Annotated in this window: 215 protein-coding genes, 33 tRNA genes, 1 rRNA gene, 3 pseudogenes, 3 riboswitches and 4 other annotated features (1 of these 259 cut by a window edge); of the genes and pseudogenes, 50 read left to right on the top strand and 202 right to left on the bottom strand. The window is 31.7% G+C overall.

Features of this window, described 5'->3' with window-relative positions; translation table 11 throughout:
• The 10 genes and pseudogenes from obgE to LQ688_RS01205 all read right to left on the bottom strand — a co-directional run.
• Window positions 1-248 carry the start of a GTPase ObgE gene (gene obgE / locus LQ688_RS01250; protein WP_239752544.1) on the bottom strand. The gene continues 1042 nt to the left of window position 1, outside the view, so the window shows 248 of its 1290 coding nt (coding positions 1-248); the start codon lies at window positions 246-248; its stop codon lies beyond the left edge, outside the window.
• 2 nt (window positions 249-250) lie between these two features.
• Window positions 251-808 carry a Spo0B domain-containing protein gene (locus tag LQ688_RS01245; protein WP_228086203.1) on the bottom strand — a complete coding sequence of 186 codons (558 nt, stop codon included), beginning with the start codon at window positions 806-808 and terminating at the stop codon, window positions 251-253.
• 77 nt (window positions 809-885) lie between these two features.
• A complete protein-coding gene (gene rpmA / locus LQ688_RS01240) occupies window positions 886-1170 on the bottom strand; it encodes a 50S ribosomal protein L27 (RefSeq protein ID WP_016999275.1) in 285 nt (94 codons plus the stop codon).
• A 10-nt stretch (window positions 1171-1180) separates the two neighbouring features.
• Window positions 1181-1501, bottom strand: a complete 321-nt coding sequence (locus LQ688_RS01235; RefSeq protein WP_016999276.1) for a ribosomal-processing cysteine protease Prp — start codon at window positions 1499-1501, stop codon at window positions 1181-1183.
• Between the two features lie 3 nt (window positions 1502-1504).
• Window positions 1505-1813: a 50S ribosomal protein L21 gene (gene rplU / locus LQ688_RS01230; protein ID WP_016911517.1), complete on the bottom strand. Its 309-nt coding sequence runs from the start codon at window positions 1811-1813 to the stop codon at window positions 1505-1507.
• 12 nt (window positions 1814-1825) lie between these two features.
• Window positions 1826-1898 (bottom strand) — a sequence feature (ribosomal protein L21 leader region).
• Between the two features lie 59 nt (window positions 1899-1957).
• Window positions 1958-2461, bottom strand: a complete 504-nt coding sequence (gene mreD, locus LQ688_RS01225; protein WP_016999277.1) for a rod shape-determining protein MreD — start codon at window positions 2459-2461, stop codon at window positions 1958-1960.
• Window positions 2461-3318, bottom strand: a complete 858-nt coding sequence (gene mreC, locus LQ688_RS01220; RefSeq protein ID WP_026023631.1) for a rod shape-determining protein MreC — start codon at window positions 3316-3318, stop codon at window positions 2461-2463. The genes mreD and mreC overlap by 1 nt, the downstream gene beginning before the upstream one ends.
• A gap of 105 nt (window positions 3319-3423) precedes the next feature.
• Complete coding sequence (locus LQ688_RS01215) at window positions 3424-3870, bottom strand: DUF4930 family protein (RefSeq protein WP_016999279.1); 447 nt, start codon at window positions 3868-3870, stop codon at window positions 3424-3426.
• A 367-nt stretch (window positions 3871-4237) separates the two neighbouring features.
• Window positions 4238-4516 (bottom strand): hypothetical protein, encoded by a 279-nt coding sequence (locus tag LQ688_RS01210; RefSeq protein WP_016999281.1) that lies wholly within the window; start codon window positions 4514-4516, stop codon window positions 4238-4240.
• 47 nt (window positions 4517-4563) lie between these two features.
• Window positions 4564-4737: pseudogene (locus LQ688_RS01205) on the bottom strand (JAB domain-containing protein); the annotation flags it as partial.
• Between the two features lie 438 nt (window positions 4738-5175).
• Between LQ688_RS01205 and LQ688_RS01200 the strand changes: the two are divergent.
• The 3 genes from LQ688_RS01200 (at window position 5176) to LQ688_RS01190 (ending at window position 7594) form a co-directional block, all read left to right on the top strand.
• Window positions 5176-5319: a hypothetical protein gene (locus LQ688_RS01200; protein ID WP_002360221.1), complete on the top strand. Its 144-nt coding sequence runs from the start codon at window positions 5176-5178 to the stop codon at window positions 5317-5319.
• Window positions 5320-5572: 253 nt separating this feature from the next.
• Window positions 5573-7000 carry a chloramphenicol/florfenicol efflux MFS transporter FexA gene (gene fexA / locus LQ688_RS01195; protein WP_015585966.1) on the top strand — a complete coding sequence of 476 codons (1428 nt, stop codon included), beginning with the start codon at window positions 5573-5575 and terminating at the stop codon, window positions 6998-7000.
• A 177-nt stretch (window positions 7001-7177) separates the two neighbouring features.
• Window positions 7178-7594, top strand: coding sequence for an NAD(P)H-dependent oxidoreductase (locus LQ688_RS01190; protein WP_000855243.1), 417 nt, complete (start codon window positions 7178-7180; stop codon window positions 7592-7594).
• Window positions 7595-7876: 282 nt separating this feature from the next.
• Here the strand turns inward: LQ688_RS01190 and LQ688_RS01185 are convergent, their stop codons facing one another.
• The 37 genes from LQ688_RS01185 to LQ688_RS01005 form a co-directional block, all read right to left on the bottom strand.
• Window positions 7877-8242 carry a DUF6262 family protein gene (locus tag LQ688_RS01185; protein ID WP_000619629.1) on the bottom strand — a complete coding sequence of 122 codons (366 nt, stop codon included), beginning with the start codon at window positions 8240-8242 and terminating at the stop codon, window positions 7877-7879.
• A gap of 1 nt (window position 8243) precedes the next feature.
• Window positions 8244-10157 (bottom strand): tyrosine-type recombinase/integrase, encoded by a 1914-nt coding sequence (locus LQ688_RS01180; protein WP_029658482.1) that lies wholly within the window; start codon window positions 10155-10157, stop codon window positions 8244-8246.
• Between the two features lie 2 nt (window positions 10158-10159).
• On the bottom strand, window positions 10160-11245 hold the full coding sequence (locus tag LQ688_RS01175) for a tyrosine-type recombinase/integrase (RefSeq protein WP_000867971.1): 1086 nt from the start codon (window positions 11243-11245) through the stop codon (window positions 10160-10162).
• A 113-nt stretch (window positions 11246-11358) separates the two neighbouring features.
• Entirely contained in the window at window positions 11359-11922 is a 564-nt protein-coding gene (radC, locus tag LQ688_RS01170) for a RadC family protein (protein WP_239703691.1), read from the bottom strand.
• 1 nt (window position 11923) lies between these two features.
• Window positions 11924-12637: a prepilin peptidase gene (locus LQ688_RS01165; protein WP_239752543.1), complete on the bottom strand. Its 714-nt coding sequence runs from the start codon at window positions 12635-12637 to the stop codon at window positions 11924-11926.
• A gap of 170 nt (window positions 12638-12807) precedes the next feature.
• Window positions 12808-14205 (bottom strand): YfcC family protein, encoded by a 1398-nt coding sequence (locus tag LQ688_RS01160; RefSeq protein ID WP_064211073.1) that lies wholly within the window; start codon window positions 14203-14205, stop codon window positions 12808-12810.
• A 103-nt stretch (window positions 14206-14308) separates the two neighbouring features.
• Entirely contained in the window at window positions 14309-15568 is a 1260-nt protein-coding gene (locus LQ688_RS01155; RefSeq protein ID WP_239752542.1) for a bifunctional folylpolyglutamate synthase/dihydrofolate synthase, read from the bottom strand.
• Between the two features lie 8 nt (window positions 15569-15576).
• Window positions 15577-18207, bottom strand: a complete 2631-nt coding sequence (locus LQ688_RS01150) for a valine--tRNA ligase (RefSeq protein WP_064211074.1) — start codon at window positions 18205-18207, stop codon at window positions 15577-15579.
• A 39-nt stretch (window positions 18208-18246) separates the two neighbouring features.
• Window positions 18247-18461, bottom strand: a binding site (T-box leader).
• 48 nt (window positions 18462-18509) lie between these two features.
• Window positions 18510-19580 (bottom strand): AbrB family transcriptional regulator, encoded by a 1071-nt coding sequence (locus LQ688_RS01145; protein WP_016999287.1) that lies wholly within the window; start codon window positions 19578-19580, stop codon window positions 18510-18512.
• Window positions 19581-19670: 90 nt separating this feature from the next.
• The gene (gene hemL, locus LQ688_RS01140) at window positions 19671-20957 is read right to left on the bottom strand and encodes a glutamate-1-semialdehyde 2,1-aminomutase (RefSeq protein WP_135031083.1); all 1287 of its coding nucleotides are present in this window, start codon (window positions 20955-20957) and stop codon (window positions 19671-19673) included.
• A gap of 1 nt (window position 20958) precedes the next feature.
• A complete protein-coding gene (hemB, locus tag LQ688_RS01135) occupies window positions 20959-21942 on the bottom strand; it encodes a porphobilinogen synthase (RefSeq protein ID WP_064211076.1) in 984 nt (327 codons plus the stop codon).
• On the bottom strand, window positions 21942-22619 hold the full coding sequence (locus LQ688_RS01130; protein ID WP_064204338.1) for a uroporphyrinogen-III synthase: 678 nt from the start codon (window positions 22617-22619) through the stop codon (window positions 21942-21944). The genes hemB and LQ688_RS01130 overlap by 1 nt, the downstream gene beginning before the upstream one ends.
• A 15-nt stretch (window positions 22620-22634) precedes the next feature.
• Window positions 22635-23561, bottom strand: a complete 927-nt coding sequence (gene hemC / locus LQ688_RS01125) for a hydroxymethylbilane synthase (RefSeq protein ID WP_016999291.1) — start codon at window positions 23559-23561, stop codon at window positions 22635-22637.
• A gap of 18 nt (window positions 23562-23579) precedes the next feature.
• Window positions 23580-24413 carry a cytochrome C assembly family protein gene (locus LQ688_RS01120; protein WP_016999292.1) on the bottom strand — a complete coding sequence of 278 codons (834 nt, stop codon included), beginning with the start codon at window positions 24411-24413 and terminating at the stop codon, window positions 23580-23582.
• A gap of 20 nt (window positions 24414-24433) precedes the next feature.
• Window positions 24434-25783: a glutamyl-tRNA reductase gene (gene hemA, locus LQ688_RS01115; RefSeq protein ID WP_239752541.1), complete on the bottom strand. Its 1350-nt coding sequence runs from the start codon at window positions 25781-25783 to the stop codon at window positions 24434-24436.
• 74 nt (window positions 25784-25857) lie between these two features.
• Window positions 25858-26445 carry a ribosome biogenesis GTP-binding protein YihA/YsxC gene (yihA, locus tag LQ688_RS01110; protein ID WP_016999294.1) on the bottom strand — a complete coding sequence of 196 codons (588 nt, stop codon included), beginning with the start codon at window positions 26443-26445 and terminating at the stop codon, window positions 25858-25860.
• Window positions 26446-26618: 173 nt separating this feature from the next.
• The gene (gene clpX, locus LQ688_RS01105) at window positions 26619-27881 is read right to left on the bottom strand and encodes an ATP-dependent Clp protease ATP-binding subunit ClpX (RefSeq protein WP_016999295.1); all 1263 of its coding nucleotides are present in this window, start codon (window positions 27879-27881) and stop codon (window positions 26619-26621) included.
• A 126-nt stretch (window positions 27882-28007) separates the two neighbouring features.
• Window positions 28008-29288, bottom strand: coding sequence for a trigger factor (tig, locus tag LQ688_RS01100; RefSeq protein WP_016999296.1), 1281 nt, complete (start codon window positions 29286-29288; stop codon window positions 28008-28010).
• 92 nt (window positions 29289-29380) lie between these two features.
• The gene (locus LQ688_RS01095) at window positions 29381-30316 is read right to left on the bottom strand and encodes a hypothetical protein (RefSeq protein WP_239705955.1); all 936 of its coding nucleotides are present in this window, start codon (window positions 30314-30316) and stop codon (window positions 29381-29383) included.
• Window positions 30313-30936 (bottom strand): NUDIX domain-containing protein, encoded by a 624-nt coding sequence (locus LQ688_RS01090; RefSeq protein ID WP_016999298.1) that lies wholly within the window; start codon window positions 30934-30936, stop codon window positions 30313-30315. Before LQ688_RS01090 ends, LQ688_RS01095 begins: the two co-directional genes overlap by 4 nt.
• Before the next feature lie 144 nt (window positions 30937-31080).
• A complete protein-coding gene (rplT, locus tag LQ688_RS01085; protein WP_016999299.1) occupies window positions 31081-31440 on the bottom strand; it encodes a 50S ribosomal protein L20 in 360 nt (119 codons plus the stop codon).
• 42 nt (window positions 31441-31482) lie between these two features.
• Entirely contained in the window at window positions 31483-31683 is a 201-nt protein-coding gene (gene rpmI, locus LQ688_RS01080) for a 50S ribosomal protein L35 (RefSeq protein ID WP_016999300.1), read from the bottom strand.
• A 25-nt stretch (window positions 31684-31708) separates the two neighbouring features.
• Window positions 31709-32239, bottom strand: a complete 531-nt coding sequence (infC, locus tag LQ688_RS01075; RefSeq protein WP_064204340.1) for a translation initiation factor IF-3 — start codon at window positions 32237-32239, stop codon at window positions 31709-31711.
• 23 nt (window positions 32240-32262) lie between these two features.
• Window positions 32263-32390: a sequence feature (ribosomal protein L20 leader region), on the bottom strand.
• A 52-nt stretch (window positions 32391-32442) separates the two neighbouring features.
• Complete coding sequence (locus tag LQ688_RS01070) at window positions 32443-33936, bottom strand: amino acid permease (protein WP_064204341.1); 1494 nt, start codon at window positions 33934-33936, stop codon at window positions 32443-32445.
• An 89-nt stretch (window positions 33937-34025) separates the two neighbouring features.
• Window positions 34026-34198: riboswitch (Lysine riboswitch) on the bottom strand.
• A gap of 68 nt (window positions 34199-34266) precedes the next feature.
• Window positions 34267-36195 carry a threonine--tRNA ligase gene (gene thrS, locus LQ688_RS01065; protein ID WP_016999302.1) on the bottom strand — a complete coding sequence of 643 codons (1929 nt, stop codon included), beginning with the start codon at window positions 36193-36195 and terminating at the stop codon, window positions 34267-34269.
• A 316-nt stretch (window positions 36196-36511) separates the two neighbouring features.
• Window positions 36512-37432: a primosomal protein DnaI gene (gene dnaI / locus LQ688_RS01060; protein WP_016999303.1), complete on the bottom strand. Its 921-nt coding sequence runs from the start codon at window positions 37430-37432 to the stop codon at window positions 36512-36514.
• Window positions 37432-38829, bottom strand: coding sequence for a replicative helicase loading/DNA remodeling protein DnaB (locus LQ688_RS01055; RefSeq protein WP_239752540.1), 1398 nt, complete (start codon window positions 38827-38829; stop codon window positions 37432-37434). The genes dnaI and LQ688_RS01055 overlap by 1 nt, the downstream gene beginning before the upstream one ends.
• A gap of 11 nt (window positions 38830-38840) precedes the next feature.
• Complete coding sequence (nrdR, locus tag LQ688_RS01050; protein ID WP_016999305.1) at window positions 38841-39299, bottom strand: transcriptional regulator NrdR; 459 nt, start codon at window positions 39297-39299, stop codon at window positions 38841-38843.
• Window positions 39300-39450: 151 nt separating this feature from the next.
• A complete protein-coding gene (locus LQ688_RS01045) occupies window positions 39451-40485 on the bottom strand; it encodes a glyceraldehyde-3-phosphate dehydrogenase (protein WP_064204343.1) in 1035 nt (344 codons plus the stop codon).
• Between the two features lie 274 nt (window positions 40486-40759).
• On the bottom strand, window positions 40760-41359 hold the full coding sequence (gene coaE / locus LQ688_RS01040) for a dephospho-CoA kinase (RefSeq protein WP_239705951.1): 600 nt from the start codon (window positions 41357-41359) through the stop codon (window positions 40760-40762).
• 10 nt (window positions 41360-41369) lie between these two features.
• A complete protein-coding gene (mutM, locus tag LQ688_RS01035) occupies window positions 41370-42242 on the bottom strand; it encodes a DNA-formamidopyrimidine glycosylase (protein ID WP_239752538.1) in 873 nt (290 codons plus the stop codon).
• A gap of 21 nt (window positions 42243-42263) precedes the next feature.
• The gene (polA, locus tag LQ688_RS01030) at window positions 42264-44888 is read right to left on the bottom strand and encodes a DNA polymerase I (protein ID WP_239752537.1); all 2625 of its coding nucleotides are present in this window, start codon (window positions 44886-44888) and stop codon (window positions 42264-42266) included.
• 190 nt (window positions 44889-45078) lie between these two features.
• On the bottom strand, window positions 45079-46785 hold the full coding sequence (gene pnpS / locus LQ688_RS01025) for a two-component system histidine kinase PnpS (RefSeq protein ID WP_481817145.1): 1707 nt from the start codon (window positions 46783-46785) through the stop codon (window positions 45079-45081).
• The gene (locus tag LQ688_RS01020) at window positions 46778-47488 is read right to left on the bottom strand and encodes a response regulator transcription factor (protein WP_016999311.1); all 711 of its coding nucleotides are present in this window, start codon (window positions 47486-47488) and stop codon (window positions 46778-46780) included. The genes pnpS and LQ688_RS01020 overlap by 8 nt, the downstream gene beginning before the upstream one ends.
• A 295-nt stretch (window positions 47489-47783) precedes the next feature.
• A complete protein-coding gene (mdh, locus tag LQ688_RS01015; RefSeq protein WP_016999312.1) occupies window positions 47784-48716 on the bottom strand; it encodes a malate dehydrogenase in 933 nt (310 codons plus the stop codon).
• A 59-nt stretch (window positions 48717-48775) separates the two neighbouring features.
• On the bottom strand, window positions 48776-50044 hold the full coding sequence (icd, locus tag LQ688_RS01010; protein WP_016999313.1) for an NADP-dependent isocitrate dehydrogenase: 1269 nt from the start codon (window positions 50042-50044) through the stop codon (window positions 48776-48778).
• A gap of 49 nt (window positions 50045-50093) precedes the next feature.
• Window positions 50094-51212: a citrate synthase gene (locus LQ688_RS01005; protein WP_016999314.1), complete on the bottom strand. Its 1119-nt coding sequence runs from the start codon at window positions 51210-51212 to the stop codon at window positions 50094-50096.
• 431 nt (window positions 51213-51643) lie between these two features.
• On the opposite strand from LQ688_RS01005, the gene LQ688_RS01000 reads away from it, so the two are divergent.
• Window positions 51644-52996 carry an amino acid permease gene (locus LQ688_RS01000; protein WP_064204347.1) on the top strand — a complete coding sequence of 451 codons (1353 nt, stop codon included), beginning with the start codon at window positions 51644-51646 and terminating at the stop codon, window positions 52994-52996.
• Between the two features lie 118 nt (window positions 52997-53114).
• On the opposite strand, the gene pyk is transcribed toward LQ688_RS01000, so the two are convergent.
• The 8 genes from pyk to LQ688_RS00960 form a co-directional block, all read right to left on the bottom strand.
• Window positions 53115-54875, bottom strand: a complete 1761-nt coding sequence (gene pyk, locus LQ688_RS00995) for a pyruvate kinase (protein ID WP_239752535.1) — start codon at window positions 54873-54875, stop codon at window positions 53115-53117.
• A 25-nt stretch (window positions 54876-54900) separates the two neighbouring features.
• Window positions 54901-55866 (bottom strand): 6-phosphofructokinase, encoded by a 966-nt coding sequence (pfkA, locus tag LQ688_RS00990; protein ID WP_017000651.1) that lies wholly within the window; start codon window positions 55864-55866, stop codon window positions 54901-54903.
• A 244-nt stretch (window positions 55867-56110) separates the two neighbouring features.
• Entirely contained in the window at window positions 56111-57055 is a 945-nt protein-coding gene (gene accA / locus LQ688_RS00985; protein ID WP_017000650.1) for an acetyl-CoA carboxylase carboxyl transferase subunit alpha, read from the bottom strand.
• A complete protein-coding gene (gene accD / locus LQ688_RS00980; protein ID WP_017000649.1) occupies window positions 57048-57917 on the bottom strand; it encodes an acetyl-CoA carboxylase, carboxyltransferase subunit beta in 870 nt (289 codons plus the stop codon). Before accD ends, accA begins: the two co-directional genes overlap by 8 nt.
• 16 nt (window positions 57918-57933) lie before the next feature.
• Window positions 57934-58389: a FadR/GntR family transcriptional regulator gene (locus LQ688_RS00975; protein WP_017000648.1), complete on the bottom strand. Its 456-nt coding sequence runs from the start codon at window positions 58387-58389 to the stop codon at window positions 57934-57936.
• Between the two features lie 20 nt (window positions 58390-58409).
• Window positions 58410-59639 carry an NADP-dependent malic enzyme gene (ystJ, locus tag LQ688_RS00970; RefSeq protein ID WP_070044736.1) on the bottom strand — a complete coding sequence of 410 codons (1230 nt, stop codon included), beginning with the start codon at window positions 59637-59639 and terminating at the stop codon, window positions 58410-58412.
• Window positions 59640-59776: 137 nt separating this feature from the next.
• The gene (locus LQ688_RS00965; protein WP_239752534.1) at window positions 59777-62968 is read right to left on the bottom strand and encodes a DNA polymerase III subunit alpha; all 3192 of its coding nucleotides are present in this window, start codon (window positions 62966-62968) and stop codon (window positions 59777-59779) included.
• Window positions 62969-62980: 12 nt separating this feature from the next.
• Window positions 62981-63907 (bottom strand): DHH family phosphoesterase, encoded by a 927-nt coding sequence (locus LQ688_RS00960; RefSeq protein ID WP_103269189.1) that lies wholly within the window; start codon window positions 63905-63907, stop codon window positions 62981-62983.
• 74 nt (window positions 63908-63981) lie between these two features.
• Here LQ688_RS00960 and LQ688_RS00955 point away from each other — a divergent pair, with 74 nt between their 5' ends.
• Entirely contained in the window at window positions 63982-64341 is a 360-nt protein-coding gene (locus LQ688_RS00955; protein WP_064204351.1) for a YtpI family protein, read from the top strand.
• 164 nt (window positions 64342-64505) lie between these two features.
• On the opposite strand, the gene LQ688_RS00950 is transcribed toward LQ688_RS00955, so the two are convergent.
• A complete protein-coding gene (locus tag LQ688_RS00950) occupies window positions 64506-65801 on the bottom strand; it encodes a DRTGG domain-containing protein (RefSeq protein WP_017000643.1) in 1296 nt (431 codons plus the stop codon).
• Window positions 65802-65943: 142 nt separating this feature from the next.
• Entirely contained in the window at window positions 65944-66633 is a 690-nt protein-coding gene (locus tag LQ688_RS00945; RefSeq protein ID WP_017000642.1) for a metal-dependent hydrolase, read from the bottom strand.
• A gap of 108 nt (window positions 66634-66741) precedes the next feature.
• Between LQ688_RS00945 and LQ688_RS00940 the strand changes: the two genes are divergently transcribed.
• Complete coding sequence (locus tag LQ688_RS00940) at window positions 66742-67800, top strand: M24 family metallopeptidase (RefSeq protein WP_481817146.1); 1059 nt, start codon at window positions 66742-66744, stop codon at window positions 67798-67800.
• Entirely contained in the window at window positions 67797-68426 is a 630-nt protein-coding gene (locus tag LQ688_RS00935) for a copper homeostasis protein CutC (RefSeq protein ID WP_017000640.1), read from the top strand. Before LQ688_RS00940 ends, LQ688_RS00935 begins: the two co-directional genes overlap by 4 nt.
• Before the next feature lie 67 nt (window positions 68427-68493).
• Here the strand turns inward: LQ688_RS00935 and LQ688_RS00930 are convergent, their stop codons facing one another.
• From LQ688_RS00930 to LQ688_RS00920, 3 genes are all read right to left on the bottom strand, one after another.
• Entirely contained in the window at window positions 68494-69264 is a 771-nt protein-coding gene (locus LQ688_RS00930) for a DeoR/GlpR family DNA-binding transcription regulator (RefSeq protein ID WP_239752532.1), read from the bottom strand.
• Window positions 69265-69345: 81 nt separating this feature from the next.
• Window positions 69346-70533 carry an MFS transporter gene (locus LQ688_RS00925; protein ID WP_275589329.1) on the bottom strand — a complete coding sequence of 396 codons (1188 nt, stop codon included), beginning with the start codon at window positions 70531-70533 and terminating at the stop codon, window positions 69346-69348.
• Between the two features lie 49 nt (window positions 70534-70582).
• Window positions 70583-71653, bottom strand: a complete 1071-nt coding sequence (locus tag LQ688_RS00920; RefSeq protein WP_239752531.1) for an alcohol dehydrogenase catalytic domain-containing protein — start codon at window positions 71651-71653, stop codon at window positions 70583-70585.
• Between the two features lie 159 nt (window positions 71654-71812).
• Between LQ688_RS00920 and LQ688_RS00915 the strand changes: the two genes are divergently transcribed.
• Window positions 71813-73435: a ribulokinase gene (locus tag LQ688_RS00915; RefSeq protein ID WP_239752530.1), complete on the top strand. Its 1623-nt coding sequence runs from the start codon at window positions 71813-71815 to the stop codon at window positions 73433-73435.
• A 59-nt stretch (window positions 73436-73494) separates the two neighbouring features.
• On the opposite strand, the gene ald is transcribed toward LQ688_RS00915, so the two are convergent.
• The gene (gene ald, locus LQ688_RS00910; RefSeq protein WP_239752529.1) at window positions 73495-74607 is read right to left on the bottom strand and encodes an alanine dehydrogenase; all 1113 of its coding nucleotides are present in this window, start codon (window positions 74605-74607) and stop codon (window positions 73495-73497) included.
• Between the two features lie 233 nt (window positions 74608-74840).
• On the opposite strand from ald, the gene LQ688_RS00905 reads away from it, so the two are divergent.
• Window positions 74841-75347, top strand: coding sequence for a universal stress protein (locus LQ688_RS00905; RefSeq protein WP_017000638.1), 507 nt, complete (start codon window positions 74841-74843; stop codon window positions 75345-75347).
• A 159-nt stretch (window positions 75348-75506) separates the two neighbouring features.
• Here LQ688_RS00905 and LQ688_RS13985 read toward each other — a convergent pair whose 3' ends face one another.
• The 6 genes from LQ688_RS13985 to sppA form a co-directional block, all read right to left on the bottom strand.
• The gene (locus LQ688_RS13985) at window positions 75507-75635 is read right to left on the bottom strand and encodes a hypothetical protein (protein WP_017000637.1); all 129 of its coding nucleotides are present in this window, start codon (window positions 75633-75635) and stop codon (window positions 75507-75509) included.
• Window positions 75636-75784: 149 nt separating this feature from the next.
• Window positions 75785-76984, bottom strand: coding sequence for an acetate kinase (locus tag LQ688_RS00900; RefSeq protein ID WP_017000636.1), 1200 nt, complete (start codon window positions 76982-76984; stop codon window positions 75785-75787).
• Window positions 76985-77059: 75 nt separating this feature from the next.
• Window positions 77060-78004 (bottom strand): class I SAM-dependent methyltransferase, encoded by a 945-nt coding sequence (locus tag LQ688_RS00895; protein ID WP_017000635.1) that lies wholly within the window; start codon window positions 78002-78004, stop codon window positions 77060-77062.
• Window positions 78005-78065: 61 nt separating this feature from the next.
• A complete protein-coding gene (gene tpx / locus LQ688_RS00890) occupies window positions 78066-78566 on the bottom strand; it encodes a thiol peroxidase (protein WP_017000634.1) in 501 nt (166 codons plus the stop codon).
• 68 nt (window positions 78567-78634) lie between these two features.
• A complete protein-coding gene (locus LQ688_RS00885) occupies window positions 78635-79195 on the bottom strand; it encodes an RDD family protein (protein WP_017000633.1) in 561 nt (186 codons plus the stop codon).
• Window positions 79196-79207: 12 nt separating this feature from the next.
• Window positions 79208-80203 carry a signal peptide peptidase SppA gene (gene sppA / locus LQ688_RS00880; protein ID WP_064204352.1) on the bottom strand — a complete coding sequence of 332 codons (996 nt, stop codon included), beginning with the start codon at window positions 80201-80203 and terminating at the stop codon, window positions 79208-79210.
• Between the two features lie 86 nt (window positions 80204-80289).
• On the opposite strand from sppA, the gene LQ688_RS00875 reads away from it, so the two are divergent.
• Window positions 80290-81093 carry an NAD kinase gene (locus tag LQ688_RS00875; RefSeq protein ID WP_017000632.1) on the top strand — a complete coding sequence of 268 codons (804 nt, stop codon included), beginning with the start codon at window positions 80290-80292 and terminating at the stop codon, window positions 81091-81093.
• A 222-nt stretch (window positions 81094-81315) separates the two neighbouring features.
• On the opposite strand, the gene LQ688_RS00870 is transcribed toward LQ688_RS00875, so the two are convergent.
• From LQ688_RS00870 to ezrA, 4 genes are all read right to left on the bottom strand, one after another.
• Window positions 81316-82089, bottom strand: a complete 774-nt coding sequence (locus LQ688_RS00870; RefSeq protein ID WP_017000631.1) for a sulfite exporter TauE/SafE family protein — start codon at window positions 82087-82089, stop codon at window positions 81316-81318.
• Window positions 82090-82135: 46 nt separating this feature from the next.
• On the bottom strand, window positions 82136-83353 hold the full coding sequence (thiI, locus tag LQ688_RS00865) for a tRNA uracil 4-sulfurtransferase ThiI (RefSeq protein WP_239752528.1): 1218 nt from the start codon (window positions 83351-83353) through the stop codon (window positions 82136-82138).
• Entirely contained in the window at window positions 83343-84488 is a 1146-nt protein-coding gene (locus LQ688_RS00860) for a cysteine desulfurase family protein (protein WP_239752527.1), read from the bottom strand. The genes thiI and LQ688_RS00860 overlap by 11 nt, the downstream gene beginning before the upstream one ends.
• A 168-nt stretch (window positions 84489-84656) precedes the next feature.
• Window positions 84657-86354: a septation ring formation regulator EzrA gene (gene ezrA, locus LQ688_RS00855; protein ID WP_064211086.1), complete on the bottom strand. Its 1698-nt coding sequence runs from the start codon at window positions 86352-86354 to the stop codon at window positions 84657-84659.
• Window positions 86355-86490: 136 nt separating this feature from the next.
• Between ezrA and LQ688_RS00850 the strand changes: the two genes are divergently transcribed.
• A complete protein-coding gene (locus LQ688_RS00850) occupies window positions 86491-86955 on the top strand; it encodes a GAF domain-containing protein (RefSeq protein WP_017000628.1) in 465 nt (154 codons plus the stop codon).
• A 224-nt stretch (window positions 86956-87179) separates the two neighbouring features.
• On the top strand, window positions 87180-87782 hold the full coding sequence (gene rpsD, locus LQ688_RS00845) for a 30S ribosomal protein S4 (protein ID WP_017000627.1): 603 nt from the start codon (window positions 87180-87182) through the stop codon (window positions 87780-87782).
• A gap of 54 nt (window positions 87783-87836) precedes the next feature.
• Here rpsD and LQ688_RS00840 read toward each other — a convergent pair whose 3' ends face one another.
• Window positions 87837-88589, bottom strand: coding sequence for a glycerophosphodiester phosphodiesterase (locus tag LQ688_RS00840; protein WP_017000626.1), 753 nt, complete (start codon window positions 88587-88589; stop codon window positions 87837-87839).
• A gap of 74 nt (window positions 88590-88663) precedes the next feature.
• Between LQ688_RS00840 and LQ688_RS00835 the strand changes: the two genes are divergently transcribed.
• The 3 genes from LQ688_RS00835 to serA all read left to right on the top strand — a co-directional run bounded on the left by LQ688_RS00835 (window position 88664) and on the right by serA (window position 91958).
• Entirely contained in the window at window positions 88664-89107 is a 444-nt protein-coding gene (locus LQ688_RS00835; RefSeq protein WP_017000625.1) for an SACOL1771 family peroxiredoxin, read from the top strand.
• Window positions 89108-89209: 102 nt separating this feature from the next.
• Window positions 89210-90367: a pyridoxal-phosphate-dependent aminotransferase family protein gene (locus LQ688_RS00830; protein ID WP_064204357.1), complete on the top strand. Its 1158-nt coding sequence runs from the start codon at window positions 89210-89212 to the stop codon at window positions 90365-90367.
• Window positions 90360-91958, top strand: a complete 1599-nt coding sequence (gene serA, locus LQ688_RS00825; protein WP_135032517.1) for a phosphoglycerate dehydrogenase — start codon at window positions 90360-90362, stop codon at window positions 91956-91958. Before LQ688_RS00830 ends, serA begins: the two co-directional genes overlap by 8 nt.
• Window positions 91959-92027: 69 nt before the next feature.
• Here serA and LQ688_RS00820 read toward each other — a convergent pair whose 3' ends face one another.
• Both LQ688_RS00820 and LQ688_RS00815 read right to left on the bottom strand, forming a co-directional pair.
• Window positions 92028-93146, bottom strand: coding sequence for an HAD family hydrolase (locus LQ688_RS00820; RefSeq protein ID WP_194201359.1), 1119 nt, complete (start codon window positions 93144-93146; stop codon window positions 92028-92030).
• Between the two features lie 185 nt (window positions 93147-93331).
• On the bottom strand, window positions 93332-93961 hold the full coding sequence (locus LQ688_RS00815) for a lysophospholipid acyltransferase family protein (RefSeq protein WP_064204360.1): 630 nt from the start codon (window positions 93959-93961) through the stop codon (window positions 93332-93334).
• Window positions 93962-94132: 171 nt separating this feature from the next.
• On the opposite strand from LQ688_RS00815, the gene LQ688_RS00810 reads away from it, so the two are divergent.
• Window positions 94133-95380 (top strand): S1C family serine protease, encoded by a 1248-nt coding sequence (locus tag LQ688_RS00810; RefSeq protein ID WP_064204361.1) that lies wholly within the window; start codon window positions 94133-94135, stop codon window positions 95378-95380.
• Window positions 95381-95537: 157 nt separating this feature from the next.
• On the opposite strand, the gene LQ688_RS00805 is transcribed toward LQ688_RS00810, so the two are convergent.
• From LQ688_RS00805 to tyrS, 3 genes are all read right to left on the bottom strand, one after another.
• The gene (locus LQ688_RS00805) at window positions 95538-96374 is read right to left on the bottom strand and encodes a TPM domain-containing protein (protein WP_070044694.1); all 837 of its coding nucleotides are present in this window, start codon (window positions 96372-96374) and stop codon (window positions 95538-95540) included.
• Window positions 96374-96952, bottom strand: a complete 579-nt coding sequence (locus LQ688_RS00800) for a LemA family protein (protein ID WP_017000619.1) — start codon at window positions 96950-96952, stop codon at window positions 96374-96376. Before LQ688_RS00800 ends, LQ688_RS00805 begins: the two co-directional genes overlap by 1 nt.
• A 144-nt stretch (window positions 96953-97096) precedes the next feature.
• Window positions 97097-98359, bottom strand: coding sequence for a tyrosine--tRNA ligase (tyrS, locus tag LQ688_RS00795; RefSeq protein WP_239752526.1), 1263 nt, complete (start codon window positions 98357-98359; stop codon window positions 97097-97099).
• Window positions 98360-98418: 59 nt separating this feature from the next.
• Window positions 98419-98607: a binding site (T-box leader), on the bottom strand.
• Between the two features lie 100 nt (window positions 98608-98707).
• Here tyrS and LQ688_RS00790 point away from each other — a divergent pair.
• Window positions 98708-101161, top strand: coding sequence for a transglycosylase domain-containing protein (locus LQ688_RS00790; protein WP_017000617.1), 2454 nt, complete (start codon window positions 98708-98710; stop codon window positions 101159-101161).
• Window positions 101162-101296: 135 nt separating this feature from the next.
• Here LQ688_RS00790 and LQ688_RS00785 read toward each other — a convergent pair whose 3' ends face one another.
• Both LQ688_RS00785 and acsA read right to left on the bottom strand, forming a co-directional pair.
• Window positions 101297-102964 (bottom strand): formate--tetrahydrofolate ligase, encoded by a 1668-nt coding sequence (locus LQ688_RS00785; protein ID WP_218688414.1) that lies wholly within the window; start codon window positions 102962-102964, stop codon window positions 101297-101299.
• 219 nt (window positions 102965-103183) lie between these two features.
• On the bottom strand, window positions 103184-104896 hold the full coding sequence (gene acsA / locus LQ688_RS00780; protein WP_064211703.1) for an acetate--CoA ligase: 1713 nt from the start codon (window positions 104894-104896) through the stop codon (window positions 103184-103186).
• A gap of 148 nt (window positions 104897-105044) precedes the next feature.
• On the opposite strand from acsA, the gene LQ688_RS00775 reads away from it, so the two are divergent.
• The 3 genes from LQ688_RS00775 to LQ688_RS00765 are packed head-to-tail and all read left to right on the top strand — an operon-like array spanning window position 105045 to window position 107474.
• The gene (locus LQ688_RS00775) at window positions 105045-105680 is read left to right on the top strand and encodes a GNAT family N-acetyltransferase (protein ID WP_070044693.1); all 636 of its coding nucleotides are present in this window, start codon (window positions 105045-105047) and stop codon (window positions 105678-105680) included.
• A gap of 11 nt (window positions 105681-105691) precedes the next feature.
• Complete coding sequence (locus LQ688_RS00770; RefSeq protein ID WP_017000613.1) at window positions 105692-106336, top strand: CBS and ACT domain-containing protein; 645 nt, start codon at window positions 105692-105694, stop codon at window positions 106334-106336.
• Window positions 106329-107474: an acetoin utilization protein AcuC gene (locus LQ688_RS00765; RefSeq protein WP_017000612.1), complete on the top strand. Its 1146-nt coding sequence runs from the start codon at window positions 106329-106331 to the stop codon at window positions 107472-107474. Before LQ688_RS00770 ends, LQ688_RS00765 begins: the two co-directional genes overlap by 8 nt.
• A gap of 37 nt (window positions 107475-107511) precedes the next feature.
• Here the strand turns inward: LQ688_RS00765 and ccpA are convergent, their stop codons facing one another.
• From ccpA to LQ688_RS00710, 11 genes are all read right to left on the bottom strand, one after another.
• Complete coding sequence (gene ccpA / locus LQ688_RS00760; RefSeq protein WP_017000611.1) at window positions 107512-108501, bottom strand: catabolite control protein A; 990 nt, start codon at window positions 108499-108501, stop codon at window positions 107512-107514.
• A 300-nt stretch (window positions 108502-108801) separates the two neighbouring features.
• Window positions 108802-109881, bottom strand: coding sequence for a bifunctional 3-deoxy-7-phosphoheptulonate synthase/chorismate mutase (locus tag LQ688_RS00755; RefSeq protein ID WP_064204367.1), 1080 nt, complete (start codon window positions 109879-109881; stop codon window positions 108802-108804).
• A 305-nt stretch (window positions 109882-110186) separates the two neighbouring features.
• Window positions 110187-110816, bottom strand: a complete 630-nt coding sequence (locus tag LQ688_RS00750) for a YtxH domain-containing protein (RefSeq protein ID WP_017000609.1) — start codon at window positions 110814-110816, stop codon at window positions 110187-110189.
• A gap of 91 nt (window positions 110817-110907) precedes the next feature.
• Window positions 110908-111459 (bottom strand): DUF948 domain-containing protein, encoded by a 552-nt coding sequence (locus tag LQ688_RS00745; protein ID WP_017000608.1) that lies wholly within the window; start codon window positions 111457-111459, stop codon window positions 110908-110910.
• A gap of 82 nt (window positions 111460-111541) precedes the next feature.
• Window positions 111542-112852: a UDP-N-acetylmuramate--L-alanine ligase gene (murC, locus tag LQ688_RS00740; protein ID WP_064205241.1), complete on the bottom strand. Its 1311-nt coding sequence runs from the start codon at window positions 112850-112852 to the stop codon at window positions 111542-111544.
• 22 nt (window positions 112853-112874) lie between these two features.
• Window positions 112875-116261 carry a DNA translocase FtsK gene (locus LQ688_RS00735; protein WP_239752525.1) on the bottom strand — a complete coding sequence of 1129 codons (3387 nt, stop codon included), beginning with the start codon at window positions 116259-116261 and terminating at the stop codon, window positions 112875-112877.
• 7 nt (window positions 116262-116268) lie between these two features.
• Complete coding sequence (gene ytpR, locus LQ688_RS00730; protein ID WP_017000605.1) at window positions 116269-116874, bottom strand: YtpR family tRNA-binding protein; 606 nt, start codon at window positions 116872-116874, stop codon at window positions 116269-116271.
• Between the two features lie 15 nt (window positions 116875-116889).
• Window positions 116890-117765 (bottom strand): DUF1444 domain-containing protein, encoded by an 876-nt coding sequence (locus LQ688_RS00725; protein WP_017000604.1) that lies wholly within the window; start codon window positions 117763-117765, stop codon window positions 116890-116892.
• 142 nt (window positions 117766-117907) lie between these two features.
• The gene (locus LQ688_RS00720; protein ID WP_017000603.1) at window positions 117908-118222 is read right to left on the bottom strand and encodes a thioredoxin family protein; all 315 of its coding nucleotides are present in this window, start codon (window positions 118220-118222) and stop codon (window positions 117908-117910) included.
• Complete coding sequence (locus tag LQ688_RS00715; protein ID WP_017000602.1) at window positions 118219-119235, bottom strand: PTS sugar transporter subunit IIC; 1017 nt, start codon at window positions 119233-119235, stop codon at window positions 118219-118221. The genes LQ688_RS00720 and LQ688_RS00715 overlap by 4 nt, the downstream gene beginning before the upstream one ends.
• Before the next feature lie 143 nt (window positions 119236-119378).
• A complete protein-coding gene (locus LQ688_RS00710) occupies window positions 119379-120455 on the bottom strand; it encodes a M42 family metallopeptidase (protein ID WP_064205240.1) in 1077 nt (358 codons plus the stop codon).
• 78 nt (window positions 120456-120533) lie between these two features.
• On the opposite strand from LQ688_RS00710, the gene LQ688_RS00705 reads away from it, so the two are divergent.
• Entirely contained in the window at window positions 120534-120848 is a 315-nt protein-coding gene (locus LQ688_RS00705; RefSeq protein WP_017000601.1) for a hypothetical protein, read from the top strand.
• A gap of 46 nt (window positions 120849-120894) precedes the next feature.
• Here LQ688_RS00705 and LQ688_RS00700 read toward each other — a convergent pair whose 3' ends face one another.
• From LQ688_RS00700 to LQ688_RS00655, 10 genes are all read right to left on the bottom strand, one after another.
• The gene (locus tag LQ688_RS00700) at window positions 120895-122094 is read right to left on the bottom strand and encodes a MalY/PatB family protein (protein WP_239752524.1); all 1200 of its coding nucleotides are present in this window, start codon (window positions 122092-122094) and stop codon (window positions 120895-120897) included.
• A complete protein-coding gene (locus tag LQ688_RS00695) occupies window positions 122084-122926 on the bottom strand; it encodes a YtnP family quorum-quenching lactonase (RefSeq protein ID WP_017000599.1) in 843 nt (280 codons plus the stop codon). Before LQ688_RS00695 ends, LQ688_RS00700 begins: the two co-directional genes overlap by 11 nt.
• 542 nt (window positions 122927-123468) lie before the next feature.
• Window positions 123469-124347 (bottom strand): nuclease-related domain-containing protein, encoded by an 879-nt coding sequence (locus tag LQ688_RS00690; RefSeq protein ID WP_239752523.1) that lies wholly within the window; start codon window positions 124345-124347, stop codon window positions 123469-123471.
• 321 nt (window positions 124348-124668) lie between these two features.
• On the bottom strand, window positions 124669-125304 hold the full coding sequence (gene trmB, locus LQ688_RS00685) for a tRNA (guanosine(46)-N7)-methyltransferase TrmB (protein WP_017000074.1): 636 nt from the start codon (window positions 125302-125304) through the stop codon (window positions 124669-124671).
• A 13-nt stretch (window positions 125305-125317) separates the two neighbouring features.
• Window positions 125318-126109: a phosphotransferase family protein gene (locus tag LQ688_RS00680; protein ID WP_017000073.1), complete on the bottom strand. Its 792-nt coding sequence runs from the start codon at window positions 126107-126109 to the stop codon at window positions 125318-125320.
• A 245-nt stretch (window positions 126110-126354) separates the two neighbouring features.
• Window positions 126355-127215: a D-amino-acid transaminase gene (gene dat / locus LQ688_RS00675; RefSeq protein WP_147641027.1), complete on the bottom strand. Its 861-nt coding sequence runs from the start codon at window positions 127213-127215 to the stop codon at window positions 126355-126357.
• Entirely contained in the window at window positions 127212-128630 is a 1419-nt protein-coding gene (gene pepV / locus LQ688_RS00670) for a dipeptidase PepV (RefSeq protein WP_135032506.1), read from the bottom strand. Before pepV ends, dat begins: the two co-directional genes overlap by 4 nt.
• Before the next feature lie 222 nt (window positions 128631-128852).
• A complete protein-coding gene (locus LQ688_RS00665) occupies window positions 128853-129266 on the bottom strand; it encodes a YtxH domain-containing protein (RefSeq protein WP_239752522.1) in 414 nt (137 codons plus the stop codon).
• 72 nt (window positions 129267-129338) lie between these two features.
• A complete protein-coding gene (locus tag LQ688_RS00660; protein ID WP_064211693.1) occupies window positions 129339-130040 on the bottom strand; it encodes a pseudouridine synthase in 702 nt (233 codons plus the stop codon).
• A gap of 2 nt (window positions 130041-130042) precedes the next feature.
• Window positions 130043-131677, bottom strand: coding sequence for a putative polysaccharide biosynthesis protein (locus LQ688_RS00655; protein ID WP_064205233.1), 1635 nt, complete (start codon window positions 131675-131677; stop codon window positions 130043-130045).
• Between the two features lie 123 nt (window positions 131678-131800).
• On the opposite strand from LQ688_RS00655, the gene LQ688_RS00650 reads away from it, so the two are divergent.
• Window positions 131801-133060: a BaiN/RdsA family NAD(P)/FAD-dependent oxidoreductase gene (locus LQ688_RS00650; RefSeq protein ID WP_147641029.1), complete on the top strand. Its 1260-nt coding sequence runs from the start codon at window positions 131801-131803 to the stop codon at window positions 133058-133060.
• 207 nt (window positions 133061-133267) lie between these two features.
• On the opposite strand, the pseudogene LQ688_RS00645 reads toward LQ688_RS00650, so the two are convergent.
• Together LQ688_RS00645 and LQ688_RS00640 are read right to left on the bottom strand one after the other, a co-directional pair.
• Window positions 133268-133459, bottom strand: a pseudogene (locus LQ688_RS00645) (transposase); the annotation flags it as partial.
• A complete protein-coding gene (locus LQ688_RS00640; RefSeq protein WP_404932050.1) occupies window positions 133455-134198 on the bottom strand; it encodes a class I SAM-dependent methyltransferase in 744 nt (247 codons plus the stop codon). The pseudogene LQ688_RS00645 and the gene LQ688_RS00640, both read right to left, overlap by 5 nt.
• A 170-nt stretch (window positions 134199-134368) precedes the next feature.
• Here LQ688_RS00640 and LQ688_RS00635 point away from each other — a divergent pair, with 170 nt between their 5' ends.
• Window positions 134369-134944, top strand: a complete 576-nt coding sequence (locus tag LQ688_RS00635) for an NUDIX hydrolase (protein WP_239752521.1) — start codon at window positions 134369-134371, stop codon at window positions 134942-134944.
• A 65-nt stretch (window positions 134945-135009) separates the two neighbouring features.
• Here LQ688_RS00635 and LQ688_RS00630 read toward each other — a convergent pair whose 3' ends face one another.
• The 4 genes from LQ688_RS00630 to LQ688_RS00615 form a co-directional block, all read right to left on the bottom strand.
• Entirely contained in the window at window positions 135010-136347 is a 1338-nt protein-coding gene (locus LQ688_RS00630; protein WP_218688420.1) for an IS1182 family transposase, read from the bottom strand.
• Window positions 136348-136591: 244 nt separating this feature from the next.
• Window positions 136592-136903, bottom strand: coding sequence for a rhodanese-like domain-containing protein (locus tag LQ688_RS00625; RefSeq protein WP_017000068.1), 312 nt, complete (start codon window positions 136901-136903; stop codon window positions 136592-136594).
• A gap of 19 nt (window positions 136904-136922) precedes the next feature.
• On the bottom strand, window positions 136923-139307 hold the full coding sequence (gene leuS, locus LQ688_RS00620) for a leucine--tRNA ligase (protein ID WP_064205232.1): 2385 nt from the start codon (window positions 139305-139307) through the stop codon (window positions 136923-136925).
• Window positions 139308-139592: 285 nt separating this feature from the next.
• The gene (locus LQ688_RS00615; protein WP_017000067.1) at window positions 139593-140771 is read right to left on the bottom strand and encodes an MDR family MFS transporter; all 1179 of its coding nucleotides are present in this window, start codon (window positions 140769-140771) and stop codon (window positions 139593-139595) included.
• Window positions 140772-140891: 120 nt separating this feature from the next.
• Here LQ688_RS00615 and mnmL point away from each other — a divergent pair, with 120 nt between their 5' ends.
• Both mnmL and mnmM read left to right on the top strand, forming a co-directional pair.
• A complete protein-coding gene (mnmL, locus tag LQ688_RS00610) occupies window positions 140892-141851 on the top strand; it encodes a tRNA modification radical SAM protein MnmL/YtqA (RefSeq protein WP_017000066.1) in 960 nt (319 codons plus the stop codon).
• Window positions 141848-142408 (top strand): tRNA 5-(aminomethyl)-2-thiouridylate-methyltransferase MnmM, encoded by a 561-nt coding sequence (mnmM, locus tag LQ688_RS00605; protein ID WP_239752520.1) that lies wholly within the window; start codon window positions 141848-141850, stop codon window positions 142406-142408. The genes mnmL and mnmM overlap by 4 nt, the downstream gene beginning before the upstream one ends.
• Window positions 142409-142620: 212 nt before the next feature.
• On the opposite strand, the gene LQ688_RS00600 is transcribed toward mnmM, so the two are convergent.
• The gene (locus LQ688_RS00600; protein ID WP_147641035.1) at window positions 142621-143028 is read right to left on the bottom strand and encodes a transcriptional regulator, SarA/Rot family; all 408 of its coding nucleotides are present in this window, start codon (window positions 143026-143028) and stop codon (window positions 142621-142623) included.
• Between the two features lie 81 nt (window positions 143029-143109).
• Window positions 143110-143925, bottom strand: a complete 816-nt coding sequence (locus tag LQ688_RS00595) for an alpha/beta fold hydrolase (protein WP_239752519.1) — start codon at window positions 143923-143925, stop codon at window positions 143110-143112.
• 84 nt (window positions 143926-144009) lie between these two features.
• On the opposite strand from LQ688_RS00595, the gene LQ688_RS00590 reads away from it, so the two are divergent.
• Complete coding sequence (locus tag LQ688_RS00590) at window positions 144010-144519, top strand: gamma carbonic anhydrase (RefSeq protein ID WP_135032674.1); 510 nt, start codon at window positions 144010-144012, stop codon at window positions 144517-144519.
• Window positions 144520-144909: 390 nt separating this feature from the next.
• Here the strand turns inward: LQ688_RS00590 and LQ688_RS00585 are convergent, their stop codons facing one another.
• The gene (locus tag LQ688_RS00585; protein ID WP_017000832.1) at window positions 144910-145245 is read right to left on the bottom strand and encodes a hypothetical protein; all 336 of its coding nucleotides are present in this window, start codon (window positions 145243-145245) and stop codon (window positions 144910-144912) included.
• A gap of 480 nt (window positions 145246-145725) precedes the next feature.
• Here LQ688_RS00585 and LQ688_RS00580 point away from each other — a divergent pair, with 480 nt between their 5' ends.
• Window positions 145726-146733: a proline dehydrogenase family protein gene (locus LQ688_RS00580; protein WP_064205369.1), complete on the top strand. Its 1008-nt coding sequence runs from the start codon at window positions 145726-145728 to the stop codon at window positions 146731-146733.
• A 97-nt stretch (window positions 146734-146830) separates the two neighbouring features.
• On the opposite strand, the gene ribH is transcribed toward LQ688_RS00580, so the two are convergent.
• From ribH to LQ688_RS00555, 5 genes are all read right to left on the bottom strand, one after another.
• Complete coding sequence (ribH, locus tag LQ688_RS00575) at window positions 146831-147301, bottom strand: 6,7-dimethyl-8-ribityllumazine synthase (RefSeq protein WP_017000835.1); 471 nt, start codon at window positions 147299-147301, stop codon at window positions 146831-146833.
• Between the two features lie 20 nt (window positions 147302-147321).
• Window positions 147322-148494 carry a 3,4-dihydroxy-2-butanone-4-phosphate synthase gene (ribB, locus tag LQ688_RS00570; protein ID WP_239703710.1) on the bottom strand — a complete coding sequence of 391 codons (1173 nt, stop codon included), beginning with the start codon at window positions 148492-148494 and terminating at the stop codon, window positions 147322-147324.
• A 10-nt stretch (window positions 148495-148504) separates the two neighbouring features.
• Window positions 148505-149137, bottom strand: a complete 633-nt coding sequence (locus LQ688_RS00565) for a riboflavin synthase (RefSeq protein WP_017000837.1) — start codon at window positions 149135-149137, stop codon at window positions 148505-148507.
• A gap of 7 nt (window positions 149138-149144) precedes the next feature.
• Window positions 149145-150188, bottom strand: coding sequence for a bifunctional diaminohydroxyphosphoribosylaminopyrimidine deaminase/5-amino-6-(5-phosphoribosylamino)uracil reductase RibD (gene ribD / locus LQ688_RS00560; RefSeq protein ID WP_239752518.1), 1044 nt, complete (start codon window positions 150186-150188; stop codon window positions 149145-149147).
• Window positions 150189-150337: 149 nt separating this feature from the next.
• A riboswitch (FMN riboswitch) is annotated at window positions 150338-150470 on the bottom strand.
• A gap of 89 nt (window positions 150471-150559) precedes the next feature.
• Window positions 150560-152092 (bottom strand): FAD/NAD(P)-binding protein, encoded by a 1533-nt coding sequence (locus tag LQ688_RS00555; RefSeq protein ID WP_239752517.1) that lies wholly within the window; start codon window positions 152090-152092, stop codon window positions 150560-150562.
• A 384-nt stretch (window positions 152093-152476) separates the two neighbouring features.
• Between LQ688_RS00555 and LQ688_RS00550 the strand changes: the two genes are divergently transcribed.
• From LQ688_RS00550 to LQ688_RS00530, 5 genes are all read left to right on the top strand, one after another.
• A complete protein-coding gene (locus tag LQ688_RS00550) occupies window positions 152477-153625 on the top strand; it encodes a betaine/proline/choline family ABC transporter ATP-binding protein (RefSeq protein ID WP_017000840.1) in 1149 nt (382 codons plus the stop codon).
• A gap of 13 nt (window positions 153626-153638) precedes the next feature.
• On the top strand, window positions 153639-154274 hold the full coding sequence (locus LQ688_RS00545) for an ABC transporter permease (protein ID WP_070044677.1): 636 nt from the start codon (window positions 153639-153641) through the stop codon (window positions 154272-154274).
• A 15-nt stretch (window positions 154275-154289) separates the two neighbouring features.
• A complete protein-coding gene (locus tag LQ688_RS00540) occupies window positions 154290-155240 on the top strand; it encodes an osmoprotectant ABC transporter substrate-binding protein (RefSeq protein WP_017000842.1) in 951 nt (316 codons plus the stop codon).
• Between the two features lies 1 nt (window position 155241).
• Window positions 155242-155931, top strand: coding sequence for an ABC transporter permease (locus LQ688_RS00535; protein WP_135032669.1), 690 nt, complete (start codon window positions 155242-155244; stop codon window positions 155929-155931).
• Between the two features lie 165 nt (window positions 155932-156096).
• Complete coding sequence (locus LQ688_RS00530; RefSeq protein ID WP_070044676.1) at window positions 156097-156927, top strand: DUF6612 family protein; 831 nt, start codon at window positions 156097-156099, stop codon at window positions 156925-156927.
• Between the two features lie 254 nt (window positions 156928-157181).
• Here the strand turns inward: LQ688_RS00530 and sagB are convergent, their stop codons facing one another.
• Complete coding sequence (gene sagB, locus LQ688_RS00525; protein ID WP_064211334.1) at window positions 157182-158114, bottom strand: peptidoglycan release complex glucosaminidase SagB; 933 nt, start codon at window positions 158112-158114, stop codon at window positions 157182-157184.
• Between the two features lie 184 nt (window positions 158115-158298).
• The gene (locus LQ688_RS00520) at window positions 158299-158520 is read right to left on the bottom strand and encodes a hypothetical protein (protein WP_017000846.1); all 222 of its coding nucleotides are present in this window, start codon (window positions 158518-158520) and stop codon (window positions 158299-158301) included.
• Between the two features lie 289 nt (window positions 158521-158809).
• Between LQ688_RS00520 and LQ688_RS00515 the strand changes: the two genes are divergently transcribed.
• Complete coding sequence (locus LQ688_RS00515; protein ID WP_239703712.1) at window positions 158810-159286, top strand: sigma-70 RNA polymerase sigma factor region 4 domain-containing protein; 477 nt, start codon at window positions 158810-158812, stop codon at window positions 159284-159286.
• A gap of 92 nt (window positions 159287-159378) precedes the next feature.
• Window positions 159379-159807, top strand: a complete 429-nt coding sequence (locus LQ688_RS00510; protein ID WP_239752516.1) for a competence protein ComK — start codon at window positions 159379-159381, stop codon at window positions 159805-159807.
• Window positions 159808-159877: 70 nt separating this feature from the next.
• Here LQ688_RS00510 and LQ688_RS00505 read toward each other — a convergent pair whose 3' ends face one another.
• The 4 genes from LQ688_RS00505 to LQ688_RS00490 form a co-directional block, all read right to left on the bottom strand.
• Window positions 159878-160702: a DUF5996 family protein gene (locus tag LQ688_RS00505; RefSeq protein WP_017000849.1), complete on the bottom strand. Its 825-nt coding sequence runs from the start codon at window positions 160700-160702 to the stop codon at window positions 159878-159880.
• A gap of 21 nt (window positions 160703-160723) precedes the next feature.
• Window positions 160724-161173 carry a hypothetical protein gene (locus LQ688_RS00500; protein ID WP_017000850.1) on the bottom strand — a complete coding sequence of 150 codons (450 nt, stop codon included), beginning with the start codon at window positions 161171-161173 and terminating at the stop codon, window positions 160724-160726.
• Window positions 161174-161273: 100 nt separating this feature from the next.
• Complete coding sequence (locus tag LQ688_RS00495) at window positions 161274-161915, bottom strand: HAD family hydrolase (RefSeq protein ID WP_239752515.1); 642 nt, start codon at window positions 161913-161915, stop codon at window positions 161274-161276.
• Between the two features lie 56 nt (window positions 161916-161971).
• Window positions 161972-162361, bottom strand: a complete 390-nt coding sequence (locus LQ688_RS00490) for a hypothetical protein (protein ID WP_064211336.1) — start codon at window positions 162359-162361, stop codon at window positions 161972-161974.
• Window positions 162362-162571: 210 nt separating this feature from the next.
• Between LQ688_RS00490 and LQ688_RS00485 the strand changes: the two genes are divergently transcribed.
• A complete protein-coding gene (locus tag LQ688_RS00485) occupies window positions 162572-163918 on the top strand; it encodes a PepSY-associated TM helix domain-containing protein (RefSeq protein WP_239752514.1) in 1347 nt (448 codons plus the stop codon).
• A gap of 117 nt (window positions 163919-164035) precedes the next feature.
• On the opposite strand, the gene LQ688_RS00480 is transcribed toward LQ688_RS00485, so the two are convergent.
• The 4 genes from LQ688_RS00480 to LQ688_RS00465 all read right to left on the bottom strand — a co-directional run bounded on the left by LQ688_RS00480 (window position 164036) and on the right by LQ688_RS00465 (window position 167086).
• On the bottom strand, window positions 164036-164197 hold the full coding sequence (locus LQ688_RS00480) for a hypothetical protein (protein ID WP_239705923.1): 162 nt from the start codon (window positions 164195-164197) through the stop codon (window positions 164036-164038).
• A 106-nt stretch (window positions 164198-164303) separates the two neighbouring features.
• On the bottom strand, window positions 164304-164858 hold the full coding sequence (locus LQ688_RS00475; protein ID WP_070045734.1) for a sugar O-acetyltransferase: 555 nt from the start codon (window positions 164856-164858) through the stop codon (window positions 164304-164306).
• Window positions 164859-165316: 458 nt separating this feature from the next.
• The gene (locus tag LQ688_RS00470; RefSeq protein ID WP_017001143.1) at window positions 165317-166174 is read right to left on the bottom strand and encodes a cation diffusion facilitator family transporter; all 858 of its coding nucleotides are present in this window, start codon (window positions 166172-166174) and stop codon (window positions 165317-165319) included.
• A 201-nt stretch (window positions 166175-166375) separates the two neighbouring features.
• The gene (locus LQ688_RS00465) at window positions 166376-167086 is read right to left on the bottom strand and encodes a transaldolase (RefSeq protein WP_017001142.1); all 711 of its coding nucleotides are present in this window, start codon (window positions 167084-167086) and stop codon (window positions 166376-166378) included.
• Between the two features lie 202 nt (window positions 167087-167288).
• Between LQ688_RS00465 and LQ688_RS00460 the strand changes: the two genes are divergently transcribed.
• The 4 genes from LQ688_RS00460 (at window position 167289) to crcB (LQ688_RS00445) (ending at window position 169377) form a co-directional block, all read left to right on the top strand.
• Window positions 167289-168137 (top strand): MBL fold metallo-hydrolase, encoded by an 849-nt coding sequence (locus LQ688_RS00460; protein WP_017001141.1) that lies wholly within the window; start codon window positions 167289-167291, stop codon window positions 168135-168137.
• A gap of 46 nt (window positions 168138-168183) precedes the next feature.
• Window positions 168184-168486 (top strand): hypothetical protein, encoded by a 303-nt coding sequence (locus LQ688_RS00455; RefSeq protein ID WP_017001140.1) that lies wholly within the window; start codon window positions 168184-168186, stop codon window positions 168484-168486.
• A gap of 181 nt (window positions 168487-168667) precedes the next feature.
• A complete protein-coding gene (gene crcB, locus LQ688_RS00450) occupies window positions 168668-169033 on the top strand; it encodes a fluoride efflux transporter CrcB (protein WP_064211340.1) in 366 nt (121 codons plus the stop codon).
• Window positions 169030-169377 carry a fluoride efflux transporter CrcB gene (gene crcB, locus LQ688_RS00445; protein ID WP_017001138.1) on the top strand — a complete coding sequence of 116 codons (348 nt, stop codon included), beginning with the start codon at window positions 169030-169032 and terminating at the stop codon, window positions 169375-169377. Before crcB (LQ688_RS00450) ends, crcB (LQ688_RS00445) begins: the two co-directional genes overlap by 4 nt.
• A gap of 137 nt (window positions 169378-169514) precedes the next feature.
• On the opposite strand, the gene LQ688_RS00440 is transcribed toward crcB (LQ688_RS00445), so the two are convergent.
• The 4 genes from LQ688_RS00440 to metK form a co-directional block, all read right to left on the bottom strand.
• Window positions 169515-170357, bottom strand: coding sequence for an aldo/keto reductase (locus tag LQ688_RS00440; RefSeq protein WP_218688430.1), 843 nt, complete (start codon window positions 170355-170357; stop codon window positions 169515-169517).
• Window positions 170358-170380: 23 nt separating this feature from the next.
• Window positions 170381-171763 (bottom strand): NAD-dependent succinate-semialdehyde dehydrogenase, encoded by a 1383-nt coding sequence (locus LQ688_RS00435; RefSeq protein ID WP_239724654.1) that lies wholly within the window; start codon window positions 171761-171763, stop codon window positions 170381-170383.
• Window positions 171764-171831: 68 nt separating this feature from the next.
• Complete coding sequence (locus LQ688_RS00430) at window positions 171832-172743, bottom strand: nuclease-related domain-containing protein (protein ID WP_064211344.1); 912 nt, start codon at window positions 172741-172743, stop codon at window positions 171832-171834.
• A gap of 265 nt (window positions 172744-173008) precedes the next feature.
• On the bottom strand, window positions 173009-174205 hold the full coding sequence (gene metK / locus LQ688_RS00425) for a methionine adenosyltransferase (RefSeq protein WP_064205308.1): 1197 nt from the start codon (window positions 174203-174205) through the stop codon (window positions 173009-173011).
• A 105-nt stretch (window positions 174206-174310) separates the two neighbouring features.
• Window positions 174311-174423: riboswitch (SAM riboswitch) on the bottom strand.
• 182 nt (window positions 174424-174605) lie between these two features.
• Here metK and pckA point away from each other — a divergent pair.
• Complete coding sequence (pckA, locus tag LQ688_RS00420; protein WP_147641042.1) at window positions 174606-176207, top strand: phosphoenolpyruvate carboxykinase (ATP); 1602 nt, start codon at window positions 174606-174608, stop codon at window positions 176205-176207.
• A 34-nt stretch (window positions 176208-176241) separates the two neighbouring features.
• Here the strand turns inward: pckA and LQ688_RS00415 are convergent, their stop codons facing one another.
• Together LQ688_RS00415 and ytkD are read right to left on the bottom strand one after the other, a co-directional pair.
• The gene (locus LQ688_RS00415; protein WP_103269545.1) at window positions 176242-177018 is read right to left on the bottom strand and encodes an alpha/beta hydrolase family protein; all 777 of its coding nucleotides are present in this window, start codon (window positions 177016-177018) and stop codon (window positions 176242-176244) included.
• Window positions 177002-177466, bottom strand: coding sequence for an RNA deprotection pyrophosphohydrolase (ytkD, locus tag LQ688_RS00410; RefSeq protein WP_103269544.1), 465 nt, complete (start codon window positions 177464-177466; stop codon window positions 177002-177004). The genes LQ688_RS00415 and ytkD overlap by 17 nt, the downstream gene beginning before the upstream one ends.
• A 66-nt stretch (window positions 177467-177532) precedes the next feature.
• Here ytkD and LQ688_RS00405 point away from each other — a divergent pair, with 66 nt between their 5' ends.
• Window positions 177533-178318: a hypothetical protein gene (locus LQ688_RS00405; RefSeq protein WP_103269543.1), complete on the top strand. Its 786-nt coding sequence runs from the start codon at window positions 177533-177535 to the stop codon at window positions 178316-178318.
• A gap of 10 nt (window positions 178319-178328) precedes the next feature.
• The gene (gene yidD / locus LQ688_RS00400) at window positions 178329-178559 is read left to right on the top strand and encodes a membrane protein insertion efficiency factor YidD (protein ID WP_064205391.1); all 231 of its coding nucleotides are present in this window, start codon (window positions 178329-178331) and stop codon (window positions 178557-178559) included.
• Window positions 178560-178620: 61 nt separating this feature from the next.
• Here yidD and menC read toward each other — a convergent pair whose 3' ends face one another.
• From menC to hemE, 21 genes and pseudogenes are all read right to left on the bottom strand, one after another.
• Window positions 178621-179634, bottom strand: coding sequence for an o-succinylbenzoate synthase (gene menC, locus LQ688_RS00395; RefSeq protein ID WP_103269542.1), 1014 nt, complete (start codon window positions 179632-179634; stop codon window positions 178621-178623).
• Window positions 179621-181024 carry an o-succinylbenzoate--CoA ligase gene (gene menE / locus LQ688_RS00390; protein WP_103269541.1) on the bottom strand — a complete coding sequence of 468 codons (1404 nt, stop codon included), beginning with the start codon at window positions 181022-181024 and terminating at the stop codon, window positions 179621-179623. Before menE ends, menC begins: the two co-directional genes overlap by 14 nt.
• Window positions 181025-181225: 201 nt before the next feature.
• Window positions 181226-182392, bottom strand: a complete 1167-nt coding sequence (locus LQ688_RS00385; protein WP_064205394.1) for an MFS transporter — start codon at window positions 182390-182392, stop codon at window positions 181226-181228.
• Window positions 182393-182530: 138 nt separating this feature from the next.
• Window positions 182531-183373: a DegV family protein gene (locus LQ688_RS00380; protein ID WP_017001057.1), complete on the bottom strand. Its 843-nt coding sequence runs from the start codon at window positions 183371-183373 to the stop codon at window positions 182531-182533.
• A 1061-nt stretch (window positions 183374-184434) separates the two neighbouring features.
• Window positions 184435-185349 carry an ABC transporter substrate-binding protein gene (locus LQ688_RS00375; protein ID WP_082892529.1) on the bottom strand — a complete coding sequence of 305 codons (915 nt, stop codon included), beginning with the start codon at window positions 185347-185349 and terminating at the stop codon, window positions 184435-184437.
• A 171-nt stretch (window positions 185350-185520) separates the two neighbouring features.
• Window positions 185521-185928, bottom strand: a complete 408-nt coding sequence (locus LQ688_RS00370; protein ID WP_103269540.1) for a VOC family protein — start codon at window positions 185926-185928, stop codon at window positions 185521-185523.
• Window positions 185925-186413 carry a MarR family winged helix-turn-helix transcriptional regulator gene (locus LQ688_RS00365; RefSeq protein ID WP_064211352.1) on the bottom strand — a complete coding sequence of 163 codons (489 nt, stop codon included), beginning with the start codon at window positions 186411-186413 and terminating at the stop codon, window positions 185925-185927. Before LQ688_RS00365 ends, LQ688_RS00370 begins: the two co-directional genes overlap by 4 nt.
• Window positions 186414-186675: 262 nt before the next feature.
• Window positions 186676-186885 (bottom strand): annotated as a pseudogene (locus tag LQ688_RS14110) (hypothetical protein); the annotation flags it as partial.
• Between the two features lie 56 nt (window positions 186886-186941).
• On the bottom strand, window positions 186942-187418 hold the full coding sequence (locus LQ688_RS00360) for a trypsin-like serine peptidase (RefSeq protein WP_103269539.1): 477 nt from the start codon (window positions 187416-187418) through the stop codon (window positions 186942-186944).
• 503 nt (window positions 187419-187921) lie between these two features.
• A tRNA-Ser gene (locus LQ688_RS00355) sits at window positions 187922-188010 on the bottom strand.
• Between the two features lie 40 nt (window positions 188011-188050).
• Window positions 188051-188122 (bottom strand) — tRNA-Glu (locus LQ688_RS00350).
• 3 nt (window positions 188123-188125) lie between these two features.
• Window positions 188126-188200: transfer RNA gene (locus LQ688_RS00345), tRNA-Asn, on the bottom strand.
• Window positions 188201-188207: 7 nt separating this feature from the next.
• A tRNA-Gly gene (locus LQ688_RS00340) sits at window positions 188208-188281 on the bottom strand.
• Between the two features lie 16 nt (window positions 188282-188297).
• Window positions 188298-188373: transfer RNA gene (locus LQ688_RS00335), tRNA-His, on the bottom strand.
• Window positions 188374-188391: 18 nt separating this feature from the next.
• Window positions 188392-188464 (bottom strand) — tRNA-Phe (locus LQ688_RS00330).
• Window positions 188465-188475: 11 nt separating this feature from the next.
• Window positions 188476-188551 (bottom strand) — tRNA-Asp (locus LQ688_RS00325).
• A gap of 18 nt (window positions 188552-188569) precedes the next feature.
• Window positions 188570-188643: transfer RNA gene (locus LQ688_RS00320), tRNA-Met, on the bottom strand.
• Window positions 188644-188730: 87 nt separating this feature from the next.
• Window positions 188731-188805 (bottom strand) — tRNA-Glu (locus LQ688_RS00315).
• Between the two features lie 220 nt (window positions 188806-189025).
• Window positions 189026-190420: a protoporphyrinogen oxidase gene (gene hemY, locus LQ688_RS00310; RefSeq protein ID WP_103269538.1), complete on the bottom strand. Its 1395-nt coding sequence runs from the start codon at window positions 190418-190420 to the stop codon at window positions 189026-189028.
• Window positions 190421-190452: 32 nt separating this feature from the next.
• On the bottom strand, window positions 190453-191373 hold the full coding sequence (gene hemH, locus LQ688_RS00305) for a ferrochelatase (protein ID WP_017001051.1): 921 nt from the start codon (window positions 191371-191373) through the stop codon (window positions 190453-190455).
• A gap of 42 nt (window positions 191374-191415) precedes the next feature.
• Window positions 191416-192465: a uroporphyrinogen decarboxylase gene (gene hemE, locus LQ688_RS00300; RefSeq protein ID WP_103269537.1), complete on the bottom strand. Its 1050-nt coding sequence runs from the start codon at window positions 192463-192465 to the stop codon at window positions 191416-191418.
• Between the two features lie 164 nt (window positions 192466-192629).
• On the opposite strand from hemE, the gene LQ688_RS00295 reads away from it, so the two are divergent.
• The gene (locus tag LQ688_RS00295) at window positions 192630-193136 is read left to right on the top strand and encodes an antibiotic biosynthesis monooxygenase family protein (RefSeq protein ID WP_103269536.1); all 507 of its coding nucleotides are present in this window, start codon (window positions 192630-192632) and stop codon (window positions 193134-193136) included.
• 128 nt (window positions 193137-193264) lie between these two features.
• On the opposite strand, the gene ecsB is transcribed toward LQ688_RS00295, so the two are convergent.
• Window positions 193265-194485, bottom strand: a complete 1221-nt coding sequence (gene ecsB / locus LQ688_RS00290; RefSeq protein ID WP_239723978.1) for an ABC transporter permease EcsB — start codon at window positions 194483-194485, stop codon at window positions 193265-193267.
• On the bottom strand, window positions 194478-195215 hold the full coding sequence (locus LQ688_RS00285; RefSeq protein ID WP_103269535.1) for an ABC transporter ATP-binding protein: 738 nt from the start codon (window positions 195213-195215) through the stop codon (window positions 194478-194480). Before LQ688_RS00285 ends, ecsB begins: the two co-directional genes overlap by 8 nt.
• Before the next feature lie 129 nt (window positions 195216-195344).
• Between LQ688_RS00285 and LQ688_RS00280 the strand changes: the two genes are divergently transcribed.
• The 5 genes from LQ688_RS00280 (at window position 195345) to LQ688_RS00260 (ending at window position 198492) form a co-directional block, all read left to right on the top strand.
• Window positions 195345-195767, top strand: a complete 423-nt coding sequence (locus LQ688_RS00280; RefSeq protein ID WP_017001046.1) for an HIT family protein — start codon at window positions 195345-195347, stop codon at window positions 195765-195767.
• A gap of 65 nt (window positions 195768-195832) precedes the next feature.
• Entirely contained in the window at window positions 195833-196210 is a 378-nt protein-coding gene (locus tag LQ688_RS00275; protein WP_017001045.1) for a YtxH domain-containing protein, read from the top strand.
• 95 nt (window positions 196211-196305) lie between these two features.
• Window positions 196306-196851, top strand: coding sequence for an HTH-type transcriptional regulator Hpr (locus LQ688_RS00270; protein ID WP_017001044.1), 546 nt, complete (start codon window positions 196306-196308; stop codon window positions 196849-196851).
• Window positions 196852-196887: 36 nt separating this feature from the next.
• Window positions 196888-197451, top strand: a complete 564-nt coding sequence (locus tag LQ688_RS00265; RefSeq protein WP_017001043.1) for a DUF3267 domain-containing protein — start codon at window positions 196888-196890, stop codon at window positions 197449-197451.
• Window positions 197452-197523: 72 nt separating this feature from the next.
• Entirely contained in the window at window positions 197524-198492 is a 969-nt protein-coding gene (locus tag LQ688_RS00260; RefSeq protein ID WP_017001042.1) for a peptidylprolyl isomerase, read from the top strand.
• 336 nt (window positions 198493-198828) lie between these two features.
• Here the strand turns inward: LQ688_RS00260 and yhaM are convergent, their stop codons facing one another.
• From yhaM to LQ688_RS00215, 9 genes are all read right to left on the bottom strand, one after another.
• Entirely contained in the window at window positions 198829-199770 is a 942-nt protein-coding gene (yhaM, locus tag LQ688_RS00255) for a 3'-5' exoribonuclease YhaM (RefSeq protein WP_103269534.1), read from the bottom strand.
• Window positions 199770-202700 carry an ATP-binding protein gene (locus LQ688_RS00250; RefSeq protein ID WP_239723976.1) on the bottom strand — a complete coding sequence of 977 codons (2931 nt, stop codon included), beginning with the start codon at window positions 202698-202700 and terminating at the stop codon, window positions 199770-199772. Before LQ688_RS00250 ends, yhaM begins: the two co-directional genes overlap by 1 nt.
• 4 nt (window positions 202701-202704) lie before the next feature.
• Window positions 202705-203889, bottom strand: coding sequence for a metallophosphoesterase family protein (locus tag LQ688_RS00245; RefSeq protein WP_016999943.1), 1185 nt, complete (start codon window positions 203887-203889; stop codon window positions 202705-202707).
• 218 nt (window positions 203890-204107) lie between these two features.
• A complete protein-coding gene (locus tag LQ688_RS00240) occupies window positions 204108-204482 on the bottom strand; it encodes a YlbF/YmcA family competence regulator (protein ID WP_016999944.1) in 375 nt (124 codons plus the stop codon).
• A 74-nt stretch (window positions 204483-204556) separates the two neighbouring features.
• Complete coding sequence (locus tag LQ688_RS00235; RefSeq protein ID WP_147641106.1) at window positions 204557-205687, bottom strand: DUF445 domain-containing protein; 1131 nt, start codon at window positions 205685-205687, stop codon at window positions 204557-204559.
• Between the two features lie 64 nt (window positions 205688-205751).
• Window positions 205752-206210, bottom strand: coding sequence for an XRE family transcriptional regulator XdrA (gene xdrA / locus LQ688_RS00230; protein WP_016999946.1), 459 nt, complete (start codon window positions 206208-206210; stop codon window positions 205752-205754).
• Between the two features lie 162 nt (window positions 206211-206372).
• The gene (locus LQ688_RS00225) at window positions 206373-207650 is read right to left on the bottom strand and encodes a dicarboxylate/amino acid:cation symporter (RefSeq protein WP_064211358.1); all 1278 of its coding nucleotides are present in this window, start codon (window positions 207648-207650) and stop codon (window positions 206373-206375) included.
• Between the two features lie 155 nt (window positions 207651-207805).
• The gene (locus tag LQ688_RS00220; protein ID WP_016999947.1) at window positions 207806-208435 is read right to left on the bottom strand and encodes a response regulator; all 630 of its coding nucleotides are present in this window, start codon (window positions 208433-208435) and stop codon (window positions 207806-207808) included.
• 21 nt (window positions 208436-208456) lie between these two features.
• Entirely contained in the window at window positions 208457-209566 is a 1110-nt protein-coding gene (locus LQ688_RS00215; protein ID WP_016999948.1) for a GAF domain-containing sensor histidine kinase, read from the bottom strand.
• A 183-nt stretch (window positions 209567-209749) separates the two neighbouring features.
• On the opposite strand from LQ688_RS00215, the gene LQ688_RS00210 reads away from it, so the two are divergent.
• A complete protein-coding gene (locus LQ688_RS00210) occupies window positions 209750-210571 on the top strand; it encodes an RluA family pseudouridine synthase (RefSeq protein WP_016999949.1) in 822 nt (273 codons plus the stop codon).
• Between the two features lie 217 nt (window positions 210572-210788).
• On the opposite strand, the gene LQ688_RS00205 is transcribed toward LQ688_RS00210, so the two are convergent.
• The 6 genes from LQ688_RS00205 to nagA all read right to left on the bottom strand — a co-directional run bounded on the left by LQ688_RS00205 (window position 210789) and on the right by nagA (window position 218231).
• Window positions 210789-212954 carry an RNA degradosome polyphosphate kinase gene (locus tag LQ688_RS00205; protein WP_103269530.1) on the bottom strand — a complete coding sequence of 722 codons (2166 nt, stop codon included), beginning with the start codon at window positions 212952-212954 and terminating at the stop codon, window positions 210789-210791.
• A 69-nt stretch (window positions 212955-213023) separates the two neighbouring features.
• The gene (locus LQ688_RS00200) at window positions 213024-214550 is read right to left on the bottom strand and encodes a Ppx/GppA family phosphatase (protein WP_103269529.1); all 1527 of its coding nucleotides are present in this window, start codon (window positions 214548-214550) and stop codon (window positions 213024-213026) included.
• An 83-nt stretch (window positions 214551-214633) separates the two neighbouring features.
• Window positions 214634-216022, bottom strand: a complete 1389-nt coding sequence (gene fumC, locus LQ688_RS00195; protein WP_103269528.1) for a class II fumarate hydratase — start codon at window positions 216020-216022, stop codon at window positions 214634-214636.
• A 259-nt stretch (window positions 216023-216281) separates the two neighbouring features.
• A complete protein-coding gene (locus tag LQ688_RS00190) occupies window positions 216282-216419 on the bottom strand; it encodes an SAS053 family DNA gyrase inhibitor (protein ID WP_016999961.1) in 138 nt (45 codons plus the stop codon).
• 13 nt (window positions 216420-216432) lie between these two features.
• Complete coding sequence (locus tag LQ688_RS00185) at window positions 216433-217032, bottom strand: 6-phosphogluconolactonase (RefSeq protein ID WP_103269527.1); 600 nt, start codon at window positions 217030-217032, stop codon at window positions 216433-216435.
• Between the two features lie 44 nt (window positions 217033-217076).
• Window positions 217077-218231 carry an N-acetylglucosamine-6-phosphate deacetylase gene (gene nagA / locus LQ688_RS00180; protein ID WP_103269526.1) on the bottom strand — a complete coding sequence of 385 codons (1155 nt, stop codon included), beginning with the start codon at window positions 218229-218231 and terminating at the stop codon, window positions 217077-217079.
• An 87-nt stretch (window positions 218232-218318) separates the two neighbouring features.
• Here nagA and LQ688_RS00175 point away from each other — a divergent pair, with 87 nt between their 5' ends.
• Window positions 218319-218459, top strand: a complete 141-nt coding sequence (locus LQ688_RS00175) for a hypothetical protein (protein WP_016999958.1) — start codon at window positions 218319-218321, stop codon at window positions 218457-218459.
• A 27-nt stretch (window positions 218460-218486) separates the two neighbouring features.
• On the opposite strand, the gene trmL is transcribed toward LQ688_RS00175, so the two are convergent.
• The 34 genes from trmL to rrf all read right to left on the bottom strand — a co-directional run bounded on the left by trmL (window position 218487) and on the right by rrf (window position 230410).
• A complete protein-coding gene (gene trmL, locus LQ688_RS00170) occupies window positions 218487-218960 on the bottom strand; it encodes a tRNA (uridine(34)/cytosine(34)/5-carboxymethylaminomethyluridine(34)-2'-O)-methyltransferase TrmL (protein ID WP_016999957.1) in 474 nt (157 codons plus the stop codon).
• A 3-nt stretch (window positions 218961-218963) separates the two neighbouring features.
• Window positions 218964-220091, bottom strand: a complete 1128-nt coding sequence (gene queG, locus LQ688_RS00165; protein WP_147641105.1) for a tRNA epoxyqueuosine(34) reductase QueG — start codon at window positions 220089-220091, stop codon at window positions 218964-218966.
• Between the two features lie 162 nt (window positions 220092-220253).
• Window positions 220254-221015, bottom strand: a complete 762-nt coding sequence (argB, locus tag LQ688_RS00160; protein ID WP_016999955.1) for an acetylglutamate kinase — start codon at window positions 221013-221015, stop codon at window positions 220254-220256.
• A 15-nt stretch (window positions 221016-221030) separates the two neighbouring features.
• Window positions 221031-222269, bottom strand: coding sequence for a bifunctional glutamate N-acetyltransferase/amino-acid acetyltransferase ArgJ (gene argJ / locus LQ688_RS00155; RefSeq protein WP_103269524.1), 1239 nt, complete (start codon window positions 222267-222269; stop codon window positions 221031-221033).
• Between the two features lie 14 nt (window positions 222270-222283).
• Window positions 222284-223315, bottom strand: coding sequence for an N-acetyl-gamma-glutamyl-phosphate reductase (gene argC, locus LQ688_RS00150; RefSeq protein ID WP_103269523.1), 1032 nt, complete (start codon window positions 223313-223315; stop codon window positions 222284-222286).
• Window positions 223316-223341: 26 nt separating this feature from the next.
• A complete protein-coding gene (locus LQ688_RS00145) occupies window positions 223342-224067 on the bottom strand; it encodes an amino acid ABC transporter ATP-binding protein (protein WP_016999953.1) in 726 nt (241 codons plus the stop codon).
• Entirely contained in the window at window positions 224060-225523 is a 1464-nt protein-coding gene (locus tag LQ688_RS00140) for an ABC transporter substrate-binding protein/permease (protein WP_016999952.1), read from the bottom strand. The genes LQ688_RS00145 and LQ688_RS00140 overlap by 8 nt, the downstream gene beginning before the upstream one ends.
• Window positions 225524-225637: 114 nt before the next feature.
• Entirely contained in the window at window positions 225638-226621 is a 984-nt protein-coding gene (locus LQ688_RS00135) for a D-2-hydroxyacid dehydrogenase (RefSeq protein ID WP_103269522.1), read from the bottom strand.
• Window positions 226622-226845: 224 nt separating this feature from the next.
• Window positions 226846-227898 carry a PTS sugar transporter subunit IIC gene (locus LQ688_RS00130; RefSeq protein ID WP_103269521.1) on the bottom strand — a complete coding sequence of 351 codons (1053 nt, stop codon included), beginning with the start codon at window positions 227896-227898 and terminating at the stop codon, window positions 226846-226848.
• Window positions 227899-228040: 142 nt separating this feature from the next.
• A tRNA-Leu gene (locus LQ688_RS00125) sits at window positions 228041-228125 on the bottom strand.
• A 43-nt stretch (window positions 228126-228168) separates the two neighbouring features.
• A tRNA-Gly gene (locus LQ688_RS00120) sits at window positions 228169-228243 on the bottom strand.
• Window positions 228244-228277: 34 nt separating this feature from the next.
• Window positions 228278-228352: transfer RNA gene (locus LQ688_RS00115), tRNA-Gly, on the bottom strand.
• A 12-nt stretch (window positions 228353-228364) separates the two neighbouring features.
• A tRNA-Cys gene (locus LQ688_RS00110) sits at window positions 228365-228439 on the bottom strand.
• A gap of 6 nt (window positions 228440-228445) precedes the next feature.
• Window positions 228446-228517, bottom strand: a tRNA-Gln gene (locus tag LQ688_RS00105).
• A 14-nt stretch (window positions 228518-228531) separates the two neighbouring features.
• A tRNA-His gene (locus tag LQ688_RS00100) sits at window positions 228532-228604 on the bottom strand.
• A gap of 2 nt (window positions 228605-228606) precedes the next feature.
• Window positions 228607-228680 (bottom strand) — tRNA-Trp (locus LQ688_RS00095).
• Window positions 228681-228691: 11 nt separating this feature from the next.
• Window positions 228692-228775: transfer RNA gene (locus LQ688_RS00090), tRNA-Tyr, on the bottom strand.
• Window positions 228776-228781: 6 nt separating this feature from the next.
• Window positions 228782-228857, bottom strand: a tRNA-Thr gene (locus tag LQ688_RS00085).
• A gap of 15 nt (window positions 228858-228872) precedes the next feature.
• Window positions 228873-228945, bottom strand: a tRNA-Phe gene (locus LQ688_RS00080).
• A 20-nt stretch (window positions 228946-228965) separates the two neighbouring features.
• Window positions 228966-229041 (bottom strand) — tRNA-Asp (locus LQ688_RS00075).
• 12 nt (window positions 229042-229053) lie between these two features.
• A tRNA-Met gene (locus LQ688_RS00070) sits at window positions 229054-229127 on the bottom strand.
• Window positions 229128-229158: 31 nt separating this feature from the next.
• Window positions 229159-229251, bottom strand: a tRNA-Ser gene (locus tag LQ688_RS00065).
• Window positions 229252-229263: 12 nt separating this feature from the next.
• Window positions 229264-229337: transfer RNA gene (locus LQ688_RS00060), tRNA-Ile, on the bottom strand.
• A gap of 34 nt (window positions 229338-229371) precedes the next feature.
• Window positions 229372-229445: transfer RNA gene (locus tag LQ688_RS00055), tRNA-Met, on the bottom strand.
• Between the two features lie 25 nt (window positions 229446-229470).
• Window positions 229471-229546, bottom strand: a tRNA-Ala gene (locus LQ688_RS00050).
• A gap of 24 nt (window positions 229547-229570) precedes the next feature.
• A tRNA-Pro gene (locus tag LQ688_RS00045) sits at window positions 229571-229644 on the bottom strand.
• A 19-nt stretch (window positions 229645-229663) separates the two neighbouring features.
• Window positions 229664-229737: transfer RNA gene (locus LQ688_RS00040), tRNA-Arg, on the bottom strand.
• A 9-nt stretch (window positions 229738-229746) separates the two neighbouring features.
• Window positions 229747-229835: transfer RNA gene (locus LQ688_RS00035), tRNA-Leu, on the bottom strand.
• A gap of 6 nt (window positions 229836-229841) precedes the next feature.
• Window positions 229842-229916 (bottom strand) — tRNA-Gly (locus LQ688_RS00030).
• Between the two features lie 29 nt (window positions 229917-229945).
• Window positions 229946-230027, bottom strand: a tRNA-Leu gene (locus tag LQ688_RS00025).
• Between the two features lie 3 nt (window positions 230028-230030).
• Window positions 230031-230106 (bottom strand) — tRNA-Lys (locus tag LQ688_RS00020).
• A 7-nt stretch (window positions 230107-230113) separates the two neighbouring features.
• A tRNA-Thr gene (locus tag LQ688_RS00015) sits at window positions 230114-230189 on the bottom strand.
• A gap of 4 nt (window positions 230190-230193) precedes the next feature.
• Window positions 230194-230269, bottom strand: a tRNA-Val gene (locus tag LQ688_RS00010).
• Between the two features lie 26 nt (window positions 230270-230295).
• Window positions 230296-230410, bottom strand: a 5S ribosomal RNA gene (rrf, locus tag LQ688_RS00005).
• Between the last annotated feature and the right edge of the window lie 276 nt (window positions 230411-230686).

Raw genomic sequence — 230686 nt, 5'->3', positions numbered from 1 at the left:
CCTGATCCTCTACCATGCATGTTACTGCTTTGTCCATTTTCACCTTTATCAGCTTTAAATTTTCTTTGGAATTTAAAATCTAATAAAGTACGTAATCCTTCATCTACTTCAAATACTACTGAGGCACCTTTGCCTCCATCTCCTCCGGCCGGACCACCAAACGGAACATACTTTTCACGACGAAAAGCAACTAAACCGTTACCGCCATCACCAGCTTTCAAAGATATCTTGACCTGATCTATAAACATGTTTACACCTCTAGTTCATTAATATTAATAAAAAATTCTAATTCACATATTTCTTGATTATACGAAATAATTTCTATATTATAGTTTGAAAAAATTTGTTTAATTTCATTTTCGTTTATCGTAATACCTTTAGCTGACATTATTAATGTAACAAATTCCTGTTCAATAATTAATCCGATATGTGTATCTAATTCGTCAATTTCATTGACGATATGATTCATCCATTTGTGATAAATATTTAACAAAATGTTATCTGATAGGAATAAATTCCTTTGATAATCTTCATCGCTATTACATTCAATTTCAAATGTCCATTTAGAGCCTGACAATGAGATTTTGTGTGAAAATACTTCTTGAACAAACTTTCTGCATGGTGCATTTAAAAATAATTGTTCTTGTTTAAGTTCTTGATACAATTCATCTATTAATGAATTAACTTTACTTTCTTTACCCAACTGTTTATAAGTGTATAACAGTTGAAATTGATTGACAAAATCGTGTCTCGACTTTAAATACACATCTAAATCATCCATTTTATCACCTATATTGTAAGTATTCATAAATACTATTATACCATTTTAATCATTTGATTAAAAAAAGAAACACCAGAAAAAATTCTGGTGTCTCAATTTAGTGATTATTCAGCAGCTGTATATACAGATACTCTCTTTTTGTCACGACCAAAACGTTCGAATTTAACAACGCCGTCGATTTTAGCGAATAATGTATCGTCTCCACCGCGACCTACGTTTTCACCAGCGAAAACTTTAGTTCCACGTTGACGATAAAGGATAGAACCACCTGTAACGAATTGACCGTCAGCACGTTTAGCTCCTAAACGTTTTGATTCAGAGTCACGACCGTTCTTTGTAGAACCAACCCCTTTTTTCGATGCGAAAAATTGTAAGTTTAATTTTAACATGAGTTACACCTCACTTGTAATTTAGTTTAATATATTGCCCGTATTCTTCTTCAATAGTCTTTAAAGAAATGATTAGGCCTTGTAATAAAGTTTGCGCTTGTTCATTTTCTAAGTTTACACTACGTATATGAAAATATCCACCATCGTCACTGTAATCTATATCAGGTGTTTCATCAGTTAAACCGATGATTGCATTAGTCGTACCAAACACGACTGCAGATGCGCCAGCGCAGACTATATCTTTGCCGTATTCACCTGAATCAGCATGTCCAGACATAATAATATCTGTAACTTGCCCTTCATCGTTTAAACTAATATCTACTTTAATCATTGCTTACGCGTTAATTTTTTCGATAGTTAATTTAGTGTAAGGTTGACGATGACCTTGTTTACGCTTGTAGTTTTTCTTAGCTTTGTATTTGAAGACAGTGATTTTTTTACCGCGTCCTTGTTTTTCAACTTTAGCAGTAACTGAAGCACCTTCAACAACTGGTGATCCAACTTTAACTGAATCTCCACCTACAAATAATACTTGGTCAAAAGTGAATGAATCACCTTCATTTACGTCTAATTTCTCAACCCAAATTGTTTGACCTTCTTCTACTTTAACTTGCTTTCCGCCAGTTTCAATTATAGCAAACATACTTGCACCTCCTAATTTTTTAAGTCACGCCATTCATAGGTGACGTTCGTACTTAATACCTATGATTGAGCGGTTGTATGTAGCTTGAAACTACTCAACTTCAATAGATTACCATCTACAGTTACTATTGTCAATATTCTTTAATTAATTTGTATTTCTTTCTAATAATTTCAAAACGAAAGGAAAAATAATAACTAAACAAATTAAATTAAATATTATTGTTGGAATTAATCGGAATAATATAAGATTACCAAAATCTATTGAAATAAATCCTAATATGCCATAAAAAGCCATAACCCATATTTCTAATAATACCACCGAAATAATGAGTAAAATAACCATCATTAAAATATCTCTATAAAATACTTTAAATAATTTATCCATCATTACTACAAATAATGCATAACCAAATGTGTAAACACCATATACGCCGCCATAATAAATGTCAGTAAATATTCCAGTAACGATTGCTAGGATAATCGCTACTTTAGGGTTTTTATAAACTGCAATTATTAGTAAGTATAAGAATGTAAGGCGTGGAACGATAACGAATGTTTCATTAAATAGATGAATAGGTGATATTCTAGTTAATAAAGAATCTAGATAAAATAGTAAGACGCCAATCAGAGGAATAACATATAATCTCATTATTCCTCACCACTTTCGTCTGCTGAAGGGATAGTCTCAGGATCTCTATTAGCCACATAGACATGATTAAGGTCTTTAATATTTGTTGAAGTTTTTATGTATGCTACTTTAGACAATCCGTATTCGTCATTTTCGACTTTCTCAACTTCTCCTACCAATAAACCTTTAGGAAGTTGATCGCCTAAACCATTTGTTACTACTTTAGATCCTTTTTTAATTTTGTATTTATTATCGATATCACTAATAACGAGAAGCCCTTTTTCTTCGTCATATCGATTAATCATACCAAAGACATTTTCGCCTTCTTGTTGAATATCCACAGAAAGCTTACTCGTTTTTACACTTGTAGAAATCAGTTCAACTTGAGATGAAAATTGGTTAGCTTTTTTGATTCTTCCTACTAACCCTTCACTAGTGATTACAGCCATATTTTCTTTCATTCCACTTTTTTTACCTTTATCAATAATAATCGTGTTCATCCATTGATCTGGACTTCTTGCAATTACAGTAGCAGATATTGGATTAAATTGTGAAATGTCTTTCATATCAAGTTCTTTTTTTAATTCTTTGTTTTCTTTTTCCAAACGAGCTTTATCAGCTTTAATCTGTTCAGTGCGCTTTGCTTCTTCTTTTAATTTTTTAACATCATCTTCCGAAGTTGTTAAATTAGTGAAAAAGTTCGATACCATCGTCACAGGATAAGAAACAATTCTACCTCCAAATGATGATGTATCACTAGCATATTGTTCACTAAGCGATGCAGATTGTGCCCTCATTGAATACCCTACTATTACTATTAACAAAACCATGGAAATTAGAAAAAATACTAATTTATTATTTTTAAAAAAATTCGACAATCTAAACACCTCTTAATTTTCAAATGTCTAAATAACAATGATATTACTATTTTATCTTACAGTTCCATTTAAATAAAGTACGAGACTGTCGATATAGTAAAAAAGTTAATATGCTTCTTCAGGTAAGAGTTCAATATTTTGATTCATTTCATTTAAATCATCTTTCAAATCTTGCTCTGTGTGATAAACGTACATTTGTGGTTCACCAAATTTATATAGTATATATTCAGTGCCTCTTTGACCAGCTACGTAATTTTCATTATAGCCCATTCTTTCTAAATCAGACACAGCCATAAACTCTCTCTTATTAATCCAGCTAAAAGCTTGTTTCGTTTGTCCTAAAGGTACATTTCTTAACAAAGGTGTATCTTCTATTGTATAAGTAGAATTAGCTCTCCCAGGAACAACTTGTTCACTTTGTGGTGTTTCATCACTATGATCGAAAGGATTTAATTCACTTAAAGCAGGTACATTTCTATATACAATGATAATAATAACAATAATTGCTATTAATGCTAATAAATTTCTAATTAACCTAAATAACCATCTCAATTTTATGGCACCTCTCATTCAAATTTATTATACATAATTGTTTTAAAACTATCATCAGACTTGGGACCTAACTCTTTAATCATGCTGTAGTCTGATGTAAGATATGTTTGAAGCCTTTATAATGATATTAAGAGGTGAGAATTATGGAGTTAATTTATATTTTCATAGCAATATTATTGTTAATTATATTTTTTAGATTTTTCGTTGGAATATTAAGATTCGCTATAAAATTAGCTATTATCGCTTTAGTAATATATTTTGTATATCAAGGCGTTATGTATTTCATGTGAAATTTATATAATTTTTAAAGCCAACTATACGATTAAGGCCGTATAATTGGCTTTTAATTCTGTGAGAATATTCTTTATCACTTATTTAATAATTTACTTAAAATAAACAATGTAATAGAAACTAATAATCCCCACACAATCCCAGCACCAATACCACCTATAAATAAACCGAAATTGATATTAGTACTACTATCATTTATAGCAATTAAAATAGAACCTAGAAAGACACCAACTATACTCAATCCCATTACAACGCCATAATCCTTTTTAACGATAGCTCGTCTATTTTTATTTTGAAAAACAGTAATTATAAATAATACAGGTAAAATAACTAATATAAACGTAATAATTTGCAAAACTAAAACTCCTGACTTCATTTTACATATATTATAACATTGTATGATTATGAACGTTCAATAATTTCTAAATCTTCTTTTGTAATATAGTCATCTTCAAATAAACTTATAAATTCTCCATCTCCTATAATGATATGATCTAGTAAATCAATTCCCATTAAATCACAACAGTATAACAGTCTTTTCGTAGTTTTGATATCTTCTAAAGATGGAGTTACATCTTATCAAGAGTAAATTACTAAAAATCCATTAACATCAATGTTTTTACTTTAAGAACATATATTTAACGTGTTAAATCAAATGAAAAAATACAATGTAATTATTAGATGACAATTGATTACGGTCAGAAGAATGTACCACAAATAAAAAAACTAATTCCTTTTTATTTTATCGAGGAATTAAGCTTTTGACCTGCAACAATCACGCCCAATTTCGGAATATCTATAATATGATTTCGATCTTAAATTATCTACTTTAACTGACGCTACCTGCTCGTTAAAGAAGACCTATTTAAAAAAGTTTATACTGCACCTGCCTTTATTATGTAAGTAAAAGTAGTAAAGCTTTAAATTGGTTTTCAAAAAAGTAGGGTTGATTATTTCTTTTTCATCAATTATTATTGTGTTATTATCACAATATGAGAAAGGAGGCAAAAAGTAATGGGAATTGATTTCATTAATGTCGAGTTTAGAAAGCATGTAAAAGTTTCAGGGGATTTAGGTACAACGGGATCAGTATGTCCTTTTTCACAAAAACAAAAAATGGAAACACTACCGGAAAACTTTTTGCCTCCTTTTATATAATGGGCAAAAATTTATGAATCTATTGCATTTGTAAAAATGCATACGAATGATTAGGCACCGGTTGTTAAACTGGTGCCTTTTTTTTGTTTGATCAGTTCAGTTAGTTTGGAGAACCGAATCTTTAATCATGCTGTAGAAATATGGTGAGTTCGTTGATTTGGTTTTACAATATAAATAGATATGAGGTGAGGTTTATGGTGAAAGCAGTGGATTTAGCCTCCTAAAATCACAATATATTTTAGGAGGAAATAAAATGAAAAAGGATAGTAAATCTAAAGAAATGATTCAATCTGAAAAAAGGGGTTCTACTAGGCTTTTAATGATGGTACTCTCCCTATCTGTACTTGTAGGTGCAATTACGGCTGATTTAGTCAATCCCGTACTTCCACTAATAAGCAAAGATTTAGAAGCTTCGAAATCTCAAGTGAGTTGGATAGTTAGTGGTATTGCACTTGTTCTTGCGATTGGAGTTCCGATTTATGGTCGAATCTCAGACTTTTTTGAGTTACGAAAGCTATATATCTTTGCCATTATGATTCTGGCAAGTGGTAGTCTTTTATGTGCAATTGCCCCGAACCTCCCATTGTTGGTTTTGGGAAGAATGGTTCAGGGTGCTGGGATGTCCGCAATTCCAGTTCTATCAATCATTGCAATTTCGAAGGTTTTCCCACAAGGAAAACGTGGGGGAGCTTTGGGAATTATCGCAGGAAGTATTGGTGTTGGAACTGCTGCTGGTCCAATATTTGGTGGAGTAGTTGGTCAATATTTAGGGTGGAATGCCTTGTTTTGGTTCACATTTTTGTTAGCCATTATGATTGTTATTGGTGCCTACTACGCGTTACCGACAATTAAACCGGCAGAATCCGTAGGAAGCAATAAGAACTTTGATTTCATTGGTGGTTTATTCCTCGGCCTCACAGTAGGATTACTCCTTTTTGGCATCACTCAAGGAGAAACTTCTGGTTTTTCTTCGTTCTCATCGTTAACTAGCCTAATTGGTTCTGTTGTAGCTTTGGTGGGATTTATTTGGAGAATTGTTACCGCAGAAAATCCATTTGTACCACCTGTCCTGTTCAATAACAAGGATTATGTCAATACGGTCATAATTGCATTTTTTTCGATGTTTGCTTATTTCGCTGTTCTTGTGTTCGTCCCATTACTAGTCGTTGAGGTGAATGGACTCTCTTCTGGACAGGCTGGAATGATATTGTTGCCAGGTGGTGTGGCTGTTGCAATCTTATCTCCCTTCGTTGGCCGTCTTTCTGATCGATTTGGGGATAAACGTCTGATAATTACTGGGATGACTCTGATGGGGCTGTCTACCTTATTCTTGTCCACCTATGCATCTGGTGCTTCACCTCTGTTAGTTTCCGTGGGGGTCCTCGGAGTAGGGATTGCTTTTGCATTCACGAATTCTCCCGCAAATAACGCCGCAGTAAGTGCACTCGATGCAGACAAGGTTGGTGTCGGAATGGGGATTTTCCAAGGTGCTTTGTACCTTGGAGCAGGAACTGGAGCAGGTATGATTGGAGCATTATTATCCGCTCGACGTGATGCTACTGAGCCGATAAATCCATTATATATATTGGACGCTATGTCCTACTCAGATGCGTTCCTTGCAGCTACAGGGGCAATACTCATTGCCTTAATAGCTGGATTAGGTTTAAAAAAGCGTGGGTAATAACTTAGTTATGTAAAGATTAGTTATTGTTTAGTTCATCTTCTATAGTTTAAGCTGTAAATAAATAGCTTAGGAATCACGCAAATTTGAATTTCTTAGAATAGAATACTTTTAAGTAACTCAACTTTCGTACACTGTTTTATTGGTGCGAAAGTTGAGTATGTTAAGGATGAAACAATGAAAACATTGGTGATCGTTTCTCACCCAGATATGCCAAATTCTCGAATCAATAAAGTTTGGGTAGAAAAAGCAGCGTCTTATTCAAACGAAATTACCATTCATGATCTTTATAGAGAGTATCCTGATTTTATTATAAATGTAAAAAGAGAGCAGGAATTAGTTGAAAATCATGATAATATTATTTTTCAATTTCCATTATATTGGTATAGTTCTCCTTCATTATTAAAAAAATGGATCGATGAAGTGATTATATATGGATGGGCTTACGGATCAAAGGGTAAAAGAATATTTTATAATCGAAAATTAGGATTAGCTATATCAGCTGGCGTAAAAAAAGGTGAATTTACAAGTATGGGTAAAAACAAGCATACATTAACCCAGATGTTAACACCATTCAAATCTTTATGTGCATAGATTCATGCTGAATATGTACCAGAGTTTGTACTTTACGGTGCTAATTCGGATATGAAGGGCGAAGAGATACAGAAAAGTGCTAATGAGTATTTGCAATATATTAAAAAGTATTATTTAAGAGCATAAAACACTTCTGCGATCATGCCAACAATACTAGAAGAAAGCCCATTTCCCCTTAACACATTTAGGGAAATGGGCTATTGAAGTTATTGAAGGTTTTAGCGATTTCATTTTAGGTAGCCAATTCAAAGTGCCCAATAAATTCCAAGAAACACAAATCTGCTAAAACAGCTTGCCATGTAATTTTTGAACTTGATCCTTTAACCGTTCATTCTCTTCTTCTAACGCCTTTATACGGCTTTTTAAGGTTTTTATTAATACGTCCTCTGAACGAGGGCTTTTACTAGGTTTACGGGGGGTTAACTCACTTATCTGCATCCCTCTTAATGTCTCCACTCTAGTTCTAATATCTTTTTGTTTGTAAAGCCATGACTTTGAAACATTTGCTTTTTGTGCAACGGAATTAAAATTAATCTTCTCTTCTTTCAATGCCATCTCTGAAATTGTCTTTTCAACCCTAATTCTTGTTTTCTCCGACTTGTCTTTAGCTAGCTGAACTATGGCAGTTGTGTTACCTTTTCTAATCATTTTAATTCGTCTCCTTTAACGAATGAATAATCTGTTCTAATCTATTTTTAACACGTTCATTGGTTTCAACCTGACGCTGCCATTGGTTTTGTTTAGCCCTATTTAGTATTTCTTTAGTTCGCTCTAAGTGCTCTTCATGTTCAGTAAGAAATTGTTTACTTGTACAGAAATTCGTACAATCTAAACATGCATTTGCGTGAGGACATGGTCCTGCAATTACTGGTAACCGACAATAGCCATTAGGAAGTGCCTGTGCATTGATATTCTTTTTAAACCATTGAAGATCTGTATTGTCAGCTTCAGTATTTTCCTCACTTAAATCCAGAATGCTACCGTTATTCGTTACTAAGGTTTCCTTAAATTTCGTAAATTCCTTCTTTAGGGTTTCATCAAAAATATGTGCATATCTTGCCGTCATTTCCGGTGATTCGTGACCCAAGAACTTCTGGACAATATGTTGTGGCACTCCGTTATTTATCATTCTAGTGCCAACTGTATGCCGAAAGGCATGAGCATGAAAACGAAAAATTTCTCCGTTGCTGTCCGTTATCTTTTCTTCATAAGCTAGTTCATTTAATTTAACCCTAAAGGTATCTTGTTTCAATGGTGAGCAATCTTTTCGGGGAAACACATATACACATCCATCATCGAGTTCATCAGCCACCCTTTGCTCTTGAACTAATATCAATGCAGCAATTTCTTTAGAAATAGGAATGATATGCTCTTTCTTCATTTTCCACTGATAATACTTTAAAAAGCAATCCCCTTCTTTATCGGTTATGACGCTCCCTTTTTTCAATGTACAAAGTTCACTGATACGCATCCCGCATTCTTGAAGTACCATAACCATTGTAGCAATATAAGGTTCCAATTTATCTAATTTCCCATTTAATTGTTCAAGTATATGTTCATCAATATAACGTGGTAGTGCCTTCGGCACTTTAGGGTAATCTTCTTGAAAGATAAGGATCTTAGAAGGTGTATCCTTCCAGTCATATCTTTGAATTGTAGTAAAAAAAACGTCTAAAGTAGATATTCGTCCAGTTACAGTACTGGGTTTTAAACCTTTTAAATTAATATAATTAAAATATTGCTCAATTTCATTTCTAGTTAATTGATGAATCCTTTGTATACCTTCACAATTTTTGTTCATGAAATTAAAAAATTCTTTTAATTTTGAAGCTATATCTACTACGTGAGAAAAGCTAGCTGTGTTTAACATTAGTTTACAATATCGCTTAACTATTTCTTTAAAATAATTATTCTTAAAACCCTTAAAGTTGATCGTATATTCGTAGGATGTTGGGTTTACCTTATCTTCCGGTAATGATAATTTTCTTCGATTCCAAACATCTTTTTCCCATTCTTCCCCATCAAAATAGAAGTCCTCATAGAATTCCATAAACTGCTTAAGATGAGTAACGTAATAGGAATTCGCATGTACAGTAACTTTCTGCTGATTTACATCAAGTTTGTAATTAGTAGTCGTAGTTTTTACTTTTTGTTCTGTTAAGTAGGTCCGGTATTCTGTCAAAGCTTTTTTTATAGGCACTTCGGTTATCGATGTAATATTAGGATATTTTAAATTTAAAAATCCCATCATCCGGCTTATCACTGTTCCCTTTCTAATCCAAACGGATTTTGCATTCCAAGCTCCATTATTCAAGTGAAGGTAATAAAAATATTTTAATTCTGTTTTCAACCAGACATTTTCCACCTTATCGAAATTTACCCAACGATTTCTTAGTGACGGATTCTTACTTAACTCAATTGCACTAGGATGCGGACAAATTCTTATATCCCATCTATCTGCTGCCCAATAACCTTTTAAAACACTTGTCATATTAGCTATTTTTTTATTAATCTCTGTACTAGCGATAAGCTTTCGATTAGTTGCTACACTTGGAAATTTCATTGTCATGTTTCTCTCCCTTGAAGATACTTTTTATATTCATTCTTCATATCTTGATCAGAAAGATGAACATACGTATCAAGTGTTGTTTGTACATGGGCATGCCCTAATCTTTTTTGTACATATGCAGCATCCCATCCACTTCTAATAAGCTCTGTGGCATGCGTATGACGTAATATATGGGCAGTGAAAGTAATCCCTGTCCGTTTTCCTAGTCTTCTTATTAAGTCTAATACACTTTGATATTTTAGAGGGTGGCCAAAATAAGAATCTTTAAGATTAATAAATATATAATCATGATCTAAATCTTCCCCATATTCATGTACTAAGTAATCGGTATATAATGCCATTAATTCCTTACTTACATCAATAGTTCTTTCTTTTTTAAGTTTAATATAAGCTCCATTTTCATTATGATCTCTTGGCCTGATGTTAATCTGGTTATCCCATGTTGAAATATCTTCAATACGAAGGGATAATGCTTCTCCTATCCGAAGTCCCCCTTCATACATAAGCATAATAAGTAACTTATCTCTTTTGGTATGACATGCCTCAATTATTGCTTTGACTTGTCCATGTTCTAATACTTGTACAAGTTTCTTTTTGACCCTAAGCTTTAAAATATTTTTTTTATAGGATCTACCTTTAGAAATATGGTGAAGAAACCCCTTAAAGTTTCTTCCTCTTGCTTCTTTAGACATATCTATAGCTTTAAAATTTTCTGTGCGATTTAAATACTCTAAGAAACTAGTTACAGCGTTAAGTATGGAATTAACTGATGTTTCCTCTCTTTTAGCCTTCTTTGGTTGTATATCTATTACCTTTAAATGCCCTGCTGGATTTCTTAACCATCCTACAAAGTTTGCTAAATCCTCAAATTGTAAATCTCCTAATTCGATTCTACTTTGGCTCATAAATTCATAAAACAGCTTGAGATGATAACAATATGTTTTAATGGTATTTGGAGCTTTGCCCGTATTATCCAAGTACTTTATAAATCGCTTAACCGGTTCTATCACTTCAAATTCTTTATCTAGCAGTATGTATAACGGATATGATTTTTCCTCCACAATTACTTTCTGAACCTTCATCTTTCCACCACCTTTAAATACTTTAACTACTATTAATAATACCCTTATATATTTAATAGTTAAAGCACTGTAATTAAAAAATCCTAAACTTCGAGTACTTAGAGTACTCTAGTTTAGGATACTATGTTTAAAGGATCCCCACTAGGATGATTATGTGCTATTACAATAGACGCAGCTGAATGTTTAACCGCTTCTCTTAATAAATCACGTGGATGTACAATCGACATATTTAAAGAACCTATGAATATAGATTGCTCATGAATAATTTGATTTTTTGTATTTAATAAAAGTGCAACAAAATGCTCTTGCTTTAAATATCTTAATTTTTCCATAAGATAATCTGCAACATCTTGAGGTTCATTTATTTCTATTTTGTCCAATACAGTATTGCTATGCATTCTCTTTGCTAATTCTATCACTGCCAATATTGTCAAAGCTTTCTTCTCACCAATTCCATTTACACTTAATAACTCTGGTAATGTTAGGTGCCTTAAATCACGTAATTGATTTACAAGTTTTAGCACTTGATTTGCACAATCTATACTAGAAAATTGTTTACTACCTGAATTGATTATAATTGCTAATAATTCTCTATTTGTTAATCTATCAGCACCATATGATTTTAATCTCTCTCTTGGCTTGTCTTCTTGTTGTAAGTCTTTGATTTTCAATGACATATTAACCTCCTAAAAAATAAAATAGTAATTGATTATTAAATATACATACACTTATTGATGAAATTGCTATATAAGGTACTAATGGAACTTTTGTTATAATAGATTTTTTAAATAAAATATAACTGATAGCAGAAATACCTGAAATGATAAAAGTAAACATAAATATAAGTAAAAATTGCTTCCAAGTTAAAATGAGACTTAATATACAAAACAATTTCACATCCCCATAACCTATTCCACCTTTAGATAAAAAGTATAAAGTATGGATGATAAAAACGATTTCTAATGAAATTAATATATTTTCTAAATCGGGTTTGAATATCAAAATACCAGTTATAAACATGAGAATTAAAATATGATTAGGAACAATGTAGTATTTCATATCATATATAGCTAAAGGAATTAAAAATATAATTAAAAAATAATACAAATGAGGATTATGTATTTGAGGTGAAATTAGTGGCATAATAAATAAAATACTTAATGATATTTCAACAGTGATTAAATCTTTAGGTATGGACGTATTACAATATCTACATTTACCTTTGAGATAAATATAACTAAAAATTGGAATTAAATCTTTATATTCTAGTTTATGATTGCAATATGTACACTTTGAACGACATGTTAATGTTTTAAAATTGATGATTGTTGTACTTGTTAATTGATACATATAACTTGCTAAAATAGATCCTAAAATAAAGTATAAAAGCATTATTTATATCTCCTTAGTTGATATAAAATAATATATCAATTAAGGCCATAATATTCCTAATTTCATAAATTCAAAATTTTTAACTAACAAAATGAATAAGTTTTAAAACAGACAAAAAAACTTGAAAAAACCGCTATTATTAAGCAATTTCTTTCAAGTTTTTCATATTATTAATTAACTAGTATTAAAGCGACAAATATTCCGACCATACAAACGATTACCCATAGTAATAATAACTTCCATATAAATTTAACCCACTGTGTATACGGGATACCTGCTACAGCTAGTCCACCCATAAGTGAAGCAGAAGTAGGAAAAATACTATTACTAATTGCATCACCATATTGGAAAGCTAGTACAGCCATTTGTCTATTAATATTTAGGATATCAGAAATTGGTACCATTAATGGCATCGTTGTCATGGCTTGTCCTGAACCTGATGGTATAAAGAAATTAAGAAATAATTGAATAATAAACATCGTTCCAACAGTTATACTAGCAGGTAAATCTTGAATTGAATTTGTTAAATAGAAGACTATAGTATCAATTATTTTACCATCTTCCAATACAACTACAATTGCTTTAGCAAATCCTACTATTAACGCTCCAAACAAAATGGATTTCATACCATCGATTAGTGCATCAAATGTTCCATTGAAACCTAAACCACCAATAAATCCTGCCAGCAAACCTGCTACTAAGAAGTTTGCACTCATTTCATTGAATGACCAACCGAACTTGAATATCCCAAAGACATTAAAACAAATTGTACTTACAAGCAAAATTAAACATATAATTTGTCTTTTTGTAAATCGTTCGACTTTTTGGTTATCTTCACTTTCCTCAACTTCCTTTACTTCTATATCATATACTAAACTTTTAGAAGGGTCTTTTTTCACTTTTCTAGCATAGAACATTACGTAAAGTATGCCTACAATCAGAATAGCAATATAAATCGGTGTTCTTATTTCCCATCCTGAAAATAATGGCAATTCTGCGATCTTCTGTGCAACACCGACTGTAAAAGGATTGAGCATACCTCCTAGAAATCCAGCAGCTGCTCCCATTATAATCATAGCGGCTCCAGTCATTGCATCATAACCTGCTGCTCTTGCTATAGCTATTCCAATTGGTACAAATATAATCGTTTCTTCTGCTAAACCTATTGAAAATCCTAATAACGAGAAGATAAGCATCGTTAAAGGTATCATAAACTTACTATTTTTACCTAGCTTATTCATCGCTGCGTTTACACCGTTTGTGATAGTGCCAGTCTTATGTATTACGCCAAACGCGCCACCAACTAAAAAGATATAAAATATAATATCAGCACCACTTATTAAACCTTCAGGAATAGATCTAAAAATATCTAAAAAGCCAGAAGGTTCACTTTTTACAAAATGGAACGTCCCAGAAATTACTTCTTCTCTATCATTAACAGTTTTTCTATCAAACTTTCCAGCCGGTATAATATAAGTCAAAATAACACTTATCACGATAATGAATAACAAAATAGCATAAGTATGTGGATTTTTAAATGTGATATTTCTTTTCTTTTTTAACCCCATTAAATTCTCTCCTTCTTCGTTTGATTTTCTTTTACCCTATTATTCAGAAAATAATGAAAATATAAAAAAAGTATTGGATTAAAAACCCAATACTTTTTATCCATTATACAAGTAATTTACGAACTTCACTGATGAAATATAAACTACCAGTTATTATAAGCAAATCACCTTGATATGATTCAATGAACTCTCGATAATTTTTAACTTTCTCTATATGCGAATGCTCAACACTTTCATAAATTGTATCAATTGGTAATGCTTTTGGAAAATCAAAAGTTGTAACGAAAAATCGATTCGCTATGTCTTCAAGACTATTTAACATTTTCCCAATAGGCTTTCCATCAATAGCAGCAAATAACACGTCAATCTTCTTATCTGAGTAATAATGCTGTAATGTTTTTACTAAAGCATCAATACTTTCTTTATTATGAGCACCGTCTAAAAAGATTAAAGGATTATCATTTACCTTTTCAATTCTTCCATACCACGTTACATTTTCAATTGCGTCAATCATCTTATTGAAATCTAACTGGATTAATCCTCTTTGATACATTTCAATCAACGTTGTAATTGCTAGCGCAGCGTTTTCATGTTGATGATTACCTATCATTTTTAGTTTGATATTTTCTAATTCATAGCTGTCATAACGATACGTGAATTCTTCGCCTTCTGACACAACATATATATCCCTATCTAATTCCAAACCTTTATTATGATGATGTTCTACAACTTCTCTAATAAAATTCAAAGCATCTTTAGGTTTGATTGAATATACAAGAGGCACACTAGGCTTGATTACACCTGCTTTTTCACGAGCAATATCCATGTAAGTCTCGCCTAATATATTAGTATGGTCTAATCCGATGCTTGTTAATACAGTCATAATAGGTTGGAATACATTTGTTGAGTCGTTTAAAGCACCTAATCCCGCTTCTACTACAACAAAGTTAACTGGTCGAATTGTACCAAAATAAACAAACATAATTAATGTAATAACCTCAAATTCAGTTGCAGGACCTAGGTCTGTTTCTGCTTCAAGTCTTTCAGTTATAGGTTTGACTATTTGAACTAATTCAACTAGTTCCTCATTTGTAATTGGTTTACCATTTAAACTTATTCTTTCATTAAAAGTAATGATATAAGGTGAAGTAAAAGTACCGACTTCATATCCATTTGCTATTAGTGCATCACGAATATAACTAACTGTCGATCCTTTACCATTTGTACCAACTACGTGAATACCTTGTATTTTATCTTCTGGATGATCAAGCTTACTTAACATCCATTTCATTCGTTTTACACCTGGTTTTATCCCGAATTTAGTGCGTTCATGTATCCAATGTAAACTATCTAAATAATTCATAAGCCTTCCTAGCCTCTCAATTGTTCAATTCTTGCTAAAACACCGTCATATTTTTCTTGATAAGTTAATTTCTTTTCTTTTTCTTCGTTGATGATTTTTTCAGGTGCTTTTGCAACGAATTTCTCATTGCTTAATTTTTTGTTCACACGATCAAGTTCTTTTTGCCATTTGTCTAATTCTTGTTGCAATCTTTCAATTTCTTTATCCATATCAATTAAACCTTCAAGCGGTAATATTACTGTAGCACCATACACTACTTCAGTCATCGCTTTTTCAGGAACTTCAATTTTAGTATCAATTATTAACTCACTAGGATTACAGAAACGTTCTAAATAATCCTTATTGTTTATTAATTGTTCTTGTACTTTTTCATCTTTAGCTTCAATATGAATTGGCACTTCTTTAGACATAGGCGTATTAACTTCTCTACGTGCTTGACGAACTGATTTTATAATTTCAACTAATAATTGCATTGAAATTTTACTATTTTCATTAGACAATTCTGGTCTTACTTCTGGCCATGAAGCTTGGATAATCGTTTCGCCCTCATGTGGTAGAGCTTGCCAAATATGTTCAGTAACGAAAGGCATAAATGGATGTAACATACGCATAGTTTGATCAAGTGTATATGATAAAACAGAACGCGTCATTTGTTTTTTAGACTCGTCGTCACTATTCATAGGAATTTTACTCATTTCAATATACCAATCACAGAATTCATCCCAAATAAAGTTATATAATACGCGTCCAACTTCGCCAAACTCATACTTATCACTTAACTCTGTAACATGAGCGATTGTTTCATTTAAACGTGTTAATATCCATTCATCAGCAACTGATTTTTCTCCTGATAAATCAATATCCTCAACTTTAAATGATTCACCTATGTTCATTAAGCTAAAGCGAGAAGCGTTCCAAATTTTATTAATAAAGTTCCATACTGATTCAACTTTTTCAGTTGAATAACGTAAATCATGTCCTGGTGAAGAACCTGTAGCTAAGAAGTATCTCAAACTATCTGCACCGTACTCATCAATCACATCCATTGGGTCTACACCATTTCCTAGTGATTTACTCATCTTACGTCCATCTTCAGCTCTAACTAATCCGTGTAGTAAAACATCATTAAATGGTCTTTGATCAGTAAATTCTAAACCTTGGAAAATCATACGACTAACCCAGAAGAAAATAATATCATAACCAGTAACTAATGTATTAGTTGGGTAGTAACGTTTGAAGTCTTCATCTTCTACATTTGGCCAACCTAAAGTTGAGAATGGCCATAATGCAGAACTAAACCAAGTATCTAATACATCTTCGTCTTGAGTCCAATTTTCGATATCTGAAGGCGCTTCTTCGCCTACATATATTTCACCTGTTTCATTATGATACCACGCAGGAATTTGATGGCCCCACCATAATTGACGTGAAATAGTCCAATCGCGAATATTTTCCATCCATCTGTTAAATGTGCCTTCAAAACGGTCTGGTACAAAATTAATTCGTCCATCAGTCTCTTGATTATCTAAAGCTTGTTTAGCTAATGGTTCCATTTTTACAAACCATTGAGTTGATAAATATGGTTCTACAACTGCACCACTTCGCTCTGAATGACCAACAGAATGCTCATGCTCTTCAACTTTAATCAATTCACCAGAAGCTTTTAAATCTTCTACTAATTGCTTACGACATTCAAAACGATCTAAACCATTATATTTACCTGCTAATTCATTCATCGTGCCATCTTCGTTCATTACATTGATTTTTTCTAATTGATGACGTTCACCAATTTCAAAGTCATTTGGATCATGAGCAGGTGTAACTTTCATTGCACCACTACCAAATTCCATATCAACATAGTCATCAGCTATAATTGGTAGTTCTCTACCAATTATCGGTAAAATAACAGATTTCCCTATAGAATCTTTGTATCTATCGTCATTTGGGTTAACAACGATTGCAGTGTCACCAAGCATCGTTTCGGGACGTGTAGTTGCAATTTCAATAGAACCTTCTCCATCTTTAAATGGATAATTTATATGATAAAAATGACCAGTGATATCTTCGTGAATTACTTCGATATCTGAGATAGCTGTTTTTGTTTGTGGATCCCAGTTAATGATTCTTTCACCACGATATATAAGATCTTTTTTATACATCTCAACAAATACTTTCTTTACAGCTTGAGATAAACCTTCATCTAAAGTAAATCTTTCGCGACTATAGTCTAATCCAAGACCTAACTTTGCCCATTGAGCACGAATAAAATCTGCATACTCTTCTTTCCAAGACCAAGAATGCTCTAAAAATTTCTCTCTGCCTAAATCATGTCTCGTTAAACCTTGCTCATTTAATTTAGCTTCAACTTTAGCTTGAGTAGCAATACCAGCGTGATCCATACCAGGAAGATAAAGTGTATCGTAGCCTTGCATTCTTTTCATTCTTGTTAAAATATCTTGTAATGTTGTATCCCATGCATGGCCTAAATGTAGTTTCCCAGTAACATTTGGCGGCGGAATTACAATTGTATAAGTTTCTCTATCTTTATTCTCACTTGGTTTAAAATAATCATTTTCTAACCATTGTTCATAACGACCTTCTTCAACCTTTTTAGGGTTGTACTTAGGTTCCATTTCCATATAAATCACTCCTCATTAAAATAAAAAACCCGTCCTATAAACTAGGACGGGCTCAACCGTGGTACCACCTAAATTCAATATAAAATAAATTATATTGCACTCTTACGATTATCGCTCGCTCACGCGTTAACCTACTTAGTTTCAGATAACGTTCCAAACAAGGCTACCTTCAATCACCATTAATATGCATTTTCACCAACCATGCACTCTCTATCATTAATCAATGATTTACTCTTCCTCTTTAAATATTCGATTACTTTAATAATATAAGTACCGACTATATAAGTCAATATTGATTTATATTAATTCTTATAATTTTTAGATTGTTTTGTTAAAAATACTTTTATTAATGGCGCAACGATTAGCAAAATGAAAAATATTCTAAATATATGGTAACTGGATATCATTGCAACATCACCACCTGTTTCTAAAGCTACAACAATTATTTGTGCCATACCTCCAGGTGCAGCGCTTAAGAATAAATCATTTATATTTTCATTAATAAATAGTTGGAATAAAAAGACGAGTAAAAAAGCACCAATAATAAGCATAATATTTTGAAATGCAATCGCAAAAATTGTTTTTTTCGTAATATTATCTATTAAATCAGCGATTTGAACCCCTATTCTAATACCAAATAGTATTTGAGCTATGATAATAAATTGATAATCTAAAGTGAAAACTTGGCCAGTTAATAAGTTCCAAGTTAACATGACTAAAATAGGAGATAATAAATAAGGAACTGGAAATCGGAATTTATAAAAAATGAGAAATGTTACCGCGATGCCAATTAAAATAATAAATAACTCTGGTATACTCAATACGTTAAATATAGAAGGTTCTTGTGCTACGTGACCACTTTGTTCACCATTACTACCATATATAGATGAAATAATAGGTACTAAAATAACTACGAACATAATTCTTGATGTTTGAGTTAAAGTAACTACTAATAAGTCGGCTTTTTTATTTTCTTCTGCCATAACAACCATTTGACTTAGCGCCCCAGGAATTGCACTTAACAAAGCAGTTTCAAATGTGACATTAGCAATTTTCTTAAAAACAATAGAAATTAATAATGCAATTAACAAAATGAATACTGACATTAGTACAATTTGTAACCATTCACCTTTAATATCATTTAATACAACAGGCGTAAAGGTTGATCCCATTTGTACACCTAATATTAAAAGACCTAAATTACCTAACCATGTTGGCCAAATAATTTTTCTTTTCATGAATTTGATTACAATTAAACTCGCAAATATTGGGCCAAACATCCATGGTAAAATCATATGGATTTTATCAAGGAAAAACCCTAGTACGATAGCAAGTACACTTACTAATAAAATATTCCATTTATTACTATTCATGAAATAACACCTCGAATAGATTATATCATTTTTACAATTAAAGACCCCGAAAAACGGATTATAATCCAATTTTCCGGGGATATATTAAACTTATTTTACAATTCTTGATAGAGCATTATCAAAGGCTTCGATTGTTTTTTCAATATCTTCTTTCGTATGTGAAGTAGATAAGAATGTACCTTCAAATTGTGAAGGCGGTAAAAATACACCTTCTTTAGCCATTTCTCTATACATATTACTAAATAATTCTAGATCAGATTTATTAGCTTCGTCAAAATTCGTAACTGGGCCTTCGTTTAAGAAGTAACCAATCATTGATCCAGCACGATTAACAGTTATTGGTACATTGTATTTACTGAATACATTTTTCAAACCTTCTTCTAATAAATCTCCCAATTCATTAAAGTATTCATAACTTTCTTCAGTCAATTGAGTTAATGTAGCATAACCACTCGTCATAGCAAGTGGATTACCAGATAATGTGCCCGCTTGATATACTGTACCTACTGGTGCTATTTGTTCCATAATGTCTCTTCTACCACCAAAGGCGCCAACTGGTAAACCGCCACCAATCACTTTTCCAAGACAAGTTAAATCTGGTGTTACACCGAAATAGCCTTGTGCACAATTATAACCAACTCTAAATCCAGTCATTACTTCATCAAAAATTAATAAAGTATCATTTGATGTAGTTATTTCACGAAGTCCTTCTAAAAATCCGTCAACAGGTGGTACAACACCCATATTACCTGCAACTGGTTCTACTATTACAGCTGCAATATCATCACCATAATGTTCGAAAGCTACCTTAACTGATTCAATATCGTTATAAGGTACTGTAATTGTATTTTTAGCTGTACCTTCTGGAACACCTGGAGAATCTGGTAGACCTAGAGTGGCAACACCAGAACCTGCTTTAATAAGCAATGAATCACTGTGTCCATGGTAACAACCTTCAAATTTCAATATTTTATTTTTTCCTGTAAAACCTCTAGCTAAACGCAATGCTGCTAGCGTAGCTTCAGTACCTGAAGAAACCATTCTCACCATTTCTATAGATGGTACACGATCAATAACTAATTGAGCCATTTTATTTTCAAGAATCGTTGACGCACCGAAAGAAGTCCCTTTGTCCACCGCTTCATGTAATGAATTTCTCACTTTATCATCAGCATGACCAAGGATTAATGGTCCCCAACTTAATACATAATCTATATACTCATTACCATCAATATCATAAATCTTTGAACCTTTACCATATTCCATGAATATTGGATCAGTGTCTACTGATTTAAATGCACGAACTGGACTGTTAACACCACCAGGCATTAAATTTACGGCTTCGTTGTAAGCTTGTATTGATTTTTCATAACTCATATTAGTATTCTCCTTCATCTAGATATTTACAAATGTCTTTTGCAAAGTAAGTAATAATCATATCTGCACCTGCACGTTTCATAGAAATCATTTGTTCCATAACAATTTTTTCTTCATCTATCCAACCATTTAACGCTGCTGCTTTAGTCATGCTATATTCTCCACTTACATTATAAGCAACTACAGGTACATCTGTATTATTACGTACATCACGAATAATATCTAAATAACTTAAAGCCGGTTTAACAATCATCATGTCACAACCTTCTTTTAAGTCACTTTCTAATTCTCTAAAAGCCTCTAATCTATTACTTGGATCCATTTGATAAGTCTTACGATCTCCGAATGAAGGCGCACCATCTGCTGCTTCTCTAAATGGACCATAGAAACTTGATGCATATTTTATACCGTAACTCATAATAGGTATGTTTTTGAATCCTGCTTCATCTAAACCTTGTCTAATCTCCGTTACAAAGCCATCCATCATATTACTTGGTGCAATAATGTCTGCTCCTGCTTTTGCTTGTGATACAGCTGTCTTAACGAGTAATTTTAATGATTCATCGTTATCTACATCATGAGTCGTTTCATCTATAACACCACAGTGACCGTGGTCAGTATATTCACATAAACACGTATCTGCTACAACTAATAAATCAGGGAATTTACTTTTTGCTAAACGAGTGGCTTTCTGTATGATGCCGTCATCTACAAAAGCACCAGTACCACATGCGTCTTTTTCATTTGGAATACCGAAGAACATAACACCTCTTACACCTAGGTCATAAGCTTCTTTAAGTTCTTCTTCTAATAAGTTTAAGCTTAATTGATATATACCTGGCATAGACGTTATTTCATTTTTAATGTTATCTTCTTCTATTACAAAAATAGGATAAATTAAATCTGCTTTATGAACATAAGTTTCTTTTACAAGATTTCTCATTGATTGTGAAGATCTTAATCTTCTATGTCTATCAAATTTCATTACTCTACCTCTTCCAATATTTTATTTAACATATCATTCAGTGTTGCACGTGGAGCAACTTTACATTCTTGATGGTATGTTTTTAATTTTTCTTCTGTTATTTCACCAATCGCATACACTTCAATATTATCAATCTTATTATACTTTTCAAAATAACTCGACACAGCAGATGAACTAGAAAATGTCACATGCGTTACTTCGTTATTTTCAATAAGTTCATGAACTTTATCTACATTCTCATAATTCGTTTTTGGTTCGTAAATATGAAGTCGTTGAACTTCATTGTCCCATTCTCTCAAATGGTCTGTTAATTTATTTCTTGCTAGTCTACTACAAGGGATTAATATTGATTGTTTATGCAATCGATTCTCTAAAGAATCCAATAAACCTTCTTGTGTAAATGTACTTGGCATAACTTCAATCGGTATTGAATAATCTTCAGCAAGTGCTTTAGTTTTTGTACCGATTGCTGCTATATGCTTTACATTTATTAAATTTAAATATGGCTGAAATAATTTAATGGCGTTTACAGACGTAAAAATAAGCCAATCATAGTATGGTTTTATACAAGATTCGTCAACTTCGATTGGAACAATATCTATAAAAGGATAATGTTTCAGTTCTATATCTTCGCGTTGAACAGTTCTTGTACTTGTAACCACTACAATTGGCTTCATTTTAACGACTCCTTATTACGCTTCTTCTTCATTTAGCTTTCTAATAATCTCATAAGCACCTTGGGCTTTTAACTCGTCAGATACTTCTTTACCTATTTCTACTGGATCAGTTCCAACTTTAGTAGATTCATATCTTTCTTTACCATCTGGTGACATTATTAAACCTGTGAATGTAATTTCGTTGCCTTCTTTAGTTGCATAACCAGCAATAGGCACTTTACAACTACCATCCATTTCACTTAAGAAAGTTCTTTCACTTGTAACACATGTTTTAACTTCTTCATCATGAACAGCATTTAATATATCTAGTAATTCTTTATCATCACTTCTACATTCAATGCCGAGCGCGCCTTGACCGATTGCTGGCATCATCGTATCTTCACGTAAGTACTCTGTAACTATATCGTCACCCCAGCCCATACGTTTTAATCCAGCTGCTGCTAATATAATTGCATCAAAATCTTCAGTACGTAACTTTTCTAAACGTGTATCAATATTCCCTCTTATCCATTTAATTTCTAGATGTGGGTATTTCGCTAAAATTTGAGCGCCTCTTCGTAATGAGCTTGTCCCAACAATACTGCCTGGTTTTAAATCAGCTAGTTTGACGTGATTGTTAGCTACATATGCATCAAAAGGTATTTCACGTGGTGGTATGCAACCTAATGTAAGACCATCAGGTAACACACTTGGCACATCTTTCAATGAATGAATAGCAAAATCAATTTCACGGTCGAATAAAGCTTGTTGAATTTCTTTAACGAACAAACCTTTTCCACCTACTTTAGATAATTGAACATCAATTATTTTATCGCCTTTAGTGACAATTTCTTTAATTTCAATATCTAAATCTGGAAATTTTTCTTTCAATTTATCAATAAATTGCTGACTTTGTGTCATCGCTAATTTACTTCTTCTTGAGCCGACAATAATTTTACGCATATTTTCCTCCATGATCATTTAGTTAAACCATTGATGAAATCCTGAAAATTTCGAAACCACCAAATAATTTATCATACAAACTAAGAATATCATAATATTAGCAACTACTAATGTCTTAGTTTTAACAGTTTTTCTTACTCGTAGGAATAAATATATACCATATAGCAATAAGACAATTAATGATCCAATTACTTTTAAGTCCAACCAAATCTCACTACCAATAATGATTAGACCCCATTGTATTCCTAATATTAAACTTATTAACAAGACTAAGAAGCCTACTAAAGAAAATCTAAATACATTTTGCTCTAGCTGTTCAATGCTTCCCATTCTAAAAAACTTTTGGTTAAATGTCTTTTCTTTTAAATTTTTTCTTTGTAATAAGTATAAAATTGCATGTGATGTACTCAATGCAAAGATAACATAACTCAAAATCGCTAATGAAATATGAATGAGTAATAATTCATTCATCATGTTTGCGGCAGTATTTTCGGCATCATATTGTTCAGGTCTGAAAGTATGAATTGTTAAAAATACAAAACCAATTAAATTAATTATAAATACTGTTAAGTCAGTTGATTTAAAATAGTTTAAAACTAACGAAACTGTAATAATCATCCAGGTGTAAAAATAAAAACCTTCAAATAGGGTTAATATCGGAAATTGTTTAGTCGTAATGATATACATGCATAAAAAGATTGTTTGAAATATCCAAACAATCCCTAATGCATAGTAACCAAGTTTTCGTACTTTATTATTCTTTTGAATAAAATCATAAAAGTAACACCCTAAACATATCATATAGATGATTAAAACAACCTCATGCAAACGTACTGCAATTATATCTTGCATAGCATCACCATTTAATTAAATTAAGATTCAACTGTATTAGGCGTCAATTGAACTTGTTTAGATTCTTTCTTTGTTTCTGTTTTATTTTCATTTATTCTCTCAACTTCATTTGTAATGTTGAAGATTTCTTGGAATAATTCTAATTTTTCATCAGATTTTTTATCTGTTGATAATTCTTTAGCTTGTGTAATAGGATCTTTAAGTAACTGATTGACGATGCTCTTCATATGTTTAGAGATTACTTTACGTTCTCTTACAGTCATGTCAGGTAATTTTCTCTCAATACTTGTCATTGTATCTTGTTGTATGTGAGAAGCTTTGTCTCTCAAAGCAGTTATTACTGGTACAACACCTAACATATTAACCCACTCTTCATGCTTATCAATTTCTTTAGCAATTAATAGTTCAATTTCACGCGCAGCTTTCTCACGTTCTGCTAAGTTTGCATCTACTAGACCATTTAAGTCGTCTACATCATAATTAAACATTAATTCTAAATCGTTAACTTCTGGATCAATGTCACGTGGAACAGCAATGTCGATAAGAACTAAAGGTTTATGCCTTCTAAATCTTTCAACATCTCTCATCATATCTTTTGTTAATACATATTGCTCAGCACTTGTTGAACTAATTACAATATCAGCTTCCATTAAAGAACATTGCAATTCGTTTATGCTTTTTGCTACACCTTTATATTGCATAGCTAAAGCCTCAGCTTTTGCAACAGTACGGTTTAAAACAGTTATATCTGTCACGCCACTACCGTTCAAATTCGCAACAGCTAATTCTGCCATCTCACCGGCACCTATGATTAACGCTTTTTTATTATCTAATCTGCCTAATACTTTTTTAGATAGTTCTACTGCAGCATAAGAAACTGAAACAGCATTAGATGCGATATCTGTTTCACTGTGAGCACGTTTAGCTAATGTAACTGCTTGTTTAAATAAACGATTAAACATCGTTCCAGTAGTTACTTCTGTTTGTGCAGTTTGGAAAGCGTCTTTCATTTGTCCTAAAATTTGAGTTTCACCTAATACCATAGAATCTAACCCAGATGTCACTCTGAATAGATGTTCTATTGCATCATTCTCAGTTAGAACATTTGTGTACGTCTTAATTGTATCTAATGATTGATTAAACCAGTCAGCTAAAAATGATTGTATATAGTATCTACCTGTGTGTATTTGATCTACTACGGCATATACTTCTGTTCTATTACATGTTGATAAGATTACACATTCTAATATAGATTTTTTGTTACTAAGAGTTACAAGCGCGTTTTCAATTTCTTGATCATTAAACGCTAATTTCTCGCGCATCGCAACGTCTGCAGTTTTATAGTTTACACTTACTACAACTACATGCACTTCTAACGCCCCCATTAATTTATGTCCAATGTCTTAATTATAACATTTCTAATCTAGGAATGTGAGGAATTTGTTTAAATAAATTGTGACAATAATGCCCAAATATTGTCCGTCTTGTCTTTATTTAATGAAGAATAACTAATTAATACGTCCTCAGATTCTATTTCCAGTGTTTCTCGAATAATTTTGAGATGTTTTTGAACTTTACCTTTTGGTATTTTGTCTTCCTTAGTAGCAACTATAATCGTAGGTATTTCAAAATGCTTTAAGTAATCGTACATCAATATATCATCTTGTGTAGGTTTGTGGCGTATATCTATAAGTTGTATTACACATTTAAGTTCTTTTCTCGTTGTTAAGTACTGTTCAATCATCTTGCCGAATTGTTCTCTTTGTTTTTTACTTACTTTAGCATAACCATATCCAGGCACATCTACAAATATTAATTGTTCATCAATGTTAAAAAAGTTTAAAGTTTGTGTTTTACCTGGTTTAGATGAAGTTCTCGCTACTTTTTTTCTAGAAATAAGTGTGTTAATAAATGTTGATTTACCTACATTTGATCTTCCACTTAATGCTATTTCAGGTAAGCCCGTTTCCGGATATTGCTTAGACTCTACTGCACTAATTATAATGTCTACATTATTTGGATTTATTTTCATTGTAATCTCCTACATCATTCGTTTCTTTTATTATAGCTTAAATCATTAAATAATTAAACATAGCAATGTAGTGAAACAACAAGCTCTTATTTTTAAAAAGTCTTTGTAATGTCAACACTGCTAAAGAAAGAGTCCGAGACAATTATCATGTCCCGGACTCTAGATTTTATAATTTAAGCTGATGTTTTTTCATCGTTTAATAAGTTGCCTTCGCTATCATATAAGCTTGGGTTCTTATGATCTCTAATTGTCTCTTCTGTTATAACGACTTTCGTTACATCATCGCTTGATGGAATATCAAACATGATATCAATTAGAGCTTCTTCAATGATTGAACGAAGACCACGAGCACCAGTCTTACGCTCTATAGCTAATTCACTGATAGCACCTAAAGCCTCATCAGAGAATTCAAGTTCTACATCGTCTAGCTCTAACATTTTAGTATATTGTTTAACTAAAGCATTTTTCGGTTTAGTTAAGATGTTTTTAAGAGCTTCAACATCTAACGTATCTAAGTTAGCTACAATTGGAATACGACCAATAAATTCAGGAATTAAACCATATGACTGTAAGTCTTCAGGTCTAATTTGTGAAAGTAATGATTCTTCATCGCTGATTTCTTCTCCAGCACTACTAAAACCAATTACCTTTTCACCTAAACGACGTTTAATAACTTCATCAATACCATCAAAGGCACCACCAAGAATAAATAAGATATTTGTTGTATCAATTTGGATAAATTCTTGGTTAGGATGTTTTCTTCCTCCTTGAGGTGGTACGCTTGCTGTTGTACCTTCAAGAATTTTAAGAAGTGCTTGTTGAACACCTTCACCTGATACATCACGAGTTATTGAAGTATTTTCAGATTTACGTGCAATTTTGTCAATTTCATCCACATAGATGATTCCTTTTTCAGCACTTTCGACATCAAAGTCTGCAGCTTGAATTAATCTTAATAATATATTTTCAACGTCTTCACCAACGTAACCTGCTTCAGTTAAACTTGTAGCATCTGCAATTGCAAATGGAACATTTAATGATTTAGCTAATGTCTGAGCTAGTAATGTTTTACCACTACCAGTTGGACCTATTAGTGCAATATTACTTTTTTGCAATTCAATACCATCTTCACTTTCTGAAGGTTGTTGAACACGTTTGTAATGGTTATAAACAGCTACTGCTAATGATTTTTTAGCGCTTTCTTGACCAATTACATAGTCATTTAATTGCTCTAATATTTCTTTAGGTGTAGGAACTTCAGTAAATTGTTCTGGTTCTTGTGATTTTAACTCTTCTTCTACTATTTCTGAACAAAGTTCTATACATTCATTACAAATGTAAACACCACTACCAGCTACAAGTTTCTTAACTTGATCTTGTTCTTTACCACAGAAAGAACATTTTAAGTTTTCTTCACCATCGTTAAATTTAAACATTTTTACACCCCTATTCTTCTTCTAGACTATACTAAAAGTACTTTATTATTTCAAATTAAACGGGTTAAAAAAGAATAGTAGCAGAAATATTCTGCTACTATGATCTATTTTAATACCGAATAACGATTATGCTTCTTTAGATTCATTAACTAATAAGTCGATAACTTTTTGGATTTTTAGGTCATTAACTAAGATATCATTATTACCTAAAGTAGATTTAATATCTTCTACAGATAATCCGAATTGTTCACTCATTTTTGTTAACTCAGCTTCAACATCTTCGTCTGAAATTTCAATGTTCTCAGCATCCGCAATAGCTCTTAAAGTTAAATTAGTTTTAACACGTTTTTCAGCGTCTTCTTTCATTTGAGCTTTAAGTTCTTCTTCTGATTGTCCTGAGAATTGATAATATAAATCAAGGTTTAATCCTTGTTGAGAAATACGTTGTTCAAACTCTTGCATCATACGATCTAATTCAGTGTTAATCATAGCTTCTGGAATATCTACAGTAGCATTATCAGAAGCTTTTGTAATTGCTTCTTCTTTTTCAGTAGCGTCAGCTTGGTTAACTTTAGCTTCTTCTAAGTCTTTACGTAATTTTTCTTTATATTCATCAACTGTTTTTACAGATTCATCAAGTTCTTGAGCTAATTCATCATCTAATTCAGGAACTTCTTTACCTTTAACTTCGTTGATTTCTGTTTTGAAAGTAGCTTCTTTACCAGCTAATTCTTCAGCGTGGTATTCTTCAGGGAATGTGACAACAACATCTTTGCTATCATTAGCTTTAAGACCGATAAGTTGTTCTTCAAATCCTGGAATAAATGAACCTGAACCAATTTCAAGATCATAACCTTCAGCTTGTCCACCTTCAAAAGCTTCTCCATCAACATAGCCATCAAAGTTAATGTTAGCTACATCACCTTCAGCAATTTCACCATCTTTAACTGTTAATTCAGCTTGACGACTTACCGCATCATTTAAAGCTTCTTCGAATTCTTCGTCAGTTACTTCACGGTCTTGCTTTTCAATAGCTAAACCTTTGTATTCACCTAATTCTACTTCAGGTTCTACAGTTACAGTTGCTTCAAAGATAAGTTCTTTACCTTTTTCCATTTGTGTAACATCGATTTCTGGACGATCAACAGGGTTGATTTCTGCTTCCTCTACTGCATTACCATATGCTTCAGGTAAAATAAAATCTAAAGCATCTTGGTATAATGATTCAACACCAAATCTTTGTTCAAATAATGGTCTTGGCATTTTACCTTTACGGAAACCAGGCACATTAATTTGTTTAACAACTTTTTTGAATGCTTTGTCTAATCCTTTATCTACTTCTTCTTTTGGAACCGTAACAGTTAATAAACCTTGGTTGCCTTCTTTCTTTTCCCATGTTGCTGTCATGAATAAAAACCTCCGTGATTATCCTAATTTATTAATTTTCAACTCTTTAATTATAACATAGCTTTTCAATGTTTCAACTATAGTGTTTATATTCATTCAAATTTCTGAATAACGCCAATAAATTGTTCCCAATCATCTTGGCTCACACTTTCATAGTTAGCGTCTATATTAAGGCGTTCTGATAAAAGTTTCAAGTAACATGCTATTAAAACTTCATTTTTAATAGATTTAAATTCGATTGGATAAAGTAAAATGGCATGTTGATTTAATATAGAGTTACTTAATTCTATAGACGCTGGGCTATCTATTTCAAGTTGTTCAATAATTTTAGGTATAATATTTATTTTAAAATCTGTTCTTTCAATGCCACTAAGTTCTGTAGGAACAATAGCTATATTTGTATCTATTTTATTAAATTTAACTTCAGCTGACCATTCTCCCAAACGTAAATACTCTAATATTAAGCTTTGAACATTTGGATGTAACGGTTCATTCTCAATAATTTGAGCTAATGTTAAATTGAAAATACCTAGATGGTTATCTATTAAATCTATTAATAATTGCACTTGTTCCTCAAAGTTTGTATCTTTAAAAGTCTTTAAAATTTCTGAAGCTTTAAGTTTCCTTTGTTCTAGCTTATCTTTTGCTAAATCTTGCATTGGTATTAAAGTCATTCTTGTTGCATGGTCAATAGCTTCATCTTTAATTTGATTTATGATTTCCACTACAGTTTGATACTGTTCTAATTGAAATAGGCTTTCTACAAAATATATTACAACTTGATCATATTGTTCGTGACCTTGGTTTAATAATATACTTGCTTCTTCTCTTAATTCTAGATAATGACCGCAAGACTTTAAAACTTCACATTTCATCAACGATAATTGTTCATCCATTTCAAAATGTTGTTCATATGTTTCGAATGATTCATATGCTTTATCATATTCACCATCTTGCATTGAAGTTTTAATATTTGTAATCAATTGATTCTTTAATTTAGGAAATGGAATGATATCAGACAAGGTCACTCACCTCTTCTATATAAGCCGTCTATAATTAAGCTACTCCATGTTTCATAATTTTTATTATTCGCTAAATCTGATTGTTTAACCCAATTAATTTTCAAGGTATCAGTTTCTTTAGCTTCAACACTTGATTCATTTACTTTTAATTTGAAAACTAATCCGATGTGTACTTTACCAACTTCGTTTTGGTCGTCATTAATAAAGCCGATTAGTTCCATATTTTTAACATTTTCTTTATCAAGCCCTACTTCTTCTTCTAATTCTCTTTCTGCATTATCTCGAATCACTTCTTCTACATTTGTAGCATTTGGAACATCATTCATATGACCGCCTACACCAATAGAACTTAAGCCATGAAGTCTACCTTCTCCTCCACCTGTTAGTCGTTCATATACAAGTATTTCATCATTTTCATTTTCTAAAATACAATATGAAATAAGTTGTTTATATGAAGGATCTTCTTCCATGTCCCCACGTCTTTTAACTTCGTACTCATTAATTGTTTCATAAATATATTTCGTTTCTTCATCTTGAATAGATTTAAAACCATCGAATTGATAAGCTTCATCTTTAAAAATTGTCTTTCTAGGGACAACTGTAATCATTTCATCAAATTTAGACATAGTATTCTCCTTATAAGTTGTTCTTCTTTATTTTATCAAAGCGTATATAAGGCGTAAAGAAGATACCTTTATATTAAATTTAATCTTCTTTATAAAAAAAGAGTCCAGGACATGGTAAATGCCCCCGGACTCTATATATATTTATTATTTTGCTAAAGCATCTTTAGCTTTAGTAGCTAATTCAGCAAAAGCTTTTTCGTCTGAAATAGCGATTTCAGATAACATTTTACGGTTAACTTCGATACCAGCTAATTTAAGACCATTCATTAAACGGCTGTAACTGATGTCGTTTTGACGAGCCGCAGCGTTGATACGAGCAATCCATAATTTACGGAATTCACGTTTTTTCTGACGACGGTCACGGTAAGCATAGTTACCTGATTTCATAACTTGTTGCTTAGCAACTTTGTATAATGTATGTTTTGATCCAAAGTAACCTTTAGATAATTTTAAGACTTTTTTACGACGAGCTCTCGTCACTGTTCCACCTTTAACACGTGGCATGATAATTCCTCCTTGAAATGGACCATTAGTCCAATAAATTTATTATTTTACGTACGTTAACATTTGTTTAACTCGTTTTACATCTGATTTAGATACTAAAGTAGATTTACGTAATTGACGTTTAGCTTTAGTTGATTTGTTTGCGAATAAGTGTGAAGTAAACGCTCTAGAACGCTTTAATTGTCCTGAACCAGTTCTTTTAACACGTTTAGCTGCTCCGCGATGAGTTTTCATTTTAGGCATTGAGTTTTCCTCCTAGTATTTCGGTTTATTTTTCGTTTGTGATAGGCGCTAACATTAGGAACATTGAACGCCCTTCCATTTTAGGTCTTTGCTCAACTGTTGCTATATCTTTACAAGATTCTGCAAAGCGTTCAAGCACGCGTTGACCAATTTCTTTATGCGTAATCGCACGACCTCTAAATCTAATAGATACTTTAACTTTATCTTCTTTAGATAAGAATTTTTGAGCATGTTTTAGTTTAGTTTCAAAGTCGTGTTCTTCGATAGTTGGACTCAATCGAATTTCTTTAACATTAACAACTTTTTGCTTTTTACGAATTTCTTTTTCTTTTTTCTGTTGTTCGAATTTATATTTTCCGTAATCCATAATTCTTGCAACAGGTGGTTTAGCACCAGGTGCTACGATAACAACGTCTAAATCTACTCTTTCAGCCATTTCAATAGCTTCTTGTTTAGATTTAACACCTATCTGTTCACCATCTTGGCCAATTAGTCGAAGTTCTTTTGCGCGAATTCTGTCGTTAACTTGAGTCTGATCTTTAGCTATGGTTGACACCTCCTAGATTTTTACGAAGTCGTCCAAGAAAAAAAGAGCGAATGCATAAATGCACCCGCTCTTATCCATAAACATTAAAGGTTTATTTTTACCTGCCAACTGCTTAAAGCGTCACTACAGGTGAGAAGCGGGTATGCTTCTACTTGGTCCGTTTCGTATTCAACATGACCTATCATACCAACTATAAACCTTTATGTCAATATTTATTTAATATTCTTTTCGAATTCTTCCATATCAACATCTTGACTTAAGTCCACTTTTTCTAATGGAATTAATTTCGTTTTATATTTTAACTTATGGAAAATGTAAAATACTAAGAATACAGGAATACCCATATAAGTAATGAAAAATCTTCTAGGATCAAATTCACCCGTTTGTATAAAGTCTACATCTTGGCCTACTATGACAATCGCACATAATATAAATGCAAACAATGGACCAAATGGGAATAATTTAGCTTTATATTTTAGTTTTGTTTTATCATAATCTTGTAAATCAAAAGCTCTTCTAAATCTATAATGACTGATCGCAATACCTAACCAAGCAATGAAGCCTGTCATACCTGAAGCTGCGATAATATATTCATAAGCGCCACCACTTAAATGTTCTATTATAAATATTAATACAACTACAAATGCAGTAGCTATTAACGCTGTATAAGGTACACCAGCTTTATTTGTTTTTGAAAATACTGGTGAAGCCAATTTATCTTTACTCATTGAAAACAGCATTCTTACAGAAGCATACATACCTGAGTTGCCTGCTGATAATACTGAAGTTAAGATTACTGCGTTCATAAATGAAGCTGCAAATGCTAATCCTGCATTTTCAAATACAAGCGTGAATGGCGATTTAGCAATTTCATCCCCACCCATTAGGTTCGGATTTGTGTACGGAATAATCATTCCTATTACAAATATAGCTAAAATGTAAAATAGTAATATTCTCCAAAATACTTGTTTAATTGCTTTCGGCACTGCTCTTTCAGGATTTTCAGATTCTCCTGCCGTAATACCAATAAGTTCTGTACCTTGGAATGAGAACCCTGCAACTAAGAATACTCCTAATGTTAATAAGAATGTATTCACATTTGAATCTCCTAGGAACGGTGCATCTCCTACAACAAAATTATCAAATCCTAAGTATTGACCACCTATAATACCAAATATCGTTAATAAACCGATACCGATAAAGATAATAACTGTTGCAACTTTAATAAATGCAAACCAGTACTCACTTTCACCATAAACTCTAACAGATAGTGCGTTAAGACCAAATATAATCAACATGAATATGATACTCCATAGCCATGAAGGTAATATTTCTAATGGTTCCCAATAGCTAATAACTTGAGAAGCAATTGTAATATCAGCTGCTACTGTAATAACCCAGTTAAACCAATAGTTCCAACCTAAAGCGAAACCTAATGATGGATCAACAAATCTTGTAGCATATGTACTAAATGATCCCGAAACTGGTAAATATGTTGCCATTTCTCCTAACGATGTCATAAGGAAGAAGACCATAATACCAACTACTGCATATGCTAATAATGCACCACCTGGTCCCGCGTCTCTTATAGCACCACCCGAAGTCATAAATAAACCTGTACCGATACAACCACCGATAGCAATCATAGAGATGTGTCTATCTTTTAACTTCCTTTGAATATTATTAGTTGTTTTTTCTTGCGACATTGATCTTTCCCTTTCTACAATTCCACAATAGAGCCACTAAAAAAGTCGCATACCCTATTCGATATGCGACCATATATGAACATTCCATACAAATTGGTAGCACATCACTTAGTGTGACAGTCCAGTATTTATTTAACACTGGCCCAATAAATAGCATTATGGTCACTATTTATTTCGGCAATATCCCCTTTCTACATTTCAACATATGTGCCATAACACTTCTGAATGTATAATCTTGAACATCGCAACCTCTAACTCATTACTGAGGAATATTAAATTAATTTTTACTATTAAACTATAACTGAAGAATCCGAAATTTTCAATAGCCTCTTATTTTTTCAAGCGAATTTCATCAACAAGATTCCAAATAAACTCGTCTTTTTCGACTGTTTTTGAATCTTTTGATCCATACTGTCTAACATTAACTTCTTGATTTTCTACTTCTTTGTCACCTACAACAAGCTGATAAGGTATTTTTTTCATTTGAGCTTCTCTTATTTTGTAGCCCATTTTTTCATTACGATCATCGATATGAACACGAACACCTTGTGATTTCAATTCATCTTGTAATAATCTAGCATAATCATAATGTAAATCTACGTTAACAGGTATAATTTCAACTTGATTTGGTGCTAACCACGTTGGGAATACACCTTTAGTTTCTTCTATTAAGAAAGCAGTGAAACGTTCCATAGTTGAAATAACACCTCTATGGATAACAACTGGACGGTGTTCATCTCCATCTTTACCAATATATGTTAAGTCAAAGCGTTCCGGTAATAGGAAATCAAGTTGCGCAGTTGATAAAGTTTCTTCTTTACCCATTGCAGTTTTCACTTGAACATCTAATTTAGGACCGTAGAATGCCGCTTCACCAATCGCTTCTTCATATGGTAATTCCATTTCATCTATTACTTCTTTCAATACTGCTTGAGCTCTATTCCACATTTCATCATCATCGAAGTATTTCTCTTTATCTTCAGGATCACGATAACTCAATCTAAAAGTATAGTCTTTGAATCCAAAGTCTTCGTAAACATCTAAAATCATGTTTACTACACGCTTAAATTCTTCTTTAATTTGATCTGGTCTAACAAAGATGTGCGCATCGTTTAAAGTCATACCACGAACACGTTGTAAACCTGATACTGCACCACTTGCTTCATATCTATGCATCATGCCTAATTCAGCAATACGTATAGGTAATTCACGATAAGAATGACGACTATTTTTATAAATCATCATGTGGTGTGGACAGTTCATAGGTCGTAAAACTAACGATTCATTACCTACATCCATAGGTGGGAACATGTCTTCTTGATAATGATCCCAGTGACCTGATTTTTTATAGAAATCAACGTTAGCCATGATTGGTGTATAAACATGGTCGTAACCCATACTTACTTCTTTATCTACAATATATCGCTCTAATTCACGTCTAATTACAGCACCATTTGGCAACCATAAAGGTAGTCCAGCGCCAACATCTTGGTTAGTTGTAAATAGTTCTAATTCTTTACCGATCTTCCTATGGTCACGTTCTTTTCTCTCTTCTAAAATTTTCAAGTGAGCTTTCAAATCTTTTTTATCGAAGAATGCAGTACCATATATACGCTGCAACATTTTGTTATTAGAATCGCCTCTCCAATAAGCCCCTGCAGTTGATAAAAGTTTAAATTCTTTAATTTTCGAAGTTGAAGGTACGTGTACACCTCTACATAAATCAGTAAATTCACCTTGTGAATATAGTGTTACATTTTCGTCTTCAGGTATAGCATCAATTAACTCTAATTTATATTCATCGTTTTTGAAAAATTCTTTAGCTTCATCTCTAGATACAACTTTACGTTCAATTTTGAAGTTTTCATTTACGATTTGTTTCATTTCCTTTTCGATCGTTTCGAAGTCGTCACTAGAAATTTTGTGTTCTGTATCTATATCATAGTAGAAGCCACCTTCAATGACTGGACCAACACCAAATTTCACATCTCCATATAATCTTTGCAATGCCTGTGCCATTAAATGTGCAGTTGAGTGTCTTAACACTTCTAAAGCTTCGTCACTACCAGGTGTTACAATTTCAATATCCCCATCTTCCTCTAAAGGTCTAGTTAAATCGACTAGTTGTCCATTGAATTTTCCTGCTACTGCTTTTTTTCTTAACCCAGGGCTAATAGATTGAGCAATATCTTCAGTTGTTGTGCCTTGTTCAAATCCTTTCACATTGCCATCTGGAAATTTGATATTTATTTCGCTCATAACGACTTCCTCCTCATTAAAATTATTAAAGAACATAAAAAAGAGACCTCATCCAAAGGGACGAAATCTCTCGCGGTACCACCCTCATTAACGCAAACTTATTGTGTTTACGATAACTCTACATAAGATAACGGTCTTGAGCCGAATGTGGATTAACACATCATGTATGAGGGAGTAACCGAATATATCGCATTATCTCAATTTCAGCTAGATGAGACTCTCTGTGAATGCTAAATAGACGTCATGTCCTCTAAATTTAAATATTCATTTAAGATAATTCAATTATACAACTCTATTATAAAATATCAAGCTAAAATTACGCTCTATAGTTTTTACCTTCAAGTTCATAGTCTTCAGTAATTGTCTTAATTCGTTCCATAATTCTACTTGCTTTCGTTATTTCAGCACCTTGTCTCGTTTTGCTCAAATGAAATTCTAATTCTTCAAAATTAAAGTTCGAGCTAAAGAAAGTCGGTAGTTTATGGACCATTCTATAATGTAATAACGGACCTAATACTTCATCCCTTACCCAAGGGGTTATTTCTTCCGCACCAATATCATCAAGCATTAATACTTTTGCTTCTCGAGCAGATTCAAATCTTTGGCTAAATGAACCATCATTAAAACCATTTTTTAATACTCTAATAAATTCTGGTAAATATATAATTGTTGAAGCTTGGTTTTTCAATTTCAACTGATTAGATATTGCACCAAGTATATAAGACTTACCTGTTCCAAATGGACCGTGTATATAAAGTCCTTTAGTATCTTCACCATTCACTATTTTATTACAAATTTCCATAGCTTTTTTAATAATAGTCATTCTCGCTTCATTATCTACGTATATATCTTTAATTGTTGCCTGTAATGTTTCTTCAGGCATTTGAAAAGATGTTACTAAGTTAGATTGGAAGCGTTGTTCATCATGTTCTATTTTATTCGGGCACGGTAAATATCTAATTTTAATGTGATCATTTTGAATGTATAATTCTGGAACATGCCCTTTAACAAAGTTAATGCATTTATTGTAACAATCACATTTTTCACAACTTTTCGACTGGTCTTTAAATGCTTGCAGTTGATCTAAATCTCTATCTATCATAGCATTTGTCAATTCAGATTGATGTGCTTCTATAAATGCTTTCACTTCTTTATTGGCAAGTGTATCCCTTTTTATTTTATCTAGTCTTTTTTGAAAATCTTTATTTTGTTGCAAATGCTGCCCTAGCGGTTCCATCAATGATCACCTTCTTTCCAAAATGCTTCCATTTCTCTTTGTAGAGCTTTTTTTCTTTTTTCAAATTCTTCATCAGTTTCATCTTGTTGTTTATCATTATTGGCGCCGTCTTCTTTTTCTTCACTCGATTTTTGTTTTAATAGCCAATCCGGTGTTTTTTCAATCGATTTCAATTTATATGAATTATAATTACCTTTTTCTTGACGTTGCTTTTTCTTTTCTTTAGTTTTCTTTTCAAATTCTTTAATGTAATTATAAGCTTCCTCTGCTGAACTTAGCTTTAACTTCTTCCAGTTAGAAGCGATTTCCTCAATATAAGCTTTCGGTAATTGCATGTTGTTTTTGAACATAACATATTGTAATAATATGTTCATAACCCCGTAAGGTAATTTTTCTCTAGTAATGATTTCTTCTACAAGTCTTTTCTGTGCAACGGTTGGCTCAGATTCTGTAAACGAAGATAACATTTCAATAGGGCTTGTAGTATCTAATAATTCATACCAAGATAATAATGAGTTTACTTCTTCACTTGGTTGTTCATTTTGACTTGATGTTATACTACCTTGCTTTACTTCTAATGCTGGTAAAGCACCTTCATGCTCTATTTGATAAATTGACCGTGCGTGTTTCCTTAAATCCTCTAAAGAGATTGTTTGGTTCTCTGTTATAGATTTTAAAATGATAGATTTCATATCTACAGGTGTTATACCATATAATGTAGCAATTTGTATAATTACTTCTTTTGTCTTTTTATTTAAAATCTCTTTAGAAATTAAATGATTATTCAGTAATAACTCAAGCATTTCAAAATCGAATTTTACATCGGATAAATCCAAACCTTTGTTTTTAGCATCTTGTTGTATTTCTATTGAATCTGTAGGCGCTACTTGTGACATATTAGGCACTTTAAAAACATCTGTGAAAGTTTTGGTAACATCGTTATAATCTGAAGTAGAAACACTTTTATCTTTATATCTATTTTTCAAGGCAACAAATCTTGTCTTACCTATTTGTTGGTATAAAAAAACTGATAATAATGGATCATTAAAGAATTGTTCAGTTGTAGCAGGTTGTTGTAACGAGTATATAAATGTTTGCTCTTGTTGGTTTACTTTCATAAAAGTTTTAATTAATCCAATACCTTCTAATAAATCTAACGAATCTCTAAAATTTGATAAATTAATTTTTAAATCATTCATAATTGTATAATGACTATAAGCGTCATGTTCATTATGAAAATTAAATTGTGATAAATATAAATAAACACCTATTGCATCAGTACCAATTAACGGCGTATATAAGCTAGTTAATATGTCTTGATGGACATGTGTGTAATTATAATTTGATTTCACGTAAAAGCCATCTCCAGGCTTTATACCACTAAAATATTCCGCCATTAATAATCACCTTACTTTCGGTCTTTCAAAATACCTTGCATTGATTGTAGCAATTGATCGACATCTTTGAACTCTCTGTATACAGACGCGAACCTTACATATGATACTTGATCAACATCCATTAAATGTTCCATTACTTTTTCTCCAATATCATTAGAAGATACTTCAGTAACTCCTTCAGCTCTTAAGTCTTTTTCTACTTGGTTTGTAATATCTTCTAGTTTTTGAAAAGCAACTGGTCTTTTTTCACATGAACGAACGAGCCCATTTAATATTTTATCTCTATTAAAAGTTTGTCGAGCCCCATCTTTTTTAACTACTATTAAAGGTGATAGTTCAACTCTTTCGAATGTCGTGAAACGAAATCCACATGATTCACACTCTCTTCTTCTTCTTATAGCAGTCAGATCATCAGCGTGTCTTGAATCCACTACTTTAGAATTATCATATTTACAATTTGGACATCTCATTCGTTTCACCTCTCAGAACTTATATTTTCATACATAGATTATACAGTAGTTTCGGATATTTTTAAACGCTCACTACTTTACATTTGTAAATCATCAAATAAAAACACAATGCAAATTTCAAAATTCGCATTGTGTTTATTAAGTATATCAATTATGAAATTTTTTGTTCTTGTGTTTCAGTTAAAATGTTTGCCACTTGCTCAGCTAATTCAACAACTCTCATTGAATATCCCCATTCATTGTCATACCAAGCCAATACTTTAACTTTATTATCTCCAATGACCATCGTAGATTGTTCATCAACAATAGCTGAATGTGGATCAGTATTGAAATCAATTGAAACTAATGGTTCATCGCTTACAGCCATAATCCCTGCCAATTCTCCATTACTTGCTTCTCTTAATGCATCATTCACTTTTTCTATCGTTACATCAGTTTTCAAATCAACAACTAAATCAACTAAGGAAACGTTTGAAGTTGGTACTCTTAATGCCATACCATGCATTTTACCTTCTAATTCTGGTAATACGAGTGATAAAGCTTTTGCAGCTCCAGTCGAAGTTGGTATTATGCTGTCAGTACAAGAACGTGCTCTTCTTAAATCTTTATGCGGATTATCTAAGTTCTTTTGATCATTTGTAAAAGCATGAACGGTTGTCATTAAGCCATTTTCAATACCAAACTTATCATTTAAGACTTTAGCTACAGGGCTTAAGCAATTTGTTGTACAAGAAGCATTTGAAATAATATCAAATTCTTTTAAATTAAGTTGATTATCATTTACACCTTTAACAATCGTTTGAACTTTTCCACCTTTAGCAGGACCAGTCAATATTACTTTTTTAGCACCTGCATCTATGTGTGAAACTGCTTTATCTCCATGGTTGAATTTGCCTGTTGCTTCAATAACAATATCAATATTTAATGTTCCCCATGGTAATAATTTAGGGTCTCTCTCTGACACTAATAAAATTTTATGATCATTTATTACAATTCCATCTTCAACTGCTTTTATTTCTTCATCTAATTTGCCATGTGTTGAATCATACTTAATTAAATGTGCAATTGTTTCTGGCGGATAAGACGCATTTATCGCAACAATATTTAAATCATCAGATTTAAGTGCACCTCTTAATACCATTCTACCTATTCTTCCTAATCCGTTAATCGCAATATTTTTTTTCATAATCGAGAACCCCTTTTAATGTGATATACTATTTGTTGCAATTAGTATATCACATTAAAATCGTATTGAAAACGTTTACTATTATGTTTTTGAAAATTTTATTTTTATTAATAAAACTACGTTATTAAGTATTTTTACTCATATATTATATTTAGTATGTAACATTGAATTTTCTAGTAAAACAAAAATGCGCTCTTCAATTTAAACACTTAAAGTGTCTATCTTAAAGAACGCATCAAAATATCAGTAATTCAAACTTGAAATTATTATAAAATCATGTGGTTTTATAGTTTTTAGCAGTTAAAAATTGAATAATAGTCGATTCTAAATCTTCTTTTGTGCCATTGTTTTCAATAGTTTCATCTGCTAAATGTCGTTTTTCTTCAATTGGAATTTGTGAACGTATACGTGATAGTGCTTCGTCATCAGTCAATTGATTTCTTTCTTTCAATCTATTAATTTGGTTTGTTTCATTTGTATATACTAACCATGTTTCATCAACTGTATCTTGTAATTGGTTTTCAAATAGTAAAGGGATATCCATTATAACGTTTTTTCCCTCGTTCAATGCTTGTTGTTTCTCATCTTCCATTATTTCACGAACTTTAGGATGTATAATGTTATTTAATTTATTTCTCATATTTACATCATTGAAAACAATCTGGCCAATATACTGACGATTCATTTCACCATCAATTATTGCTTCGTCACCAAATACTTCTCGCACTTCATCTAATCCTTTACTGCCTTTTTCGACAGCTTTACGACTAGCTATATCAGCGTCCACAATATAAAACCCATGTTCTTTTAACAGGTTTGATACTGTTGATTTCCCCGTAGCTATTCCACCGGTTAAACCTATTACACGACTCATCTTTACACACCTACTTTTGACAGTTTGGACAATAATGAGTATTTCTTGTAGCTATGATTTCTTGTTCAATAGTACCACCACATTGTCCGCAAATATTTTTACCATATACAAGATGTCTTTCTTGCATCGTTCCTTTTTCTCCGTCGGCATTGTAATAATCAGAAATACTTGATCCACCATTATCAATACCTTCTTGAAGAACTTCCACTACTTCACGAAATACTTTTTCTTGTTCTTCTTCACTTAATTCTTTAACGCTACGACTAGGCAAAATTCCTGCACGTAATAAAGCTTCGCATGCATATATATTTCCACACCCTGAAATCACTGTATGGTCTAGTATTGCCACTTTTATAGGTTTATTAATAAATCTTTTTGTCTTAATTTGTTCTTTATAATGATGAAAAGCTTCTTCAAAAAATGGCTCTGGCGCTATTTTTAATACTGAAGGATATTCTGTTAAATCTTTCAAAGCTCTTATTTCACCAAATCTTCGAATATCAGTATAAATAAGTTTAATTCCATTATCTAACTCAAAAATAACGTGCCAATGCTTTTTATGATTTGGTATCGTAATATCTTCTAATTGCGGAACTGTAAAGAAAGCACCTGTCATACCAAAATGGCACATCATAATATGATGATTTTGATCTTTTTCTAATTCTATAAATATATATTTACTTCGTCTGTATACGTTCGTAATCGTATAATTTTCAATACGCGCTTTAAATTCTTCTAAAGAGGTACCTTTAACAATCGTTTCTTTACCTGTATCTTTACCTATTTTCACTTTATCTGAAAATTTAATATGTTGAATCGTTCTTCCAATTAATTTAGGTTCGATACCTCTCTTAACATGTTCTACTTCTGGTAATTCTGGCATTTTCAGTCTTCTTTCTCTTCATTATTTTGCATCATACCATGTGTCTCCATAACTTGATTCAACACTTAATGGTACGCTCAGTTCAAGCGCATTATCCATGATTCCCTCTACAAATGGCCTAAATTCATCTATTTCATCATTTGGTACTTCAAATATTAATTCATCGTGAACTTGTAATAATAATTTTGCATTAAAGTTTGTATCTTTAATTTTATGAGCAAACTGAACCATTGCAAGTTTGATGATATCAGCTGCACTACCTTGTATAGGTGTATTCATAGCTGTTCTTTCTGCAAAGCTTCTTAAATTAAAGTTTCTATTTGTAATATCAGGCGTATATCGTCTTCTATGAAGAAGTGTTTCTACGTATCCTTTTTGTTTTGCATCTTGCACTATTGTATCCATATATTCTTTTACTTTAGGGAAACTATCTAAATAGTCATCGATAAATTTCTTAGCTTCTTTTCTCGTAATACCTAAACTTTGACTCAACCCATAATCACTGATTCCATAAACGATACCAAAGTTAACAGCTTTAGCTTGTCTTCTCATATTTCCAGTAATTTCGTCTTTACTATCTATGTTGAAAACACGCATTGCAGTTTTCGTATGAATATCTTCATTAGATGTAAATGCTTCTTTCATATGTTCGTCCCCTGTAATATGTGCCAATACACGTAACTCAATTTGAGAATAGTCAGCTGCAAAAATAACATGGTCTTTCTTACTTGGTCTAAATGCTTTTCTAATTTTACGACCTTCTTCTAATCGAATCGGTATGTTTTGCAAGTTAGGTTCAACAGAACTTAAGCGACCAGTTTGTGCCAATGTTTGGTTAAATCGCGTATGAATCTTACCTTCAGGTGTAATCATTTTTTGTAGGCCTTCAATGTAAGTAGATTGCAATTTAGATAATTGTCTATAAACTAAAATTTCTTCAATTATAGGATGTTCATTTCGTAATTGTTCTAACACATCTACTGCTGTTGAATAGCCAGTCTTAGTCTTTTTAATGATTGGTAATTTTAAATCTTCAAATAATACTACACCAAGTTGCTTAGGTGAATTAATATTGAATTCAGAACCCGCATAATTATGAATTTGTTCAATTAATTTCTCAAGTCTTGAATTTAAATCTTCTTGCATATTTACTAAAGTATCCTTATCAACTGTTATACCTAATCTCTCCATATCAGCTAAAACTGTCGCTAGTGGCAACTCTAAATCATCGTGTAATGAAAGTTGTTCTCTTTCTTTTAATAGGTCAATCATTTTTTCTTTTGATTCTGAAATCGCAGTCACTTTTTTTGCGATACATTCAAATAAAACGTCTCTTTCTGGCACGTGTAACTTTTTGCCTTTTCCATAGATGCTTTCGTCATTAGGCACGTAATAAATTCCAAATTCAGACACGACTGAATATACATCATCTATTGTTCTAGAAGGATCTAATATATAACTCGCTAACATTGTATCAAATGTAACACCTTTAATTTTTACACCTAATCTATGTGATAATACAATAGTCTTTTTAACGTCATAAGCAGACAATGATACCTCTTCTCGTTCTAACCATTCATGCAAATCTTTATTTTGTTTAAATTCTTCTTCTGTTATCACAAATACCTGATTTTCCGTTTGAATAGCGAAACCTAGAACGTCTGCTTTTAGATAATTGTTTTCATTCGTCTCAAAATGTATGGACGCTTCTTTTGTATTTTTAAAATCAAAATCATCCATACTATCTATATATTCAATAACACGATCATCTGAAGCTTCTGTACTTGCATCCATTTGATCTAACAATTGTTTAAATTCTAAAGTTTTGAATAGTTTAATTTTCTCTTCATCGCTATAGTCTGTTAATTTTAAATCATCTATCGTTACTTCTATAGGGCTATCTCTATTAATCGTCGCTAAATCTTTACTTAATTTTGCATTTTCTTCATTTTCAATTAGCTTTTCTTTCATTTTAGATTTTTTTAATTCATCTATATTTTCGTAAACGCCCTCAACTGTTTCAAATTGTTTCAATAACTTGATAGCAGTCTTTTCACCAATACCAGGGACACCTGGTATATTATCTGATTTATCTCCCATAAGGCCTTTCATATCAATAATTTGATTTGGTACTATTCCATCATACTTTTCAGCGATGAATTCAGGTGTATAGTGATCAATATCTGTCACACCTTTTTTAGTGTAATAAATTGTTACGTTTTCGCTAGCTAATTGTGTTAAATCACGATCGCCAGTTATAATTATAGTTTTTAAATTTTGATTATCAGCTTGTTTTGATAGCGTACCGATAATATCGTCCGCTTCATAATTTTCAAGTTCATAGTGTTTAATATTATAACTTTCAACTAATTGACGAATATATGGCAATTGGCTACGTAATTCATCCGGCGTTTTTTCACGTCCACCTTTGTATTCACTATACATGTTATTTCTAAATGTTGTTTTTCCAGCATCAAATGCAACCATAAAATGAGTCGGTTGTTCTTCTTTTATTATTTTATCTAAAATCATTGTGAAACCATAAATTGCATTTGTGTATACGCCCGCTTTATTAGTTAAAAGAGGCAATGCAAAAAAAGCTCTAAATGATAAACTATTTCCGTCTATAAGTACCAATTTTTCCAATGTGAGATACCTCCATCATTATATTGATTTCATTTTATCATATATAAGTCCATATTTAGATTGTTTCGCATAAAATAAAAAAGCAAGATACCGAAGTATCTTGCTCAATCATCAAAATGAAGGGGTCTAGATTCATTCTATCTATAAACCATGAAACTAGTGTGAATTTATTGTAAAGATTATATGAAGATTATTCATTAAATAATTTAACTATAAAATTAGAGCCCTCGCCTACTTTAGATTCTACTTTAATTACACCATTATGTGCTTCTATAATATGTTTTGTAATAGACAGTCCTAAGCCAGTACCTCCAGAATCTCTACTTCTTGCTTTATCAACTCTATAAAAACGTTCAAATATACGAGCATGCTCTTCTTCAGAAATACCTATACCATTGTCTTTAACAGAAATAATTTGTCCGTCTGTTTCATTTTTAATTGTTAAAATAACTTCACTAGATGGCGAAGAGTAACTAATGGCATTCGTTAACAAATTAATAAGAACTTGAGTGATTTTATCTTTATCTCCAAGTGCATATACATCATTATCGATATTACCTATCAATTCAATATCTTTTTTATGTGCTGCATTACTTACAGTTTGTATACAATGCTCTCCTATTTCAGTTAAAGAAATACGTTCTTTTGGAATTTTATTACTTTGTTCAATTTTAGATAAATCTAACAAGTCTTGTACTAATGATTGTATCCTGTTTGATTCTTCAAGAATGATATTTAAAAACATATCTAAAGATTCTGGATCATCTTTAGCACCATCTAATAAAGTTTCAGCAAATCCTTTAATAGAAGTTATAGGTGTCCTCAGTTCGTGAGATACATTTGCAACAAAGTCTTTGCGCATATGTTCTAATTTTTTCAATTTTGTAATATCATGCATTACTACTACGAGACCTAAAAGATTTTTCTTACGTCTTGATAGGACTGGTATAGTAGATACTTCGAAAAATTTATTATGAACATTATTAATATACAATTCAATTTGCTCAAATAAAGGTTGTTCTAACTTCAAAGCTTCGTTCATCATTTGGCTGATTTCTTGATTAGGCATAACATCTTTAAACAATTGCCCTTCTGCATTCCCAACTCTATCAAATAAATCATGATAAGTTTTATTAGCTATAACAATATAACCATCTCTATCGATCATCAACGTTGCACTTGGAATGTTTTCTAATGTCGTTTCTAATCTATTTCTTTGAAGTTTCTGCTCATTATTTAAATCGTCTAGCGTTCTAGCGAGCTCATTAGTGTTAATGAATAAATCTTTCGTTTCTTTAACATTACTTTCTGGAACTCTTACTCTATACTTACCAGAAGCTAATAATTTAGTAGCATATGTTACTTCTTTTATAGGATAGATGTAAGAAGTATTGATGTATCTAACTACGAAATAAATAAGTGGTAAAGTAAATAATAAGACGATTAACAAGTATTGCCAAATATCTTTTTGAATAATTGCTATAGTTTCAGATTCTTTTGCTAAAACAATCGTATATTCACCATATTTTTTAGCAGAAATTAATTCACTTTTTTCTTTATTAAGTTTAAATGATTCATCGAATTTTCTAGCTTCTTTAATGGCATCATCTTTTTCATCATCAAAAATTTTAGTCCCTTGATTTTGAGAACTATATAATTCTTTATTATTCTTCATGACTAAAACATCTTGTACAAATACATTTAATATATTATCCAAATCCTCTGGATGTTGTTTGGCAATATCGTAAATCTTTCTAGAATCGTTTTTCATTTGTTTATCTTCTTGCTTAGATATTAGATCATAACTTGAATTATGTAGGAAAAACCCTAATATAAGAAAACTTACAACGGTAACTGTTGTAAGTATAATTAAAAGCTTATTATAAAACTTAATCATTATTTTTTGGTCTTTCTAACTTATAACCTAAGCCTCTCACCGTTTTTATAAACTGAGGCTGTTTAGGGTTTTCTTCAAGCTTATCTCTTAAATGACTTATATGTACATCTACAATACGTGAATCTCCTGCAAATTCATAATTCCATACTGAATTCAGCATATGTTCTCTAGTAATCACACGGCCTTGTCTTTCGATTAAATATAGTAATAATTCGAATTCTTTCGGTGTTAATTCTAAAAGCTCGTCATTTCGATAAACTTCAAAATAATCTGGACGTATTCGAATTGAACCTAATATAATATCTTCATCTTCATCTAATTGACTAGATTCGATTTGGCTAACTCGTCTTAAAATTGCTTTAACTCTTGCTACCACTTCTCTTGGTGAAAATGGCTTTGTCATGTAATCATCTGCACCTAGTTCTAAACCTAATACTCTATCAAATTCATCATCTTTTGCTGTTAACATTAAAATAGGAACTTGATTTTTATCTGAACGTATTGTTTTACATACTTCAATACCATCCATTTCAGGTAACATGACATCTAAAACCACTAAATCCGGTTTTTCTTCGTTGACTTTCTCTAATGCTTGGACACCATCATAGGCTACAATAACTTGGTAACCCGCTTGTTCTATATTATATTTAAGCAAAGTGACGATTGATTGTTCATCGTCTACTACCAATACTTTTTGTGACATGCAAGAACCTCCTTAAGCGATTTAACATAATTATAACGTAAATTATTAAAAAAATAATACGTATTTAGAGAACTTTACAAAAAGTTAACACTGTATTAACAATTAAGCTAATAAAATAGGGAGTAGGACAAAAATCTCATTTTCAAAAATTTCGTAGTCCCACCCCCATTAAAAATGACTAAGTATGAAAAAGCTTGATTTAAGCACGTTTTAATACCTAATCAGATACTGTCTTGTAATGAATGAAGCTGAGACATTTATTTATGTCCCAGCCAGTACTATAACTATATTATTCCTATTGTAACACTTCTTTAACTGATTTAACTGCTTCTGCAGATTCATCTAATAATTCTTTTTCTTCATTTGTTAAATCTAATTCAATAATTTTTTCTATACCATTACTACCTAGCACAGTTGGTACACCTAAATAGATATCCTCATACCCATATTCCCCTTCTAAATAAGCAATAGAAGGTAATACGCGTTTTTGATCTTTCAAAATAGATTCCGTCATTTCAATTAATGCAGCTCCAGGAGCGTAATAAGCAGATCCATTTCCTAGAAGGTTAACAATTTCTGCCCCACCTTTTCTTGTACGATCTACAATTGCATTAATTTTTTCTTCTGAAAGTAATTTTTCTAATGGAACTCCACCAGCTGCTGAGTATCTAATTAAGGGAACCATAGTATCCCCATGACCACCAAGTACAAAACCTGTTACATCTTTAACAGACAAGTCTAATTCTTCTGCAACGAATGTTCTGAACCTAGCTGTATCTAATACACCCGATTGACCGATAACTCTCTCTTTAGGAAATCCTGATGCTTTATATACAGTGTACGTCATAGCATCAACAGGATTTGTTAAAACTAAAATAATTGCATTAGGTGAATATTTAACTATTTGTTCAGTAACTGATTTCATGACTTTTTGGTTTGTTTGTACTAAATCATCTCTCGACATACCAGGTTTTCTAGCTATACCCGCTGTAATAATTACAACGTCAGAGTCTTTTGTATCTTCATAGTTTGATGTCCCAATAACTTTAGAATCAAACCCAAGTACTGGTGCGCTTTCAGCTATGTCTAATGCTTTACCTTTAGTAGGGTCTTCAGATTGAGGTATATCAACTAATACAATATCCCCTAATTCTTTTTGTGCTGCTACAAAAGCTGCTGTAGCACCTGTAAAGCCGGCGCCAATAATTGATACTTTTTTTCTTGTCATAAATTACATCTCCTTAAAATAAAAGGGAGGTTATATATAACCCCCCTCAATTAATCACATTATGGTAAATTTTTAACTAATTCATCAGCGAATTCTGAAGATTTAACTTCAGTTGCGCCTTCCATTAAACGAGCAAAGTCATATGTTACTACTTTAGATGCAATAGTCGCTTCTACAGATTGTGTAATTTTATCTGCAGCTTCTTGCCAACCAATATGTTCTAATAATAGAACACCACTTAATAATACTGATGAAGGATTCACTTTATCTAAACCAGCATATTTTGGTGCAGTACCATGTGTAGCTTCAAAGATTGCATGACCAGTTTCATAGTTGATGTTAGCTCCTGGTGCAATACCAATTCCGCCAACTTGTGCTGCTAAAGCATCTGAAACATAGTCACCATTTAAGTTCATTGTAGCTACAACATCAAATTCAGCAGGGCGCGTTAAAATTTGTTGTAAGAAAATATCTGCGATTGAATCTTTAATGATTAATTTACCTTCAGCTTCTGCATCAGATTGTGCTTTGTTCGCAGCATCTTTACCTTCTTCTTCAACGATTTTATCGTATTGTTGCCAAGTGAATACACGGTCACCAAATTCACGTTCAGCTAAATCATAACCCCATTGTTTGAACGCACCTTCAGTAAACTTCATAATGTTACCTTTGTGAACTAATGTAACGTTGCGACGATTGTTATCAAACGCGTAGTTAATCGCTGCTCTAACTAATCTTTCAGTACCTTCTTTAGAAACAGGTTTAATACCAATTCCTGAAGTTTCAGGGAATCTAATATTTTTAGCACCCATTTCATTTTGTAAGAAATCAATAACTTTTTTAGCATCATCAGAACCCTCTTGGAATTCGATACCAGCATAAATGTCTTCTGTATTTTCACGGAAAATAACCATATCTGTATCTTCAGGACGTTTTACCGGTGAAGGAACACCTTTAAACCAACGTACAGGTCTTAGGCAAGTAAATAAATCTAATTCTTGACGTAAAGCAACGTTTAATGAGCGAATACCTCCACCAATTGGTGTAGTTAAAGGACCTTTAATGGCGATTAAATATTCTCTAATTGTATCTAAAGTCTCAGCAGGTAACCACTCGCCTGTTTCATCGTAAGCCTTTTGACCAGCTAATACTTCTTTCCATTCAATTTTCTTTTCGCCATTATAAGCTTTTTCTACAGCTGCATCTAATACTTTACTTGCTGCATTCCAGATATCTGGACCAATACCGTCTCCGATAATATACGGAACAATAGGATTATTCGGAACATTTAAAACGCCTTGATTTGTTGTAATTTTTTCTGCTGTCATTATATGATTCCTCCATTTAAATATGTTTATTTATATTATATTTATAAAACTATCTATTTTCAATTGGTTCATACTTACGATTACGTTCACCTGTATATTCAGCTCTTGGTCTCATAATTCTATTTTCTCTATATTGTTCTAGAATATGAGCGGTCCAACCTGCCATACGGCTTACTGCAAATATCGGTGTGAATAAATCATGGTCTATACCCATGCTATGGTAAACAGTTGCACTAAAGAAATCAACATTAGGTAATAAACCTTTTTCTTCTTTCATTATTTCTGCAATACGTAATGAAATTTCGAATAACTCTTTTTGACCAGTTTCATCAGTGATACGACGACTCATTTCTTTTAAGTACTTAGCTCTTGGGTCACCATTTTTATATACTCTGTGACCGAATCCCATAATTTTTTCTTTATTTTCGATTTTTTCTTTAATATAACTATCTGTCTTATCAACAGTTCCAATTTCAGTCAACATTTTCATAACTTGCTCATTAGCGCCACCATGCAATGGACCTTTTAAAGCTCCAGCTGCTGCTGTTACACCTGAATACATATCTGATAATGTTGAAACTGCTACCCTAGCTGTAAATGTTGATGCATTAAATTCATGATCTGCATGTAAAATTAATGCTTTATTAAATCCTTCAATTTCTACGTCGCTAGGAACTTCCCCTCTTAACATGTACAAGAAGTTACCTGCATAGCTTAATTCCTTTTTAGGTTTAACAACTTCTTTACCATTTCTAACTCTTGAGAAAGAAGTTACTAATGAAGCTACTTTTGCTTGAATTCTTATCGCACGTTCATAATTTGTTTCATCATCAAACACTTCAGCTTGTGGATCAAAATGAGCTAAGTATGATAATGACGTACGTAAACCTGTCATCGGATGTACTTTATCCGTTGCATAATCTTCAAAATGTGAGTACATTCTCGGGTTTAAAGTCATATAATGCAATAATTTTTCTTTTAAGTCTTCTAGTTCTTCTTTATTTGGTAATCTTAGATTCCACAGTAAAAACATTACCTCTTCAAATAATGCATTTTCTGTTAAGTCATCTATATCATAACCAGCATAAGTTAGTTGATTATCTATAATAGAACTAATTTTTGTTTCAGAAGCAATAATACCTTCTAGTCCTTTTGCTACTTGTGCCATATTGTTTATCCCCCTTACTAAATAATTGCCCATGTATGTAATGGCTTTCATATACATTATATATAATTTAAGCCATTTTGTGAATGCGAACACCTTTTAAACTTTTAAAAAGTTAATTAATATCGTTAAATAAATTAGGATAAGTGTAAAATTATTGAAAATACAATTTTCATATAACTTTTAGACGATAAGCTTTGAACCAAGTGTTATAAAGGTTTTGAACACTTTTAATTCTTATAAAAGTTATCAGATATATACGTTACTCCTCTTTAATCATTCATTTTATTTATTGTTTATGATAAAAATAATAAATCATTTTTAATAGACTTAACTGCATACAATTTATGTATATTTTAATTGCTATTTTAATAGTGTAAGTGCATAATAAAATATATATTAAGACGTATTAAGGAAAGAAGGAATTAATTTTTATGTCAAATAATTTACAAAGGGAATTAAGTAATAGACACGTTCAACTAATTGCTATAGGTGGAGCAATAGGAACTGGTCTATTTTTGGGTGCAGGTGAAACAATACATTCAGCTGGCCCTTCAATTTTATTAACCTATATCATAATAGGTTTCATACTGTTTATGTTTATGAGAGCTTTAGGGGAAATATTATTATCTAATACAGACTTTCATTCATTTGCAGACGTTACACATACATATATTGGTCCATTTGCTGGATACATTACAGGTTGGACTTATTGGTTCTGTTGGATAGTTACCGGCATGGCAGAAGTAACAGCCGTAGCAAAATACATAAGCTTTTGGTTTCCTGAAATACCAACTTGGATTACAGCACTATTCACAATACTCGTACTAATGACAATGAATTTAATGACCGCAAAATTATTTGGAGAATTAGAATTTTGGTTCTCAATCATTAAAATTACAACAATTATTGCCTTAATTGTTGTAGGAATCATCATGCTAGTCATGGCTTATAAAACGCCATATGGTACAGCTTCACTTACTCATATTTGGAGTCATGGTGGATTGTTCCCTAATGGGATGAATGGATTTTTCTTATCATTCCAAATGGCGGCATTTTCATTCGTAGGTATTGAATTGATAGGTGTAACTGCAGGAGAGACTAAAGATCCACACAAAACTATTCCAAGAGCTATAAACAGCGTACCTATTAGAATTATGTTATTTTACGTAGGGTCACTAATCATTATCATGTCTATAACACCATGGAATCAAATTGATCCTGCTGAAAGCCCATTCGTAAAATTATTTGGTCTAATAGGCATACCTATTGCTGCTAGTATTATTAATTTTGTTGTCTTAACAGCAGCAGCTTCATCTTGTAACAGCGGTATTTTCTCTAATAGTAGAATGCTTTATGGTTTATCCCAAAACAATCAAGCAAATAAAGGTTTCGGTGAAACAAATAGCAGAGGCGTACCATATAAAGCAACTTTATTTAGCTGCTTATTATTAATGATATCTGTACTTTTAAACTATATTATTAAAGACGCAGGCGAAGTTTTTAAATATGTTACATCAGTATCTACTGTACTATTCTTAGTTGTTTGGTCATTGATAACAATAGCATATATTAGATATAGAAAATTGGCACCAGAACTTAACAAAACGTCAAACTTTAAATTACCTGGTGGTGTTCCGATGGCATGGATTACATTAATATTCTTTATTTTTGTATTTATATTGCTTATGACTAACAAAGTAACTTTAATCGCTATTTTAATTACACCAATTTGGTTTGTTATATTGACCATCATGTATTTTATACAAAAAAGAAAATTTAAATAGATTCACTTAAAAACTATCAAAATTCTTATTTATTAAAGAATTTTGATGGTTTTTTATTTATATATAAATAAAAAAAGTCCAAGACAAAAAATTGTCTCAGACTCTTTCATTATATTGATTAAAGTACGTTAGCGTATCCTTCATAAATCTTATGTTGTTTTGGATCTAAAGTGATTAATGTGCCGTCAACAATTTTTTGACGAGCATCTTCTACGCCAACTATAGTCGCAATACCTAAGTTTAATCCAACTACTGCAGCATGTGAAGTTAATCCACCTTCTTCAGTAACTAAACCTTTAGCATTTTCAAGGTAAGGAACCATATCAGCATCACTAGATTGTGTAATAACTATAGCTTCGCTTAAATCTTTATCTTCTAAATCTTCAGCTTTATCAACTACTACAGCTTTACCGACAGCAGATGAATGGCCAATACCTTGTCCTTTAGCTAAATCATCACCTACTAAGTGAATTTTCATTAAGTTAGTTGTACCTGTTTCACCTGTTGGTACACCAGCAGTAATGATGATTAAGTCACCATTATCCACTAAACCAGTATTTACTGCTGTTGAAACAGCATTGTTTAATAATTCGTCTGTAGTTTGTTTACCTTTTCTAACTACTGGTAAAACGCCCCAAACTAATGACATATGACGTGCAGTTGTTTCATTAGGTGTTACTGCAATAATATGAGAATGTGGTCTATATTTAGATATAGTTTGTGCAGTAGCACCACTTTCTGTTGCTGCTACAATTGATTCAACATTTAAGTTTAATGCAGTGTGAGCTACTGATACACCAATTGCATTAACTAAGTTTGTATCAATCATCTTAGAACGATCTGATAATAATTTTTTATAGTCTTGTGCTTTTTCAGCCGCTACTGCAATATTTTGCATTGTGCGAACAGCTTCTTCTGGATATAACCCAGCAGCTGTTTCACCTGATAACATAACAGCGTCTGATCCATCGTAAATAGCGTTAGCTACGTCACTTGCTTCAGCTCTCGTACAACGTGGGTTTCTTTGCATAGAATCCAACATTTGTGTTGCTGTAATAACAGGTTTACCTAGTTTATTACATTTTTGAATTAATTGTTTTTGTACCATTGGAACTTCTTCAGGTAAAATTTCAACACCCATATCTCCACGAGCAACCATTAAACCATCAGAAACTTGAAGGATTTCATCGATGTTTTCAATACCTTCTTCGTTTTCTATTTTTGGAATTATTTTAATGAAATCAGTATTACTTTCTTCTAAAATAGCGCGAATATCTAATACATCCGAAGGTCTTCTTACGAAACTCGCCGCTATGAAATCAATACCTTGTTCAATACCAAAACGAATATCACTAGCATCTTTATCTGTAATACCAGGTAAGCTTACTTTAACGCCTGGTAGGTTTACACCTTTTTTATTTTTAAGTTCTCCAGAGTTATCAACTGAACAATGAACTTCTCCTTTAGATGCATCAATAGATTTAACTGTTAATTCAATTAATCCGTCATCTAAAAGTATTTTAGAACCAACTTCAAGATCTTCAGCTAAATTCTCATAAGTTACTGAGAAAGCTTCTGTTGTCCCTTCTACTTCTGTAGTTTTAACAGTAATATCATCACCTTTAGTCAATTCAATAGAACCATTTTGCATAGTATGCGTTCTAATTTCTGGACCTTTAGTGTCTAATAAAATACCAATGTTTTTGTTTAATTTCTTACTTACTTTACGAATCGTATCGATACGATTTTTATGTTCGTCATGATCACCATGTGAAAAGTTTAATCTTGCAACGTTCATACCTGCAAGCATTAATTTTTCTAACATTTCTTCAGACTCTGAAGCTGGACCTATTGTACATACAATTTTTGTCTTTCTCATTTTAAATGACCTCCGTATTTTTGTTTTATATAGATAGCTGATTTGCTAATTCATACATTTTATTATCAATGCTATGCTCTGATTGGAATATTTCATCAAAGTTTGTACGAGTTAGTATATTTTTTTGGATACCAACTGCTTTTGCACTTTCGCCTTCAATAAGTAATTCTACTGCATATCCGCCCAATCTAGAAGCTAAAACTCTATCCATACCTGTTGGTGTACCACCACGTTGGATGTGTCCTAAACAAGAAACACGTGTATCTATATTTATAAATTTCTTAAGCTCTTCGCCACATTGATTACCTGTCATAACGCCTTCAGCACAAACAATGATTGAATGTTTTTTACCACGTTCCATACCTTGTTGAATCTTTTCAGCAATTTCTTCAATGTCAGATTTAACTTCAGGTATTAATATTGTTTCAGCTCCAGCAGCAAGTCCAGACCATAAAGCTAAGTCTCCTGCATCTCTTCCCATTACTTCTATAATAAAAGTACGTTCATGGCTTGATGCTGTATCACGAATTTTATCGACTGAATCAATAATCGTATTAAGTGCAGTATCAAAACCAATTGTAAAATCTGTACCATTTATGTCATTATCGATTGTTCCTGGTACGCCGATTGTTTTAAGACTTTTAGCTTCTTCACTTAATCTTTGTGCACCTCTGTAGCTACCATCTCCGCCGATAACTACTAACCCTTCAATACCTCTTTTTTCAAGGTTTTCAATTGCTTTAGCGCGGACTTCTTTTTCTTTAAATTCTGGACATCTAGCAGAATATAAGAAAGTTCCACCTCGTTGAATCATATCTCCAACTGATCCTAATTCTAGTTTTTCAATGTTATCATTAATTAAACCTAGATAACCTTGATAGACACCATAAACTTCAATATCATGGTATATTGCTTTACGAACGACAGCACGAATAGCTGCATTCATCCCTGGTGAATCTCCACCACTCGTTAATACTGCAATTTTTTTCATAAATATACAGACCTCTCTTAATATATGATTGTTAATTTAAAAATAACACAAATGTGAACTTGATTCCATTAAAACTAACGTTATTTAGATATGTAAACGTCTTCTTTGATAAAGCTTCACACTTTCACAATAATCAATTTATTGAAAACGTTTTATAATAATGAATATTATGCATATATACTCATTATAAACAAAAAGAAAAGTCTTACATAAGTAAAAGACTTTTCTTTTTGTTTATAAAATATTAATCAATATAACTTCCAATATTTCGGTACTTATTAAATCTATCTTCTACTAAATTATCAGGTGATAATTTTCTCAGCTCTGATAAATGAAGTTCCAAAGAATTTTTAATTAGTTTAGCTTGGTTTTCGACATCTTTATGTGCACCACCAAATGGTTCTTTAATAACTTCATCTACAACATCCAATTCATTTAAATCAGGTGCAGTAATTTTCATTGTCTCAGCAGCCATTTGAGCTAAATTAGAATCTTTCCATAGTAAAGCAGCTGCCCCTTCTGGTGATATAACAGAATATGTACTATTTTCTAACATCAGTAAGCGGTTTGTAACACCTAATCCAAGCGCGCCACCACTGCCTCCTTCACCTATTACAATTGAAATAACAGGCACACTTAAAGAAGCCATTTCTACTAAATTTTTAGCAATAGATTCACTTTGACCTCTTTCTTCGGCAGCTTTTCCTGGATAGGCACCTTTAGTATCGATAAACGTAACAATTGGTCTATTGAATTTCTCCGCTTGTTTCATTAATCTCAATGCTTTCCTATATCCTTCAGGGTGAGCCATACCAAAGTTTCTATATATATTGTCTTTCGTATCTTTACCACGTTGATGACCGATAACAGTTACAGGGACACCGTTAAAATAAGCTAATCCACCAATTAAAGCCGGATCATCTCTGAATGTGCGGTCACCATGTAATTCAATAAATTCATCAAAAATATACGGAATATAATCTAAAGTAGTTGGTCTTTCCTGTAGCCTTGCGAGTTGTACTCTATCCCATGGTTGTAAGTTTTCATATATTTTCTCTGTTTCTTTTATTAATGTTGCTTCTAGCATTTCAATTTCATCTGCTAGATTAACATTATGCTTTTCTTGATAAGCTTTTATTGATTCAATTTTTTCTTTTATTTCCTTTAGTGGCTTTTCAAATTCAAGCATTATCTTTCACCTCATTATAATGCATACTTAGTACTGTACTAAGTGTACGGTACATATCTTTTCTATGCACTACTTTATCTAATTGACCGTGTTCTAACAAGAATTCAGCAGTTTGAAAATCATCCGGTAATTTTTCACTAATTGTTTGTTCTATAATTCTACGACCCGCAAAGCCAATTAAAGCTCTAGGCTCAGCAAAATTCAAATCACCAACTGAAGCAAAACTTGCAGAAACACCACCTGTTGTTGGGTGGGTCATATATGAAATAAATAATAAACCTTTATCACTATGACGCTTAATAGAAACACTAGTCTTGGCCATTTGCATGAGTGAGATAATACCTTCTTGCATTCTTGCTCCACCACTTGCTGTAAATAAAACAAAAGGCAAATTGTTATCAGTGCAGTAATCTACTATTCTACAAATTTTTTCGCCTACAACTGCGCCCATACTACCCATTCTAAATCTAGAATCCATAACACAAACACCATATGGAACGCCATCTATTTTTGAAATACCAGTTACTACTGCATCATTCAAACCTGTTTTCTGTCTGTCTTTTTGTAGTTTTTCTTCATAACCTGGAAATTCTAATGGATTCGCTGCTATCATCCCTGCATCAAATTCCTGGAATGCACCTTCATCGCTTATAGCTTGAATTCTATCATGAGCAGTTAAAGGTATATGATGATCACAATTGAAACAAACATTCAAGTTTTGTACAAGTTCTTTAGTATACATAATTTTTTTACATTTAGGGCATTTCGTCATAATACCTTCAGGAACGTCGTTATCTTTGCTGTTTTGAACTGTCACATATTTTTTCTTTTTCTGGTTACGATTGAACAAGTCTTTAAACATGTCACTACCCCCTGACTTAATTACTATTATCTCTTTCAAATCTATCGCTATATTGAGAGAGTAACTTCCAAATCATATACATAATTTGGTTATTATTTGAAGAAACAAGTTCTTCTTTTGATTGTGCTTCAATGTTAGTATGCTCTTCACAGAAGTTCTCAATCATCCACTTAAGTTCGTTTATTTCATCTAATTGAGAATCATTGTGTATCAAAAATCTACCAATTAAATCAAAAAGTTGGTGTTGGTACATATCACTTAAGAATGTACCTTCACCTCTTCTCGTATGTATCACACCTAGTAACTCTAAAGCTCTAAGTGCTTCTCTTATACTTGAACGTCCAACATTAAGCGTATCGCTGAGAAATCTTTCAGAAGGTAGTTTTTCTCCCACTTGAATATTTTTTTCAACAATAATTGTTTGAATTTGTTCAACAATTTTGATTAAACCTTTTTGTTTATCTTTATCCAATGTGGTGTCTCCTTCCGAAATTATGATAAATCTGCTAGTTCATATGTCTTACGTTCAATTTCATCTATATCTACTTCAATACGTGCAACGCCTGATTCCATTCCTGCTTTAGCTACCGCCTTTGCTACGTAAGGTGCTACTCTAGGATCAAATGGGCCTGGGATGACATAGTCAGCGTTTAATTCTTTATCTGAAACTAAGTTAGCGATTGCTTCAACAGCTGCTTGTTTCATTTCTTCATTAATATGAGTCGCACGAATATCTAATGCACCTCTAAATATACCAGGGAATGCTAGGACATTATTAATTTGGTTTGGAAAGTCAGAACGACCTGTACCGATTACTTTTGCTCCTGCTTCTTTAGCTATATCTGGCATGATTTCTGGAACTGGATTTGCCATTGCGAAGATAATTGAATCTTCAGCCATAGTGTCAACCATATCTTTAGTTAGAGCACCTTCAACAGACACACCAATAAAGACATCAGCATCATTAATGACATCTTCTAATTTACCTTCAATTTTATCTTTGTTAGTCCATTTAGCTACAAATTCTTTAGTAGGGTTCATGCCATATTCACGACCTTCAAAGATTGCACCTCTAGAATCACACATAATCATATTTCTAACACCATAACTGTATAGAAGTTTGATAATTGCGATACCTGCTGCACCTGCTCCGTTTAATACAACTTTGATATCAGCTAAATCTCTATCCGTCAATTTAAGCGCGTTTAATAAGCCTGCAACTGTAACAATTGCAGTTCCGTGTTGATCATCATGAAAAACTGGTATTTTTGTTTCTTTTTTTAGTCTTTCTTCAATTTCAAAACATCTTGGAGCTGAAATATCTTCTAGGTTTACGCCACCATAATTTGGCTCTAGTAACTTCACTGTATTTACGATTTCATCTACATCAACTGTATTTAATGCAATTGGAATACCATCTACTCCAGCAAAACTTTTAAATAATACAGCTTTACCTTCCATTACCGGTATACTTGCTTCTGGACCAATATCCCCTAATCCAAGAACAGCTGTACCATCAGTTATAACAGCTACTGCATTAGATTTCATTGTGTAATCATAAACCTTGCGGACATCTTCATGAATGTCCTTACATGGTTCAGCTACCCCTGGAGAATAAGCTAAACTTAATTCTTCTTTATTTGTGACTTTAACTTTTGCGTAAACTCCTAATTTTCCTTGTTTTTCTTTGTGCATGTATAAAGCATCGTCTCTTAATGACAATATAATCATCCCTTCGTTATTATATGTATCTCCCAATATATTATACATGAAATTTCCTATTTTTAATTAAAAAATTCTCCATAGTGGTCAGACCACCATGGAGAATACTATATCATAATTTAATTGATTAATAAAGCCTATATCAATCGTATATTTTCGTAACCTATCATATCGATAAAATCTTTAATATTTCCTTTATCAGAATTTAAATAACCCATATTATGAGATGTATAATCTTCGTCATTAAAATAAGTTACCTTAATGCCACTTTTATGATTTTGTGTAACCCAATCATTAAGTTCAAATACATTTCGAACAACTAATTCAGAAGTTGTTTTGATTTTGTACTCTTTATAATCTTCTAATAAATCTATTTGGTTGATAATTATTTGCATTTTACCATTTCTGTTTTCGAATTTGCCTTGAATAATTAAAGGTTTATTTTCTATATTCATTGTTTCAATTTTTTTATACGTATCCGGAAAAATAACGCCTTCAACTTCATTAACGCCGTCAATTAAATTAACGAATGCCATGTTTTGTCCTTTTTTAGTTCTTATTTTTCTTAAAGAAGCAATCATAACAAGCATTGGCACTTTATCGTTTTGTACTCTAATTGGATAAATCGTTAAATATTGATGCTGCTTAAATAATGTTAAGATAGGATGTTCTGTAGCATAAAATCCTAAATATTCTTTTTCATATTCACTTTTCATTAAACTAGGCATTTCTTCTACTTCTTTAAATTCTTTTTTAACATTTAAACCCAACTCTGAAAGTAAATTATTCGCATCTCCAACAGATGCGCTACTTTCGAAAACATCATCTAAAGACTGTAGCATTGTTGCTCTAGTTTGCTTAAAATCATCTAACGCCCCAGCATAAATAAGTGCTTGAATTAGTTTTTTATTCTTAACTTTATTTGGTAGCCTATGCACTAAGTCGTACATATCTTTATAAGGTCCTCTATACTTTCTTTCTTCTACTAAACTCTTTACGCTTTGATAACCGACAGTTTTAATTGCACCTAAAGATGTGTATATACCAGTTTTGGTTGCTTTGTAGAACCATTCACTATGATTAATAGATGGCGGATAAATTTTTACACCTATCCTTTTTAATTCTGTAACCATTTGTTCAGTTTTATTTTCATTACCAACTACATTAGATAAAATAGATGCATAAAAGTAAGTAGGATAATGCACTTTTAAATAAGTCATAATGTAAGCTATTTTACTATATGCGACAGCATGAGCTTTAGGGTAACCATAATCAGCGAATTTTAAAATTAAATCAAAAATTTTAATAGCTGTCTGTTCTTCATAACCACGACTTAAACTTCCATTTATAAAATGTTTTCTTTCATTTTCAAGAACAGATCTATTTTTCTTACTCATAGCCCTTCTTAAAATATCAGCTTCACCATAGGAGAAACCAGCAAATTTACTAGCTATTTGCATAATTTGTTCTTGATAAATAATAACACCATATGTAGACTTTAAGATTTCTTCTAAATCAGGATGCAAGTATTCAATTGGTTCAACTTTTCTTCTTCTTTTTATATAAGTAGGTATTTCTTCCATAGGTCCTGGTCTATATAAAGAAGTCACTGCTACTATATCTAAGAAATGGTCAGGTTTTAACCTTTTCAACACACTTCTTACACCTTGAGATTCTAGTTGGAATATTCCAGTAGTTTCTCCACGTGATAATAGTTGAAATACTTTTTGATCATCATAAGGTATATTTTCGATATCAATTTCAGTTTTTTCTTGATACTTAACTTGATTCACAACTTGCTGAATGATTGATAAATTCCTTAATCCTAAAAAGTCGATTTTTAACAGACCTAATTTTTCAGTTTCTGTCATCGTCCATTGTGTTAATACACCTGTATCTCCCATCATTGTCGGTACAAATTCATGTAAAGGTTGATCGTTTATAATGATACCTGCTGCGTGTGTCGAAGTATGTCTTGGTAAACCTTCTAATTGTTTACATAATTGGAACCATTTTTCGTTTAAATGGTTTTTACTGACGAATTGTTTAAATTCATCACTTTCATATGCCTCGTCTAAAGTTATACCTAACTTGTGTGGTATTAACTTAGATATATAATTTAAAGTTGGTTCATCAAATTGTAATATTCTACCTACATCTCTGGCAACTGCTCGTGCTAGCAAATGACCGTAAGTCACTATACCTGCTACTCTATTATCACCGTACTTCTCTTGGACATATTGAATAACTTTATCCCGCTTCGTATCTTGGAAATCAATATCAATATCCGGCATAGTTACACGTTCTGGATTTAGAAAACGCTCAAATAATAGGTCATATTCAATAGGATCCAATGTCGTAATATTTAGTATATAACTTACGAGCGAACCACCTGAAGAGCCACGCCCTGGACCAACTAACACATCATTTGATTTCGCATAATTAATTAAGTCACTCACTATAAGGAAGTAATCTGAATATCCCATGGATACTATAATGTCATACTCATATTTCAACCTTTCAGCATAAGTGTCATTAAATTGTGGAACGTTTGATTTATTGTTCATCAATAATTCCCACAGATAAGTATCACTATCTTTGCCATTTGGGGTAACATACTTCGGCAATAAATCTTGATGGTATTGAATTTGTACATTACATTTTTCAGCTATTTCATCAGTTGTTTTGATAAATTTAGATGAGACGTCAATTTGGCTTAATTCTTCCATAGTTAAAAAATGTTGGTTTAAATGCGTATTAAAATCAGATATTGTTAATTTTTCATTATTTTTAATAGCATTTAATGCAATTAAACTATCGCTATCTTCATCATTTAAATATAAAGCTGATTGCATATACACTTTTTTATAATTTTCTTCAACTGATGAATCATGGGATATGTACTTGTCTTGGTCAGATATTTTTATTGAATGGAATAAATGTTCATTATCAATATTTAAGTTTTTACCTATTATGATTAAACCTTCTGAATAAGTATTTAACCACTCGATTGGCGTTGAATGTCTTTCTTTAAGAGATATCGCTGAAGATAATTTAACTAAATTTTGATAACCAGATTGATTTTTGGCTAACAACACACATTCTAATTCATTTAATTGATCATCTAAATAAATGGTCAAACCAAATATAGGTTTAATACCTTGTTTTAAACATTCATCATAAAATTGCAAAGCTCCATACATGACATTTAAATCTGTTATAGCAAGCGCTTGATAATTTTCATTTTTAGCCTTTTTAATAACATCTGGAATTCTCAAACTAGAATTCAACAAATCAAATGACGAATGAATATTTAAATGACTTACCATGCGCTTTACCTCCTATATTTCAGATTTAATATCTCTAGCTAATTCATCGAACTCTTCCCAACTGTATACAGAAGCACCTGATGCATTAGGGTGTCCTCCACCATTGTATTTTGCCGCAATATGATTTATTTTTATACCTTTAGATCTAATGCGACATCTAATTTCTTTTCCTTCATCGACTGCAAACACCCAAGCTTTCACACCTTTAATATCTGCAACTGCATTGACAAATAATGATGCTTCATTTGGTAAAATATCAAATTTTTCTAATATATCTTTCGTTATTTTTATATAACAAAATCCGTTTCCATCATAGTTGAAGTTTTGAAGGATGTACCCTTGAAAATGTAATAGCTTTGGTTCACGTTCACTAAGTTGATTAAGCATTTCATTGCGGTTAAATTCTTTAGTCATAAGTGAAGCGGCTACTTCCATAGTATGAGGTGTCGTATTATCAAACAAGAAACGACCAGTATCTCCTACTATACCTAAATATAATACACGACTTGCTTTTGTATTAATTTCAGATTGGTTTAAATTCCACTCTTGATTTAAATCATAAATAATTTCACTTGTTGAAGAGGCTTCAGTGTTAACATAATTAATATCGCCATATGAATCAACTGGTGGATGATGATCTATTTTAATGAGCTCTTTACCTATTTTAAATCGATTATCATCGATTCTTGGTTCATTTGCCGTATCACAAATTATTACTAAAGCATTTTGGTATACTTCATCCTCAATATTGTCTAATTCACCAATAAACTCTAATGAAGGTTCTGATTGTCCAACTGCATAAATATTTTTTTCGGGAAAAGCTTCTTCTAAAATATATTTCAGTCCTAGTTGCGAGCCGTAAGCATCAGGGTCTGGTCTTACATGTCTATGTATAATTATTGTTTCGTATTCTTTAATTTTATTTAAAATGTCATTCATATTGGTCCCTCTTTCTATATATTTACTTATATTTTATAAATTGATATAATGCTTCTTGGTAGGAGGATTAAACTATGTCACCTGAAATTATGTCCGTATTGGTTGCGTTATCCGTAACCGTAATGATTCTCGCTTTAATTTTTACTATTTTAAACTTTGCCCGTTCATTCAGAACAAAAAGAGATGTTAGAAAAGCATATCATAAAGAACGTGCGAGATTTTTCTTTGGTATCTTCTTAATAGCATTCTCAGCAGACCAAGTACTTTTGTTTCCAACTTTAGTTACTTACATAATTGTCTTAGTATTGGTGTTCTTTGGTATTGTTAATATTACCTATGGACATAAAGCAAGTAAATACTTTAAAGGTAATTTACCGATTGAGAACAAAGCTTGGGAAGAATTCGAACGAAAAAAACGTAATCAATCATCTTAAAAACGGAGTGGGACAGAAACCTCATTTTACTAAAAAGGTTTCGTTGCCCCACCCCGGCAAGAATAATTAGAATTGAAAAGCTTGATATAAGTGCATTTTCAGTTCAGTCATCTATTGCCAATATTTTTCTTTGGTCTGGAGCATTTATTGTTTTCCAGACTTTTTTATTTATCTAGTAATTGACACATCAACAATGCTTTCGCAACAGTATTATTACCATTCATCATAGATATTTCAAATTTAGCAGACAACCTGCCCATATCTAAAACTGATATATTAACAGTAACTTCTTCATCAATTTGTACCGTTTTAAAATAATAAATGTCTATATGTTCAATCATCAACTCTGATTTCTTCAATTTTCTCACTTCATATCTAAGTGCTTCTTCTATTACTGCTATATAAATTGATTTCGTCATCATACCAAATTGATTTGTAAGTTGTGGAGAAATATTAACTTTTATTTTGCCGTTCTCCATACTAATTTGTTTAGCAATTTGATCATGAATTGTTTCTCCTATCTGAGGCTGTCTACTCATCAGTTGCATTGTCTTTAACACATCTTCTCTTGAGATTATACCAATTAATTCTTTCGTATTTGAGACAACTGGTAACAATTCAATACCTTCCCAAATCATCAAATGAGCACATGTAGCTATCGTTGTATTTAAATGCGCAACGATTGGTGCTTTAGTCATTAAAGCTTTAATCTGTTTATCTGGCTCTTCATTAACAATATCTTTACTCGTTAAAATACCGATGACCTTTAGTTCATTATCGACAACTGGAAATCTAGTATGAGAAGTTTGTTGTGACATTTCGTTCCAATCTCTCACTTTTTGGTTATCAAATAAATAAGAAGTTTCTTCAATTGGTATCATGATATCTTCTACCATAAGAATTTCTTTTTTAATCATTTGGTCATAAATAGCTCGATTGATTGCATTGGCTACTAAAAACGTATCATAATTAGAAGATATTATAGGTAAATCATGCTCATTGGCATATTCGATAATGTCATCATCCGCTTCAAATCCACCCGTTATTAATACGGCTGAACCTCTTTTCAACGCTTCCATTTGAACATCTGCTCTATTACCGACTATAAGCAATGTATTCATCGTTAAGTATTTAACAACATCTTTGATTTCCATAGCACCAATTGCAAATTTAGATAACGTTTTATGCAAGCCTTGTTTACCACCTAAAACTTGTCCATCTACTATTTTCACAATTTCATTAAAAGTTAAGTTTTCAATTTGTTCTCTTGATTTTCTTTCAATTCTAACTGTACCTACTCTATCAATTGATGCTACTAACCCTTTATTATCAGCTTCTTTTATCGCCCTGTATGCAGTACCTTCTGAAACATTTAAATCTTTAGCAATCTGTCTGACAGAGATTTTATGTCCAACAGATAACGATTCAATGTACTTTATTATTTGTTCATGTTTCGTCATGTTTTATACCCTCTATCGATTATAATGAATTAATTATATTATACATTCTTGAGAGATTAAAAGATATGTTTACATAAGAAAGAATCATTAACAAAATATAAGAGACTGGGACATTTATTTCTATCTCAGCCTCTTATATTAATTATAATTCTACATGTTCACCTGGTTTTAAAATATGAACTTCTGCTTTTGTTACAGCTTTTTCAAATTCTTTTGGATCTTGTTTAATTAAATCAAATGTGTCGTAATGGATTGGAACGACTTTTTTAGGTTTGATAAACTCATTGATGGCATAACTTGCATCATCAATGCCCATTGTAAAGTTGTCGCCGATTGGTACAAAACATAAATCAACAGGATGTCTATCAGCTATTAACTTCATATCGCTGAATAAACCTGTATCACCTGTATGATAAATTGTGCCACCTTCAGTTTCTAGAACAATACCTGCAGGCATTCCTAAATAAATTATTTCGCCATTTTCTTCTGTAAAACTATTACTGTGGAATGCTTGAACAAATTTTACTTTACCAAAATTAAATTCAATGTTCCCACCAATATTCATTGGATGTAGGTTTTCAAGTCCATGTTTATTAGATAAATAATCAATTGCTTCAGGTAATGCAATAACTAGTGCACCTGTTCTTTTAGCAATATTTACTGTATCCCCAATATGGTCGCCATGACTGTGTGTCAATATGATATAATCTGCTTCTACTTCATCTACATTTAAGTCACTCATAGGATTGCCAGATATAAATGGGTCTACAATCACTTTATGATTTTTACTTTCGAAATATATAACTGATTGACCATGAAATGATACTTTCATGAATTTCCCTCCTCACAATATCTTTTCTCTATATTATATACCCTAAATTTGAATTTATTAAGCAGGAAGTCTAGAATAATGATGTACGAAAGATAATTGGGAGGCTGAATTATGAAACACAATGAAATTACAACGTTTTTAAATGAGAAAAATGTAGATGCTGCATGGATAACAACACCTTTAAATATTTTTTATTTAACTGGTTATTTATCTGAACCTCATGAACGTTTATTTAGTTTATTAATTACAAAAGACGGAGAAGAAACACTATTTTGTCCAAAAATGGAAGTTGAAGAAGCTAAAAATGCTGGGTTCAAAGGGGATATCGTTGGATATTTAGATACTGAATCAGCTTTTGACTTAATTGAAGAAAGAACTTATAAAACTTTCGCTATTGAATCCGAACATTTATCTGTTAAACGTTTTCGCGAAGTAGAAAAAGCTTTTAATGTTGAAAAATTCGAAGATATTGATCAAGTGTTGAAAGATGTAAGAAACATTAAAACTCAAAATGAAATTGAATTATTGCATGAAGCGGCTAAATACGCAGATTTAGCAATTAAAGCTGGTGCCGAAAAATTGGCTGAAGGTGTAACTGAAATCGAAGTACTTAATCATATTGAAACAACTATGAAGCAACATGGTATTTCAAAAATGAGCTTTGATACGATGGTATTATTCGGAGATCACGCAGCAGCACCACATGGTACCCCGGGAGATAGAAAATTACAAAACAATGAATATGTTTTATTTGATTTAGGTGTTATATACAAAGGTTACTGCTCGGACATTACAAGAACAATAGCATTTGGTACACCTTCTGAAAAAGCTCAAGAAATTTATAACATTGTATTAGAAGCAAATAAAAAAGCAATTGATATTATTAAACCAGGCGTTAAAATCTCTGAATGTGATAAAGTAGCACGAGATATTATAAGTAATGCTGGATATGGTGATTACTTCCCACATAGACTCGGTCACGGTTTAGGATTAAGTGTTCATGAATTCCCTGATATTTCTAGCGTTAACACAGATACATTTAAAGAAGGTATGGTTTTAACTGTTGAACCAGGCATTTATGTTCCTGGAGTAGCTGGTGTTAGAATTGAAGACGATATTGTCGTAACAAAAGACGGCCATGAATTTTTAACAGGTTATGAAAAATGATAAAAGAATCTTGCGTTGAAACAATTGAACAAATTAACCATGCGATTAAAAACGGAGCAAATCGTATAGAATTATGCGATAACTTATCTGTAGGTGGCACTACACCTAGCTATGGTATGGTTAAAATTGCAACTGAGTTATGTCATCAAAATGATGTACAAGTTGCTGTTATGATTAGGCCTAGGGGTGGAGACTTTAATTACGATTATTTTGAATATGAAGTAATGAGACAAGATATTATTCAACTTAAAACTTTAAATGTAGACGCATTTGTTTTTGGTTGTTTAGATGAAAATGAACAGCTCGATGAATGGAAAATGGATGCTTTAAAAGAAACATGCGGAGATACACACGCTGTATGTCACATGGCATTTGATTTAATCAATCCATATATTCAATTAAAGTCTCTTGATTGGCTAATTGACCACGGTTTTGAGCGCTTGTTAACACATGGCGGCCCAAGTGACCAATCAGTCTTTGATAACGTATTCCATCTCGGTAAATTGCTAATGCATTCAAAAGGCAACATCACAATTATGCCAGGTGGCGGACTTAATAAAGATAATTTACAAACATTACTTAACGACATACCGTTTGATGAAGTACATGGAACTAAGATTGTCTAAATTATAAAAGACAAATCTGAATTAATATCAGATTTGTCTTTTTCATTATAGTAACTTAGATTTTTTATTATTGTACATCAACTTTAATAAATTGTTTTATATTTTGTTTGTACTTTTCATAATCATAATTATTATTTGTATTATCAGTAACTAATGTATCTATTTTAGAAAGTGAACAAATATTATGTAATGAAACTTTATCAAACTTAGAACTATCAGTTAGAAGAAAAACTTCCTTAGATTGTTTAACCATTATTTTTTTAGCTGGTGAAAGTTCTTCGCTATAATGTGTAACACCATGATTATAGTGTATAGCAGGGGTTCCTAAAAATAATTTTGTTGGATTCAAACCGCTTAAAACCTCATTAGTTATATATCCATTTAATATATAGTTATCTTTATATAGTATTCCACCCGTGACAATCACTTTATTTTGTGAAGATTTTAATATAGATGCTATATGGATGTCGTTAGTAATTATTGTTAATTCTGACTTGTTGATTAGTTGTTTAGCAAATTGAAAAGTCGTAGATCCGGAATCAATTATAATAGTATCTCCTTCTTCGACAAATTCAGCTGCTTTTTTACCAATACACTCCTTTTCAATTATATAACTAGATTCTCTGTCGTGAAAATCTAACTCATCAACTACTTCGTCACTACGTAAAACTACGCCCCCATGAGTCCTTTTTATCTGATTAAATTGTTCTAAACTTTTTAAATCTCTACGAATAGTAGCTTCATGGACATTAAATGAAATAGATAATTCATGTACCGTTGCCTTTTTATTTTGTTTTAAATAATTAATTATATTTTGTTCACGTTCTGCTGGTAACATAAAAAAACATCTCCATATTTAATCTTTTCCTATATTATAACAAAAGACTATACTTACTGTTCTTTTTTACACTTATTTATATTAATATTTTGGCAATTTTATAAAGTAAGTTAATATTGAACTAAAGAAATAAAGGATAGCCAAAATCCATATAACGCCTCTAGCCTCTACTATATCTATAAATAAATTCACAATCATTGGCCCTATAAATACAGGTAAACCAGCACCCAAATTCAATACCGCCAATGCTGCTCCTTTATCATTTTTAACAAGAGATGGTATTAAAGCAGATAAAGGAACATATGCTGCTAATAGCGCTCCCCAAATTATACCTACTATTGTTAAAATTACTAAATTGCCATTTGTCCATAAAGGTATATATCCTATTAATAATGTTGTAACACCACATCCGACGCCACCAAATAACATAATTGTATTTCGCCAACCGAATTTATCACCAACTATTCCAAAAATGAGATTAAATGCAATATTTGAAATAAATATCACAGACCAAACACCTAACCATTTAGAAGTTGGTATGCCAAAAGTTGCTAGATAAATTGGTAAGAACACTGGAAATGCAAATTGAGCAGTAGTATTAATAATTCGAACAATACCACCTAATAAAACTTTAGGCTCATCCTTCATAATCGTTATGCCTCTAAATATTTCTGCGATTTTTTCTTTTGAATTACCTTTGTTAGTTGGTAAAGTATCTTTATTAATAATTAATGCTAAAAATCCACCGAGAGCTACCCAAAATAAAGAACTCCAAAGCGTATTAACATGTCCTAATACTTCTATAGCAAAAATTGAGTAAACAGCACCTAATACATTTAATCCTCCAGTAAATACAAACCAAAACCAACCTACTGCTGAACCTAATTTATCTTTTTCTGCACGATAAGATATCCAAACTAAGAATGAATATGCAAATAAAGGATAACCAAAGCCTCTTAATGCATAAGCTGGAATCATTACTCCTAAGTTATTGGTTGGTAGTGCTATTCCTACAAAACCAACTGTTCCAATAATATATATAAATAAACCAACAGCCATTGTTTTCTTACCGCCAAGCGACTCAGCTAATACACCACTAAACCAACTTGAAATAGCAATTGTAACACCATAACTAGCAAACAATGCGCTTGTTTCCTTAATTGTAAATCCTTGACCATGTAACCAAGGACTTAACCAACCAATTTCTAAACCATCACCCATCATAAATATTAAAATACCAATATAACCCCATGCTATTTTACGTGGCATTCCTAGTATTGTTTGATTTAAGTTCAATATATTCACCCCTTTTTACAATTTACCAATTATATTTTAAATATATTTTTTTCCAATCTCTGTTATTTGTAGCATCATCCATTGCTTTGTCTAGGTCACTAATTTCATTAATTTCATAATATGATTGAGGAATTAATTTACTTAGTGCTTCTTGATAATCTTGATTATCAAAACTTTGAATCAATTGTTCAAATTCTTTTTTAGTACTTCTTGAACTGCCGGATAAAGTTAATCCTTTCTCTAAAATATCTCGTGTATTTATACCTACTAAATCTTCTGTAACACCCATTAAGATTATTTGCCCTTGTCGATCTATTAAATCAATTGCTTGGTTAATCGCAGATTCAGAAAATTTGCCACCTGCACATTCAAACACTGTATGAATTCCATTCTCTTTTTTAAATGGATAATCATTTACTAAGTGTGTAGTAGCTATATTAGAGAATTCTGCTAATTTTTCTTCAACTGCACCAAATACAATTAGATTCTCTTTTTTAATTCCAAATATATAATATAGGGCTGTTGCTGCAAGATAACCAACGGGACCATCACCAAAAACTGCAATTTTAGGAGATTGCTCAGTTGTTAGTTTTTCCAATTGATTCATTGGGAATAAAGACACTGAACATAATTCAGCTAATAATGCTACATCTTCATTTAACTCTTTCGGTATTTTAACGACGTTATCACCATGAATAACTAACTTACTTTGACAAATTCCATCATAACCACTTCCCATAAAAACTGCATTTTCATCATAATTGTCTAATAAATTAGTATTTTCGACATTTTCTTTTTGTAACCTTGACGGAATGTTAGGTACAATAACCACTTTATCTCCTTCTTTAATTTTGTCATGATTAGATTCTTCAACTACTCCAATACCTTCATGAAATAAAGCCATTGGTAATTTTCTATCTAGTGCTTCTTTTCGACGATTTCCTGTATAATATCTCAAGTCAGCATGACATACACTTGCTTTAGTTGGTCTTATAATTACGTCATTGTTTCCAAATACATGTTGAATAGTTGTTTCTTTAAACTTTCCTGGTTTAATTAATCTATACGCAGTAGAAGTTATATTATTGTTCATTTATGCTCATCCTCCGTTTTCAAAAGTTTATTTGTGTTCATATCGGTATCATAAACTCGTTTATATTACGTTGTCAACATTTTAATGTTCATTTATATTGATTTTATGTTCATTTATGCTTATTATAATGAGTAAGTGCTTTCACAAGGAGGATATATTATGACTTATAGTATTGGTATAGATTACGGCACTAGTTCTGGTAGAGTTTTTCTAGTGCAAACTGAAAACGGAAAGATAATTTCTCAATTCGTAAAAACATATACACATGGGACAATAGATGAATATTTATTTGATCAAAAATTACCACATGGTTTTTCATTACAAAACGGAAATGATTATTTAGAAGTTCTAGAGGAAGGCATACCCTATGTCATCAACCATTCAAATGTAGATCCTAATGAAATTATAGGTTTAGGAATAGATTTCACTTCATCAACAGTAATTTTTGTAGATGATAATATGATGCCTATACATAATAAGCCTAGATTTAAGGAGAACCCTCATGCTTATATAAAACTATGGAAACATCATGGTGCAGAAGCTGAGGCTAATTTATTATATGATACTGCGATAAAAAACAAACAGCGTTGGTTAGGTAACTACGGTTATAACGTGAGTAGTGAATGGATGATTCCAAAAATAATGGAAGTAATGAATAAGGCTCCAGAAATAATCGAACAATCCTACGCTATCATGGACGCTGGAGACTGGATAGTTAATATATTAACTAATAGCAATATACGATCTAATTGTGGTATAGGATATAAATCTTTCTGGGAGGAAGATAAAGGCTTTCACTATGATTTATTTGATGAAATAGATAAAAATATTTCAAAAGTGGTTAAAGATAAATTAGAAGCTCCTATAATAAAGATTGGTGAATCAGCTGGTTCAATATGTAAAAAGATGGCTTCTAAATTAGGGTTATCTGAAAAAACGCAAGTTAGCCCTTTCATCATAGACGCACATTCTAGTCTACTTGGCATTGGATCAGAAAAAGAAAAACAAATGACTATGGTTATGGGGACAAGTACATGTCATATAATGTTGAACAAAAAGCAAAAAAAAGTACCTGGAATTTCAGGTTCAATTAAAGGTGCAATTATACCTGAATTATATGCTTACGAAGCTGGACAATCAGCAGTCGGTGATTTATTTGAATACGCAGTAAAACAAACTCCTAGTTCCTATGTTTCTGAAGCAGATGAAAGAAATATTTCAATACATCAGCTTTTAGAAGAAAAAGCGAATAAATTAACACCTAGAGAAAGTGGACTGATAGTTTTAGACTGGCATAATGGAAACAGAAGTGTATTGAGTGATAGCACTTTAAGAGGAAGTATCTTTGGATTAACATTACAAACTAAGCACGAAGAAATTTATAGAGCATATTTAGAAGCAACAGCTTTTGGAACAAAAATGATAATGCAACAATATGAAGACTGGGGTATGGATGTTGAAGATGTGTTTGCATGTGGTGGCATTCCTCAAAAAAATAAACTATTGATGGAAATTTATGCAAATGTCTTGAATAAAAAAATCACAGTAATAGATAGCGAATATGCTCCAGCAATAGGTGCTGCTATTCTAGGAGCCGTTGCTGGAAAAGTATATTCTAATGTGCAATCTGCTTCAAAAGCTATGAAAGCACCTATTCTGTATGAAATTGAACCAAATAATTTTGATGTCGAAAGTTATAAAATACTTTTTGATGCTTATAAAGAATTACATGATATTCATGGTTATAAAAAAGCAAGAATAATGCAAAGTATAACTAAATAATTTAATCTATCAAAAAAAGCACAAAATGTTTAATATACCAACATTTTGTGCTTTCTCTATTATTTCAAGATGTCTTGATAAGGTGTAAATTCCTTATCAAATGTTTTTGCTACTTCTTCGTAAGTTAATTTACCATGAATTGTGTTTAAACCTTTTGCTAGTGCTTCATTTTCTTGGCATGCTTTTATATAGCCTTTGTTTGCAAGTTGTAATGCGTATGGAGTTGTTGCATTATTTAAAGCTATTGTTGACGTTCTAGGCACTGCGCCAGGCATGTTAGCAACTGAATAATGAACGACACCGTGCTTAACATATGTAGGATCGTCATGCGTTGTAATTCTATCCGATGTTTCGAATGAACCACCTTGATCAATTGCAATATCCACAAGTACTGAACCAGGTCTCATTTTCTTAACCATATCTTCAGTTACAAGCTTTGGTGCCTTTGCACCAGGGATAAGAACAGAACCTATCACTAAATCACTTTCAACTACAGATTCTTCGATGTTTAATGGTGATGACATCATTGTTTGTACACTAGAACCAAATAAATCATCTAATTGTTGTAATCTAGTAGGATTTAAATCAATAATTGTAACATCAGCACCAAGACCGACTGCCATTTTAGCAGCATTTGTTCCTGCTTGTCCGCCGCCAATTATTGTGACTTTTCCACGTTTAACACCGGGTACACCAGATAATAGAATTCCAATTCCACCATTAGTTTTTTGTAAGAATTGAGCACCAATTTGTGTAGACATTCTTCCTGCAACTTCACTCATAGGTGCTAATAATGGTAGAGAGCGATCTTTTAATTGAACAGTCTCATAAGCAATTGCTGTTACTTCATTTTCTAATAATGCATTAGTTAACGATTCTTCTGCTGCTAAATGAAGATATGTAAAAAGTATTAAATCCTTTTTGAAAAATTGAAATTCTTCTTCAAGAGGTTCTTTAACTTTCATAACCATTTCAACATTCCAAGCTTCTTTTTGATCAACAATTTCAGCACCTAAAGCCTTGTAGTCTTCGTCTGTAAATTGTGAACCTAAACCTGCACCAGTTTCTACTTTAACTGAGTGTTTTTGGTCAATTAAAGTTGCTACTCCACTGGGTGTTAACGCCACCCTATTCTCATTATTTTTTATCTCTTTTGGTACTCCAATTATCATAATAAATTCCCTCCTTGACTCAATCATAACGCCATAATTTTGAAAGCGCAATCATTTTTATTCAAAAATTATACTATTGCTAATGTCTTAAATTTCTAAATATTCAAACGATAATTATACTTTATCATATTATGATTAAAAATGTGACATTATCTCTATTATTAAAAAGTTAATTTGTTATTTTTTCAGAAAATTATGATATAATAAGATAAAAGAACTAGGAGGCGGTTCAGATGTTAAATTATAAAAATATTCTTATAGCAGTAGATGGATCAACTGAGGCAGAATGGGCTTATAACAAGGCAGTAGCTGTAGCAAAACGTAACGATGCTAAATTAACAATTGTTAATATTGTTGATTCTCGCTCATACGCTAGTGTTGAGGCTTATGATACTCAAATAGTAAATAAAGCTACAAGCTTCGCTGAAAGTTTATTATCTGGATATAAAGAAAATGCTGAAAAAAATGGTGTAGCAAATGTTGCAACTAAATTGGAATTTGGCTCACCTAAAACGATTATTCCTAAAAAGTTAGCTGATGATTTTGAAGTCGACTTAATCATGTGTGGTACTTCAGGACTAAATGCAGTAGAACGCTTCATTGTAGGTTCAGTTTCAGAAGCAATTGTTCGAAATTCTCCATGTGACGTTTTAGTTGTTAGAACTGAAACAATGCCTGAAGATTTCGAACCAACAGTTGCAACAAAAGAATTATTCGATCAACATCACGATGGAAAATAATTTTTAAGTACTAAATATTAGTCGAGTTTAGGATATAATTCCACACTTCCAAAAAGCTTGGGAGTTGGGCAGAAATCTCATTTTATTAAACAGATTTCGTAGTCCTACCCCGGCAATGAGGCTGAGACATGTATTTATGTCTCAGCCTCAAATTTTTTATTATTTTTGTTCGTTATTTTGGTCTTGTATATCTTCATTACTTTTTTGCTTTTGTTTTTTCGCTTGTTCTCTACCTACTCTTCTCATTACAATTCTAACTAATCGCAACAGTGCTCTCTCTGGTCTCATGATATTCCTCCTCATTGCTTCTTTAATTATGTATAGCCTTAACGATAAATAGATAAACATAAAGGAATTGGATAACTAACATTAAAATTTTCATATAAATAAAAGAGGTTGAAACAATTAATTTGCTTCAACCTCTTGATTATTAATAATTATTTACCTAAGTTACCAAATTTCATAACATCACGAGCGATTACAACTTCTTCGTCAGTTGGAATAACAATTACTTTAACTGGTGAATGTGGGTAGTTGATAAATGCTTCTTCACCATGTAATCCTGTGTTTAAGCGTGGGTCCCAATATACACCCATGAATTCTAAACCTTCTAATACTTTAGCACGTACAGTATCAGAGTTTTCACCAACACCTGCAGTGAATACAATAGCGTCTAAACCATGCATTCTTGTTGCATAAGAACCCATATATTTATGAATTCTAGAAGCGAATACATCTAATGCCAATTTAGCTCTTTCATTACCTTCGTTTGCATCTTGTTGTATATCTCTTAAATCACTTGAAGAACCTGAAATACCAAGTAATCCTGATTCTTTGTTTAAGATATTTAATACTTCTTCTGCATTTTTGCCCGTTTTTTCCATGATAAATGGAATTAAAGCTGGGTCTAAGTTACCTGAACGTGTTCCCATTGTTACACCAGCTAATGGTGTGAAGCCCATAGATGTATCTACAGATTTACCGCCATCAATAGCTGCGATTGACGCGCCATTCCCGATATGGCATGAAATAATTCTTAATTGATCTATAGGACGATCTAATAATTCAGCTGCTCTTTCTGATACATATTTATGACTTGTACCATGGAAACCATATTTACGAATACCGAAATCTTTATAGAAGTTATAAGGTAAACTATATAAATATGATTCTTCTGGCATAGTTTGATGGAATGAAGTATCAAATACTGCAACGTGAGGAATATTTGGTAATAGCTTTCTGAAAGCCTTAATACCCATAATGTTTGCTGGGTTATGCAAAGGCGCAAGTTCTGTTAATGATTCAATTTTTTCTAACACATCATCTGTTACAAGTGCTGATTCAGGGAATAATTCTCCACCATGTACTACACGGTGACCAGTTCCTTGAATATCATTAATATCATTGATAATGTTATGATTTTTCAGTGCATCTAACATAATGTTAACTGCAATATCATGATTTTCAATATCTAATGTTTCAGTAATTTTTTCTCCGTTTACTACAATTGAGAAAACTGAATTTTTTAAACCAATACGTTCTATCAAACCTTTTGTTATTACTTTTTCTTCAGGCATTTCAAATAATTGAAATTTTAATGATGAACTACCGGCATTAATTGCTATTATTTTTGTCATTTAGACTTCCTCCTGATAATACTTTTCTATACTATTTAAACACTAATACAGATACTAATCAAGTATTAATACAGTTTATGAAGGATGATTTTCTTTCATCCATTCATCAACTTCATCTAAAAACGTTTTCAGTTGGGCTTGTGCTTTGAAGTCTGGAATATTCGCTAATAATACCTCAACAGAATGAGTTTTCCCTGAGTCTTTCTTTTGTAAGATTAATAATGATTTTTTAGATTGTTCTGTCTTAAACAATGTTTTAGGGAAGTTTAAAAATGCTTGCATTTCTGTTTCTGTTGCAATAAATTTTTGAAGCTGTTTCACTTCTTCACCTTCGAATAATTGACTTGGAACAATTAAAAATACATAACCACCTGGTCTCACTGCATTGACTGCTTGTTCTAATAATAAATAATGGCTATAACTGTGACCATCTTCGAAACCTAATTTCATTTCTTTACTACGTTCATCAACTGGATAATACCCAACTGGTAAATCCCCTACTACAACGTCCGCTTCTTCTAATGGCAGTGGCATAATTGCATCATGTGGATATACATCGAATGGTATTTCCAAGAAGTTAGCAAGATGAATACTTACACGCTGTAATACTGGGTCTACTTCTATTAAATGATGCATTACAGTTTTTTCTTGGTTCTGTTCATTTATTGTCGCACTTAAATGTCCTGTCCCACTTGCTATATCTACAACATTTAATTCCTCTTTATTCTTATTAAATAAGTTAACAAGGTAGCTTAATATAAAGCCTATTGAGTCCGGTGTCATTTGATGATTAGGTTGAATGATTTCTTCTTTTAGCAAACTTAAATATGCAAATTGAAATGCTTTTCTTCTCTCTTGTATTGTCGATTGTTCTAAGAGGTCTCTTTGGTTGGTATAAATATCTTCCATTGCTAAACCTAAGTTTTCAATGTAACTTTGTCCATTTTCATCATGTAATTTTTTACTATTTTCATCCAGTTTCTCATACAATGTTTCCATAATATTTTTTTCTTCAGTCATAATTGCCCTCTTTCGTATAAAAAGCTGCCCATTCATATGGACAGCACTTTATAGTTGTTTATTAGTTTAAGTTTTTGAAAGCTTCTAAAGCTTTATCATAGTCTGGGTGATTTGTGCCTTCACTCACAATTTCTGAGTAAACAACTTTATTGTCTTTATCTAATACAAAGACAGAACGTGCTAGTAAACGTAATTCTTTCATTACTACACCATAATTTTCACCAAATGATAAGTCACGGTGATCACTTAATGTAATTACGTTTTCTAAACCTTCAGCTGCACACCATTTCTTTTGAGCAAATGGTAAGTCGTTTGAAATTGTTAGAACAACTCCATCTTGTACATCTGCTGCTTCTTCATTAAATTTGCGAGTTTGTTGACTACAAACACCTGTATCTAAAGAAGGTACGGCACTAATGAGTTTCTTTTTACCTTCATAGTCTTTTAAAGTTCTTTCTGATAAATCATTTGCTAATACAGTAAAGTCTGGTGCTGTTGAACCTACTTCTACTTCTTTACCTACTAATGTAATAGGTTCATTCTTGAATGTAACTTGCGCCATTAAAAAAGCCTCCTTAATCTTGATAGGTATATTCTATCATGATTAAAGAGACTTTGAAATTCATTTGTTTATGAGTTTTGACTCGTTACTCTTTGGAAGTCTTTTCTCATTTCAATGTATTTATTTTTCAAAACAACTGTATCACCAAAGTAATCGTGAATACCTTTATGTTTTTTATTAAATGCTACGACTATATAAGGTAAGCCAAGCAATATGCCCGAAATAATTCTACCTATCCATTCTCTAAATAACACATCAGTAAATTTTAACGGCTTTGCATCTTCTCGATAAACACTCAAGCCAAGTATCATTTTTCCTAATGTTGCCTTAAAATAATAAGTCATTAACACAAAATATAAATAAAATATCAACGCGCTAACAATATTTTCAACACTGAAATATGGTACGAATAGGTACTCACTCTTAATACTTGTTGACGCGAATAGCGGTCCTAATACAATACCTTTAAACCCAGCTAAAGCAAGTAAATCAATGATATAAGCTAAAAATCGAACCCAGAATCCAGCAAATACGATAGATTTTATACTAGACATATACTTATTTACAGTGCGTTCTATGTCACTTTGTTCACGAGAAGAAGCGACTTGTTCGTAATGTACTTCAGTCATTTAAAATCCTCCTTACTCACCATATAGATACATAGGTTGTGGTGAATTATTTGCTTTAATAAGTGCTTCATATTTACTTATATCATCAAAACCTAACATAGATGAAATTTTACTTTTAGCTCCCATTGGGAAGTTCATGAATGAACCAGTTGTATCATAAGTAACTACTTGTGCATTTTTAGATTTTACTGCATTTCTTAAATCTTTAATTGCATCATCTTCATAACCAATTTCATCGATTAATCCGTTTGATTTTGCTTGTTGTGAAGAATATATTCTTCCGTCTGCTAATTTCTTAACTTTATCTTCTGGCATATCTCTGCCATCTTTAATAACTTTAACAAATTGTTTATAGCTATCATCTATGATTGATTGCATAATGTCTTTTTCTTCTTTAGACATATCTTTCATAGGGTTTAATATTTGTTTATGTTTACCTGAAACAACTGATTGATCTTTTACGCCTAAGTTATCTGCTAGTTCAGCATAATTAATACTAGAAATAATAACCCCTAATGAACCAGTTAAAGTTTGTGAACCTGCATAAATTTTATCAGCTGGAGTAGAGATGTAGTATCCCCCAGATGCAGCCATATTTTTCATTTGTACATAAACTTTCTTGTTTTTCGCTTTTATTTCTTCAAGTTTTTTATGTATTTCGTCACTTTCGTATGTACCACCACCTGGTGAATTAACTTCTAATAAGACGCCTTTTACGCTATTATCTTTTTTAATTTTATCTAATTTCTTTAAAAATGATTGATGATTATACCCACTGCCACTGAATAATGATTCTTCAGTTCCAGTATCTTGTATAGTTCCATCAACAGATAATTTAACTATTTTACTACTGCTATCACTTCCTGATTGGACTGATTCACTTATGCCGTCAGAACCTGTAACAGTATTTTTCCAAGAATTATCAAGAAATACACCTACTGTACTCATCACAATACCACCAATAACAAGTACTAGTGCAATAATAATTGCAACTAACCTTTTTGACATACTATCTTCCTTTCTATTTTAAGATTTTACATTTATAATGATAACAGACTTTCATATCAACTGTAACAATTTGGGAGGAAGATTTTATGAATTCTAATAAACATATTTATTTTTTCACATCTAAAGATAAAGACATACTTCAAACATGTGACGAAATCAAAGCACAGATGGAACCATATGGCTTTAAATTCGTAAATAATCACGAAGAAGCGGATATTATCGCTTCAATTGGAGGGGATGGTAGCTTTTTACAGGCATGTCGCAAAACTAATTTTAATAAAGACAAAATTTATGTCGGGATTCGTACACGCTTAGATCAAAATTACTTATATGTTGATTTTAGTGTTGATGACATACAAAACTTGATCGATTCTATTAATTCAAATGATGTAATGGTCCGTAAATACCCAGTTTTAGAAGTAAACCTTAACGATCAGATGTCATATATGTGTTTAAATGATTTTTACATTAAATCTAGTGTTATTAAGCCAATGAAGATGGAAATTTATATTGACGATGAATACTTTGAAGCATTTAATGGTGATGGTTTACTAATCTCTACCCCTACAGGTTCAACAGGTTATAATAAATCTTTAGATGGCGCTATAATTGACCCGATGATTCGAAGCATGCAACTAACTGAAATTGCTTCATTAAATAATAATAACTTTAGAACAGTAAGTAGTTCTGTCGTCTTAGGCGAAACGCGTACCCTTAAAATTGTATTAGATAAAGAAGGCAATTATTATCCTATCATGGGATTAGATAATGAAGCATTAAGTATACAAGAAACTGAGTTTGTTAGGCTTCAAATAAAAAATAAATATATACGTACACTCAGACTCCCACACAATTCATTTTGGAGCAAAGTACAAAGGAAATTTTTATAATAGAAAAAAGCCCGAGACACATTTATGTTTCGGGCTTTTATTATATATGTGAGATAATGACCTCTAACGTGCAAGAAATTATTAACAAGCTCGTTAGCGTTATAGGCATATATTTTAAAATCGTATATATTAAAAATCCTCTTAATTTGTTAATTAATATCTCAACGGATTAGGAGGATTTTTTGAGCTAATGAATTATCTCCCTGTCTCATGTTATTTTAATCACATTAACTGTACAGTCACATAATCATAAATATTTTTAATAATCAAAATGATAGTCACAACAATAAATAATACTTTTACATAAGAAACGCCTTTTTTAATAGCAAACGTCACTCCTAAGTATGAACCTGCTACCATTGATGCGGCCATACATAATCCATATACATAATTGACTTGTCCGAGAAACATGAACAATAATAAAGCACCAACGTTTGAAGCAAGGTTTAAAAACTTTGCATTACCTGCTGCATGTAAGTAGTCAAGGCCAATTAATAACAACATGAATAGGAAAAACGAACCTGTTCCACCACCTAAGAAGCCATCATAATAACCAATAACAATTACACCAATAATAAAAAGTATCGCCTTTTTTAATGATAATTTTTTATATTGGTTAATATCTCCCCAATCTTTCTTTACAATGGAATACACTGTAACAAGAGCAAGAATGATAATAGCTAACGGCTTTAAATATTCTGGTGGTAAATAGGTCGCAGTTATTGCTCCGAAGATTGAGCCGATAAAGCTTAAAGGAAATAACTTTCCGACAATATCAAAATCCACTTTCTTTGCTTTAATAAACTTCATTGTACTTGTAAATGTACCAAAAGAACTTGCTAATTTATTTGTACCTAACGCAACTGCTGGATCCATTCCAACTGCTAGTAGTGCCGGTAAAGAAATCAAACCACCGCCACCTACAACAGAATCTATAAATGACGCAATTAAACCAAATACTATAATGATGAGTAGGATATTAATATCAAACTCCATCGTCTCATCTCCTCTACTTTATGAATACGACATCCCAACGTCTATGTTAAAGTAGATCATCCATCCATTCTTCTTTCTCTTTTTGAATATCATCATGTTTAGAAATTGTGATTGTTTCTACATTTTTTACCGCTTCATCAATTAATGGACCAAAATCAAAATTCGATTCAAAATATTCTACTTTTTCTAATTTTGGATTTGTTTTCGGGTTTTTCGGCGTAAAAATTGTACAACAATCTTCAAAAGGTTGAATCGATAAATCGAAAGTGTTAATAGCTTGTGCTTTTTTAACAATTTCATCTTTATCGAATGTTAATAGTGGTCTTAAAATAGGCATAGATGTAACACTATTTATTGCATACATACTGCCAAGAGTTTGACTAGCTACTTGTCCTAAGTTTTCTCCATTAACGATAGCATGTGCTCCAATATTATGAGCAACTTTTTCTGTAACTCGAAGCATCATTCTTCTCGTACTTGTCATTGTATAACTTTCTTCAACAACTTTATGAATTTGTTTTTGTAAATTCGTAAAAGGTACAATATGAAGTTTAATGTCCCCTGTTAAATAAGAAAGCTGTTTCGTTAAGTCGATAACTTTTTGTTTTGCTTGTTCACTAGTATATGGTGGGCTATGAAAATGAATAGCTTCAATTGTTACACCACGTTTCATTACCTCCATGCCAGCTACTGGAGAATCTATTCCACCAGAAAGCATTAATAAAGTTTTACCCCCAGTTCCTACAGGTAAACCTCCTGCACCTTCTAGGACTTTATTATACATATAAATTGCATCTTTTCTTACTTCTACTTTAATTTTATGATCAGGCTGTTTAACATCAACCGTGATGTTGTTAGTGTTTTCGAGTACATGACCACCTAGAGCTTGGTTTAGTTGAAAAGTATCCATTTCAAATGTCTTATCTGCACGTCTAACATCTATTTTAAATGTGTCACCATCATTAAATTCATTCGCGAATTGAAGTGCAATTTCCTTCATAACATCTAACTCTTTTTCAATTCTTACTACTGGGCTAACTGAATGTACACCAAACACCGACGTTATACGTGTCATCATTTCTTCAATATCTGAACCTTCATAGACATCTATATACATTCTATCTCGATTAGCACGTACCTTATATCCTTGTAGTGGCATTAAGCGATCTTTAATGTTTGCTCTTAACTTATTTACAAACATCTTTCTATTGCCTGATTTTAAAGTTAATTCACCGTACCTAACTAATATATGATCATAATTCATTTTTTAATAACTCCTTTACTTCTATATATACTTTATTAAAGGCTTCTTTAAATGTTTCGATTTGTTCTTCTGTTATATCATACGTTATGCTAATTCTTATACTACCTTCTATACGACTATTACTCATACCCATAGCTTTTAGCGTTTCATTATGCGAACTTTTTTTCGAAGAACATGCACTTGTAGTTGAAAGGTAAATATCAAATTTTGAAAAAGCATTAACCAATACTTCACCTTTTACTCCCGGAAATGAAATATTCAAAATATATGGAGCAGCATCAATAGGAGAATTAATGAGTATACCTTCATAACTTTCTATAAACGTTCTAATTTCAGATCCCTTCGCATATAATACTTTACGATGTTGTTCACAATTCTCTTGCATAAATCTCATAGCTTTAGCTAAAGAAACATTAACTGGGGCATTTACTGTACCACTTCTAATACCGTATTCTTGTCCCCCACCAAATATGATTGGTTTAATAGATCTGAGTTGGTTCAACACTAAAATTCCAGAACCTTTTAATCCATGGAATTTATGAGCGCTTAAACTATAACTATCCATTAAATTGATATCTAAAGGGATTTTACCAAATCCTTGAACACCATCTACATGAAAATGAACTTTAGGATAAGCTTCAAGCATTTTGCTAATCTCTTCTATAGGTTGAACTTGGCCCATTATATTATTGACATGCATACAAGTTACAAGGATGACATCATCATTAAGTAGCTTTTCTAAAGAATTTAAATCTAATTTACCATCAGCAGTTGTATTAATATATTTCAGGTTAAATCCTTGTTCTTCTATCGCTCGCATCGTTTCAAGTACAGATGGATGTTCCATTTTAGTTGTTAAAATCGTATTCCCAAATCTTTTCTTCGTTTGAGCCATACCTTGCAAGACTATATTATTTGATTCAGTGGCTCCACTAGTAAATATGACATCAAATTTATCATTTAAATTTAAGTATTGTTTTATATTTTTTCTTGCTTTATCAATCAAATGTGCAATTTTTATTCCTGCACCATGAGGACTATTTGGATTAAAAAAATAATGTTGGTTCATTTGAGTATATGACTTAATAACATCCTCATGAGGCTTCGTAGTTGCAGCATTATCTAGATATATCATACTGTCACCTCTTTTTTTCATTATATAATGATACCACAAGTCAAATGGTATAGATATACTTAAAAATGATAGAGTAGCTAACGTGAAAAAATGAATTTTGACAATTGATTATCCAAAAATAACAAGCTAGAACAATAATTTGTTCTAGCTTGTTATTATAAATATTTATTAATTTTGCTGATAAACTTCTTCTTCGATTTTATCACTGATTCCAGGTTCAACTTTTTCTAAAGCCGCTTCTGAAATTTCTATTGCACGCTTGTATCTATTATTAGCGAAAAGTCTTTCTGCTTCATTAAGACTTTTGTTTAATTCGTTATTTTCTTTTCTATATCTATTACCATATTGAATTAATGTTTCAGCATGAACTGCATTAATTAAAACGTCTGTTGTTTCATCTTCAAACTTATTCATTTGTAAAACGATATTGCTCACTTTATCTTTCACAAACTGAACATTAATCGGTCTTTGGCTAAAGATTTTATTAACTTCGCGTATTTCATGATCGATTTCATTTTTCATAATGATAAATCTTTCAGGTACGCTAGGTAAATTTGAAGCAAGTAGATTTCTGTATATTTCCTCTTTCTTAGATTGAACTCTAAGTGTGTTTTGTTGAGCTGTTGCTTCATCTTCACGTAATGAAACAAGGTGATTTTGAATTTTTTCTTGATTGTCATTAATAACTTTTACGTGTTCTTCAATATATAGTAAATTATCTTCTACTTCACTGTATCTAACACTTGCTTTTGCCATCTCACTCAAAATTTCATCATATACAGTTATTAAATTTTGAATCTCATTTTCATACTGTCTTACTTTATGAACATCTTCTTCAGAAATATAATAGTTTTCTTTTACATATTCAATTTCTGTTTGTAGCGTATAGTTCATATCTTTAGCATGGAATAATTCATCTGTAATAATTTCTTTAGATTGTTCAACTGTATTTTTAGATTTAACTTCATGTTCGATTAAATCGTACATATCATCTAATGAATCGTTAATCTCAGTAATAATGTTTTCAGCTTCACTTAGTTCTAATCTACCTATTAATGGTTCAACTAAATTCAATCTGCCTCTTAAAGTTTGTAAAGTACTTTCTACTTTAACATGTTCTAAATTATAACCTTCTACTTTTAAATCGCGACAACCAAATTTTAAATCTTGGAATTGTCCTGGTAATTCTTTTTGAACGTCTTTGATTAATAGAGGAATTTCATTCATGTCTTCTTGCATGCGTTTCATATCTGTATGTAATTGATCAATATGACCTTTTGCTTTAACATAATGTCCCTCATCAATAAGTTCTTCATACTGCTCAATTCTAGGATAAAATGCTTCGATATTTTTTTCGATTAAATCAGCTGCATCACCAAATTGGTGTCTGTTTGCTAACACTTCTCTTTTGGTTTCTCTGTAGATTTGCTTACATTCTTCATACAATTTATCGCTTGATTCTACTGTTGTAATTAATTCTGTAACACTCTGAGTTAAGCGCGTATATTTCTTTTCGATGCCATCCATAATTTTATCTGCATCAGCTATACTTTCTTCTGATTGCGAAAACTTAAATTTATCTAGCTCTGCATCGGCATCATGTATTTTAGCATCCACTACTTTCAAATCTTCTTGTAGCACTGTTTGCCACTCTCGTTTAAATTGATCATACTTATCTTTAGCTTCGCCGCGCACATTTAATTTTTTAAGTTTAGCTAACTCATCTTGAAACGGTAATTGTTTAATTTTTTGTTTACGCTGTTCAGTCTCAGTAATCAAATTTCGCTTTGATGTACGCAACCATAACATTATACCAATACCAATTAATATAATGATGATAATTGCAAGTGTTATATAAATTGCCATTATGTATTCTCCTCCTAAATCGTTCTCTTTATTATAACGTAAAATATTTATCCAACAAACCTTTTTCTGTGCAATTTGTATCTAAAGTTCTAAAATAGATTTATAATTTAAAAAAATAATGAAAAGAGGAATAAATATGTCTGAACATAATTTGAATTATTCACTATTAAGCAAACAATTAGATGGCCTTTTATCAGGTGAAAAAGACCTAATTGCAAATTTAAGTAATACATCTGCTTTTATTAATCAATTTTTACCCGAAATTAATTGGGTAGGTTTTTATCTTATTAAGAATAATGCATTAAAACTTGGTCCGTTTCAAGGATTACCTGCTTGCGTTGATATAGAAATTGGTAAAGGCGTATGTGGAACAGCTGTAGAAAATAACTCAACTCAGCTTGTAGATGATGTCAATGCCTTCCCTGGGCATATAGCTTGTGATGCAAACAGTAAATCTGAAATAGTTATACCACTATATTATAACAAAGAAGTTATCGGTGTGTTAGATATAGATGCACCAATAAAAGCAAGATTTACAGAAAAAGATAAAGATGGTTTAGAACAACTTGTGCAAGTACTCGAAAAGCATCTCTATATCTAAAAATAGTTTGACATTACCCATCAAGAACAGTATACTATTCTTTGTGTGAATTAACGGAAGTAGCAGTTAAATATTATAGGGCTCTATGTTATTCCCAGAGAAGGCGTGTTGTGTAACCGCGGCTGCAAGGTGAAGGCACACAAATATAACATATCCATATGAGCATTTAACATTCTTTCTTGTTTCTTCATAACAATCAAACAAGAAAAAGGAGGAACTTCAAAATGGCAAGATTTAGAGGTTCAAACTGGAAAAAATCACGTCGTTTAGGTATTTCATTAAGCGGCACAGGTAAAGAATTAGAAAAACGTCCATATGCACCAGGACAACACGGCCCTACTCAACGTAAAAAATTATCTGAGTATGGTATGCAATTACAAGAGAAACAAAAATTACGTTACATGTACGGAATTAACGAACGTCAATTCCGCACTATCTTCGACAAAGCTGGTAACATGCAAGGTGTTCACGGTGACAACTTCATGGCACTATTAGCTTCTCGTTTAGATGCTGTAGTATACCAATTAGGTTTAGCACGTACTCGTCGTCAAGCACGTCAATTAGTTAACCATGGTCACATCACTGTAGATGGTGGTCGCGTAGACATCCCATCTTACACTTTAAAACCAGGTCAAACTATTGGTGTTCGTGAAAAATCACAAAAATTAAACATTGTTGCTGAATCTGTAGAATTAAGTAACCACGTACCTGAGTACTTAACATTTGATGCTGATAAATTAGAAGGATCATTTGTACGCGTTCCAGAACGTAGTGAATTACCTGCTGAAATCAATGAACAATTAATCGTTGAGTACTACTCTCGTTAATAGTTTGAATTTTTATCCCCACTCCATTCGGAGCGGGGATTTTTTTATAAGATTTTATTCATTTAACCATTCACTTAAACTTTGAGGATAATCTGTAATAACGCCATCTACTCCAATTTCTATCATTCTTACAAAATTATGATAATCATTTACAGTGTAAGGTAATATTTTTAAACCATGCGCATGTATACTTTTCACAAACCCTTTCGTAAGCAATTTATAATTAGGATTTAAATACTGAGCATATTCACTTATTTTTTGTATTGTATCATTTCTAATAAGACGATGTCTTTTACTTATCAGCACACCAAGTTTTATATTTTTATTTAATTCTCGAACCTTTTTCACGCTGTTTCTATCAAATGATTGGATAATAATACGATTGATATCAAGCCCTGTCTTAATAATTTCATTTATTAACTCTTCTTCTATGCCTGGATATTTATCTGGATGTTTAACTTCTATTAGTAATTTAATATTGGTAGGCTTGATAAGCTGTAATACTTCTTGTAGCAATGGTATACGTTCTCCTATAAATTTCTCTCCTTTCCATTTACCTATATCATATTTTAATAATTCATCATAAGTTAAATCTTTAATGGTACCTTGTTCTAAAGTTGTTCTTTCAGTCGTAGGATCATGCATAACAACTAATTTTCCATCTTTAGTTCTATGTATATCAATTTCTAACATATCGATGTTTAATGTGAGAGCATATTTATAAGATGCTATCGTATTTTCAGGTATCAATGAAGGAACACCTCTATGTGCTACCTTAATTATTGAATTTATACTGTTCAGATTCATTGTCTACTCCTTAATTATCCGTCATAATGTAAAGTATACCTAAAATTATTTATTTAAAGAAAGGAAAAATAATTATGACTACACATATTTTTGACTTAAAAGGAACATGGACTAAAGGTAGAAATACTTCAGGCCATATTACAACTAATAATTTATCAACGAGAGTTTCGATTCCAGAGGTTATGGACGGGCCTGAAATTGGCACAAATCCTGACGAAATGTTACTAGGCGCAGCTTCAACTTGTTATATGATTACTTTAGCAGCTATGATTGAGCGTTCTGAAATTGAAATCGAAAGAATTGAAGTTGATTCAAAAGGATATGTTGATGTGGAAAATGGTGTCATTACTTATAAAAAAATAGAACACTATCCTGTAATTTATATTGGGGATGAACCTGATGAAGATTTACAAGGAAAACTTAAAAGACTTGTTCAAAAAGCAGAAGAATCTTGTATGGTGACACGTGCCTTAGCTGGAAATGTTCAAGTTATTGCCAGTGGTGAAGTAAGATATTGATATGAAAGCGTTTTAATCTGAATTTTCTATAAATTCACTATATTTTTATTATTTTCTTTGCTACAATATAGAACATAAATTCAATAAGGAGTGTATATAAATATGTATCAACATGATTCTTTATTACTCGCACCAGGTCCTACGACAGTTCCTAGGCAAATTCTAGAAAGTATGAACTTACCTATGACTGGTCATAGAACAAAGGAATTTAGTCAAATTATTCATCAAGCATCAAGAGATCTACAAACAATTTTTGGGGCTAAAAACCCTGTAGCTATCCTTACTTCTTCAGGGACAAGCGCTTTAGAGGCGGCAATGGTCAATATCGTAAACCCAGACGACCATATCGTGATTATAGTATCAGGCGCTTTTGGAGACAGGTTTAAAAAGATAGCTGCTTCCTATCCATTTAACGCTCATATTTTTGAAGTTGAATGGGGAAATGGTGTAGACATAGAAGAATTCGAAGCATATATTAATGCACTCGACGAAAATATAACTGCTGTATTCACTCAATTTTGTGAAACATCGACTTCAGTGAAACATCCTATCCGTGAATTAGGTAAATTAGTACATGATATTGATCCAAATATTTATTTTGTAGTAGATGGTGTAAGCATCATTGGTGCTGTAGACGTAGATATGGAAAGAGACAATATTGATTTATTAGTTGCGGGTAGTCAAAAAGCTATCATGCTACCTCCAGGTGCTGCTTTTGTAGCTTATAATGATCGATCTATAGAAAGATTTAAAGAAGTTACAACATCACGTTTTTATTTAGACTTAAATAAATACATTACTTCATTAAATGATGATTCTACTCCTTTCACACCAGCAGTTTCACTTATAAGAGGTGTTCAAACTTATTGTGATTTAATTAATGAAGAGCAATTCGAAAATACTATTAAGCGTCACGAAGTGTGTAAAGAAGCTGTTAGAGCTGGTATAAAAGCATTAGATATCGATTTATTAGTAGAAGATCAATTTGCATCTCCTACTGTTACAGCATTTGTACCTAATAAAGAAGAAGTAAAACCAATTAAAGATGAATTACTAAATCGTTTTAATATAACAATTGCTGGTGGTCAACAACATCTTAAAGGTTCAATTTTAAGAGTTGGACACATGGGTAAAGTGTCGCCTAATGATATGTTGAAATTCATTAGTGCATTAGAAATTGTATTATCAGAACTGAGAGGTACATCCGTACTCGGAAAAGGTATCACAAAATTCCAGGAGGTAATTAATCAATATGTTTAAAGTTATAGTCGTAGACCCAATTTCAGAAGAAGGTCTAAAAAGTTTATTAGAACATGATAATTTTGAAGTTGATATTAACACAGGTCTATCTGAATCAGAACTTACTGAAATTATAGGCAATTACGATGCATTAATAGTAAGAAGTCAGACTCAGATAACTCCTCCTATATTAAGTGCTGCAAAACAATTACGTGTGATTGCACGCGCAGGTGTTGGCGTTGATAATATTGATGTTGATTATGCAACAAAAGAAGGAATATTAGTAATCAACGCACCAGATGGTAATACAATTTCTGCAACTGAACATTCTATGGCTATGATTTTAGCGATGGCTAGAAATATTCCTGAAGCTCATCGTTCATTGCAAGAAGGAAACTGGGATAGAAAAACATTCCGCGGTACGGAGTTATATCAAAAAACACTAGGTGTTATTGGTGCTGGCCGAATTGGTCTTGGTGTTGCAAAAAGAGCACAAAGCTTTGGTATGAATATACTCGCTTTCGATCCTTATTTATCAAGCGATGAAGCAAAGCGCTTAGAGGTTACACGAGCTACAGTTGAAGAAATTGCAGAACAAGCAGACTTTATAACAGTACATACTCCTCTTACACCTAAAACTAAAGGTATTGTAAATGAGGACTTTTTCAATTTAGCGAAACCCAATTTACAAATCATTAACGTTGCTAGAGGTGGTATTATAGACGAAGACGCCTTAATTAAAGCATTAGATGAAGGTAAAATTGCTAAAGCTGCACTCGATGTATTTACAGAAGAACCAGCAAACAACACACCTTTAACGCAACACAATAAAATCATTGTAACTCCTCACCTAGGTGCATCTACAATTGAAGCACAAGAAAAAGTAGCGGTATCTGTGGCGAATGAAATCATTGATATTTTTGAAAATAATAATGTTTTACATGCTGTGAACGCCCCTCAAATTTCTGGTGATGTCGAAGAAGAATTAAGACCGTTTGTACAGTTAAGTAGAACTACTGGTGAAGTAGGTATACAATTATTTGATAAAGGACCACGTGAACTTAAAATTAAATATCATGGTGAAATAGCTTTAGATGATACAAGTTTAATTACACGCCAATTAGTAATGGGTGTGCTAAAACAAGATTTAGGCGATCACGTTAACCTTATAAATGCATTAGTTTTACTAAATGAACAAGGTGTAACTTATCAAATTGAGAAGAATAGTAAAAAATATGGTTTCAGTAACTATATAGAACTTGAGTTAATCAATAAAGAACATTCAGTTAAAATTGGTTCAACCGTTCTTAATGGATATGGTCCTCGCATCGTAAGAATCAACGACTATCCGGTAGATTTCAAGCCTGAAAAACATATGTTAATTATTAATCATAATGACCGTCCAGGTATTGTTGGTAAAATGGGACAATTACTTGGAGAGCATAAAATAAATATCGCTTCAATGCACTTAGGTAGACATTCTATCGGCGGCGAAGCAATGATGGTACTTTCAATTGACCAAGAAGCAACTGATGAAACTATTTCAGACCTTTATGGCATTGATGGTTTCCAAAGAATTAATAAAGTAGAATTAGATAAACCAATAGATTAATCTATAAATATAAAAGAGAGTCTGGGACAATTATTATGTCCCAGACTCTCTTTTTTATCTTTATCAACTCTATTTAATTAGTATATTTCTAATATCCAATACATTGTCTACTATATAATCTGCGTCATTTTCTTCTAATTCTGCTCTAGCTGCTTGCCCTTTCAGTCCTGTTAAAGTGCCTATGAAAGTTGCACCTGTTTTCTTAGCGCTTAGAAGATCTGCTAACGAATCGCCTACTATATATATTTCTTTATCTTTAAATGCTTCTTCTTGATTATTAATATAAGTTAAATAATTTTCATCACTATTACCACCGTGTGCTATTAAATAGCTAAATGGGTTTGGTTTACCTAAAGGTTTGTGCTCTGGGTATGTAGTTTCAGCATTTAGCACTTCCGAAGCAGTACCAATATGATATTCATCAAATTGTGTTAACCAACCAATCGTTTCAAAAGGCACTAGTGTTTCTGTTCTTGGTCTCCCAGTTGCTATACCAATTTGAAAACCATTATTTTTTAAATCAGTTAATAATTCATTTACTTTAGTAATGTCTGCTAACACAACTTCTTCTTTTATGTAGCCTTTCTTAAAATCAGTTTTAGCTGATTTCTTTTCAACTTCTTCATATAGTTCGAAACCTAAATACCATTCTTGATAAAGTTCTTGCGCGATATCCCAGAAACGGCTTTTCAATTCAAAAATAGAAGCATCTTCAATATTTAATTGGGATTTTGCAAATTCAATTAAGTCAGAGTAAATATTTTCTTTACCAGAAGTTGCTTGAGATAAAAATTCAAGTGGCGTTTCAAGCTCGATATTATAGTTACTTAATTCTTTAGACCACCCTTTTAATGTTTCTATAGAAAAGTTTTGATTACTCAAGTCAAATTTACTTGTATTTGCTTTTTTTAATAAATCAATTAAATGTGTACTAATCACTATAAAAAGCATATCCCAATTGGAATTTAAGCCTAATGATTTAAGTTGATTTAAAATTTTGTCATCTAGAAATACATCTTTTCTAATTTTTCTAATATCATTTTCACTTAAATGAGTTAAATCTATAGTGCTTTGTAAATTTAAAAATTGGTCACTATATAACATTTCATATACAGTTAAAGCCGAAACGTCAAAACACCTTTCTTCACTTAAAAACACACCATCTACATCGAACAATATTTGTTTCATAATATGCCTCCATTTTTAGAACATTCTGATTATAATTTTATCATATCTATATATTTAAAACAGTAGATATTGTGGTCCTTTTATATGAAAACGTTTTATATTAAAATTCTATAAATATTTAAGAAAGCGAGGCAGAAATCTTATTTTTTTATAAGATTTCTGCCTCGCTTTCTTAAGATAAATTGTTATTTTTTATTAGCTTTATTAGCAATATAAGTTACTTCTTTTTGAAGTGTATTTGTTCTTTCTTCTAATAATTCCATTACTTTTGCAATTTTTTCACTTTTTTTCATATCACTAGGAAATTCACTTGGATTTATAGGATCGCCATATTTGATAAAAGATTTATGTCTAAATGTAAAAATAGACTTCACTTTTTTAGGTCCTTCAAACGCTGCAGGTATAATAGGTTTATTACTTAAGACAGCTATTGTTGCAGCGCCTCTTTTTAGTGGCGCTTCGCCCGCTTCTGCTCTATGTCCAGATGGAAATATTCCTACGCTTTTTCCTTGGTTTAATAATTTTACAGGTGTTTTTAAAGTGCTTGGTCCTGGTTTTTCTCTATCTACTGGAAAAGCATTTAACGAATGGAAAAACTTATCTGACCAGTCTTTAGAGAACAATTCTTTTTTAGCCATATAATGAATTTCTGTAGGATATAAACTTAGTGCTAACATAATTACTTCAACATAACCACTGTGTGTACATGTCACAATATATGGTTGTTCTGGTACTTTTTCTTTATTAATAATCACGAGTTGTTTTCCGAATTTTTGAAACACTGAATACAATACACTACTTGCAAATTTATACATATGTTGACCACTCTCTTCTTAATGATATTCATATTTTATCACTCTACAACTTTAGTCTCAAGTTTTCATACAAAATATTGTAACAATTAAAATACATCATATTATTGGCAATTTTTCTTGATTTCTATAATAATTATTTTATGGATAGCATTAAGGAGGCGTTAAGTAAACATGGATCAAAATGATCAAAATCAAAATTCAAATCAACTAAATGGTACTTCAAATGAATATTACTACAAAAAGAAAAATAATATTCCGTGGTACCAAAGTTGTCTTATTCCATTTTTATCAGGTATTCTTGGTGCAGCTTTAATACTTGCACTATTTTTTGGCGGTTCTAAATTATTGGATGTATTTAATTCAACCAATGATGATGCTAATGTTACAAACGCGCCAGCAAGTGAAAAAGGTGGAAACACTAAAGATAAGGAAGCGAAAAACAATTCGGTTTCTAAAATGGTCGAAGATGTCTCCCCTTCTATTGTCGGAGTTATAAACAAACAAAAAGTGAGTGGCTTAGAATCATTTTTTGGAGGTAATAATTCTGAAGGTTCAGATGAATCACAAGAAACTGGTGCCGGAACAGGCGTGATTTATCAAGTCGATAAAAATAGCGCTTATATTGTGACTAATAATCACGTTATTGAAGGTGCTAATGAAATTGAAGTTAGACTTCATAACGATAAAGCTGTAAAAGCTAAATTAGTTGGTAAAGATGTTATGACAGATTTAGCAGTACTTAAAATTGATGGTAAATATGATATTAATCCTGTTAAATTCGCAGATTCTTCAAAAGTTAAAGCTGGTGAAACTGTATTTGCACTTGGTAATCCTCTTGGTGTAGAATTTGCAAATAGTGTTACCCAAGGTATTATATCTTCTGAAGAACGTACTATGAATGTTCAAACATCTGAAGGTGTTACAGAAGCAACTGTTATTCAAACTGATGCTGCAATCAACCCAGGTAATTCTGGTGGTGCTCTTGTCGATTTAAATGGTAATTTAATCGGTATTAACTCTATGAAAATATCACGACAAGATGTTGAAGGTATAGGTTTTGCCATACCAAGTAATGAAGTTAAACATATCATTAAAGATATTATGGACGATGGAAAAGTAACTAGACCATACATTGGTATTAGTATGATTTCAATCGACGATATCCCTGACCAATATAAAAAAGAATTAAAACTTACTGTTGATAGTGGCGTATACATTTCAGAAGTTGACGAGAAAGCAAATAATGGAATTAAAAAGGGCGATGTCATCACTGAAATAGATGGTAAGAAAGTTAAAGATGATTCGGATATTCGAAATTATATTTATAATGATAAAAAACCAGGTGACAAAATCACTCTAAAAGTCGTTAGAGATGGTAAAGAAAAATCAGCAAAAGTCACATTAAAAGAACAGAATTAAAAACTAACTAGGGACATAAATATTAATTCAAAATAAATAAGCATATCACTTAACTAATATTTTAGTTCATAAGTGATATGCTTATTTTTATAAAAACATGACTATTACACATTTTAATGTCTCAGCCTGGTTCTTTATAAAGGCAGTGTATGTGTTATTAGAATCCTCTGCCAGCACCACCGCCGGAGAAGCCGCCGCCTCCGCCGAAACCGCCGCCAGAAAATCCGCCACCGGAACTACCAGGTGGCCCACCAAACATAAACGGTCCAGCTGAACCTCTTCTCGTTCTTCTTCTTGTACCGCCTCGTGGTGGTTTACCTCCACCATTTAAGAAATAAATAATGAAAAATATAATGATAAAAATAATAAATACTATAAAGGGTATTTTACCTAAACCACTACTTTGTGGTTCATCCTCAGTAAATTTTTTCCCGTCATATCCATAGCTTTTAGCAATTTCGTCCCAAACTGCGTCATACAATTTAGTTAAACCTTTACTATAATATGCTTTAGATTTATTTTTATCGGAAGTTTTTGCTGCTTTTTCTTGATAAGGCATAAAATTATCATCTATTAATTGTCCTACTTTTGAATCATTTAATACGCCTTCAAGTCCATCTCCAACGGCTATATCTATACCTCTATTATTATTTTCATTGCCATTATCTAAATTAAGTAGAATAACTATACCACGGTTATGTTTCTGGTCGCCTACTTTATAATGACGTCCTGCCTCGAGCGCATAGTCTTGCCTAGGTGTTTGACCAATTGATTTCATTGTCATTAACATAATATCTGCGTCGGTACCATCTTGTAGTTTTTGACCTTTTTTATTTATGTTGTTCTTATCTTTATCTAATACTAAATTAGCGTGATCTTGAACAAATACTGGCTTTTCAAGTTTAGGAAATTTATCCGCTGCAAAAGCTGTCGAGCTAAACGTGAGTAAAATTGCGATTATTAATAAATTTACGCGTTTTAAAAATTGATTCATTAAGAATCATCTCCACCAAAGTCAACTTTAGGTGCATCTTTTGCTTCACCTTTTGCTTGGAAATATTCTTTCTTATCAAAATTGAATAAACCAGCTATGATACTTGATGGGAATTTACGTGTTGCTTGATTATATTCATTAATAGAATCGTTATAATCTTTTCTTGCAACAGCAATTCTGTTTTCTGTTCCAGCAAGTTCATCTCTTAAACCAGTGAATTGTTTATCTGCTTTTAAGTCTGGATAATTTTCACTTATCGCTATTAATCGGCTTAATGCACTATTTACTTCACCATTTGCTTCTGCTTTTTCTTGTGGCGTATTTGCACCGGCTAATTTACTTCTTGCATCTGAAACATCTTTAAACACTTTCTCTTCATGTTTCGTATAACCTTTTACTGTATCAACTAAGTTAGGTATTAAATCTACACGTCGTTGTAATTGGTTGTCGATATTAGATAGAGATTTGTCCGCTTCTTCTTCTAATCCTACCAACCTGTTATATGGTCCAATCATGATTAAACCAAGAATAACGAATACTGCTACAACAGTAATTATGGGTGCTAAGTATTTTTTCATTATTAAACTTCCTTTCACTGAATTTTACACTATTCATTATACATTATATGGTAGATAAAACTATAATTCTACAATAGAAAAGGAGTGGTAAAGAAATCTAGTAGTTATAACAAGATTTCATTGTCCCTCTCCCTTTCTAAATTTTTATGAATATTTAACCATTGTATATTTCTTCTTACCTCTTCTTACAATTGTAAATTCATCTTCAATTTTGTCTTCAGTAGTTATTTCATGATTAACATCTTGAATTCTTTCACCATTTAAATATATTGCACCATTATTAATGTCTTCTCTTGCCTGTCTCTTAGATGGAGATACACCCGCTTCTATAATAAACTCTACTAATCGAGTTGTTTCTTTACTAACTACAGCTGTTGGCACATCTTTGAAACCTGCTTCGATTTCATCTTTTGTTAAAGATTTAATATCTCCTTTGAATAAAGCATTTGTAATTCTTTTTGCTTCTTCTACAGCATCTGGGCCATGGATAAACCCAACCATTTCTTCAGCAAGCACTTTCTGTGCTTCTCTTAAATGAGGCGCTTCTTCTACCGTTTTTTCTAATCTTTCAATTTCTTCTCTGTCTAGGAAAGTAAAGTATTTCAAGTATTTAACAACATCTGCGTCTTGTGAATTAATCCAGAATTGGTATAACTCGTATGCAGAAGTTTTACTTCTATCTAACCAAACTGTACCTGATTCTGATTTACCGAATTTTTTGCCATCTGCTTTTGTAACTAATGGAATTGTGAATCCAAACGCCTCAGTTTCACCATACATTCTTCTCATTAAGTCAAGACCCGCTGTAATGTTACCCCATTGATCTGAACCACCGATTTGCATTTTACAGTCGTAATTTTTATTTAAATAACCGAAATCAATAGCTTGTAAAATCATATAAGTAAATTCAGTGTATGATATGCCCATTTCCAAACGTGCTTTTACTGAATCTTTACCTAACATATAATTCACACCAACATGTTTCGCATAATCTCTTAAGAAAGAAATTAAATCTATTTCTTTCAACCAATCTTTATTATTTACTAAAATTGCAGCATCTTCGCCTTCAAATTCAAAAATCTTATGCATTTGATTCATAATGCCACGAACGTTTTCTTCGACTTGTTCATCAGTCTGTAATTTTCTTTCCTCAGTTCTTCCAGAAGGATCACCAATCATACCTGTACCTCCACCTACTAAAACAATAGGCGTATGACCATGATTTTGGAATCTTCTTAAAGTTAAATAAGGTAATAAATGCCCTATATGTAAACTATCTGCAGTTGGATCTGCACCACAGTATATTTTTACTGACTCTTTATTTAATAATTCTTCAATTCCCTCTTCATCAGTTTGCTGATAAACAAGGCCTCTCCATTTTAAATCTTCTAATAATGCATTTGCCATAATATTTTCCTCCTCCAAAATAAAATAAAATAAAATAAAAAAGCACCCTTACAATAAAATGTAAGGGTGCTTGAATACACGGTACCACCATACTTATGACATTATTATGTCATCTCTCATTAATGTTACGTACATTAAAAACGTAGAACTATTTTTTACAAGGTGTATTCACAATTACCTCTTTATCAGTTCCCAGCACCACTGACTCTCTTAAAAAGATAATAATCATTACTTCTCCTTTAGTTCATCACAATCTGCAATTAATTACAAAGTATAAAGCTAACAATTTTAAAAGTCAATATTATTTATATATGTTATAATTATGATGATTAGATTGGAGGTTAAAATTTGAGTTCAAATCAGTCTAAAAATAAATTCAAAGATCAATTTAATCGTTCAAGTAAGAAATATAAAAATACTTTTAAAGAAGCAAAATGGACTCCAAAACTAATATTCTTTACAACTTACCAAGTCATAAGCAATTTGTTTTTTATTATTCTTTTTATTAGTTGTTTATTACTAGCATTAGGTTTAGGTATTGGTGGCGGATACTTTGCAGGCCTCGTCAAAGATGAAAAAGTGATGTCTAAGAAAGAAATGAAAGAACAGCTTTATTCTATGACCGAAAGCACGTCTGTATATTTTGGTTCTGGAGAATCTCTTGGCCGATTAAAAAGTGATGTCCAAAGGGATGTTATTAAGGGAAATGAAATAAGTGATAATGTAAAAAATGCACTTATAGCAACAGAAGACGAAGAGTTTTACCAACATAATGGTATTGTACCAAAAGCATTTTTACGTGCCTCAGTACAAGAAGTACTAGGTAGTTCAAATTCTTCTGGTGGTAGTACTTTAACGCAACAATTAGTTAAAAATCAGTTATTAACAAATGAAACATCATTCGAACGTAAAGCAAAAGAAATGCTGCTATCTATGAATGTCGAAAAAAACTTATCAAAAGATGAAATTATAGACAGTTATTTAAATGTAGTATCATTTGGACGTAACTCTAATGGGTCTAATATTGCAGGTATTGAATCAGCTGCACAAGGTGTATTTGGAAAATCTGCTAAAAATTTAAATGTTGCACAATCAGCTTATTTAGCAGGATTACCTCAAAACCCATATACTTACACACCATTTTTACCAAACGGTGATTTAAAAGATGATAAATCATTAGAGTTTGGTATTAATCGTCAGCACTATGTACTTAAAAGAATGTATCAAGAAGAAAAAATCAGTAAAAAAGAATACGATGAAGCTTTAAAATTTGATATTAAAAAATCATTTGTCGATAAAGTTGAAGAACCAAATCAAAAATATCCATTCTTAACTGAAGAAGTGGAAGATCGTACAATCGACATTTTAAAATATCATTTAGCTAAAAAAGATAACATTTCTAAGAAAGAATTAGACCAAACGCCAGTGTTAATGACTAAATATACTGAGAAAGCTAATAAAGCAATGCGTACTGAAGGATACAGAGTCGATACAACAATCGAAAAAGATATGTATGACACTCTTCAAGATGTAAAAAATAATTCAAATAGCTATTCTTGGGATAGAGAAGCAAGCTACACTAATGCGGAAGGTAAAAAAGCAACAAAAGATTTCCAACACGAAGTTGGTGCATTACTAAAAGAAAATGGTAGCGGTAAGATCTTAGCATTTGTAGGTGGTCGTGATTATGAAAAATCACAAATCAATCACGCAACAAAAGCAAAAAGATCACCTGGTTCTACAATGAAACCACTCTTAACATATGCACCAGCATTTGAACATGGTTTAATCACACCAAACACTGCTTTACTAGATAAAAAGTTTGATATCAATGGTTATTCACCTGATAACTATGATAGAAGAGAGTTTGGACCCGTAACTGTAGATTATGCATTAAGAAATTCACTTAACTTAAGTACATTAAGATTATACAGTAACGTACAGGATTATAAACCATGGGAAAACCTTAATAAAATGGGTATGAACGTACCAGAAAACGTACAAGATGGATTAGCTCTAACATTAGGTACAGCTGACTTCACTTTAGGACAAGATGTTGATGGATTTAGTACTTTAGCTAATAAAGGTGAATATAACGATAGTTATATGATTGAATCCATTAAAACACGTGACGGTGAAGTTGTTTACCAACATAAGAAAGACCCTAAACGTATATTCAGTGAATCTACTACTTATTTAACAACTGATATACTAAAAGGTGTACTAGACGATGGGTCAGGTTATCAAATTAAAGATTCTTATGATGGAACATGGGCAGCTAAAACAGGTACATCAGAATCTGGTAAAGACAGCTTATTAGTAGGATATACACCGAAAGTAACATTAGGTATTTGGATGGGCTATGATCAACCAATTACATTTGACGAAGATAGTCATTATCAAATCTTTATGTGGAGAGATATGGTTAACGCCCTATCAAATACAGATAGAGAGAAATTAGGATATGACAGCGATTTCGAAAAACCAAGTACAGTTAGTGAGAAGACAATTTGTCAATACACAAACTCTACTGGTAGTTGTAGTAAAGGCGAATCAAAAGCTTCTACATTAATCTCTGATAAAGTAGATACTTCTGAAAAAGACATTTATTCAGAATCAGTATTGAAACGACTTGGTATTGCTGTAGATGGAAATACATCATCTAAAATCAAACCTAAAGAGAAAGTATCTAAAAACTCTAAAGAAGCTTGGTCATACAACTCAAGCGAAAACAAAAAAGCAGATTCAGATAGCGGTAAACCATCCAGTGGTACAAGTACTAAACCACCAAGTGGTGACTAACCTAATTATCATAAAACGAATATAATAAAAACAGGTTGAGACAATTATTTATATCCCAACCTGAAACTTAAAACATCAATCCTTTAGTTTTATAACTTTCGGATTGATGTTTTTTTATTTGATATATGATATTTTTTAGAATAAACCTTTCGCTGTGCCATCTTCATTAACATCCATATTCAAAGCAGCTGGTTGTTTCGGTAATCCAGGCATCGTCATAATATCTCCTGTCAATGCTACTATAAAACCTGCCCCTGTTTTCGGCAATAATTCTCGTATTGTTATATCAAATTCTGTAGGCGCACCTAATTTTGTAGGATCATCGGTAAATGAATATTGTGTTTTAGCGACGCATACTGGATATTTATCCCAACCATTTTCTTTTATTGTTTTCAATTGTTTATAAGCTTTATCTGTAAATTTGACTGTACGACCACCGTAAACTTTTTGAACGATGGTTTCAAGCTTATCTTCTATAGACATTTCTAAATCATATAGTGGTTTAAATTGTTGAGGTTTTTCTAGTACTTTTAAAACTTCTTTTGCTAAATCTATACCTCCTTTACCACCTTTTTCCCAAACTTCAGTTAAAGCAACTTTCACACCTTGCTCTTTACACCAATCTTCAACAAATTTTACTTCTTCATCCGTATCATGAATAAAAGCATTGATTGCTACAACTGGCTCTACACCAAATTGTTTAATATTTTCAATATGTTTATTTAAGTTTACAATACCTTTTTTGACTGCTTCTACATTCTCAGTTTTTAGTTCATTTTTTGAAACGCCGCCGTGCATTTTTAAAGCTCTAATAGTAGCTACAATTACAATAGCACTTGGATCAAATCCTGCTTTACGCGCTTTTATGTCTAAAAATTTTTCTGCCCCTAAATCGGAACCAAACCCACTCTCTGTTACAACAACATCCGCTAGTTTACGCGCAGTATTTGTTGCAATAATTGAATTACAACCGTGAGCAATATTAGCAAATGGCCCACCATGTACTAGTGCTGGTGTACCTTCAATAGTTTGAACAATATTAGGTTTGATAGCATCTTTTAAAATGAGCGTTAAAGCTCCTTCTACTTTTAAGTCTCTTACTGTTACAGGTTTTTTATCGACTGTATAACCGACAGTTATATTGGCAAGGTTTTCTTTCAAATCTTCTATTCCGTTTGAAAGACAGAATATCGCCATTATTTCAGACGCTACAGTTATATCAAATCCATCTTCTCTTGGAACACCTCTACCTGGTCCACCTAGTCCAACAACTACTTGTCGTAGTTCTCTATCGTTCATATCTAATACACGTTTCCATTCAATTCGTCTTGAATCTATATTGAGTTCATTACCATGATATATATGATTGTCTATAAAAGCAGATAATGCATTATTAGCAGTTGTAATAGCATGTAAGTCACCATTAAAATGCAAATTAATTTCTTCCATTGGGAGTACTTGAGCGTAACCTCCCCCAGTCGCTCCACCTTTCATGCCAAAAACAGGTCCTAGTGATGGTTCACGTAGAGCTACCATAACTTTTTCATTCAATTGATTTAAAGCATCAGCTAGACCTACTGTTACAGTAGATTTCCCTTCTCCTGCTGGTGTGGGACTTAATGCTGTAACTAATACAACTTTCCCTTTTTCTGTTTTATCTTTTAATTTTGTAATATCAACTTTCCCGCGAAAATGTCCATAAGGTTCAAGTGCCTCGTTTGTTATACCTACTTTTTCAGCTATTTCATTAATGCGTTTTAACGTACTTTGATTTGCAATTTCTAAATCTGATAAATGACTCAAGCTCATTCACTCCTTAAATTTAAATAACAAATTCATATGTATACCTTTTCAACTTCTATCTTTAGCATATACAAATATGCATAAAAAGTCGATTAATATTATTGTGAAATTCATATGAAATACTGTTGTTAAAAATCAAATTTTTGACATAAAGAAAGCCAAGAAACTCCTTTATATTTAAAGGATTATTCTTGGCTTTTTAACATGATTAATATTAACTTATTCTTCTAAAGTAGATAAATCTCCTGCTGGTAAGTCTAGTTCCCAAGCTTTTAATACACGTCTCATAATTTTACCTGAACGTGTCTTAGGTAATTTATCCTTAAATTCTATCTCACGAGGTGCTGCATGCCCAGCTAAACCTTCTTTAACAAACTTTCTTATTTCTTCTTTTAGTTCATCAGATTCTTCATATCCATCTCTTAAACCAATGAATGCTTTAATAATTTCTCCACGAACTGGATCTGGTTTACCTATTACACCCGCTTCAGCAACTGCTGGATGTTCAACAAGTTTAGATTCAACTTCAAACGGTCCTACTCGTTCACCTGCAGTCATGATGACATCATCAACACGCCCTTGGAACCAGTAATAACCATCTTCATCTTTATAAGCTGAATCTCCAGAAACGTACCATTCGTCGTTAATGAAATATGAATCATATTTAGGCTGGTTATTCCAAATTGTTCTCATCATTGAAGGCCAACCTTTTTTCAGAGCTAAATTACCCATTCTATTTGGTGGTAGTTCATTACCTTGATCATCAACAATTGCTGCTTCAATACCTGGTAATGGTTTACCCATTGAACCAGCTCTAATATCCAATGAAGGATAGTTAACAATCATGTGTCCACCTGTTTCAGTCATCCACCAAGTATCATGTACGCGGTGGTTGAATACATTATAAGCCCATTTAATTACTTCTGGGTTTAGTGGTTCACCCACTGAAAGAACATGTCTTAATGATGAAAGGTCATACTTTTTAACAATGTCATCACCAGCGCCCATTAACATTCTTAGTGCAGTTGGTGCTGTATACCAGATTGTAACGTTGAATGTTTGGATGAATTCATACCATCCTTCAGGTGAGAATCTTCCACCTGCCACACAATTTGTTACGCCATTTAGCCATGGACTAAAGATACCGTATGATGTTCCTGTAACCCAACCCGGATCAGCAGTACACCAGTATACGTCATCTTCTTTAAAATCTAAAACATATTTACCAGATATATAATGAACTAACATTGCTTCTTGTACGTGTAATACACCTTTAGGCTGTCCTGTTGAACCTGAAGTGTAATGTAAAATTAATCCGTCTTCTCTATCTAACCATTCTATTTCAAATTCACTATCAGCTTTTTCGAGTTCTTTATTGAAGTCAATATACTCTTCAGAAACATTTTCATCAACAATTACAATATGTTCTAAATTCGGTAATTCATCTTTAGGTATTCGATCTACTAGATCATTAGTTGTGATGATTACTTTAGCTTCACTATTTTCTAAGCGATCTTTTACCGCTTTTTCCATAAACGCTTCAAACAATGGTCCAACAATACCACCAATTTTTAATGTTCCTAACAAAGCAAAATATAATTCTGGTGTTCTTGGCATAAATATAAATACACGGTCACCTTTTTCAACATTTGCTTTATCTTTTAAAAGATTAGCGGCTTTATTACTAGCAATTTGTAAGTCTTTAAACGTATAACTATCTTGTCTATTTTGATCTTTATAGTGGAGTGCAAATTTGTCCCCTTTACCATTGTCCACATGACGATCTATACATTCATATGCCATGTTTATTTTACCAGTTTCACTCCAACTGAAATTTTTCTCAATATCTTTCCAGTTATGATTATTAACTGCATTCTCATAATTTGATAGATTATAATCTTCGTTTAATGCTTCGTATACTTCGACTTTCATCTAAATCTCCCCTTTTATAAATGTAATCGTTTCCAATAAAGCCTGAGTCTATTATAATATAAGTAGATGATACTTTTCAAAAAAATTTGATTATTCAAAATAAACTTTATATTTACACATTACCATATTAATAGGAAGGAGGTATACTATGGACTATAAAAAGACCTTCATATCAGAAACTATACCCTTTACATCTGATTCTAATATAACAATTGAAGGTCCTGTAGAACCCGAAAAATTAAAAGAAATGACTTTTGATGAAGGGTTAGATAGTTTTCGCGTACCTAAGGAACAATTTGAAGCGCTAATAGAAATTTCTGAATTACCTGAAGGAAGAATTATTGTATGTAGAATAGATCAACATATTATCGGTTATACAACTTACGTTTATCCTGATCCACTTGAGCGTTGGTCAGATGGTAACCTACCCTATATCCTTGAGTTAGGTGCTATTGAACTTTCTTTAGAATACAGAAAATATGGACTTGGAAAGAAAATGCTTAAATTAGCTATGAAGTCACCAGAAATGGAAGATTATATCGTTATCACTACAGAATACTATTGGCATTGGGATTTAAAAAACAGTGGTTTAGATGTTTATGAATATCAAAAAATCATGCATAAAATGATGGCAGAAGGTGGTTTAGAAGTATTTGCGACTGATGACCCAGAAATAATCAGCCATCCTGCCAATAGTTTAATGGCAAGAATAGGAGCAAATATTAGCCAAGAGCAAATGGAAGCTTTCGACAGACTAAGATTTATGAATCGGTTTTTCTTTTAAGGAGGTATATTATGTTAGTTGAAAAAATTATGACTTCACCTTGTACAACAATTCAAGGTAACCAATCTATTGAAAATGCTTTAGAACTTATGACACAAAAAGAAATTAGGCATTTGCCAATTGTAAATGAAAAAGACGAATTGTTAGGAATTATTTCAGATAAAGATATAAAAATGGCTTTACCAAGCATTTTATCTGATGAAGACCCAAATAATAGTTTAAGTTTATCTGTTTCTAAAATTATGAGAAGAAATGTTATTAGATGTCATCCTTTAGATTTTGTAGAAGATATAGCTTTAGATTTTTACGAAATGGCAATTGGAGCTATACCAGTTCTCCGTGATAATAAAGTAATTGGTATCGTCACACAAAAAGATATGTTAAATACATTTTTAGAACTAACTGGTGTTACAATTCCTGGTTCTATAATTGAAGTACATATTGACGATAAAATTGGTGCATTACACGATATTACTGCTATATTTAAAGAACAAAATATTGATATATTAAACGTCCTTGCTTATGCTGATCAAGAAAATGTTAAGAAAAGATATCTTATGTTACGAGTAAAATCAATGAATCCTGAAAAAATATATAAATTATTGGAAGAAAAAAATTACCATGTCATATATCCATTTGGTATAAGAAATGACTAATGTTAAATATGTGTATTCAGAGGATTTATTGAAATATCGTTTTTCAGATAGTCACCCTTTCAATCAAATGCGTTTAAAGTTAACGACTGATTTGCTTATTGACCTAGGTGTGCTTAAATCTGAACATTTGATACAACCAAGAATAGCAACTGACGAAGAATTAGAACTCGTTCATGAACCGAGCTACATAGAAGCTATTAAAAAAGCAGGCAATGGAGATTTACCTATAGAAGAATATGATAAATATGGATTAAATAGTGAAGACACCCCTCAATTTGTAAACATGCATGAAAATAGTGCAAGAGTTGTAGGTGGAACTTTGAATGCAGTTGATGCAGTTATGTCTGGTGAAGCAAAGAGAGCATGCCATTTAGGTGGTGGATTACATCATGGATTCAAAGGGAAAGCAAGTGGATTTTGTATTTATAATGACAGTGCTGTTGCAATACAATATTTACAATCCAAATATAAACAAAGGGTTTTGTATATTGATACAGATGCACATCATGGAGATGGCGTTCAATGGTCATTTTATACTAATGAAGATGTTATGAATTATTCTATTCATGAAACAGGTCGATATTTATTCCCTGGAACAGGTGCCATTACTGAGCGTGGAGATGGTAAAGGATTTGGTAGAACTGTAAACATACCATTAGACGCATACACGGAGGATGAATCATATATAGACGTATTTAAAGAAACAGTAGAAGCTGTATGTAAAGCTTACAAGCCAGATATTATACTAAGTGTAAATGGTGTCGATATTCATTATTTAGATCCACTCACGCATTTAAGTTGTACTTTGAATACGTTATATCAAATACCATATATCGTAAAAAATCTAGCAGACGAGTATTGTGATGGTAAAGTCATTATGATCGGTGGAGGCGGATATAATATTTGGAGAGTTGTACCTAGAGCTTGGTCTCATGTTTGGTTTGCTTTAAATGATCTTGATACCCCAAAAGGAAATATACCACAGACTTGGCTTGATAAATATCAAAGCAGCGCTCCGTTTCCTTTACCAAAAACATGGATAGATGAAAAAGATGATTATATGGAAATACCAAGAAAAACCGAAATAACTGAAAAAAATAATAACACGAAATTAAGAATTTTAGAGTGGTATAAATAAAAAAGAGGGAGATTCGTTTATCGAATTCCCTCTTTTATTATTTAGTTGTGCCTCTATATTCTATTCTATACGGCAATATAACATTAGGCTCGTCAATTTGTTCGTCATTCATATATTTAGTTAACAATCTCATTCCAACAGCTCCAATGTCATAAAGCGGTTGAGTAACACTTGATAATTGTGGTCTAACCATATGAACAAGTCTTGTGTTATTAAAGCTGACAACTTGCAATTCTTCAGGTATTTTAACACCTGCATCTTGAGCAGCATGAACAATACCAATTGCTTGTTCATCACTTATACAAAGAATTGCATCAGGATTAGCTTGAGATACTGTCTCATATGCTTTACTGCCATCTTTATATGTTTCATTACCAACATATTTAGCATTGTCATTAATATCTAGACCAGCCTCTTCTAATGCAGACTCAAGACCTTGGATAGCATCGTCTTGTGCTTTCTCTGAGTATCCACCACCAACAAATGCAAACTTCTTAGCACCGTTCTCAATAAGTGTATTTGCTATTTCTTTACTAGCTTGTGTGTAATTAATGTTTACAGATGCTAATTTTGATTCTTTATCATTTGTTCCAGATACTACAACTGGTACAGATGATTTCTCAATTAACTCAACAGTTTCGTCAGTTAATGTTCCACCAAGGAAGATAATACCATCAACTTGTTTACTCAATAAGTTGTTAAATATTTCTTGTTCTTTATCACTATCGTTATCAGAGTTAGAAATAATTGTATGATATTTATACATTGTTGCTATATCTTCTAATCCTCTTGCTAATTCAGAATAATAAACATTCGAAATATCTGGTATAATTACGCCAACTGTTGTAGTTTTTTTACTTGCTAAACCACGTGCAACAGCATTTGGTCTATAGTTTAATCTCTTAATAACTTCGTTTACTTTATCTCTAGTTGACGGTTTAACATTTTGGTTACCATTTACAACACGAGATACAGTAGCCATTGAAACTTTTGCTTCTCTTGCTACATCATATATTGTTACAGTCATAATATCCTCCCATTTTTGAAAACGTTTTCTAGTACATTCTATCACGTTTTCATATTGTTTTCAAAGCATATGAAAGCGAACTCACAATTACTCATTATAAGATATTCATAAACTCTTGTCGATAAAAGAAACTTAAGTTTTTAAAAGAAAGTGTAAAATGAAAATTGTTTTTCAGAAAACGGCGATAAATTAAACTATACCACATAAAGCTTATGTTTTTCCATAATAAAATCCCTCTAAAGTGAACACATATTATGTTTACTTAAAGGGATAATATTAATAAATATTTTTTAATTGAGCTTATTTCTCATAAAGTTTTGCAGCTTTTACAATTTCTTTGTAAAATGCATCAAACTCATTTAAATCCATTTGTTGTCCAGCATCACTTAATGCTACTGATGGATCTGGATGTACTTCTGCCATAACACCATCAGCTCCTACTGCTAATGCTGCTTTAGCACATGGTAACATGATATCTTTACGGCCAGTACTATGTGTAACGTCAACCATAACTGGTAAGTGTGTACCTTGTTTTAAGATTGGAACAGCTGAAATATCTAAAGTATTTCTAGTTGCTTTTTCATACGTTCTAATACCACGTTCACATAGGATGATATTGCTATTACCTTGTGAATGTATGTATTCTGCAGCGTAAATAAATTCTTCAATAGTTGCAGATAATCCGCGTTTTAATAATACAGGTTTATTCGTTTTACCTGCTTCTTTTAATAACTCAAAGTTTTGCATGTTACGAGCACCTATTTGGAATACATCTAAGTAGTCGTCTGCTAATTCAAAGTGAGCAGGGTTTACGATTTCACTTACAACATTTAAACCGTATTTATCTTTAGTATTTTTTAAAATTTGTAGACCTTCTTCTCCAAGCCCTTGGAAATCATATGGAGATGTACGTGGTTTGAATGCGCCACCTCTTATGAATTTCTCGCCTCTATTAGCTAAATCTTGTGCTACTGTATCTACTTGTTCTTGTGACTCTACAGAACATGGACCAAATACAAATTGCTTTTTATTATTACCTACTATTGCACCATTATCAAACTGTACGATAGTATCTTCTGGTTTTAATTTACGAGAAACATATAAATGTTTTTCATTTTCAGATTTTTGTAAATCAGTTGAAGCTTTAAATATTTCTTTAAATAATTGCTTAATAGTATTATCGTTAAATGGTCCTTTATTAGCGTCAATTAATTTATTTAACATTTCTTTTTCACGCTGTGGATCATAAACTTGAGTACCTTGTTTACTTTTTTCTTCACCGATCTTTTTAGCTAGGTCACCACGTTCTGATAACAATCCTAAAATTTCGTCATTAATTTCTTCTACTCTCTGTCTTAAATTCTCTAATTCATTTGTCATCCTCTTCACCTCATGTAAACAATTTAACTCACATACTTTAAAGCGATAAAATATATAAGTGATTAGATAGTAGTATAACAATTAAAATCGAGCTATTCAACCTTAATTGTTATTTTTCTGAAAATAATTATAATTTATGTTTATGTTATATATAATACCTCATATGTATAAATATTAAAAAGAAAGTGGAACAGAAATCTCATTTTTTTAAAAGAGATCGTAATCCCACCTTTGTTAGCTACTGTCAATATAATAAATCAGGCTGAGACATTAATATGTCTCAGCCTGGCTTCTATCTTTAATGCTTACTTTTTATCAAAAGTCTTTTTTTCTACTACTGTTTTAGGTCCTTTTAGATCTTCATCATTAACTTCAGACTTAATCGCACCTTTTTGTGCTTTTAATTCTTCGTCATCGACATCGTCAGCTGTTACAACATTTTTGTTTGCTTTCTTTTCAGCTTGTTTAGATTTTACTTCGTCAGCTTTTTTCTTTGTTTCTGTTTTTTTCTCTTCAGCTTTTGCTTTAGCTTGTTCTGCTTTATCAGCTGCTTCTTCTTTCTTTTCTTCAGTTTTAGCTTTTACTTCTTCTTTTTTGTCTTCAGCTTTAGCTTTTACTTCTTTTGCTTTTTCAGTTGCTTCTTCTTTCTTTTCTTCTGCTTGTGTACGAAGTTCTTCAGCTTTTGTTTGAGCTTGAGCTTTTAAATCGTCTGTTTTAGTTTTAACATCTTCAATAATTTTATTTGACTGTTCGCTTAAATCATCTTGAAGAGCTCTACCTGATTTAGGCGCTAATAATAAACCGGCAATCCCACCTACTACTGTTCCTAAAATCACACCAAATACAAAATCTCTACCACTTGTATTATTTTCATGTTTTGCTTCATATGTTTCTAAACCATGTGTATATAAATCTCTATTATATTGATTTTCCATCAATAAAACCTCCTGTTTAAATTAATTAATGTTAATAGACAATAAAATGTTTGAGGCTGAGGCATTTAATTATGTCTCAGCCTCATTAACTTTATTTTTTCAATCCTGCATTAATTTTATCTTCGTCTAATTTATCACCAGACGTCGTTTGTTCATTATAATCTTTAGGAACTTCCGCTTCATAATCTTTAGAAGTCGTTGTACCATTTTTAAATGAAGCATAACTTCTACGATTCTTTCTCATTTGCCATTTGTCTGCAACTTCCATTGCAACATTTGACCATTGTACTACTTGAGAAATTTTATCTTCATTTTGAGAGATATTATGCGTAATTGAATTTGTAACTCTATCTACTGAAGAGTTAAGTGTTTGTACTGAATCTCCAACACCTTTAACTGCATCTACAACAGAATTTAAACGTAATGATTTATCTTGAATATCTTCAGTTAAGCGGTTTGCCTTGTGAAGTAAGTCAGTTGATTCACGTGTAATTCCTTGTATTTGGCCTTGAATGCCATCTAAAGTTTCATTGATTCCTTTAACTGTTTTTAATAATTGCACTAAGAACATTGCTAATACTACACAAATAACTAAAAATGCAATAGCAGCAATAATACCTGCTAATGGTAATAACCAATCCATACTGAACGCCTCCTAATAATTATAAAACTTAATATGATTTACTAATATTTAATACCCTTAATCATTATGCATAAACATAATATTATGATTCAGTAAGAGTACTCACATAGGCTCTTTGAACTTTTTGTATGTCTCCAGCGCCCATAAATAGTATAACACCATTTGAATGGTTTTTAAGTTGTGAAACTGTTTCTTCACTAATTAATTTTGAATTTTCAATTAACGCTTGTAGATCATTTATTGTTAATTCACCTTGTTGCTCTCTTATAGAACCAAATATATCACATAAATAAACTTGATCCGCTTGATTTAAGCTTTCAGCAAATTCATTTAAAAATGTTTCAGTTCTTGAAAAAGTGTGTGGTTGAAATACTGCAATCACTTCTTTTTCAGGATATTTTTTTCTCGCTGACTCAATTGTAGCATTAATTTCCCTTGGATGATGTGCATAATCATCTATTAAAACTTGATTATCATAAAAACTTTCACTAAATCTTCTTTTTACACCGCCAAATGTTAATAATGCTTCTTTTATATTATTAATATCTAAGTTTTCTAAATAACATACTGCAATAACTGCAAGTGCATTTAATACATGGTGGTCTCCATACATAGGTGTCGTAAATGAACCTATATATTGCTTACCATTTTTAAAGTAAACATCAAAAGTAGTGCCTTTTGAAGAAGTTTGAACGTTTTCAGCATAAACATCATTTTCATTTTCAAATCCATAAAAATAAATCGGAATATCTGCTTTTATTTTTCTTAATTCTGCGTCGTGGCCCCAAGCTATAATAGCTTTCTTTACGTTATTTGCCATTTCTTGAAAGGCATTCGTCACATCTTGTAAATTCTTGAAGTAGTCGGGGTGATCGAAATCAATATTTGTCATAATTGCATAATCAGGGTAGTAACTTAAGAAATGCCTTCTATATTCACATGCTTCAAATGCAAAATAAGAACTATCAGGTAAGCCCATACCCGTTCCATCCCCAATTAAAAATGATGTTTTTTGATCACCATTCATTACGTGAGAAAGCAAACCAGTTGTTGAAGTTTTTCCGTGAGCACCTGTTACTGCTACAGAAGTATATTGAGACATAAATTCACCTAAGAATATGTGATATCTTTTAACTTCAAGACCTAACTCGTATGCTTTAGCAATTTCGGGATGAGTATCAGGAAAAGCATTTCCAGCTATAACTGTCATACCTTCATGAATATTTTCTACATCAAAAGGTAATATTTTTATTCCTTTATTTTTCAATGCAATTTCAGTAAACACTGTATTTTCTATATCAGAACCTTGTACATTATGGCCCATGTCATGCATAATTTGTGCTAAAGAACTCATTCCAGCCCCTTTTATTCCGACAAAATGAAATAATGTCATTTCATGTCACTCCTTCTATTTCTTATATGTTAGTTTTTCCATTTTCTAATGTATCTTTTGAAATTAAAACCTCTCTCGGTTTCGAGCCATTTGGTCCTGAGATAAAGCCGTTTGCTTCTAAGTTATCAATCATTCTAGCAGCTCTATTATAACCAATTTGGAAATGCCTTTGTATCAATGACGTAGATATATGACCTTCATTAACCATAAATTCACATACATCATCAAATAGTGCATCAGCTGGTTGCTCATTCACTTTTTTCAATAATGTTTCTTGTTTAAATAAATAGTTAGGTTCCATTTGATCGCTTACATAGGAAACTGTCTCGTCAATTTCATCATCTGACACAAATGCACCTTGTACTCTAATCGGTTTATTCATACCATTTCCTAGATATAACATATCACCGTTACCAAGTAGTTTTTCAGCACCACCAACATCAAGAATTGTTCTAGAATCTATAGAAGATGAAACCATGAATGATATTCTAGTAGGAACATTTGCTTTTATCAATCCTGTAATAACATTTACAGATGGTCTTTGTGTAGCTAAAATCATGTGAATACCACATGCTCTCGCTTTTTGTGCAATCCTAGCTATTGATTGTTCAACTTCTTGTGGAGACATCATCATTAAATCTGCTAATTCGTCTATTACAATTACAATTTTAGGCATGCGTTTTTCATAAGTGGCTTTCTTATTATAAGCCGTAATATTTCGAACATGCAATTCCGCAAACTCTTTATACCTTTTTTCCATTTCTTCTACAGCCCATTTAAGACTTGCTGTAGCAGCTTTAACATCTGTAATAACTGGTGAAACTAGATGTGGTAAATCGTTATATGGCGCTAGTTCTACCATTTTTGGATCAATTAGTAGCAACTTCAATTCATCAGGATGATTTTTGTATAACAAACTCGTCAAAATTGCGTTGATACATACTGACTTTCCTGAACCAGTAGCTCCAGCTATTAATGCGTGTGGTGTTTTTGAAATATCCATTAATAAAGGTTCATTATTAATCTTAAAGCCCATAGCTACTGTTAATTTACTTTCAGCTTGTTGAAAAGCTTTAGATGTAATCATTTGACCTAATGGTATTTTTCTAGGTGTTTGATTTGGCACTTCAATACCTACTAAACTCGTTCCTGGAATTGGCGCTTCGATTCTTATATCTTTTGCTGCTAATGCCATTTTTATATCATCTTGAAGTGCTGTAATTCTTGAAACTTTAACGCCTTTTTCTACAGATAGTTCAAAGCGAGTTACAGTTGGCCCTTGTATCATATTGACAACATGAGCAGGTACATTAAAGTGATAAAACGCTTCGTCTAATTCTTTTTTCTTCTCTTCTAACCATTCTGTATTATCCTCTTGTTCAACTACATCGTCTAAAATTGTCAATGGTGGTAATACAAATGATGGTCCTTTACGTTTTGTCACTGTTTCAAGGCTCTCGTTGTTGAAATCATTATTCGTCTGATTATTTTCAGAAGCATTATTCACTTTAGTTTCTTGCTTTACATTTGTTGAAGTCTGATTTTTAAATGTATGATATTTCTTTTTATCTGAAGGCGTCATAACAACATTAAATGGAGATGATTTTTTATTATTAGGTTTAAGTACTGGTTCTAAAGATTTCTTTTTATTTTTTGGTTCATCTCTCAACTGTGACTTATCTTCAAGTTCTTCGTTTGATTCAGAGATTTCAACTTTAGATTGAGTATCTTCAGTTTCATTTATTTCTTTTTCTGATGTCGTAAACTCATCATCTATAAATGACAGTTCTTCGTCGTCATCTTTTTCTTCAAAGTCTTCATTAGTCGTTTCTGGGACTTCTTCAAATTCAATATCATCTTCTACAAAATTATCTTCTTTGAAATTATCGTTATTTTCATTTCCATTAAAGGCAGAGTCTACCCCTTCTATAACTTCTTCTTCAAAATATTCATTAGAGTTTTCTGGAAGTTCCTCAAATTCAATATCATCTTCTACAAAGTTTTCTTCTTCGATACTATTATATTCACTTTCATTAGGAACACGCTTTATTTCTGTATCTTCAACTTCTTCAAATTGTAAATCTGAGGATTTCGCTGTTTCTTCTACTGGTTCTGAATTTTCAGATTGATTATCTAAAGACTCATTATTTGATTCTTCTGTAGCTAATTCTGTTAATTCTTCAAACTGTACGTCTAAATCTTCTGAGTTTTCTTCTTTAGCTGGTTCTATTCCATCGATTTCTTCAACATCAAGATTTTCTTCTTGTTGTTGTTTTTGTTCTTCTGGTTCTTCATCAATATCCAAATTTATTTCTTTAAATTCATATGTAGTCATGTCGTTTACATCTGGTTGCAATGACTCTTTAGAGCTTTCTTCTTCAAATTTCAACTCATTTTCGTCACTGTTAGGTTGTGTAATATAATCATCTGATGACTTAATGTCTTCAGTTGTAGTTTCTTCAGTGTTATCTTCCGGCTCTTCATCGATTTGATTATTTTTAATAAAAGATGCCTGTTTTTTGAAAAATTCGTCTTGTTGTTTAATTTGAGATTTTTCTTCTTCAGATTGAATATTTTGTAGTTCTTGTTCTCTTTTTTCTCTTAAAGCTTTTTCAAATTGTTTTTTCTTTTGAAGCTTCTTTTCTCGCTCTTTTCTAATTTCAGAAACAATTTGAGAAGCGTATATATTTTCAATATTTATAGTATTGTCCGTCTTTGAATAAGTGGGCGTATCACGTACCACTTCACTATTGCTACTTTGATTATCAGTGCTCTCATATCCGTTACTATCTTTGTTATCTTCTTCTTTGATGTTAGAAGTATCAGGTGTAGAAGGTTCTTTTAAACCACTGTTTGGAACATCTTTTTGTTTTCTCATTCCAAATATAGCAGAAGGCACTTCTGAAGCGTGAAACTTAGGTTGATTTAAAGAAGATAATCTTCGATTGAAAGCATCGTCTTCTTTATCATGAACAGATTTCTTTTTGAAAACTGAAGAATATTGTTCAGTGCTAGAAGGTCTTGTTAAACGTTTGTTCTCATAAACACCCTTGTCTTTTTTAGGTTGTGGTTCAGAGGGTGCTTCTTCTCCGTCATGACTTCTTCTGCGACGCCTTCTTCTATTTGTTGGATATGACGCTTCATTTTCATTATAAAATCGCTCATCATAGTAGTTATATTCTTGTTGTGAATCATGCTCTTGATCAGAATTTTGTTCAGTCTCTGTTTCAGTTTCAGCGTCAACATCCATATCTATTGGAAATCTAAATTTACCTCTTGGTCTTTTATAAATTTCTTCGTTTACTTCTTCATCTTCTGAACCATGGTCAAAAGAAATATTTTCATTTTCTTTTTCTTTATTTTTTTGTTTATTTTTAGACTGACCGAATATATCATCAAACCAACTCATAGGTTCACTACCTTTCATCTTCAAAAAATGGTGTTCCTACAGTATAACTATCATCTAATACCATTATACCTTTTTCTTTCGGAGCACCTTCTAAATCTAGCTCTTTCATAGAACAAACCATGCCACTTGAAGGAACGCCACGTAATTCTGCGTCTTTAATAATCATACCACTTGGCATAACTGCTCCTACTTTAGCTACGACTACTTTTTGATCTTGCTCTATATTTGGAGCTCCGCATACAATTTGTAATGTTTCGTTTCCAACATCGATTTTACATACAGATAATTTATCTGCATCCGGATGTTTAGATTTTTCTTTAACAAACCCTACTACAAATTTAGGTGATAAATCAACTTCTAATTTATAGTTGATATTATTCTTTTCTAGTAAATCTTGAATACTACTAACATGTTTTTCTTCAGTTTTGATATTTCCATTTCCTTCAATTTGAACATATTTAGAAGCATTAAAAATATTAAAACCAACAATGTTGCCATCGCTTTTTATAATTGTAATATCATTTTGATTTTCATATTCCAAATTTTCTGTTGATGGTTCTAATGAAACTAACAATACATCCCCAATACCATTTTTATTATAAAATAAATTCATAATTATAACTCCTTATCATTTCTTTTCATTATTTTTCATATTTTTAAATATTTCTCTATTTTTTTCTAATCTTTCTATTACTTCTTTATTTCTTTTACGTGAATGATTTTTACCTAATATAAATATAGGTTCTAATGGTTCATCCGGTTTGTAAGAGAATGACAGCGAAGTTATAGGCACTAAACCATTTTGGAAGAAATGCATATTCATTTGCGCTACCACATCATAGCCTATTTCATTTTTGATGTCACAAATAACCAACACATCTTGATGAGGTGTTGCAAGAAGCATTTCTCCTTCGATATTTTGATAAACATCCTTAAGGAATGACTGATTTAAAATTCTAGAAGCATCATATCCATCATTTGTATTCACAAAATAAAATGTATTGCCTTGTACTTCATCAGATTTATATGATGTTTTTCTTTTTTTAATGTTAAATAAAGCTTGTTCTTTTATTTGATTATGAGACATATTTAGTTCTTCTAACATAGATTCATCGATTAATCTATAAGTGTTGCCTAAATCCAACGCATAATAAATGTTTGTTTCGGCTGTATGTTCATCTATTATAAATGGAGTACCTTCTTTAGTTTCTTTATGGAAACTTGTAGATCTAATTACAGGTAATATTTCTATTTTGCTGATTTCCTTAGTAGATTCATCTTGCATTGCATGAATTGTTTCAGTTACATAATAAACAATTTCATCTACAATTTTATCTCCACTATTTTTATACTTTGCAATAATTGGTGAAATTTTTACTGATAAACCTTTTTGGTTATCTTTACGTTCAATTCTTAAACTTTCATCTTCTCTATCAAACTTGAAATTAGCATCTAATGATTTCAAGCGTTCTTTTAGTAAATCTCTCATTTGAAAGACATTCATACATAACACTCCTATTTTTATACCTTTATCTAGTTTACAACAAATTAGCGCCATGTTACAGTGATAAACTTATTTAAATCAATGAAAAAAGTAGGTTTCGAGAAATAAAATCAACTTTTATTTCAACCTACTTTTTTTCAATTTATTTCTTCAATCCTTCTATAAATTCACTTATTTGTTCTATAGTTTTTCTTTCTTTTCCAACATATCTTCCTAGTTCTTTTTGATTATCAAATGCTACAAAACTCGGAATACCCATCACACCAACTTCTTGGCATAATTCAATAAATTCATCTCTATCTACCGAGACGAACTGATAATCATTGTATTTTTGTTCTAATGCCGGTAAATCTGGGTCAATAAAATGGCAATCAGGACACCATGAAGCCGTGAACATGAAAACGGTTGGGTCATTTGTTAATTGATTAAATTCTTCTATTGATGTTAATTGTTTCATTTTTTTACACTTCCTATCATAATTGTTTGTTGTCCACCTTTAATCATATGATATCTTTTCAGTATATGATAAACAAATAAACTGACTACAGCCGGTAATAAGAAATGGAAGAATAGAATTTGTAACCATACTTCTGTAGATGCGCCCATCGTTTGTATTGTCATAATTTGACCAACAAACCCACTTGAACCCATGCCAGCTCCAGCTGCATTATTTTCCATCGGCCAAAACACTGTCATTATTGGAGCTACTACAATACTGGCTACTACAGGTGGAATTAAAATAAATGGGTGTTTTAAGTAATTTGAAATTTGTAACTTACTTGTTCCAATTCCGTGTGCAATGATACCTGAAATACCATTATCTCTATATCCTGTTACTGCAAATCCTACCATGTGACAACATCCACCAATAGTGGCTGCTGCTGCGGCTGTTCCACTCAAACCTAACATTAAAGATAAAGCTGCACTAGAAATCGGACTAGATAAAGTCATTCCTACTAAGCAACTTACGAATATTCCCATCAATAAAGGCTGTTGTTCCGTGCTTATTTGGATCCAATTTCCTAAGTGTTTCATAAACGCATCTATAAATGGTGCGATAAATTTCGCAATACAAACACCTACTAATAATGTCAAAATTGGAGACAAAATAATATCTATTTTAGTTTTCCCTGAATATACTTTTCCTAATTCACTTGCAAAGACTGAAGATAAATAACTGCCAACCGCCCCTCCTTGTTCGTAACCATACATACCAGTTACCACTGTTGCAAAAATGATGAGCGGCGAGGCACCTAAACCATAACTAACAGCTACCCCTACCCCAGCTCCAGTTAAATTTTGTGCTAACTTTCCTATTTCAATCATTATTGATGTATCAAAATATGTATTCAATGTACGGCCAAGTGTTTCAATTATAAGCCCTACAATTAAAGTACTAAATAAACCTAAAGCCATATAACTTAATCCATCTATAATCGTTCTACTAAAAAAAGATTTTATTTTGATCATTATTCACACTCCTTAAAAAAGATTATACTATAAAAAACACATATCATTATTAAATTTAATATTAATAACGACATGTGTCTTATATAATTAACCTTAATAATAGCAAGATATGGAATTTAACTATCTGCTAGTTTATTTAAATTCTAATTATATTTTAAATGTTCGATTTTTTCTTTATTAATGTCTTGAACAATTTCTACTAATAATTGTTTAGCATTTAAATAATCTCTAACATCATATATCGCTTTACTTGTATGAATATAACGTGCACAAACACCAATAACTGCAGTTGGTATACCTGTTAATGCTTTATGAATCTCACCGCCATCTGTACCTCCCGGTGATTGGAAATATTGATGATTAATATCTTTTTCTTCAACTATATTAATTAAATAGTCTCTCATTCTTTCAGATAAAATCATAGTTCTATCAAGAATTCTTATTAACACACCTTCACCTAGTGCTCCAGATAATCCGATATGACCTTTCATATCATTGGCAGGTGAACAGTCTACTACTAAGGCTAAGTCAGGTTCTATTAAGTTAACACTTGCTGAAGCACCGCGTAATCCAACCTCTTCTTGTACGTTAGCGCCTACATATAAATCAACATCTAAATCAATATCTTTAACTGCTTCTAATAATTCTAACCCAACTAAACATCCATATCTATTATCCCATGCTTTAGCTAAAATTCTGTTTTCAGTGAGTTGCTCTAGATTTGTTCTAGGTACAATTGTATCTCCAATATTGATTCCCATATCTTTAAGTTGTTGCATATTTTCTGCTCCAACGTCTAACAACATATCTTCAATTGCAACACCAGATTCTTTACCAGTTCTAAAATGTTTCGGAATACTACCTACTACGCCATTGTAATATTGATTATCTCTTGTTTTTAATTGCAACGTTTGTGATAACCATACATCAGATGATACACCACCTAAAGGTGTGAATTTCAACATGCCTTCTTTTGTCATTTCTGTTACCATAAATCCAATTTCATCCATATGGGCTGCAACTAAAACTTTTGGTGCATTTTCTTTTTTAGATTTTTTTACACCATAAATACTCCCCATATTATCTCCGATTATTTCGTCAACAAAAGGTTTCATTTGTTCTTTTAAATATTCACGAGCTTCACCTTCAAAGCCAGGTACAGCATGTAATTCAGTCAAAGTTCTCATTCTATTTATTGTTTCTTGTCCAATTTGTGTCATAATGATTCTCCTTGCTAAAATTTTATCTATCATTCTTTCTTTATGGTACACTAGATTTAAGTTAAAGGAGGCATGGTCATGCAAAATAATAAGTTGCGACTAGTCATGTTATTGTTTTCAATTTTTACTGGTATAGGGATTCTTACAGCATTAATTTACTTTAAACAATTTAAACATTACAGCTGCGAAGAAATTTTAAAACAAGTAAAAAGCCAATTTAATGACGTTGAAGGTTCTTACATTTTACATATCCCAAAGACCTACCAAAAGTTTGGTATTGAAACTAAAGTAGTTCATGGTGGAATAACAATTAACAAAAATGGTAGCCCAGTCCATTACGAATTTATTGCCGATGCTTTCAACGGTCAAGTTATAGACATTTATGAAATTTAATTTTCAAAGAAAACATAACGTACATTTTTTGTACGTTATGTTTTCTTTATTCTATTTCATCGTTGTCTAAAGCGTTAAATGATTGTTTAATAGCTTCTAATCCACCAATTAATTTATCTTCACTACATGCTACATTAAGTCTATAGTGATGACTTTCATCAAGCTCATATGAATTTCCAATACCAGTCGCGATTTTACCAACAGACTGTAACGCTTTTTGTACTTTTTCCTCACTATAACCACTATTCGAGAAATCAATCCATGCTAAATATGTCGATTCAGGCTTAATGAAACTTAATTGATCTGACATTTCATTATCTACGAATTCTTTTAAAATTCTCATATTTCGTTCTATATGATCGTTTAATTGATCAACCCACTCTTCAGCTTGGTTATATGCAACTTTTACCGCCTCTACCGCTAAAGTATTTGCAGCTGCAAGTCCATAATAAGTTCCTAGTTTTCTATTAAATTGCATTGTAAAATAGCGATGTTTTGTAATCATATAGCTACTTGCTAAACTAGCTAAGTTAAATGTCTTTCCTAAGCCTGTTACCACTAAAATTGGAGAATCTAACTGCATAAGATTTGCCATAGAATAAAAGCCGTTTTCACTTCTTACAAAATCCATATGAATTTCATCAGAAACTATAAACACATCATGTCTCTCACATATTTCTTTTATTTGCTCACATTCTTCTTTAGTCCAAACTTTACCTGTTGGATTGTGAGGATTACAAAATACTAAAACTTTCACATCTTCCCTAGAAGCTACTTTTTCAAATTGTTCTACGTCTAATTTATAGCCTTCATCAGTTTGGATAAGAGGAGATTCAACTACCTCTCTTTTATTTCCTTCTATAAGGTTAAGAAAAGCATTATAAGATGGTGTATGAATAAGAACACCTTCGCCTTCTTTCGTAAATTCACGAATCACTTCTGTGACTGTGAATAATATACTTGGCACATAGTATATATCATTTTTTTGAACGTTAACGCTGAATCTTTTTTTATACCAATTTTTAATCGCATTTAAATATTCATCTTGTTTCCACACTAAATAACCAAAATGTGCTTGATCTAATTTATTTTTCAAATGTTCTATAATAAATTCGGGCGTTTTAATATCCATATCAGCTATCCAAAATGGTTCTAAATTCTCGTAATCATATACTTTTTGTTGTCCGTCATAAGCAACTGTAGCTGTACCTCTTCTATCGATAACTTCATCAAAATTATACTTCAATTAGCTCATCCCTTCTGATATCGTTTTTAATTTTTCTCGTTTCATCATCAATCTTAACTGCAAAATGATTAATATCGTGATAAAACAAGAACCAATAATTTTCTTTTATATATTTTTGTATTAATCTTTCTTTAGCATTAATAGAATCCATAGGATAATCGTCATATGCTGTAACCCAAAGTGGATTTAAGTGTGCAAATGTTGGAAATATATCTGCCATATGAACTGCTTTTTCCCCATTGCTTTCAATTTCAATAACTGAATGTCCCGCGCTATGGCCTCCTGTATGTTTCATCGTTATACCAGGTATAACTTCAAATTCATCTTTGAATGTAACAACTTGATGTTCAATATTTTTATGGTTTTCTTCCCAATAAGTAGACTTACTTCTAATATTAGGAGCTCTCATTTCATTCCACTCTATTTGCGAAGTGTATATGACAGCATTTTTAAATACAGATTGACCATCCGGCGTTGTTAGCCCACAGGCATGATCAAAGTGCATATGTGACATAATTACAATATCTATATCATCAACTGTTAAGTTAAATTGTTCTAAAGAACCATGTATATCACTTTCATATGTAGCTCCATAATTACGTTTTTGTTTTTCAGTAAATTTTCCATTACCCACACCAGTATCAATAATCATATTATGATTATTATTTTGTATTAAAATAGGATGACATACTAGTGGTATTTGATTGCGTTCATTACACGGATACTTCTTCGTCCATAATGGTCTTGGTACAACACCAAACATGGCTCCACCGTCCATATTCGTAATACCACCTTGTAATGGATATAAATTGAATTCTCCAATATTAAACAATATATTCCCCTCCATTCATTATTATTATTTTATCATTTATTATTATAATGAACACCCATCAAGGTTTAGATAAATATGTTTTGTGATGGTAAAAGAGTAGTTGTGAGTGCTATGTTGCACGTCGACCGCGTCTTGCAACTTTCGGGAGCGCTATGTTGCTCATGGACATCGTCTTGCTACATTCGGGGGTGGTATGTTGCACGTCGACCGAGTCTTGCTACATTCGGAAGCGCTATGTTGCACGTGGACCCCGTCTTGCTACATTCGGGGGTGGTATGTTGCACGTCGACCGAGTCTTGCTACATTCGGGGGTGGTATGTTGCACGTCGACCGCGTCTTGCAACTTTCGGGAGCGCTATGTTGCACGTCGACCGCGTCTTGCAACTTTCGGGAGCGCTATGTTGCACGTGGACCCCGTCTTGCTACATCCGGGAGCGCTATGTTGCACGTCGACCTTCTCTTGCTACATTCGGGGGCGCTATGTTGCACATGGACATCGTCTTGCTACATTTCGAAACTGTACTTCGGCTTTTAATACAATTTTAAAGTTTTAAGTAATACTTTCTTGGCTTGCCTTCAATAATTTCAAAATATTTATTACAAATTCTTCTCAGTGTGTGTTTATTATTAGTACTACACCATCTTTCTGCATCTTGTAATGTAAATGGTTCGCCTTTACAAATAAACAGTTCTTTTAAGTTATACAAATATATACTTCTTCTACTAAACTTATTTGAGCAGATAGTACAACATACACTTTTCTTCTTCTCGCTTATGTTTAGTTTATCAACGCTTTTACAATACGGGCACTTCAAGCCATGTTTAATATCATCAAATGGGACTCTCTTATTATTTTGATATATGTCAGAAAAAGTATTCTTTTCTTCTTCAATTATTTTTAAAATTCTATGATTTTCTGCTGTTTTATAATTTTTGAACAATCTTTGGATTTTATGTAATTCAGTTGGTAATAGAACTTCATATTGGGGCGGTATTTGGGATTTTAAAGTAAAAGTGGGATTAGTGAAGATTAGTATAGTCTTTATTTCTCTATTAATTTCACATTTCTTTAAAAGCAGTTTTAATTCATTATTAGCTCGATATAACTGTTGAAATGGTGTATAAAACATACTTCCATAATCATTTATAAATTGGTCGTTTTTTATATAGTAATCACCACTATAATTTTTTATTTCAAAGTGATAAACATAATCATCAGAAACGACTAAAAAATCTATTTGTACTCTATTATTTATATTAAGTTCAATATTGTAGAGAAATGGTAAATGATTAATTAGTTTTAGTTTTTGATAAATAATTGCTTCGCCTTCTAGTCCCTTCAAAAAAGTAGCCATTTGACTATCAGGTGAACTTTTATCAATTCTATTAGTTAAAGAAGTAAAATATATTATATTTTGCATCGGCAAACCTCCAATATTTTTTATATAATTATAAACGCTTTTTATTATATAGAAAAGAAAAAAAGGACGAGACATAAGTATCTTAAAAAATTAAAAATAGCTGGTATTGTATAACTCTGACGATTTTGTAAAGTGCTGACGCCCGGGGAATAGTATGCGTGAGAGACTACAGGCTCGAGCCATACCCCAGGCAAGCATGCACGAACAAAATCGTTAAATTTTATAAAAAATAAGCATATCACTTTTAAACTGAAATAATCAGTTAAGTGATATGCTTATTTATTCTGAGTCAGGATTTATATCCCAAGCTCTTTAACTACATTATTTAAAACTTGCTTCCATACGATAGATTCTAAATCCTCTGTTTGAGAATTTGTCTTCATATTCTGTGCGTATGTTCTCTTCTGGTTCATTCTCATGTAAGTTTAAATTGATTAAGTCGAATGTCATTCCGAAGGCTGACATACTTTCTAAACTATATTCGAACAATCCTTGGTTATCTGTTTTAAAGTGGATTTGTCCGTCTTTCTTTAATATATGTCGATAGATTTCTAAAAACGATGAAAACGTTAATCTACGTTTTGTGTGACGTGTTTTCGGCCATGGATCAGAAAAGTTTAAATAAATTCTCGATACTTCATTTTCTACAAAGTACTCTGTAAGTAATTTAGCATCTTGATTAATCAACTTAATATTCTCAAGTTCTAATTCTTTTACTTTTTCTAATACTCGAACCATGACGTTTTTGTCTCTTTCTATTGCAACATAATTAATTTCTGGATGACGTCTTGCCATTTCAGTTATAAACCTACCCATACCTGTACCAACTTCGATGTGTATTGGTTGGTCTTTTTCAAACCATTCAGCCATTTTATACTGCTGATTCAAATCAACATCAACAATTTGGGGATGACTTTTTAAGAAATCATCTGCCCAAGGTTTATTTCTCATTCTCATTCAAAGTAACTCCTTATATAAATACATTTCGATTCATGACTTCACTTAAGAAATTCAACCAATCATTCATATCATTATAGCGTTTTTTCTCTTCGTACCACTCAACCATAGCAATAGCCTGTATAAGCGTATACCATTTCATTCTTTTCTTTAAGTCATGTGTATCATTAATACCATACTTACTTAACCAATCAACCCAATCTTTTTCATCAACATAAGTATACAATATCATACCTATATCTATAGCAGGGTCAGCAATCATCGCGCCTTCCCAATCTACTAAGTATAATTCGTCTTGATCAGATAAAAGCCAATTATTATGATTCACATCGCCATGAATAACAGTATAGAAGCGACTATCTAGCATTGGCATATTTTCTTCTAAATATAGCAACGCTTTTCTAACAGTTCTATTCGCTAATACGTGCCTAGATAAAGAACTATTAATTTTATTAAATAATAACTCTGGGTGCATAGGTTTCATTTCCATACGCTTTAACATATTAAGTAATTGTTTTGAAGAATGTATTTTTTTAAGAAGTTTGGCAACGCGGTTAGAATTCATTTCATCTTGGACTAACTCTCGACCATTTTTCCAATGTTGTGCAGTTACAACTTCTCCAGTTTCAATTCTTTTTGTCCAAACTAATTTTGGTACAATCCCTTCAGCTGACAAAGCTGTTAAGAAGGGGCTTGAATTTCTTTTTAGGAAGAGTTTGCGGCCGTCTTGTTCTGCCATATATGCTTCACCAGATGCCCCACCTGCTGAGTCTAATGTCCATCCTAATTGATAAAAATGTTCCAACCTATCCACCTCACTTTCAGAAAAAGAAAAAGACTCATGAACATCAATTTTCAAGAGTCATTACTTAATCTTAAAAAACCCGTTTATTTTTTGTCATTTTAGTGCGCTTGATTTAAATTTTATTATTTTTCTGTGCAGATTTCAACCACATAAATGAAAACTTTGGGGTATTTTGAACCTATTCAGATACAAAATATCTATAAAGTTCAGTATTTACGTGGTTTACACTATATTAATAAATTACACTAAAATATTTTTTCTATGTTTGACTCTATATAATTGTTAAACGATTTTTGTAATTCTTTTGTAATTTTACCTACTGTACCATCAGAAATGAATGTGTCATCCACTTGAATTACCGGCATAACTTCAATTGAAGTACTTGAAACTATAACTTCATCAGCACTTTTCAAAAATTCTACATCAAAAGATTCCTCAACAAATGGTATATTCAATTCGTTAGCTATCTCATTGATAACTCTTCTTGTAATACCATTTAAAATTAAATTATTCGCTGGGTGTGTATATATTTTACTGTCTTTTACAGCAAAAACATTGCTAGAACTTCCTTCTGTTACAATTCCATCTCTATGCATGATAGCTTCTCCAGCATCACTTTGAGTTGCTTTCTCTTTAGCTAAGACATTACCAAGTAAATTCAAGCTTTTAATATCACATCTAAGCCATCTAATATCATCTACAGTAATTGCTTTTATGCCATTTTCTAATTCATCGTATGGTCTTTCATAACTTTTAGAAAATGCTGAGAATACAGGTTTCGTGCTCGCTTCTGGGAAAGGATGATTTCTTGGTGCGACTCCTCGTGTTACTTGGATATATACGCCACCATTTTTGACGTTATTTTTTTCTGCCAATTCTTCAATTAATTCTGTTAAGCTTTTTACAGTATAATCTTCTAAATTTAAGCCGATTTCCTTTGCACTTCTGAATAAGCGTTCAAAGTGTTCTTTAGCTGTGAATGCATTACCATCATAGATGCGTATATATTCGTATATACCATCGCCGAAATTATAACCTCTATCAGTATAACTAACCTTGCCTTCTGATTCATCTACAAATTCATCATTAATATATACAAATGTCACTCTACATCATCCTTTACACAAATATTATATATAGCTTCTAAATAAATAGCAGTTGCATCAAATAATTGTTTTTTTGTAATATATTCATTTTTTTGATGCATTAAATCTTCTGATTCTTTAAACATTGCTCCAAATGCAACGCCTTTATCTAGATTGCGAGCATAAGTGCCTCCACCAATTGTAAACGGCTCTGATAAGTCTTTAGTTTGGTTGCGGTATGCAGACAATAATTTATCGATAAACGGATCATTCTTATCTACATAATGAGGTTCCTGATGTTTATCCATATCTATTTCAAATCCTCTATCCGCAATTTCTTCAGTAAATCGTGTTAAAGATTGTTCAAAGTTGAAACCTTCTGGATATCTCAAATTAATACCAAATTGTCCACCATCAACATCAGTATAACTCATTATTCCAGTATTAGTAGTTACTTCTCCCATTTCTTCAGTCGCAAATTTCATACCCATTTTTTCACCATTTGGCGAATTTACTAAATAATCATTGGCAAATTTCACATATGAATTTGCATATTTATCTAAATTTAAATTGTTTAAAAATTGTATTAAAAGTAAGCCTGCGTTAATACCTTGTGATGGATCCATACCATGAGCCGATTTACCATGAACAGTTAAATTCAAGAAACCTTCATCTATTGAAGTTTCGCCTTCAATTTCATTCTCTTCTAAAAATGTTTCGAAATTTTGAACAACGTTTGTCATTTGTTCTTTAATTAAAAGTTTGGCTTGAGCAGTATCAGGTACCATGTTAAAACGTTCACCCGAGAAGAATGCTTTTAATTCAACTTCAGGCTCATCATCGTCTTCTTCATAACCAGATTGTAAAATATTAAAAGTGACGATTCCCTTTTCACCATAAATTAATGGAAACTCTGCATCAGGAGCGAAACCGATTGTAGGCATTTCTTCAGTTTCAAAATACCTATCAGTACACTGCCAATCAGATTCCTCATCTGTTCCTACAATGATATGTATTCGTTTTTTCCAATCTACTTTCATATCTTCTAATATTTTTACAGCGTAGTAAGCTGCAATTGTAGGACCTTTATCATCTAAAGTACCTCTAGCGATAATAGTATCTTCTGTTTCTACTGGGTCAAATGGATCTGTGTCCCAACCGGCACCTGCTGGTACTACGTCTACATGACATAAAACTCCTAATAAGTCATCACCTTTACCCGCTTCGATTCTTCCGACTATGTTTTCAATATCTTTATAACTAAACCCATCTCTTTCTCCGAGTTTATACATGTAATTCAGTGCTTTTTTCGGACCTGGGCCAACTGGTTCATCAACATTACTTTCTGCATCATTTCTTACACTTTCAATGCTTAATAAACCTTTTAAGTCTTCAACAATATCTTTTTCATATTCTTTAACTTTATTTCTCCACATCGGAAATCATCTCTTTCTTACTTGAATAGTTATCTATATGATACATGAAAATTTTAAAAATATGAAATAGAAATACCAAAAATTCTTAAGTTTTTTAACTACTTATTATTTCCTTATACATACGACTATAGTCGTGTGTATTTAACATTTTTATTTCCCAAATTTTTATCGACCTTATAGAGTAAAAAAGACCGACAAAACTGTCGGTCTTAAAATAAATTATTATTTTTTTAAATCTTCTTCAGTCACAATTCTTAAATTTCCGTTTGCTGTTCCACCTTCATCATCGAATTTAGCTTCACGTAAATCAGTGTTATCACTATCATCTTTTTTCAAACGTGATTTTGCATCTGAAGCGTAGCCTTTAGGATTTTCTTTAGCTTTTTTCAATTCTGTTTTAGCTTTTTCTTTATAAGACTCTGGATCTTCTTTGTATTTAGAATATTCGTTTTGTGCCTTATCTTTTATTTCAGACGCTCTTTCTTTTGCTGATGCTTTATAATTTTCAGGGTCTTCTTTATATTTATCATATTCATTTTTTAGCTTATCTCTGTTTTCTTTTTTAGATAATACTACTGCTGCTGCAGTTCCCCCTAATACAACTAATGTTCTAAATAATCCTGCTTTTTTAGCCATTTTATATCCACCTCTATTTATTTAATAATACTAGTTTACCCAACACAGTATTTTTCAAACATATAATTATTCTTATAATCCTAATAATTTAAAATCTTCTTCAAGTAAATGTCTATATTCACCTAAAGCTAATTCTTCATCCAAGTTCAAATTATTTATTTGAATTCGTTTTAAATACGTAACTTCACAATCAATTGAATGAAACATTCTTTTCACTTGATGAAATTTACCTTCATAAATCGTCACATATGCTTTTGATTGAACATCATCTTCTATAATTTCTAATTCGCTTGGAGATGAAGTGAAGTCACCTAGATCTATTCCATTTTTAAAAATTCCAATCGCTTCTTCTTTTATATGACCATCAACTTCAACATAATATTTTTTTGGCACTTTATGTTTAGGATTCATTAGTTGATGAGAAAATTTCCCGTCATTTGTTAGTAATAATAACCCTTCTGTGTCTTTATCTAATCGTCCAACTGGGAATAAATCCATATGCATATATTCTGGAACGATATCGATAACTGTTTCGTGCTCATCATCTTCAGTCGCTGATATAAATCCTGCTGGCTTGTTCATCATTAAATAAACAACTGGTTCGTATTCTATAGGTATTTCATCAAAAACGACAATATCTTCTTCTGGATTAATATGAATATCTGGTTTTTTAACCAGTTCATCATTAACAGTTACTAAATTTTGTTTTACAAATTTTTTAACTTCTTTTCGAGTTCCAATTCCAGCATTAGCTAAAAATTTATCTAGTCTCATTTCTACACCCACTTAATTTTACGTCTTATTTTAGCAGTTAAATCACCAAAGAATTCATCAGCTAAACGAGAACGCATTGTTAAATAACCATATACAATCATACCAACTAGAGCACCTACTATTAATACTATTAAAGCACCCAATTTCGATGTTGGATCAATAATTAATGAAATAATAAAGTAACTTAATTCTACGAACAACATCATGATAATTGTATAAAATAGAATTCTCAATGTATGTTGAATTGTTACATTAAACTTATAATTAGCATGTTTCCAAAGAACATAACAATTTAATGCTACTGCGATCAATAGTGCAATTGCAGTACCTAATACTGCTCCTAAAGTATTAAAAGCAATAATTAAAGGTAAATTGATGATTGCTTTAACGCCTAATGCGCCAATCACTATCCATACTGTTAATGCTTGTTTATCAATACCTTGAAGCATCGATGCTGTTACTGATAATAACGCTATTAATATACTAACTGGCGCATACCAGAATAGAATTTCTGTACCCATTGGACTATAACTATAAAACACATTGTACAATGGTTGTGCTAATACCATAATACCTAATGAAGCTGGAACAGTTAAATATAGTAGTACTCCTAATGATTTTCTTATTTGTATATGCATTTCATCAATTCTTCCTGAATTGTAAGTGTTAGTAATAAACGGTACTAAACTTACAGCGAAACCTGCCGCTAATGAAGTAGGAATCATTACAATTTTATTAGTAGTCATGCTAAGCATTGTAAAATAAACATCGTGAAGAGAACTATTTACTCCACCTATAGCAAGTCCAGTATTATGTGTAAACTGGTCTATTAAATTTATGATTGGAAAACATAAACTTACAATTACAAATGGAATACTGTATTTGATGATTTCTTTATATATTTTGACATAAGAAACATCTATATCGCTCGTATCTTGTGCAACTTCTGCTTTAATTAAATGTCTACGTTTTATCCAGTAATATAATAACGTTAATAGGGCAACAATCGCACCTATCCCAGCTGCAAAAGTAGCAACTTGGTTCGCTACTAACACTGAACCATCCATTACATATAAAACAATGTAACTTCCACCTAAAATAAATGCAATTCGAGCAATTTGTTCAGTCACTTCAGAAACTGCAGTAGGACCCATTGAGTTGAAGCCTTGGAAAATACCTCTCCAAGTTGCTAATAAAGGAATAAAAAGAACAACAAAACTAATAGTACGAATTACATTAGTAATATCTTCAACTTTCCATCCACCTTCTATACCACCTTTGTTTGCTAATGTTAATTGAGCTATCGTTGGTGATAAGAAGAACAGTAATAAGAATCCAATTAAACCAGTAATAGACATTACTATAAAACTCGACCGGTATAATTTTTGACTTACTTTATAAGCACCTAATGCGTTATATTTAGATACATATTTAGCAGCTGCTAATGGTACACCAGCAGTTGCGATTGTTATCATGATTGTGTATGGTTGATAAGCATATGTAAATGGTGCAAGATTTTTTTCATCGCCGATTATAGCGTAAAAAGGAATTAAGTATAAAATACCTAATATTTTTGTAATTAAAATACTAGCTGTGAGTAAAAATGTCCCTCTCACAAGCGCTTTACTCTCTGACATATTTTCATCCCTATCTCAATTTACTTTTAAATTTAATAATAACAGGTTTATTTCTATTGTACTACTTTTTTTAAAAACCATTATTCGTTAAAATATCATTACATAAATCTTTGGAGGTAACTTATGTATCATACAATTATAATAGGCGCAGGACCAAGTGGTTTAATGGCTGCCTACAGTGCCAGTAAAGATGGTCAAAGCGTTCTATTAATAGAAAAGAAAAAAGGCCTCGGCCGAAAACTTCGTATATCTGGTGGTGGGAGATGTAACGTTACAAATCGACTCCCATACGAAGAGATAATAAAAAACATTCCAGGAAACGGAAAGTTTTTATACAGCCCATTTTCGACTTTTGATAATGAATCTATTATTGATTTCTTCGAATCTCGTGATGTAAACCTTAAAGAAGAAGATCATGGACGCATGTTCCCTGTTTCAAATAGAGCACAAGATGTAGTCGATGCACTCGTAAAAGCCATTAAAGATAACGGCGTTGAAATTCGCCAAGAAACTACAGTATCATCAATCGAAAGTGAAAATCAACAAATAACTGGTGTAACATTACAAAATGGTACTTTCATACCTTCACAAACAGTTATTATAGCATCCGGTGGTTGTAGCGTCCCACATACAGGTTCAACTGGAGATGGCTACAAATTTGCTGAACAACTTGGACATACTATAACTGAATTATTCCCAACTGAAGTACCTATTAAATCAAGTGAGCCATTCATTAAAAATAAAATATTACAAGGTCTCAGTTTACAAGACATAGGGCTTTCCGTTCTAAAGAAAAATGGAAAACCAAGAATTACACATCAAATGGATATGTTGTTTACCCACTTCGGTGTTTCAGGACCAGCCGCATTAAGATGTAGCCAGTTCGTATATAAAGAACAAAAATCACAAAAGAAACAAGAGATTAAAATGGCTATTGATGCCTTTCCAGAAATAAAACAACATGATTTAGAACAACAAATTATAAAAAAATTAAAAGACGAACCAAATAAAGCTATTAAAAATGCGTTAAAAGGTTTAATACAGGAACGTTATCTGCATTTTCTATTAGAACAGTCAGATATAAATTTAGATGTAACTTATCACAATTTATCACAACAATCTATCAAGACTTTCGTAGAAAACTTAAAAGCATTCACTTTTACTGTTAACGGAACTTTACCAATCGATAAAGCATTCGTTACTGGTGGTGGCGTAAATATAAAAGAAATCGAACCAAATAAGATGCATTCAAAAATTTGTTCTGGCTTATTCTTCTCAGGTGAAGTGTTAGACATTCACGGTTATACAGGTGGATATAATATAACAAGTGCACTTGTTACTGGTTATGTTGCAGGGCATAACGCTTCGTTATATAAATCATAAGAAATATATCGCTAACGGACTTGTTTAATATTTCTTGCACGTTAGCGTTATACTCTCTTCATATTAATCATAAATAAATCAAGGGTAAGACATTATTAATGTCTTACCCCAGACTGTGGACAAACTGAACTTAAATTTATAAGTTCAGTTTGTTTTTTTGTATAGATTAATATTTTTCACTGAAATCATGATTAAACTACGTTTAATCTAGGCTATTTGTGGCTCTTTTACGAGCCACATTGCCAACTTTTTAAGATTCATGGCAGCACAAATAAGCGTGGTGTCCATGGAAACTTTTTTAATACCTCTATATCTAGTCCATCTCATACCATGCTGTTCTTTAGCATCACCAAATCGTCTTTCTACTGTTTGACTTCTTAGTTTATATGCTTTTTTAATGATAAGCTACCCAAAGTGTCCACTGATCTTTTTCTATTATGGGAGAATCGTCTCCTACATATTTGGGAAATTGTGCTACAAATGATTTTAATTCTTGGTCTGATAATTCAAATAGAATACTACGACCTTTTCTAGATAAATAATCATGCTGTAAGGATTCTATCGTTGCATATGATTGTCTAATTTCATTAATTTTTAAAGTTTCAACATTATTAAATCCAACATCATACAATGCGTTTGTAACATCTACTTCTGAATGTCTTCTCTTTGAATCAAAATCACGAAGTCTTGGAAAATGTTCATATAAATAACCGCGTAGATTGGTTGAAGAAGCAGGAATCGCTAAATCTTCAATAGTTCGATCTTGAATAACAAATATGCTGCTATCTTTTAGAATACGCTTTGTTTCTAAAAAAGCTTTTTGTAAATCTTGAATATGATGAATCAGCGCTCTTGAAAGGATAAAATTCTGGGACTGGTTGGCTAAATGATTATTGAATATATCTCCAACTTCAAATTGTATATGGTTATTGTAAGCTTGTTTATTAGCTGATGCGATCATTACTTCAGATTGGTCTATACCTAAGACATGCTTGAATCCAAATTCACTTAATTGATTTGTATAAATGCCGCCACCACAACCAATGTCTAGTGCATCATCCATATCAATATTAGATTGTTTGATGATGCTACTTATCAAAGATACCCATTTATAATCAACCTTTCGTCCACTATACATATACTTATTATGCTCATCATTAAAAATATTATTCAAAATATCATCCCCTTTCCTTACACCATACACCTAAATGAATGGTTGTAATAATACTCATAACTTATGAATAGCTATAACAAGGTGTTAATTTCAATATGATAAAATATGAGTAATATGATTACGGAGTGGTGAGAATGGAGAATTGGGATTTATACGATGAAAATAGGCAGTTATTAAATGAAACGATGACAAGAGGAAATGAAGTGCCTGCTAATCGATATCATCTTGTGATTCATGTATGTATTATTAATAAACAAGGACAATTACTAATACAAAAAAGAAGATATGACAAACAAGGATGGCCAGGTAAGTGGGACTTTTCAGCAGGAGGTAGTGCTGTTCAAGGTGATACAAATAGAGATGCAGCAGAACGAGAAACATATGAAGAACTAGGTATTCAATTAGATTTAACTAATCGAAGGCCACATTTCACAATTAATTTTGAAGACGGATATGATGATTTTTTCATAGTGCATAAAGAGATAAATATAGAGAAATTAAGCTTTCCAACAGAAGAAGTACAAGAAGTAAAATGGGTTACTAAAGATGAATTATTAGACATGATTAAAGAAGGCTTATTTATTCCATATAGAAATAGTCTTATAGAATTCATTTTTGAAATGAATATCGGTTTAGGTACAATACGAGAGTATAGAAACAGTTTAGCTGTTTCTTTTCAGACTGTGGACAAACTGAACTTAAATTTATAAGTTCAGTTTGTTTTTTTGTATAGATTAATATTTTTCACTGAAATCATGATTAAACTACGTTTAATCTAGGTTACGAGCCACATTGCCAACTTTTTAAGATTCATGGCAGCACAAATAAGCGTGGTGTCCATGGAAACTTTTTTAATACCTCTATATCTAGTCCATCTCATACCATGCTGTTCTTTAGCATCACCAAATCGTCTTTCTACTGTTTGACTTCTTAGTTTATATGCTTTTTTAATTGTATCTACAAACCTTAAATCTTCGATTATATCTAAATCATCTTGCCATACATGTCTTCGAATTTCTCTAGTATAACTTCTATTTTCTGTACATTCATTTAGTAGTGGACATGATTTACATATAATAGGATTAGATTTGTATAATCTATGCCCAGTTGGCATAGTTCTTTTAAAAGTTAGTAATTCATCATTCGGACATATATAACTATCGTAATATTCATCATAAATAAATTCTTTAGATTTAAATATTCCTGGCTTTCCTTTTGGTCTTGTATATGGCATTGCAGGTACAATCGATTTCTCAAGTAAATAATGCGCATTGAATGGAGTTTTGTATCCGGAGTCTACTGCTAGTGTGATTGGCAACATATTTTTTTCTTCTAATCTTTCAACCATAGGTTTTAACTGTGTACTATCATGAACATTTCCAGGTGTGACATGTTGATCAATTTTAAAACCATTTTTATCTACACAACTATGTAAGCTATACGCAAATTGTTTTTCTCTTTCACCTTTAACATAATAGCCAGCTTCTGGATCAGTAGTACTGACTTTCTTATTTTTAAATTCCTCCTTTTTCTTATTTTTTATGGGCTTTTTTCCTTGCGCTAACCTCTGTTGATTAATTTCATTATTAAGTTCTTCTTGGAAATGTAATGTATCCTTTTTTACAATTTGATTAATATATTTATTTTTATTCGCATTAGCTTTGATATGTGTTGAATCAATGAATAACGTTGAGTGGTCAATTAAGTTATTTTTAATCGCAATTTCTAATATTCTTTCGAATATTAGTTCAAACAGGTCAGTATCATGGAAGCGTCTTGTATAATTTTTACTAAATGTACCATAATGAGGGACTTTATCAAGAAAGCTAAATCCTAAATACCAACGGTAAGCTACGTTAGTTTCAATTTCTTTAATAGTTTGTCTCATTGATTTTATGCCAAATAATCTTTGAATAAGTAAGATCTTAACTAAGATAACAGGATCAATAGAAGGACGTCCGTTATCTAAACAGTATTTATCTTCAACAAGTTCATAAACGAAGTTTAAATCTAATACTTTATCAACTTTTCTCAATAAATGATTTTTAGGTACTAACTCTGAAACAGAAATCATTTCATATTGGTCCCGTTTATTCTCGGATTTATTTAACATAGAATCAACTCCTAAATAAAATTTCAACTATATTATAAAATATATTGTTAATTTTTGGTATTTTTTAGTGCTGACTCCTGCGGGAACAGCATGATTCGAAGACTACAGGCTGAGAACATGCCCGCGGAAAGCATGCGCATAAAAAAAGTGCCGGCAAAGTCTAAGACTTTGTCGACACTCTGGGGTAAGACATTATTAATGTCTTACCCTTGATTTTCATAATAGATAATACTACAGCGTTTATTTAAACTCTTTTATTTTCAAGTCCTTCGTCGCCCCACGCATTCATGCCGCCTTCAACGTTCACAGCATCTATATCATGGTCGTTTAAATATTCTACAACTTTAGCGCTTCTAACGCCACCAGCACATACTATATAATATGTTTCATTCTCTTTAAAATGATTTAATTCGTTTGGTATTTCTCCCATTGGGATGTGTTTTGCACCAGGTATTACACCCATTGCTACTTCTTCGTCTTCTCTAACATCTACTATGTTAATAGGACTGCTTGAAGTTATTTTGTCTGCTAATTCTTTAATTGTTATTTCTTCCATTTTGATTACACTCCTCTTTTTAATTTGCTACAATATTAACCAATTTTTGAGGTACGGCAATCACTTTACGTACTGTTTTGCCTTCAATTGCTTGTTTCACTTTATCAATTTCTAAAGCAAACTGTTCCATTTCTTCTTTAGATAAATCTTTAGAAACTTTAGTTTTTTCTTTTAATTTACCATTAACTTGAATAACAATTTCTACTTCATTGTCTACAAGTAAAGAAGGATCAAATGTTGGCCATTCTTCATAAGCAATCGTATCGTCATGTCCTAATTTTGCCCATAGTTCTTCTGAAATATGAGGTGCTATAGGCGATAACATTTTCACAAAGCCTTCAACATAAGCTTTACTTAATTTATCTTGCTTATAACAATCATTGATAAACACCATCATCTGACTGATAGCTGTATTAAAGTTCAATGTATCGAAATCTTCAGTTACTTTTTTAACAGTTTGATTATAAACTTTATCTAATTCAGGTGTTTGTTCGTCTACTACCTTATCTGTAATTTGATTTTCTTCTGTTACAAGTAATCTCCAGATTCTATCCAAGAAACGACGTGAACCATCTAAACCATTTTCACTCCAAGCGATTGCCGCATCTAAAGGTCCCATAAACATTTCATATAGACGCAATGTATCTGCACCGTGAGATTTAACGATATCATCCGGATTAACAACATTACCTTTAGATTTACTCATTTTCTCATTACCTTCACCAAGTATCATGCCTTGGTTATATAATTTTTGGAATGGTTCTTTAGTTGGAACTACACCGATATCGTAAAGAACTTTGTGCCAAAATCTTGAATATAATAAGTGTAACACTGCATGCTCTACTCCACCAATATATAAATCTACAGGCAACCAATGTTTTAGTTTTTCGGGATCTGCTAACATTTCATCATTGTGAGGGTCTATATATCTTAAATAATACCAACAACTACCAGCCCATTGTGGCATAGTATTCGTTTCGCGACGACCTTTCATACCTGTTTCTGGATCTACTACATTAATAAATTCATCAATATTAGCTAATGGTGATTCTCCTGTACCAGATGGTTTAACTTGGTCAGTTTCTGGTAATAACAACGGTAATTCTTCTTCAGGTACAGTGGTCATTGTGCCATCTTCCCAATGTATTACTGGAATTGGTTCACCCCAATAACGTTGACGACTGAATAACCAATCTCTTAATTTATAGCTAATTTTCTTCTCGCCGATACCTTTTTCTTCTAACATTTCAATTGCTTTAGGTACCGCTTCTTCTTGAGTTAGACCATTTAACTTGTCTGAATCTATCATTTTTCCATCTTCATCATATACAGTAACGATGTCTAAATTGAATTTTTCAGCAAATTCTCCATCTCTTTCATCGTGCGCTGGAACTGCCATAACAGCACCTGTACCATAACTAATTAATACATAATCAGCAATCCATATAGGCATTTTTTGACCTGTAAATGGATTAGTTGTAAATGCTCCAGTAAATACACCGCTTTTATCTTTTGCTAAATCTGTTCTTTCTAAGTCAGATTTACGAGAAGCTTCAAGTTTATATTGATCTACTGCCTCTTTTTCATCTTCAGTAGTAATTTTATCTACTAATGGATGTTCTGGTGATAACACTGCAAAAGTAGCACCAAATATTGTGTCTGGACGAGTTGTAAATACGTTAAATGATAAGTCTGTATCATCTATGTTAAAGGTTAATTCTGCACCTTCTGAACGACCAATCCAGTTTCTTTGCATATCTTTAATAGATTCAGGCCAATCTACGTCTTCTAAATCTTCTAGTAGTCTATCAGCATACTCAGTTATTTTTAATACCCATTGTCTCATTGGCTTACGTACTACTGGGTGTCCACCACGTTCTGACACACCATCGACAATTTCTTCGTTAGATAATACTGTACCTAAAGCTGGGCACCAGTTAACTGCTACTTCATCTACATATGCTAAACCTTTATTGTATAACTGAATAAAAATCCATTGAGTCCATTTATAATATTCTGGGTCTGTTGTATTGATTTCTCTATCCCAATCATAAGAAAAGCCAAGTTCTTGAATTTGTCTCTTGAACGTAGCTATGTTTTGAGCAGTAAATGCTTTAGGGTCATTACCAGTATCAATAGCGTATTGTTCTGCTGGTAAACCAAACGCATCCCACCCCATTGGATGTAAAACGTTATACCCTTGCATACGTTTATATCTTGAAATAATATCAGTCGCTGTATAACCTTCTGGATGTCCTACGTGTAATCCAGCTCCTGATGGATATGGGAACATATCTAAAGCATAAAATTTCTTTTGACCTAAATTGTCATTTGTTTTAAATGTTTTATTATTTTCCCAATAATTTTGCCATTTTTTCTCGATTTGTTGATGATTATAATTCATTAATTGTTCCTCCTGTAAAATAAAAAAAGCCACCCCAAACCATAGTTACAGTTGGGACGACTAAAATATAATGCCGCGGTACCACCCAGAATTCACTTAAAAAGTGCACTTCATTTATATGGTTTAAGATTGCTTTAATTTAATACTATCATCTGGTAAGTTCACTTAATGGATATCATCAGTTCCCACCACCACTGACTCTCTAAAGATTCGCATTAAAGTTACTACTCCTATACATTCTTAATATTATTCAATTTCTAAGGAATTTGCAAGTTTTATTTCATTTTATGCAACATTCCCCTTTTTTATTCCTTTGTCGTAAATTATTAAGAAATAATAACCAACAAGAATTAAGGCAATCATGCTAAAGAACATGACTTTCATATCAAATACATCTACGATAACACCACCCACTACAGGCCCAAAAGCTTTACCTACAGTTGAAGATGCATTTACAATACCTTGATATGCCCCCATGCGACCTTTAGGTGCAAGTTTATTCGCAATTGCCGGAACTGCTGGCCAAACAAACATTTCACCGAAAGTTAAAATAACCATACCTACAACGAACATCGTAAATTGTTCCGCCACACTTGTTACTAAATAACTAACTATAAAAATACCTAATCCAACACCCATTTGTAATTTTAAACGTTCTTTAAAACGATTAATAAATGGTGCGATTAATGGTTGTCCAGCTAATATTAACACGCCGTTGACAGTCCAAAGAAGACTATATTGCTTCAAGGAGATGCCTACTGATTGTGTATATGTCGCAATTGTCGTTTGCCATTGAACATAACCAATCCAACATAAACTAAACATCACACATAATAAAATCAGTGCTTTGAATTTCTTTTTATCTTTAACTTCTACAGCACTTGAAATACCCTCGTTATTTTTCACATTTACATTTAAATCTACATTATAATAACGTAAAGCTATAATAATGAATACAACATATAATAACAAATTAGCCATAAATATATATTTAAAGCTGAAGTCTGCTACAAAACCACCAGCTGCAGCACCAATAGAAACACCTAAATTTTGAGCTAAATAAATAGCATTAAATGTTGTTCTTCCTCCATTAGGCCAGCTTGCTGCAGCCATCGCATAAATTGCAGGTACGATTATGCCACCACCGAATCCTAGAATAACTAACCAGAAAGGATACCACGGCCAGTCATTTAAGAAATTTAAACCAACTAAACTTCCTATATTTATAATAGAAGCAAATATGATAGATCGAAAACCACCAATTTTATCAAATAAAGAACCGCCCAGTAAATTTCCGATTACGCTCCCAAATGCGTTAATCATTAATACAACACCGGCGGTACTTAAACTTTTATTTAATTCCTCATTCATATATATCGTATTTAAAGGCCACAAAAAACTAGCGCCCGTTATATTAATTGCCATTCCAATAATAAGCCACTTTACGATTTTTGGCATTTTCAAAGGGCATCACTCCCGTCAATTTTTTTCTCAATTTGAATAGTCTAAACCTTTTTCTGCAAAAGTTCAATATTATATGTTAAAATGCTTTAGATAAGTTTGTAGAACAGGATGTGAAATAAATTGACAGAACAATTCCGCTTTGCCTTTGATAACAAAAGATATCATACATGGAATTATCATTTAAAAAATAAATTTGGTGAAAAAATATTTAAAATAGCACTCGATGGTGGATTTGATTGTCCAAACCGAGATGGTACCGTTGCTCATGGTGGTTGTACTTTCTGTTCAGCTGCTGGTAGTGGTGACTTCGCTGGTAATAGAGCTGAACCAATTCATGTACAATTTAAAGAAATTAAAGATAAAATGCATGAAAAATGGTCTGAAGGTAAATATATCGCCTATTTCCAAGCTTTCACAAATACTCATGCCCCAGTCGAAGTGTTACGAGAAAAATACGAAGCAGCATTGTCTGAAAAAAATGTTGTAGGTTTATCTATAGCAACAAGACCAGATTGTCTACCTGATGATGTTGTTGAATATTTAGCTGAATTAAATGAACGTACATATTTATGGGTAGAATTAGGATTACAAACTGTGCATCAAGAAACTTCTGACCTTATAAATCGTGCACATGATATGAAATGCTACTATGAAGGTATAGAAAAATTAAGAAAACATAACATCAACATATGTACACATATTATTAATGGTTTACCCGGTGAAGATTATAATATGATGATGGAAACAGCTAAAGAAGTAGCTCAAATGGATGTACAAGGAATTAAGATTCACCTTCTACATTTATTAAAAGGTACGCCAATGGTTAAACAATATGAAAAAGGTATGCTTGAATTTATGACACAAGAGGATTATACAAATCTTGTTTGTGATCAGTTAGAAATTTTACCAGAAGAAATGATTATTCATAGAATCACTGGAGACGGCCCTATCGATTTAATGGTAGGTCCAATGTGGAGCGTTAATAAATGGGAAGTATTGAATTCTATAGACAATGAATTAAAAGCGCGTGGGACAATGCAAGGTTCAAAATTCATTAAAGCTGAGAGCGTTCAATCATGATTGTAGAAGGAATATTACCATTTGCTAGGCATTTAATTTCAAGTCATATAGATAAAAATAGTATCGTAGTTGATGCAACTTGCGGTAACGGAAATGATACATTATTTCTTGCCAATCAAGTAACAGAAGGACAAGTTTATGCTTTTGATATTCAAGAAGAAGCTATTAACAGCACAAAAGAAAAAACAAAAGAATATAACAATATTCAATATTACTTAGAAGGACATGAAAAAGCTGCCGATATCATTTCTGCAGAACATAATAGTATCGACGCATCTATCTTTAATTTAGGCTATTTACCTAAAGGAAATAAAAGCATCACAACAAACTCAAATACTACCATATCAGCTATTCAATCATTATTTGAATTAACTAAAAAGAATGGCATCATTGTACTTGTTGTTTATCCAGGACATCCAGAAGGACAAATCGAATCAAATGATGTATTAAACTTTGTTAAAAATATAGATCAAAATGAAGCACATGTATTAAACTATCAATTTATTAACCAAAAGAATAATCCTCCATATATTATAGGTATAGAAAAAAGAAATTAATAAGAGGGAGTGGGACAGAAATCTCATTTTAATAAATAGATTTCGTAGTCCCACCCCGGCAAGTATGACTAGGGTTGGAAAAAGCTTGATATAAGAGCATTTTCAATCCAGTCAGCTACTGCCAATATATTAAAAGAGCCCGAAACAAATTCATGTCCCGGACTCTTTTTACATTTTATAAATTAAATAAGTGGAAGTATATGTAGTTTCGTTTAGATATTACATGTATCAACTATAGATTTGAATTGCTCTTCAAACAAAGTTTGTCTTTTTTTAATTTCTTCACAAGCATATTTAATTAAGTCATTTTTATGCTCATCAAACTCTTGATTAACTTCTACGATAACTGTTCTTTCATCATCTTCCGGCCTTGTCTTTTTAATCCAACCTTTTTTAACTAAATTATTATATAACCTAGTTCTTTTATATGGTTTGATATCAATGTGTTCGTCCAATTCTTTTAAACTCATTGAACCTTTGTTCCATAAAACTACTAATGTTAAAAATTCTTCTTTTTCAATTTGAAATTTCTCTTCAATATTATCAAAAATATTATTTATATTTTTTTGAATATCATCTAATAAGATTAAGTCACTTATATCGCCCTCTTTATATCCCATAAGCTCTCCTCCAGTGTGTCATATAAATATAATATACCCACAATGATAGGTTTAAATCTTATTATGTATGATTATTATTTCTTATTCTTCATTTTCTATAAGTAAGCCTACATAATGAATTCGGTTATTCATAAATGATATCAAGTATCTCATGACATTTTCTCGTTCAGGCTCATTGTGTATTTCATGATTTAAACCATGCCAAGATTTATAATAAAGCTCATTTGTATTAATGTGTCTTGCTACTGATTTAATAGAATCTAAGTCAGCAATTTTATCTTCTGTACCTGACATCAATAGTAATGGAATAGATGATATATGTTGAAGATTTTCCATTGTCGTCTTCATCGTTTCTAAAATTGTCTTATACCAATGATAGCTAACTTTATTAAGCATTAAAGCATCATTATTTGTATCATCGATTACTTCTTTATTTCTAGTTAAACTTTCAATAGTAATTCCAGCGTCAAATTTTGCATCTTTTGCAACTGTACCGAAGCTAGAAGCTAAAAAGTTTCTTCTTGTCGAAATATTTTGTTGAAAAGCTACTAATGGAGAAATAAGTAAAACACCTTCAACTTTTAAGTCTACTTTCTCTAATAAATTTAAAAGAATCAATCCACCTAATCCAACGCCTAAAGTGAAAACAGGTAAATGGTATTCCTCCGCTATTGATAACCATTCTAAAACTTGCTCATGATATTCTTCAAAATCATCTATGTGCCCTCTATGTACTCTTGAAGTTTGTCCTTGACCTCTTAAGTCACCCATAATAACGTGGTAACCTTCTCTACGTAGCTTTGTAATAACGAACGCGTAACGTCCAGTATGTTCAAGCATATTATGTACAATTACTACAATACCTTTAGCTTCTTTTTCAGTTTCCCATTTCCACATAATATATTACTCCTTTTACCTAAATAGCTACTTTTTTGTTAAACTTAGTATAACAAATTTTTTAAAAAGAATGGAGAATCTTGAATGATAAAATCTTTTAACAACAAAACACCTCAAATTGATTCTAGTAGTTATATTGCAGAAAATGCTACAATTATCGGGGATGTTGAAATAGGTAAAGAAAGTTCAGTTTGGTTCAATGCTGTTATTAGAGGTGATGTAGCACCTACAAAAATAGGCAATGGTGTTAATATTCAAGATTTAAGTTGTCTACACCAAAGTCCTGATCAACCATTAATAATAGAAGATAATGTTACAGTAGGACATAAAGCTACATTGCACTCTAGTATTATTCGCAAAAATGCACTGATAGGAATGGATTCTACTATATTGGATGGAGCTGAAATTGGAGAATATGCATTCATTGGCGCAGGTTCACTAGTACCACCTGGTAAGAAAATACCTCCGCGCACATTGGCATTTGGTAGACCAGCAAAAGTAGTAAGAGAATTAACAGACAAAGACTATGAAGAACTAGATAGAATTAATCAATCATATATTGAAAAAGGAAAATTATATAAAGATAACCAATAATTTTAACATTACACTGATAAAAGATGAAGACGATAAATTGAAGTTGTTGCTTGCGTTGCACGTGAACCGCGTTTTGCAACATTCGGAGACATTATGTTGCACGTGAACCGCGTCTTGCAACATTCGGAGACATTATGTTGCACGTGCACCTCGTCTTGCAACATTCAGGGGCATTATGTTGCACGTGCAGCCCGTCTTGCAACATTCACAATAAAAAAAAGCGGCTGTGACATAAATACAAGTCTCAGCCTCTTTTATTATATTGGCAGTAGCTGACTGGATTGAAAATGCGCTTATATCAAGCTTTTCCCAATCCTAGTCATCCTTGCCGGGGTGGGACTACGAAATCTATTTATTAAAATGAGATTTCTGTCCCACTCCCTTTTTAATTTAAGCAATTTTAAATTTACTGTGCATATACGGTAACTTAACAACGATATAAGAAATTATAATTTCATAGAACATTGAGAAGAATTTTTGGAAGAAGAACAATACATTTTGAGATAGGATTGTTCCAAGCCCCTGCCCGCTAAATTGATATGTTACTAATAAAAAGTTATCTATTAAATTTAATACAATAACTGTTACAAATACTGTCCACGATTTCTTTGTTATCATAGCTATTAAAATTGCAATAACACTTATTAAAATAGGTTCAAATACGAATAACTGTAAAAAGCTATCTAACGGTTTTCCAAATATATAAAACGCCATATCCCTAAACATAACGATTACTCCTTTGTTAACAATTCTATTCTCATACATTGTAACACGTGACATGGCTATGTTTTATTAAGTTATTCTAAAGATTTAAACCATATCTTAACATTAAATTAATAATTGTATAAATTGAATCTTAACATTAACTTCGCAACAACTTCATAATCGAATGTTATATTGAAAATGTAAGCAACGTCATGATTTAAAGGAGCATTAACCTATGCGTTTCTTTAAAAAATTCTTGTTATCTGTTCTAATACTTACGTTTCTCCCTCATGCCATTAGCATAGCATCTGAACCAATTTCTCCTACAATGGATCAAATTAAAGAATAACACCCTTTTCTAGGTTGTTATTTATGTTATTTTTATGTCTTTTTCTTTTATTAGTGTAAAAATATATTTTATTGGTATGAAAACGCTTAACTAAATTATATTATACATGATAGAATAAAAGAAAGAAGATATTTGATTAAGGAGGACTTGCTATGCCTGTCGTTAAAGATTTTTTTATTGCATTATCTAACAATAAGTTTATGAATGAATCAGCTAAGAGAATGGGTCCTGCACTTGGTGCGAAAAAGGTTGTAGCGGGAGTTGATATTGATTCAACAATCGATACAGTAGAGAAATTAAATGAAAGAGGAATTTCTTGTACGTTAGATAATTTAGGTGAGTTTGTAACTTCACGCCATGAAGCGTTAGAAGCACAACAAAATATCGTCGAAATAATGCGACGATGTTATAACGCTAATATTCAAGCACATGTTTCAATTAAGTTAACACAATTAGGGATTAATATTGATAAAGATTTTACTTATCAAAATACTCGGGAAATTTTATTAAAAGCTCAAGAATTTGATAATTCATTTGTTAACATAGATGCTGAAAAATTTGAAGACTTAGTTGGCATTACTGAAATACTTGATAAATTGAAAAATGAATTCAATAATGTCGGCACAGTAATTCAAGCATACTTACACGACGCAATGAATATTATGGATAAGTATCAAGATTTAAGGCTTCGCTTAGTAAAGGGTGCTTATAAAGAAGGCCCTCACATCGCCTATCAAACTAAAGAAGAAATAGATAGAAATTATATAAAGTTAATTGAACACAGACTGTTAACGGCTAATGCTTTTACATCTATTGCTACACATGATCACAACATTATTAATCATGTTAAACAATTTGTTAAAAACCATAATATCGATAAAAATTCATTTGAATTCCAAATGCTATACGGTTTCAGAACTGACTATGCATATGAATTAGCTGACGAAGGATACAACTTTACTATGTATGTACCATTCGGGGAAGATTGGTTCGGTTATTTCATGCGCCGTTTAGCAGAGAGACCTCAAAATATTAATCTAATGCTATTAGATATATTCAGTGCAAAAAACAAAAAGACATTTATCACGGGAGCGGCAGGAGTTGCAGCTGCATCATTGTTAACAATTGGTAGTATTGCATTGTTTAAGAAAAACAAATAAAAAAATAATCATTACACGGTTTTAATTATATTTAATAGAAAAACTCCTAATACATCGGTTTATAACCAACATGTTAGGAGTTTTTTTATGAACTATTTTATATTGTTTTTTCTATATTTTTTAATAAGTTAGCCATTTCAATAGCTGCTAGAGCTGCATCTCCACCTTTATTACCAGCTTTTGTACCTGCTCTTTCTATTGCTTGTTCTATTGTTTCCGTAGTTATAACACCAAAGATAACAGGTATATCTGTTGTATCACTTACTTTAGATACGCCTTTTGCTACTTCATTACATACGTAATCATAATGTGTTGTTGCGCCTCTAATTACACACCCTAATGTAATGACAGCATCATAATTCCCTGAGTTAGCTAATTTTTTAGCTACTAATGGAATTTCAAAAGCACCCGGTACATAAGCTACATGTACATTTTCTTCTTCGACATTATGTCTAATTAAAGTATCTTTTGCACCGTCTAATAGTCTTCCTGTAATAAAATCATTAAATCTACCTACTACAATTGCTATTTTTAATTCTGATCCATTCATTTTACCTTCAAATTTCATTTCAATTCTCTCCATTTCAATTATAATAAATGACCCATTTTTTCTTTTTTTGTATCTATATAAGATTGATTATTAACATTTGGATTCATCACAACTGGTATTCGTTCTGTTATTGTAATACCTAAGTCGTTAAGCTGTTGGAACTTATCTGGATTGTTACTAATTAGTTTAATATGATTAATATTGAAATATTTCAATATATGAATAGCTTCCGTATAATCTCTTAAATCCGCTTCAAACCCTAAAGCTTTATTAGCTGTGATTGTATCGTAACCTTGTTCAATTAATTCATATGCCTTTAATTTATTAATTAAACCAATACCTCTACCTTCTTGTGGTAAATATAAAATAATACCACCATGCTCTTTGATGTATTTCATCGCATACTCAAGTTGTTCACCACAATCACATCTCGCACTGTGAAAAATATCTCCAGTTAAACAAGCTGAATGAATACGAACGTTCGTATCATTTTTTATGTCACCTGAAGTAATCGCTAAATATTCTTTGTCGTCCAATTGTGATGAAAAACCATACATATCAAATTCTCCAAAAGATGTTGGCAATTTAATTTTCGATTCAAATTGTACGATTTGATCATGTTTTTTTCTATATTTTACTAAGTCTTCTATCGTTATCATTTTCAAATCATGTTCTAATTTAAATGTATATAGCTCTTCACGGTTAGACATAGTTCCATCATCATTCATTATTTCACAAATTGCACCAGCTGGTTTTGCGTCAGTTAATTTTGCTAAATCTATACAAGCTTCCGTATGCCCTATTCTTTCAAGCACACCATTGTCTTTCGCAATTAACGGAAAAACATGTCCTGGTTTAACAAAAGCATCGCCTGAACTTTCACTGATTAACGCTTTAATTGTATCCGTTCTTTCAAATGCACTAATACCAGTAGTTGTAGATATGTGATCAACACTTACAGTAAAAGCTGTTTTGAATTTATCATTAGTACTTGTCATAAGGTGTAAATCAAGTTGAGTTGCAATCTGTTGACTAATAGGCGCACAAATTAATCCTCTAGCAAATTTAGCCATAAAATTAATTGTATCAACAGTTAAATATTCTGATACTGCTATTAAGTCGCCTTCATTTTCTCTATCTTCATCATCCACTACAATAACAGGTTTGCCTAACTTCAAATCTTCTAATGCCGCTTCAATACTATCAAACATAGTTAGCCTCCTAAAATCCAAAATTCAGTAATTTTTCTTGTGATAATTGACTGTTATTTTGATTCGTTATTTTTTGAACATATTTAAACAATAAATCCGTTTCTATGTGTACAGAATCACCTTGTTTTTTATTTACAAAAATCGTACGTAATCTTGTTTCAGGTATGAGATGAATTTCAAATGAATTTTGATTTAACTTGAATATCGTTAAACTTACTCCATCTACAGTTATCGAACCTTTATCAATCATTTGATTTAATAATGATTCATCTACATTAATTTCGATTAACCATTCATCATTTCTTTTAGTGATGCGCTTTATAATACCTTTGCCATCAACATGTCCACTAACGAAATGTCCTCCGAATCTTCCATTCGCTAACATTGCACGTTCCAGATTCACTTGATCATTTACCGTAAGATTTTCTAAATATGTCACAGAAATTGTGCCTGTAATTACTTCAACTTTAAATAATGAATCATTTCGTTCTGTAACAGTTAAACAAACACCATTGACACTTACTGAATCTCCTAGTGACAAATCATCACATATTTCTGGAGCTTGTATTGATAATGACTTTACACCACTTTTTGTGCTCACATTTTTAATCGTACCTACTGTTTCAATTATTCCTGTAAACATACACTCACTACTTTCTTAAAATTAATTTAAGATCTTCGTCAATGATTTCTGTTGATATAAATTTAAACTGTTTAATTTTGGATAAAGGATAAACATCATTTGTTTGATAAAATTGATATTTGCCTTGACCACCAATTACTTTCGGGGCTTGATAAATAATTAATTGGTCAGCTAAATCTTGTTCTATAAATTGACTAACAAGTGTTGGTCCTGCTTCTACTAAAACACTCGCGTAACCTAATTTATATAGAAGTTGAAGCATGTTTTCTAAATTTGATAAATCACTTTTATATAACTCAATATTTTGTGTGTCTTTAATTTCAAAATTTGGGTGGTTTGTTACTACTATTGCAGGATTATCTCGATCTTTGAAAATTTGTAAATCTTCATCGAAAGAAGACTGTTGGGATAAAACAATGCGTTTTGGCTCTTTGAAGTTTGGTTTTCGTGATGTTAGTAGCGGGTTATCTTCTCTCACTGTGCCGCCACCCGTAATAATTGCATCATTTTCACATCTTAAATGAAGTACATCTTCTTTCACTGCTTTACATGTAATCCATTTACTTTCTTTAAAATCAGTAGCAACTTTCCCATCTAGACTAGTTGATATTTTTAATGTTACAAAAGGTGTCTTCTTCTTTTGTTGAATAAAAAATTCTTTATATAATTCCTCCGCTCTACTTGAAGGCGAATGTATTACTTCTACTCCTGCCTCTTCAAGCATATCGTGTCCACTTTTACTTAGTGATCCATCTTTCACAGCATATTCTACTCTAGAAATACCACTTTCTATTATTGCTTTAGAACACGGCGGTGTTAAACCATAGTGTGAACACGGTTCAAGAGAAACATATATTGTTGCACCTTCTGCTTCTTTACCAGCCATATTAAGTGCTTGAATTTCAGCGTGTGCTTCACCTTTTTTTAAATGAGCACCAAAACCGATAATTCTATTATCTTTTACGATAACAGCACCAACAGAGGGATTCGTACTAGTTTGTCCTTTTAATTGTTCAGCTAATTGAATAGCAAATTCTAAATATTGATTCATTTATATACCTCCTAAAAATGAAAAAAAGACACCGAAAATTAACATTTCGGTGTCTTGGGAGTAAAAAATGTATCAAGAAATAAGCCTTTAATAGATTAAAGACAAAAACATTTTTGTATAACGAAATAAGCGTATTGTATACGCTTCGTCTATTCTTTCTCCCATCCAGACTATACTGTCGGCTTCAGATTTTCACTGAATCAGCCACAAATGCTAAGCAAATGCAGGTCGCGGGCTTGAATTACCGCCGGTTGGGAATTTCACCCTGCCCCGAAAGAATATTATTAAATTATAATCATCAGTAATCACTGATGACCATATTCTATACTAAAATAGTATGGTTTACAAATATATTACTAAATTTAATATATTTATTTATTTTTCTTCTTTTTCGACTTTTTCTTTCTGTTATTATTTTTTAAGTTTCTTTCTTCTAGTTCAATATATAAATCATTAACGGCTCTAACTGTTTCATCCACTAATAATGAAACGCCATTAACATCAAAATTTACACCACTTGTAATTTGTCCTATTGCTTTTAAATTTGGCATTGTTCCATATTTAGGGCTAATTATTTCATTAGAATATGGCACTACTAAAATACCACCAAAAGGATGAGGCGCAATGATTTGTTTATTTTCTAAACCTTTTATAAAATGCTCATCCTCATTTAATTCAGATAAATGCATTTTAGGACCTGTTGCATTAATAACATAGTGATAACTATCTTCATTTTCACTATTTTTATATTTTAGTCTAAATTTCCCATAATATTTACGAACGTTTTCTAATCCTTCTTTTACAACTACATCTCCACTTTCTATCCATTCAATTAATTGTTTAGCTGAAGATTGTGGCATGGGGTTAGCGTTTCTTTTAAAATGCTGACCGTATTTAGATAAAAATGTTTCTTTATCTTTTATAGTCATTGCGTTCCATAGTGGAATCATATTATGTTTTACTTCTTCAACAAAGGATTGGAAGTGTCCAACTTCGTCTTCATGCTTTAAATCATATTTTATATTGATTACATTATCTTTTTTAAATCGATGTAACATTTTCTTTAAATCAATATTTTGATATTCACACTCTTTTTTAAACAATTCTTCTATTTCAAATAATGGTGTTATTCCTTTATGAATTTTTTTGATTTTTTCTACTTCTTCAACACAAATATACTTTAATTTAATATCATGGTTAATACCACGAACTGTCGGAAACTCAGCATGTCTAGAAGTCACTACAATCGGAAATTGTTTATGGTTTTCCATAACATATCGAATAACATCAACTGAACTTAATCCTGTACCAATAATAGCAATATCGTCATTTTCTTTAACGCCTCTCAAAGATTGTACAGTTGGATAAGGTGATTCTATATATCCTTTCACACCTTTTAATTTATAAGGATCTTTGTAAGGTAAAGTTCCAATCGTCATAAAAACATAATCATATTTTTGACATACCGCTTCATTATCTTCTATATAACAAATATCTATTTTATATTGTCCTCGCTCATCTTTAATTTCTTCAACATAGCAACTATCAACTTTGTATTTGTGAACGAAGATATTATCATATTTGTTTAAAATATTATGTAAAATAGATTTCATATAATGACCAAAAACTAATCTTGGTAAATACTTTGCTTTTCCATAATCAAAAATGTCATTGTTTTTATACCATTTTTTAAAATCTTTTTCGTCATCTGGATCTAATGACATTTGATTGGCCGGAAGATTAATAAGTAAACGATCACTATCATTTTGAAATGGCTTCCCCATCCCCATGTCTTCTAAACTATCAAAAATATCCACGGTGATGTTTTTAAAATTTTTATGTTTAGTCAATTGGTTTAAAGTGCTTACGCCAGCAGTTCCCATACCTATAATTGCTACTTTCAAATTTTTCTCCTCCAAAATAACACAGTTTATATTACTTTAATTTTACCATTAGTATTTAAAATAAATGTATGATTTCTCTATTCTTTATATTATATTATTACCTCATTTCAAATTTCTAACCGTAATATGCCTTAAACACTATTGTCCATGCACTATATGCAAGATTTTAGCATACGATTTCTTGTCACTTTTTTATTCTTTACATATATGACAATATTCTTACTTTAATATTTTTCGCGATTTTACGCTTTTTATAAATTTTCTTATTTTTTATAATATTCGCTTTTCAAAAACCTTAGCACATGTAAATTTTATAAATATGCAAATAATATGCTATAATGATAAACGTTGTTATTTTACATATTAAAATAAAGGAGAAGTGTTATGTTATCAATACAAGACTTAACTAAAGTTTATCGTGGCGGTAAAAAAGCTGTAGATAGTATCAGTATGGAAATTGAATCTGGTGAATTTATAGCATTTATTGGTACGAGTGGTAGCGGTAAAACTACTGCTTTAAGAATGATTAATCGCATGATTGAACCCACTGGTGGAACAATCACTTTAAACGGGAAAGATTTAAGCAAGATGAATGCAGTAAGTTTAAGAAGAAGTGTAGGATATGTCATTCAACAAATTGGTTTAATGCCACATATGACAATTCGCGAAAATATTGTTCTAGTTCCTAAATTATTAAAATGGAATAAAGAAGAAAAAGAAAAGAAAGCAAAAGAGCTTATTAATTTAGTTGATTTACCTGAAAGCTATTTAGATTTATATCCCTCTCAATTATCTGGAGGACAACAACAACGTATAGGTGTCGTTAGAGCGCTAGCAGCAGATCAAGACATTATCCTTATGGATGAGCCGTTTGGTGCCTTGGACCCTATTACGAGAGATACACTCCAAGATCTTGTCAAAACGCTACAACATAAATTAGGAAAAACAATTATCTTCGTAACACACGATATGGATGAAGCTATTAAGTTAGCAGATAGAATTTGTATCATGTCTGAAGGAGAAATTGTTCAATTTGATACACCTAATAACATTCTTAAACACCCAGCTAATGATTTCGTTAGTGAATTTATCGGTCAAAATAGATTGATACAAGATAGACCTAACTTAAAAGTGGTAGATGACGCTATGATTAGTGCTATTACAATTACTTCTGAAAAAACAATAGACGAAGCTGTAACATTAATGCGTGATAGACGTGTCGATGTTCTATTTGTTACGAATCTCAAAGGTAAATTAGTAGGTTGTATTGACATTGAAGACTTAAATGAAGGCTATCGAAAAGGTAGCGATATTATCGATATGATGGACCGAAATGTTTACACTGTTAAAACAGGTACGATGCTTCAAGATTCAGTGCGTACAATACTTAAGAGAAACGTTAGATTAATTCCTGTTGTCGATAACCAAAACTTAATCAAAGGTGTTATAACAAGAGCTAGCCTTGTTGATATAGTTTATGATTCAATTTGGGGATTAAATGAAGAAGAAGCAAAAACAAGTGATATTAAATAAGGAGTGAACAATTGTGATAGAATTTCTTCAAGTTAATGGACAAGAACTATTTCAAAAAACAATAGAACACTTCTATATCTCTTTCGTTGCGCTTTTACTAGCAATGGTTGTTTCAATACCTTTAGGCATCGTGTTAACACGAACGAAAAAACTTGCCAAAATAGTATTGTCAATAGCTAGTGTTCTACAAACCGTGCCATCTTTAGCGGTATTAGCAATTATGATACCTTTCTTAGGGGTCGGTAAATTACCTGCAATTATTGCATTATTTATTTATATTTTATTACCTATACTAAACAATACGTACATAGGCATTAATAATGTTGATAAAAACGTTAAAGGTGCCGGCATTAGTATGGGGATGACTAAATTCCAAGAAATGTATATGGTTGAACTCCCTCTAGCCATTTCTGTAATCATGAGTGGTATACGCTTATCTAGTGTATATGCTATCAGTTGGGCAACTTTAGCAAGTTTCATAGGAGCAGGTGGTTTAGGTGACTTTATCTTTAACGGGTTAAACCTATATCAACCAGACCTAATAATCGGTGGTGCAATTGCGGTTACAGCAATCGCGCTAATTATGGATTTTGTACTTTCTAAAGTCGAAGAATGGGTTACACCTAAAGGGTTAAAAGTTTCAAGATAAGGAGGAAACATAAACATGAAAAAATATTTTAAATTGTTTATTCCGATAGTTACGCTAACAGTAATTTTATCCGGATGTTCCCTACCTTTTCTTGGAGGAACTGGTGATAAAAACTCTGTAAAAATCGGAATGCAAAACACAAGTGAATCACAAATAATAGGTCATATAGATAGACTAATGATTGAACATGAAGCAAAAAAAGATAATGTTAACGAAAATAATATTCAAATGATTAATAATTTAGGTTCTTCAACTGTTACATTCAACGCAATGAATACAGGTGACGCTAATATATCCAGTGCACGTTACACAGGTACAGATTTAACTGGCGCTTTAAACATGGACCCTATTACAGATCCTGATAAAGCTTTGAAAGTTGTAAGAAAAGCTTTCGATGAAGATTATAATCAAAAATGGTACGGTTCATACGGATTCGAAAATACTTACGCTATGATGGTTACAAAAGAAACAGCTGAGAAATATAACCTTAAAAAAGTATCGGATATGAAAAATGTTGCAGATAAATTAGAGGCAGGCGTAGACTCTTCTTGGATGAAACGACCTGGTGATGGTTATCCTGCTTTCAAAGAAAAATATGGTTTTGACTTCAAACGTACAAGACCTATGCAAATCGGTTTAGTATATGATGCATTAAATACTGGAAAAATGGATGTAGTCCTTGGATATACAACTGATGGTAGAATCGCAAGTTATGACTTAGTTGTATTAGAAGACGACTTACGTTTCTTCCCTCCATATGATGCAAGTCCTCTAGTTACTGAAGAATTAATTAAAGAAAAACCTTATGTAGATAGAGCGATGAAAAAACTCGAAGGAAAAATTTCAACTGAACAAATGCAAAAATTAAACTACGAAGCTGATAATAACTTAAAAGAACCAGCTGTAGTTGCTGAAGAATTCCTTAAGAAACATAATTATTTTGACGACGAAAAGGACGGTGAGTAAATTGACGAATGGAAATGTATTAACACAATTAATTGAATACTATAAGTATAATGGTGGTTATATTTTTCAACTATTCTTAGACCATTTACTCATTTCTGTTTATGGCGTATTATTTGCGGTTATAGTAGGTATACCATTAGGCATTATTATTGCAAGATATTCTAAATTATCAGGTTTCATCATAACTTTAGCAAATATCATACAAACCGTACCTGCTTTAGCACTATTAGCTATTTTAATGCTAGTTATGGGATTGGGTTCAAATACAGTTGTTATGACTGTCTTCCTATATGCCCTACTCCCTATCATCAAAAATACTTATACTGGTATTAAAAACGTAGATAGCGGAATCAAAGACGCGGGTAAAGGTATGGGAATGACTTCTAAACAAGTATTAACGATGGTCGAACTACCATTATCACTTTCCGTAATGATTGGTGGTATAAGAATTGCATTTGTAATCGCAATTGGTGTTACAGCTATAGGATCATTCATCGGCTCTTCATCCCTTGGTGATATAATCATTAGAGGTACAAATGCTACAGACGGTACATCACTTATCCTAGCTGGTGCAATTCCAACAGCTTTACTAGCAGTACTAAGTGATATTGTGTTAGGGTATATAGAAAGAAAATTAGATCCTACTAAGCGTAAGCAAAAGGAACCTCAACCACAAACACTTTCGGAGTGATAAAATGAAATTTATATTAAAAATACTCATTGCATTTGTTGCAATATTAATACTTTCACCCAAGAAAAAACTTAAGTAAATGTAATAAAATGGACATAAATATAATAATTTTTGCAATTAAATTATATTTAATGTTACCATGTTTAAAACAAGGGAGGAAGCCAAATGAAATTCAGAGTATTAGGCAGTTTATTTTTATCTTCATCTCTATTATTAGCAGCTTGTGGAAATAGCGGTGATGATGATTCAGGAAAGAAAACTGAAAAAAAAGAAGAAACTAAAAGTGCTAGTCAAGTAATATCTGATTTACAAGACAATGCTAAAGATGTTAATAGTTATCATACAGATAATGCGATTGCAATGAAACCTAAAGACGGTGAATCACAAAAAGTCAAAGTCGGCATGGATGTTGACGAAAAAGAAACAGCAAAACTAGTAACAAATCAAGCCGGTCAAGAAATGACGATTTACGTACAAGGTAAAAAAATGGTAGCTAAAGCGAACGATCAATGGATAGATTTATCATCTCAAGTAGATAACATGGATATAGATAGTTCATTAGATCAATTAAACTATGAAAAATACGTTAAATCATTAGATGGATTCAAAGATGCTAAAGCTAAAAAAGTCGATGATGGATATGAATTAAAATATAACATCAAAAATAAAGAAGACTTCAAAAAATTAGCTAGTTCATCAGGTAATAAAGACCAACTTGAACAATTTGAAGATCAAATTGATGACGTTTCTGGTGATGCAGTTCTTAAAGTAAATAAAGATAATGAAATTGAATCATATATTTTAGATTCTAAACTTAAAAAAGACAAAGACACAGCAAATATCAAGACAAAAGTTACTTATGATAAAATCAATGATATAGATGAAATTAAAATTCCAGACGAAGCAAAAGATGCTAAGAAAATAGAAGACTTACAAAAAGAGCAATCTTCTGATCAGAAATCTTCTGAAAGCTCAAATTCAGATGAAGCATCATAATATAACGATAGAAAGTCCGAGGCATATATAATATGTCTCGGACTTTTTTAATTATTTTAGCAGTATATAATTGGACTGACAATACGCTTATATCAAGTGTTTCGATATTAAGCATCTGTGTTATGTAGAGATACTCTTATTGGATTAAGCATGATATTAGCTCACATAGACACTATCTTCTATTAAAAGTGATTTATCATATAAAAAAACAGCCAATCCTTTTCCTGGATTGGCTGTTTTTATAGAGTTAGAATTTATTTTCTAGCCTCTTCTTGTTCTAGTTTTTTATCTAATTCTTTTATAGAAAGTGATTTATCAGTATCTTTATATTTATAAACAATATAGTACTTACCTTCTGTTTTTAAATCTGAATAGAATTCTGCAATAATACGTGCGTTACTTTGTGCCCATTTAATATCCGTTGCATATTGATGTACACCTGGTTTCTCAGGATTCCATCTCATACTATATAAAGTATTTTGCTCTGGATTTGATAAATAGTGATCATGAATAAACTTAGCACCGCCTGATATTGCTTTATGTGGGGTATCCCAACCTTTTTTCTTAGCATATCTAGCTCCAGTACCTATTGGATCTTCATCTAATGCGCCTACACCATAGAAATTGTAGTATTTCTTACCATCAGATTCTTCTTTAGAATTTGTCACTTTTCCTTTATCCGTTAATAATACACCATTAGCTAGTTTACTCTTATTATTACCTGTTTCTAAAATAGCATGACTAATTAAGTACACCTCATTAACATGTTCTTGTTTAGCAGCATCTAAAAATTGATTTGAGTATTTCTCAAGTGCTCCTCTTTCTCTTAGCATGTGGTGGAATCTTTTTTCATCAATACCTTGATACTCTGATAAATTTAAAAACTGATAAACTTGTTTTTTATCATTTAGTATCTTTTCAACATCCATTACATCATGTATTTCACTTCTTGACGCATTCTTCCAATTGCCTGACTCTGTTGCTACCTGCATTTTCGTATCATTTTTATATTGTTTTTCAACGGCTTTACTTAAAGTTAGTGGTACCTCTACATTTTCTTCTTGTTTATCTACTTCGTAAAACTTTAAATGATTTGAAATTAAATAATAGAACAGGCCAACAATTATTGCTAAAACTAATAATAATACGACTATATTTTTAATTGTTTCTAGCCTGGCATTCTTCATCGTTTCACCTCTAAATTTGTAAACTTATAACCGATATCATTTTGATTAACTATTTTTAAAAAGTTTACCTCTTATATTTTAAAGGATTACAACGGAATATTCAAAATTTAAATTATTAAGTTTTAATTACTATTATATTTCAATTCAAATAAAAAAAGCAGACATACTTTAAAAGCATGTTTGCTTATTTATAAGGTGTATAGTCCATGAAAATAAATGACATTGCAGCTGATCTATTTTTATAGTTGTAATGACTTAGATTAATCGTTCCTTCTTCTTCGCCATTTCTATAATTCATAAATCGGTTTACATTGTTAATCATTACAAAATCAGCATTATCTCTAATATTATTTAGTTCATTGTTTCTCGCAAAAAAATGTTCTAAATTTAAGTGTTCATAATCCATAAGATGAACCTCCTAGTCTTTGCCCCAATAAAACATATGTCCATATATATCCAAATATACACGTTATTATGGCAATTGTAAATCATTTAAACGTATAATTTTTAATGTGCTTTTTTATGTTTTATTTCGGCTATATTTTTATATTTTTTACGTAAATTTACGTTTTATTTTGTTTAATCTATATTAGACCTTTATATATGTTGTTTTCAAATTAAACGCTTGTTCCTAAAATATATCTAATTATTACATCCGGAAATACTAGTGTGCATGCCCACAAAAAGAGGCAACCATGTTAGACAAGCAATTCAATTTGAATTATAAAAAATACGAAAAGATGATACATCATCTTTTGCATCAACACCAAATTAAATATCATTACGATGATTACTTTCAACTTATGGTTATAAAACTATGGGATTTATTAAAATCCTATGATGAATCGAAATCTACAAATCAGGAAAAATACATTTATTTAAAGTTAAAGTATTATTTAATCGATTGTCTAAGAAGAAATATTAAAGAAATAAACCGTTTTTTGCCTACGTCTGATTATACACTACTTGATCAATCGTACAGTGATTTTTATCAATATGAATTATATAGTTTATTGGAGATTTTAAATGAAGAGGAGTTGACTTGGCTCAATTTAACATTACAAGGTTTTTCTACAAACGAAATAAGCATATATATGAATAAGAGTCCTTCATCAATTAAAAGATATAGAAAATCAACTAGAGAAAAATTGAAATCGGAATTCTTATTTTAGATTTTAACAATGAGCTATACACTGTCAGCATTTATATATAAAATATTAAGTGTTAGGAGGTGTAGTTACTGAAGACATTAATTTGTGCAGACATGACCTTTTTAAAACGTTCAGAAAATCCTATATATAAATACCAAATAGAATATATACAGCATCCAATCCAATACACTAACCTTCCTGTTAAAACCCTTATAGACGATGCTTTAAAAATTGAAGGTGCTAATATGCGCACTCGCGAACAATATGCTAAATATATTTTGAAAGTTCATAAACTTATTCCTCTCATGATTTACGCTACACAAGACTTTGTTCTATTCCCTACTACATCAAAATCTCACTTTGATTATATGTTAATCAATGCTAAGCAAATACAACATATTGAACCATTGTCATATCATACAGAAATAAAATTCAAGAATAATAATACTATCAAGATAGATCAAGATTATCATCTGATTAGTAAAAAGTTTGGTGAATCCTTAAGACTCATACACTACCAAAAATATCATTTAAGGATTTAAAAAAGAGTGGGCACATGAAATCTTATAATAAAATTAGACTCATTACCCACTCTCTTTAAAATGCATTTTATTATTTTGTTAATTTACTACTCACACCAGAAAGTAAAGCTTGATAAGCACTATTAAAGAAAGTTAGTAATACTTCATCTCTTCTCATAATGCTTTCTAAGTCTTCTTCATAAATTAAAAAGCTACCATCTTTACCATTGTATTCAGCATAAGAGGGTTCAACTTGTTTTAAATTTATTTTATCTTTTTTAAATGGATTAATCTTCAGAACATAGTATGGCGACTCTCTATACTTATCTCCAAAATAATAACATAATGAAACTGTATATTCATCATTACCTTCAACATAAAAAATAGAAGTAACATCAAATTTATCCCAGAATAAACCTGTTTTTACATCTTTAATATTTCTTGAATGTAGAAATTGATAATGATCGTATTGTGCTTGTTGCATCAAGCGAAGCGCGTGATAAGCTATTTTAGGATTAAAAGTACGTTCTTTATCATCCTTATCTAATGTTGTTTCATAAGGTATATTATAAGGTTTCGTATTAATTTTAATTGTTATATCATGTTCTTCTAATATTTCGAAAATAAATTCATAATATTCCTGAATTGTTTGTCCTGTTTTTATTAGTAATGAGTGCTCTTCTTTGTCTACTTTCACAACCAATGTTTGATCCAATAAATCTAAAGTTATTTCAAATTCATGACCATTACTTTGTAATACACCTGTTGATAAACCAACTTGATTAACTGTCAGCATGACATGTTTATATAGTGGCTCTGGTTCTTTTGTTTCTATACAACACTTACCCATTATTTGTGCTATATATCTTATAGTTGCTCGTGTTTCACGCCACTCGTCAAAATATAATAAACTCATTCATGACACCCCCTACATATGCTACGATAAATCTTTGAGCCATTTGGCTATTAGTATTCTTTTTGTGAAGTAAGCATTTACCCACTTTATGCCTTTATAACCAATGAAAAGTAATACGACACCTAGAATGATGTAGAGTAGCTGAAATAATAGCGCCTCACTTAAAGGTTTTGTAAAGTATAAAGTGAATGTACCTAAAATTAACAATGCTGCCGTAATGAGAATACCTACCATGAGGACGTTACCAAATAGTAGTCCGCCTAACGTCATAGCTTTATCTATTGAACTCGGTGGTTTAGCTTTATCTATAATTTCTTTCTCAAGAAAATTAGAAACAAAATGACTAGGTTTACCATGTTGCTCTAATAGATTTTCATTGCTATTTAGCATCTCTGTAGCAACTTCTTTTTCTTTATTGTTTATAAACCACAATTTTTTATAAACAACTGATTTATATTGTTCGTTATTCATGCAACACCTCTAAATGTCATTAGTAAATTTATTATAACATTAATCAATATACGTTGGGATTAAATTAATCTTAGATTTAAACTATTAAATAAAACCTATTTTATGCTCGTTCAAGATAACGTTCTATAATTTCTTCAGCCTTTACATTCTTATCTAAAATATTTATATGACTAAAGTCCAAGTCTTCTGTAATATCATGTGTTATAACAATAACATCCATTCCAGCATCAACAGCTGCTTGAGCTCCATTAGGTGTATCCTCAATTGCTAAGCACTTATCAGGTTCTACGTTTAATTCATGAGCTGCCTGAATATATAATTCCGGATTAGGTTTTACAAATGCTACATCTTCTCTTCCTTTTATAACATTTATATTTTTATTCAACTCTAAACGTTCAACGTTATGTATTATATCTTTTTTGTAACTACTAGTAGCAATACCCATCTTCAAATTAGTTTCCACACTATAATCGTATAATTTTTTAACTTCTGGTTTTAGTGGTAAATTGTATGTGCCTTTATAATGATCTTCAAACATTTCTTTTAATGCAATTTCTGAACCTAGTGCATTAAATATTTTTTCATCTAATTCTTTTGATACTGATCCGATTGAGGCTATATATTCATCTAAAGATATAGGTGGATTTTTATAATTTTCAATATGCTTATTTAGTGTATTAAATAAATGAATCTCTGTATCTATAATTGTACCGTCAAAATCGAAAATAATTGCTTCGTACATATTTAACACTCCATTCTAAAAAAATAAAAGTCACGAAATCGTGACTTATTTGTATTTTATAAACCTTCTGATTTTAGAGTTAACTCTAAACGATCGATAATATTCTCCAATTGTATAATACTTAACCCTTTTTCTTTAGCAATTGCTTCTTGATTAGATGCTAAATATTGGACAATAAGTTGTAAAGGGACAATTGCTCCACACTTTTTATTATCCTCATTAATAATAAATAACCCGTCTGATTTACTTAAATTTAAATCTTGTTGTTCTTCCGAACTAAGATCGCCTTGAAAGTAAACTTCACCATGCTCAAAATTTTGATGTTTTCTTTCTTCTAAACTTATAACGGCTTCGTGAATACTTTCTTGATTTAAGCCTTTATAAAATTTATTTATTATATTTTTTCGACTTTTTTTGTCATTGATTAAAGTTACATTTGTAAGCACAGTAATTCACCTCATCTCATTTATTCAATTTTAACATTTTATTCTGAATTTTTAGAGTGTTTTAATATTACATTTTGGATACATTTATTACATGGCTTTTTCTAAATTCACTAAAGTTTCATAATTTTCCACTTTTTCATATTGTATTTATTTTCTTGAAGTTATACCTTTAACTAGGCGAGAATAAATAAAGAAATCGGGGATGTTATTGTGAAACAAGTTTATAACCCATTAAGACGTTTACATTTTTACGCAGCATTTTTTATTACGCCTTTACTTCTAACTTTATCTTTAACAGGCATTGGTTATTTATTTTTTACCAATGTAGAGAATCATATATATGAGGATGAATTTTTCTCAAATAGCGAAACAAAAGGTCATCAATCATTAGATGGTGCAGTTAAAGAAATACAAGAAGTTTATAAAGGATACGAAATCAAAAAAATAAGTATTATGGATGAACCTTACAATAACCGTGTCACAATCGGTAATGACAAAGGAGACTCTAGATACATATTTTTAGATGAACATAATCAAAGAGTGGCTAATCAAAATGCTAAATTCACTTATTCAAATGTACTTAGAGAATTGCACAGCTCTTTATTTGTTGGTGGTACAATCGTAAATTATTTAGTTGAATTAGCAGCATGTTGGACAATCTTTATGATACTATCTGGTGTTTATTTAACTTTCAAATCAAAAGCATTAAAGAATACTAAAAAGAAAAACGCATTCTTATTTAATAGACGACTACATGCAATAGTTGGATTAATCATAGCTATACCTATTTTTATAGTAGTCTTAACAGGCTTACCTTGGTCGGCGTTTATGGGAAAACAAATTAATCAGTTTGCAGAAGATCATCCAAAGTTAGGATATACAGCATTAAAATCTAACCCTCCAAAATCTGAGGATAATGAATTACCTTGGGCAACTAGAACTAAAGAAAAACCGAAATCGGAAAAGGATGCACATGCAGAGCATCATGGTAATTCAACAAGTATGATTGGTACAAATGGTCAACAAAGCTTAGAGAACATTATAACTCAAAGTAAACAAGATGACATTAAAGAACCCTTCTCAATAGTATATCCAGGAGATAAAGATGGGGTCTTCACTGTTTCTAAAAGCAGTAACAGTGGTGTAACTGGTCTAGACGTTCCACCTAAAGAAGAAACTACAGCTTATTATGATCAATATTCTAGCAAACAATTAGGTAAAGTTGACTATCAAGATTATGGAATTGTAGGGAAATGGTTTAGCTATGGTATTCCCCTTCACGAAGGTCATCTATTCGGTACAGCAAATAAAGTAATGAATTTACTAGTTTGCATCACATTCATAGGTGGCATAGTATTAGGTTTTATCACTTGGATGAAACGACGAAAAACTGGTACCTTTGGCGCTCCTCCAATTGTTAAAGGAAAGTGGTCACTTGGATTAATAATACCACTAGTGTTGTTAGGCATAATAATGCCGTTGTTTGGAGCTTCATTAGTGATTGTAGCAATAGTTGAATTTATATTATGGAAAAAAACTCAAAAAACCGTTACCTAAATATAACTAATAAAAATAAGCATATCACTTTCAAACTGAGATAATCAGTTAAGTGATATGCTTATTTATTTTGAATTAGGATCTAGGTCCCGAACTCAATCTTTATAGTAAATATTCTTAATGGCTTTCATCATAATCATTACAAACCGCTTCTAATAAATATCTTAATTCATCATCATCCATATCATCTGGTACTCTCACTTTGATTAAATGGTTTTGTTTTGTTATGACATGAAAGTAATGATGATCATTTTCATAGCCTTTTCCTAATATTTGCATGCATAACATCCCCTTTTGTTTTTATCGAACGCTATGACCATAATATACCATATTGATATGATTATTATTATGAATTAGTTTTAATTTATAGTAAATAACACAAGAATCAATCTATACTTTTGATTATCTTAGCTGGATTTCCTCCGACTACTTTATTAGAAGGAACGTCTTTAATCACTACTGCTCCAGAGGCAATTACTACATTATCACCGATAGTGACCCCAGGATTAACAACAACGCTACCGCCAATCCAAACATTATCACCAATTACTATCGGTTTAGCAAATTCTAATCCGGAATTTCTTTCACCTGGATCAATTGGGTGTGTCGCTGTGTATAATCCTACATTAGGACCAAACATACAATTATCACCGATATGTATTGTAGAAACATCTAACATTGTACAGTTGTAGTTAGAATAAAAATTTTCTCCTATAAAAATATTATATCCATAATCAACATTAAATAGTGGATTAATTTCAAAGTTTTCTTTATAACCACCTAATAATCTTTGTAGTACTTTTTTTCTTTTGTCTTTTTCTTTAATCGGTAATTGGTTAAACTCATATGTTAATTCGCGTGCTTTTTTTCTATCTTCTACTAATTCATTGTCACTCGGTAAATATAAGTCCCCTCTTATCATTTTCTCTTTTTCAGTCATATTATCGTTCCTTTCTATTAATGAAACATCATTTTACATTATACATTTAATATAAACAAATAGAGAGTAAGACTAGAATTGAAAAATATTTTCAATCCAATCAACAATTGCCAATGTAACGAAAGAGTTAGGAACATAATTCCTTAGTTCGTTTTTGGATGGGACTGATCAAAAAGCAAGAGTTGATATCGTTATTGGATTTTCTATCTCATTAATCCAAATACACACACCTTTATTGGATTTTCTAAGACAATAATCCAACTAACCATACCTTTATGAAGTGCACCACAAAAGTTGAACCAAAAATAAAGCACTTTTGTAAATCTTCACGAGAAAAGTCTAAAATGAAACATGATTTAATTGTTGCTATAATAGCAACAAATATAAGAAAAATAGGAAATTTAAAAATCAGAAAAACGAGTCTGAGACATATTTATGTCCCAGACTCGATAAGTTTTTTATAAATTAGGTTCAGGGTGAACATAAGACGAATATACCCCTGATTTTTGTAATTCTTTTTCAACTAAGTCACATATATCGTGAGCTTCGTCTAAAGAAAGTTTTTTATCTACAACAATTGTAACATCTAAAAACACACTATTTCCGTGGTATCGGCCTTTAATCGATGGAACATCTATTACACCAGGTATTTTAGATATATCCTCACTATAATTGTTTAAATCTTTTTCGTGAAATCCGTCACTAAGTGTAAATATAGATTCTTTAAATATTGAAAAACCAGTAAACACAATAATCACACCTAAAATAACTGCTAAGACAATATCCACTATAGGAAATCCAATTTGTGTGAATATTAGACCTATACCAGTACCAATACTGACTAATGCATCGGATAAGTTATCTTTAGATGCAGATTTTAAAGATGTACTCTTTGTTTTCTTTGATAACGAATCATTAAATTTATATACGAGAAGCATGACAATACCACTGATGAAACTGACCCATATTGTTAAAGTGCTAGGTTGACCGTACTCTCCAGTGAAAAGTATAGGTATATTAGATGATATAACTTGAATACCTACGAACATGATTATAAATGAAACGATTAAAGTTGTGATATTCTCAGTCTTCATATGTCCATACGGATGATTCTTATCTGCTGGCTTTATAGATATTTTTAATCCTACTAATACAGCCACTGAAACGAAAATATCCGTTAAGTTATTTAAACTATCTGCTCTTAAAGCAGAAGAATGATAACTGGTACCTACTATATATTTTATAATTGAAAGAATGATATACATAACAATACTAATATATGCACCCTTTTGAGCTAGTCTTAAGTTGTTTGCCATATTGTCCACTCCATTTTTGTCATTGAAATATGATTATATAACAAAACAACAGACAAGTTAATGAATTAGCTATCGTAAAATAATATTAATTTAGTGGGTTAATTCTAGTTTAGGTCTACCTATAATTTAATATTTATTTCAGTAAAAAGGAGCTTGGTATATTATGTACCAAACTCCATTTTTATAACTTCACAATATTAATTATAAAATGCTTAAACCACTTGCTTTAATATCTTTAGCGAAACCTTTAACTGTATCTACTGATAATTCATTTACATCTCTTCCAATGTTAGGAACCTTAGCCACTACATCTTTTGGACATGTAATAATATCAACACCAATTTCATCTGCTTGAACGACATTAAATAATTCTCTACAGCTTGCCCATAACAATTTCACGCCTTCTTTGCTATGACAAACTTTTTCTGCTTCTTTCATTAAAGGAAGTGGATCTACACCAGTATCAGCAATACGTCCTGCAAATACAGATACGTATGTTTCAACCCCCGGTTTAATCACTTCAACAATTTCTTTTACTTGTTCTATTGTATATACTGCCGTAACGTTTACTTTCACGTCATTCTCTGACAGTTTTTTAATAAGTGAAATCATAGATTCACCTTTAGTATTAACGACAGGAATTTTTACGAATACATTTTCACCGTATTGTTTTAAAATTTCCGCTTCTTTTTCCATAGTTTCTATATCATCCGCAAATACTTCAAATGAAATTGAAGCGTCTGGGATTGCTTTAACTGCTTCTTCAGCAAATGTTTTATAGTCAGTAACGCCTGCTTTTTTCATTAAACTAGGATTTGTAGTAAAACCATCTACTTCATTATTTTGGTATGCTTGCTTCATTTCTTCGATGTCTGCACCATCAGCAAATACTTGTACTTTTAGATTACTCATGCTATTCATTCCTTTCAATTTATGTAACATTATCGTACCACAATTTGCAATCGCTTACTAAATTATTTGATTTATATAACATTTGTTAAGCTTCCTTAAATGTAATTTCAATAGTTTTATGTCATAATATACATAAATATAAGTTTAATTATAAATATGATTTATATATTTAAAATATGGATTAACTAGGCGGTGAGTTACGATGATTGACAAGCATGAAATAATTAAACACTTCAAGCTATATTCAACGGGCTCCTTTCTAGGAGACGAAGCCATCATAAATAATAGAAAGAAAAGTTTAGTCGAACGCTATTATATCTTTTCTTATTATTTAGAAATTAACGATTTTAAAATTTTAATCAATACTGGTTTTTCAGAACGCGTTAAGCCTAGCACCGATTTAAAAACTTTAAAACTTTTTCATAGACAAGATTATAAAGTTTTTGAAACGTTGCCAAGTCAACTTATGAAAGACCATATTCATCCTGATCAAATTGATTACTGTATTATTACAAATTTCGCTAGTCACCACATTGGATATTTAAATGCTTTTAAAAACGCTACGATTATCACTTCTCATGAAGCTTATCATGATTTCATAACACAACAAGTTTCAAACAATAGCCTACAATTGAGTTTCCATGTTATGCCTGATGACTTTAAAGATCGTATAGAGTTTATAGAAAATTTTTCGAAAGTTGATGATTCTGTTCTTGGTAAAGGATTTAAAATTTTTAATAATGATTCACTAATAAGTTATTATTTACCTGGAGCAATGCCTGGTCAATTTGGCTTAATGATGAAATTTCAAGATTTAAATATATTCATGTGTAGTGACGCTGCATGGTGTCGTTCAAATTTAGACAAAAATGAACTTCCTACAAAACGATTACTTAAACAATCATACAATGGCGAGCGTTTTATAGAAACCCATATGAAATTAATTGATTTTAAGCATAGCAGTAACAAAAAGTTATTTATTCTTCCAAGCCACTGTAAAAAGATGGATGATTTTGAAGAGGTATTAAAGTTATTAGATGCATTGAATTAACATTTATGATAACATAAGCGATTATATGGAAATTTTGGAGGCCATCATGGATAAAGCTAAACGCTATTTTTATATATCAGTTGTACTCATGATTATTAGTTTATTTTTAAGTGCACAGAATCCTCTCATAGAATCATGGTTTGGATCTCTAGTATCACTTGTATTAATCAGCAGTATTTTAAACGGTATTCTATTACTTATTGCTGTTATTACAACTGATAAGTCAATTAAATATCAAACTGAAAAGCATAAAACTATTGCGAAAATCAGTAAATTTTTACCAATTTTATTATTTGTAGTTATTATTTACCACATTGTCGTTATAGTGAAATTCTTTGGTATAATTTAAGGTTAGGATATTATCAATGTCTCAACCTCTGTCATGATATTGACAGTAACTGACTGGAATGAAAAATGCGGTTATATCGAGCTTTTTTTACTCCTAGTCACCCTTACCGGGGCGGTACTACGAAATCTTTTTTGAAAAATAAGATTTCTGTCCCGCTCCTTTTTATTTTGGAGGTTTTTATATGATTTATGTCGTAATATTTATAGGTGGTGCAATTGGAGGTGGATTACGCTATCTTTCAAGTTTTATTATTTCAAGTAATACCTTCCCCTTCTCGACTTTATCAGTAAATCTAATTGGTGCTCTTCTTATGGGTATTTGCTCTACTTATTTTATAAAATATTTTAAAAAACACCCTTATATACAGAAAATGATAACAACTGGTTTCTTAGGTGCGCTCACTACGTATTCTAGTCTAAGTTTAGAAACAATACACTTGTTAAAAAGCGGACAATTTATATTAGCTTTTACTTATGTAACTATAAGTATTATCTTAGGATTTATATTTGTTGCTCTCGGATATAAGAAAGGGACAGAGGAAAAATGATATTAATTTTAATAATGATAGGCTCTGGTGTAGGAGCAGTACTTAGACATATGACAAATCAAATTATCAGTAAATTTTTCACGCAAAGTTTCCCCTTTGCTACATTAATCGTTAATGTTGTTGGAAGCTTTATTATTGGTCTTTGTGCACAATATATAGCAGAAAGTTCACATATTTATTCGATATTAGCTATCGGTTTTTGTGGAGGTTACACAACTTTTTCAACACATATACTTGAAGTATATGAACGTTACTTATTAAAATCATATAAACAAATGATATTATATATAGCATTAACGGTTATATTATCATTAACTGCTTGTTATTTAGGCTATATCATTTAACAAATTTCAAAGTTTTTTAAAGTAATAACACCTATACTTAGGCATTCATACACTTAAAAATTCGAAAAAATTCTCCCAATCCAAAATTTTAAAATCTAACGGATTAGGAGAATTTATTTATATTTTACTTATTCACCTTATTTACCAGTAAATTTCTCTGGGTCAGGTCCAATTCTTTCGTCTTTATTTAAATTATTTAATCGTGACAATTGATCTTCATTTAATTCAAAATCAAAAACATTTAAATTCTCTTCAATTCTTGATGGTGTTACTGATTTAGGTATCACAACTATATCTTCGTCAATATTCCATCTAATGATAACTTGAGCCGGTGTTTTACCTATTTCTTTTGCTATCTCTTTAACTGTTTCATCTTCTAAAATTTGTCCATTCATTAATGGAGACCATGATTGAGCTACAATTTTTTGTGCTTTTAAGTATGTTCTTAAGTCTTTTTGAGTTAGATATGGATGGCATTCAATTTGATTAATCACTGGTTTAATAGATGCTTCTTGTAACAAACTTTCTAAATGTGAAACATTAAAATTACTCACACCTATATTTTTAATTTTTCCATCGTTATATAAAGCTTCCATTGCTTTCCACGTTTCAGCAATTAATTCTTTATCGTCTCCAGGCCAATGAATCAGATATAAATCTACATAGTCTAGCCCAAGTCTTTGTAATGAAGCTTCATATGCATTTTGGACATTTTCCATACCGTAATCCGTCATCCATAATTTAGTAGTTATAAATAAATCTTCTCTATTTAAGCCTGCTGATTCTAAACCTTCTTTAATACCTTGGCCTACTTTTTCTTCATTTTTGTAAGTTTGTGCTGTATCTATATGACGGTAACCACTTTCTATAGCATGTTTAACCGCTTCTCTACATTCATCATTGTTTTCAACTCTAAACGTTCCTAATCCTAGTGCTGGTATTGTATTACCATTGTAAAATTCTACTTGTTTCTGTGTCATGTTATTTCCTCCTGGTTTTATCTTTATAATAGTATTGAAGCTACTTTTGTTTCTAGATATGGCTCAATACCTTCTGAACCGCCTTCTCGGCCAAAACCACTTTCTTTCATACCACCGAACGGGATATGTGCAGCACTTGGACCTCCATCATTCCAACCAATCACACCATAATTTAAGTTTTCATATAATTCTATGCCAGTTGCATAATTTTCTGTAAAGAAATATGCTGCTAAACCAAATGGTGTATCATTCGCCTTCTTGATTACTTCTTCTAATGAGTTATATGTTTGAATTGGTATAACTGGTCCAAATGTTTCTTCAAACATAATTTTCATATCATCAGTAACTTCAGATAGAATAGTTGGCTCTACAAAATAACCACCATTTTTATAACTATCTCCTCCAGTTACTACACGGGCACCTTTACTAGTTGCATCATCAATATGTGATTTTATTTTCTCAAATCCATCACTATTGATTACAGGACCAATGTCAGTAGATTCATTTTGCCCGTTACCTACTTTCAATTTGTTCACTTCAGATTTTAATGAAGATTCAAATTTATCTTTAATAGATTCATGTACATATATTCTATTAGCACATACGCAAGTTTGACCAGCATTTCTAAACTTAGATGCTATTGTACCTTGTACGGCTTTTTCTATATCAGCATCTTCATGAACAATTAAAGGTGCGTGCCCTCCTAATTCTAACGTAACTTTTTTAAGAGTTGAACTAGATTGCTCCATTAATTGTTTACCTACTGGTGTAGAACCAGTGTAAGTGATTTTAGAAATTAATTCATGGCTTGTAAAGATTTTACCAACGTCTTTACCTGAACCATTAACGTATTGTATAACATCTTTATCAAAACCAGCTTCATGAGCTAAATCTACAAATTTCATTGTTGTTAATGGTGTATCTTGTGCAGGTTTACAAATAAATGTACATCCTGCTGCTAGAGCTGGCGCTGCTTTTCTTGTCATCATTGCTGCTGGGAAATTCCATGGTGTAATACTTGCGACAACACCCACCGGTGCTCTAGTTACGATTAATCTTTTATTATCTACATGCTCTGGTATTGCTCTGCCATAAGTTCTTTTAGCTTCTTCAGCAAACCATAAAATGTAATCTGTAGCATACTTTACTTCACCTTTTGATTCTTTTAATGGTTTACCACTTTCTTTAGTCATAGTTAACGCAATTTCTTCTTCTTGTTCTAAAATGAGCTCACGCCATTTATATAGAAGTGCACTTCTTTCGTGAGCTGTTGTTTTTTTAAATTTTTGAAAAGCATGATGAGCATTTTCAATCATTTCGTTAATCTCTTCTTCACTATTATTGTTCAAAGTTTCAATAATTTCTTCCGTAGCAGGATTTCTAACATCAAATTGTTTCTCACTCATTTTCACAACCACCTTTTCATATTATTTATAAAAAAAGAAAACGCTACTATTATTGTAGCGTTTTCTGCTTAAGGATTAAACTTTTCTAACTCGTCCATTATTCTTTCTAGATCTTCAACACTGTATTGGAATCTTCCATGGAATACAAATTTATTGAAGAAATGTTGTAATTGTTGTTCACCAACAAGCACTTTAATATTTGGATCTTGTGAGTAATTACTAATTGTGGCTTCATCCACTTCATCAGGATGGAAATAGATGATTGGTGTTGGCGTATATTTAAGTTCGAGTTGTCTTTGTAATTCTTCAGATGTTTCGTCCACTTCTTTAACTTTATCAGTATAATCATGAAATGCAGCTGATTTTTTACTAGCTTGTTTTTCAAGGAGTAAAGTTTGTTCTTTTTTAGGATTTAAATCCAATGTTTCAAACACTTGCCCAAGTACAGGGAACTCACTAAATTGCTGTTCAGTTATACCATGATATATATGGCCGTTTACCAAATTAGAGTCAATAACATAAATACCAGTTCTCGTTAAAACAATATGATCGATTTGATGTACCTTACCTAAAGGATCTTTAGGTAAAAAGATATTTGCCATTATATGCATATCTTCAGGTCTTATTCTTCGTTCATTAACAAGTTGATCACGGAGATCTAATAAATGTCTATCAGTTATATATTCTCCTTCATTTTTCGAAAATATTTTTAATGAGTCAATTTCTCTTTCTTTTTGAGAAATTTCAACTTGATGCTCTTCTTTTTGTTTAGATAGAACCTTTTTGTTTTCTACTCGTTCATGGTCCAATTTTTCTTTGTGTTCAGATTTAAGTGACTCATTTTGCTTCTTATGTTGTTCCTGAACTTTCGCCAAAGAATTCTTTCTTTGTTTTAATGAAACAAAGAACAATATGATAAATATTATCGCAATAACGACAGCTGCGATTAATCCATAATGAATCGGTTCTAATTGACTCATATTTGCTGATCGCTCCCTTTCTTATGTATTACATCTATTATAGTAAATATTATAAATAAATTCAGTATATATCTTCAATATTCTTCTCTAATTTAAGCATTATTTTTTGATTTTTTAAATACATCGTACATTTCTATAGTTAATACACACTTTATTAGTAAATTAAAATTCTCAGATATCTAAGAATATATATAAAAAGAATCTCACCACTAGATCATATAACTAATGATGAGACTCTTTTTTAATACTGATTTTACTTTTAGGTTTATTTATTTACTAAATCTTTTAATAATTCTACTTTATCCAATTGTTCCCATGGTAATTCTACATCAGTTCTACCAAAATGACCGTATGCTGCAGTCTTTTTATATATTGGTTGTCTTAAGTTTAGCATTTGAATAATACCCGCTGGTCTTAAATCAAATAATTCTCTTATTTTTTCTACTAGTACATTTTCTTCAACTTTACCAGTACCAGCAGTGTCAACAGCAATTGAAACAGGTTGTGCTACTCCAATTGCGTATGCAAGTTGAACTTCACATTTATCAGCTAGGCCGCTAGCTACGATATTTTTAGCTACATAACGAGCCGCATAAGCACCAGATCTATCAACTTTAGTTGGGTCTTTACCACTGAAGCAACCTCCACCGTGTCTAGCATAACCACCATATGTATCAACGATGATTTTTCTACCTGTTAAACCTGCGTCTCCTTGTGGCCCACCAATAACAAATCTTCCAGTAGGATTAATAAAGAATTTTGTTTGATCATCTAATAATTCCTTAGGAACGATTGGATATATAACATGATCTTTAATATCTTGTTGAATTTTTTCTAATTCTATTTTTTCATGATGTTGTGAAGAAACAACAATAGTATCTACTCTTAAAGGTTTATCATTTTCGTCGTATTCTATTGTTACTTGTGTCTTTCCATCTGGACGTAAATATTCTAAAGTGCCATCTTTACGTACATCAGTTAATCTTTTTGACAACTGATGAGCTAGATATACTGGTAACGGCATATATGTTTCAGTTTCATTTGTAGCATAACCAAACATTAAGCCTTGGTCTCCAGCACCGATAGACTCAATTTCACTATCTGTTAAATCATCTCTATCTTCTAAAGCACAATCAACACCTTGAGCAATATCAGGTGATTGTTCATCGATAGCTGTTAGTATTGCCATTGTTTGGAAATCATAACCATACTTCGCTCTAGTATACCCTATATCTTTTACAGTCTCTCTTACTACTTTCGGAATATCTACGTATGTTGAAGTTGATATTTCTCCTGAAATTAAAGCCATACCTGTAGTTACAGTTGTTTCACAAGCGACTCTCGCTTTTGGATCACCTTTTAGTAATTCATCTAAAATTGCATCAGATATTTGGTCGGCAATTTTATCAGGATGTCCTTCTGTTACTGATTCGGATGTGAAGAGTCTTCTGTTTTTTGACATAAAAAATCTCCTTTAGATTATGTTGTACGGTCTCTTCCTCAGTGCAAATAAAAAGTGCCTTCTCTCTATAAAACAATAGAGAGAAGGCACACTCGTGTCCATTCGCTCTTATCGTTCAGACAATATTGGTCTGCAAACGGTTTGGCACCTTCCTTTCATTTAGAAAGAGGTTGCTGGGTTTCATTGGGTCCATGTCCCTCCACCACTCAGGATAAGAGAATCCGTCAGAAATGATAATACTAAAGTTTTAGAATTATGTCAATGAAACACGAAATAAATATTTTGTCATAAACTTTTAACAATAAATTCGTTTATTAGTATAGACTATTTATCTCAATGTGTTATACTAATTCCATGAAAATGCTTACAAAATAATTTTTAGACATGGGGGTCGTCATTTATGGCAATACAGTCAATTACAGAATCAATCGAATTAACTAATCTTCTTAGCAAAGAAACAACTTTAAAACAACTTTCTAGATCTGAGTTGTACAAACACATTTTAGAATCAGGTGAAGGTGTGTTAACTGAATCCGGAGCTATTAGAATGGAAACTGGTAAATACACAGGTCGCTCACCTAAAGACAAATTTATTGTTAAAGAAGAGGACACGGAACAAGATATAGATTGGGGTTCTATAAACCAGCCTATTTCTGAACACAGTTTTTTAAATTTATATGATCAAGTTATTGACTATTTAAACCAAAAATCACAACTTTATGTCTTCAACGGATATGCGGGTGCCGATGAATCTACTCGTTTAGATTTACGTGTTATAAACGAACTACCTTGGCATAATTTATTTGCACAAAATATGTTTATCCGCCCTGAAACAAAAGAAGAGGCTTTAAATATCAATCCTAATTTCACAATAATAAGTGCCCCTGGTTTCAAAGCAGACCCTGAAAAAGATGGAACAAACTCTGAAACATTTATTATTACTTCTTTTAAACATCGTGTAATTTTAATTGGCGGAACAGAATATGCTGGAGAAATGAAAAAAGGTATTTTTTCAGTTATGAATTACCTTCTTCCTAAAAAAGGTATCATGAGCATGCACTGTTCTGCAAATGTTGGATACAATAATGACGTTGCTTTATTCTTTGGTCTATCTGGAACAGGAAAAACAACTTTATCAGCTGATCCAAACAGAAAATTAATTGGTGATGATGAACATGGTTGGAACGAAAATGGCGTATTTAATATTGAAGGTGGCTGTTATGCTAAAACTGTAAGTTTAAGCCAAGAAAAAGAACCTCAAATATATGATGCTATTCGTTACGGTACAGTCTTAGAGAATGTTGGTGTGCAAAAAGATGGTACGGTTGATTATGACGACACAACATTAACTGAAAACACACGAGCTGCATATCCAATTGACTTCATTGATAATATCGTACAACCGTCAATTGCAGGTCATCCAAATACTATTATTTTCTTAACAGCTGACGCATTTGGTGTGTTACCACCTATTTCAAAACTTGATAAATCTCAAGCTATGTATCATTTCTTAAGTGGTTTCACTTCTAAATTAGCTGGTACAGAAAGAGGCGTAACGAGCCCTCAACCAGTGTTTTCAACATGCTTCGGTTCACCGTTCTTACCATTACATGCAACAGAATATGCTGAGTTACTCGGTAAATTAATTGATGAACATGGCGTAGACGTTTACTTAGTAAATACAGGATGGACTGGCGGAGAATATGGTGTTGGTTCTAGAATGGAATTAAAATATACTCGTTCTATGATAAGACGTGCAATAAGCGGAGAAATTAAAAACTCCGAATTTATTCAAGATGAAATATTCGGTTTGAATATTCCTAAACATGTAGCTGGCGTACCTTCAGAAATTTTATATCCTCGTAATACTTGGGTATCTCAAGAAGCGTATGATGAAAAAGCTAAACAACTTGCAAAGGACTTTAAAGAGAATTTCTCTAAATTCGGTGAAGCCTCTGAACACATTCAAGAAGAAGGCGGATTTAATTATAATCGAATTTAATCTTATATTAGAACAAAAAACTGAGCCCATTTATTTATGGCTCAGTTTTTTGTTCACATAAATTCATCCAATTTTGTAGTTCGATTAAAGTTTCTTTTTCTGTTTGAGGTCTAAAAACGTGACCTTCCCCTTGTTTATAAATCGTTTTGTGAAAGACGGTTTCTTTTATTAAATGTTGTTCTAAGTGGTAAGCCATTTCTATTCCTACTTGAGCATCCTCATCTCCATGAATAATTAATATAGGCGGGCTGTCTTCATGAATCATTTTAAGGGCATCACGCCTTTCATAAGCTTCCGGTTGCTTCTTGGGGTGACCTACCATACGACGCAGCATTCCTCTCAAATCAACACGTTCTTTATACATCATAAGCATATCTGTTACCCCGCCCCATATAATATAACTAGATGCTTTTACTTTTTGATACGTAAGCAGACCTTGTATTCCACCTCTTGAAAAACCTATCATATGAATAGGTGCTTCTGGATATTTTGATTTTAAAATATTAATGCCGGTAATAACATCATTTAAATCATCACCACAAAACTCATCTCTTCCTTCGCTACCGTTACTTCCTCGATAATATGGTGCAAAAACAAGTGTATTTGGATTTTTAAATTGAGCCATTCTACCTGGTCGAACTCTACCTACTTGACCCTTACCACCTCTTAAATAAACAACAATGCGTTTCACTTTGGCATGGGGAGTCATGAGCAAGCCTCTCACTTTTAAGTCATCTACTGAATAAGTAACTTCTTCAGTGCAATGATTGTTAAAAAATATAGGCATTCTTTTTCTATTTAAGAAATCCAAGTTCATACACCCTTTCTAAACATGTTAATATTGCTTTATCTTTAAGTAAAAAACTTTTATCTTCTTCGTTGACTTCATTTATATTATCTACAATTATAGGACCATACGTCTCTAAATAATCATTTTTTTCGAATATTTCTTCAACATTAACAATATATACATCTTTATCAAATGGAATTTTATCATGGACGATATATGAGGCAATAAACATGGCACACTTAGCTTTAGCGCCCGTTTCTTCGTATAATTCTCGAATAACTGCTTCTTTATTCTTTTCATTTTTTTCAACTTTTCCACCAGGTAACTCTATACCTCTTATTTTATGGTGTGTTAGAACAATTTGATTGTTATATATAGGTATCGCTAATACATGCTTTGCATGTTGGGCTTCTATTTGTTCTTTAAATTGTAGATCAACAAACAATCCATTTGGATCTTTATAACGCATGATACACGACCTCTTTCATTGATTATGATAAACTGTATATATATTTTATTAGAAAGGTAGAAACTATTGAAAAAGTTAATTTTTACAACCCTTGTTATGACAATTACTCTTATTCTAGCAAGTTGTAGTCAACAAGGTCAAAATAATTATAAAGATAGCTCAGATGCTATTGAATCTTTCCAGAAAAACATTAAGAAAATTGATACTCATTCAATTCATTCTAAAAATGTAACGACGGTTGATTATCAAGATAAAAAGGTAAAATTGAATCAAGAATCGCACGGTCGTACTAATCACCACGATAAGCTAGCTTTCAATATCGAACAAGAAAGTAATAGTAAAGCATTTAAAACGATGAACAAAAGTATATATGTTGACTCAAACAAACTCAAATCTTCACCTAAATCTAATTACTTAAATTATCATACACAAAATGCAGAAGTTGATTATTATCAAAAACTTGGTCAAGATTGGTTTGATTTAACAACATTTAACCAAAGTTTACTAAAACCTATTGAAGATGATATCAATTTAGAAGATAGAACATTGTCTTACGAAGGTACAGGTAAAGTTATGAAATACTTATATGATTTTGGTTATAGCCAATCACCTTTAATTGACCAAAATTCATTAAGTAATATAAGTGATTTAAAAATTAAAAAAGGTAACTTTAAATTATCATTCCAAAAGAATAAAAGCTTGCCTAAACAGCTTACATTTGACATAGAAGCTACTGGAAAAATTAAAAATGAGAATATTAAAATCCACATGAAACAAACGACAGATTTCTATAAATTTAACAGCACAGATGTGAAGCCATATAAAAATTTAACAAACAATCAATATAAATAGGAGCTTAGCAATGAAAAAATTATTTATTAAGCTAATTCGATTATATCAAAGATATATTTCGCCTCTTACGCCTCCAACATGTCGCTTTCATCCGACATGTTCTAATTACGCTATAGAAGCAATTTCCGAATACGGCGTTCTCAAAGGAACTTGGTTGGCTATTAAAAGAATACTAAAGTGCCATCCATTTCACCCAGGCGGTTTTGATCCAGTACCACCTAAAAAAGACCATAAACATTAATATTTATATATTATAAGTCCAGTTAGCTGCTGTAAAAATACTAATTAAGTCTGAGACCTTTCTACATCTCAGACTTAATTTTTTTTAATTTATTATATATAACAACAGGCGGTGAATATAACAAGCTTTGATTTATTAACTTTGAAGATGTATAGACAAAGTCATCTTCAAAATAATAATCACTTGGCGTTATATCACTTGGTAAATCACTATATTGTGCCAAATATGCTGTGAAATAACTACTTAAACCAAATTCATACATACCACCTATAACGACTTTCAATTGATTTTCTTTACAATATTGTATAATTTCTAAAGCTTTGTCTATTCCACCTACTCTTGATGGTTTAATAACAACACCATCAATTACGTTTGATTCTCGAAACTTTTGTATCATTTCTAAACTTGTAGCAGACTCATCAATAAAAACAGGTATTTCTAATTTATTAGTTACTTCTTTGTATTGTTTAAGTTCTTTAAATGGTTGTTCTATATAAATAAAATTTTCATCATAAAAACTATTTAGCACTTTTATAATATCTGTATTTAAAACACCATTCGCATCGATTGCTCTTTTAACTTCAGGATAATTCATCTTCAAATATTTCATATCCTCTTTTATATTATCATTCCATTTTACTTTGATGCGCGATGGCAATCGACCGTTGTAGCTTTTAAAATATTCTTGAAGGTTCCCACTAATTGTTGCACCATAATCTACTTCTATCTCTTGTAACTTATGAAATTTTTGAAAGAATATCATAGACATGACGCTTCTTGCATTGGGATAGTCGTTTAAAGACTCTAATGATAAACTAGCTTTATCATAACTATCAAGTTGGTTGTATTTATTATTTTCATACCATATGGTTAAAATATTTTGAACAGATTGTATCGTCTCGTAATGGTACCAATTAGTAGAAAAAGCATTACATTCACCGTAAAAAGTATTTCCTTCATAATCTTTCCATTCAACTACTAATACTTCCCTACTATCAAGTTCAATTAAAGGCGTTTTAATGGGAATCTTAAATTCAGCAGTAAACGTATAAAAGTTCATTTCATTTCCTAACATAATCTACCCACGCCTTTACTTTATGTCTAGATAACTTGCCCGTCGAAGTTCTTGGAATTTCTTTAATTTTATAAAAATGTTTAGGATGTTTATACTTGGCTAAATGATTATTTAACAAGTTGATCAATTCCACATCTTTAATTTGTTTAGATGATTCATATACAAGTGCAGGAACTTGCCCCCATTTTTCATCTTCTACCGGAACGGCTACACAATTAATGATGTCTATATGGTTTAACACAACATGTTCAATTTCAAATGGATATATATTTTCGCCACCACTTATGATTAAATCTTTTCTCCGATCATAAATAAAAATAAATCCTTCGTCATTAATAGAACCAATATCCCCCGTTTTAAAATATCCATTTATAAAATCTTCTTCAGGATTATTAGATGTTAAATAACCATTCATTACATTTTCACCCAATACAGCTACTTCCCCGTGGCCTTGATCATTACTATTTATAATTTTCAACTTAACATTTGAAGGTACTTTTCCTACAGTTTCTGGTTCCTCTTTCAACATATCAGGACTTGCTGTAACGAATTGAGAACACGTTTCTGTCATACCAAATGAATTATATATAGGTAACAATCTACTTAAAGACTCTTTAATAAGTGAAGGAGATAATTTTGCCCCTCCTAATAATATTTTTTCTAAATTGTATGGTTGGTCTAAATTTGATTCCATTAACCATTGCAAAGTTTGAGGTACGAGTGATATATGAGTTATATTATTGTTTTTTATAAGATTCATTACACGATTTGTCTCAAATTTCGGTTCAATGATTATCGTAAAACCAAAGATTAAACTTCTAATCAATACACTTAGGCCTGATATATGATAAATAGGTAACACTGAAAGCCACCGAGTTGATTCACCAAAACCTAAGCTTTCTTTACAACCAAGTGCACTATAATAATGATTGTTAAATGTTTGAGGAACAGCTTTAGCAGGTCCTGTTGTGCCAGAAGTGAACATAATTGTGGCAATTTTATTTATATTAAATGGCTTAATTTCATATACTTCGTTTCGCCCTTCAATATCATTTATATTGATTACTTTTTGATTTATTTTTAAATCTTGATAACTTAAAATTGTTTGAACATCTATGCAGTTTAATTGGTTTTCAATTTCTTTAGCAGTTAATTTCGTATTGATCATAACAAGCTCAACATTTTCCAACCATGCACCTATAATAAGTGCAGCATGATGGATATCATTTTTAATATATAAAGCTAATCTTTCAAGATTTAACTCATTCAAAAATTGCGCATATTTTTTTGCATCTTTTAATAATTCTTTATAAGTTAAAATGTTTTCTCCTTGCTGAATCGCTATTTTATGAGGTGTTTTAATTACACGTTCCTCAATCCAATGTCTCATTTGTTATTTGACCTCCTTACAACAATATATATTATACCTATAAATTAGTGGTAACACATAAAAAAAGCTTAAATATGTATGGATAAAAACATGAATGTTGCATGACAAGCCCCACGTGCAACATAGTATCTCTGTCAACTACTGCCAATACAAAAAGAAAGTCTGGGACAATTATTTATGTCCTAGACTCCCAATAAAAAATTATGCAGTTTTTAAAGCTCTTTTTTTAGATAATGCTTGCTCTAATATTAAGAATATTAAACCAATAATTGTTAGGAACGGCGCAACTAATGCTAAATTTTCTGTTCCTAATTGGCTCACAACTACACCACCAATAGCTGCACCTAATGCATTCCCGATATTAAACGCTGATTGGTTTAACGTACTTGCTAGCATCGGAGCATCTTGAGAGACAATTGTACTCTTAAATTGTAATGACGGACTCATACTAAATCCAATCAAACCAAATACAAATATTCCTACTACCATTAGCACGCTATAGTTTTGAATGTAATACATTAAGAATATATAGATAGGAAATATAACGAATATAATTTGTAAGGCTTTGTTTAAGTTCCAATCTGCCAATCTTCCACCAATAATATTACCTAATGTAACCCCTACACCAAAGATAATTAAAACAAATGATATCCAACGTTCTTCAATATTAGAAACATTAATCAATATTTGTGAAATGTAAGTGAAGTAAGCAAATACACTACTAAATCCAAATAGTGTCACACCTAAAGTTAGCCATAATTTTAAATCTTTTAACACATTCAATTCATTCTTAATCGAAATTGGTTGTGTTTCTTCTTGATTTGGAACATATTTGATAATCCCTATAAGTGTAAATAAGCCTAAAACACTTATAACAACAAATGTCATTTTCCAGCCTAATAATTGACCAATAAATGTCCCGAATGGTACACCGATAATATTACTTAATGTTAATCCCATAAACATTAAAGCCATAGCACTTGCTCTTTTATGAGGTGCTACCATATTTGCTGCGAATAATGATCCTATTCCAAAGAATGACCCATGAGCTAAAGCAGCTATAACCCTACTAATCATAAGTGAACCATAGTTAGGGGCGAAACTACCAATACCATTACCTATTATAAATATAGCCATTAATAAAATAAGCAAGTTCTTTCTAGGTAATTTATAAGTTGCTAGTACGATAATTGGTCCACCTATTGCTACACTCAGAGCATACCCTGTAATAAGTTGACCCGCATCAGATACAGAAACATTTAAGTCTCTCGCAATGTTTGGTAAAAGTCCCATAATTACAAACTCTGTCATACCAATTGCAAAAGCTCCTAAACTTAATATCCAAATCGCTAAAGGATATTTTTTCATTTATAGTCACTCCTTAATCATATTATTTTAATCAGATTTATCTATGATAGTACTTTTACAAAATTAAAACAAGAGTATATTTAATATTTCTCAAAATAAAAAAGTTGAGAAAATATTCTCAACTTTTAAAATATTTATTTACTTGTTTGTGTTAATCCATCCAATTGCTATTGTTTCATATCCCGTGTGTACACTTGCCACTGGTACAAGAGGTTCAACTGATACTTGAATATTTCTATTCAATGTAAGAATACGCTCTTTCCAAATATGTGCTTCTTTTTCATTACCAGCATGCAATACACCAATTCTTTCAACACCTTTAGCGATTGCTTCATCAATATGACGCACTAAATAAGCTTCTATCTTCTTCATACCTCGAGACTTAACTTCTAAATCGATTTTCCCATGTTCAAGTTTCAATAAAAGTTTAATATTCAATAAACTACTTAATAAATATTTACTATTTGTTACGCGACCACTATTTTTTAACTGCTGTAAATTTCTAGGCAATAAATATAGTTCACTTGAGTCTTTATAAGATTCTAATTGATTAACAATTTCATCAAATGAACACCCGTCTTCAGCAAGTTTTCTACCCTGTTCTAATAAATCTTTCTGTGGAAAACTTCCCGTGCCGCTATCGATTACATGTATTTCCATCGGGAATGTCTGTGCAGTAGATAACGAAGAATTATAAGTACCAGATAAAGCGCTAGAAGGATGTATTGCTATAACATGCGTATAACCTTCTTCTTGAATATGTTGGTATGTTTCAATAAAATCTTGTGGCGTTGGTTGAGCAGTTTTTGCACCATTCCCATTTTCTTTTAACATTTCAAAAAATACATTTGAACTTTCAAATTCCGTATCTTTATATGGTTTTCCATCGATAATTGTTGATAAAGAAACAACAAACACATCTTTGCTATCAACATTATCATCAATATAAGTTGTAGTATCTATTAACCAAGCTAATTTCATACTTCCTCCAAAAAAACGCATCACTATCACGCTGTTTATTTAAGTTAATGGTATATCCCACTATCTCATCTTCATTTTTACCACAAAACCTATAAATTAACAATTAAAAATGTATGCCATAAATTTTTATGATTATACAATAAAATACATTTTATAATATCAATATATCTTTTATAATTATATTAATCGAATAACACCTATTTTTACAATTTCATTAAAAATTATTAATTATATTAATATATAAAGAGAGAGGTGCATAATTCTTTTTTAAAGATTTCATAGTCCCACCTCGACAAGGATGACTAGAATTATAAAAAGCTTTGTATAAGCACATTTTCAATCCGGTCAGCTACTGCCAATATAACAAACGAGCCTTAGTCATAAATGTCCTAAAAAACCTAAAATACTATTATTAGTTGGATTAATGACGGGGTAAATCCAATAAGAGTGTGTGTAGTTGTATTAATGAAGCAGAAAATCCAATAAAGGTGTGGGTACTTGGATTATTGTAGGAGTAAATCCAATAAAAACGTGTGTAGTTGGATTAATGAGGTAGAAAATCCAATAAAAGTATGGTTAATTGGATTATTGTCATCGTTAATCCAATAAGAATATGTGTACTTGGATTATTGTTGGAGTAAATCCAATAAAGTATGTGTACTTGGATTATTGTAGGAGTAAATCCAATAAAAGTATGTGTAGTTGGATTAATGAAGCAGAAAGTCCAATAAAGGTGTGTGTACTTGGATTACTGTAGGAGTAAATCCAATAAGAGTATGGTTAATTGGATTAATGAGGTACTAAATCTAATAAGGAGCCACTACTTGGATTTATATAACGCTTAATCCAACAACAATATCAACTCTTGCTTTTTGATCAATCCAAAAAAAGAGCTAAGGTTTTATGTCCATAGCTCTTTTTCTTATATTTATTTCTATTAAGTCAAGCCTGCACGAACAAAATGGAAGATTATATAAAAATAACATCTCATTTCTAACTGAATAAACAGTGAAATGAGATGTTATTTTGAGTTAGGATTTATGTCCCAGACTTTTTATTCATTATTTATTTAAAAGTTCTTTCTTAAAGAAATCAGATTGTTTTTCTAAAGAAATAGGATCTGAATACAAGAATTCATTAATTGAGTAATAAATGACATGGTCATTTTTAATTGCGTCAGTATTTTTCCAAACGTTACTCTTAGTAAATGCATTATTAGGAGCTTTGCCATCTTGAGTCGGCACTAATAGGTAATCGCCAGTGTACTTTTGGAAATCTTCTTGTGAAACTTCCATGTATCTTTCCTTAGGAATATCTTTCTTAGCATCTGAATCTTGTTTCAAGCCATAACCATTATATATGACATCACTACCTCTACCAAATCCAGGGCCGAACAAATACATAAGTTTAGGTTGGATATCCATAATCGTATAAGTATTATCTTCCCCTAGTTTCTCTTTAACTTCCTTACCATCATCTTTCATTTTCTTATCTAAATCTTTAATCTGTTGTTTTGCATCATCTTCTTTACCAACTAACTTGCCAATATCTTCATGCATATCTTTATAAGTTAAATCCTTAACTCTAAACGATACAGTTGGTGCTATTTTTTTCAATTTATTTATATTTTTATTCTCAGCATATGCAATAATTAAATCAGGCTTCAATTTAGCAACAGCTTCAGGATCTTCAGGATCTACCTTTTTAATATCATCTTGTTTTAAGAACTTTGAATCAGGATATACATTAGTAATTGCTATAGGTTCAACACCTAATTTTTTAAAATTACCATAACTAGCAGTTAAATCTACAATTCTTTTAGGTTTATTAGGAACCTTAATTTTATTACCATCTTGGTCAGTATATGTAACTTCCTTACTATCACTACTATCTTTGGAATCTTTACTATCATTATTGCCACACGCAGCTAACAAGAATACTAAACATGCCATAAATAAAAATAAATATCTTTTCAATTTTTACACTCCTTTATTGAGAATCTTTATCAATTATACTATTAATTTAGAATTCTACAATATAAAATTGTAAAAAAGATATATTATTCATATTTTGATTAACTAAATAATTTATAAAAGTAAAAAAAGAAACCCTAATGTACAGGGTTTTAAATATTAAAATAAAGTATATTATTTATCTTTGTTTGAATAATCATCAAAATATGGATGTACTACTGTTTTTGTTTTTTCTTCTGCTTGAGTGTATATTTCAATTGTAAATTCTCCTGGTGACTTAAAGTAAAATGTATATGAACCATGTGCTAAAGCTGGTTCCCACACTTCAAAACCGTCTTCTTTGAGTGTCTCATATATTCTGTCTACACTTTCTTCATCTTCCTGTGGAAAGCCTATATGGAACGTATCTGGATAACTTGCATTTTCATCTTTTATTAAATTGAATAATAAACCATCATCGTCATTTAATGCTGCAAACATATTTCCAGCGGAAGCAATACATTTTAAACCAAAATATTTTTCTAAAAATTCCTTTGTCGTCACAACATCTTTAACTGCTATATTTATATGATTAAGTTTCATTTTTTTACCTCTTTCTCTTCTTTTGAATTCTGAATTTGAGTTTCTAATAACTCTGTAAATCCTCCTAAAAAACTTTTAATTGTTTCTAATTCTTGTTCATTATAGTTAGAGCTTAATCCTAGCAAATTCTTATTTAAATCTGAAAAAACCTCTTGAACTTCAACTTTTTGTTCATATTGTGGAACGATAATAACTTTACGGCGATCTTCAGGATGCCTTTCTCTTCTCACGTAGCCTACTTTTTCTAATCTATCTACTAATGAAGTAACACTTCCAGTTGTTAATCCTACTTTATTAGCCAACTCGCCTGCTGTGATAGGCCCAGTCTCTCGTAATAAATCTATCGAAGTAAAGTCATGACTGTAAACTTTCAATAATTCAGAAACACGTTGTTGATATAATACAATGCGTGTTCCTAAACCTCTCACCAGAGAAACTAATTCTTCATCAGAATTAGTTATTTCATCTTTATTATTTTCTTTCAAAAGTGCACCTCCTTTTATCTTGATAATCAAGATACTTTGTTGTCTAACTAACTTAACACGTGTGATTTTATATTGCAATGAATTCTGTTTACACACCACTTTCTAAAATTATTTAAAAAGTAAAAAAGACCTTACCTAGCGTTAACTAAGTAAGATCTTTAAGTATGAAATATCTTAAAAGATAGTTATCAATGAATATTGAATATCCCCTAAAATGTATTAACTATAGTAATTTTAGTTCAGTATATAACAATATGTTGCATTAATTCATATTTGCTTTAATCCAATTATATATTTCATCGTTTATCGATATGTATGTAATTTTTCCTTCTCTTGGCCCACTTAAAACACCTAATGTGTGTCCATCTTTATTAAGCAGCGGACCTCCTGATTGTCCAGGATAAGTTTCTAAATCCGTCTCAACGAAGTATTTTGAAGACCCTATTATTTTACCTACATCTCCCCATTGACTTACACCTTCTTCTTCTTCTTTAAAGCCTGGATATCCTACAGAAGAAACTTGTGTGCCTACTTTTTATTTGAATCTTTCGTCTCCATAGACACTGGAGGAACAACATCACCTATATGTTGATTATTTTTATTAGGTTTTACCTTTATTAACGCAATATCATAACTCCAGCGAGTATTTTGATCTAACCAACCTTCATGTATGATGATGTCTTTTGATTCAAATACACCATACGGTTTTTCATCTTTATTTTGACCAGGCGTTATTTTTACTTTAGTAGCCTTGCCAGCGATGTCATGTTTATAGAGACAATGAGACGCTGTTAAAACTGTATCTTTAGAAATAACAGTCCCTGTACAACCCGTATGCTTAACTTTCTCTATCTCCCCATTATAGTTTCCAAAATCTATATTTAATTTTGTTACAGATTGATTGACTGGTGATACTAAATTAAGTTCTGCTTTTGCTTGTCCAGACATAAAGCCTGAAGCAAGTAGCATTGTAATTATAGTGCTCAAAAATAATGTTTTTTTCATTTTTTCTCCTTCTCTCTCTTTTGATGTATAATTTTTGATATGCAAACATTATTATATACTGAATTTTATCATACTAAATTTTCAATAAATATTCCATATATTTCAAGTTAAAATTCTAATAAATTTTAAAATATACAAAAAACACCACAATGTTACCTTATTAACATTGCAGTGTCTTAAAAATATTGTAAATATATAGTTTATAGAAAAGAACTCCATTAACTTTTTTTAATAAAGTATAAAAAACGTAATAAAACAGTTCATATTATTAAATAAATCTATTCCAGTTAAATTCATCAGTAAAAAATTAAGAGGTTCTAATATTTCAATCCCCTCGATATTCACTATCGTTTATTTCATGAACAAAAAAAGAGCAAGGTCAACGTGTCAGAGAATTATTCTCTTGACACTTTTTTGACACTTGCTCTTTATAAATTTCCTTCAAATAATGAAGAAAGCTAGTAATATCAACGTCTTGGAGTTGTTGATAATTAAGGTACAAACGGAGAGTGAGGGATTCGAACCCTCGAGACGCTTGTGACGCCTACACACTTTCCAGGCGTGCTCCTTCGGCCAACTCGGACAACTCTCCACATAAAAAAATCAGAAGCGATATTTCACCTCTGATTATATGACCCCTACGGGACTCGAACCCGTGTTACCGCCGTGAAAGGGCGGTGTCTTAACCGCTTGACCAAGGGGCCTTATGGCTCCACAGGTAGGATTCGAACCTACGACCGATCGGTTAACAGCCGATAGCTCTACCACTGAGCTACTGTGGAATAATAATGGAGCGGGTGATCGGAATCGAACCGACATCATCAGCTTGGAAGGCTGAGGTTTTACCACTAAACTACACCCGCGTAGTAAAAATTTATATGGGGCGACTGATGGGAATCGAACCCACGAATGTCGGAACCACAATCCGATGCGTTAACCACTTCGCCACAATCGCCATACTTGTAAAAAAGTATGGCTCAGGACGGAATCGAACCGCCGACACAAGGATTTTCAGTCCTTTGCTCTACCGACTGAGCTACTGAGCCAAATTTATAAATGGCGGTCCCGACGGGAATCGAACCCGCGATCTCCTGCGTGACAGGCAGGCATGTTAACCGCTACACCACGGGACCATCATTGAAAAAAAGTAATTGCGGGAGGCGGATTTGAACCACCGACCTTCGGGTTATGAGCCCGACGAGCTACCGAACTGCTCCATCCCGCTTTAATATTAAATAAATCGGCTACCCTTTTAATATAACACAATTATTAATACTATGTCAAGAAAATATTAAAATTATTTTATTTAAAATGGTGACCCCTACGGGACTCGAACCCGTGTTACCGCCGTGAAAGGGCGGTGTCTTAACCGCTTGACCAAGGGGCCTCTCCATGAGAACTACTTTATTATATATAGAAATATAGAAAAGGTCAATGCTATTTCTTTACTTTCTTTAATAAAAAACAAGTACTTTTAACATCTTCGATACAATTTTCACTAAAGGGAAAAATAGACTTGATTTTTAAAGATTTTTTAAAGATAAAGCTAAAAATTATAATGTGAATTACATAAAAATATAGCCTTATCTTTAAATATAAATCCTTAATTAATTTAAATAATTTATCATTTTATCACTTGCATTTTTCGCCATTTGAACACAATCTGGTAAACCTACCGCATCAAATGATGCTCCTGTAAGAATTAAATTGTTATAATTATCTTCAATATGTTTTTGAATATGACGAATACGATCAATATGCCCTACTTCATATTGCGGCATACTATTAGGTAATTTCGTTACAATGAAGAATTCAGGTTCACCTTTAATCGTCATAATTTTATTTAAATCATTTAGTGCTACTTGTTTAAGTTGTTCTTCATCTTTATGATGAATAATATTTGACCCAGGCTTACCTACATAACCTCTTAGTAATACTTTGCCTTCAGGCGTCGTATGTGGCCATTTTTTATTAGTCCATGTGCACGCAGTTATAGCAGTATCGCTCGTTCTAGCTATTACAAAACCAGTGCCATCTTTATCATTAAGTACTTGTTCTTTATCAAAAGCCATCACAACTGTAGCAACACTTGTAGAAGGCATATAATTGAAATAATCTAATTCTATATCATCTTGGAACCACTTCACAAAATGTTGGTGTGGCGTTGTTACAATGACACCATCATAATGATGATTTTTACCATTAACTGTGACAACTGTTTTTTTGCCTTTTTGTTTAACATTTTGAACTTCTGAATTTAAATTTATTTTTACATTTCTATCTTCAAGGTTATCTTTTAATGTATTAACGAAAGATTCCAAACCATGTTTGAATTGTTTGAACTGCCCTTTAGGTTTTACAGTAACATTTTGATTCGCTTTATTTTTTGCTTTTTGTGCAATCATACCTTTGATGAGACTACCTTCTTGTTCTTCTTGCTCTTTAAAATGTGGGAAAGTAGTTTTCAAACTTAATTTATCAATGTCTGCACCGTAAATTCCAGACATTAACGGTTCAATTAAATTTTCAAGTACTTCATTTCCTAGTCGGTGTCTAAAAAAGTGACCTATTGATATATCAGTATGCATTGGTTTAACTGGCAAGAAATAATCTAACCCAGCTCTAGCTTTAGCGAGTGGAGATATTAATTGGGTTTTTAAAAATGGTTTTATTTCTGTAGGAATACCCATAATAGAACCACCTGGTATAGGATATAGCTTGTTATGACTGTATATATAAGATTGACCTGTTTTGTTTGTTACTAAATCATCAGCAATCCCTATTTCTTCTGCTAGTTCTGTCATAATAGTTTTTCTACCGAGATATGATTCTGGTCCTAATTCTATTGTATATCCATCTTTACGGTAAGTTTTAATTTTACCGCCAACTCTATCTGATTGTTCATAAACATCTATTTTTAAATCTGAATCTTCTTTTCTTAAATAATGGGCAGCAGATAACCCAGTTATCCCTGCCCCAATTATTGCAATTCGTTTTGACATATTTCACACTTCTTTCTTCTTCGAGAATCGAATTAGAATTTTTTATTTATTGCGGAAACCATAGCCTCAATGAATTTTGGATCGATATTCGGCATAGGCGGTCTATGATAATTTACGCCTAATTCATCACATACTACTTTACATTCATAGTCATTATCATATAAAACTTCTAAATGTTCACATACAAATCCTACTGGCGTATATATAAAGTGCTTATAACCTTTTTCATTATATAAATCACGTGTTAAATCTTGAACATCTGGTCCTAACCAAGGTTCACCTGTCTGTCCTTCAGATTGCCAACCTACTGAAACATGTTTAATATCTGATTCTTCAGCTAAAATACGAGCTGTTTCTTCTAGTTGATCTGGATAAGGATCATTAGCTTTTTTAATTTTTTCCGGTAAACTATGCGCTGAAACGATAAGTACAGTTTCATCATGACTTTCTTTAGGAATCATTTGTAACGTATCGTTAATCATTGTAGTCCAATATTCAATAAATGCTGGTTCATTATAAAATTGTTCAACATGATGTAGTTTAATACCATATTTATCCGCTTCTTCTTGAGCACGTTTATTATAGCTACCTACTGAGAAGTTTGAATAATGTGGAGCCAATACGATTGTAACAGCCTCATCAATTCCATCTTTATTCATTTGTTCAACTGCATCTTCAATGAAAGGATTGATATGTTTTAGGCCGATATAAAGTTGGAATTCTACATCTTTATAATTTTCATTTAAAGCTCCTTGTAAACTTTCAGCTTGCTTTTTAGTTGTACCCGCTAAAGGTGAAATACCACCAATTGCTTTGTAACGGCTTTTCAAATCTTCAATTTGTTCATCTGAAGGTTTGCGCCCACGTCTAATATGTGTGTAATAAGGCACGATATCACTTTCTTCATAAGGTGTACCGTATGCCATAACTAATAATCCTATTTTTTTACTCATTTTCCTTACTCCCTCTAATAAAATTAAAGCTATTTAATGTGATTACTGTTTTGATTTATATTCTGCTGAATAATCATGTACAAATTTTGCTACGCGTTGTAATGTAGATGGTTGAACTTCTGGAAATACACCATGACCTAAATTAAAGATATAGTTATCATTCATTAAGCCTTGATCTAATATTTGTTTTAATTTATCTTCTATTATTTCCCATGGAGCCATTAATACAGCTGGGTCTAAATTACCTTGTAGCGCTTTTGTTATACCTTTTGCTCTTGCTTCTTTAATTTGTAAACGCCAATCTAAACCAATTACATCTATAGGTAATTGATTCCACTCTTCAATTAAATGACTAGCTCCTACTCCAAATGTTGTAACCGGTACATTTTTCTCTTTAATTGCGCTGAAAATTTTATTCATAGATGGTCGAATAAAGTAATGATAGTCTTCAGCATTTAAAGCCCCTACCCATGAATCAAACACTTGAATCATCTTACAACCTGCATCTATTTGTGCATGTGTATAGCGTATAGACATATCTGCTAACATATCCATCAATTTAAACCATGCTTCAGGTTGCTGATACATAAACGCTTTTGTTTTATTATAATTTTTTGAAGGTCCACCTTCAATCATATAGCTCGCTAAAGTGAAAGGCGCACCTGTAAATCCTATTAAAGGAACATTTAATTGTTCTTGAGTTAATATCTTGATAGTGTCTAAGACATATTTAACATCTTCTTCAGGATTAATTTCTCCTAATTTGTTTATGTCTGAAATGTCCTTAATAGGATTATGAATAACTGGACCTATTCCAGCCTTGATTTCTACATCTACACCAATACCAGTTAATGGCGTCATTATATCCTTATATAAAATTGCTGCGTCCGTATTGTATTGATCAACAGGCAATTTTGTAACATAAGCACATAACTCAGGTTGATGTGTAATTTCAAATAAAGAATATTTTTCTTTAATCTTTCTATATTCAGGTTGAGATCTCCCTGCTTGTCTCATAAACCATACTGGTGTATGCGTTGTTTTTTCTCCTCTTGTTGCCTTTAAAATTGTATCGTTAAACGGTACACTCATTTATTTCACCTCATTATAATCATTACAATCTATTCTAACATATTCTGTTATAAACACATCATTGTGTGAAAAAAGTCATAAATTATACAAAACATTCAGATATATGTTTTATTTTACCGCTTACATGTTTATAATTTAATTAAAGAGATAGGGGGTAAAAAATTATGAACTTTTATATAACAACAGGAACATATCATTTTCTTCAAAACATAATGAAGAAGCATCCAAACGAAAATATTCATCATTATACTAGACAAGATACTACAGTTCTTATTCACGAAACAAATGGTGAATCTGTATTTGCACAACCAAGAGAATATAGTGTTATCGAATCTCGAGGTGAGTTTTATGACCATGAGTTCATAGCAGCAAGCTACATTCCTGTTTCAGAAGAAATGAGACATCGATTTGAAAATCATTATACTAATATCGATAGTGAGTTCGACAGATTTGAAGGTTTTGAATCCTTTAGATTATTACGTCCTAAAAAAGGTGATACTTACATGATTCTTTTAGGTTACGATTCTAATGAATCTTATGAAGACTTTACGAAGTCAGCATTTTTCGCTGAATATTTCTCAAGAGAAGCAACACGAAAATTCTCTGGTACAGAACAATATTCAACTGCTAACTATACGAAATATTGGTATAGACCTGAAGATGACGAATAAAAATAATAAGAGTCTGTGACATAATCAATGTCACAGACTCTTTTGTTATATTGGCGGTAACTGACTAGATTGAAAATGCAATTATATAAAACTTTTTTCAATCCTAGTCATTCTGTTCCGTTCCTTTTTTAATCTCTTAATAGTTCTTGATGTTTTTTTATTTTTTTAATAGAGGAATCGATAGTTAACCAACCTACAATGAAGAATATTATAAAGAAATATGATGTCGTAACAAATTTCACTATATAAATAATTGATAATATAGCACCTAGTACCCACATCATAGATATTAAAAATTGATGATAACCTTTAATGACTTTACCTTCATTTACTGGCCATACTTGTGGCCATAGTCCATACGCTTGTTGTTTATAAAACTGCGATAATTGTAAAATGAGTAAGTACATAATAAGTGCGCCTAATATTGCCGAAATAATAGCCTGATCAATCCACCATATAAGTATTAGTCCTATAATAAGAAATCTCAATACAATAAAGAATGCATCTTTCCCTCTCGCAAAACTTCTTATAAATAGAAATTTGTACATATAATTTTCATTGAACTTCTTAGAAGATGGTATTCTTAAGAATAAATCTAAATACTTTCTTCGAACTGTTCTTTCATTTAATACTTTCACATCTGTGAACATATTTACAAGCTTATAATAATTCATCTTATGATTATACTCAATTGCTATTAATGTTTCCCATTGATAGAAAGTTCCTCTATTAATACTCTCCATTAAAATGACTAATGAAATTAGTACTAATATTGTCGTAATTCCTGAAAATAGCCCTACTTTTAACGTTATAAAATAACCACTGGCATAAACAATGAATAATAATATGTTTGCCCCCCATACTTCAAGACCATACTTTAACCAAAACCATTTAATAATGAGCCCCATTAAAGGATAAATAAAACTTAATACTATAACCGTAATGTATAAATAAAATTTACTCCCTAATAATTCATAAAATAATGGAAACCCTACAATTAATACGATTATAGGTAGAAACAATCTATTGATATAACTATATATTATTGCTTTTTTGATATAAACACTTAAATGTTTTTCAAATGGTAATAAATATAACTTATCCGCTTCTCTGAAAAGTGTTCTAAGTGGAAATATAGAAACAACTGCTAAAATTACGCTTAATATCAACCTATAATTTATATTTTGTGGTATATCTTGTAGCCAATTACTATAACCTAAAGCAAACGCACCAAGCATAATTGTTAAAAATATAAGAAAGTGACCGTTAAATATAAATTTATTATAATTTAACTTCTCAATTAACTCTTCTTTTTGTCTTGTATTAAATAAACTTTTAGCATCATACATATGTCTCACCTTGTGTTAAATGAATATAAATATCATCCAAAGTAGCATTTGTAAGTCCTGTCTTTTCCCTTAATTCATCTAAGTTTCCCATCGCGATGAGTTTACCTTTATGCAATATAATAAAACGATCACAATATCTTTCAGCAGTTGCTAATATGTGAGTAGACATTAACACTGATGCACCTTGATTTCGTCTTTCAACAATAAGATCTAACATAGTTTGAATACCTAGAGGGTCCAGTCCTAAAAATGGTTCGTCGATAATATATTGTGCTGGTTCAACTAAAAATGCACATACAATCATGACCTTTTGTTTCATACCTTTAGAAAAATGTATTGGGAATACTTTCAATTCATTTTCTAGTCTTAATCTTTTTAATAACGGCATCACTCTATCTAGTGCTGTTTTCTTATCAATTCCATATGCCATAGCAGTCATATAAATATGTTCTTCTAATGTTAATTCATCATATAATACTGGACTTTCCGGTATATATGTAAGATTTCTTCTATATGATTCTATATCAGATTTTATATCAATATTATTAACAGACATCTCACCTTGTTGTGGTGTCAATAATCCTAATAAGTGTTTAATAGTAGTACTTTTCCCTGCTCCATTTAAACCGATAAGCCCTACTACTTCATTAGCTTTACATTCGAATGAGATATCATGGATGACAGCTTTCTTGCCATAGCCGCCTGTTAAATTATTCACTTTAATTGCCATGTGAACACACCTCCAAAATACATTGTAGCATGTTCTTATTGTTTCGTTCATCAAATATTATCTTAATCTAATGAGAAGAAACTTTGAGCATGATATAATAAACATAATATTTACATAGGAGATGATAACATGTCAGAAACAATATTCAGCAAAATAATCGACGGAGAAATTCCTTCATTTAAAATTTATGAAAATGAACACGTGTATGCATTTTTAGATATTTCACAAGTTACTAAAGGTCATACGTTATTAATTCCGAAAAAAGCTTCACCAAATATTTATGAAACAGATGCAGAAACGATGAAACATATTTCTGAGGCGTTACCAATTGTTGCTAATGCCATTAAAAAAGCATTTAATCCTGATGGCTTGAACATTATTCAAAATAACGGTGAGTTTGCTTCACAATCTGTATATCATATACACTTCCACCTTATTCCAAGATATAAAGATGATATCGATGGATTTGGCTACATTTGGGAAACAAATGAAGATAAATTAGACGATGCTAAAAAAGAAGAAATTGCAAAAGCTATCCAATCACAATTTTAATAATTGTGCTTATCTCTTCTTTAAATGGGTAAGTAAATAACTAAGAGTACTAAGGAGGAAAAATTATGAAATTTACAAGATTCGCTTTAGGTGTAGGTGTTGGACTTGCAACTGGTTTTGCAACAGCAATACTTAACACTGATCGTTCAGGTGATGCTTTACGCACAGATTTAAAATCAACTGCTGATGGATCAAAAGTTCAAATAAATGAAATTAAAGATAACGTAGCAGAAATTAAAGAATATGTTTTAAAAACTAAAGATGAAAGTCAAATAGCTATTCAATCATTAAGTGAAGAAATAAAAACGATGATTAGTCAATTTAAGGCTGATATCGATCCGAATATTGATCGCATTCAAAAAAATATTGAAAATATAAGTAATCGTGGTAATGAAATTCAAAAAGAAATTCAAAATACGAAACTACCATTTCTAAAAAAATAGAAAACATGTTAAAATTATTATATTATTAAAGTGTTACATCTTAGCATGATACATAAGTATCATGCTTTTATTTTACAAATAAAGGGGAGATTGTTATGACGAATGAACGGGATATGATAGAGAAAATGTTATTCACTCATAAAGTTTCACAATTATCGAAAGCTTTATGGAAAACAATCGAAAAGGATTGGCAACAATGGATAAAACCTTTTGATTTAAACATCAATGAACATCATATTTTAATTATTATAAGAAGCTTAGATGAAGCAACTATTTCAGAAGTTAGTAAATACGGTGTTATGCACGTTTCTACAGTATTTAATTTTGCTAAAAACTTAGAAAAACGTGGGTATTTAACAATGCCTAAAAGCCAACACGATAAAAGAACTACTTATTTAGAGTTAACTGATAAAGGATTGTCAGTATTACGTAAAACTTATTTTAGTTATTCAAATGACACAAACAGACTATATGATATAGCTACTGATTATGAGAAAGTTATGTTCAATATGCCAGAATTTACCGATGTTAAATATATCGTTGGTCAAATTTATGGTAGTGACTTTATTAAACATATTGAAGATAACCACGAACAACTTAAAAAATATCTACTTGACGAACAATCAGAAGATGATGCATAATATCAAGATAATTATATCTGAGAAGGTGACATACTTATGTTTCTATGTTCTAAATCCATCAATATACAATCTCGGTATGGACTACAGAGAATTGTATTAATTAGTACTTTAGTTTCATTTTTAACATTTATCGTCACTTACGAAATATTCATGTATTTACAAATTCAACCATTAAAGGACGATAAGTTTATTTTATTCTTATTCGTCCTTTGCTTAATTTATCCAATTCATAAATTTTTGCACCTGATTGTACTCATTTATTATCGTAAGTCATTTAAGATGAATAAAACGACTAAAGCAAAACGTGGTCTACCATTATATAATATACGTGTAGATCAACCAGTAAATAAGATTGTATTTTGTTGTGCACTTATATGCCCTATTGTAACCATAACTGCACTTTCTATTTTTCTAATCAATATCATCCCTCAATATGGACATTATATTTTATTTATTATGTCAGTTAATATAGGTATATCTATTATAGATTTACTTTATTTAAAAATTATATTGTTTACTAAAAAAGGGACTTATATAGAAGAAAGAAAGAATGGCATCGAGTTGTTAACAAAACGTTCACTAAATACAGAACATTTATAGGATATTTTTTGTAATCAATTTCCTAAATGTGCTATATTTATCATTGTATTCTTACAAAAGGAGTTCTAATTTATGAAATCAATTAAAAAATTAGTGTTACCCGTAACACTTTCAGCATCAGTTTTAACATTAGGTGCCTGTGGTAATGGTTCAGATAATTCAGGCGAAACTTTAATCGAAACAAAAGCTGGCGATGTATCATCTCAAGACGTATTAGATAAAATGGGTAGCGATGAAGTCGCTCAAAATGCTTTTCAAATTGTTCTTAACAAAGTCTTAAAAGATAAATACGAGGACAAAGTTGACACTAAAAAATTAGATAAACAAGTTGATAAGCAAATTGAACAATATGGTGGCAAGAAGAAATTCGAAGAAGCATTGCAACAAGAGAAACCTGGTGCAACTTTAAAAGACTTCAAGGAATCACAAAAAACTTCTAAATATCAAGAAGAATTTATTAACGATTCTATAAAAGTTTCTGATAAAGAAATTGAAGAAAATGCTAAAAAAGGCTCTCATATATTAATAAAAGTTAAATCTGAAGATTCTAAAGATGGCTTAAGTGATAAAGAAGCTAAGAAAAAAGCAGACGATTTACTTAAAAAAATCAAAGATAACCCAGATGACTTCGATAAAATAGCTAAGGAAGAAACACAAGACGAAGGTACAAAAGATAAAAATGGTTCATTAGGATTTGTACTTAAAGGTCAAATGGATGAAGCATTTGAAAAATCATTATTTAAACTTAAAGACGGAGAAATTTCTGATGTCGTGAAATCTCAATATGGTTACCATATAATTAGAGCTGACAAAGGCGAAGCTAGTAAAAAACAAAAAGAAAGCCTAAAAGAACAATACCGTCAAATGAAAATTCAAAAAGAACCAAAACTTATCATTAATGCATACAAGAAATTATTAGATGAGTACAAAGTAGACTACAAAGATAAAGATATTAAAAAATCAATCGAAGATAATATCTTAAATGCTAAAGCTCTACAACAGCAACAAATGCAAGCTGCACAACAACAAACGGCTCAATAAATAAAACTACTAAATCCGGCTGGGACATAAATACATGTCTCAGCCTTTTTTATTATAATGAGATTTTTATCCCACCCCCATTTTTTATATGAAGTGTCGCTTTATGTTGCACGTGGACCTTCTCTTGCAATATTCCACGTGCTTTACCTCATAAAAAAGAGTCTGAGACATTAATAATTGTCTCAGACTCTTTTTTTTGTATTGGCAGTAGCTGGCTGGTATGAAAATGCGCTTATAACAATCTTTTTTCATACCTAGTCATCCTTGCCGGGGGTGGGACTACGAAATCTTTTTAATAAAATGAGATTTCTGTCCCACTCCCTATTTCTCGTTATATTAATCTAAAGTTTCAGGTTTATAGAACTGTCTATTTTCTAATGCAAAAATACGTTCTGTAAATTGTCCTTTTTCTACTTTTTTAAGATGTTTTTCAAACATCATCATTCTCGCATCTAAATTATCAATGAAGTGAAGAACTTCTGCTTCTTTGACCATTGGCAGTTTAGGCGATCCATATTCTAATTTACCATGATGACTTAAGACAAGATGTCTAAGTAACATAACTTCTTCGCCTTCTATATTATGTTCCTTTGCAACTTGAGATATTTCATCACTAATAATTGAAATATGTCCTAATAAATTACCTTCCACTGTATAAGTTGTAGCTACTGGCCCTGAAAGTTCTTTAACTTTTCCTAAATCATGCAAAATAATGCCACTGTATAATAAACTACGATTTAAAATAGGATATATATCACATAAGGCTTTTGCCTGTCTCAACATCGTTACAACATGATAACTTAGTCCAGATACAAAGTTATGATGGTGTGAGCTCGCTGCTGGGAAAGTGAAGTAATCTTTTTGGTATTTTTTTAGTAAAATACGTGTGATTCTTTGTAATTTAGCATTTTCAATATCTAATACATATGTCATGATTTCATCTGACATTTCTTCAATTGTTAGAGGTGCTGCTTCTAAAAAGTTTTCTAATTTTACATTGTCTTCTTCAGTAGCTACTCTAAACTTATTTACTTTCATTTGTTTACGTCCACGGTAATCTATAACATCACCTTTAACGCGAATAACTGTTTCTGGAACAAGTTGTTTTATGTCTTCATTAGTGACAGTCCACACTTTTGCTTCGATATCTCCGCTTTTATCTTTTAAATAAAGTGTCATATATGGCTTACCTTGTGCTGTTACGCCTTGAGTTGCACGATGTATTAAGAAGTAATGATCAACCGAATCTCCTGGCTTTAGTGTTTCTATCGTTCTCATTAATTCTTGCCTCCTTCTATTTTTGTCAGAGTTATTGTTTGTTTTTGTGGAACAGAATTATCTTTATTACACGTAAAGTATAACACTTGTATATCTTTAGACATTGACATTAAATATTTAATCATTATTTCTTTACGTTGTTTATCAAAATGAACAAATGCATCGTCAACAATAATTGGAAACGGATAATATTTGTGTAACGACTTAATTAAGCTAAATCTTAAAGCAATATACAATAACTCTTTAGTTGATTGGCTTAATTCAGTTGGATGGAATATTTGACCATTCTCATGCCTTACACTCACCGTTTGTTCATCATATATAACTTGATTATATCTACCTTCTGTTAATGTTTTTAAGATATCCGTGGCATCTTTCACTACAAATGGTAAACGTTTATCTTTAATTTGTTTAATATGAGCTTCAACTAAGCTTTGTAAATAACTTAAAGCTGCCCAATCTTTTGCTGTTTCGTTCACTTTTTCTTTTAATAAATGATATTCATGTCTTAAATTAGATAATGTTTCATCTGTTTCCATCTGGTTAATTTTTGCGGTTAAATCACTAATTTCAGCTTGTACTGATAAATATTTATCATTATATTCATCGACTTGATGTTCTAATTGAGTTCTTTCATTTTCTAAATCTGTTTTCGTCATATAACTAAGTTGCGTATTTTTGTCGTAATCATAGTTTTGATTACTTAAATAGTTTGTTAATTGAGAAAATCTATTTAAATTCTCATGGTACGTTACATACTCTTTATGATGACGATAATAAGATTCTTCATCTTGTACATTAATATAATCGAACAGAGTCTGTATAACATTATTATTTTCTTCTAATCTTTCGTTTAAAGCGTTAATTTCATTTGTGAGTAAAGCTTGTTGTTCGATATTTCTCGCTTTAATATTAGATTCTTTTTGTTGTTCGTCTAGAGTTTGTTTGACGTCATGGAATAAAGAGATTTCTTGATAATGAATACCAGCATGACTGACAATACTATCAGCTTCTCTGTAAAATGCATTTATTGTTTCTTCTTTTTCATTTCTTATTTTAGATAGCCTATCTATTTCGATTCTGTTTTGTTTAATTTTCTTAATTGTATTTAGAGCATCATTTAATAACTGAGAAGATAATTGATTTGAAACGTGTAGACTTGATTTTGTTTCCTCAATCGCTCGTTCTTTTTTCGCTATGATATCTTCCACTTTTTCTAATTCTTTAGTTAGTTCTGCTTGCTTTGTAGCAAGTATTTCTTGTGATTGATAATAACGATCTAATTCTTGTCTTATTTTTGTTTGTTCTTCTAAATTAAAGTCCAAACTATAAAACTGTTTAAGCTGAGACACCTTCTCCTCAAGTTCATCAATTTCTCTTGAAAATGCTTCATCATGATCTAACTCTTTTGTTTTAATGAAAAATGATAGTACAAGAAGTAATAAACCAACAACGGCAAATATACCACAAAATACAAATTGAGATATAACAAATGCATATATTGCTATCGCAACAAACAGAATTCCACCAATTACTGAGCCTAAACGATATTGTTTTGTTCTTTTCTCATTTTCTTCTTTTTGCTTTTTAAAACTGTCTTCCATCTTTTGATAGAGTGAACGTTTTTCCCCGAGCTCTAAAGCCTTTTGATTATATACTTTCTTTTGTTCATAATTTTCATCTGAAACTAAGTCATTGTGTAATCTTTCGATGCTATGATTATAACGCTCTTGTTCAATATCTTGTTGGTTCATCGCACGTTTAATTTGTTCACGTTCAGCGATATTTTCATCTTTAATTCTATTTAATTCAGCAATATGTGTTTTCATTGCTTCAGATGTGTCTACAGATAAATATTCTTCATCCCAGCCAATATCTTGACGTAGTAACGTATTATCACGTTCTGTATCTTCAATTTGTTTATTTAACTGCTTTAATTCTTGATGTCTTTCTTTAATATCAGTTTCTCTTTGACGAATGCTATTTAATGCCTTTTCATCACGTTCTGACATCACTTTGACTTGATTTAATGTATGATTTACTTGTGTAAGTTTTTCATTTCGTAAAGTTAAATCTCGCTTAATACTTTCTTTAGCTCTAATAGCGGATTCATAACGCTCTATCCCCTGCTCAGGGAATGTATATGGTTCGATGTTTAATTTTGTTTCTAAATCTTTCCATTCAGCTACATCTTTATGTAAAGATATTTCTTTTTCTTTACTAGATAAACGATTTGTAAGATTACCTAAATTATCTTTTAGTTGGTTTAACCTTCTAGATACTTTATCTTTTTCATCTTGTAACCGTTCATATTCCGCCATTTTCTTTTCTTCGTTTTTAATTTTTATTTCTATATCATTTAACTGTTCAAGTTGAACGTTTAAAATTGGGTTTTTCCCATTTTTCTTATATAATGCATCTTTTTCTAACTGCATTAAATTACTCATACCAGTAAATTCTGTAGAACCTAAAGCACCAGCCTGTAATAAATACATTTGCAATTGATCTTCAGTTAAATTTTTATGAATGTCTTGTAATCCTAAAACATTAAATGAAAAAATACCTTGATATGTTTTTTTATTAATGAAATTTAGTTTTTGTTTAAGCCATTCTTCATCTTTAACTTTACCGTTTGGGAGATAAACTTTAACGTCTCCAGTAACACGACCTTTAACGCGTTCAACTTCTACACTTTGATCATCAAAATCTAGTTCTAATTTACCGCCGTATTGATTGCCTAATCGTGGCTCTAGTCTCGGTTCATTTTCTTTCTTTGTTGGAAACCCAAATAGAATAGAATGAATAAATGCTTGTATAGTGGATTTACCGGCTTCATTCTCTCCATAAATCTGCATAAAACTTTGGTCAAATTTAATTTTACGAGACATGAGTTGGCCATAGCCATAAATTTCTAATGATTTTAATTTCATCGCTTTAACCTCTCATTCTTCTTTTTAAAATTTCTTCGCCACGTTCAATGAGTGCTTCTTTATCAATATCACTAAACGGTTCTAGGAAACGATTTGCTTTAGGATTCATATATAAATCGCTCAATGCATCTTCTAATATTTGGTCATCTTCTAAAATATCATCATTAAATTCGTTAGCTAACATCACTTCAGAATCTTGTTCATAAAATACATTTAATTCTTCAATAAAAATAAAATTAGTTTGATTTTCTTCATACTCTTGAATCAATTGAATAACTTGATTAATTTCTTCTTGCTTAAGTACTTCATCATGCTTTACATATACGTCTAATTGGTAGAAGGCTTTCCCTTCAGTTCGCACACTATCTTTGAACTTTTGAATCGCTTCGTACAATGCATGTTTACCTTTAGCTTTTGTTTCAATTATAGCTTTTTCAAAACGTATATATTGTGTCGGTTTAAATCTGGCTTCTAACTTCGCCTCATCACCTTCTACTAATAAATAGCCTTTTTCGCCTTTTTCTTTAAAATGACGTGCTTGAATATTACCTGGATAGTGAATTTGAGATAGTTCACTAATCATTTGGCGCTCGTGTATATGTCCTAAAGCCCAGTAATGATAAAGTTTACTGTTTAAGTCTTCCACATTAAATTCAGTATATCTGTTTTTGACATTCGAAGCTTGAGAATAAGTTCCATGTAGTAATCCAATATGTATACCTTTATTGCCAGTTGATTCAGGGTATTCATCAACTTTATTTTCATAACTTGCATCTTTTTGATAACTAAATCCATGTAAATAAACGACTTGACCATTTTTTGTGATAAGTTGATATGTTGAAACTTTATCACTAAATACCGTAACGTTTTCTGGCCAAACAGTATGAACTGAATCTGATAATGGGTCGTGATTACCATGGATAATATATACAAATATTTGTTCTTGTTCTAGCTTTTTAAATTGTTCTCTCAAGTAAACTTCCGCACGTAAAGTTCTGTTATCTTGATCAAATAAATCACCTGAAATAATAACAAAGTCAACTTGTTCTTTTATTGCATCATCAATAATATTAGTAAAACTATTATAACCACTCTGTTTAACATCGTTTAAAATAGAAGGGCTTAAATAATGTCTAGATTTAAATGGACTATCAAGATGTAAATCTGCACAATGTATAAATTTAATCATTTAACTAACCTCTTTCACTATTAGTTCATTTTCTTAATTATTTTATTCAAGCACAATTCAATAGAATAATCAGATTAATAAGTAGTCTTTTAATGTATTAATTTTACCATATTCAAGGCATATACGATACATGACAAAGCTAATAAACAACGGTTTAAACCTAAAAAAAGTCTTGTTAGATACGACTACGTACCTAACAAGACTTTTGAAATTAAGAATTATTGTTGACCTTCTTGATTATCTTCAAGACTACCATAAATATCTTCTAATGGTTTCATGATAACACGGTTTAAATCTTGAATAAGTTGACTCATAGCTTGTTCAGCTTGCATTAATTCAGAAATTGTTTCGTTTTGCTCAATTTCTTGTGCTGACTTTTGAGCTCTAGCGATATCTACTTCTGAGATTTCTTCGCCTTGCATTTGTTTGTTTTGTAAATCTAGTTGAACTTCACGGAATTCATCGAATAATTTTTTAGTTTCTGGGTCAGCATTTACTTTTTCGTATTGCTCTTTAATTTTGTTATATTCGTTGCTTTCACGTAAAGTTTGTTCTAGTTCATTCGCTTTGTCATAAATATTTACTTCTGCCATAATAAATTCGCTCCTATAATTAAAAAGTGTATTAGAATATCAATTCCAATAATACTGTATCACACTTCGAAAGCTTATACAAAAATAGCGATTATACCTTGGAACAAGCCTATTATGCCACCTAATACAAATCCTAGTAATGTGATTAATTTCAACTCTTTGTTTGAAATTTCTATTACTAACTTTTCAAGATATGACAATTCGAAGCGATCAATTTGTTCTTTAATCAATTCTGCTAATTTCATTCTTTCTAGAATTAAACTAATATTATCTCCAACTTTTTGAATCATATAGTCAATAAATCTTTCTGTACCTTTACCTTCCATATATTCAAATAAACTTGGTACAAGTTCATATAATGGTGTGTTTAAATATTTATGCACATTAACAGATTCAGTTATTTCTTCAGCGATAAGAACTTTTGCCTTATCTTTCCTTCCAAGTGTAACAACTTCATCTAATGATTTTGACATCCACTTTTCATATTGTGTTTGTACTTGTAAATCAATCATATTATGAATTTTTTCTTGCTTAATTACATTTCTCAGTTCTTTTCGAACCTTATATACAATGTCTTCAGTAGTCATAAACATTTGAATCATGCCCACCATTTTTCCTTTTTGTTCGAAAAATTCTTCTACCATTGTATATATATCATTTTTGCCTTTATCAGATGCTAAATAAATATCCATTTTCGATAATATCTCAGGTGTAACACGATTCACTTGTCGACTTAAATCCTCATATATTTCTTCAGGGATTAAACTATGAATTGCATCTTTTTGATGAATTTCATAATATTTATCCACTTTTTGTTCTATTGTATGTTTTAAAGTTTCATTTAATTTTTCTTCCAATGGATAATCAATTCTATTTATAAAATCTTGTGGTGTGTAGTTTTTTTCTTTTAATGTTTTAAATTGAACTTTAATTGTATCTTCAAGAACACTTTTAGTATTAGGGTTAACAAGTTTTTCTTTAAATACTTCCGGAGTCAATAAATGGTTTGTTACCATCTGACCTACTTTTTCCGATAATTCATTTCTTCTTTTTGGAATAAGTCCTGGAGTAAATGGTAGTTTATAACCAAAAATTTTCTTTTCATGGTATGGATGAAATAACATTTTAATAGCGACAAAGTTAGTAAAGCCACCAATAATTGAACCTATTATCATCATTCCTATTATTGTTAATATAATTGTCATATCTGTTCTCCTTTAAAAAAAGCTACTTCTTTAGAATAATCTAAGAAGTAGCTTTTCACAAATATTAAACAAATAATGATTGAGTTTTACGTAAGAAATATGTTTCTGCTTCACGTTTCTTCGCAGTACCAAATATTGGTTGACGTTCGTCATTTAAAACTCTATACAAATCTGTTTTTTTATTAGATTGTAAAATGTAGCCTGATTTTGCATCAATAGTAGTCCAATAAATATCACTCGTATTATCATGGTTTGGATATGCACAATGATGACGAGAAATAATTTGAATTACCTCTAGAGGGTCACAACCAAATGTTGTGTTTAAAACGTCTGAATCTCTGAATAATGCACAGATAGATACACAAGTTGTCCAGTTTGGTAATACACGTTCTTTTTCTATTTGTACTAAAGTTTTTTTAGATAATCCTACTGTATTCGCCATTGTATCTTGAGTATAACCTGCCTCAATACGAACCATTTTAAATTTTGTTTGAATTATCGTTGTAAAAGTTTGTTTATCCATCAATAACTACCTTTCTATTTAAATTCTATTATTAATTTATTATATTATGTTGCAAAAATACACGATTTTTTCGAGCACAAGTATCATCATAATACATTTTGCATAAAAATAAAAGAGATAAATTGATTTTTTATCAATTTATCTCTTTAATACGTTGAAATGTTAATTTTTCGCCAATTTTGACTTTTCTCTCTCAGAAAGAATTAATGCACATGCTGCATCGCCTGTAATATTTACTGATGTACGTGTCATGTCTAATAATCTATCTATACCGATAATCATACCGATTGCGGCTGGGTTTATACCGATTGATGTTAAAATCATAGCTAACATCACTAATCCCACCCCAGGTACACCAGCTGTACCAATAGATGCTATAACAGCTATTATAACTACAGTAACCATTTGCATTACTGTCAAGTCTATTCCAGATACTTGAGCAATGAATATTGTAGCTACACCTTGCATTATGGCTGTCCCATCCATGTTGATTGTTGCACCAAGTGGTTGAACAAATGAACTAACTTCCTTTCTAACTCCCATATCTTTTGTACATTCTAGAGAGATAGGCAACGTTGCATTTGAACTAGATGAACTAAATCCTACAGCAATTGCTGGTAAGAACTTTTTAAAGAACCATAAAGGATTTTTTCCTGCTAAGAATTTGACTGCTCCACCATAAACAACAAAGAAATGGATGAATAAAGCCAACAATACAATGACGAAGTACATACCTAGTTGCTTGATAGCTCCAAAACCGGCATTCGTGAATGCCGTTGCAACTAGGCCAAATGTACCTATTGGAGCAAATACATTCATAATCATTGTAACGATATACATGAGTATATCATTGGTCTGTTCGAGAAAAGTCCTGACGACTTCAATTTTATTACCTAATGCTATCATTCCTATACCAATGAAAATCGCAAATGTGATAATTGGTAACATATCTTGTTCAACCATAGACTGCATTGGATTTTTAGGGAATAAATTAATGAGCGTTTGATCGAATGTTTGATTTTCTGGTGCTTCAGCATCCCCAGATTTAGCTTTCTGTTCAGCTCCATATTTCTTAACTTCGTCACTATTTAATAAGTCTCCTTGGCCAGCACCTGGTTTAAATACAAGTGCTAAAGCCATTGCGATAATTATTGCAATAGCTGTTGTTGTTAAGAAAAAGATAACGGTCTTTAAACCAATACCACCAAGCAGCTTAGGATCACCGACACCTACAACACCTAATACGATAGAAACAAACACTACTGGTACTACTAACATGAATATTAGATTCAGAAATATTTGCCCTAGTACATTAAATACATACTGATTAGTATTTTGAACAAAACTATTACCTTCGAAAATATTAAATATAGATCCCACTGCTATACCTAATATTAACGCTATAACAATCTTTAAAGTTAAATTCTTTTTTACTTTCATATTTATACTACCCCCAATTGTTAGCGTAAAATAATTTCTCCATGTTATCATTATATAGTAAGCGCTTTCTTTTTGTAAGACTTATTTAAAATTTTATACAAAAAAATGAGTTAATATCAAAATTTTGATATTAACTCATTGAAATAATCAAGTATTTAATTGATTAATTGGTGTTCCATAGCGTAAACAGCAGCTTGAGTTCTATCTGAAACTTTAAGCTTATTTAATATATGGCTAACATGGGTTTTTATCGTTTTTTCAGATACAAAAAGTGTTTCTGCTATTTCTTTATTAGTTTTCCCTTTTACCATCTCTTTTAGTACTTCTATTTCCCTCTTTGATAATTTATTAGCTCTGTGTGGTTTTTGTTCACTTTCAGAGATAACAGATTGAACTTTAGGGTGAATTTTTCGTTCACCTTTTAATACGTCTCTTATTGTTTGTATCAGTGCTTCTGGTTCTACATCTTTTATTTCATATCCATCCGCTCCTTTATCAAGCGCGGATATGACATGTTCTTCATCAAGAAAGCTCGTTAAAACTAATACTTTTACGTTTGGATATTTTTTCTTTAGAATACCAGTTATTTCAATACCGTTCATCTCAGGCATTACTAAATCTAGCAATATGATATCTGGTTGTTCATTTTCTTCTAAATAATCTAACAATAATTTTCCAGTTGGAAAATCTGCTACGATATTAAAATCTTTTACTGTATCAATCAAAAATCTTAACCCTTGTCTTACTATATGGTGGTCATCCACTAATATTACTTGATAATTCATTTTTACAACCCCTAATCACATTTAAAGTGGTATTGTTAATTCTATTTTGGTACCTTTATTTGTACTAGAACTGACTTCTATATGTCCTTTCATAACTTGTGCACGCTGTTTCATATTTCTTAAACCATTAGAAACTGTTTTTTCTGTTTTACTACTTTCAAATCCTATGCCTTCATCTATAATAACCACTTTAAATTGTAATTTGTTTTGTTCCATATAAATGTTGGCATGATGTGTTCCAGAGTGTTTCTTAATATTATTTAATGATTCTTGAATAATGCGATAAACATTCTCTTCTATTGTATTCGGTAAGTCAATTAAACCTTCAACTTCAAATTCAGATTCAACGTGAATAAATTGACTGTATTGTTTAATTGCAGAAATAAGACCGTTTTCTAGACCAACAGGTTTTAATTGCCAAATTAAAGCCCTCATTTCATTTACCGCACTTTGACTTGTTTCTTCAATTGTTTGGAATGCTTTTTTAGCCTCTTCGTGATCTGTGATACCTTTAGCAGCATGAGCTGTAATCTTTAAAGAAAATAACATTTGATTTACTGAGTCATGTAAGTCTCTCGCTAATCTGTTTCTTTCATTTATTCTTGCAGCTTCTTTTTCTTGATCTGTTAATATAATCCTTTTGATTGCTGAACCTATTTGAAAAGCTACTGATTCTAATAATTCTAAGTCTTCTTCAGAATATCTTTTTGTTTCTGGCGTAGCAATGTTTAATAAGCCAAATTGTTCATTTCCTGATCTTAAAGGCACTGTAGCGTGATGAGTAATACCATCTGTTTTATCATGATGTTCTCTAGTTGCCTTAACAATTCTAGAACAATTAATAATATTAGAGGCTTTTGTTAATTTTTTATTATGATAAGCTGTGACACACCAACACGTACCTTCAGTCATATATTGACAATCATTATGTGTTAAAGCAGGCGGTAATGCTTCTTCTGCAACTAATTCATGACGTCCTTCTTCATCAATGAAAAAAATCCACCCTGTATGAAAATTACTTCCATTCACTAATTTTTTAAGAGCACCATGCATCATACTATACATTTCTGTTTCTTCATTTAAAAACTCTGCAATTTCTTTCAATAAACTTGTACGTGTCGGTTTCTCCATTTACATCACCTTTATCATCATTGGTTATACACCTATTATACATACCATCTCTTTATCATTTAAATGTTTAAATTAAGCGGTAAAGATACTTCTTATGTAATTTTCTTGTTATACTAATTATAACTTAAATTTAGTTATAACATCATTTTTCCGATTTTAAGCTAAATATTCTTGGAGGATATCATGAAAATAATAATACCATCGAAATACGAAGGACAAACAATAGAAGAAATGTTTAAATCTTTGCAATTACCTAAGAAAGAATTACATTTATTGAGAATGTCTAAAGAAATAACACTTAATAACGAACCAAGCACGTTACGTAGTCATGTGTCAAAAGGAGATAAACTTCATATTCCTGTCTTAAATGAAACAAGTCAGTATGTATCAAGCTATCGTCTTGCTGAAGTTAAATATGAAGATGAATATTTTGCAATCGTTGTAAAACCTAAAGGCGTTAAAACTCATCCTAACGATTTACAAGAAGCAAATACTTTAATGAACCATGCTATTTATACTATAGATTCTGATTATGTAGAGCCCGTGCACAGATTAGATCAGGAAACAGTTGGGTTATTACTAGTAGCAAAACATCCTATTGCTAAAAAAATATTGGATCGTATGCTAGAAGATAGACAAATTACGCGTACTTATAAAGCACAAGTAGATAGTTTATTGCCTTTGAAACCACAAACAATCGATATGCCTATCGGTAAAGATAAGTTTCACCCTAATAAACGTCGCGTATCACCTACTGGTCAGCGCGCTGTAACACATATTCTTGAAAGTCATATGCTTGATGAGCACACAGCAGAAGTCGAACTAAAATTAGACACAGGTAGAACACACCAAATCCGTGTACACTTAGCAGAGATTGGTCATCCAGTAGTTGGAGATCCACTTTATAACAATAGTAAACTGAGACAATTGAAACTGCACAGTTACAAAATTGAATTTGAACATCCATTTAAAGATGAATTCGTTTCAGTTACGCTTGAAGATTAAAATATAAAATGAATTAGGGGGTGGGACAGAAATCTCATTTTATTAAAAAGATTTCGTAGTCCCACCCCGACAAGGATGACTAGATATGAAAAAAGCTTGATATAAGCGCATTTTCATACCAGTCAGCTACTGCCAATACAAAAAGAGAGTCTGGGACAATTATTTTATGTCCCAGACTCTAATTATATGTTTTCAAGGATACATTACTTATAATTATTTATCTTTTAAACCTTCGTTTGAATTTATTAAATAAATTAGATTTTTTACTTCTTATTGGTTTTCCTATTTTAATTTCACTTTGCTGTAATTGTTTAGCCTTAAGAATTGCTTCTTCCATCAATATTTGTTGAGAACTAGCTTGTTTGTTTCCAGCATCATTGTAATGATACTTTCCATTTGAATCTTGGATCCTTCCCTTCAGTCCATCATCAAGTTGTAAATTCAAATAGTCTTTTAATCTTTTAACGATGCTTTCATCTAAAATTGGAAATAAAATTTCAACTCGTTTTATCATATTTCTTGTCATCATATCTGCTGATGATAAGTACATTTTTTCTTCACCGTTATGATAAAAATAATATATTCTAGAATGTTCTAGATATCTCCCCACAATGCTAATTACTTCTATATTTTCACTTACACCTTGTATACCTGGCTTTAAACAACAGATACCACGAATTATCAGTTTAATTTTCACTCCATTTTGAGAAGCTTCAAATAATTTCTTTATGACCTTTTTATCTGTTAAAGAATTCATCTTAGCAATAATAAGTCCATTACCATGTTCTTTATGAGCTTCAATTTCTTGATCTATGTGATCAACAAATACATCTCTTATTTCAAATGGCGCTACAATCAGCTCATTATAATTTGGCTTTAATGAATAACCACTTAAATAATTAAAGAAATTAATCGCATCTTCTCCTATATCTGGATTAGTAGTAATGATGCCCATGTCTGTATATAATTTTGCAGTTTTATCATTATAGTTACCTGTTCCTAAATGTACAAACGGCATAACTTTACCGTTAACACGCTTTATCACGAGAGTAATTTTACTATGTGTCTTTAAAAATGTCATTCCATAAATAACATTACAACCTGCATCTTCTAGCATTTTAGCCCACTGCACATTATTTTCTTCGTCAAACCTTGCTTTTAATTCTACTAATACAGTAACCTGTTTACCATTTTCTGCAGCATTTTTCAACGCTTGAATAATAGGTGAATCACTACTTACACGGTAAAGTGTTTGTTTAATGGCAAGTGTATCAGGGTCTTCAGAAGCTTCTTTAATAAACTCTACAATTGGTTTAAATGATTCGTATGGGTGATGGAAGAATATATCTTTTTCTAATGCTAACTCATATATATTATTTTTATTTAAAGACGCAGGAATTTGAGGCGTATGTGGTTTGAATAATTCATTCGGTAACAAATCCTCCAATTGACTAACTAACGAAAATAAAACAGTTAAATCTACAGGCCCATTTACCCTGTATATATCATGATTATCTATTTCAAACTCATTCATGAGAAATATACTTTTTACTTCAGAATCAATATGTCTACTGTCAATTTCTAATCGGACAGCCACACCACTTTTTCTTTCTTTTAAAAATCTTTCAATTTCAATAAGTAAATCTTCCGCACCATCTTCATGTATCGTTAAATCTGCATTTCTTGTAACTCTAAAAGTATAAGTATTAATGACTTCATAACCATTGAATAATTGTTCGATGAATAAAGAAATCACATCTTCAAGAAATACAATATATTTTTTACCTTCGTGTTCAAGTTTAATAATTCTGTCCAATAGAACTGGAACGGGTACAATTGCTGATCTGATTTCTCCATCATCTAGTTTTATATCCACAAATAAATTAAGCATTTTATTATTTAATTTGGGTAATGGTCTATATGCATCAATGCCTAATGGTGATAAAGTTGGCAGTATTTCTGAGTTGAATTGAGCGTGTAATTGTTTAATTAGAATGTCTGGTAACCTTTCTGGTTGAGTAATATAAATATTATAAGTTTTTAATTTTTCTTTTAATTCATTAAATCTTTTATATTGCAAATCGACATTGATTCTATTTTTTTCTTCAATACAAATAAGTTGTTCTTTAGGTGTTAATTGCGCTTTGTTCTCAGGTTCATTAAAGTTCATTTTAATTTGGTCTTTTAACCCGGCCACTCTCACCATAAAGAACTCATCTAAATTAGAACTGTGAATTGCTATAAATTTTAATTGTTCAAGTAATGGATTATTAGAATCAAATGCTTCTTCAAGAACACGGTAATTAAAGTCTAACCAACTAAGTTCTCTGTTATTATAGTATTTTGAATTATCTAGATTATATTGTTTAGCTTGTTCTCCCATAATTACCACACCCTTTACAAATTTGCATCGTTTAAAAAGTTAGTACTGTTCTATTAAAACGTATAAACATTAATCTTGAGTAAATTTTATATTAAGTTTTTTTGGTAATAATTTTTCTATATGTTTCTTCTGTCTTTCAGATTGATATTGCTCCGCTATTGGATCTGTTACATATTGTACTTCTAGTACATATTCATCTTTAGATTCTGTCAATGTTAATGAATCAACACAGTCTGTATTTGATACATTAAGTGCATGAGCAAATTTAATTAAACCGCCTAGCTTCTGTATTTGATCTATCTCATTAGTTTTGAACCAATTAGTTTCTTTTGCATAAAATTTTAATAAAGTTTTATTTTTAAAACTTGCTAATAAAGCTAATTTCACTCTCTCTTTATGTGACAATCCATTGATACTACTATTTGCGATTATATAATATGTGTGTTGAGAACTGGAATCTGCATCAATAAATGAACCTAAATAGTATAAATAAGCAGCATCTTTAAATAATGATTTATCACTTTCAGAAATAGTAATATCATTTATTTCCATTACTTTATTTAGTAGAGTTTCTGCAAGTTTTACCCGTTGTCGTCCATTAGAAGGATTAATATTGTACTCATTTGCTAAATATTTAAGTGCATCAGTGGCCACATTATCTTTATTAAAAGCTTTGGAAAAATCTTCTTTTAATATGGTCATAACAAGTCCTTCTCTTAAACCTTTTCTAGAGAAACTAAATTCTGTTGCATCTACAACCTCGAATAATGTATTAAATACAATTGAACTTGGCATAATAATATCTACTCTATCTCTACTTAATCCATCTAAATCTTTCAAATCGTTTTTGTCTGATTTTTTCAATACATCAAACACTTCTTCTAAACCTTTTTTATTCATGTCATAACCATGAACACCTGCTATCGGATAATTATGTAAAGATTGATGAATTCTCGCATTATTTCGTGCAGAACCACCGATACCTATAATTGGTAATTCTTTATTTTTAATCCATTTTTCTGATTCAAATTGATCTTTAACATATTTTTCACATTTTTTTATAGCGTTCTTATCGTTATGATTTTTTCCTTCAAAGAACATTTTTTGTAGCGTTACAACTCCAAATGGGAAACTTACTGCATTCATTAGTTTTTTATTTTCAAAATGTGTAATTTCTGTTGAACCACCACCGATATCTACGGTGATTCCATTTTGAATATTAAGCGTATGAGTAGCTGCAAAGAAACCATAAAATGCTTCATCTTCATCAGGAATGACTTCTATATCTAAACCTGTTTTAGTTTTTACTTTTTCTTTAATCTCATTTAAATTATTCGATTGTCTAACAGCTGCAGTGGCTGCAGGAACTAATTCATCTACATTGAACTTCATAGCAACTTTTTTGAAACTATATAATGTTTCACTTAATATTTCGATACCTTCTTCAGTCATAACTTTATCTTCTGTTAAATATTGACTTAATCTAGCTGGGGTTTTAATGTTTTGTAATTCATTTAATCCTGTTTCATCTGAACATTCAAAAATAACGAGTCTAATAGTATTTGAACCGATGTCAATTAAACCTATTCTCTTCATATATACCTCCGAGTGTATCTTTTGATATGCAAAAAGGTGCCTATAGCACCTTTTTGACTTCTTTATATTTCTAATAGCTGCTATTATTCTTTAGAGCTTATCATGTCTTCTGGTTTGATCCATTCGTCAAATTGTTCTTCTGTTAATAGACCAGACTGTACTGCAGATTCTTTCAATGTTAAACCATTTTTATGAGCATTTTTAGCTATTGAAGCTGCATTTTCATATCCAATATGTGGATTTAAAGCAGTAACTAACATTAATGATTGATTTAAATATTTATCAATATTTTCATCAATAGGCTCAATACCTATTGCACAGTTATCATTGAATGTTTCCATACCATCTGCTAATAAATAAATTGATTGTAATGTATTGTATAATATTACAGGTTTGAATACGTTTAATTCAAAATTACCTTGTGATGCTGCTATTCCAACCGTAGTATCGTTACCCATTACCTGAACTGATACCATTGTTAGCATTTCACATTGCGTTGGGTTTACTTTACCCGGCATAATTGAAGATCCAGGTTCGTTTTCAGGGATTGAAATTTCCGCTAGACCTGCTCTAGGACCTGAAGATAACCATCTTACATCATTCGCTATCTTCATTAAATCACTAGCTAATGCTTTAAGTGCACCATGTACATAAACAACTTCATCATGAGCTGTTAAAGCATGGAATTTATTTTCAGAAGAAACAAATGGATAACCTAATTGTTCAGCAATTTGTTTCGCAACTTTATCTCCAAATTCAGGATGAGCATTTATACCAGTACCTACTGCTGTACCGCCTATTGCTAAGTTAAGTAGCTGACCTTTAGATTCATTTAATAAAGATTCACATTTATCCAACATGTATCTCCAACCGCTTACTTCTTGTCCTAAAGTTAATGGTGTTGCATCTTGAAGATGCGTTCTACCTATTTTAATAATGTCTTCGAAAGAAGTTTCTTTCTCTTTAAATGTATCTCTTAACTTACTTAATGCAGGTAATAATTTTGATTCTATTTCATGATATAATGCCACATGCATCGCAGTTGGATATGTATCATTCGAACTTTGAGACATGTTGACGTGGTCATTTGGATGTACATTTTCCTCTGAACCTTTTTCTTCTAAATAGTTGTTTGCAACGTAACTAACAACTTCGTTAACGTTCATATTACTTTGTGTACCACTACCTGTTTGCCATACAACTAATGGAAAATGTTCATCTAAGTTACCTTTTAAAATTTCATCAGTAGCATATACGATAGCATCTTTCTTATCATCTGATAGCTTACCTAGTTCATGATTAGCAATAGCTGCCGCTCTTTTCAAATGAGCGAATCCGTATATTACTTCAATTGGCATTTGTTCCTTACCAACTGGGAAATTTTGTTTACTTCTTTGTGTTTGTGCTTTCCAAAACTTGTCACTCGGTACTTTTATTTCACCAAAAGTATCATGTTCAATTCTGTAATCCATTTACATTACTCCCCTTTATTACATGTTTAAATCAATTTAACTTCACCTTTATTATAGCCTATAAATATAATGAATAAAACTGTTAGTAGTCTGATAATTCAAATTTGTAAACAATATACAATCGTAAAAGTGCATAATTCAATTTTTTACAAATAAAGATTTTGATATTTGATATTTTTAAAATAAAAAAAGAATTTACGCACTAAGTTCTCATGCATAAATCCTTTTTTGAAATGTTTGAAGATATATCAACACTAAATTATTTTTCTTCTTCTTTTTCTTCGTCATTTTGTTCAGAGATTTGTTCCATCTCTTTACCTAGTTCTTTGACGTCTTCTAAATCTTGAACCATTTCATTTTCTTCTTCATTTTCATTATGATCAATGTGTTTATCCAAATTGTTCACCTTCTTACGAAAATTGAATTGAGAAGTAAGATCTTACATCTTCAGGTAGACCTTGCGCCGCTTCATTATCTAGTACAACAGTAACCATTCTATGTTGTTTTAATTTTGCTGAATCAACAGAACCATTAGCAGGTTCTTCATATAATTGTTTTACTGCTTTAGCTTTTTCTTTACCCGTAACAAGTAATACGACTTCGCGAGCAGGATGTATCGAAGAATCATAATCTAAACCGATTCTACTATCGTCAGTTAATGTTAAAACATTTAACATTAATTTATTTTTCTTCTTATCAGTATTTACTTTATCTTTAATCACTGATTCAACATCGCCACCAACATCAGTTTTTATGACTTGCTTACTAGGAACACCTAATTCAGTGTAATAGTCTTCTTTATCGTCAAAATCTAAAACATGAATTTGACTAAAATTAACTGGACTCTTTTTTACATTATCGAATAACTCATCAAAAAATGTTGTGTTTTCGTCATTTAGATGTACGCCTACTACTGATGTACTGTCACCATTAAATTGTTTACGTACAATATCAGCGGCATAACGTGCAGCTATACTTTTTGTTTCGAATACTTTAAAATTTAAAGCCATTTTCTCCACTCCTCATTTCAACTTATCTATTATCATGTCAATAATCATTGTTCATTATCTATAATATACCCTTTTTTAATCGTTGTTAAAACATTTATTTCTGAATCAACTATAACAAGGTCTGCTTGTTTACCTTTTTTGATTGAACCTAGCCTATCTTCTACGTTTAATCGTATAGCTTGATTTAAACTAGTTGTTCTCCAAGCTTCTTCTAACGGGATATTTGCGTAGTTCATCAAATTTTTCAATCCTTTATTCATGAGTAAAATACTTCCAGCTAATGAACCATTTTCTAATCGCGCCTCATGATCTTTCACGTGAACATTTTGTCCACCTAAATCATATTCTCCATCTTTCATACCTTTTGCTCTCATTGCATCAGTAATCACGCAGAAATTTTTGTTGCCTTTCGATAAATAAGCTAATTTAACGGACGCTGGATGTGAATGTACACCGTCTACAATAACTTCTGTCGTTAACCTTTCATCTGTCAATGCAGCTCCAAAAACGCCCGGCTCTCTGTGAGTAAATGTAGTTTGAGCATTATATAAATGAGTAATATGCTGTAAGCCATTATCAACTGCTTCTTCTATACCATCATAATCCGTAATCGTATGACCAGCAGAAAAAATCACTTTATCATTAAGTGCCTGTATTGTTTCTTTAGCACCTTCTACTTCCGGAGCTATTGTTATAATTTTTATTTTATCTTTAGCTACTGATTGAAATGCTTCAAACTTTGCAACTGAAGGTCTTGCTACATATTTAGGATTTTGCGCACCAACTTTATGCTCAGAAATAAATGGACCTTCTAAATGTACTCCTAATATTTCTGCGCGTTTATCATCTAAAGGCTTATACTCTGCTACATTTTTTAACGCTTTATTAATTGCTTCTGATGATTGTGTCATTGTAGTCGCTAAGAAACTTGTTGTTCCTTCTGATAAAAGATTTTCAGATAGTATATTCAATGTTTCCGGTGTTGCATCCATTGCATCCTGACCATATCCCCCGTGTATATGTATGTCAATAAAGCCTGGAATAATATGTTGACCATTTACATCAACAACTTCTAAATTGCCGCTATATGAACCTTCTTGTATATCTTGTATATATCCATCCTGTATTTCAATATAACCATTTTCTATTTTTCCTTGTTCAGTATAAATTACTGCATTATCTAAAATATAATGTCCCATTTTAAAGTCTCCTTAAAAATTATATTTAAATATTCACCTAATTCGTATATAATAAAGATAACATAACATTACTGGGGGGCTAATTAAATGAATACATTACTAATCTGCATGGTTGGTGTAGCGTTTCTTACTTCAATGTTAACAGCTGGTCGTGATTCTAAAGACTATGGACTTAAAGAAGAAGATTTAAACAAAGAGCTTGAATCTTTAAAACAAAATAATCAATAACTGAGACCCCTACGGCCTCAGTTTTTTTTATTTTAAATTTGGATAATCTTGTTGTCTTAATGCTTCATAAATTAATATAGCTGCTGTATTAGATAGATTTAAAGCTCTTACATTATCATTCATAGGTATTCTTAAAGCTGTTTCTTTATATTTTTCTTTAACCCAATCAGGTAAACCACTTGTTTCTCTACCAAACACAAAGTAATGATCTTCATCAGTATTGCTGTAATCAAAATCAGTATGCGGCTGTGTACCGAATTTAGTTAATAAATAATAGTGACCACCTTCTGTTTTTTCAAAAAACTCTTCAATGCTATCGTAATAAGTGATGTTAACGAATTTCCAATAATCTAATCCTGCTCTTCTCAACATCTTATCGTCAGTGCTAAATCCTAATGGTTTAATTAAATGTAAATGTGTGTCTGTAGCAGCACAACTACGTGCAATGTTTCCTGTATTAGCTGGTATTTCTGGTTGATATAAAACTACGTGGTTCGTCATAATTTATTGTCTCCTCATTTCTAATCCTTTAATCATTTCTTCTTGTACTTCTTCAATTTCATGTTCATAATGCGACATAATAAAGGTTCTTGCCTCTTCCCCTTGAATTTGGCCAATCGCCCAATAAGCAGTAGCTCTAATCATTGGTCTAGGGTCTGTTAAAGCAACATCTTTCAATTCAGGTATAGCACTTTCTTCGTTAAAATGTACCAATGCAACAATCGCATTTCTTTGAATAGGCTTCTTACCTCTCCATGCACCAGCTATATGTCCATAAGTATTTTTAAATTCTTTATTAGACATCTTTAATAACGGTACTAATCTCGGCTTCAAAATTTCAGGTTCTAGCACGATATCATCATGTTGAGTGTTTATACCTCTATTTCTTGGGCACACTTGTTGGCATGTATCACAGCCATAAAGACGATTTCCTATCTTATATCGATACTCGTCCTTTAAGTATCCTTTAGTCTGTGTTAAGAAGCTTATACATTTTTGACTGTTTAATTGACCATTACCTACTAGTGCACCTGTAGGACATCTGTCTACACATATATTACAATCTCCGCAACTATCTATCACTGGATCATCGGGCTTAAACGGAATGCTCACAAGCATTTCTCCTAAATAAGTCCAAGTCCCTAAATCCTCATTAATTATGAAACCATTTTTACCTGCAAAACCAAGTCCCGCTCTTTCAGCAACAGCTCTGTCAGATAATACACCTGTATCTACCATTGATTGGATTTCAACATCTGGTACTTTTTCTTTTAAAAATTCTCCAAGTTTATCTAATCGATTTCTCATAATTGTATGATAGTCTTGTCCCCAAGAAGCTCTCGCAAACATACCTCTTCTATCACCACGCACACTTTTTGGAGCGCCTTTTAATTTGTTAGGATAACCTACTGCGATAGCGATAATCGAACGTGCTGAAGGCAGTGATAATTTTGGTTCTGTTCTTAAAGCTATATCACTTTCTTCAAACCCAGAAGCATAACCTTTGTTATGGTAATCTGCTAGTTTCTTTTTTAACTCATCAAAAGGATCTGCAGTTGTAAACCCAATGCTATCTATTCCTATTGAATGCGCATAATCTATCACTTCTTGTTTTAATTGATCTAAATTCAAATTTACTCACCTCACTATCAAACATGCCTATATATTTTAACATATTTAATTCTTAAAAATTGCATATCTTTTATGAAACAAAATTAAAAATAAGTCCGAGACAAATATTTATGTCTTGGACTTATTTTAGCATTTATTTTTAATTTTTTTGTAGTAAATAACTTAAGAAATAATTGTAGTACCAATTGAATTTGAATTAGAACTATTTATTAAAGCGTGTTTAACTGTGCCTGGAATAATTTTAACACTACTACATCCATCTTTAATAGCCGATACAGCACCACTCACCTTTGGTATCATGCCTCCATATATTTCAGTAGTTTCAATATAAGTATTAATTTCTTGTATGCTTAATTCAGATTTAACTTCATCCTCTATTAATACACCAGGAATATCACTTACTAAAAATAAATCTGCATTCATTTCGCTCGCTATTTTATATGCTAAACTATCTGCATTAATATTATATTTTTGACCATTTTCATGATTAATACCAATCGGTGCTATTACAGGTATAGCTAACTTACATATATCTGCTAAAACTGGTTTGTTTACTGAGAGACATTCTGCAACGTATCCATACTTTTCATTTATAGGTTCAATCTCAAATAAGTTAAGATCTATTCCGTTTAATCCTATAGCTAATGTTTCTTTACGGTTCACTTGATGTACAATTTTTGGATTGACTTCACCTATCAATGTATTTACAGTTTGAAGCAAAGTTTGTTCATCAGTAACACGTAAACCATCTAAAAACTTACTTTCAACCCCTAATCTATTGAGCTGTTTTTTAATAAATGGTCCTCCACCATGAACAATAATAGGTGTGTAATTATCTTTTCTTAAAGCATGTATATCTTCTATAATCGTATCGCAAAGGTCACTTAATATGCTACCGCCTATTTTAATTACTGCATACTTCATTTTAAAAACTCCTTATTAGGTGCTATATAAAGCATTAATACGCACATATTCGTATGATAAATCACAACCAAATGCTGTAGATTTAAATAAGCCGTTACCAACTTTAGCTTTAATAACAATAGTGTCCTGTTCCATATTTGCTTTAAGGTCTAATGCATCAAATGGAACTGGCATACCTTGTTTCACAATCAAATGATCACAAAGCCACACGTCCACATTATTTGGTGAAATTGTATTGTCTGCATATCCAATTGCTGTTATAAATCTTCCGAAATTAGGGTCGCCACCATGAATAGCTGTTTTAACTAAACTAGAGCCAACGATTGTTTTGGCTATAGCATTATTTTTTTCTTTTGAAATTGCACCTTCAACTTCAACTTTTATTAGTTTTGTAGCACCTTCACCATCTTGGGCAATGCTTTTTGCAAGATGCTCACAAACATAGCGAACCGCTTCAACAAATTTATGCCATTCAGGATGTTCTTTAGTTAACTGTTGTTTACCTACCATTCCATTAGCTAGAAGTAACACCATATCGTTTGTACTCGTGTCACCATCTACAGTAATCATGTTAAAGGTATCATCTACTGTAGGCTTTAATATGTCCTCTAAATCCTCAGCTTGTACGTTAGCATCTGTCGTCATAAACCCTAACATTGTCGCCATATTAGGATTTATCATCCCTGAACCTTTACTAGATCCACCTACAGTTATAACTTCACCATCTATGGTTACTTGAACAGCGATATGCTTCGTTTCTTTATCAGTTGTTAAAATAGATTCATTAAAATCTTTAGAACAAGTTGCACCTTCAATATCTATATGTTCAACGCCGTATTTAATTTTATCCATAGGTAAAAATTCTCCGATTAAACCTGTAGATGCGACAGCTATTTCATGTTCTGGAAGTTGAAGTTTTTCAGAAATCCATTTTTTTGTTTGTATTGCATCCCTTAAACCACGTTCACCTGTACAAGCATTAGCTATTGCTGAGTTAATAACCACTGCTGATAATTGTTTTGAAACATTTAAACTTGCTTGTGTAACTTGTAAAGGTGCAGCTTTAAACGCATTTTGAGTATATACTGCTGCGCATTGAGCAGGATTTGATGAATATAACCAACCAAAATCTTTCTTTGCTCGACGTAATCCAACATGTATTCCACCTGCTGTGTAACCATTAGGAGATGCGACATCCCCGTCTTGCAAAATCGTTATTTCAGAGTCTATAACTTGCTTAGTTTCTTCAATCATCAAATTCCTCCACTCTATGGGTATATTGGTAATAAATCTAAACCTTCCATCTCATCAAAGTTATATAGTTTATTTAAATTTTGAATTGCTTGTCCACTAGCACCTTTTACAAGGTTATCAATTACTGAAACAATAATAGCTTTATTTCGTTTTTCATCTACATAAATTCCTATATCACAATAGTTACTCCCAAGAACTTCTTTAGTTTTGGGAAAATCTCCTAAATCTCTAATCCTTACAAAAGGCTTATCTTTATACATATCTTTGTATAAAGCATGTAGACTTTCTTCTGTGTAATCTTTTGTTAAATCAATATAAATGGTTGATAATATACCTCTTGTCATTGGCACAAGGTGTGGTGTGAAAGTTACATTAACTTCGGTATTAGAAAGATTCGTGAGATATTGTTCTATCTCTGGTATATGTTTATGTCCACCTAATTTATATGCTGATAAATTTTCATTCATTTCACCATAATGAACATTTTGACTTAAACTTCGACCAGCTCCTGATACACCAGTCTTTGCATCAATAATAATAGAATCAAGTTTAATTAACTCATCAGTTATTAGCGGATGTAATGCTAATAAAATAGATGTAGGAAAACAGCCGGGGTTTGCGATAATTTGGTTATTTTCATTTACCTCTGACCATTCGGGTAAACTGTAAAATGCTTGATTCAATATAGATTGTTTGGCTGGTTGTTCTCCATAAAATGATTTATATACATTTGGATCTTTTAATCTAAAATCACCTGATAAATCAATTACTTTAATGTCTCTTTCGATTAAGTCAGGGATAAAATGTTTACTAACATTTGAGGGAGTTGCAAAAAATATTAAATCACATTCTACATCTTTTACATCTAAGCTTGAGAATTCTGCCTGAATACTGTTTTGTAAATGAGGATACGTGTTTTTTATCGCTTCTCCTGATTTAGAATGTGAAAATATATATTTAATTTCAACTTCTTTATGTTGATTTAATAATCTAATTAATTCCACTGCTCCGTATCCACTTCCGCCGACAATTCCAATTTCAATCATTACGACACCTCTTTTTTATATTTGTATTATAAAACTTTTGACAAAAATTGCTTTGTTCTATCATTTTGAGGATTATCAAATATTTGTTCGGGAGTGCCTTCTTCTTGTACTATTCCTTCGTCCATAAATATAACGTGATCACTTACATTTTTAGCAAATCCCATTTCGTGCGTCACCACTACCATAGTCATACCTTCTTTAGCCAAATCTTTCATAACACTCAATACTTCACCTACAACTTCGGGGTCTAATGCCGAAGTTGGTTCATCAAATAATATAACTTGAGGATTCATTGCAAGCGCACGTGCTATTGCAACACGTTGTTTTTGTCCGCCTGATAGTTTAGACGGGTAAACATTATATTTATCTTCTAGTCCAACTTTATTTAATAATTGGATGGCTTGGTCATCTAATTCTTTTTTGCTTCCTTTTTTTAATGTTAATGGTGTTAAAGTGACGTTTTCTATTACTTTTTTATGTGGGAATAAATTAAATCCTTGGAAAACCATCCCCATTTTTTGTCTTAATTGGTCTAACTTTGTCCCTTTAGCATTCGTTAAATCATTATTTTTAAATAATATCTGTCCTGAGGTTGGTTCTTCTAATAAGTTCAAACATCTTAAAAGCGTACTTTTACCGCTTCCTGAAGGTCCAATAATAGCAACAACTTCACCTTGTTTAATATTTAAATTAATGCCTTTTAATACTTCGTTTTTTCCAAATGTTTTGTGTAAATCGTTAACTTTAATCACTTACACTGAACCTCCTTTCAGCGAAATACATTACTCTTGATAATGTAAAGGTTAATATGAAGTATAATACCGCTGCGACTAGTAACGGTGTAAATGGATCGAACGAAGCACCTTGTACTACTTGTGCATTAAACATCAGTTCGCTTACACCTATTACAGATACAATTGATGATTCTTTAATAACAGTTACAAATTCATTACCTAAAGCAGGTAAAATATTTTTAATAGCTTGTGGCATAATTACTTGCTTCATCGCTTGAGTTCTATTTAATCCTAATGACCTAGCTGCTTCCATTTGTCCATTATCTACAGCATTAATACCTGCTCTTATTATCTCTGCAATATAAGCACTACAATTAATGATTAATGCGATAATACCGCAAATAAGTGCTGATAAATCGAGTCCGAGTACTGCGGTTGTACCGAAGTACACTAGAAATACTTGTACAAGTAAAGGTGTACCTCTAATAAATTCTATGTACACTGAAGCGATAGACTTAAGTATTTTGCTATTACCTAATTTCATTAGTGCTAATACGCAACCAATAATTGCACCTGCTACTACACCTAAGAAAGATAATAGAATTGTAATACCGATACCATGTAAGAAATAAGAACCATACTTACTAAAGAATGAACCATCATCAAACATAGCTTCTGTTGCTTTGTCTTGATAATCCTTTATCAAATTATTATCTCTCACATCTTTTACGCTTTTGTTTACTCTATCCATTAATTCTGGCGAGTTTTTCGGTAAAGCAATCGCGGTTGTTTTATCGGCATCAGAAAATTCAACATCAGAATAAGTTAAATTAGGATTTTTCTCTAGATAAGCGTCTGCAACTGGACCTTCTATAATCATTCCGTCTATTTTTCCAGAATTAAGTGACATGATAACTTCGGGTACCCTAGTAAGAGAGCTAAGTTGTGATTCAGGCATTTCAGTTTTTGCAAGTTCTTCTTGAGTCGTTTGCTTTTGAACACCAATCATTTTACCTTTAAAATCATCGACCGTTTTTAATTTGTCTTTATCTTTTTTCTGGACAATCATCCTTTGTTTGACTTCCATATAATAATCCGAAAAATCTACTTCTTTTTTTCTTTCAGGAGTTGGTGCCATACCAGAAATAATCATATCGATTTTTCCAGTTTTTAATGCGCCGAGTAAACTATCAAATTGCATATTCACAATTTTTAATTCTATATCGTTATCTTTTGCTATTTTTTTAGCGAGCTCGATATCAATCCCGGCATATTCTCGATTACCATCCTTAGTATGTTCGAATTCATATGGTGCATAATCAGCTGATAATCCTACTCTTAATTCTCCACGTTCTTTTGCTTTCTCCCATTGATCCGTTTGTGCTGCATTAGCTTGGCTTATACTAATGTTTGGAATCATAAGTGATAAACAAATGATGGTGAAGACAATTTTTAATAATACATTTCTTTTCACAGTTCCAACCTCCTGAATTAATAATATTCATTATTATACGCATTATTGTAATTTTATGCAACAGTGTTTTTTAAAAAATAGTATGAATGTTCAAACACTCATACTTGATTATCATTATATTTCGTTTAAGCTTTTCCCTGTGTTTATTACTTCAAGTGCGCTATCAAGTGATATCTCAACCATATTCTGAACAGCTGTTTTTGTATAAAATGCTATATGGGGTGAAATTAACACATCATCACGCGACAATAAATCTTTTAATATTTCATCTTCAATAGATTTATTTGAATAATCATATGCAAAATAATCAAATTCATGTTCATATACATCTAAAGCAGCGCTATGTATTTTTCCTTCATTTAATCCTTTCAATAAGGCTTTAGTATCAACTGTAATACCTCTTGAAGTATTCACTAAATATGCACCATTTTTCATATAACTTATCGTTTCTTCATCGATCATATGCATTGTTTCATCATTAGCAGGAACATGCAGAGTTATAAGGTCCGCTTTAGATATAGCTTCTTTTAAGTCATCAAAAAATTCAACATTATCACAACTTTGGTCATAAGGGTCATAACCTATAACCTTTGCACCAAATCCATTGAATAATTGAGCTGAAACTTTTCCTATTCGACCTACTCCAATAACAAGTATGGTCATACTTCTTAATTCATTAGCAATAACATTTTCATCCCATGTAAAATCTTGATTAGTAACACGTTTATGTATTTTATTAATGTTACGAACTAATTCTAATGCTCTACATACCGCAAACTCTGCTATGGCATTAGGACTATATGCTGGTATATTAGTAATTTTAATATCATGTTTAGCTGCTTCTTCTTTATTGAACATATCAAAACCTGCAGTTCGGCCAGCTATTTGCTTAATTCCTACCTTATTAAGTGCCTCATATATATCATCATCATATTTATGTAGTTGTTGAGTACTAATAGCATCAAATGCTTTTAATGAAGATACATTATCTAAAGTTAAATGTTCTTCAACACATACTATTTCATGATTATTCACTTTCCCCCAGTTATAAGCAAAATTTTTCTCGTCTTCTCTTATATCAAATAATTTTATTTTCATCATTTACTTCCTTTCAATATGCAATATTGTGAATAATCATTAATTGTACAAGAAAACAAAGAAACAAACAATCTATTTTTCAATATATTCTTACTATTCAGAATATAATATGTAGTTTTAGGGCTTATTCTTTTTTACATAAATAAAAGCCAAGGACATAAATCCTTAGCTCAAAAATGGACTACGAAATCTTATTTAACAAAATGAGGTTTCTGGCCCTCTCTCTATGCTTTATTATTAAAAGCAAATATATTTTTTTGATATTTTGGTAATACTTTCAAACATAGTGTGTGTATAATGTATGCACTTATTAAAGGTATAATGAAGTATGCTAATAACAATAATAATACGTTAACTATAAACTGTCCGTCCATATATTTTATAGCATTAGCTGGTCCGACAAAACCTGTGTAGCCAAAACCTGTAGACATTGGTGTTCCTTTAATTCCAACAAAGTAAGTTAATAGTCCACAAATTAATCCATTAAACAGTAACGGTACTGCAATTATAGGATGTTTGAAATAAACTGGTATCATTAGTTTTGCTGCACCAACAATCAATACAATATTTGTGCCTCTATTATTAACTTTCCATGATCCTATTAAGAACGTCATACAAGCTGCTACAATACCCATATTACCTGCGCCAGAGCTCAAACCTTCTAATCCTACAGCAGTAGCAATAGCAACTAAGGAAATAGGTGTTACCATTAATAAAGAGTATGTAATTGCTATTAAGATACACATTAATAATGGATTTAAAGTAGAAAAATGACCAATTAAATTGCCAATACCTTTAGTTACAGTACTTACATAAGGCAAAGTTAACATGCCAATAAATCCACTCACAACAGAAACTAAAATTGGTAATATAAGCATATCTAATGAACCAAATTTTCCTTTTAATTTAATCATTAAGAAACAACTTATTACCAATACAACGATTAAATTTACTACATCCCCAATACTTGCAAATGTATATGTACCATTCTCTATTTTAACAGCACCTGATCCAATCAATCCTGCAGCTCCAATCATAACAGCATCAGTAGCTTGGAATTTAAATTGATTTGCTACAATCACTCCTATTATAAAGCTCATACCAAACTGCATTAACAGTAAAGCTTGGTTAAACATTTCTAATATAGGATGAAACTGTGCTAAGTATGTAAAAAGTACGCCAAGAATAGCATTTGGTATTAAAGCAATAACGATACCAACACCAATACCATTTAAAATATTAGAAAAAAATTCTTTTGCAGTGAAATGTTTGTCCATAGTATTCCTCCAGATGTAAATATGTATTAATGATATAGGACTTTATCTTTTTAAACAATCGTATTTTCACATTTATCCTAAACTTCTTAATATTATATAAAATAAAAAAGCCATAAACCTAAGTTTATGGCTTTCAATATAGTACCGGCGGTCGGGCTCGAACCGACACGTCCGCAATGGACACGGGATTTTGAGTCCCGCGTGTCTGCCAATTCCACCACGCCGGCATAACTTTATCCTATAAAAAAATCTTCCCTATGGAAGAAATAATGGAGCGGAAGATAGGATTTGCACCTATATCTCATTCCGGGAAGGAATGTATTCTAAAAGTTGAAATACTCCCGCATTTTAATAATTAATCATTTAGGAAAAATGGAATTGGAGCGGAAGATAGGATTTGCACCTATATCTCATTCCAGGAAGGAATGTATTCTAAGAGTTGAAATACTCCCGCAATATTTATTAATGGAGGCGGCAACCGGATTTGAACCGGTGAATAGAGGTTTTGCAGACCTCGGCCTTACCACTTGGCTATGCCGCCAAACAACTGGGCTAGCTGGATTCGAACCAGCGAGTGACGGAGTCAAAGTCCGTTGCCTTACCGCTTGGCTATAGCCCATTAATAAAAATAAGGGCGGCTGATGGGAATCGAACCCACGAATGTCGGAACCACAATCCGATGCGTTAACCACTTCGCCACAACCGCCATGGCAGGGGTAGTAGGAATCGAACCCACACCAAAGGTTTTGGAGACCTCTATTCTACCGTTGAACTATACCCCTATAAATAATAATGGTGGAGGGAGGCAGATTCGAACTGCCGAACCCGAAGGAGCGGATTTACAGTCCGCCGCGTTTAGCCACTTCGCTATCCCTCCGATAGATGGTGCCGGCCAGAGGACTTGAACCCCCAACCTACTGATTACAAGTCAGTTGCTCTACCAGTTGAGCTAGGCCGGCTTAAACTTTAAAAGATGGCTCAGGACGGAATCGAACCGCCGACACAAGGATTTTCAGTCCTTTGCTCTACCGACTGAGCTACTGAGCCATACATTAAATTTTTAAAAATGGCGGTCCCGACGGGAATCGAACCCGCGATCTCCTGCGTGACAGGCAGGCATGTTAACCGCTACACCACGGGACCTAAAAATAATAATTGCGGGAGGCGGATTTGAACCACCGACCTTCGGGTTATGAGCCCGACGAGCTACCGAACTGCTCCATCCCGCTTTAATAATAAATAATTAGTGTACAAATATAATGGCGGAGGAAGAGGGATTCGAACCCCCGCGAGCCGTTAAGCCCCTGTCGGTTTTCAAGACCGATCCCTTCAGCCGAACTTGGGTATTCCTCCACTATATAAGTATGGACCTTGCAGGACTCGAACCTGCGACCCAACGGTTATGAGCCGTTTGCTCTGACCAACTGAGCTAAAGGTCCAAAATCAAAATATGTATGACATATTTAATTTTAATGGCGGCAGAGGGGATCGAACCCCCGACCTCACGGGTATGAACCGTACGCTCTAGCCAGCTGAGCTACGCCGCCATAATGGTAATGTATTAATTTTAAATGGTGGAGACTAGCGGGATCGAACCGCTGACCTCCTGCGTGCAAAGCAGGCGCTCTCCCATCTGAGCTAAGCCCCCATTTAATATATAACTTTTAAAGAGTCGGGAAGACAGGATTCGAACCTGCGACCCCTTGGTCCCAAACCAAGTGCTCTACCAAGCTGAGCTACTTCCCGTAACCTTAACTGGTCATTACGCGCCCGAGAGGAGTCGAACCCCTAGCCTCTTGATCCGTAGTCAAACGCTCTATCCAATTGAGCTACGGGCGCATATTAAAATGGTGCCGAGGACCGGAATCGAACCGGTACGATAATCACTTATCGCAGGATTTTAAGTCCTGTGCGTCTGCCAGTTCCGCCACCCCGGCAAATAATGGAGCAGAAGACGGGATTCGAACCCGCGACCCCAACCTTGGCAAGGTTGTATTCTACCGCTGAACTACTTCTGCAAGATTAAATGCTTAATTTCTTTAAATAATGCGGGTGAAGGGAGTCGAACCCCCACGCCGTAAGGCGCTAGATCCTAAGTCTAGTGCGTCTGCCAATTCCGCCACACCCGCTAATGGTGAGCCATAGAGGATTCGAACCTCTGACCCTCTGATTAAAAGTCAGATGCTCTACCAACTGAGCTAATGGCTCTAAAACATGGTGCCGGCCAGAGGACTTGAACCCCCAACCTACTGATTACAAGTCAGTTGCTCTACCAATTGAGCTAGGCCGGCTAAATGGTGGAGAATGACGGGTTCGAACCGCCGACCCTCTGCTTGTAAGGCAGATGCTCTCCCAGCTGAGCTAATTCTCCATTTAATATATGTAATTTTTATATTTGCCCGGCAACGTCCTACTCTCGCGGAACGTAAGCCCAACTACCATCGGCGCTAAAGAGCTTAACTTCTGTGTTCGGCATGGGAACAGGTGTGACCTCTTTGCTATCGTCACCAGACAAAATACTTGCTTGAGACAATCGTTTACATACTTCCTCATCACTGCTGGCTTCCGCATTCATTTACCGGAGTAAACTCATTTGTCATCCATTGTGATTCGTCGTCTATAAGCGTTTTCTCTTCGCAACGTTATGAGAATGTATTGCACATTCAAAACTAGATAGTAAGCAGATTTTACGGCTCAAAAACCGATTTTAAAAATTTGATTAAGTCTTCGATCGATTAGTATTCGTCAGCTACACACATTACTGCGCTTACACCCCGAACCTATTAAC

This window comes from Mammaliicoccus sp. J-M40 (genome assembly GCF_022386395.1).
Taxonomy (GTDB): domain Bacteria; phylum Bacillota; class Bacilli; order Staphylococcales; family Staphylococcaceae; genus Mammaliicoccus; species Mammaliicoccus lentus.
The sequence above is the reverse complement of the archived record's forward strand: the minus strand, read 5'-3'. Positions and strand labels throughout refer to the sequence as shown.

Coding starts and splice junctions, on each gene's coding strand:
- crcB (WP_064211340.1), top strand. CDS start 168,668: ATGATTTATGTCGTAATATTTATAGGTGGTGCAATTGGAGGTGGATTA.
- LQ688_RS00460 (WP_017001141.1), top strand. CDS start 167,289: ATGATTGACAAGCATGAAATAATTAAACACTTCAAGCTATATTCAACG.
- LQ688_RS00210 (WP_016999949.1), top strand. CDS start 209,750: ATGAAAATAATAATACCATCGAAATACGAAGGACAAACAATAGAAGAA.
- LQ688_RS00640 (WP_404932050.1), bottom strand. CDS start 134,198: ATGTATAGTGGACGAAAGGTTGATTATAAATGGGTATCTTTGATAAGT.
- LQ688_RS00800 (WP_017000619.1), bottom strand. CDS start 96,952: ATGAAAAAATACTTAGCACCCATAATTACTGTTGTAGCAGTATTCGTT.
- LQ688_RS00200 (WP_103269529.1), bottom strand. CDS start 214,550: ATGAAGAGAATAGGTTTAATTGACATCGGTTCAAATACTATTAGACTC.
- hemL (WP_135031083.1), bottom strand. CDS start 20,957: ATGAGTTATGAAAAATCAATACAAGCTTACAACGAAGCCGTAAATTTA.
- nagA (WP_103269526.1), bottom strand. CDS start 218,231: ATGGGACATTATATTTTAGATAATGCAGTAATTTATACTGAACAAGGA.
- hemH (WP_017001051.1), bottom strand. CDS start 191,373: ATGAGTAAAAAAATAGGATTATTAGTTATGGCATACGGTACACCTTAT.
- LQ688_RS00530 (WP_070044676.1), top strand. CDS start 156,097: ATGAAATTCAGAGTATTAGGCAGTTTATTTTTATCTTCATCTCTATTA.
- LQ688_RS00580 (WP_064205369.1), top strand. CDS start 145,726: ATGCCTGTCGTTAAAGATTTTTTTATTGCATTATCTAACAATAAGTTT.
- LQ688_RS00705 (WP_017000601.1), top strand. CDS start 120,534: ATGCAAAATAATAAGTTGCGACTAGTCATGTTATTGTTTTCAATTTTT.
- sppA (WP_064204352.1), bottom strand. CDS start 80,203: ATGTCAAAAAGGTTAGTTGCAATTATTATTGCACTAGTACTTGTTATT.
- LQ688_RS00915 (WP_239752530.1), top strand. CDS start 71,813: ATGACTTATAGTATTGGTATAGATTACGGCACTAGTTCTGGTAGAGTT.
- yihA (WP_016999294.1), bottom strand. CDS start 26,445: ATGAAAATAAATCCAAATAATGTAGACATTATAATTAGTGCAGTAGAG.
- LQ688_RS00265 (WP_017001043.1), top strand. CDS start 196,888: ATGTTTCTATGTTCTAAATCCATCAATATACAATCTCGGTATGGACTA.
- crcB (WP_017001138.1), top strand. CDS start 169,030: ATGATATTAATTTTAATAATGATAGGCTCTGGTGTAGGAGCAGTACTT.
- ccpA (WP_017000611.1), bottom strand. CDS start 108,501: ATGACTGTAACAATATATGATGTAGCAAGAGAAGCAAAAGTTTCAATG.
- acsA (WP_064211703.1), bottom strand. CDS start 104,896: ATGAAAGTCGAAGTATACGAAGCATTAAACGAAGATTATAATCTATCA.
- rplT (WP_016999299.1), bottom strand. CDS start 31,440: ATGCCACGTGTTAAAGGTGGAACAGTGACGAGAGCTCGTCGTAAAAAA.
- ribH (WP_017000835.1), bottom strand. CDS start 147,301: ATGAAATTTGAAGGTAAAATGAATGGATCAGAATTAAAAATAGCAATT.
- mdh (WP_016999312.1), bottom strand. CDS start 48,716: ATGACAAGAAAAAAAGTATCAATTATTGGCGCCGGCTTTACAGGTGCT.
- LQ688_RS01185 (WP_000619629.1), bottom strand. CDS start 8,242: ATGATTAGAAAAGGTAACACAACTGCCATAGTTCAGCTAGCTAAAGAC.
- LQ688_RS01200 (WP_002360221.1), top strand. CDS start 5,176: ATGGGAATTGATTTCATTAATGTCGAGTTTAGAAAGCATGTAAAAGTT.
- LQ688_RS00550 (WP_017000840.1), top strand. CDS start 152,477: ATGTTATCAATACAAGACTTAACTAAAGTTTATCGTGGCGGTAAAAAA.
- thiI (WP_239752528.1), bottom strand. CDS start 83,353: ATGAATTATGATCATATATTAGTTAGGTACGGTGAATTAACTTTAAAA.
- rpsD (WP_017000627.1), top strand. CDS start 87,180: ATGGCAAGATTTAGAGGTTCAAACTGGAAAAAATCACGTCGTTTAGGT.
- LQ688_RS00965 (WP_239752534.1), bottom strand. CDS start 62,968: ATGGTAAGTCATTTAAATATTCATTCGTCATTTGATTTGTTGAATTCT.
- LQ688_RS00895 (WP_017000635.1), bottom strand. CDS start 78,004: ATGACTGAAGAAAAAAATATTATGGAAACATTGTATGAGAAACTGGAT.
- LQ688_RS00475 (WP_070045734.1), bottom strand. CDS start 164,858: ATGACTGAAAAAGAGAAAATGATAAGAGGGGACTTATATTTACCGAGT.
- icd (WP_016999313.1), bottom strand. CDS start 50,044: ATGACAGCAGAAAAAATTACAACAAATCAAGGCGTTTTAAATGTTCCG.
- LQ688_RS00510 (WP_239752516.1), top strand. CDS start 159,379: ATGACCTTTTTAAAACGTTCAGAAAATCCTATATATAAATACCAAATA.
- mutM (WP_239752538.1), bottom strand. CDS start 42,242: ATGCCAGAATTACCAGAAGTAGAACATGTTAAGAGAGGTATCGAACCT.
- LQ688_RS00920 (WP_239752531.1), bottom strand. CDS start 71,653: ATGAACAATAATATAACTTCTACTGCGTATAGATTAATTAAACCAGGA.
- LQ688_RS00715 (WP_017000602.1), bottom strand. CDS start 119,235: ATGATCAAAATAAAATCTTTTTTTAGTAGAACGATTATAGATGGATTA.
- LQ688_RS00590 (WP_135032674.1), top strand. CDS start 144,010: ATGATAAAATCTTTTAACAACAAAACACCTCAAATTGATTCTAGTAGT.
- LQ688_RS00925 (WP_275589329.1), bottom strand. CDS start 70,533: ATGCCACGTAAAATAGCATGGGGTTATATTGGTATTTTAATATTTATG.
- murC (WP_064205241.1), bottom strand. CDS start 112,852: ATGACATTATTTCATTTTGTCGGAATAAAAGGGGCTGGAATGAGTTCT.
- LQ688_RS01190 (WP_000855243.1), top strand. CDS start 7,178: ATGAAAACATTGGTGATCGTTTCTCACCCAGATATGCCAAATTCTCGA.
- LQ688_RS01150 (WP_064211074.1), bottom strand. CDS start 18,207: ATGGAAATGGAACCTAAGTACAACCCTAAAAAGGTTGAAGAAGGTCGT.
- leuS (WP_064205232.1), bottom strand. CDS start 139,307: ATGAATTATAATCATCAACAAATCGAGAAAAAATGGCAAAATTATTGG.
- LQ688_RS00245 (WP_016999943.1), bottom strand. CDS start 203,889: ATGATTAAATTTATACATTGTGCAGATTTACATCTTGATAGTCCATTT.
- LQ688_RS00735 (WP_239752525.1), bottom strand. CDS start 116,261: ATGAGTTGGTTTGATGATATATTCGGTCAGTCTAAAAATAAACAAAAA.
- rpmA (WP_016999275.1), bottom strand. CDS start 1,170: ATGTTAAAATTAAACTTACAATTTTTCGCATCGAAAAAAGGGGTTGGT.
- LQ688_RS01165 (WP_239752543.1), bottom strand. CDS start 12,637: ATGCTTTTATACTTTATTTTAGGATCTATTTTAGCAAGTTATATGTAT.
- trmB (WP_017000074.1), bottom strand. CDS start 125,304: ATGAGAATGAGAAATAAACCTTGGGCAGATGATTTCTTAAAAAGTCAT.
- ribB (WP_239703710.1), bottom strand. CDS start 148,494: ATGTTTGATAGTATTGAAGCGGCATTAGAAGATTTGAAGTTAGGCAAA.
- LQ688_RS01000 (WP_064204347.1), top strand. CDS start 51,644: ATGTCAAATAATTTACAAAGGGAATTAAGTAATAGACACGTTCAACTA.
- LQ688_RS00275 (WP_017001045.1), top strand. CDS start 195,833: ATGAAATTTACAAGATTCGCTTTAGGTGTAGGTGTTGGACTTGCAACT.
- thrS (WP_016999302.1), bottom strand. CDS start 36,195: ATGAGCGAAATAAATATCAAATTTCCAGATGGCAATGTGAAAGGATTT.
- argC (WP_103269523.1), bottom strand. CDS start 223,315: ATGATTGAAATTGGAATTGTCGGCGGAAGTGGATACGGAGCAGTGGAA.
- ribD (WP_239752518.1), bottom strand. CDS start 150,188: ATGAATCAATATTTAGAATTTGCTATTCAATTAGCTGAACAATTAAAA.
- LQ688_RS00775 (WP_070044693.1), top strand. CDS start 105,045: ATGGACTATAAAAAGACCTTCATATCAGAAACTATACCCTTTACATCT.
- LQ688_RS00960 (WP_103269189.1), bottom strand. CDS start 63,907: ATGAATGACATTTTAAATAAAATTAAAGAATACGAAACAATAATTATA.
- LQ688_RS01235 (WP_016999276.1), bottom strand. CDS start 1,501: ATGATTAAAGTAGATATTAGTTTAAACGATGAAGGGCAAGTTACAGAT.
- LQ688_RS01180 (WP_029658482.1), bottom strand. CDS start 10,157: ATGAAATTTCCAAGTGTAGCAACTAATCGAAAGCTTATCGCTAGTACA.
- LQ688_RS01045 (WP_064204343.1), bottom strand. CDS start 40,485: ATGAAAAAAAATATTGCGATTAACGGATTAGGAAGAATAGGTAGAATG.
- LQ688_RS00465 (WP_017001142.1), bottom strand. CDS start 167,086: ATGAGTAATCTAAAAGTACAAGTATTTGCTGATGGTGCAGACATCGAA.
- LQ688_RS00520 (WP_017000846.1), bottom strand. CDS start 158,520: ATGGATTATGAACACTTAAATTTAGAACATTTTTTTGCGAGAAACAAT.
- menC (WP_103269542.1), bottom strand. CDS start 179,634: ATGTTAGGAAATGAAATGAACTTTTATACGTTTACTGCTGAATTTAAG.
- LQ688_RS00660 (WP_064211693.1), bottom strand. CDS start 130,040: ATGAGACTAGATAAATTTTTAGCTAATGCTGGAATTGGAACTCGAAAA.
- LQ688_RS00585 (WP_017000832.1), bottom strand. CDS start 145,245: ATGTTTAGGGATATGGCGTTTTATATATTTGGAAAACCGTTAGATAGC.
- LQ688_RS00820 (WP_194201359.1), bottom strand. CDS start 93,146: ATGAAACAAATATTGTTCGATGTAGATGGTGTGTTTTTAAGTGAAGAA.
- LQ688_RS00225 (WP_064211358.1), bottom strand. CDS start 207,650: ATGAAAGTAAAAAAGAATTTAACTTTAAAGATTGTTATAGCGTTAATA.
- LQ688_RS00235 (WP_147641106.1), bottom strand. CDS start 205,687: ATGACAATTATATTAACAATAATAGGAATGATGATAATAGGTTCAATT.
- yidD (WP_064205391.1), top strand. CDS start 178,329: ATGAAAAAATTATTTATTAAGCTAATTCGATTATATCAAAGATATATT.
- LQ688_RS00870 (WP_017000631.1), bottom strand. CDS start 82,089: ATGGAGTTTGATATTAATATCCTACTCATCATTATAGTATTTGGTTTA.
- LQ688_RS00955 (WP_064204351.1), top strand. CDS start 63,982: ATGTCACCTGAAATTATGTCCGTATTGGTTGCGTTATCCGTAACCGTA.
- LQ688_RS00815 (WP_064204360.1), bottom strand. CDS start 93,961: ATGTATAAATTTGCAAGTAGTGTATTGTATTCAGTGTTTCAAAAATTC.
- LQ688_RS00745 (WP_017000608.1), bottom strand. CDS start 111,459: ATGGATTGGTTATTACCATTAGCAGGTATTATTGCTGCTATTGCATTT.
- LQ688_RS01160 (WP_064211073.1), bottom strand. CDS start 14,205: ATGGGGTTAAAAAAGAAAAGAAATATCACATTTAAAAATCCACATACT.
- LQ688_RS00725 (WP_017000604.1), bottom strand. CDS start 117,765: ATGAATGTCTTTCAAATGAGAGATTTACTAAAAGAACGCTTGAAATCA.
- LQ688_RS00270 (WP_017001044.1), top strand. CDS start 196,306: ATGACGAATGAACGGGATATGATAGAGAAAATGTTATTCACTCATAAA.
- rplU (WP_016911517.1), bottom strand. CDS start 1,813: ATGTTTGCTATAATTGAAACTGGCGGAAAGCAAGTTAAAGTAGAAGAA.
- LQ688_RS00280 (WP_017001046.1), top strand. CDS start 195,345: ATGTCAGAAACAATATTCAGCAAAATAATCGACGGAGAAATTCCTTCA.
- pfkA (WP_017000651.1), bottom strand. CDS start 55,866: ATGAAAAAAATTGCAGTATTAACGAGTGGTGGAGATTCACCAGGGATG.
- LQ688_RS00285 (WP_103269535.1), bottom strand. CDS start 195,215: ATGGCAATTAAAGTGAATAATTTAACAGGCGGCTATGGCAAGAAAGCT.
- LQ688_RS00480 (WP_239705923.1), bottom strand. CDS start 164,197: ATGCAAATATTAGGAAAAGGCTATGAAAATGATCATCATTACTTTCAT.
- LQ688_RS01245 (WP_228086203.1), bottom strand. CDS start 808: ATGAATACTTACAATATAGGTGATAAAATGGATGATTTAGATGTGTAT.
- LQ688_RS00470 (WP_017001143.1), bottom strand. CDS start 166,174: ATGGCAAACAACTTAAGACTAGCTCAAAAGGGTGCATATATTAGTATT.
- hemC (WP_016999291.1), bottom strand. CDS start 23,561: ATGCGTAAAATTATTGTCGGCTCAAGAAGAAGTAAATTAGCGATGACA.
- pepV (WP_135032506.1), bottom strand. CDS start 128,630: ATGTGGAGAAATAAAGTTAAAGAATATGAAAAAGATATTGTTGAAGAC.
- LQ688_RS01175 (WP_000867971.1), bottom strand. CDS start 11,245: ATGAAGGTTCAGAAAGTAATTGTGGAGGAAAAATCATATCCGTTATAC.
- radC (WP_239703691.1), bottom strand. CDS start 11,922: ATGTCATTGAAAATCAAAGACTTACAACAAGAAGACAAGCCAAGAGAG.
- tig (WP_016999296.1), bottom strand. CDS start 29,288: ATGACAGCAACATGGGAAAAGAAAGAAGGCAACCAAGGTTTATTAACT.
- accA (WP_017000650.1), bottom strand. CDS start 57,055: ATGCTTGAATTTGAAAAGCCACTAAAGGAAATAAAAGAAAAAATTGAA.
- LQ688_RS00635 (WP_239752521.1), top strand. CDS start 134,369: ATGGAGAATTGGGATTTATACGATGAAAATAGGCAGTTATTAAATGAA.
- trmL (WP_016999957.1), bottom strand. CDS start 218,960: ATGACGAACCACGTAGTTTTATATCAACCAGAAATACCAGCTAATACA.
- LQ688_RS00630 (WP_218688420.1), bottom strand. CDS start 136,347: ATGTTAAATAAATCCGAGAATAAACGGGACCAATATGAAATGATTTCT.
- ytpR (WP_017000605.1), bottom strand. CDS start 116,874: ATGAATTTATTTTATAATAAAAATGGTATTGGGGATGTATTGTTAGTT.
- LQ688_RS00295 (WP_103269536.1), top strand. CDS start 192,630: ATGAACTTTTATATAACAACAGGAACATATCATTTTCTTCAAAACATA.
- ezrA (WP_064211086.1), bottom strand. CDS start 86,354: ATGGCAATTTATATAACACTTGCAATTATCATCATTATATTAATTGGT.
- LQ688_RS00135 (WP_103269522.1), bottom strand. CDS start 226,621: ATGAAAATAAAATTATTTGATATAAGAGAAGACGAGAAAAATTTTGCT.
- LQ688_RS00875 (WP_017000632.1), top strand. CDS start 80,290: ATGAATTCTAATAAACATATTTATTTTTTCACATCTAAAGATAAAGAC.
- LQ688_RS00935 (WP_017000640.1), top strand. CDS start 67,797: ATGATAAAAGAATCTTGCGTTGAAACAATTGAACAAATTAACCATGCG.
- LQ688_RS00380 (WP_017001057.1), bottom strand. CDS start 183,373: ATGAAATTAGCTTGGTTAATAGATACTACAACTTATATTGATGATAAT.
- pckA (WP_147641042.1), top strand. CDS start 174,606: ATGGCAATACAGTCAATTACAGAATCAATCGAATTAACTAATCTTCTT.
- LQ688_RS00950 (WP_017000643.1), bottom strand. CDS start 65,801: ATGACGAAACATGAACAAATAATAAAGTACATTGAATCGTTATCTGTT.
- LQ688_RS00850 (WP_017000628.1), top strand. CDS start 86,491: ATGTCTGAACATAATTTGAATTATTCACTATTAAGCAAACAATTAGAT.
- accD (WP_017000649.1), bottom strand. CDS start 57,917: ATGTTTAAAGACTTGTTCAATCGTAACCAGAAAAAGAAAAAATATGTG.
- argJ (WP_103269524.1), bottom strand. CDS start 222,269: ATGATTGAAGAAACTAAGCAAGTTATAGACTCTGAAATAACGATTTTG.
- LQ688_RS00905 (WP_017000638.1), top strand. CDS start 74,841: ATGTTAAATTATAAAAATATTCTTATAGCAGTAGATGGATCAACTGAG.
- LQ688_RS00185 (WP_103269527.1), bottom strand. CDS start 217,032: ATGGCTTTAAATTTTAAAGTATTCGAAACAAAAAGTATAGCTGCACGT.
- LQ688_RS00515 (WP_239703712.1), top strand. CDS start 158,810: ATGTTAGACAAGCAATTCAATTTGAATTATAAAAAATACGAAAAGATG.
- metK (WP_064205308.1), bottom strand. CDS start 174,205: ATGTCAAAAAACAGAAGACTCTTCACATCCGAATCAGTAACAGAAGGA.
- LQ688_RS00755 (WP_064204367.1), bottom strand. CDS start 109,881: ATGACAAATGAATTAGAGAATTTAAGACAGAGAGTAGAAGAAATTAAT.
- LQ688_RS00215 (WP_016999948.1), bottom strand. CDS start 209,566: ATGGAGAAACCGACACGTACAAGTTTATTGAAAGAAATTGCAGAGTTT.
- LQ688_RS00860 (WP_239752527.1), bottom strand. CDS start 84,488: ATGATATATCTAGATAATGCTGCAACTACGAAGCCTCATGAGGATGTT.
- LQ688_RS00665 (WP_239752522.1), bottom strand. CDS start 129,266: ATGGCTAAAAAAGCAGGATTATTTAGAACATTAGTTGTATTAGGGGGA.
- clpX (WP_016999295.1), bottom strand. CDS start 27,881: ATGTTTAAATTTAACGATGGTGAAGAAAACTTAAAATGTTCTTTCTGT.
- LQ688_RS01005 (WP_016999314.1), bottom strand. CDS start 51,212: ATGGCACAAGTAGCAAAAGGACTAGAAGGTATTATTGCTTCTGAAACA.
- LQ688_RS00930 (WP_239752532.1), bottom strand. CDS start 69,264: ATGTTACCAGCAGAACGTGAACAAAATATAATTAATTATTTAAAACAA.
- LQ688_RS00370 (WP_103269540.1), bottom strand. CDS start 185,928: ATGAAACTTAATCATATAAATATAGCAGTTAAAGATGTTGTGACGACA.
- sagB (WP_064211334.1), bottom strand. CDS start 158,114: ATGAAGAATGCCAGGCTAGAAACAATTAAAAATATAGTCGTATTATTA.
- tyrS (WP_239752526.1), bottom strand. CDS start 98,359: ATGGCAAATGCATTATTAGAAGATTTAAAATGGAGAGGCCTTGTTTAT.
- nrdR (WP_016999305.1), bottom strand. CDS start 39,299: ATGAGATGTCCAAATTGTAAATATGATAATTCTAAAGTAGTGGATTCA.
- LQ688_RS00720 (WP_017000603.1), bottom strand. CDS start 118,222: ATGAAACAATTAACATCAATAGAAGAATTTAATCAATTAACAAATGAC.
- menE (WP_103269541.1), bottom strand. CDS start 181,024: ATGAGACATTGGATTGAGGAACGTGTAATTAAAACACCTCATAAAATA.
- LQ688_RS00770 (WP_017000613.1), top strand. CDS start 105,692: ATGTTAGTTGAAAAAATTATGACTTCACCTTGTACAACAATTCAAGGT.
- LQ688_RS00440 (WP_218688430.1), bottom strand. CDS start 170,357: ATGACACAGAAACAAGTAGAATTTTACAATGGTAATACAATACCAGCA.
- LQ688_RS00810 (WP_064204361.1), top strand. CDS start 94,133: ATGGATCAAAATGATCAAAATCAAAATTCAAATCAACTAAATGGTACT.
- LQ688_RS00455 (WP_017001140.1), top strand. CDS start 168,184: ATGGATAAAGCTAAACGCTATTTTTATATATCAGTTGTACTCATGATT.
- mreD (WP_016999277.1), bottom strand. CDS start 2,461: ATGAGATTATATGTTATTCCTCTGATTGGCGTCTTACTATTTTATCTA.
- hemE (WP_103269537.1), bottom strand. CDS start 192,465: ATGAGTGTACCGTTTAACGATACAATTTTAAAGGCAACAAGAGGAGAA.
- LQ688_RS00710 (WP_064205240.1), bottom strand. CDS start 120,455: ATGACACAAATTGGACAAGAAACAATAAATAGAATGAGAACTTTGACT.
- fumC (WP_103269528.1), bottom strand. CDS start 216,022: ATGGATTACAGAATTGAACATGATACTTTTGGTGAAATAAAAGTACCG.
- fexA (WP_015585966.1), top strand. CDS start 5,573: ATGAAAAAGGATAGTAAATCTAAAGAAATGATTCAATCTGAAAAAAGG.
- LQ688_RS00600 (WP_147641035.1), bottom strand. CDS start 143,028: ATGGGATATAAAGAGGGCGATATAAGTGACTTAATCTTATTAGATGAT.
- LQ688_RS00435 (WP_239724654.1), bottom strand. CDS start 171,763: ATGAGTGAGAAACAATTTGATGTTAGAAATCCTGCTACGGAAGAAATT.
- yhaM (WP_103269534.1), bottom strand. CDS start 199,770: ATGAGAACGATAGAAACACTAAAGCCAGGAGATTCGGTTGATCATTAC.
- LQ688_RS00500 (WP_017000850.1), bottom strand. CDS start 161,173: ATGAATAACGAACAATATAAATCAGTTGTTTATAAAAAATTGTGGTTT.
- LQ688_RS00655 (WP_064205233.1), bottom strand. CDS start 131,677: ATGTCAGAGAGTAAAGCGCTTGTGAGAGGGACATTTTTACTCACAGCT.
- LQ688_RS00495 (WP_239752515.1), bottom strand. CDS start 161,915: ATGTACGAAGCAATTATTTTCGATTTTGACGGTACAATTATAGATACA.
- pyk (WP_239752535.1), bottom strand. CDS start 54,875: ATGAGAAAGACAAAAATTGTATGTACAATAGGTCCAGCTTCAGAGTCT.
- LQ688_RS00385 (WP_064205394.1), bottom strand. CDS start 182,392: ATGAAAAAATATCCTTTAGCGATTTGGATATTAAGTTTAGGAGCTTTT.
- mnmM (WP_239752520.1), top strand. CDS start 141,848: ATGATTGTAGAAGGAATATTACCATTTGCTAGGCATTTAATTTCAAGT.
- LQ688_RS00360 (WP_103269539.1), bottom strand. CDS start 187,418: ATGAAAAAAACATTATTTTTGAGCACTATAATTACAATGCTACTTGCT.
- LQ688_RS00250 (WP_239723976.1), bottom strand. CDS start 202,700: ATGAAATTAAAATCATTAGAAATTTATGGCTATGGCCAACTCATGTCT.
- ytkD (WP_103269544.1), bottom strand. CDS start 177,466: ATGCGTTATAAAGATCCAAATGGATTGTTTGTTGATCTACAATTTAAA.
- LQ688_RS01090 (WP_016999298.1), bottom strand. CDS start 30,936: ATGTCTAAATTTGATGAAATGATTACAGTTGTCCCTAGAAAGACAATT.
- LQ688_RS00565 (WP_017000837.1), bottom strand. CDS start 149,137: ATGTTTACAGGAATAATTGAAACAGTAGGTACGATTAAAAATGTGAGC.
- hemY (WP_103269538.1), bottom strand. CDS start 190,420: ATGTCAAAACGAATTGCAATAATTGGGGCAGGGATAACTGGGTTATCT.
- LQ688_RS00750 (WP_017000609.1), bottom strand. CDS start 110,816: ATGGAAAATCAATATAATAGAGATTTATATACACATGGTTTAGAAACA.
- LQ688_RS00205 (WP_103269530.1), bottom strand. CDS start 212,954: ATGGGAGAACAAGCTAAACAATATAATCTAGATAATTCAAAATACTAT.
- argB (WP_016999955.1), bottom strand. CDS start 221,015: ATGAAGTATGCAGTAATTAAAATAGGCGGTAGCATATTAAGTGACCTT.
- rpmI (WP_016999300.1), bottom strand. CDS start 31,683: ATGCCTAAAATGAAAACTCATCGCGGAGCAGCTAAACGTGTTAAAAGA.
- LQ688_RS00130 (WP_103269521.1), bottom strand. CDS start 227,898: ATGGACAAACATTTCACTGCAAAAGAATTTTTTTCTAATATTTTAAAT.
- LQ688_RS01120 (WP_016999292.1), bottom strand. CDS start 24,413: ATGCAAGATATAATTGCAGTACGTTTGCATGAGGTTGTTTTAATCATC.
- LQ688_RS00765 (WP_017000612.1), top strand. CDS start 106,329: ATGACTAATGTTAAATATGTGTATTCAGAGGATTTATTGAAATATCGT.
- LQ688_RS00625 (WP_017000068.1), bottom strand. CDS start 136,903: ATGGAAGAAATAACAATTAAAGAATTAGCAGACAAAATAACTTCAAGC.
- pnpS (WP_481817145.1), bottom strand. CDS start 46,785: ATGATTAAGTTTTATAATAAGCTTTTAATTATACTTACAACAGTTACC.
- LQ688_RS00805 (WP_070044694.1), bottom strand. CDS start 96,374: ATGAATCAATTTTTAAAACGCGTAAATTTATTAATAATCGCAATTTTA.
- LQ688_RS00835 (WP_017000625.1), top strand. CDS start 88,664: ATGACTACACATATTTTTGACTTAAAAGGAACATGGACTAAAGGTAGA.
- tpx (WP_017000634.1), bottom strand. CDS start 78,566: ATGGCGCAAGTTACATTCAAGAATGAACCTATTACATTAGTAGGTAAA.
- LQ688_RS00430 (WP_064211344.1), bottom strand. CDS start 172,743: ATGAGTCAATTAGAACCGATTCATTATGGATTAATCGCAGCTGTCGTT.
- LQ688_RS00220 (WP_016999947.1), bottom strand. CDS start 208,435: ATGAATTATCAAGTAATATTAGTGGATGACCACCATATAGTAAGACAA.
- hemB (WP_064211076.1), bottom strand. CDS start 21,942: ATGAAATTTGATAGACATAGAAGATTAAGATCTTCACAATCAATGAGA.
- LQ688_RS00175 (WP_016999958.1), top strand. CDS start 218,319: ATGAATACATTACTAATCTGCATGGTTGGTGTAGCGTTTCTTACTTCA.
- LQ688_RS00650 (WP_147641029.1), top strand. CDS start 131,801: ATGTATCATACAATTATAATAGGCGCAGGACCAAGTGGTTTAATGGCT.
- LQ688_RS01130 (WP_064204338.1), bottom strand. CDS start 22,619: ATGAAGCCAATTGTAGTGGTTACAAGTACAAGAACTGTTCAACGCGAA.
- LQ688_RS00840 (WP_017000626.1), bottom strand. CDS start 88,589: ATGAATCTGAACAGTATAAATTCAATAATTAAGGTAGCACATAGAGGT.
- ald (WP_239752529.1), bottom strand. CDS start 74,607: ATGATAATTGGAGTACCAAAAGAGATAAAAAATAATGAGAATAGGGTG.
- LQ688_RS00900 (WP_017000636.1), bottom strand. CDS start 76,984: ATGACAAAAATAATAGCAATTAATGCCGGTAGTTCATCATTAAAATTT.
- LQ688_RS00690 (WP_239752523.1), bottom strand. CDS start 124,347: ATGCAAAATATAATATATTTTACTTCTTTAACTAATAGAATTGATAAA.
- LQ688_RS13985 (WP_017000637.1), bottom strand. CDS start 75,635: ATGAGACCAGAGAGAGCACTGTTGCGATTAGTTAGAATTGTAATGAGA.
- xdrA (WP_016999946.1), bottom strand. CDS start 206,210: ATGGATAAACAAACTTTTACAACGATAATTCAAACAAAATTTAAAATG.
- LQ688_RS00830 (WP_064204357.1), top strand. CDS start 89,210: ATGTATCAACATGATTCTTTATTACTCGCACCAGGTCCTACGACAGTT.
- LQ688_RS00945 (WP_017000642.1), bottom strand. CDS start 66,633: ATGAAAGTATCATTTCATGGTCAATCAGTTATATATTTCGAAAGTAAA.
- ecsB (WP_239723978.1), bottom strand. CDS start 194,485: ATGTATGATGCTAAAAGTTTATTTAATACAAGACAAAAAGAAGAGTTA.
- coaE (WP_239705951.1), bottom strand. CDS start 41,359: ATGAGTCGTGTAATAGGTTTAACCGGTGGAATAGCTACGGGGAAATCA.
- LQ688_RS00260 (WP_017001042.1), top strand. CDS start 197,524: ATGAAATCAATTAAAAAATTAGTGTTACCCGTAACACTTTCAGCATCA.
- dnaI (WP_016999303.1), bottom strand. CDS start 37,432: ATGGAACCGCTAGGGCAGCATTTGCAACAAAATAAAGATTTTCAAAAA.
- LQ688_RS01155 (WP_239752542.1), bottom strand. CDS start 15,568: ATGAATTATTTAGATAGTTTACATTGGATACATGAACGCACTAAATTC.
- LQ688_RS00595 (WP_239752519.1), bottom strand. CDS start 143,925: ATGTGGAAATGGGAAACTGAAAAAGAAGCTAAAGGTATTGTAGTAATT.
- LQ688_RS00240 (WP_016999944.1), bottom strand. CDS start 204,482: ATGGCAGAAGTAAATATTTATGACAAAGCGAATGAACTAGAACAAACT.
- LQ688_RS01055 (WP_239752540.1), bottom strand. CDS start 38,829: ATGGCGGAATATTTTAGTGGTATAAAGCCTGGAGATGGCTTTTACGTG.
- LQ688_RS01020 (WP_016999311.1), bottom strand. CDS start 47,488: ATGTCACAAAAAGTATTGGTAGTAGACGATGAACAATCAATCGTCACT.
- LQ688_RS00540 (WP_017000842.1), top strand. CDS start 154,290: ATGAAAAAATATTTTAAATTGTTTATTCCGATAGTTACGCTAACAGTA.
- serA (WP_135032517.1), top strand. CDS start 90,360: ATGTTTAAAGTTATAGTCGTAGACCCAATTTCAGAAGAAGGTCTAAAA.
- LQ688_RS01145 (WP_016999287.1), bottom strand. CDS start 19,580: ATGAATAGTAATAAATGGAATATTTTATTAGTAAGTGTACTTGCTATC.
- LQ688_RS00885 (WP_017000633.1), bottom strand. CDS start 79,195: ATGACTGAAGTACATTACGAACAAGTCGCTTCTTCTCGTGAACAAAGT.
- LQ688_RS00505 (WP_017000849.1), bottom strand. CDS start 160,702: ATGAGTTTATTATATTTTGACGAGTGGCGTGAAACACGAGCAACTATA.
- LQ688_RS01070 (WP_064204341.1), bottom strand. CDS start 33,936: ATGTCGCAAGAAAAAACAACTAATAATATTCAAAGGAAGTTAAAAGAT.